Raw genomic sequence first — 174,079 nt, forward strand, 5'->3', positions numbered from 1 at the left:
TTTACTTGACCACTACAGATTCGTCAGAAACAGCTTACAACAACCGGGCAGTTACCTCCGGTGTTTCCAATCGTGCTTTACAATGGTGAGAAGCGTTGGAATGCGAATTTAAATATTCGGGATATGATTCAGGAGCTAGGGGGTGGTTTGAGTCGCTATATACCCAGTATGCAATACCTTGTGCTGGATGAAGGGCAGTGGGTTGCCGGATCACCGGGTACGCAAAGTCAGGCAAACCTTGTCAGTGCACTTTTTCATATGGAATATAGCCAGAGCCCGGCAGCACTTGCAGAGCTGGTGGGGTATCTGAATGATTGGTCAGCAGAGCATCCCAGGCTGAAAAAAGTGTTCCTGGGATGGTTGAAACGGGTGTTGTTGCCGAATCGATTTCCCGGTGTAAAATTAGATGAGATAAATGATCTGCATGAGGTAAAGGATATGCTGGCTGAGCGTGTTAAAAACTGGACTGAAGAGTGGAAAATGCAGGGGTTGCAGCAGGGTTTAGAGCAAGGCCTTGAGATTGGTCTTGAACAGGGTCTTGAACAGGGTCTTGAGCAAGGTCTTGAGCAAGGTCTTGAACAAGGCCGTGAACGTACTCGGACTCAAATTGCTCAAAAAATGCTGTCTCAAGGATTGAGTGATGAATTGATCCTTGAGCTGACGGAGATATCGGCAGAAGCGTTAGAAAATCTGAAGCAGCATCAATGATGCACTTGGTTCTTTTTTGACCTAAGTCAATTTTTGTTTTGATCCGGTTTGTTTTAGGAAAAACTCCTATATCGATAGCTACAAACCCTAGATATTCTTTACACCATCAGACAGGCCAAGGATTGGTCGAAGCTTCAGGGATGAAACAGTCTGATAACAAGTCCACTTGACGGGTCCTTGAGTGGCGGCTGGACACGGAATGTCCAGTGACGAGAGGGGATTATGCAGGGATGCAATATGAACCTCTCAATTCCTCTTCACTTGAATGTCACCGATAACCCACTTATTCTAGCGCTAAAATTTCCACTGCCTCAGCTTCAGAGAAACGAGAAATCCCTGTTGATGTTAAATCGTTGGCAAGCCCTGGATTCCTGGCTCAGTGATCACCAAGCGCTCTGGAAGCCTGTTCCTTTTTATACGCCTCACCCGGATTGGGCAAATGTTTACCCAGAGCTTTATCGTGCTTTAAGGGGATTGTCTGCCGAAGAGTGTGCTGCGTTACAGAAAAATGAGACTGTAACAACGGAGCTGTTGTCACGCTGGTTACCTGGTCTGAAACAGCGCTCCTGGTTGCTGGAAGGGTTTCTGGCAGATGAATGTGAGCTGCAGGCATTGGACTGTGTCCTCAGTGAAAACCAGGCACCACATATGCCCGAACGTAAACGGGTGCAGGCAGGCTTACTGGCAAGTCGTTTACAGCCCCTGTCGCAACCAATTACTGACTGGTGTTCAGGTATGGGACATCTGGCACGCACTTTGGCAGTAGCCAGTAGTCAGCAAGTGACTGGATTGGAGTGGAACCCGCAGTTGGTTGAACGAGGGCAGCAGTTGATTCATCAGACGCGCTGTCCGCATCAAACCCGAGTGACCCTTCAGCACCAGGACGTACTGCAGCTTCAGGCGAATACAGCTCAATGGCCTGACTCGACGCATCTGGTTGCCTTACATGCCTGCGGTGATCTGCATCGGCATTTATTCCATCAGGCAGTGAAAGCAGGTCAAAAGCGCATCAGTGTGGTTCCCTGCTGTTATCACTTGACGGCTGATGCACATTGGCATCCTCTTGCTGATGCAACGCAACGCTCGGCTTTGCAGGGGCTGAGTGCGAATGAAATGCGTCTGGCGGTACAGGAAACAGTGACGGCACCGCAGCGCGTCACTGAGCAACGAGAAGAGTTAAACAGATGGCGTTTGGGCTATGAAGCATTACGTCAGCATCTGTCTCGGGATACCCATTACCGTTTCTTGCCGTCCAGTTCTGTTAAACAACTGCAACAGGGGTTTCCAGAATTTTGTCATTGGGCTGCCAGTCAGCACGGAGGGTCTTTACCTGCACAGGTAGACTGGCCTTTCTGGCTGAATCAGGGAGCTCAGCGCTATGCACAGGTGCAGCGCGATGAACTCCTGAGACATCAATTTCGTCGGCCGCTGGAGGTCTGGCTGGTGCTCGACTATGTCCTGTTTTTACAGGAAGCCGGTTATCAGGTCAGCCTGCAGACCTTTTGTTCCCGAGAGATATCACCCCGAAATCTGCTGATTGAAGCACAGCGTTATGTGGAGTGAAAGCTGTATTCAGGCGTTATCCTCTGTGCTGGTCGCCTCGCGATAACGTCTTTCGACCTCGGACCAGTTGACCACATTAAAAAATGCAGCGATATATTCCGGTCGCTTGTTCTGATACTTCAGATAATAGGCATGCTCCCAGACATCCAGCCCCAGAATCGGGATCAGATGGTCCATCAGAGGGCTGTCCTGGTTGGCGGTACTGGTGACTTCCAGTCGCTTGGTGTCGGGGTTAACCACCAGCCAGGCCCAGCCGCTGCCAAAGCGTTTTAATGCGGCATCGATAAAACGCTGCTTGAACTGGTCATAACTGCCGAAGTTGGATTTGATCGCTGTCAGCAGTCCGTCAAGAGGTTCGCCGCCTCCATTGGGTGACATCACCGTCCAGAAAAGACTGTGATTGGCATGTCCGCCGCCATGATTTCGCACGGCATCCCTGATGTTAGCGGGCAGGGTATGGCATTCACGCAGCAAGGTTTCCAGTGCTATTTGAGCGTGGTCTGTTGATTCCAGTGCCGCATTCAAACCATTAATGTAGGTTTGATGATGGCGCGTGTGATGGATTTCCATCGTCATAGCATCAATATGTGGTTCAAGATCAGCATAGCCATAGGGAAGGGGTGGTAGTGTATAGATCATGGATCACTCCTTTGTTGTAATGCGAACTATTATTATTTGCATTCAATAAAAAAGCAACTATGATAGAGGCATTACAACAAAGTGCATAACAACCCCTGGAGGTTGAGAGATGGATACTATCGAACATTGGAAACACCTGACACGCCAAGCCAATGATGCCTTTGAGAAAGAGTGTAATGCTGTTGCGGAGTCTCTTTACAAGCGCTCATTATCACTTATGCAGCAGGCGCTCGAAAATCAGCCTGGCCTTGTGCAGGTCATTTGTCTGTCAGTCAGCGTGCAAAATTTAGCTGACCTTTATGCTAGGCAAGGACGTTGGCAGCGTTGTTTCACTATTCTGGAGACCTACCGGACGCGATTCGATCATGCGGCAGAAAGCCTGGATTGTCCGCCAAGTGTAGGGTTGTCCCTGATACAGGAAAGCTGCCGGTTACGACGCGAAATCCTGCGCCACCAGCACGAACAGTCTCATCCGCACACCTTGCCGGACCGTAGCTGGGTATCCAGCCTGCCGATGACTGAGCGGGTGCATTAGTGATATGTCATGCGACTTCTGTTACGTTTCTTTGACTGCTAAGCGATCCATATCATAGCTGATGTAAGCAATTTGCAGCTTTGGCTCGACTAAAATTCAAGGTATAGTATCCCTTGAATAAGTGCAGGATTGGAGAGACTGTTGTGGAAGGACGAGCCTGGTACCTGGTGCAGTGCAAGCCGGGAGAAACCCAGAGAGCATTGGAAAATCTCGAAAATCAGTGCTACGAGTGCTATTTACCCATGATCGGTGTTGAGCGTATTCGCAACCGCAAGCGGCGCGTGATAGCCGAACCTTTATTTCCGGGCTATCTGTTCATTCACCTGGATCAATGGGAAGACAATTGGCAGCCGATTCGCTCCACTCGGGGCGTCAGCCGCTTGGTGGCTTTCGGTGGTCTACCGATCTCGGTTGATCAGGAGCTGATTGATCTGCTTAAACAGCGCTGTATCCAGCAGGCAATAGTAGAAGCACTGAAACCAGGCGAGCGGGTGATGGTTACCGAAGGGCCTTTCAGTGGTTTGAACGCCGTGTTCGAAGCCTACGATGGCGAAGAACGGGTCATGATTCTGCTCAATATCCTGCATGCGCAACAGCGTTTGAGCATTCCCATCTCTAGCATCGCTAAAATCCACTAAGCTTTAAGCACATAAATTCCGGCTTCATTCCCTATCCTTCAGGGGGTACAATGAGGCCGTTTCAGTTGTTTCCGCAGGTAGTGCATGATGCACATGCCCTGCGGTAGCCTGCCTGTTTCTCAGATTTTTTATTACAATTGGAAGTAAGTTGTTCATGAGTCAAACTGACCCCTCTCGCCCGGATGCACAGTTTCCGCCACACTATTATCCTCCTTACCCCTATCGCCAGGATGATGAAATCAGCCTGCTGGATTTGGGAAAAGTGATCTACAAACGTAAACGGGTATTGCTGCTGATATGGCTGTTATGTGTGGGAGCGGCATTCATATATGTATTGTTTAAGCCCTCTCACTATGTTTTTCAGTCAGTGGTGGAAACGGGCAGCTACCCAAATGCAGAGGGCGACCGGCTAACGGTTGAACCGGAGAGTTCGTTACTGTCCCGTGTGCGCTCAGCCAGTATTCCGTCTGCCCTGCGAACACTGAGTCAGGAAACGGGTAAACCCATTGATCATTTTCCTGACGTAAAGGTCGATTTGGCAGAAAACTCCGGCATGCTGGTGCTGAGTAGTCAGGTGAAAGCAGATGCAGCTGCACAGCAGCTAGCGCACCAGCTGCATCAGCAAATCCTCGAAAATCTGCTGTCTGCGCATTCTCAACTGCTGCAGACACACCGTGACCAGCGTGAGCTGACATTGCGAAACCTGCAATCAGACCTGCAGGCCCTTGAATCACGCGCACAACTCGATACAAAGTTGGCACAATTGAATGTCGCCAAAAGTGGAGCACTTGCCCGTCTGGAGCAGCTGAACAACGACGAATTGCGTCAGATTGAAGTGCAACGATTACAACGCAGTCTGAGCAGTGCCCAGCGTGAATTACAGTCACTGCAGGAGCGTGAAGTCAATCTGCGTGAACAGATCGCACGTCAGCCCGACAAAGAGAGTCTTTTGCTTAAACAACTGGAACGTGCAGAAGCTGATTTGAGCGAGCTGCGTCAATCACGTCAGCGTGTTATTAACAGTGGAGCATCAGGTACAGCACAACTCTCCCAAAGTCTGCTGCTGATCGACAGTCAAATCAACAGTGCCTTGAACAGTGTGCGGGAACTGGAAAATAATCTTTACCTTAAATTGCCAGAAGAAAATGCCGAGTTGCGGCGCTACCATGTCGATCTGGTCAGTGATATCGGCATACAGGAAAGCCGTGTTGCCGAGGCGCGTCAAGCGTTGCGGGAATTTGAAATCTCCCGTGAATTGATGGTTCAGCAAGCTCAGGCAGACGTGGATCGTCTGGAAGCCGAGCTTAATCAACTGGTACGTGAGCATGAAACCAGTCTGCGCCAGCTACAGGCAGGGCTGGACTCAGTCACACATCAAATGGATCGGATTCAGAACAGTCGTATTGTTGTCGAGCCAGGCCTGGATAAAGCCGCACGTGGCTCCAGCTCTATTATGATTCTGGTACTTGCCACTCTTCTGGGTGGCATGTTGGGAGTGATGGCTGCGTTTATCGCCGAGTTCCTGGCACGCTTGAAATCCAGTATGACAGAAGAGATCCACAAAACATAACCCACACAAGCAGCCCCTTAACACTACAGACTACGAGACAGATCAAGGGAAGATAACCATGAAAATAGCGATTGCGGGTACCGGTTACGTCGGATTGTCCAATGCCATGCTGCTGGCACAGCATAATGAAGTGGTGGCGGTTGATATCATTGAAGAGAAAGTCAATCTGCTCAATAACCGTCAGTCACCCATCGTGGATGCCGAGATTGAAGATTTTCTGCAGCACAAAACGCTGAATTTCCGTGCTACGCTGGATGCCGAAGAAGCCTACCGCAATGCTGATTTTGTGATTATTGCCACTCCGACTGACTATGATCCCAAAACCAACTACTTCAACACCCGCAGCGTTGAAGCGGTGATTCAGAGTGTCATGACCATCAACCCCAAGGCGGTGATGGTAATCAAGTCCACTGTACCCGTAGGTTATACCGCTGAGGCGAGTCAGCGCTTTGGTACGACTAACCTGATATTCTCACCCGAGTTTCTCAGGGAAGGTCGTGCGTTATACGATAATCTCTATCCCTCCCGTATCATTGTGGGTGAACGTTCCGAGCGCGCCGAGACCTTTGCACAACTGCTCAGGCAGGGAGCCATCAAGCAGGACTCTCCGGTTCTGTTTACCGACTCAACCGAAGCAGAAGCCATCAAACTCTTTGCCAACACCTACCTGGCGATGCGCGTGGCCTACTTCAATGAGCTGGATACCTATGCTGAAACACATGGGCTGGATACCCGGCAGATTATTGAAGGGGTAGGCCTGGACCCCCGTATCGGCAATCACTACAACAACCCCAGTTTTGGTTATGGTGGCTACTGCCTGCCAAAGGACACCAAACAGTTGCTGGCGAACTATGATGAAGTACCGAGCAACCTGATTCGTGCCATCGTTGATGCCAATACAACCCGAAAAGACTTTATTGCCGACTCTATCCTGAAGCGCAACCCGAAAATCGTGGGTGTATACCGGCTGGTGATGAAGTCCGGTTCCGACAATTTCCGTGCCTCTGCCATTCAGGGCGTCATGAAGCGAATCAAAGCCAAGGGCATCGAAGTAGTCGTTTATGAGCCAGTGATTGAAGAAGATAATTTTTTCAACTCGCGCGTGATTCGTGACCTGGATAGCTTCAAACAAATGAGCGATGTGATTATTGCCAATCGCTTGTCTGAAGATCTGCAAGATGTCGCCGCTAAAATCTACACCAGAGACCTCTTCGGCAACGATTAATCCTTCAGGAAACCTTGTAGGCGCTCGGTCTTCGGGCGAACAAACCAGAAAAGGGTGTACGGCAATCAAAGTAGCCTTCCTGATTGAACAGCTTTTGCAGCAGGTGTAACAGCAACTCAAACCACAGGATTTTAAACTTAGCACACAGTGGTTGATACGCAGCAGCGTATAAAAACGCAAAGTAATCAATGATTCAAGTCTTTAGCATCGAGCGCTCCCGCGAACTTTTGTATGAATTGGGAGGGCGGATTCATGCATAAGGTGTCCTATGTAAAACCTATTATAAAGTATTGTTGATTCACCATTGACCGTACGCTTAAGACGATGTATATCGTTCCATTCAAGCCTTATTGGATTCGTGAAACAAAAACGCCCGAGTGTCATACATCACTTGCTGGACTTTGTTAACATATATTCGGTCGATACCCACGAGAAGCATGAAAACACAGTTTCGGACTTAGCCAAAAGCATAGGTCTCACCTAGTCATTGTCGCCAGTGGTATGTATACCGGTAATCGTATTGTCAATTACCCTAAGGTGATGTGGAAGATCCACATCATCAGGTGTTGGTTAGCTGGCCTTCTGAATACCAGGTCGTAGCATTTAGAAATATGTGCCGTAAAATTGATGGTAAACGCAACAACATCAATGCTAGTTTAGATACTAATAGCGGATGTTCCATCCATGTTTAGCTTAGTAAAAGCCATGAGGAACTGGCCAAGTGAAATAAGATTAGCGCATGGGTAGAAAAAGCTGCGAAGGGTGTTGAAGGGGAAATATTGAGGCGATGTATATCCAAAAAATAAAGTAAGTAAGGTTTTATTGCTGTGAAGATATTAAAAGCCATTATCTTTTTCAAATTAGCGTCTAAGACAGAAAATTCAAAATTTATAAACTGAAAGAGCAATACAGAAATAACACACTACGGATTCTATCAAGTGCTAACCACACTACACAGTAAACTGCTTTCTCTAAAAAACCATCCAGGCTTTCAGCGATATGCGAGCAATACATCATGGATGATGGCCGAGCAAATTCTGCGGATTATTGCAGGTTTATTCGTTGGTATATGGGTGGCTCGCTATCTGGGTCCTGAACAGTTTGGCCTGTTCAGTTATGTATTAGCATTTACTGCTATTTTTGGAGGTGTTGCTAAACTCGGATTGGATGGCATTATAGTGCGAGAGTTAGTCAATCAACCAGAGTTGAGTGATACCTATCTAGGCACTGCCTTTTGGTTGAAGGTTATTGGTGCCTTTATCGTAATGGCCTTAATGGCTCTGATTGTGCCATTTACTTCCAACGATGCCACCACTAACCTGTTCATATTCATCATTGCGGCTGGTTTGATTTTTCAAAGCTTCGAGGTAGTTGAGTTTTACTTTCAGTCACAAGTTCAAGCCAAGCTTGTTTCAATCTGTAAAGTTATACAATTAGTGTTTTCTTCTATAATTAAAGTGTACCTAGTGCTCACTCAAGCTGAGCTGATTTGGTTTGTGTTAGTTGCTACTTTTGATGCTTTTAGCTTAGCTGCAAGTTATTTAATTGCTTATAAATTAAAAAATAATAATTTGTATTTTAAATTCTTTGAAGTAAAAATTGCTAAGAGTCTAATAAAAGATTCATGGCCATTAGTATTTTCGTCACTTGTAGTAATGATCTATATGCGCATCGATCAAATTATGATTAAAGAAATGATGGGAGAGTATGAGGTAGGTATATATGCCGCAGCAGTAAAAATCAGTGAGGCTTTTTACTTTATCCCGGGAATTATTACGGTTTCTTTGTTTCCTGCAATTATTAATGCAAAGAATATAAGTGAAAAGATTTTAGAGGGGCGTATTCAGAAATTATACTCTCTTTTGATATGGATTGGTCTTTCTATCTCAATACCTGTAACTATTTTTAATAAAGAAATAATTAATACATTGTACGGGTTGGCTTATGCTGATTCAGCTGCAATTATGGCAATACATGTTTGGAGTAGCGTATTTGTTTTTTTGGGTGTGGCATTTGGTAGAATATTAATAGTGGAAAATAAAGCAATAATTACACTTAAAAGAACGGTTCTAGGCGTTATTTTAAATGTATCTTTAAATTTTATTCTTATTCCTTTGTATGGATTGATTGGTGCAGCCATTGCAACTTTAATTGCTCAGTTAGTGGCCAATTATATGTATGATTTACTAGATAAGCGTGTTAGAAAACACTGGAAGCTTAAGACGTTCGCCTTTTTTATACCCATTAAATTCATGTTAAGAGGGGTGCGGAGTTGATACGGTTTAGCATTATAATTCCTGCGTTTAATTCAGAGAAATATATTGGGAGGTGTTTAAATAGCATACTCAAGCAAAATTCTACTGAGTATGAAGTTATTGTGGTAAATGATGGTTCTGAAGATGATACGTTAAACGAAATAAAAAAATTTGAAGAAAGTTTAAATATAAAAATTATAAATAATAATAACCAAGGTGTCTCATGTGCAAGAAATATTGGTCTTGATAACTCTAAGGGACAGTATGTTATATTTATAGATTCTGATGATTATATTTTACCGGGTTATTTAGAATACTTAAATAAATTGGTTGCGAATAAAGAGTATGACTGTATTTTTTTGAATTATAACTTAGGTGTTCTGGGTAAGATTCATGAGCGAGAGTCTTGTGTATTTCAGATAAGTGGGGATGTTTCGAATGAAAAAACAATGGAAATGTTTTTAGAAGGAAAAATATCAAATTCACCATGGGATAAAGTGTTTAATAAAAGAACACTAAAAGAAATAAGATTTTGTCCAGGTATAACAGTAGGTGAAGATGCACTTTTTTGCTGTCAAGTATTAAGTGAGTCGAGTGAAAACTATATTGTAGATAAATCTTTTTATGTGTACATGCAAGATACCAGTGGGGTGACACAAAGAAAATTTACAGCTAAAAAACTTAATGATATCTCTGATGTAATGATAAAAATCGGAAAGATAATTGATTTAAGTGTGTATAAAAAAAAGTATCATCTAATGGTTTTTAATCAAATGGTTGGCTATATTTTTAATCGAAGATTTCTTAGTAATATACTGTCTAATGAATCACTTGTTTTTTTTGATAGCTTGAAGCATATTTCAATTAATGATATAGGCACTATTAAGAAAAAATACGCATATATTATGTCAAAAATGATTTTAATGATTAAGCCATGAAGCCTCTAGATTTAATTCTATTGCTGCCGGTTTTCTACTTATTCATTGTGTTGTATTCATTTTTTGGTGTTTATGTATTTGATTTTGGAAAAAATGTGCCTTTTCAATTGTATAGAGATACGTATAGTGAAGGTTTTTTCTTTGTTCTTTGGGGTTATGTTTTTGCTTCTTTGTCATTTATTGTTGGTGCTTTGTTGGTAAAATTTTTAGCTGTAAATAAAGAAAAAGTTATATTGTACAACTATTTTTCTAAGCCTCGGGTGCTGAATGTATACATCGTAATTTTATTTTTCATGATGTTTATAGTGGTGATGCATATGGGGATGGGCGTGTCTCATATTTATTATAGAGATGGTTATGTTATAGATAATGAATCTGGAAGTGCAGTTTTTAGATTGCTGCAGGTGGTTTTGCTTCCGGTAGTAGCCGTTACTCTTGCGTTAACTAAGAAAAAAAAATTAGGTTTCTTTCTTTTTTTAATACTATATATATATGTACTGGGCTTATCTAGTAGATATTCTATGGTGGTGCCTGTATTTTATTACTTCGGCCTAATTTATAGAAATAATAATTACTCTGTGTTGGGGCTTGTTGTAGTGGCTCTTGTCTCATTATTATCATTGTTGGCTTCAGTTTCATTTAGAGATAATATTCAACAAGGAGTTTTTCCTAATCTATATAGTCTGGTTATGCTGGATTTTAATTATGAATTATTCATGTATTCTTTAAATTATATTTTCAGTTATTCTGTCATAGCTGCGACATATGTTGTAGAAAATCATGTGGGAGATGGATTAAGTTTTATATATTCTATAACGCCTGTTCCCTCAATGTATATTGATGTGCAATATCTTACAAGTAGTCAAAAAATTAATGAGCATGCACCTTTTCCAGCAATATCTATTTTGTTGTTATCTGGCTATCATTATTTAATTTTATATTATATTTTTTCAGGAATGATATGGATGTTTGTTTTGAGATTCTTCCATAAGAAAAGTCTTGTTGGATATATGGTAGTGACATGTTTATTCATTTTGTTTGTTGTTTTGGCAACTCAGTATAACTTAAGGAGTGTTACTAGGCTTGTTTACTATTCGATTTTTTTATATTTAATTTTCATTATTGCTCTGCAGTTTAAGCTTAAAAGGGTTAGGTAATTTATATGAAAGTTGGGATAATAACCTATCACGCATCACATAATATTGGCTCAATGTTGCAATCATATGCGTTGCAAAATGTTTTCCGAGAAAATTATAAGTTTGATGTGGAGTTTGTGGATTATTCAAGTGAAGCGCAAAGAGATATGTACTCTATTTATCCTAAGGTAAGTAATTATAAAGGTGTAATAAAAAATATAATTTCATTTTTGTTTTATAAAAAATTCCAGCAAAGATTCGAGCAGTTTGAAAATTTTAAGTTAAAGTATTTGAAATTATCAAAAAAAAACATATCAAATTCAAAAGATTTTCATGATGTATATGATCTTATTGTTTGTGGTAGCGATCAGATTTGGAATGTGAATTGTTTTGATTACACTTATTTTTATATGGGTGATTTTAGTCACAAAGCTCCAGTGATATCTTATGCAGCTAGCTTAGGTGGGCAGAATCTACTTAATAGTAAAAATTGTTTTATTTATAAAGAGCTTCTAAATAAATTTGATGCAATTTCTGTTAGAGAAGAAAATGGTAGTTTATGGTTAAGAGATATTTGCGATACAGATATTGAAATAGTGCCTGATCCAACCATTTTAGCTGAATTTAATATATGGCATGATTTGTCTAATGAAGCTGATTATGAAAATAAATATGGGGATTATATATTTTTTTATGGGGTCCCTTTTTCAAAAAAAACCTATAGTATTATCCAGAAAATTTCAAAAAAACTAAATAAAAAAGTTGTAATGATTGATTATAAATCATATCTTTATAATTTTTGTAAGTTTCGCGGCTTTGTTGTGCATGGTGAGACTTCTCCGATTGATTTTATAAATCTTGTTAAGCATGCAAGCCTTGTGATAACTACTTCATATCACGGTACAATATTTTCTACTATATTTAAAAAGAATTTTTGGACGTTAACATATAAAGAAACGAATAAGGATGATGATAGAATTACCTATCTTTTAGAACAGCTTGATTTTAGAGATAGAATGATTTTCATGGAAGATTATGAGTCTTATGATTTAACTGCGGATGTGGACTACTCTAACTATAAAGAAACTATAAATGGACTTAAAAAAGTTGGTTTTAGCTACATTGATGAGACATTAAAAAAAATATGCGTCTGATATTTCTAATAGTATGTCATAAAAAGACTCCGGCATTGATTTATAATTTAGAAAAATTTTCTAAATTTGAAAATTGCCATGTAATAGTGCATATTGATAAGAAAAGTCATTTGCTTCCTTCGGATCTTGTGATATCTAAAAATATACACTACTATGAAAATCCGACTGTTGTTAAGTGGGGTGGTTTTTCTCAAATTCAGGTTACTTATAACTTGTTGAAATATATAGATCATATGGATTATGACTACGTTTCATTGATGTCTGGTGAAGATGTCTTTATACGTAGTCAGGAAGCTTTTAATTGTTTTCTAAAAAGTAATAATTTATTTGATTTTGTTGGGTTTTGTCGCAGTGATGGTGATCTATATAACCCAATAGACCGTGTTCAATATTGCTACCCTTTTTATTTCTTTAACAGAGATAAGTCAAAAATATATTCTTGCCTAAGGCGGATTACTTTTTTTATGTTTTCTTTAGGTTTATTTAAAAATAAAGCTACTCCTTATAAGAGGTTTTGTAAGGGATCTAATTGGTTTACTATCAGGAAATCCACATCCAGTCTGATAGTTGATGAAGTTGACAATAAAAAATTGCTGGATTTTTATAAAAATAGCTTTTGTGCTGATGAAGTATTTGTTCAAACAATAATTTATAATAATTGTATGCTTGATAGCGTATATGATTTTTTTAACTATGATGATAATAGAATGTCTTTGAGGTATGTTGATTGGAAGTCAGGACCTGATTTTCCAAAAGTTCTTACTATTTCTGACTTGGAATCTGAATTTCCGAAAGATGTGTTTTTTATTAGGAAGATTTGTTCTAGCGTTAAAGTTTCTGAGTTAAATAAGTTATTTGGTTTGTGATTTTTTCATCTTGGCTTTTATTTGAAAATTTTATTTGCTGTTTCGTTTAGTTGTTTTTGCTTGAAGGTTTTTAATGGTAAAGTGGTTCTGAGGTGTAAATAATTATCGTGAAAGTTGCGTTGATAAATACAGTTGTTGATCGTGGTGGTGCTGGTCGTGTAGTAACTGATCTTCATAAAACTATTAATGCTTCTGGTTATGATGCCTATATTTATTATGGGCGTGGAGCTCAGAATCAGGATAATTCAATTATAAAGTTTGCATCAAATTTTGAGTTTATATCTCATGTTGTCGCCACTAGATTTTTTGACGCTCATGGTCTTTTATCTATCTGTGCTACAAGGCGATTAATTGAATGGCTTGATGAATTGAATCCTGATGTGATTCACCTTCATAATGTTCACGGTTACTATCTTAATTATGAGATTTTTTTTGATTATTTGAAAAGTCGAAAAATACCATTGGTTTGGACTCTTCATGATTGTTGGTCTTTTACTGGCCACTGTGCGCATTTTGAATATTCAGCATGTTATAAATGGATGACTGAATGTTATAGGTGTCCCCAGTCTAGAGAGTACCCTAAGGCCTATCTTGATAGATCTCGCATTAATTTTAAAAAGAAAAAAAACAGCTTTACAGGTCTTTTTAGCTGTGAGGTGGTAGTGCCTTCTAAGTGGCTTAAAAAACATTTCGATAAATCATTCCTAAATATTTACAATTCTCATGTAATTAACAATGGAATTGATCTTGATATTTTTAAGAGAAAGGAAAGGGTCGATTATAGTAGTATTGGGCTAGATGGTGATAAAAGAATTATTTTAGGGGTTGCTAGTATCTGGAGTATAAAGAAGGGGGTCTCTATATTTTCCGAAATGTCTCATTTTTTATTTGACGATGAAGTTCTGGTTTTGGTTGGTAGAATGCCTAGTCACTACAAAAATAATTTTTCTGAAAATGTTATTTTTATTGATCAGACTAATAGTGTTGATGAACTTGTTAGTATTTATTCGTGTGCCGATGTGTTCGTTAACCCTACACTTGAGGATACTTTTCCTACGACTAATATTGAAGCTATCGCGTGCGGATTGCCGATTGTGACTTTTCCAACGGGCGGAAGCCCAGAGACAGTTGATTTTCGCTATGGTTTGGTTTGTAACCCTACAGCAAACGATGCAATTGATGCAGTTCGATCATTATATGATTTAGATGAAGAGTCTTTGATTAGCGAATCTAGAAAGCATGCAGTAAGTAATTTTAATAAGTGGGACCGCTTTCAAGAGTATATAAATTTATACGAAGTACTCGCTAATAATTAAAAATTTATTTTGAATAAAAAAGAGTTTTTTGATGATTAAAAAAGCATTAATCACTGGTGTGACGGGGCAGGATGGGTCTTATCTTGCAGAGTTTCTTCTTGAAAAAGGCTACCAAGTTCACGGTATTAAGCGTAGAGCTTCTTCTTTTAATACCCAGCGAGTGGATCATATATACCAAGATCCACATGTTGATAACCAGAATTTTATTTTGCACTACGGTGATTTGACGGATTCCTCTAACCTCACACGTATTCTCCAGGAAGTGCAGCCGGATGAAGTGTATAACTTGGGTGCTCAGTCTCATGTTGCCGTATCCTTTGAGTCACCGGAATATACCGCTGATGTTGATGCGATGGGCACATTGCGTCTTCTTGAAGCTATTCGTCTGCTAGGTTTAGAAAAGAAAACGAAGTTTTATCAGGCCTCCACGTCTGAGTTATATGGTCTGGTGCAAGAAATCCCGCAGAAAGAGACTACCCCCTTTTATCCGCGCTCACCCTATGCTGTAGCCAAGCTTTATGCATACTGGATCACGGTTAATTACCGTGAAGCCTATGGTATGTATGCTTGCAACGGTATTTTGTTTAACCACGAATCCCCGCGCCGTGGTGAAACGTTTGTGACTCGTAAAATTACCCGAGGTTTGGCCAACATTGCTCAAGGGTTGGAACAGTGCTTGTATATGGGCAATATGGATGCATTGCGTGATTGGGGGCATGCTAAAGATTATGTTCGCATGCAATGGATGATGCTGCAGCAGGAAGAGCCAGAGGATTTTGTTATCGCCACGGGCGTTCAGTATTCTGTGCGCCAGTTCATTGAATGGTCTGCCAAAGAGCTTGGTATCATCCTACGCTTTGAAGGTCAGGGAGTGAATGAGGTGGCTGTGATTGCAGCAATTGAAGGAAACAAGGCGCCTGCACTGAAGGTGGGAGATGTTGTCGTACGGGTCGATCCACGTTACTTCAGACCTGCAGAGGTAGAAACCTTGCTGGGTGACCCGTTAAAAGCTAAGGAAAAACTAGGTTGGGTGCCAGAAATCACCATTCAGGAAATGTGCAAAGAAATGGTTTCTGAAGATTTGAAAACGGCCCAGCGTCACGCACTACTCAAAACACATGGTTATGCAGTACCGGTCTCGGTGGAGAATTGATTGTTTATGAGTAAGTTGCGTATTTACATTGCAGGTCATAACGGCATGGTAGGTTCTGCACTTGTGCGCCAGCTACAGTCGAACCCTGACGTTACCCTGATTACGGCCGGCCGCTCCGAACTGGATTTGACTAACCAGGCAGCAGTCCAGAATTTTTTTCAAAAGCATCAGATTGATCAGGTGTATCTGGCTGCTGCCAAGGTGGGAGGAATTCACGCTAACAATGAATACCCGGCTGAGTTTATCTACGAAAATTTGATGATCGAAGCCAATATTATTCATTCAGCTCACCAAACGGATGTGCAGCAGTTGTTGTTTTTGGGATCCTCTTGTATTTATCCCAAGCTAGCCGAACAGCCAATGACAGAGAGTGCCCTTCTGACCGGTACGTTGGAATCCACTAATGAACCATACGCCATTGCCAAAATTGCCGGTATTAAACTATGCGAAAGCTATAACCGCCAGTACGGACGAGACTATCGCAGTGTAATGCCTACAAACCTGTATGGCCCAAATGACAACTTTCACCCACAGAACAGCCATGTGATACCCGCTATGATGTACCGGTTCCATGAAGCTAAGCAGGCTGGTGCCGATGAGGTGGTTATTTGGGGTAGCGGTACCCCGATGCGAGAGTTTTTACATGTGGATGATATGGCTGCTGCCAGCGTACATGTGATGAACCTAAGTACTGCTACTTATGAAGCTAATACTCAGCCGATGCTCTCTCATATCAACGTGGGTACAGGAGTGGATTGCACCATCCGTGAGTTGGCTGAAACTATGAAAAGAGTAGTAGGCTTTGATGGTAAATTAGTGTTTGACTCCAGTAAACCGGATGGTGCACCGCGTAAACTCATGGATGTATCCCGTCTAAGAGCACAGGGTTGGCAGGCGTGTATTAGCTTGGAAGCTGGGTTAATGCAGACCTATAAATGGTTTCTTAAGCACCAGAAGGAACTGCGCCACTGATGCTGGAGTTCACTTGTATCAAAAAATTATTCTGAAGGATTAAAATGCTTCTCCCCGTCATCATTGCTGGTGGTACAGGTTCGCGTCTCTGGCCACTATCCCGTCAGTTAAAACCCAAACAGTTTCTTAAACTTTGTGGTGATGCAACGTTATTACAACAAACTCTTCGTCGTCTTGATGGTTTAGAAGCGACTTCGCCAGCTATCATCTGCAACGAAGATCATCGCTTTATGGTAGCAGAACAGCTGCGGCAGCTGGAGGTTAAGGATGCTATTATTCTGCTGGAGCCTATGGGGCGTAATACTGCACCAGCTATTGCTCTGGCAGCATTAAACGCAATACAGACTAGCCGAGATCCTATTTTATTGGTTTTGGCAGCGGATCATTTCATTGCGGATCAGTGTGCATTTCAGAAAGTTGTGCTGGAGGCTAAAAAATTAGCTGAACAGGATAAGTTAGTTACTTTCGGCATAGTGCCAACTCAACCGGAAACAGGTTTTGGTTATATCCAGCGAGGTGATGATCTTCCTATTACTGGTTATAAAGTAGCTCGCTTTGTGGAAAAGCCAGATCTGATGCGCGCTCAGGAATATCTGGAATCGGGGGATTACTACTGGAACAGTGGTATGTTTATGTTCAAGGCCAGCGTATACCTGAAGGCTTTGGCTAAGTTTCGTCCTGATATTCTTAAAGCCTGCAAAAAATCCTTGCAGCAGGGGCAGCAGGGGCAGCAGAGTATGGATTTTGTGCGGGTCGACGCTGAAGCTTTTGCACAATGCCCTGAAGACTCAATTGATTACGCGGTGATGGAAAAAACCGACGATGCTGCAGTCATTCCACTGGATGCAGGTTGGAGCGATATAGGTTCTTGGTCGGCTCTGTGGGATATTGGTAAAAAAGATGCCCAGGGTAATGTTTGTGAAGGCGATGTTCTATTACTTAATAGTGAAAACAGTTTTGTTTATGCAGATAGTAGGCTAATCACCACTCTCGGTATTGATAACCTTATGGTGATTGAAACAAAGGATGCCGTGTTGGTAGCTCACAAAGACCAAGTGCAGGATGTTAAAAAAATTGTTGAAATGCTCAAACAGTCTGGCCGCAAAGAGTATATAAGCCATCGCCAAGTATACCGACCCTGGGGGGTATATGACTCTATTGAAAATGGAGAAAGATACCAGGTTAAACGCATTACTGTAAAACCTGGTGCCAAGCTCTCGGTGCAAATGCATCATCACCGTGCGGAGCATTGGATCGTAGTCAGTGGTACGGCTAAAGTGACCAAGGGTGGAAAAACTTTTTTGATGACGGAAAATGAATCCACCTACATATCTATCGGTGAGGTTCATGCATTGGAGAATCCGGGTACAATCCCATTGGAATTGATTGAGGTGCAGTCCGGTAGTTACTTGGGAGAGGATGATATTGTGCGATTTGAAGACCAATATGGTCGTGTTTGAGGGTACAGTTTGAAAATCTCACTTATTACTGTGTCTTTCAATAGCGGAGAGACTATTCGTTCCACGCTGGATTCCATAGCTGCGCAGAATTATCCAGAGTTAGAGTACATTCTAGTGGATGGAGGTTCTAAAGATGATACATTGGATATTGTGCGAGCATACTCTGATTTGGTAACTGAGTGTATATCAGAACCGGATAGCGGAATTTATGATGCTATGAACAAAGGGGTTCTGCATGCTACTGGAGAGATAGTCGGAATTCTTAATTCGGATGATTTTTATCTGCATGGAGAAGTTCTCCGTGAAGTGTCTGCCTTGTTTGCTTCTGATCCTCAGTTGGAGGTTGTATTAGGTGATGTGGACTTTGTACACGAAGATAACCTGAATCAGCCAGTGCGCAACTATCGCACAGGTAATTTCAAGCCTTGGATGTTTCGTTTTGGGTTAATGCCTCCACATCCTGCTGTGTTTGTACGAAAATCTGCTTATGAGCGAGTAGGGCTTTACAAACTGGGCTACAAAATAGCGGCTGACTTTGATTTTCTTGTTCGTCTGTTGCTTGTAGATGGTGCAAAGTACCAGATTGCTCATAAAACCTGGGTGAGGATGCGTACAGGCGGGGTGAGTACTTCTGGGTTGAAGAGTAACATACTTTCAACGCAGGAAATGAAACGTTCCTTAATAGAAAATGGCTTGTTTTCTAGTGGTATGTTACTAATGTTTAGACTGCCCTATAAAGTGATTACACAGATTATTGGCAAATAAATAGCCTTTTATGGTTTTTTATATTTAAATTTCGATTTTTTAATGTTTTTCTTAAGGTTAATTCTGTTGTGTAAAATAAAAAATTTTTATATGGGAGAGTATTTTTGATTTTAGTGACCGGTGGTGCTGGCTATATTGGTTCACATACCTGCTTGGAGCTGCTGGCTTCAGGATATGAGGTCGTGGTACTTGATAATCTCTCTAACTCCTGTGTTGAAAGCTTGCAGCGAGTGAAAAAAATTGTAAATGGTAAGGTCTCGTTTATTAAAGGTGATATTCGAGATAAAGTTAGTTTACGTCGTATTTTCTCCCAATACTCAATAACCGCTGTTATTCATTTTGCCGGATTTAAGGCTGTTGGTGAGTCAGTTGAACAACCCTTGCGTTATTATGATAATAATGTCGGTGGAACTCTTTGCTTGCTAGGTGTAATGGCAGAATATGGTTGTAAACAATTAGTTTTTAGTTCTTCCGCGACAGTCTATGGTGATCCTTCTAGCGTGCCGATCCGTGAAAATTTCCCAGTATCGGCAACTAACCCGTATGGTAGAACTAAATTGATGGTGGAAAATATTCTAAGAGACTTGGCTGCAAGTGATAGCCAATGGTCTATTGCGTTGCTACGCTACTTTAATCCTGTCGGGGCTCATGAGTCTGGTTTAATTGGTGAAGATCCCAATGGTATTCCAAACAATCTAATGCCTTATATTACCCAGGTGGCAGTGGGAAAACATGACTCTCTGTGTGTATTTGGGGGTGACTATCCCACGTTTGATGGTACTGGTGTACGTGACTATATCCATATAGTAGATCTTGCTAAAGGGCACCTCAAAGCTTTAGCCGCTCTTGAACTTGAAACAGGGGTGCTTACAATTAACTTGGGTACTGGACGCGGTTATTCGGTACTGGAGGTGATTGCAGCATTTGAAAAAGTTTCAGGGTGTAAAATACCTTATAGATTTGTTGAACGTAGGCAGGGTGATGTCGCGCAATGTTATGCTGATCCGAGCTACGCAAAGTTAGTTCTTGGTTGGCAAGCTGAATACGGAATTGAACGTATGTGTCAAGATGCCTGGCGTTGGCAGATATGTAACCCTGAGGGTTACAAGAGTGCATAATAATGGGTAAGAATATCCTTCTCACAGGCACCACTGGTTTTATTGGGCAGGCAGTATTTGATGATCTGAAGCAACAATCAAAATATAATGTATCGGTGTCTTTACGTAAAATTGATGATAAGTATAAGGAGAGTAATGTATTTGTTGTTGGAGACCTAGCAGCTGGAGTAGATTGGTCTGCTGCATTGTATGACCAACAGTTTGTAATTCACATCGCTGCCCGCGCCCACATTATAAGAAATGATGTTCCAGATCCTTTGTCTGAATATCGAAAGGTCAATGTAGATGGAAGTCTAAACTTGGCATGGCAGGCAGCTAAGTCAGGTGTGAAGCGCTTCATTTTTATCAGTTCCATTGGTGTAAATGGTAACATCAATACTCGGCCATTTACCGAAGAGGATGCACCAAATCCAGCTGAACTCTATGCTCAATCGAAATGGGAGGCAGAACAGGGGCTTTGGAATATTCAGCGTGCAACAGGTATGGAAATTGTAATTATTCGTCCTCCGCTTGTTTATGGCCCCAACGCTCCTGGTAACTTTGGCAGTTTGATGCGTTGGGTTGAAAAGGGGGTGCCCCTGCCCCTAGGTGCAATTCATAACCGGCGTTCACTGGTTGCACTGGATAATCTCGTAGATTTAATCATCACCTGTATTGATCATCCGGCAGCGGCCAATCAGGTTTTTCTGGCAGGGGATGGGCAGGATCTATCGACAACTCAGCTACTAAAAAGTGTTGCGACAGCCATGGGTAAACCCTCACGGTTGATACCTGTACCGGCCAGTTGGCTGATGCTCGCTGCTACACTGTTGGGTAAACAAGCGATGGCTCAGCGCTTGTTGGGTTCCTTACAGGTGGATATTTCCAAAGCACAAACGTTATTAGGATGGCACCCTCCCGTGTCAGTAGAAGAAGGTTTGCGTCGTTGTTTTATGGATTCTGAAAATACGAGGAATGGATGTTGATTCGGTTATGTGATGTGGTGTTTGCTGCACTGGGGTTGGTGTTTGGTGCACCAGTATTGTTATTGCTGACCTTGATTGGTTTTTTTGATACAGGCTCTCCTATTTTCAGACAGGAACGGGTCGGACGGAAGAAAAAGCCGTTTATACTGGTGAAGTTTCGCACCATGCGCAAGGACACAGCCTCTGTATCCAGCCATTTAGCCAGCGCTGATGCAATAACGCCTTTTGGCCGCTTTTTGCGCCGTACCAAACTGGATGAATTGCCACAGCTTTGGAACGTTCTGAAAGGCGAAATGAGTCTTGTAGGACCTCGCCCATGTCTATTCAATCAGGAAGAGCTGATTGCTGAGAGAGACGCGCGTGGTGTATTTAATGCCCGGCCTGGTATAACGGGTTTGGCTCAGGTTCAGGGAATTGATATGTCGACGCCGGTATTGCTGGCCGAAACGGATGCGCACATGATGAAATCATTAAACCTGACAGCCTATTTCCGATATATATTGCAGACTGTCACAGGCAAAGGGCAGGGAGATCGTGTGAGGTCATGAAACAGGTCATGAAACGAGCGCGTTTGCATGTCAAACTGATGACATTGCACCGATCTTATAAGCGACTCTTAATGGTGGCTGCAGACGCCGTCGCCTTGCCATTGGCACTTTGGTCTGCCTATACCTTGCGTTTTGCCGATCCCTGGCCGGAGTTCTATCTTTATCCGGCTGCCTGGCTGTTTGTCATCTTGCCTGTTGTCGGCATTCTGGTGTTCATTAAACTGGGATTATACCGTGCAGTCGTACGTTATATGGGGGCCCAAGCCATCTGGACGGTGGCATTTGGTGTATTAATACTGTCCCTGCTGCTCTGGGCTGCGGCATTTGTGCTGCAGATCAAACCCTTTCCACGCTCGATTCCAATCAACTTCGCATTGGTTGCGATGGTCTATGTCGGTGGTAGCCGACTGTTGATGCGAAGCTACTATCACTGGTTATTAAATCATTTCCTGAACAAGGACTCTGTGCTGATTTACGGTGCGGGCGGCAGTGGGGTGCAGTTAGCCAAGGCGTTGGATGGTAGTCAGGAACTAAGCTGTGTTGGCTTTCTGGATGATGATCCTTCACTGTGGCGCAGCTCGGTTGCAGGTTTTACGGTGTATGATCCTTCTCGCATCGCAGAACTGATTGAAGAGCAGCAGATTACCTCTGTGCTCTTGGCAATGCCATCTGCACCTCCAAGAGTACGTAAACGTATTCTGGACCGTCTGGCGGATTACCCTGTACATGTACGTACGATTCCAGCCATGCATGAGATCGTGTCGGGTGTATCTGTAGCCAGTTTGCGGGAAATCGAAATCGAAGACCTGTTAGGGCGTGATCCGGTTCCACCGATTCAGCCGCTGATTGATGCCAGTATTCGTGACAAGGTTGTGCTGGTGACCGGAGCTGGCGGCTCAATTGGCTCGGAGATTTGCAAGCAGGTACAGCAACACCAACCCCGGTTGTTGTTACTCTATGAACAAAGCGAGTTTGCGCTTTACTCAATTGAACAGACTTTATCTGCGTTTGGGGCGGAGTGTATTCCAATTCTGGGTTCTGTCTGCGACCGCCAACGTGTGGATGATGTACTGCAGCGTTTTGCGGTACAAACCATTTATCATGCCGCTGCCTACAAGCATGTACCGCTGGTGGAACACAATGTGTTGGAAGGGGTTCGCAACAATGCTCTGGGTACGCAAGTGATGGCGGAAGCGGCTTTACAACATGGTGTTGAACGTTTTGTACTCGTCTCGACTGACAAAGCGGTGCGTCCGACTAATGTCATGGGAGCGACCAAGCGTCTGGCTGAGTTGATACTGCAAAACCTGGCCAGCCAGTCGCCCAAGACGATCTTTTCCATGGTGCGCTTCGGTAATGTATTGGGGTCGTCTGGGTCTGTTGTTCCTTTGTTCCGCAAGCAGATCGAGTCCGGTGGTCCGGTGACCGTTACCCATCCAGATATCACGCGTTACTTTATGACCATTCCGGAAGCGGCATCTCTGGTGATTCAGGCTGGATCTATGGCAAAAGGCGGTGATGTCTTTGTACTGGATATGGGGGAGTCGGTACGTATTGTGGATCTGGCAAGACGAATGATTCGTCTGATGGGCTACGAGGTACTGGATGATAAGCATCCGGATGGTGACATAGAGATCACCTTTAGTGGTTTGAGACCGGGTGAAAAGCTCTATGAAGAGTTGCTTATTGGTGATGATGTTATTGGCACAGAGCATCCCAAAATCATGCGGGCATTGGAAGAAACACTACCGCCAGAGGTGCTGAGCCAGATTCTGGTTGGGCTCAACACAGCGTTGCAACAGCGTAACTGTGTCGATGCCCGACAGTTGTTGCAGCAGGCCGTGTCTGGCTTTAAACCCACGGCCAAAATCGTGGATTGGCTGGCGGTTGAGCAGGTTAAATAGCGGAATACACGACAGATAATCATGGTGCATTTTAACTGTACCAGCATCGTATACGGTCAAGTACTCTTTGAATTCACGTAGTACCATTAAATGTTTTTTGGGGGCTTGTATGTTTGCGGATAAGGTTGTTCTGGTTACTGGAGGGACAGGCTCTTTTGGCCATACTTTTGTACCGATGACTCTGGCCAGATACAATCCAAAAAAAATTATCATCTTCTCCCGAGATGAAATGAAACAATGGGAGATGGCCAAGAACTTTCAGAATGATCCCCGTGTGCGCTTTTTTATTGGTGATGTCCGTGATCGGGACCGCTTATATCGAGCATTGGATGGTGTGGACTATGTCGTCCATGCGGCTGCTACCAAAATTGTGCCCACAGCTGAATACAATCCTTTCGAATGTGTGAAAACCAATATTGATGGCGCTATGAACTTAATAGATGCATGTATCGATAAGAAGGTTAAAGGTGTTGTAGCCTTGTCTACCGATAAGGCAAGCAGCCCGATTAATTTGTATGGTGCAACAAAGTTGGCGTCCGATAAGCTGTTTGTTGCAGGTAATCACTATGCTGGCGGTAAAGGAACCCGATTTTCTGTTGTGCGTTATGGCAATGTAATGGGGTCACGTGGCTCAGTGATTCCTTTCTTTATGTCTATAAAAAACAAGGGTGTATTGCCGATTACTGATGAGCGTATGACCCGTTTTATGATTTCTCTGGAACAGGGGGTTGAGCTGGTTTGGCATGCTTTTGAAGACATGGTAGGTGGAGAGATTTATGTTAAAAAAATTCCATCTATGAAGGTGACTGATCTTGCACGTGTCATTGCTCCTGAAGCCAAGCAGGAAATTGTAGGTATCAGGCCAGGCGAAAAACTGCATGAGCAAATGATCAGTTCAGAGGATTCATATTTTACATATGAATATCCAGAGCACTTTAAAATCTTGCCTCAAATTAATAACTGGGATAAGGATGCTAATCGCATTAAGGATGGCAAAAAAGTCTCTGAGGGCTTTGTCTATGCAAGTGATAATAATATCGAATGGATGAGTGATAAGACGTTACAGGCGTGGATAGATGCTAACCGTGAGAAGATCGGGAGTATCTGATGATTCCATATGGACGGCAGGATATTATCCAGGCGGATATAGATGCTGTTGTTGAAGTACTGCAATCTGATTTTTTAACTCAGGGACCAATGGTTCCGCGTTTTGAAGAGGCTGTATCCGCTAAGGTTGGCGCTAAACATGCACTGGCTGTAAACAGTGCGACAAGTGCTCTGCATATCGCTTGTATGGCACTGGGCTTAGAGCAGGGTGATTGGCTGTGGACTACTCCAGTGACGTTCGTTGCCTCCGCCAACTGTGGGTTGTATTGTGGCGCCAGAATTGATTTTGTCGATATAGATCCTCGTACATATAACCTTTGTCCCCTGGCACTTGAAGAAAAATTAATTGCGGCTGAGCGGGCAGGCATTTTGCCAAAAGTGTTGGTTGCCGTTCACCTGAGTGGGCAGTCATGTGATATGCAGGCGATTTATGCTTTATCGCAGCGGTACGGGTTCAAAATCATTGAGGATGCCTCGCATGCCATCGGGGGTAAGTATCAGGGTGAATATATTGGTAATTGCCGCTTCAGCGATATCACAATATTCAGTTTTCATCCTGTGAAGATCATTACCACTGCTGAAGGCGGTATGGCGTTGACAAATAGTGATCAATTAGCCAAAAAAATGAATCTGCACCGTAGTCATGGCATCACGCGCGACCAGAGTCTGATGACTCACCCATCGGACGGGCCCTGGTATTACCAGCAGGTTGAGCTGGGATATAACTACCGTATGACTGAGCTTCAGGCGGCACTGGGTATGAGCCAGTTGACACGGCTGGACAGATTTGTTGCGCGTCGCCATGAACTCGCAAAACGCTATGATGAGTTACTAACGGACTTGCCCGTGACAACGCCCTGGCAACACCCGGACAGCTACTCAGGGCTACATCTGTATGTGATTCGCCTGCAGTTGGAGATGATCAATCAAACGCACCGCCAGGTATTTGAAGCGCTACATGCAGCTGGTTTGGGTGTCAATTTGCACTATATCCCCGTACATACTCAACCTTATTATCAACGCATGGGCTTTAATGCAGGAGATTTCCCTGAAGCTGAAAGGTACTACGCTGAAGCGATCAGTATTCCCTTGTTTCATAGCATGACGGATGTACAGCAAGAAGAGGTGATTCAAATTCTTGATAAGGTGTTGTCGTGAAGAGTGTTGCTGTAATTCAGGCTCGAACGAATTCATCACGTTTGCCGGGTAAGGTTTTACTTCCAGTTAAGGGTATGCCTCTGGTCGTTCTGGCAGCCAGGCGCGCTGCCAATACCGGTCGACAAGTCATTGTTGCCACATCACTAGAAACAACAGATGACTTTTTGGCTGAAACTCTCCAGATACATGGTATCTCTAGTTACAGAGGCAGTCTGGATAATACCCTTGAACGATTTGTAACAGCTCTCGAAGATTACAATGACGAGACTCCGGTTTTTCGTTTGACTGCAGATAATGTACTGCCTGATGGTGCATTGCTGGATGAGATTGAGCAGTATTTTATTGAGCATCATCTGGACTACCTTTGCTGCAATGGAGAAAAATCCGGGTTGCCATATGGAATGAGTGTTGAGTTGACGCGCCTGCGTCACCTGAGAGATGCTGCCGCATCAACCACTTGCAAATACGACCAGGAACATGTAACTCCCTATATACGTCGTAAGTTTGGTGAGTATTATTTTGAAAAGTACAGAGAGCTAAGCAAGGGACATTTTCGCTGCACAGTCGATTGTCTTGATGATTACCTGGCTATCCAGCAGTTATTTTCTGATATTGATGACCCAATTCAGGTATCGGCCTTTACGTTAGTTGAGCAACTTGGTTCGTGCTCATATCAACCTTGGCAACGGATACCTGCCAGAAAGCTGGTGTTAGGCACCGCACAACTTGGTATGCAATACGGCATTGCCAACCTATCTGGAAAGCCTGATCAAAGCATGGCAGAGCAATTGATTAAATCAGCTATTGCCAACGGGGCAGCCTTCATCGATACAGCCCGCGCTTACGGTAACAGTGAAGAGGTTATCGGTACCGCACTGCGCTCTGGTTGGGAGGGTAGGTCACGCGTAGTGACTAAGCTATCACCTCTTACTCACTGCCCGGTGGATGGGAACCAGGAGGTGATTGATGCCTTTGTTGATGCAAGTATATATGCGTCATGCTCATCTTTACGTATGCAAAGACTGGATGTGCTGATGCTACATCGTGCTTCGCATATGACAGATTGGAATGGCGCAGTTTGGAAGCGGCTTTTGCAGCACAAAGCAAAGGCGACTTTTAATGCACTAGGTGTCTCCGTTCAGAGTCCAGCAGAGCTGGAGTTGGCATTGGCTTCACCTGAGGTAGGCTTCATTCAGATGCCATTTAATGTGCTCGACTGGCGCTGGGATCAAATGATTCCCAAAATCATCGCACAAAAACAGCAACGAGATGTAGTGATCCATGTGCGTAGCGCACTTCTACAAGGACTGCTACCTAGCAAGTCTTGCGAATACTGGCAAAAAGCTAATGCCGCACAACCAGAAAACATCATGGAGTGGCTTGCTGAACAGACACAAAACAACGGTAAAACGAGTATTGCAGATTTTTGCTTAAGCTTCGTAAAGTCATTCAGTTGGGTGGATGGGCTCGTTATAGGTATGGAAACTCTGGATCAGCTTGCTGAAAATGTAAAAATACTATGTGGAGACGATTTTTCACAGCAGGAGATAGCTTCAATCCTGGCTACTCGCCCTAAACTTGAAGAAAACTCACTTAATCCCTCCTGCTGGAGATAGAAAACATGGAAAAAGGCGTAGAAATTTTCTCCCTAAAGGGGAAAACTGCCCTAGTCACAGGTGCGACTGGGTACCTGGGTACGGCAATGGCATTTATTCTTGCCGAGGCGGGAGCCACGGTTCTGATCAATTCACGTTCAAAGGAACGTAGCGATCAGCTGGTTGCCAGACTCCAGATTGCAGGACATCAAGCCGAGAATGCGGCCTTCGATATTACATCACAAAATGAAGTAGATCGGTTCGTTGCCAGTCTATCCGAGCGCTGCATACATATCCTCATCAATAATGCCTATGCCGGTGGTTCAGGCAGTATAGAACTCAATAGTACAGAGGCTTATTCGGCGAGTTACGATGTTGCGATGATATCGGCTCACAGACTTCTTAAAGCATTACTGCCGAATCTACGAAATGCTGTGCGGCAGTGTGGTGATGCCTCCGTGATCAATCTTGCTTCAATGTATGCCCTGGTAAGCCCTGATCAACGGATTTACGATACTAAAAGTGGTGTGAATCCTCCTTTTTATGGGGCCGCTAAGGCCGCCTTGTTGCATTGGACGCGCTACGCCAGTTGTGAGTTTGGCAGTGAAGGTATTCGGGTTAATGCTATCTCACCGGGCCCTTTTCCTTCGGAAGCAGTTCAACAAGCAAATCCTGCGTTTATTTCAAGACTCAGTCAAAAAGTTCCAATGGGTAGAATTGGAGTCGCTGATGAGATCAAGGGACCAACGCTGTTTTTGGCTTCCAGTGGATCGTCTTATGTTAATGGTGCCAACCTTGTCGTCGATGGTGGCTGGACTTGTTGGTGAGTAAGGTAATGAGTACAAGAGCCATCTTTAGAGTCGATGCTTCAGTCCAGATAGGCACAGGCCATGTGATGCGTTGCCTGACGCTGGCTAATGAATTGGCTGAGCAAGGTGTAGAATGTCATTTTATCTGTCGTGAGCACCCTGGACACCTGATCCCTTTAGTTGCAGAACACGGACATCAGCTGCATGTTCTACCCTGTGCTGCCACCACTGATGATCTGTCAAAAGGGCTGGGAGAAACTCAAGCTACTGATGCCTGCCAATCTATAGCCATTATTCAAAATTTGCTGCCTGAATGGTTGATAGTGGACCACTACGCATTGGATTATCATTGGCAAACACTACTACGTCCTTACTGTAAAAAAATTATGGTGATTGATGACCTGGCTGACAGACAGCATGAGTGTGACCTCCTGCTAGACCAGACCTATGGACGTGATCAACAAGATTATAAGCCGTTAGTACCTGCACAATGTGAATTACTTTGTGGGTCACAATATGCGTTACTCAGGCCGGAATTTTCTCAGTGGCGGCAATACAGCCTGGAGCGCCGTCAACAGGGTAAACTACAGCATCTGCTTATTAATCTGGGCGGTGTTGACAAAGACAATATCACCAGCCAGATTTTGAATGCATTACAAGGCTGCCCACTGCCTAATGACTGTAAAATTACCGTGGTAATGGGGTCTACTGCGCCTTGGGTTGATGTAGTCAAACAGCAAGCCAGACAATTACCTTGGATAACTGAGGTAAAAGTAGGTGTGGAAAATATGGCTGAGCTAATGGCGAATAGTGATCTTGCTATAGGGGCCGCAGGGGCTACTTCCTGGGAGCGTTGCTGTTTGGGATTGCCGACTATTATGGTCATATTGGCTGAAAACCAGCGTGTTATTGCAGAAAACCTAAACAGAGCAAAAGCTGGAAAGCGAGTTTATATTGAATCTATTAATGAAGATCTTTCAAAGGTTTTTATTAATTTATCAAATGATGCAATGAAACAAATTTCATATCATGCAACTCGTATCTGTGATGGCTTGGGCAGAGTTAAAATTGCAAGGTTGATTAGTGGACGCTAATAATAGAGTAACAATACTTGTAGATAATGACTCCTGGATTCTCCCTTATGCGCTGGAGCTTGAAAAAGCCTTGCGACAAGCCGGGATCGAAGCAGATCTGGTACGCTCTCCAGAAGGCATTCATGAAGGTTGGGTATGCTTTCTTATCGGGTGTGTACATATTGTCAAAGATCAATACTTAAGAAGAAATAAGCATAACCTGGTTGTTCATGAAAGTGATCTTCCAAAAGGTCGCGGTTTTGCACCTATGGCTTGGCAAATTCTTGAAGGGGCTAACACTATACCCGTTTGTTTACTTGAGGCGTCGCCAGGTGAGCCTGATGCTGGGAATATCTGGTTAAAAGACCATATCACACTGACTGGAGATGAAATGCTACCAGCCTGGCGTCAACTCCAGGGAGAAAAAACCTTAGAATTATGTTTACGCTTCATTGATGAGTACAGTAGTTTGAATCCATTACAGCAAGTCGGTGAACCGACTTGGTATAGACGGAGAACGCCTGCTGATAGCGAGCTTGATCCAGAGAAATCCTTAAGAGATCAGTTCAATCTTCTGCGTATAGTTGATAATGACCGATACCCTGCCTTTTTCAGGGTTGGGGAGAAAAAGATCATTGTTAAATTATCTGATAGTAGCAGTTGATTATTTATTAACATCATTATGCTGTGAAGATTAATTTGAGAAGTATGATTTTATGAAAATTAATAAACGATTATTGTTCACAGGTGGTGGTGGAGCTGGAAATGAAGCAATATGGAAGTTTTTAAAAAATAAATATGATATGTATTTTGCAGATTGTGATATTAGTAATATTGATCCGGATATACCGGAAGATAGAAAAATAGAAATACCTAAAGCTTGTGCTTCTGATTTCATAGATAGATTGATTGATATTTCTAATGCTTACGGTATTGATTTTGTTATACCAAGTGTTGATGAAGAGTTAATATTGTTTTCGAAAAACAGAAATTTGTTTGCTTGTGAAATATATGTTCCTGATGAGGCTTTTATTTCTCAAATGCTTAATAAGAGATTGTGTGCAGAGCTAATAAGGATTTCAGGCTTAAGTGCACCCAGAACAGAGCAAGTAGATGAATGGAAAAGCTTAAATTTTCCAATGATTATTAAGCCTAAAACCGGGAGAGGTTCCCGTGGTGTTATGACGATTTCATCAGAAGAAGAGTTAAATGCATATAGAGTATTTAATCCAGTGCCGGATGAGGATTTGATCGTGCAAGAGCTTATAATTGGTGAGGAATATACGGTTTTAATATCTGCTGACAAAGAAAAAAAATTGAACTGTATAATTCCGGTAAAAGTTGAGCGGAAAAGAGGTGTGACAGTATTGGCATCTATTGATATGAATGGTGCAGTAATTGATTATGCTAAAAAATTTCATGCAAAGTTTCCAACAAGTGGAATATACAACTTGCAATGCATTCTGACAGCTAAAGGTTATGTTTATCCTTTTGAAATAAATCCAAGAATTTCAACAACCTTTTGCATGAGTTTGGCTGCTGGCTTCGATCCTTTTGAAATTTTCACTGCTAGTGTTTCTAGTCTGTTTTTTCCGGAAAAAAAATTTAAGCTTTTTAGAACTTGGAAAAACAGTTTTTTACCAGTTGGATAATTATGGTTTGATATGAATTTTAAAATAAAAGATAAGCATGTAGGGCTAGGTTGTAAAAGCTTTATTATTGCTGAAATAGGCTCTAATCATAATCAGGATTTCGAGTTAGCGCTTAATCTTATTGATAAGGCTGCTGAAGCAGGCGTCGATGCCGTTAAATTTCAAACTTTTAGGGCAGATGCTCATGTGTCAAAATTTGCTGAAATGCCTTCGTACTTAAAAGGCTATGAAAATATTCATGAATTAATTAAAAGCTTAGAGTTAAATCGTGATTGGCAAAAGCCACTAAAAGAGTATGCTGAAGAAAAGGGTTTGATATTTTTTTCATCACCTTGTGACTATGAAGCTGTTGACCAACTAGAAAAAATAGGTGTACCAGCTCACAAAGTCGCATCGTTTGATTTACCAGATTTAGATTTGATACGGTATATTGCAAAGACGCAAAAACCAATATTGCTCTCTACAGGTTTAGCTGACTGGATGGAGATACAGCGAGCTGTAGATGTTTGCAGAGAGGAAGGAAACAATCAGATTTTACTGTTTCAATGTACTTCACTATATCCAGCACCAGCGAACCTATCTAATTTAAAAGCAATGCAGACTATGCGTGATAATTTTCAGGTTGTTGTTGGATATTCGGATCATACACTTGGAGATAATATCCCGGTAGCCGCTGTGGCTATGGGAGCATCAGCCATTGAAAAACATTTCACGCTTGATAGAAAGATGAGTGGACCTGATCATGCTTTTGCTATTGAGCCAGACGAATTAAGGATTATGGTGCGGAAAATCAGGGAAGTTGAGTCAGCTATTGGTGATGGCTCTAAATCCGGACCAAGAAATGAAGAAATGGACATGTTTCACAAAGTTCGTAGAAGTTTGCATGCTTCAAAAGATATAAAGAAAGGTACTGTGATTACTGAAGATATGCTTGTTTCTAAAAGGCCAGGGTTTGGTGTTCCAATATATTTAAAAGATATAGTGATTGGAAGAGTTGCAAGAGAGGATATAAATAAGGATAGCTGGATTAGCTGGGATTTAATATAGTGCCACGTGTATTGTTAACTGGGTCAAATGGATTTTTAGGATCTAGGCTCTCTGAGTTGATAGAGAGAGAAAAGAGTATTGATTTGATAAAATCCGTAAGAAAAACTGATTCAGAGGTGAGTTCATCCATAAAATGTGACTTGACAAATATTGTTGAGGTGAAAAATATGTTGGATGAAGTTAAGCCTGATATTATATTGAATGCAGCAGCCTTTGTCCCTAAAGCTCAATCTGATTATGAGAGTTCTCAGTCAGATGCTAATGTAGTAATGGTTGAGAATATTATAGAAAATAGTGACGCAATATTCATTAATATATCGTCTATGGCAGTCTATGGTGTTTCAGATAGAGTTTTGCATTCTGAGGATGAAGAAGCCAGGCCAGAAACAGCTTATGGGAAAAGTAAGAATAATATCGAAAATTTATTGAGATGCAACATATCTCCATCTCTATCAATTCGAATTCCTGGCTTGTTTGGTCCCGAAAGAAAATCAGGATTAGTATATAATACATTTAAGGCCTTACACTTTGAGAGACCCCCGGTTTTACCTGAGCAGCCTTTATTGTGGGCGGGGATGGATGTTAGAGATGCTGCTGATTTAATAGTTAAGGTTATGCTGACATGGGATTTTTCTATTATAGATAGAAAGTGTGTCAATATATCTTATCCAGGGCTTTTTTCAATTAATAGTTTTGTAGAAATAGCCGAAAAATTGTTTGATAAAAAAATATCATATAATATAGTCCATCCACTATTTGGTTTTGATTTGCATATGCTGAATGCAGTTGGATTTATGCCTGAAACTGATTTTAGTTCTGCATTGTTGAGGGTGAAATATGATTATGGATTTTGATGATATTAGTGAACTTGTTAACGGTGTGAAGGCTATTGGTGACGAGATTAATAGTTGGCGTTCTGATGCGTTTTTTTTGCAAATAAGAGAGCCTAAGGCATTCAAGACTGAAGCTGATTTAAGAGCAAGTGCGTTGTTGAATGAATTGATTAAGCGGTTTAAAAAAAATGCTGTTGTGATCTCTGAAGAAGACGCTGGTTTTAGCGATATTAGACCGGACTCTTATTGGCTTATTGATCCTATTGATGGTACTGCAAGTTGGTATGAGGGTTTTCCTGGGTTTGTGACTCAGATTTGCTATATTCAAAAAGGAATTCCTGAGATTGGTATTATATATGCTCCTGCTCTAGAGAAACTATGGTTAGGGATTGTTGGTAAAGGTGCTTTTTTAAATGGTACCCGTTTAGAAAAACGAGATGGTGAGTTGTTTGATTCTGGTTTTGTGCTTGTAGATAATTTTCCTGAACCCAAAAGGATTTCAAAAATAATATATGATAATTTTAATGTTATAAGATATATTGAGTCAGGTTCTTTAGGTTTGAAATCATTGCTTGTCGCAGATGGTACATCTGATTTGTTTGTTAAAGATGTAGTTATCCGCGATTGGGATGTTGCGGCAGCCAGTGTTATTTTAAATGAGTTGGGCTGCTATATTTCTGATTTAGAAGGTAACCCCATAAATTATTATGGGTCGCATGAAAAAAATAAAGGATTATTGGTGGCAGCTAATGCCAAATTGGCGAATACTATTATTCAATTTACTAGAGAGTTTAAATGTGTCTAGCGTTATATTAGTAGTTGCCGCTCATGCCGATGATGAAGCGCTTGGTTGTGGAGGTACCCTGGCTAAACATGCTGCTCAGGGGGATTCCGTTTATGTCGTATTTCTGGCGGATGGAGTGACCTCACGTTCAGAGGTGACTCCTGTGGAGCAGAAATTACGCAATGCTGCGGCTGTTCATGCACTTGATATTTTGGGTGTTAAACAAAGTTTCATGCTGGGCTTTCCTGACAACCGTATGGATAGCATCCCGTTACTTGAGATAGTGCAAAAGCTTGAGTCGGTGTTGGAACAGGTAAAGCCTCATGTTGTTTACACACATCATCATGGCGATCTGAATATTGATCATCGTATAGCCCATCAGGCGGTCATGACAGCATGCCGACCTGTACCGGGTACTTCTGTAAAAGAAATATATACGTTTGAAGTTCTGTCATCTACAGAATGGAACACACCGGGTTTAACCCCGTTTATACCGAATGTGTATGTTGATATATCTGAATATCTTGATATCAAGATTCAAGCAATTTCTGCATATGCGATGGAAATGCGTGATGCGCCTCATAGCAGATCTATGGTGAATATCCAGCAACAGGCAGGCTATCGAGGATATTCTATGGGATTATATTCCGCCGAAGCATTTAGTCTAATTAGAATGATTTTATAGGTCGAAGCATTTTTTTGATTTAGAGCCATCGGCAGTCTATACCGAAAATGCTCAGATCATCATCGGTAAATACACCACCAGCATCAGCACGCCGATCAGTACCAGCAAATAGGGAATAATGGCACGGGTGATCTGCTCCAGCGGTAGCTGTGTGACGGAAGAGGCCACATACAGATTGATCGCCACGGGCGGTGTGATCATACCGATGGCCAGGCCGACCACAATAATCAGACCAAAATGGATCGGGTCGATCCCGATCTGAGTGACCAGGGGAAGCAGTACCGGCGTCAGAATAATCAGTGCACTGGCGGTTTCGATAAAGATACCGGTGATCAGAATCACGGCGACTACCAGCAGCATAATCATGTAAGGGTTGCTAGAGTAGGACAATACGGTTGCTGCCAGCTGGCTGGGGACTTGCCAGCTCGACAAGGTCCAGCTCAATACGGCAGACATGGCAATCACCAGCATAATCACCGATGTGGTCATCGCCGAGCGCAGCAGAATTGTGTATATCTGTCGCAGGGTCAAGTCGCGGTAAATAAACAGTGACACGATCAATGCATAGTTTACGGCGACTACCGCGGCTTCGCTGGGTGTGAAAATACCTGAAAAAATCCCGCCTAAAATAATCACCGGCGTCATCAGTCCCCAACTTGCACTTCTCAGCGTTACCCAGATGGTTCTAAGCGACAGGGGCGTGCCTTTAGGATAGTTGCGGCGGTAGGCTTGTATGATAGCAATCATCATCAGGCCAATACCCATCGCCAGTCCTGGCAAAAAGCCACTGAGAAAGAGTTTCGCGACAGATTCCTGAGCGATGACCGCGTAGATAATCATCGGTACTGACGGCGGAATCACCACACCAATGGTGCCACTGGCAGCAATCAGGCTTGCGGAAGATGCCGGGTCATAGCCCTTGCGCTTCAGCTCGGGTACCAGTGTTGAACCCACAGCGGCAGTGGTGGCTGCGCCTGAACCGGAGATGGCGGCAAAGAACATGCCTGCCATAACCGAGACAATAGCCAGCCCGCCTTTCAAAAAGCCGAACAGCGCATCGGCAAAATTCACCAGCTTTTCACTGATCTTGCCCTGTGCCATCAGGTCGCCGGTCAGAATGAACATGGGTACAGCCACGAGTGCAAAGGAGTTTATACCCTGGAACATCTGCTGTGTGACCACCATCAGCGGCACACCCTGAGCATGCAGCGCAATCAGGGTGCTGGCACCTATGGCAAACGCGATAGGTAAACCCAGCAGCATAAAGAGCAGGAACAGCAGAAACAGTACACCAGTCATAGCGAGGACTCTTCAGGCTGACAGGGAGTGGACTTGAATATCAATTCCAGCAAATCCACCAGCGCGTAAAAGAAAATCAGTGCCGCACTGATGGGCATTACGGCATAGACATAGGACATTGACCAGCGTAAGGATGGTGAACGCTGAAAGCTCTGCACCTGCATGTATTCATAACCAATCATGGCCAACTTGGCCATAAATGCCAGCAGGATCAGGCAGGCCAGTCCTTTTGCCCAGTGACGCAGTGAGGCGGGCAGGGCATCTACCGCAAAATTCACAGCAATATGACGTCCTTGCTGAAATGCCAGCGCGCCGCCCAGAAATGTAATCCAGATCAGCAGAAAGCGCGCCACCTCCTCAGTCCAGGGGACGGCATTAAAAAAGACTCGGGACACTATCTGCAGTGTGATCACTGTAATCAGGGCAAGCATCCCCAACACAATGGTCGGCTTCAGAATTAAGCCGACCCCCTGCTCGATGCGGTGTAAAAGACGAATCACTTACTGCAAGGCCTGCTGGATACGTTCCAGGTATTCACCAAACTGGGCACCGTATTTCTCATAGACGGGTGCGATGGCAGCCTGGAAGGCCGCAATATCTGGCTGCTCGACAATGGTCATGCCTGCCGCTCTGAGTGCATCCAGCTGCTCTGCTTCCATATCCGCATTCACCTGACGCTCATGTGCAGCGGCTTCTCTGGCCGCTTGTACCAGAATCTCCTGTGCCTCTGCCGGCAGTTGATTCCAGCTACGCATTCCCATAACAAAAATCGCCGGTGCGTAGGTATGACGTGTCAGTGACATATGTGACTGGGTTTCATTCAGTTTGAAGGAATGAATCACGTTTACAGGGTTTTCCTGTCCATCAATCGTTCCTTGCTGCATGGCGGTCAGCGCTTCAGTCCAGGCCATGGGCACAGCATTCGCGCCCAGTTCACGGAAAGTATCAATATAGACCGGATTTTCCATCACGCGGATACGCAAGCCCTGCAGATCTGCTGGAGAGTTTACCGGACGGCTGCTGTTGGTCAGGTTTCTGAAACCTCGCTCGGCATAGGCCAGTCCTTTCAGATTCACACTGGACAGCGAATCCAGCAAGTCCTGACCGATTGGGCCATCCAGCACTTCATAGGCCTGTTCGGGGGATGCAAACAGGAAGGGCAGTTCAAATACCGCCATCGGCTCAACAAAGTTGGCGACCGGGCCATTGGTAATCACACCCATATCCACCGTGCCAATCTGCATGCCTTCGAGCAATGTGCGCTCATCACCAAGCGAGGCGTTCGGGAAAATTTGTACCGAAACCTTGCCATCAGTACGTTCAGCCACCAGCTCCTGAAACTTGACAGCGGCGATATGAAAGCCGTCCTGCTCGTTTACCACATGCGCCAAACGCAGGGAAACCGGTTTCATGGAGTCCAGCGAGGAAGCCACCGCCTGAGCAGCAGACAGGGTGAGTGCTACAGCACCACCAACAACGAGTTTGTGAATCGCGTTCATGATTATTTCCTTATTGTTAGCTTTTCTAACGCGGGATACCACAAAACGCGGTATCCGTAAAAATCATAGGGGCTTGATTTGTCTGGGCTATATAGCAATAGGCAACAGTATAGTGGCGTTACTGTAAATGCAATAACCTTGATTCTGGTCGCATAAACCCATTAGATGACGTGATAAGGTATTGGTGTACTTAAGACCAAACGCGTAAGCATGAAAAGGATTTCGTATGCATATACTTCACCACGGTGGTGCGACGGGTGTCACCGGTTCCTGCCATCAACTTGTCACTGATTCGGATGCCAGCCTGCTGATCGATTGTGGTCTGTTTCAGGGAGATGAGCAGACGCAGAATCTGTCTGTCGACTTTCCGATTGAGTCACTGAATGCCTTGATCTTGACCCATGTACATCTAGATCATGTGGGGCGTTTGCCCTGGTTGCTGGCGGCAGGCTATGACGGCCCGATCTATTGCAGCAAGCCGTCGGCAGCCTTATTGCCCCTGGTGCTTGAAGATGCCTTCCGACTGACCTTCAGCCGCGATGCAAAACGCCTGTCTGCCTATCTGGACCGGGTGTCCCGGCAACTCAGGCCGCTGGATTACAAGGTCTGGTATCCGTTATATCAGACCACCCAGCATCAGGTTCGGGTGAGGCTACAGCGGGCAGGGCATATTCTGGGGTCAGCCTATGTTGAAATCGATGTGTGTCATCAGCACACCCGAGCGTCCCGGCGCGTGGTGTTTTCCGGTGATCTCGGCGCGCGCTACACGCCACTGCTGCCTGCCCCCAAATCGCCTTATCGGGCCGACTGGCTGGTGCTGGAAAGCACCTATGGCGATCGACAGCATACTGGCCGGTCGCAACGCAAAGCGCGGTTACGTGAAGCTATTCAGCGTGCACTGCGTAATCAGGGAACCGTGTTGATACCCGCATTCAGTATGGGGCGTACTCAGGAACTGCTATATGAGCTGGAAGAGATTCTGCATACCTATGCAGACAAGCCTGTTCATGACGGGCTGGACTGGTCACAACTGCCGGTGATACTGGATTCGCCGCTGGCCAGTAAAATCACTGAATGCTACCGCACCCTGCAACCCTGGTGGAACGAAGAAGCGCATCAGCGTTTGCGTCAGGGACGACGTCCGCTGGCATTTGAACAATTACTGAAGGTAGAAAGTCATGATGCTCATCTGCGCATGCTGCATCATCTTGCCAGTTCGGCACGTCCTGCCGTGGTCATTGCAGGCAGTGGTATGTGTCAGTCAGGTCGAATCGTCAATTATCTTAAACGCATGTTACCAGACCCGCGCCATGCGGTGTTGTTTGTCGGATACCAGGCATCGGGTACACCGGGACGTCATATTCAGCAGTATGGTCCTCAGGGCGGTTATGTTGATCTGGATGATGCACGTGTGGATATACGTGCACAGATAGACACCCTGAGTGGTTACTCAGCTCATGCAGATCAACAGGGACTGGTGCAGTTTGTTAAAGGCATGCGGCATAAACCCCACACCCTGCATCTGGTGCATGGTGAGGTGTCGGCACGTCAGGCATTGGCAGGGGCGCTGCGAGACCAGATTCCGGCCTTGAATGTGACCAAAATTGTCACCTGAAGTGTCCGGTAGCGTCAGCTTTTAGCCTGGATGACAGAATTGGACATCTGGTCAATTAGTAAAACCCAATATAAATCAAGATCAATCAAGCGTTTGAAGGGTTTTTGACCTGCATCAGTACATTGGCACGTGGAATGCATATCATTGAGTAAAGCTACCTGACTCCACAAGGATCCGGAGCTTGAATACAACTGACTAACTCGCTGGAGTAAAGACTATGAAAAAGCAACAGGGTTTCACCCTTATTGAGTTGATGATCGTTGTCGCTATCATCGGTATCTTGGCTGCGATTGCGTTGCCGGCGTATCAGAACTATACGAACAGAGCTAAAATGTCAGAGGTCATTCTGGCAGCAAGTACGTGCCGAACCACTATTTCTGAGCATTATCAGACAGGTACTACTGCACCTACAGTTGGTGGTCAGTGGGGGTGTGAGTCAGCAAATCCTAGCACTCAGTATGTAGGCGCTGTCGCTACAACTCAAAATGGCGCTATTCGTGTAACGATTCAAAATATTGGTACTGGGATTGATGGTGGATTCGTTTATCTTGAGCCTATGGCTAATGATACCACTGCTTTGGCAGCGGCAAGCGTTGGCCAGACAGTTGTGAATCGGTGGCGTTGTGGTGGTTCCAACGCAGCAGTGCTTCAAGCTTTGCCTGGGTCTTGCAGTCATAACTATTCTACTGCACCATCCGGAACATTTGCATCTAACTAATCATGTTGCATAACGTCAAGGCCCTGATTGTTTCAGGGCCTTTTTGTATAGTAAGAGATAAATTTAAAAGCCACTTTTCTGTTGATGGCTTTGTTGCTGCTGTGTTTTTTGTTTGTCTTAATGTATCTTCATTTTTATTCTACGAGAATATAGGATATGTTGGGATTTACATCCCGTTTAATTCTTTGATTTTATTCTCTGTTTTTGTTTTTTTTGCTGTTTTTGTTTTTTTTAGGCGTGCTGAAAATTTCTATTTTCCTGCTTTTTTTTGGATTATTTTAGTATCTTTATTTTTATATGTTGCCCGTTTTTTTTTGGAAGATGGTGGTGGTTTATTAAGTTTTAATAGGTTTTGGTTTTTGCTTCTGGGCGTGTTTTTTTTTGTGGCGGTTTTTCAGCTTGATTTGAGTCTCCGTGGTAGATATTTTTTAGTTTTCTCATTGGTTTTTTTTATATTTTTGCACTCATGTGTTGCAATAGTTCAAGTGATTCCTGGTCAGTTTTTATATGGCTATGTGCCGCATTTGCAATTTCGTAACTCTCCTATAGGTATGTTTCAACAGGTAAATGTATTGGCTGTTTTGGTTGCCTGTGGTTGTGCTCTTGTTTTTTATTTGGCCGTAGATTCGATTTATATAAAATTGCCATTTTCCATAAGGTTTTTTTTGTGGCTTTGTGGTTTTGTTTTTGGCTTTGTTTTGCTTTTGTTGGGGTCAAGAATTGGATTTTTGGGATTCGCTTTAGTTGTTTTTTCTTCCTCTGTATATGCGTTTATATTTCCGGTTAGCCGTAAGATTGTTTTTTTTATGGCTGTGCTTATGTCGCTTGGTGGTGTATCTTCTTCATTGACTAGTGATGGTCTTTTTCGAGTTGTATCTAAAGTTGAAAATATAGCGACGGGAAATGATGTTAGAATCAACCTATATAAAACAAGCTTTGATTTAGTTGGTGATGGTGTAATTTTAGGGCATGGTATTGGTTCTTTTCAGAGTGTTTTTCATGAAAAGGCAGCATACTTAAATAAAGAGGCGGAGGGTCACTTTAGTATAGGGCCTTCTACATATACCCATCCGCATAATGAGCTTCTTTATTGGTGGATTGAGGGTGGTATTTTGTGGGGTTTTTCTTTTTTGTTGTTGATATTTTTTGTTTTGCTTGGTCTATTTCTTTCTGATTTTAAATCGTCTTTTTTTCTGTCTGTCTCCATTGTTTTGTTCTTGATTCATTTGATGGTTGAGCTTCCTTTTTATATTTCATATTATCATTATTTTTTGTTTTTATTTCTTGTTGCGCTTGTTTTTAAAAGTGGTGATTTTTTCGTGATTGACTTGGGTGATAAATTTCGGTTTTTTAATTCATTGTATTTTTTTAAGTTTATGTTTTTTTCTTTGTTTTTAATGTTTATGTTTTTTTCTTTGGTTTTGTTTTCTTATAGCAAGAATTTATATGATAGCTCTATTGGTGATGGAGAATTTTGTGATAGTGAATATTTTTTGTATAAGGCTTTTTACGAGTATCGTGATGTTTTTTGTATGGGGCGGAGGCTTAGCATCTCAATGGGGTCAGGTGATGTTTCTTTTGTTTTTGATTATATTGAGTGGGCTGAGAGTTATATTAAGGAAGTGCCGAGTATCGATGTTTATGCTTCATTAATTCGTGCTAATTACTATGTTGGCAATTTGGATGAGTCGGGGGATTATTTAAATCATTTGATTTATTTGTATCCTGATAACCAGTATGTTCGTGCTTTTTATAAAAAGCATTACAGTTTTTATGAGTAGTTTTTTGTTCTACGTAAGACATAGTCCAGCTATATACTGATATTTTAACCCCTCTACACCTATTGCCCATTTCTCGATAAGATAGTCAGAGCGCCCATCCCTCAACGGACTGTCATACACTATGAATCTGATCTTCCTCGGTATCGTTCTGATCGCTGTTATGGTCGCCGGTGTGCGTCAGTGGATGCATACGCCCCAGGAGGGTGTTGCCGCCCCGATGGAGGTGTTGTCTTCCGGTATGATCAGTTCTGCACAGGGAGCGGTAGAGCTGGCGCTGGGGTTGGTGGGTGTGATGACGCTGTTTCTGGGCTTGATGAAAGTGGCAGAAGCGGGTGGGTTACTGACAATTATTGCGCGTTTGATTCGTCCACTGATGGTGCGTTTGTTTCCTGATGTGCCGCCTGATCATCCGGCCATGGGTGCCATGATTTTGAATATGTCCGCGAATGCGCTGGGGCTGGGAAATGCGGCCACGCCTTTCGGTATCCGTGCCATGCAGGAGCTGGACAAGTTGAATCCTCAACCGGGTACCGCTACCAATTCCATGGCGTTGTTCCTGGCAATTAATACGTCCAGTATCACACTCCTGCCTACCGGCGTGATTGCTATTCGCGCAGCTGCTGGATCTGCAGACCCGGCGGGTATTTTGCCAACCACTCTGTTTGCCACCATTTGTGCCACAATTGCTGCGATCTGTGCGGCCACACTCTATCGGCGCTGGTTCCCGGTCCGTCCCGATCCTTCTGCGCTCAATATGGAGCGCCCCTGGGTGACAGACGCGGCGGATACCTCACCGGTACAGGACAGTGGTGCCTATCCATTTTGGGTATCGGTGACCGCTTTAGTACTGATCGTCTCCATGATTCCGTTAATGGTGCTCTATGGGCAATCGGTGTCTCCCTGGATTATGCCGATGCTGATGCTGGGCTTCCTGCTGTTTGGCGCACTGCGCGGGGTGCGGATTTATGAAGTGTTTGTCGAGGGTGCCAAAGAAGGCTTTCAGGTTGCGTTGCGGATCATTCCCTACTTGGTGGCGATCCTGGTAGCGGTGGGAATGTTCCGTGCCAGTGGCGCAATGGAAATGATGGTGTCGGCCATCGGTGGCTTTACCTCCCGTTTTGGCCTGCCACCCGAGGCGCTACCCATGGCGCTATTGCGTCCGCTATCCGGATCGGGGGCTTATGGTGTGATGGCGTCTGTCATCAATGATCCGGCGATTGGTCCTGACAGCTATATCGGTTATCTGGTGACGACCCTGCAGGGATCGACCGAAACCACCTTCTATGTACTGGCGGTGTATTTCGGTGCGATTCAGGTGCGCCGTTTGCGCCATACACTGGCCGCTGCGCTGACCGCCGATGTAGTGGCGGTAATTGCGGCGGTTGCGGTGTGCAGTTATCTGTTTTTGTAATCGTAATATGGTATTAATAGGGGCTAATACTTGTTAAAGCAGTTGTTATGTCCGAGATAAAAAGAAAAATTGATTCAGCACATGTTGCGATTCTGATGTGCACCTGCAATGGCGAACGTTTCCTGCAAAATCAGTTGGATTCGATTGCAGCACAAACGCATACCAATTGGTCTTTGTGGATCTCTGATGATGGTTCGCGTGATACCACCCTATCTATTGCATCCGGTTTTCAGCAGCAATGCGAACTAGGACAGGTGCATTTGCTGTCAGGTCCTGAGGCTGGATTTGCACTGAACTTTTTACATCTGGTTGCCAATGAAACGGTTGATGCAGTTTTTTATGCCTTTTCCGATCAGGATGATGTCTGGCATAAAGATAAACTGGCCCGCGCATTGAACAGGCTGGATTCTGTCCCTGAACATATTCCGGCACTTTACTGCGCACGTACCCGCTTGGTGAACGCCAAGGGGGAGTTTATCGGTTTGTCACCTTTGTTCAGTAAACCTCCTGGCTTTGCCAATGCACTGATGCAGAATATCGGAGGCGGTAATACTATGGTGTTCAATCGTGCTGCCCGAGACCTGTTGAAAGCGGTGGGTTTGCGAGCTGATGTTGTGACACATGACTGGTTAGCATACATTTTGGTGAGTGGAGCAGGTGGTCATGTTGTGTATGATGCTGAGCCCTGCCTTAATTATCGCCAGCATGATGGAAATCTGGTGGGAATGAATGCAACTTGGGCTGCCCGTATCAAGCGCATTCGTATGTTATGGCAGGGGCGCTTTCGGCAATGGAATGACGCCCATATGCGCGTGTTGTCTTTACATGCGCATCGACTGACCGATGAAAACCGTGCGTTACTTGAGGAGTTTGCCCGGGCTCGAAACCAGCAGTTGTTACCGCGCTTAATCCGGCTGAAGAAATCTGGCATTTATCGACAGACGTTGCTGGGTAATCTTGGGTTAATTGTCGCTGCGGTGTTTAAGCGCTTATGAGCTGCTAGCTATGGAGAGTCGCTGAGTGCAAATCTTTTCTGTTCATCCTCGTGCGATGCTGCTGAGCATCTGGCAGCATCGCGAGTTGATCAAGGTCTCAACACGACGTGAAGTGCTTGGCCGCTATCGCGGTTCTATGGCCGGGTTGTTGTGGTCATTTATTACACCTGTCTTTATGTTGTTAATCTTTACGTTCGTATTCAGTGTGGTATTCAGTGCTCGCTGGGGAAGTGGCGGTGAGTCAAAAACCCAGTTTGCGTTGTTATTATTCGTGGGCCTGATTCAGTTCAATCTTTTTGCCGAGTGTGTAAATCGTGCCCCAGGTATCATTTCTGCCAATGTGAACTATGTCAAAAAAGTGATTTTTCCACTGGAGATACTTCCGGTGGTAGCGCTGCTCTCGGCGTTGTTTCATGCATCGGTCAGTCTGCTGGTGTGGATATTGGCCTATCTGTTTTTTGAAGGCTTGCCGAGCATCACGCTCCTTTGGCTACCTTTGGTGATGTTTCCTTATGTACTGTTGTTGTTAGGTTTGCTATGGATGTTGTCCTCTTTAGGCGTTTACCTGCGTGATATCGTGCAACTGGTTGGCGTTATGACTACAGCTTTGATGTTCTTGAGTCCGGTGTTTTATCCAGTAACCGCATTGCCTGAGCAGTATCAATTCCTGTTTTACTTGAATCCACTGACCCCGGTGATTGAACAAAGCAGGCTGGTGCTGTTTTATGGCCAGTCGCCAGTGGTGTCCATTTTAATGCTCTACTGGGGTGTTGGGTTAGTTGTTGCCTGGCTTGGTTTTGCCTGGTTTCAGAAAACACGAAAGGGATTTGCAGATGTCCTCTGATGAAGTGATTCGGGTAGAGGGGCTATCCAAGTGTTATGCGTTGTATGAGCGGCCCTATCATCGATTGAAGCAGTTTGTGCTACCGCGTGTTCAGCGCATGGCAGGCAGAAAACCCGGTTGCTACTATCGGGAGTTCTGGGCACTCAGGGACGTCAGTTTTTCGATCAGAAAGGGGGAGGCGCTGGCCATTATTGGCCGTAACGGCAGTGGCAAGTCAACCTTGTTGCAGTTGATTTGCGGTACGCTCAATCCTTCGCTTGGGCTGTTGCATACTCAGGGGCGTATTGCAGCACTGTTAGAGCTGGGATCTGGCTTTAATCCCGAGTTTACTGGCCGTGAAAATGTCTACCTGAATGCCAGCATTCTGGGGCTTAGCAAAGCTCAGATTGATGAGCGGTTTGATAAAATTCGGTCTTTTGCTGACATCGGTGAGTTTATTGACCAGCCGGTAAAGTGCTATTCCAGTGGCATGATGTTGCGGCTTGCCTTTGCGGTGATAGCCCATGTAGATGCGGATATTCTGGTGATTGATGAGGCCCTGGCTGTAGGGGATGCTGTTTTTACTCAGAAGTGTATGCGATTTATCAGGCGCTTCAGGTCGACAGGTACATTGGTATTCGTTAGTCATGAGATGGGATCTGTTTTGAATCTGTGTGACAGGGCGTTGTGGTTGCATGAAGGTCGGTTGCAGCAGATAGGTGATGCCAAAACCATTGCAGAACAGTATCTGCACTTTACTCAGCAATTAATCTATAGCGATGAAGTTGAGTTGCAACAGACTTCTGTAAAGCCTGTCACTGAGATATCCCCTCAGCCTTCACAGCCGGTTGATTATGGCAGTGAGTTTTATGTAGACGATAATCTGAGCGATGCGAATGGCTGGAAAACCGGTGCCGGAGAAATTCTGTCAGTGGAGTTTGAAAATCTGTCAGCGCCTGGCGCTGTCCTGCAGGGTGGAGAAACCGTTCGTTTACGCATCCGTGCTGTGGCGCATCAGTCGATGGAGGCACCAATACTGGGATTTGTGGTACGCGATCGCTTGGGACAGGATTTGTTTGGAGAAAATACACTGATCCACTCTGCAGAGTCCCCCCTTTCTGTATCGGCCCATAGTCTGTTCGAGAGTGGTTTTGAGTTTGTTTTACCGATGTTGCCGAATGGCCAGTATTCGGTGATGGCCTCTCTGGCAGATGGGGATCTGTACCAGCATATTCAACATCATTTGTTACATGACGCACTGATTCTGACGGTATCATCCAGCAAGGTCCGTTGGGGGCTGGTAGGTGTTCGTTTTCATCGTGTTTTTTTAAGAGAGACTCAATGACTTCATTAGCTATGCTTTATGAGCAGCATCAGGGAAAGGTGTCTGATAAGTGGCACTGTTATCTGCCAGTCTATCAGCGTGTTTTTGAGCCTTATCAGACACAGTCGGTCAGTTTGCTGGAAATTGGTATTCAGAATGGTGGCTCGCTGGAGATCTGGAGTCAGTTTTTTCCATCAGGTAAGCACTTTGTTGGATGCGATATCAATTCACGCTGCAACGTGCTGACGTATGATGATCAGCGTATTTCATTTGTCGTTGGTGATGCCAACAGTGACATTACAGAACACCAGATTTGTCAGATTGTTCAAGGCTTTCATCTGATTATTGACGATGGTTCCCATCGTTCCAGTGATATCGTCAGATCCTTTTGTCGTTACTTTCCTTATTTGGAAGCTGGTGGTACCTATGTTATAGAGGATATTCATTGTAGCTATTGGCAGGGATTCGAAGGTGGCTTGTATTATCCTTTCTCATCAATTGCTTTCTTCAAACGCCTGGTTGATGTGGTTAATCATGAACACTGGGGGAATGGTAAAACACGTGCGTCTTTGCTGAAGGGGTTTGCACAGCAGTATGGGGTATGTTTTCCTGAAGATGTTCTGGCTCAGATACATTCAATTGAATTTGTGAACTCGATGTGCATTGTTCGCAAAGCATCGGTCCAGTCAAATCAGTTAGGACCGAGGGTGATTGCAGGACAGGATGAAGCGATTGTGGGGGGGCACTTGTCTCTGCAAGGGCAGTTTGCCGCCCCTGTACATGAGTATCACAATGAGTGGGCGCTACTGGAAAGTGCCCCCGACGAAGCCTATGAATCTCTTCGGACACAGTTGCAGGCACTGCACGTGAGTGTTGCGCAACACGAGGGGCAGGTTCAGGCACTGCAGGCTGAGGTGCTGGCTCTGCGTAGTTCGACCAGTTGGCGTGTGACGGCTCCTCTGAGAGCGTTGGGCACTGCCCGCTGGCGCCTAAAACACGCGTTGACAAATTTCTGCAGACTGGTGCGACAGTCTGGTGGATCCGTGCTGGCAATAAAGAAAATGGTGCGCCTTTATAAGCGTGAGCGCTGGGCCGGTATTCAGCGGGTATGCCGAAATGTTGGATCTTTTCATCAAGTTGATGCCAGCCTTCCGGATATAGATCGGAATGACTATATTGAGTGGGTCAAGCGTTATGACACCCTGGATGACTCTGCACGCGAGTCGATTCGCAGAGCGGCCGCCAACTTGACTTCTCAGCCCAGAATATCGGTGGTGATGCCGGTTTATAATCCACCGATCAAATACCTTAAACTGGCAATTGAATCAGTGCAGAAGCAGCTGTATGAACACTGGGAATTGTGTATTGCAGATGATGCATCTACTGATCCTGACGTTGCCTGTGTGTTACAGGACTATGCCCGTTCAGATCCACGTATAAAAATTGTATACCGGCCGGAAAACGGACATATTTCGGCAGCATCGAATTCAGCGTTAGCGATTGCTACCGGAGACTATATAGCGCTCCTGGATCAAGATGATTTGCTGTCTGAGCAGGCACTGTATTACGTGGCGTTGGAAATCAGCCGCTATCCGGATGCGGTGCTTATCTATTCTGATGAGGACAAGATAACCACACAAGGACTTCGTTATGGTCACTATTTTAAAAGCGACTTTAACTATGAGTTGTTTCTTTCGCAAAATATGATTTCTCATCTGGGAGTCTACCGACGTGACGTGGTGAATTCAGTCGGTGGTTTCAGAGAAGGGTTTGAAGGTTCTCAGGATTATGATCTTGCATTAAGAGTAATTGAAAAGGTCACCCTCCAACAAATACGTCATATCCCCCAAGTTCTATATCACTGGCGAGCAATTCCGGGTAGTACGGCTTTGTTTATTGATGAAAAAAACTATACATCGGAAGCCTCTATCAAAGCTGTTCAGGAGCATTTAGATCGAACAGGCAGGAAAGGCTCGGTAATGCCCGCATCAGGTATTCCAAATTTCAATCGGGTGCGTTACGCCCTGCCGGAAGAACTACCCTTGGTCTCTATTGTGATTCCGACACGTGATCAGCCAGGTCTGCTGAAAACATGTCTGGACTCTGTTTTTGAAAAGACAACCTATCCATATTATGAAGTGATTATTGTCGATAATGGCAGTGTTGAACCTGAAACACGGGAGCTGTTCAGTCGGCTGCCAACAGATAAGGTTCGTATTATTCGTGATGACTCTCCATTTAACTATTCCAGATTGAATAACCGGGCTGTAGAGCTGGCTCAGGGAGAGTTGGTATGCCTCATGAATAACGATATAGAGGTACTGACATCTGATTGGATAGAAGAGATGGCCGCCTATGCCTTACAGCAGGATATTGGTTGTGTCGGTGCCAGGCTCTGGTACCCGAATGGTACGTTACAACATGCCGGCGTTGTTCTGGGAATAGGTGGTGTGGCAGGGCATGTCCATAAAGAGCTACCGAAAAATCTTCATGGTTATGCAGGCAGAGCCATGCTGTCGCAGAGCTTCAGTGCCGTGACGGGGGCCTGCTTGATGGTCCGCAAAAGTGTCTGGCAGCAGGTGAGGGGGTTGGATGAAGACCTCGCAGTTGCTTTTAATGATATAGATTTCTGCTTGCGTGTTCAGCAGGCCGGCCTGCGAAATGTTTGGACAGCTTTTGCTGAAATGATTCACCACGAATCAGTGAGCCGTGGCGGAAATGACACGCCAGCAAAGCAGGCGCTGTTCGCAAAAGAAGTTGCTTTTATGCAGTCCCGATGGGGGGCTTCTTTATACAATGATCCTTTCTACAATAAGAACCTGACGCTGATATATGAAGATTTCTCACTGGCCTGGCCAGAGCAGCCTGAACCGGATGCTGGAGATTATTTGACTCATAATGACTCACTGCAACTGACCCGGGAAAACAAGATACTGTGGGGGCTGGATACTCAGGGTAAAGGTTTGGAAATAGGCCCTAGCCACAACCCGATAGCACCTAAAAAGAAAGGTTATGATGTTGAGATACTGGATCATTTAAGTGCTGCTGATTTGCGCAAGAAATACGCTGGAGCTGGCGTTAATATTGAAAATATAGAAGACGTTGATTATGTCTGGACCGGTGAGTCTTACTTAAAGTTGATTGGAAAACAGGAGGCCTATGACTGGATAATTGCCAGTCATGTGATTGAGCATGTACCTGATTTTATTAGCTTCCTACAGCAGTGTGAGCGGTTGTTGAAGGATAATGGACGTTTGGCACTGGCGGTACCTGACAAACGCTTTTGCTTTGATTTTTTTGGTTCATTAACGACATCAGGCAATATTATTGATGCACATCTGGCTCAACGCTCAAGGCCCAGTACCGGGCAAATTTTTGACTTTTATGCCAACTCGGCTTCCAGAAGAAGTGGTATTGCCTGGTCCCAGGATGGTCAGGGTGATGCTGATACCTTGACGTACCCCATACATGATGCACTTGCTCACTGGAAAAGAGCGATAGAAGCTGATGACTATACTGATGTGCATTGTTGGCGATTTACGCCTGCCTCTTTTCAGCTGATCATCCATGACTTGGCAGTGGCGGGCTATATAGATCTGGAAATCAAGCATGCTTTTGATACAGAGGGCTGTGAATTTTTTGTCACCCTGGGCAGGAAAGGTGCGCTTTTGAAAGCCAGTGACCGTTTGTCTGCATTGAAGTCAATTGTTGCAGAAAATACTTATACCAATACTTGATACTGTGTTACGCAGCGTTCATATATTCAGAAGGAATGCGGGACAGGCTTCTCTGAACTTGTTTTGCCGATACACTGGCCGCCGCACTGACCGCCGATGTGGTGGCAGTGATTGCGGCGGTTGCGGTGTGCAGTTACCTGTTTTTGTAGCAAATTGATGATTATCCGGCTTCGCTTTTGATTGCGTTTGTGTGTTTATGGGTAGATCGTTTTCGTGCATTTATACAGTAAGAGACAATTGCCCAACTAATGATCAGTGCAGCAACAGCCAGCAGGCTGGCGCTGATTGGCCGAGAAATGAATACGGTTATATCTCCTCGTGCCAGCAATAATGCTCGACGGAAGTGCTCTTCCATCATGGGCCCCAGAATAAAGCCCAATAGAAGTGGCGCTGCATCCCAACGCAATAGCGACATGAAATAGCCCATCACCCCAAAAATAAATACCATGATGATATCGAAGGTGTTGTTGTTCACGCTGTATACCCCGATGCTGATGAATACCAGAATGGCCGGGTAAAGTGCTGCATAGGGGATGCGGAGTAGTGATACCCAGATGCCAATCATCGGGATGTTGAGGATCACCAGCATGATGTTGCCGATAATAAAACTTACCATCAATCCCCAGAACAGGTCTGGCTGCTGGGTAATGAGTTGTGGGCCTGGAGTGATGCCGTGAATAATCAAGGCTCCCAGTATTAAAGCCATGACAACATCACCGGGAATGCCAAGTGAGAGCGTAGGTATAAAGGAAGTTTGCGCGCCTGCATTATTGGCGGATTCAGGCGCAGTGAGTCCTTCAATGGCACCCTTACCAAATCGTGACGGGTCTTTAGCGACTTTTTTCTCTACAGCATAGGACATGAATGAGCTTAGTGATGCGCCTGCACCTGGCAGTGATCCGAGAAAGGATCCTATGCCTGAGCCGCGTAGCATGGGGAATACTGAATCACGAAACTCCTGTTTTGTCGGAATCATGCTCTTCAGCGTGATTTTATCTTTAACCTTGGGAGCATCGTCATTATTGGCGCTTTGTACCACTTCACTGAGGCCAAACATGCCCATGGCGAGTGCGAGCAGGCTAATACCATCCCAGAGTTCTATATAGCCAAAGGTAAAACGATTGACGCCTGTATTGACATCTGTGCCAACAACGCCCATGAGTAGTCCTAATACCACCATACCAAATCCGCGCAGCGCATTGCCTGACGAGAGAATGGAAGCGGCAATCAGGCCCAATACCATGAGTGCGAAATACTCGGCGGGACCAAATTTCAGACCAATGGCCGCAATGCCTGGGCTGAACAGGATCAGTGCCAGCATGCCAACTGTCGCACCAATAAAAGACGCAATGGTGGTCATGAAGAGAGCCGCACCTGCGCGCCCCTGCTGTGCCATGGGATAGCCATCCAGGCAGGCGACGACACTGGCTGGATGACCAGGCAAGCGCAGTAATATGGCCGCAGTGGAGCCTCCATATTGTGCACCGTAGTATACGCCAGCCAGCATGACGATGGCGGCTGTTGCCGGAATATGAAAGGTGACTGGAAGGAGTATGGAAATTGCAGCTAGCGCACCAATGCCAGGGAGTACACCTATGAGCGTGCCAAGCGTCACGCCAAAAAAACAGAACATCAGGTTCTCAAGCGTGAAGGCGGTTTGTGCGCCGAGAGCCAGGTTGTTGATCATATCCATGGTTGATCTTCTCCTCTCAGGGTTTTACCACCCTAGACTGAAACGCATGTTCAGTAAGTAATAAAATATCACAACGGTAATTACGGTAACCGCGAAGGTAATTAAGGCTCGCTTGTAAAATGTGAGCTTTTGATCGGCCATTGTTGCGATAAAGGTACTGATACCGGTAGCCAGAATCAGTCCGGCAGGTCTAAGCAAGAGTGCGAATATCAGAATGCTGCCAAGGATTATGCTGGCTTTACGCCATTCAACTCTGATTGGCTCTTCATCCAGGGCTTCAAATAATGAGACAGCCGCTAACGCTATACCAATAAAACCCAGTAGCACACCCAGTACAACGGGGAAAAAGCCAGGCCCCATCCGGGCCAGGCTACCCATGTTATAGCGTTGTGCATACACTGCGGCAAAGATGCCAACGGCGGCAAGTAGTATACCGCTAATCAAATTTCTTCTTTTTAACAGGTTGAACTGCATATCAAGATTCTCTGTTGTTTTTATGAATCTTAACCCAGACGCTGTGTGACGATGTTGAGCATATGGCTCACAACGTGTTGCAGATGAGGACGCAGGGTAGCGTACCCATCGGTAAGTTCACGGGTTTGTTCATTCATGTAAAGTCGACGGTTGATTTCTACTTGAATCGAGTGTTTACCCTGCGCAGGATTTGAATAGGATTTAACCAGTTCAACACCCTTGTAGGGTTTGTTAATCCAGCAACTATACCCTAATTGCTCAAATTGTTCGGCCATGGCGTGTGTGAGCGCTGGATCTGCTGATTCACCGTCACGGTCTCCCAATACGATATCCGGATGCACCAGCCCGGGATGGTTTGTACTAAACGTATCTGAGACGCTGGGCATTGAATGACAGTTCAGGTGCAAGACAAAGCCAAAGTGCTGATGAACACGCTCAATGAGCGCTTCGAGTGCTTGATGGTAGGGGATCCAGTATTGCTGAATGCGTTGTTCAATTTCAGCAATACTCAGTTTGCGCGTGTAGATGGGTTGTCCGTTATCCAGCATGCGCCAGATAAGTCCTTTGCCGAGTTCGACCTTGTCAGTTTGTCGTCGTTCACCGGGCCAGGCTTGCTCCAGCAGCTCTTCATCGATCTCGTAGCGAGATCGGTTGAGGTCGATGTAGCTGCGTGGGAAATGTGCATCCAGACGAGGAATACCCATTTCCGTACTGAATCCGTAGAGCTTTTCAACATGAGTGTCTTCAGCTTGTCGCAGGTCCTGCAGCGTCACTGCATAGCCGAAATCAGTCGGATATTGGGTACCTGAATGGGGTGAATCCAGGACAAGGGGCACAGCCGGAGCCCCCTGAGGGGCTCCGTTAAGAATATAGTTATTCATAGTTTAGGGTCTTTTTTGCAACCGGATTAGTCGAAGGTGAGTTCTGCTGATTCAATGACAAAGCGTGTGTTGGCATTGGCAGACTCGATGGTGTTACGGAATTCTTCAGGTGTATTGCCAACGGGAGTGGCTGATACACTTTGAAGTCGCTCGCGCATGGCGTCGCTGTGAATGACTTTAACAGCGGCGTTATAAATCACTTCAACAACGTCATCAGGCAGGTTTGCTGGCCCTACCAGGCCAAACCAGGCTGGATCGTTGACCATGTCCAGTCCTACTTCAGCAAAGGTAGGAACATCGGGTAATTCTGCAACGCGCTCAGGGTTGGCAATCGCCAGAGGCAAGAGTTCTCCCGCCTGAATATTGGGTAATGATGATGGAAGGTTATCAAAAAACACCTCAACATCACCGGCCAAAACACCTGCCAGAGCAGGACCACCACCCTGATAAGGGATATGCATCATGTCGATTTCACCCTGATGCATGGTGGTTGCACCCATCATGTGGCCAAGGCTGCCGGGACCGGGGGTACCAAAGTTGAGTTTGCCGGGGTTGTTGCGTGCGTACTCCAGGAACTCTGCCATGTTAGAAACAGGTAGGTTAGGGTTGACGCTGACAACATTCGGAACTGCGGCTACGGAGGTGATATGGGTAAAATTCTCCAGTGGATCATAGCCTATTTCAGCGCCTCTGACCGACGGGTTGATGACCAGGGTGGAAACAGTTCCCATACCCAGGGTATAGCCATCAGGACGGGCATTTGCAATTGCATTGGCACCGATGGCACCACCTGCTCCGCCACGGTTATCAACAACAAAAGGCTGGCCCAGTTCGTTGGTGAGTGCTTCGGCCAGTACACGGGCTACGATATCGGTTGAGCCACCGGGTCCAAAAGGGACGATAATGGTGACGGTGTTACTGGGATAGTCTGCTGCATATAACTGCGTTGCCAACAGGCTGGTCGCTGTCAAAGTTGCGATGCGCTTTATTATTTTTACCATTGTGCTCTCCATTGATGGTTATTTCTCACCACTCGATTCTAATCAGAAATCTTGACTTGGATATCGAATAGTAATCATTATGTTATGAGTTTAAGTAATGACACATGGGGCTAATTCCTTGTGTTTTTTATGTTTATTCCAGGTTGCAAGGGACTGTCATGCAGCGTTTCTGTCCAACGATTAATCAGTTGTTATCCTTCGAGTCAGCAGCACGCCATTCGAGTGTGACTCAAGCGGCTAAAGAGCTTTGTGTAACCCAGGGAGCGGTCAGTCGTAATATTCTGAGCCTGGAAGAGTGGCTGGGAGTGGCGCTGTTCGAGCGTATTAATCATCGGCTGATACTGACAGATGCAGGGAAGTTGTATCTGACCAAGGTGCGTCCCAGTATTCATACATTGGAAGCAGCAACTGTCGATTTACGCTCTAATGCATTTAAGTTTGATACGTTAAACCTGGCCTGTGCTCCCACTTTTGCTTCGCATTGGTTAATACCGAAGTTAGCGAGTTTTCAGGCGTTATACCCGGATATTCAGGTTAACTTTATTCCTTATGCATTGGCTGAGTCGTTAATGTTCGAGAATGATTGTACGGCTGTCATACGCTACGGCGAGGGAGTTTGGTCTAATACTGAATCTTTGTATGTGTTGGGTAAGGAGCTGGTTGCTGTTGCATCGCCTCAGCTTGCCAGTTTGATACATGACCCCAATGATTTGGTTGGTAAGCCTTTACTGCACCATACCAGTGTATTACATGCCTGGGAAAGCTGGCGTCAGGTTAACCAGGTTGTAGGACTGGACAGTTACACGGGGATGCGGCTAGAGCAGTACAATATGATTATACAAGCGGCAAAGGCTGGCTTGGGTGTTGCTCTGGTACCTCAGTTTACAGTTGAAAGTCTGGTGCAGGAAGGCTCATTAATGCCGTTGTTTAATAGTGTGATTCAAGGCTGGAAGGGCTATTACCTCTGTTATCCGCAGAAAAACCAGCAACTACGATCGCTTGTGGCATTTCGTGAGTGGCTAGAAAGCCATAAAAAGCGACATAAGAATAGAGTCATCAGATAGAGTAACAGATTATGAGCCTGATCTTCCTCGGTGTCGTTCTGATCGCTGCTGCGTCCGTTATTCGGCTCAGGTGCTTAGGGTGCGATTCAGGTGCGCTGTTTGCGCCATACACTGGCCGCTGCGCTGACCGTCGATGTGGTGGCAGTGATTGCAGCGGTTGCGGTGTGTAGTTACCTGTTTTTGTAGTGGTCCCGCAGATGCCTCGATGAGCTTTGAAATGGCGTTTAACTAAATCCTGCCGTACACTTTGCTATATTTAGTTAAAATCTGGGTTGTATGCTTTAGGTGTAACTGAAGGGAATACTGATATGGGGTATAGGCGACTGGAGTCTGAGCAGGTTCGTGTGGCAGTTAATGCGCGTCAGCTGTTCGAGCAGTTGGAGCAGCACCGTTTGCAGGCAGATAGCGTTGCAGGTTCTATGCACTGGAAAACCATCCATGGCCGTGAGTACCTTTATCGAGCCTATTCCTATGGCAAGAACCGGTCATTGGGCGTGCGCTCTCCTGAGACTGAGCAGATTAAATATAAGTTTGAAAATCGACAGGCAGACTACAAAGCTCGGGAGATTGAATACCGGGATCAGTTCAAAAAATACGCGGCGTATATTAAAGCGAACTACCTTAATCGCTTCCCGCTGGCAGGCGCGCGCGTTCTCCGTTCATTGCATAAACAGAAGATACCTTATCGGCTGATCGGTACGAATGCGCTGTATGCATTTGAAGCTCGGGCCGGGGTGATGATCCAGCCGGAGCATCTTGCAACTGAAGATATGGATGTACTGATGGGTGCTCGCCAGGGAATGCGTATTGTCGCGAATCTGCAGGCGGGGTCGTTGCTGTCTCTTCTTCAAACCAGCGATAAGAGCTTTCGAAGGATTTCTGCTTCCCCGTATGAATTTGCTGCTGCCAATGATAAAGGCTTCCGGGTGGATTTTATTACCCAGGGGACCGGTTCGCCCATGCGACGAAGTGCATTTGATGAGTTGCTGGAAACAGATGATCTGCATCCTGTCGTTATCGATAGTTTGAAGTGGCATGTGTCAGCACCTCATTATGAGGCAATCGTATTTGATATGCAGGGAATGCCGCTGCGTGTTGCGACAGTTGATCCACGTGCTTTTGTACTGCATAAGTGGTTTGTGAGTCAGCAGCCTGATCGTGAGCCAATGAAGCGAACTCGTGATGAAAATCAGGCGCGGCTGGTTGCCACGATGATTCGTAATGAGCTGACAGATCTACCTGTGACCCGAGCCATCAGTCAGATGTTTCCGCATGTCCTTCAAGTCGAGGCTGAAGACGCACTGGATGAGTTTTCGCTATGACCCATCCCTCAGTTCCTCAAATGAAAATAGAGTTACCCGTTTTAGTCAGTGGAGCATCTGTTGCAACTGCATCATAATGATGGCAGAAGTGCATGGAAAAGAGTGCTGTATAATTTGTTTTATGATCTTAAAAGAGGGATGATTTACCCCCATAACCATTCAACGCTGGTTCAGTTTAGTCATGGCAGATAATTACCGTTTAACCACTGATGATGAAAAGTGTATTCGATCAGAGCTACTAGAAGCCGATCCTGAGGGCGATATTTTTTTGTTTGGCTCAAGATCAGATGTATCAAGACGTGGAGGAGATGTCGATATTTTTTTCGAAACCCGTAAAAAGCTGTCTTTAAAGCAAAAGTTGTTATTGGAGTATCGCATTAGATCGAAGTGTGACATGGCTGTTGATTTATTGGTTAAGCAGGTTGATGAGCCGGATGAGATCATTCATCAAATAGCACGTAAGGGCATTCAGTTATGACTAATCCTGCGTTGTCGATATTGAACTCCAACCTGTTGGCGTGTGAGCAGAGAGTGGACAAGTTGATCTATTCGTTGAATAAGATCAGGGGCTTATTTCCCTTGGATGGCCAAGCGCTGGCGCTTTTGTCAGAAGAGCAGGAAGAGTCTATAGATGCACTCATACTTCGCTATTCACAGTCCGTTGCGATGATACAAGATCAGCTTTTCAGAGGTATAGCCTATGTTGAGCAAGAAGATATTTCTGATAAATCCAATCGTGATAAAGCACTGCTGATGGAAAAGCTGGGTGCAATCCAATCGGCTGAAGCGTTTGGATCCGCTGCAATGTTAAGAAATAAATTTGCGCACCATTATCCTGAAGAAACAGCCGCACGGCTGGAAAGATTGAATTTGGTGATTGAAGAGTCTGAATACTTAATTGAAACCTTCCATCAGATCAAAGACTATCTTCACACAAAAAATATAGTGTGATCTTTGTGTAGTCAGGCTCCATATCCCGGCACCCTGAGCACATCTTTCATGCCACTGCCAAACCATCTCAAATCTAAAATCCGGAGGATATGTGAAAGGGCGTTTTCCTGAACACTTGTGTGGCGATGGGCCGGTGAATCCGTTTCCGGGGTTGAAGGCGCTGGAGCGGCGCATTGGGCACGACATTCCCCACCGGCTGGGTTCGAATGAAGGGCTGGATATGCCCCACTCGGTATTGCGTGCCGCGCTGGGAGAGGCCTTTGTGGAGCAGATTCGCAGTTACGGTGATGCGGAAGCCTATGCCTTGCGCCAACGTCTCAGTGAACAGTTGCAGTTACCCCTGGAGGCTCTGCTGGTGGATGCGGGAGCCGATAGTCTGATTGCGCTGGCATTTCGAGGCCTGGTGGCGGTGGGTGAAACGGTGGTGTGTGCAGCGGGGACTTACCCTACGTTTGCCTATTTTGCCCAGGGACACGGCTGTGTACTGGAAGAGGTGCCTTACCATCAGACACCGGAAGTGTTGGCCCCTGATCTGGATGCGCTGGCCGAGCGGGCGATTCAATGTCAGGCTCGTCTGGTGTACCTGGCCAATCCTGATAACCCCAGTGGCTACCTGCACAGCGATGCGGCGATTGCGGCCTTGCGTGACCGTTTGCCGGAGGACTGCTGGCTGTTGCTGGATGAGGCCTATCATGACTTTCGTGATGATGAAACCGACTCGGCTGTGTGGCCGGGTGTGTTGCGTTTGCGGACCTTTTCCAAGGCGCAGGGTCTGGCGGGGCTTCGAGTGGGTTATGCAATAGGTGACCCTGATATGCTGGCGGTGTTGCTGAAAGTGCGTATTCACTATGCGGTGTCGTCGATAGCTCAGCAAGCTGTGTGTCTGCTACTGGATCAGCCGGATGAAGTGGCGCTGCATATACAGCAGGTTAAGGCACGCCGGGCGCGTTTGCGACAGTTGTTGCTGGCGCGCGGTTATCGGGTGATGCCCAGTGATACCAATTTTGTGGCGGTGTGTCTGACGGATGCTGCGCAAGCGATGGCATTGCAGCAGTCTTTGCTGGCAGCGGGTATTCTGGTAGCGCGTCCGGCGCATCCGGCCTTGGCGCATCTGTTGCGTATCACCGCTGTTGAGGATGCATTGACCTGTCTGGCAGATCTGACTCCCTGGCAGGAGGGCTGAGTATGCCGCTGCAAGGGGTTGAGATTTACCGTGGTTATGATGCGCTGGGTGTGGTGCAGGTGATGGATGATGGCCATAAACGCTATTTGTCGTTTGGTGCCGAGGATGAGCAGAGCTGTGTTCTCAAAGATCAGCCCTGGATACCGCAGATGGATTATATCCGGGCGATGCTGCTGGTACTGCTGTTCGTCACACCGCGTCGTGTGCTGGTGCTGGGATTAGGGGGCGGTTCCCTGAATACCTGTCTGCACCATGGCTTTCCGGATATGCAGCAGGATATTGTCGAGTTGCGCAGTGAAGTGGTGACTATTGCCCAGCGGTTTTTTCAGCTGCCGCGCAGTAAACGCACTCAGGTGCATACCATGGAAGCGCAAACCTATCTGGATACGGAAGCGGGCCGACCTGCCGATATTATTTTCAGTGATATCTACGATGATCAGGGTGTCAGTGAGCAACAGCATCAGCCTGCCTATCTGCATGAATGTCATGCACGTTTGCGTCCCAACGGCTGGCTGGTGTTGAATTGCTGGAAAGAACATCGCGGAGAAGCTGTACTGGAGGTGCTGCGTGAACAGTTTGCCCAGGTGTACAGCTGCACCACGCAGGATGGCAACTGGGTGGTGTTTGCGGGTAAATCCGACAATTTTCCCAGTCAGTCTCAACTGAAACAGACGGCGAAACAGTTGAGTCAGTCATTGGGGTTTTCGTTAAGTGGTTATCTGAATCGTTTGGTCTGAGACGGTGCTGGTGATAAAGGAGAGTGATATGAAAAGGTTTGCCAAGCTGATGTTGATCGGTGCCATGACACTGCCCGCAATGGCTCAAGCACAGGAGTGGGGTCGTTTACTGGATCGTGGGCAGGAGGTGCTGGAGCAGCGGCGTGGATCGGCTGCAACAGAGGCGCCGGCAACAGCAGCCCCGCCACCTGCAGGCGTAAGTGATCGCCAGCTTTCTCTGGGGTTGAAAGAGGCGCTGGCCGTGGGTACTGAGCGTGCGGTCGCGACGCTGGCGCAGCCGAATGGTTTTCTGGGTGACAGTCGGGTGAAGATTGAACCACCGGGTATGCTGGGCAGTGCTGTTGGCACCCTGAGACGTGTTGGTTTTCAGTCTCAGGTGGATGCCTTTGAATTAAGCATGAACCGGGCGGCTGAGCAGGCTATCGGGCAGGCGACACCGGTGGTGTTGAATGCGATTGAGTCGATGACGCTGGAAGATGTTCAGCGCATCTATCAGGGCGGGGATACGGCTGCAACAGAGTATTTCAAAGGACAAACCTTTACTGAGCTACAGCAGTTGTTACGGCCACATATTGAACGCTCCATGCAGCAGACAGGAACGACAGCTGCCTGGCAGGCATTGACGGATGCAGCCACTGCATCACTGCCGATGCTGGCGGGTTATACGCCTGACCTGGCGGATCATGTGACTGAATCGGCACTGGATGGCCTGTTCCTGCTGTTGGCAGAGGAAGAACGCAAGATCCGCAGGGACCCGCTGGCACGCAGTACTGAACTGCTGCAGCAGGTGTTTGGTTTGTAAGTTCAGGGTGGGGGGATGCGGGCACCCGGAACCCCCCGGCGCGCCTTGATATTGATGCGTATCAGGTCGAGCAGGGCGCTGCCGCTGAGTGTCAGCAGTATCAAACCGCCACCGATAAAGGCCATGGTGGTGGGCAGCTCGCCAACCCACCACCAGACCAGCAGTGTGCCCAACAGGGTTTCCAGAATCAGCATCAGGCTGACTTCAGCACCGGTAATGTAACGCGGTCCGCTCTGGATCAAGTAGTAGGCGGCTGGCAAAAACACCAGTCCCAGTAACAGAATTCGCTTCATGTCCTCCCAGCCGGGGAGGGCAACACCACCCAGTAATATAGCGGGAATGATCATGGCGATGCCGGCAAACGGCAACAGTACCGTGGTATCTATGCCTTTTTGCGCGCTGGCCACGGTGGTGTTGATCGCCATGGAAAACGGCAGGATCGCTGCAATCAACAGTCCCATCGGGTTACCCGCCTGCATTTCGCCAGACAGCATCATCACGGCACCGGCAATACAGAGCAGGATGACGACCCAGGTTTGCAGGCGCAGCTTCTGCTGAAAGAACAGCAGCCCGATGATACCCGCAATCAATGGAGCCATGTTCTGAATTACCAGTACATTACCGGCAGCGGTGAGTCGGTTGGCTGCGACAAACACCCAGGAGCTGGTGGCGATGGCCAGCGGACAGATCCAGATGGCGCTGCCACAACGGCGAATGGCATCAGGCAGTTCGCGTTTATAGCGCCAGGATGCCAGCAGGGTCACTACCAGGCACATCAACAGTGCCCGCCAGAACACAAAGACCGGCACATCGACATCGGTATCCTTTACGATCAATGCATCCGGCGACAGCATGACAACACCTGCGCCGGTAATAAGATAGCCTTTCAGTCGGGTGGGTAAACGGTTCAGCATGTCAGCGCCTGAGTAATCCTAAAGAAACTGTCGGGATAACCGGGCTTCGAGTTCGATGTTGAAGGCTTCCGCTGCCTGCATGTGCTCCAGCATCAGCTGACGCACTTTCAGGCGGTCTCGGGCCCGAAACGCTTCCACCAGCTGCTGATGGTACTGCAGGTTGGATTTGGAAAATTCGATCTGCTCCGGTAGTTGTACTTTCTTGTATATCACAAGGTCTTTGAGCAGATCATTCAGAAAACGACCTATAAAGCCGAGAATGGGATTACCGCAACGTTCTGCCAGCAGAATATGAAAATCGAGTTCTGACATGCGATGATCCAGGCGCTGCTCAATGTCGGCGGGCGGGACAGCACAGCAGTCAGTCAGGCGTGCCAGCTCATCGATATCGGCTTCACTGAGGTGATCACAGGCCAGCAAGGCGATTTCCGGTTCGATCAGCTTGCGCAGGCCATAGATATCCGGGCCGCTGGTATGCTGAAAGTGCAGGTAATTTCGCAGCATTTGCGAGGCGTGACCGTAAGGGACTTCGGCCAGTATTGCACCGCCATTGGGGCCGGTTTTTACTGTGATCAGCCCCTGGACTTCCAGAGACTTGAGCGCTTCGCGTACGGTGCCCTTGGAGCATTCGAACAGCTCGGTCAGGGCTTTTTCATTGGGCAGGCGGTCTCCCGGCTGGATGTCCTGAACGACAATCCAGCGTTTGACCGCCTCGACGATCTGATCAGCGCGCTTCATGCGCTTGGGGATTTCAGCGGCTGTCAGTGCCTTGCTCATGCCATACTCATCTGTCAGTGATTGGATTACCCCGGCTGTGGTTGGCTTTGCGCAGTAGCTTTGCGTCCCTGGATGAAGTTGATCACCAGCAGCAGAATCGCAATGGCCGCACTGATTGCCTGTACCGTCGCACTCGGGAAGAACAGCGCAATGGTACAACTTAACAGGATCAGACGCATCCAGTGTTGCATCCAGGTAAACAGATACCCCTCAATGGCGGCCGCAAATGCCAGCAGTAACAGGATAATCATGGCACCTTTCCAGATCAGAATGGACCAGGGGCCACCGGTAATGATTTCCGGGTGGAATACCATATACAGCGGTATCAGGTAGAGCCCTTTGGCAAATTTCCAGGACTGTACACTGGTTTCCATGGTCTTGCTTCCGGCGATGGCGGCGGCGGCAAATGCCGCCAATGCCACCGGCGGTGTGACGTTGGAATCCTGTGAATACCAGAATACCAGCAGGTGTGCGACCAGCAGCGGAATGCCGAACTCGTTGGTCAGTGCCGGACCGACCAGTACGATCAGGACGATGTAGCTGGCGGTGACGGGCAAGCCCAGACCCAGAATCAGACTGGCGATGATGACCAGCAGCAGAGCCAGCAGGATGTTACCACCGGAGAAGGCGATCATCATGGAGGAGAATTTGAGTCCCAGACCGGTCAGACCGACCACCGCGACGACGATACCGGCTACCGCACAGGCAATACTCACGGCCACCGCATTGCGTGCACCCAGTTCCAGACCCAGCAGGGTTTTGTGGAAGCCGGATTTCACCGTCTGCACCATCTCCTGTTGCAGATTACGGTTGGCAGCGCCACGTTTATAGGCCTGATACAAGCCGTTGAGTGCCGCAATGATGATAATGCCCATGACTGCGTAGAAACCGACACGCATGGGTGACAGGCCTATGACCAGCAGGTAGACCAGCATGATCAGCGGAATCAGGAAGAACCAGCCGCGATTCATCACTTCTCGCATGACTGGCAACTCACTCTTGGCCATTCCGTGCATACCCTGTTTGATAGCAATGATGTGAACAAACAGATAGACGGTGGCGAAGTACAGCAGTGCCGGGAAGACACTGACTTTGATGATTTCGACATAGGGTACGCGGGTGTATTCGGCAATCAGGAAAGCACCGGCCCCCATCAGCGGTGGCATGATCTGCCCACCGGTACTGGCTGCCGCTTCAATACCACCGGCTTGTGCCGGTTTATAGCCGAGGCGTTTCATCAGGGGGATGGTGAAGGCACCTGTAGTCACCACGTTGGCAATCGAGCTGCCGGAAATCGATCCCATACTGGCGGACGCGATAACAGCGGCTTTCGCCGGGCCGCCACGCTGACGACCCGTTCCGGCAAATGCCAGATCAATAAAGAACTTACCGGCACCGGTGACTTCCAGAAAGGCACCAAACAGTACAAAGATAAACACGAAGGTAGCCGCTACGCCGAGCGGCATACCGTAGATCCCTTCCTGCCCGAGGTAGAGCTGTCCGGCAATACGTTCCAGGGTGTAACCACGGTGGTTCAGAATTCCTGGCAACCATTCACCGAGCCAGGGCAGTGCACCACGCGGGCCTGCCAGTGCGTAGAGAATGGCAACAATACCGATCAGTGTCAGGCCAAAACCGACGGCACGACGACTGGCTTCCAGCACGACGACAGTGGTCATGCAGGCGACGATAATATCCGTCTGAGACCAGAAGCCTGCACGGTTGATGATGTCATCCAGGTAAAACACCAGATAAAAACCGGAGTAAGCGGCGGCAGCAAAAAGCGCAACATCGATCAGCCAGGTGAGCGGGCCGCGACGATACTTGTTCATCGGTGGAAAGATGAGGAAGGCCAGCATCAGTACCAGCGCCAGGTGAATGCCGCGCTGGTAGAACAGGCCGAGAGGTTGGATGCCAGCGCTGTACATCTGGAATAGCGACAGGCCGATGGCAAGCAGGGTAATCAGCCAGAGGACCGGACGGGGTCCTGAATCGGTCGGAAAACTGATGGTGTCCGGTGAAGGTACCGGGCTTTTACTGTCCGTCATGTGTGCACTCCGGCTATGTCAGCCTGTTATTCTAGTGTTGTATGGGTGTCAATTGCAGCCGCAGGCGTTGGCCAGCAGCCAGTGTACTCAGATTCAGTTGTGTGTCGGCACTGACCAGGGTATGCGCCACTGATTCACTGCCAATACGAATCCACAGCTCATTGCCGGGAACCGGTTCATTGATGGATTCAATCAGGTAGCCTCCTTGTGGGTGGCTGACCAGTGTGCCTCGCCCTTCAAAATGCCCCAGACCGGCAGCAAAATCAGGCTGCCAGGAGTGGCTGAGTTGCATCTGACCGGCTTCGGTACGGTAGCAGTCTTCGACAGCAATGCCGGTAACCGAGTGCCGCCAGTGCAAACACCAGTGTCCGTGTTGTAAGGGAAAGTGCGTTATTAACTGGTTTGAAGCATCCCGGATTTCCAGTTGGTAGTCCGGGCCTGCTTCCACTGCTGCTGACCCGAAGATCAGCAGCAGTAGCGTCAGGGTTAGGTAGCTGCCCTGTCGCATGGGTTGTCATCACTCACGCAGGCGGTCAGGGATTTCTGCGTTGATCTCTTCAAAGTAACGCAGTGCACCCGGGTGCAGCGGGATAGGGGTTGAGGTCATGGTGAATTCAACCGTGGTGTCATTGGCCGCCGGATGAATCGCACGCAGTTCATCGATTTTCTCGAACAGTACTTTAGTAATCTGGTAAGCCAGCTCATCCGGCATGGCTGCATTTACGGTCAGTACGTTGGGGATTCCGATGGTGTGGGTCACTTCAGTCACGCCCTCATAGGTGTTTGCTGGCAGCGCGTAAGGCGCGAAGACCGGCTCGGCACCAATGGCATTTTCAACTTCTTCATCGGTGAAGGAGATCAGCTGAATGTCACGAGTGGTTGCCAGACTCAGGATTGAGCTGGTGGGTGGGCCAACACTCCAGAAGCCTGCATCGATATCGCCGTCACGCAGGGCATCGGCTGTTTCGTTGAAGTTCAGACGCTGAACAGTGAAGTCGCCATAACCAATACCGTTGGATTCCAGCAGCGCACGGGCATTCAGCTCGGTACCACTACCCGGAGCGCCGACAGAGACGCGCTTGCCTTTCAGGTCCTGCAATGAGGTGATTCCGGAACCCTGCAGGGCAACCAGCTGTACTGCATTCGGATAGACAGATGCGATGGCGCGCACATCACTGACCTGACGGCCTTCAAATGCGCCGGTGCCAGTGTAGGCCTGGTAGACAGTGTCTGCCAGTGCGATGGCCAGGTCGGAATCTTCGCGGTGGATCAAGCCCATGTTTTCGACAGAGGCACCGGTGACTTCGGCAACCGCTGAATAGCCATCAATGTGGCGACCGATCATTTCAGCCAGACCACCACCAATGGGGTAGTAAACGCCACCGGTACCACCGGTTGCGATTGAAAGGTTCTGTTGTGCCTGCACGGCGGGGACAGCCAGGGTTGCAGACAGGACAAGTGCAAGGCCAAAGCGGCGCATAGTGTTTCTCCTTGGTTATTTTTATAAAACACTACCCGGCAGCATCATCGGGGATGCGCTGAGCAGTCAGCTTGAGTGTAGAGTGTGTTACCTGATATTACCTAATCTTAATTATGCTTGTTTAGGTTGTACCCGTAGGGTTTAGCACAAAGCGTGCCAGAAAATAATTATTCAGCCAGCGGTGAGGTTTGACAGGGAAATGACAGGAAATTCATCGTTTTTTCCCGAGTGGTGAGCAATAAATGGCCGATACCCTGGTTATCATCGGCCATTTTTGGCTTATTCAGGCTGCTCCGCCTGTAACAAGGCTTCGCGTTGCAATCCCAGACGCAGCATTTTCTGGTTCAGGGTGCGCCTTGGCAGTTGCAGTTCATCCAGCACTTTCTGAATGTTGCCCTGATGACGCAGTAACGCCTCCCGTATCAGTTTGCGTTCATAGTCTTCCAGTTGTGCAGCCAGACTGCTGGGAGGTTCCCCCGATGTATGAGCACTGCTTTGCCCTTCTAGTCCCAGTGCAAAGCGCGTGGCCCGGTTGCGCAACTCACGTACGTTGCCCCGCCAGGGGTTTTGCAGCAGTGCCTGGGTATAGGCTGTATCTGCGGGCGCGACTTCAAGATCGTGTACGTCGGCGGCCTGTTGTACAAAGTGATTGAACAGCAGCAGGATATCCTCCTGACGTTCTCTCAGTGGCGGAATAGACAGCTCGGCAACCGCCAGGCGGTAATAAAGATCTTCACGGAACTGACCTTGTTCAGAGAGTTTCAGCAGATCGATTTTGGTGGCTGAGATAATGATCAGATCGAGGTTGATCAGCTGGTTGCTGCCAATTCGCTCAATCTGCTGCTCCTGAATTGCCCGCAGCAGTTTGATCTGTACCGGCAGCGGCATGGATTCGATCTCGTCCAGAAACAGTGTGCCGCCACTGGCCAGTTCCAGTTTGCCTTCACGGGATTCGAGTGCTCCGGTAAAGGCACCCTTGCGATGGCCAAACAGCTCGGATTCCACCAGCTCATGGGTCAGGGCACCACAGTTGATGGCAACAAAGGGCTTGTCTGCGCGGGGGCTGCATTCATGCAGTGAGCGCGCCACGGCTTCTTTGCCGGCACCGGTTTCACCGTGGATCAGGATATTGGCCTGGACTTTACTCAGGCGTTGTACCTGCTGGCGCAGCTGTGTGATGGCAGGGCTTTTGCCTAGCAGGCGGGTGTTGGCCGGGTCCTGCATGGCTGCACGCAAGCGGTGATTTTCCAGCTGCAATGAGCGGGTGATCAGGGCTTTGCGGATCACTTCTTCCAGACGTTCGGGATCAAACGGCTTTTCCAGAAAATCCCAGGCACCCTTGCGGATCGCTTCCACCGCCATGGGGATATCACCGTGGCCGGTAATCAGAATAATTGGCAGTTCCGGGACTTTTTGATGAATCTGTGCCATCAGCTCAGTGCCGCTCAGTTCCGGCATGCGTATGTCAGATACCAGTACACCCGGGAAGTCGGCTGTGATATGGGCTGCAACGCCCTGAGGGTTGTTGAGCGTAATCACTTCAATGTTGGACAATTCCAGCCATTGCCGGGTCGCCTCAAGGACGGCGGGATCATCATCGACCAGTAAAACCTGGTTACATTCTATCGGAGTCATGCTGCTGTTGCCTTTTCATCAGAACCGGGTAGCCAGACCACAAAGCGCGCGCCACCTTCATCCGGAATTTCGGCGCGAATGTTGCCGCCCAGATCCTGGACCAGTCCGTAACAGATAAACAGTCCGAGCCCCATGCCCTGGCCGACATTTTTGGTAGAGTAAAAAGGCTCAAACAGATGCTTGATCTGTTCTTTAGCAAAACCCGGGCCATTATCCTCCACCTGTAAGCACCAGCCATGATTCTGATCTGACAGGCGAATGGTAACCTGCGGCTCGGATTGCTGTGCCACGGCATCCAGTGCATTACCGATCAGGTTAACCAGTATCTGCTCAATACGGGCATCATCCCCGCGTATTAGTGCTTGAGCAGGAATTTTCGTATCAATCCGGACCTGCTGTTGAGTGATACGGTGCTCCAGCATGTCCAGCACAAAGTCGATACGTGCAGCCCAGTCAACCGGCTGTTTCTGAATCGGTGCCTGGCGTACGAAGACTTTCAGTTGCGAGGTGATGTCACTCATGCGACTGGTCAGGGTCATGATCTTGTCCAGCGCTGTATCCACCTGGTCAATCAAACCGCGTGCCAGCAGCTTGCGCCCGGAGGCTGCATAGGTGCGTACCGCGGTCAGTGGCTGGTTCAGCTCATGGGAGAGGCCAGCGGCCATAATGCCCAGTGCGGCGAGTTTTTCCGACTGTACCAGCTCACGTTGAATGCGTTGCAGTTCAGAGGTGCGTTTTTCCAGCTCGGCGGTACGCTCGATGACCTGATCTTCCAGGGTGTCATTCAGGTTGCGCAGGCGCTGTTCTGCCTGCAAGGCGGCATGAGCGCGGCGGCTGCGTTCGCGCATCCAGAGTACTGCGGTGAGACAGAGGATATAGAGTATCAGTACGACACCGGTTGTCAGTGCGGCAAAGCGGTAGAGCGGCTCCAGTGGTACCAGATAATGGATACGCCAGCCCGGGCGTGAGAGTTCCAGACTGCGGTTCAGAAAACGTTCTGATTCTGTATCCGACACAGGCATATGCAGCAGCGCGGCATCGTTATGGCTGCCCAGCGGGCTGAGTGTGATGCCATCAAACTGCCGGTTGCGCTCCAGGTCGTCCAGTTGCTGGTCGGTAAGTGGCTCGAGATAGCGATACTTCCATTCCGGATGGCTGGACAAGACGATGATGTGATTGGTATCCGATACAAACACTTTTTCAGCGGCGGACTGCCAGTCTGCCTGCAGTGGTTCCAGGTCGACCTTGACGACGGCGACACCGCGTTGCTGATCGTTCAGGCTGAACACTTCCTGCGATAAAAAGTAGCCTGGCAGCCCGGTGGTGGTACCGATGGCGAAAAATTCACCGCGTCCGGTACGGATGGCATCGGTGAAGTAGGGCCGAAAACGGTAGTTGTTGCCGACAAAGCTTTCTGCCGTGCGAAAGTTGCTGGAGACCAGTGTCAGGCCTTCAGCATCCATGAGATAGACCTCATCGGCCAGCGAGGTGTTGCGTGTTTCCAGCAGGAATTCATTGACGCGTTCAATCAGCTCAGGTGCTCGTTGGTCCAGTAAGCGCCGAACATCGGGCGTTTGGGCGATCAGCCAGGGCAGGTAGTCATAACGGTTGATGGCACCTTCAAAGCTGCTGGCATACAGGGTCAGTCGCTCATCCGCCTGTTGCAACGCCTGCTCGCGGGCATGGTTAAACCCCAGCCAGCCACCTGCCAGCAACAGGAAGGGCAGCAACAGAAACCCGACGAGCCAGATACGGCGCAGTTCCCAGACAGATCTGTCAGCTTTTTGCATGCAATAACCCCGGATGTGCAGATGCCTGCCATAATACAGTGCGATGATGGGTTGATAAATGAATCTGATCCAAACAGCGAATTTCCTTGATTTACCCTATTTATTATAATAAATATTACGAATGGCTTGGCCACACTTAAATTTTCGCGGAGGCGCAGACAATGATTACATTCCAGTGGGATGACCCGTTATTTTTCCAACAGCAACTGACCGATGATGAGCGACAGATTCAGGATGCCGCGCGTGCATACTGTCAGGAAAAGCTGCAGCCTCGTGTTCTGAGTGCCGCACGTGAAGAGCGTTTCGACCGGGAAATCATGAATGAAATGGGCGAGATGGGTCTGCTTGGCCCGACTGTTTCTGAAGTCTACGGCGGTGCCGGTGTTAACAACGTCTCCTATGGTCTGATTGCGCGTGAAGTTGAGCGTGTGGATTCAGGTTACCGTTCAGCCATGAGTGTGCAGTCGTCACTGGTGATGCATCCGATCGAAGCCTATGGCTCTGAAGAGCAGAAACAGAAATATCTGCCGAAACTGGCCAGCGCTGAAATCATCGGCTGTTTTGGTCTGACTGAACCGGACCATGGTTCTGATCCGGGTTCCATGATCACCCGTGCCCGTAAAGTGGATGGTGGTTATTTGCTGAGTGGTCAGAAAATGTGGATCACCAACAGCCCGATTGCGGATATTGCGGTGGTATGGGCCAAGTCCGATGCGCATGATGGCAAGATTAAAGGCTTTATCGTTGAGCGTGGTACCGAAGGTTTCAGTACGCCCAAAATCAGCGGCAAGCTGTCTCTGCGTGCATCCATTACCGGTGAGATCGTGCTGGATAACGCCTTTGTTCCGGAAGAAAACCTGCTGCCAGGTGCAACCGGTCTGTCTGGGCCGTTTGGCTGTCTGAACAAAGCCCGTTTCGGGATCGCCTGGGGTGTGCTGGGTGCTGCCGAATTCTGTTGGCATGCAGCGCGTCAATACACCCTGGATCGCAAACAGTTTGGTCGTCCTCTGGCTGCAACCCAGTTGATTCAGATGAAACTGACCAATATGCAAACCGACATTACCCTGGGATTGCAGGCGGTTCTGCAGGTCGGTCGCTTGATGGATTCTGGTAACTGGGCACCGGAAATGATTTCCATGGTGAAGCGTAACAACTGTGGCAAGGCGCTGGAAATTGCCCGTATCGCACGTGATATGCACGGCGGTAACGGTGTATCCGACGAATATGGTGTGATGCGTCACATGGTCAACCTGGAATCTGTGAACACCTATGAAGGTACACATGATGTCCATGGTTTGATTCTGGGTCGTGCACAGACCGGTATTCAGGCATTTTTCTGAGCATCAGCCAAGTGAGGTGAGTTATGCCAGCACAACCCCTTCAGGGTATTCGGGTTCTCGATCTGTCGCGCATTCTGGCGGGCCCCTGGTGCAGCCAGCAGTTGGCAGATCTGGGCGCCGAGGTGATCAAAATCGAACGACCTGGTGAAGGGGATGATACCCGTCGCTGGGGGCCGCCCTGGCTGGAAACGTCGCGTGAAGCGGCATACTACCTCGGTGCTAACCGGGGCAAGCAGTCAGTTACAGTGGACATGGCGAACCCGGAGGGTCAGGCATTGCTGCATCAGTTGGTGCAGTCCTGCGATGTGGTGCTGGAAAACTTTAAAGTCGGTGGCCTGAAAAAGTACCGATTGGATTATGACTCGCTCAAGACGCTGAAGCCGGATCTGATCTATTGCTCGATTACCGGCTTTGGACAGGATGGCCCTTATGCACAGCGAGCCGGTTATGACTTCATGATTCAGGGCATGGGTGGCCTGATGAGTCTGACGGGGCAGCCCGACAGTGAGCCGGGCGGTGGTCCGGTGAAAGTTGGAGTTGCCTTTGCTGATATCTTTACCGGTATGTATGCAGCCAATGCCATTATGGCGGCGTTACTGCAGCGTCAGCGTACCGGTGAAGGTACCTATATTGATCTGGCATTGCTGGATGTGCAGGTCGGCGTGCTGGCCAATCAGGCGCTGAACTATCTGACATCCGGTGATGTACCCCAACGCTTGGGCAATGCTCATCCCAATATTGTCCCTTATCAGGCTTTTGCAACACGTGATGGGCATCTGATCCTCGCCGTGGGGAATGATGGTCAGTTCCGGCGTTTCTGTGAAACTGCCGGGTGTGTTGAGCTGGCTGATGATCCACGCTTCCAGACCAACGCCCTGCGTGTGCAGCACCGTGCCGAGTTGATCCCGCTGTTGTTGGAACCTCTGCGCCAGAAAACCACCGATGAGTGGCTGTTGGCACTGGAGCAGGTGGGGGTGCCCTGTGGACCCATCAATACGCTGGATCGTGTGTTTGAAGACCCGCAGGTGAAGCACCGTGGCCTGAAAATCACACGACCTCATCCTCAGGATGGAGAAGTACAGCTGGTCAGCAATCCAATCCGCTTTAATGGTGAAGCGCTGAATGCGCCGACAGCCCCGCCTTTATTGGGCGAGCATACAGACGCGGTGCTGAGTCGCTGTTTGAATCTGACGCCAGAAGCTCTGGTCAGTCTGAAGGAGAAAGGGGTCATTTAAGACCCCTTGATCGTCAAAGCTCTTCAATTTGCCGGCGAATGTCGGCAATTTTCCGTTCCATAACCTTTTCCAGATGATCGATCTCTTCCAGCAGGATCTCTTTGCGTCCGGTAACGGAGTGCATTTTATCTGCCAGCTTTTCCAGCTCAGTCAATGCGCGCAGGAAGTAGGGTGAGGATTCAGAGGTTTCCCGATAGGACACTTTGCCTTCGTTGACACGAACCGTTTTCACCTGACGCTTGAACTTGAATTTTTTGCTTTTGGCAAACCATTCACCCGGGTCACGGTGAAAATAGATTTTGAGTATGTCCATATCGCCTTCCTGACGTGTCGAAAACTTCTCGATTTCGGAGACATCTTCGATACCCATTTCAGCCAGTGTCTTGTATTGATCGCTCATATGGTCCCTTCCTGTGAAAGTGCGGCAGTAGTATTAGCTTCGACGTTAGTATAGCGCAAGCCACTGAAAATAAAATCGCCCGCAGTGCGGGCGATGGTATTTTCCGGATCAGGCGAGTTCGTCAAAACACTCGCTGATGATATCCAGACCTTGCTGTAGCTGTGCATCCGGTACTGTCAGTGGAACCAGGATACGGACTACGTTGCCGTACAGGCCGCAAGAGATCAGGATCAGGCCTTTGTCGCGTGCCTTGGCGACCACTTTAGCGGTCAGTTCCGGCTGTGGCAGGCCGTTACTGTCAATCAGTTCCATGGCAATCATGGCGCCCAGTCCACGGACGTCGGCGATGACCTGGTGTTTTTCAGACAGCGCCTTGAGGTGTTGTGTCAGCTTGGCACCCACATCGTTGGCACGTTGCAGCAGGTTTTCCTGCTCAAACACCTGGAGAACACCCAGTGCAGCAGCACAGGCGATCGGGCTGCCACCATAGGTGCCTCCCAGTCCACCTGGAGCGATGCTGTCCATGATGTCGGCTTTGCCTACGATACCGGAGAGCGGGAAACCACCGGCAATGGATTTTGCAAAGGTGGTGATATCCGGTTCAACACCCGTCTGTTCCATGGCGAAGAAGGTGCCGGTACGGCCTGCACCCGTCTGTACTTCGTCGGCAATCAGCAGTATGCCGTGTTTGTCGCAAAGTGCGCGCAGTGCTTCCATGAAGTCTTTCGGTGCGACATAGAAGCCACCTTCACCCTGAACAGGCTCGAGAATGATTGCGGCGATGTTGCAGGCTTCAGCATCAAACTTGAAGATACGCTCGATAGAGGCCAGTGCATCGGCGGTGCTGATGCCGTGCAGTTCACAGGGATAGAGTGCACGGTAGACATCGCCTGGCATCAGGCCCATGCCGCTGGAGTAGGGTGCAATTTTGCCAGTCAGAGCCAGTGTTGCCATGGTACGGCCATGGTAACCTGCACCAAAGGCAATCACGCCGGTACGGCCCGTGTGTGCACGAGCGACTTTGATGGCGTTTTCAACCGCTTCTGCACCCGTGGTGAACAGTGCGCTTTTCTTCGCTGATGGACCAAAGGCCAACGCGTTGATTTTTTCACAGACTTCAACGTAAGGCTCGTAGCCCAGTACCATGAAGCAGGTGTGCGACAACTTTTCCAGCTGTTCAGCAACGGCCTGCTTCACAGTGGGGTGCAGGTGGCCTGTGTTGAGTACGGCGATACCGCCGGCAAAGTCGATAAATTCGCGACCCTCTACATCCGTCAGGGTGGCGTTGCGGGCAGAGTCGATAAAATGTGGGTGTGCCAGGCCGACACCGCGGGCGACAGCCTGCGTTTTCCGTTCGATCATGCCTGCATTGGTTTTGCTCATGAGTCTTATCTCCAGATGCTTAGATATTGATGCAGAGGTATTTCAGTTCCAGATAATCTTCAATGCCATGGCGTGAACCTTCACGACCCAGACCTGAAGACTTCACACCACCGAAGGGGGCGACTTCAGTGGAAATTACGCCGGTGTTGATGCCGACCATGCCGTATTCCAGCGCTTCTGCAACACGCCAGACCCGTCCCAGGTCACGTGCATAGAAGTAGGCCGCCAGGCCAAACTCGGTATCATTTGCCAGACGAATAACATCGTCTTCGTCCTCGAAGGCAAACAGCGGTGCCAGCGGGCCGAAGGTTTCTTCACGGGCGATCAGCATGTCAGCTGTTGCGCCGGTGACGATAGTGGGTTCAAAGAAGTTGCCACCCAGGCTGTGGGGTTTGCCACCGACTGTCAGCGTGGCGCCTTTGCTCAGGGCGTCTTCCAAGTGGGTTTTGACTTTTTTGACCGCATTGCTGTCGATCAGCGGGCCGGTGGTCACGCCGTCTTCCAGTCCGTTACCGACGTTCAGTTTCTTCACTGCGGCGGCAAATTTTTCAGCAAAGGCATCGTAGACGCCTTTTTGCACATAGATGCGGTTGGCGCAGACACAGGTCTGACCGGCATTGCGGTATTTGGAGATGATGGCACCTTCTACGGCGGCATCCAGGTCAGCATCGTCAAAAACGATGAAGGGGGCGTTACCACCCAGCTCCAGAGACAGTTTTTTCAGTGTGGGCGCGCACTGTTGCATCAGTTTGATGCCGACGGCAGTGGAGCCGGTGAATGACAGTTTGCGTACCACATCGCTGTCGCACAGGGTGTTGCCGACTGCGATGGAGTCTTCTGCTGTTGCTGTGACCACGCTGAGTACGCCCGGTGGAATACCGGCCTCTTCAGCCAGCTGTACCAGTGCCAGGGCCGAAAAAGGTGTCTGTGGCGCTGGTTTCAGTACCATGGTACAGCCAGCCGCCAGTGCCGGTGCAGCCTTGCGGGTGATCATCGCCGACGGGAAATTCCAGGGCGTAATTGCTGCTGTTACACCAATCGGCTGGCGCAGTACCAGAATGCGTTTGTCTGGCTGGTGGCCCGGGATGGTTTCGCCGTAAATACGCTTGCCTTCTTCAGCAAACCACTCGATAAACGAGGCGGCATAGGCGATTTCGCCCTTGGCTTCTGCCAGTGGCTTGCCCTGTTCCAGAGTCATCAGTCGTCCCAGGTCATCCTGGTGTTGCATCATCAGCTCAAACCAGCGGCGCAGAATAACGGCACGTTCCTTGGCTGTTTTGGCACGCCAGGCGGGCAGCGCAGCTTCTGCTGCATCAATTGCACGCTGGGTTTCTGCAGCACCCATGCTGGGTACTTCACCCAGTTTGTCACCGGTGGCAGGGTTGTGTATTGCATAGCATTTACCACTGTCTGCATCGACCCATTGGCCATTGATATAGGCCTGCTGCCGAAACAGTTGCGTTGCTTGTAACATGTGACTCTCCAATCAAATCCGCGAGGAGGGGCTCGCGTTTCTAAGTTCAGGAATGACTGCGCATTTTTTCACTGCGGCGTCGAAGCAGTTCCATCACTAACAGCAGTACGACGGACATTAAAATCAGTATTGTTGCCATGGCTGCGATTGCCGGGCTGATGTTTTCACGAATACCGGAGAACATCTGGATAGGCAGCGTGCGCTCTGTCGGACTGGCAATAAACAGTGCCACGACCACTTCATCGAATGAGGTGGCAAAGGCGAACAGGCCACCGGATGCAACACCCGGAATAATCTGTGGCAGCACGACTGTAAAGAACACCCGCAGCGGACTGGCTCCCAGACTGGCACCGGCACGCATTTGATTGTAGTCAAATCCCTGCAGGGTTGCGTTGACCGTGATGACCACAAACGGTACGCCGAGAACAGCATGTGCGATCACCAGGCCGGTATAGCTGTTCAGCAGGCCCAGGTTGGCAAAGAAGAAGTACATGCCGACCGCAACGATAACCAGTGGTACTACCATTGGTGAGATCAGCAGCGCCAGGATCAGTCCTTTACCCGGGAAGTCAGCCCGGTTCAGACCGACGGCTGCCAGCGTGCCGAAAATCATCGCCAGCAGTGTTGCCAGAGGGGCTACTATCAAGCTGTTTTTCAGTGAGTCCATCCAGGGACCTGCACTGAAGATTTGCTCATACCAGCGCAGAGAGAACCCTTGAATGGGGTAGGTCAGGAACGAGCTGTCGCTGAAGGACAAGGGAATGATCACCAGTACCGGAATCATCAGGAACACCAGGATCAAGCCACAGAAAACTCTGAATACCCAGAACCAGATGCGTTCAATGGGCGAGGCGTAAGGTTGTAGACTCATGCTATCAGCTCCGCACCAGTTGTTTTTGATTGACCAGCTTGTGATACACCATGTACAGCAACAGAGTCACAATCAGTAGCAGGGCACCCAGTGCCGCAGCCATGCCCCAGTTGTTGGTGGTATTGGTGTAGTAAGCCACGTAGTAACTGACCATCTGATCGGACGGTCCACCCACCAGTGCCGGGGTGATGTAGTAACCCAGTGCCATGATGAATACCAGAATGGTACCGGCAGCGATGCCTGACAGGGTTTGAGGTACATAGACCTGCCAGAAGGCGGCAAAGGGGTGTGCTCCAAGTGATACTGCCGCGCGCTGATAGGAGGGCGATACGCCTTTCATGACACTGTAGAGTGGCAGAATCATGAAGGGTAGCAGTACATGCACCATGGCAAAGAACACGCCAATACGGTTAAACACTAACTGTATCGGAGAATCGATGAGCCCTGTCCACATTAATCCGGCATTCACCAGGCCTCCTGATTGCAGCAAAACAATCCAGGCTGCGGTTCGTACCAGCAGCGAGGTCCAGAAAGGCAGCAGGACACAGATGAGTAGCAGGTTGCTGGTCGAGGTGGGCAGGGTTGCGAGCAGGTATGCCAGTGGAAAGCCCAAAAACAGACAGATCAAGGTTACACCCCCGGCAATAATCAGGGTGCGCTTGAATACCTGTATATAGAGTTGCTGGTTTTCAGCAACCTTGACAATCTGGCCTTCGGCATTGCGTTCCAGATCCAGCGATGCCAACAGGTAACGGTCGGTTGTCAGCGGCGCAGTACGCTGAATAGCCTGCCAGGTGGCAGTGTCATTCCAGCGAGGGTCAATGCTGATGAGTTCTTCTGTCCAGCTCAGCTCGGTGCTGGCGGGCAGGCCTCTCAGGGTACGGGTCAGCAGTGACCGGAAAGTTGGGTCTTCATAATTCAAACGTCGACCGATGCGTCCCAATCCACCGCCAGAGCGGGAATCGCGCAGTTCTGCGGCAAACGCAGCAAACACGGCTTCATCTGGTAGTCCACTGCCATCCCATTGCTGAATCAGGGTGGCGGTTTGTGGCATTACCTGGCTGACTTCGGTGTTGTCGATGCTGCGCCAGAGCATGCTGCTGATGGGTAGCACAAAGGCAATGATCAAAAACAGGGCCAAGGGTGCAACAAGCAACATGGCCTTTATTTTTTTCAAGCGTTCAGCACGGCGCAGTTGCGCCTTAAGGCCGGTAACCGGTTGGGTTCCGGCAGCCGTTTGAGTGGCCGCAATGCTGGTCATTATCTCCTCCGGTCTTTCACAGACCCGTTGATGGCATGAAAACACCGGTCATCCCTGACCGGTGAGCAGGTATTACTGAGACGCCCAGGCGTTGAAGCGCTGTTCCAGCTCTTCGCCATAGTCAACCCAGAAGTCGGTGTTGACGGCGATTGCACCTTCAAGGTTGGCATCAGCGGTCGGCATGCGAGCTGCCTGTTTTTCGCTCAGCTCAGCGATGGCTGCCGGGTTAACCGGACCGTAAGGAATACGGCTGGAGTACTGTGCCTGGGTATCAGGCTGGCTGGAGAAGCGAATAAAGTCATAGGCGGTTTCGACATGGCTGCTGCCCTGTACGATGGCCCAGTAATCCAGGTCATAGAGGCTGCCAGTCCAGTTGATTTCCAGGTTGCGACCTTCTTCCTGAGCGGCTGCGATACGGCCGTTATAGGCTGAAGACATGACAACATCACCAGCAACCAGCCACTGTGGCGGCTGAGCACCGGCTTCCCACCACTGAATGTGTGGTTGCAGTTCATCCAGCTTGGCGAATGCACGGTCAACCCCTTCAGCGGTTGCCAGTACATCGTAGACATCATCAGCAGCTACGCCATCAGCCATCAGGGCAAATTCCAGCGTGTATTTGGCACCACGACGCAGGCCGCGCTTGCCCGGGAATTCTTCAACATTCCAGAAATCAGCCCAGCTTTCAGGGGCGCGTGACAGACGATCAGCATCATAAGCCAGGACAGTTGACCATACGAATGTGCCGACACCACACTCATGAATTGCAGCAGGGATCAGATCGTCCTGAATGCCCAGCAGTTCCCAGTCAATCGGTTCAAACAGGCCTTCAAAGCAACCACGAGCCAGTTCCGGAGACTCAACTTCAACAACGTCCCAACTGACGTTACCGGTTTCGACCATGGCACGAATACGGGCGAATTCACCGTTGTAGTCACCGGGTGTCAGGGTAATACCGGCTTTCTGTGCAAAAGGTGTGTAGTAGGCTTCCTGCATGGCATCGCCCGAGGCGCCACCAAATGAAATGACAGTCAATGCCTGGGCATTACCAGCCAGCACGAGTCCAGCGGACAGCAGGCCACCAGTCAACAGATGTTTCGCAGTGTTATTTTTCAGTTTCATAGTCTTCTCCGATATTGACGGATAGGTTTTCAGGGAGTGTGTTGCAGCAAAATCAGGATGCGTCCAGCGCCCGCACATCCTCATCACGCCAGCCGATATCAATATGATCGCCAACGGAGAGAGATGGGCAGAGTTCACTGACCGGTACCTTGACATAGAACTGGTCGTTTCCAGCCAGTTCACAGCGCAAACGCAGGTGGTCACCCAGATAGATGAATTCGTGCAATTTGGCTTTAAAACGGTTTGGCAGGCCTTCACTGGAGCCGTTTAGCCGGATCCGTTCAGGACGAATAGACAAGCGGGTTGGTACTCCGGTCGTCAAAGCCTGGCTTCTGGAGGCACGCGTGCCCAGTCCATCACCAAAGCTGACGCGGCAGAAGTCGCCATCAATCGCGTTGACCTGTCCCATCAGGGTATTATTTTCACCGATAAACTGCGCCACAAAGGAGTTGGCCGGGTATTCGTACAGGGCCTGTGGTGAGTCGATCTGCTGGATGACACCGTCATTGAACACAGCTACACGATCAGACATCGTCAGTGCTTCGCTCTGATCATGGGTCACGAATACGACGGTCAGGCCGAGGTTTTCATGCAGGTGCTTGATTTCCAGCTGCATGTGCTCACGCAACTGCTTATCCAGCGCTCCCAGAGGTTCATCCATTAATACCAGTTGAGGCTCAAAAACCAGTGCGCGGGCCAGGGCAACACGTTGTTGCTGGCCTCCCGAGAGCTGGGTTGGACGACGTTTGGCGAAAGATTCCAGTTTGATGGTCTGGAGAATCTTGTCGACTTTGGCACGTGCTTCAGCTTTCGGAACTTTACGGGTCTTGAGGGGGTAGAACAGGTTTTCTTCCACCGTCATGTGCGGAAACAGGGCATAGTTCTGAAAAACCATACCAATGTTGCGCTTGTGAGGGGGGAGGGTATTGAGGCGTTGCTCGCCGAGGAAAATATCTCCGCTGGTCGGTGTTTCAAAGCCAGCCAGCATCATCAGGCAGGTGGTTTTCCCGGAGCCGGAAGGACCCAGCAATGTGACAAACTCACCTTTCTGGATATCGAGGTTCAGGTCTTTGACAACCAGGGTCTCACCATCATAGGTTTTTTGCACACCGGTAAAGCGCACCAGAGGCTCATTGGCCGTGCCTGTTTGCATATCTTTCTCCTCCTGCGTCAGTCAAGCTGACTCGTTAATAAAAATTGACAGCAAGGGCGAAAAATAACACTCCACTTTCAGTAGGTGGGTATTATAGTTATTATTCCCCAAGGGAAACGCCCTTTTCAGGATACTTGAGAAGGTATCTAGAACTATTGTCGGATAGTTCTGCACGAAATGTGCCAAAAAAGCGTTTACCTTGACGGACATCTGATAGCCCGTGTGTTAAGTTTAGTTATCGCATATTTGATCCATTTAACGCAAGTGTAATTTTGCGCTTTATTTTGGTGCATTATGCGGTATCAAGTGCATCATTGTGGTGCGTTATCGGGGTGGATGGCAATGAGTGAGCAACACACTACACAAGATAACTTTGAGCTGGGGGCTCGGCTCAGGTTTGTGCGCCAGAATGCGGGTTTATCCCAGCGTGAACTGGCCAAGCGTGCCGGAGTGACCAATGCGGCCATTTCGCTGATTGAAAACAACCAAAGCAGTCCTTCAGTGTCATCACTGAAAAAAATTCTGGAAGTGATACCCATGTCACTGACAGAGTTTTTTGCATTGGAGACACCGGAGGAAAGCCGTGTATTTTTTAAAGCCAATGAGCTGGTTCCCATCGCTTCCGGGCCTGTTGATTTTCGCCAGGTGGGGGATGTGCGCAAGCATCAGCTGCAGGTGTTGCATGAGCGTTATGCACCGGGTGCAGATACCGGGCGCAGTATGCTCCAGCATGATTCTGAAGAAGGTGGCGTAGTGATCTCCGGCAGTATTGAACTGACGGTCGGTGATCGCAAGCAGATTCTCAAGGCAGGTGATGCGTATCTGTTTGACAGTCGTCAGCCACACCGATTTCGTAATATCGGTGATGTTGAGTGTGTGATCATCAGCGCCTGTACGCCACCTTATCTATAATAGAGGGATGATTAAACAATACTTTCCCGGTTTGCGTGGCTGGCTGGCGCTGTTTTCAGGTTTAACAGGCCTGTGTCTGCTGGTGGTCTGGTTTAACTGGTTCAGTCCTTATGGGTATACACCGCCTGATGATCTGCCTGTCATTGAGGAACGCTCGCATCAGGTATTTGCTTTCGGTACGCTGAAAAGTCCCTGGGTACGCTGGCTGGTCATGGGGCGTGCAGGAACGGCTGAACAGGCGTCTCTGCCTGGTAAACGTCGGGAAGGGTTGAATATCGTGCCTGATCCCGAAGCGGTGACCGAAGGGTATGTGTTTGAAGTATCTGCCCGTGAGTTGGCACGTCTGGACCATTATGAACGTCTTGGTGTGCGTTATGAGCGTGTCAAAATGTCACTGGATGATGGTCGTGAGGTCTGGGTCTATCGCAGGCTCTGAGTTCTGCCACCACTGAAACCGAAACAGGAGGGAGTGCATGACAATCTCTGTACCTTTGCGATCAGTACCCTGGCAACTGAATGCAGAGGGCCAACCGCGGCGCTGTGGTGTTGAAATCGAAATGAATGGTCTGACGCTGGATCAGGCCAGTCAGCTGGTTGCTGATCAGTTGGGTTTGCAGCGGGTACGGGATGGTCGCTATGAACACCGGTTGACCGGAGATCCCGCCGGAGACTGGATCGTCGAGCTGGATTTTGATCTGCTGAAAAAAATGGGACGCCGGCAGTATGAAACCGATACGCTGTCTGGAGAGCTGGGTGAGTCGGCTGAAGAACTGCTGAAAACGCTGGCATTGCCACTGGTGCCCCTGGAGGTGGTGAGTCCACCTTTACCGCTCGATCGTCTGACGGAGGTTGAGCAGTTGATTGCCCGTTTACGGGAGGCGGGCGCACGGGGAACCTCGGATACCTTGACCAACGCGTTTGGCATGCAGCTCAACCCGGAAATCCCGTCCCGGGATCCCCATCAAATAACTGCGGTATTGAAAGCTTTTCTGTGTTTGTATGACTGGTTGTTCAAGCGTGCCCGGATCGATTTGATGCGTCGTGTCACGCTGTTTGCTGAACCCTTTCCCAAAGCCTATGTGTTAAAAGTCATCGATACCGATTATTGGCCCAGTCAGGAGCGTCTCATTGAGGATTATCTGAATGATAACCCGACACGTAACCGTGCACTGGATCTGCTGCCGCTCTTCAGGTTTCTGGATGAGGATCAGGTGCTGGCGGCGACAGATGATGTGTTGATCAAGGCGCGCCCAACCTGGCACTATCGCTTGCCCAATTGTGAAATTCATGTGCCGGACTGGGGGTTGTATCAGGCCTGGAATGACTGGGTAGAGGTTGAACGGCTGGCGGCAGATACAGAGCGTCTGGAAGCCTGTTGTCGTGCATTCCGGCAGTGTATGTCACACCCCCTGGATCACTGGTTTGGTGACTGGGTTGTTCAGGTTGAACGAAACTGGATTTCATCACAGGAGATTTGAGATGCTGCCAGAACATCAATTCATATGCTGCGATGGGCTGGAAGTACACCTGACTTGCTGGGGACACCCGCAGGCTCCGGCTTTGGTGTTGTGGCATGGCTTGACGCGTACCGGGCGTGATTTCGATGAACTGGCCCGCAATCTGTCTGATCGCTGGTATGTGATCTGCCCGGATACGCCCGGAAGAGGTTTGTCGCAATGGAGCCAGACCCCGGAACAGGATTATATACTGCCACGCTATGTCGACATTGCCCGACAGGTGTTGTCAGCACTGTCGATATCCGAGTGTGTCTGGATTGGCACCTCTATGGGCGGGCTGATCGGTATGCTGCTGGCAGCAGAGGAGGAAACTCCGGTTCGGGCATTGCTGGTCAATGATGTTGGTCCTGAGTTACCTGAAGATGCCCTGCAACGAATTCGGACCTATATTTCGGTGCAGCCGGTATTTCGTTGCCTGACCGCATTGGAAACCTGGTTGAAGCAGGTGTACGTCACCTTTGGTCCGAACAGTGATGCTTTTTGGCGGCGTCTGGCGATGACCTCCTCACGACGCCTGCCGGATGGGACGTTTACCCTGCATTATGATCCTGCACTGGTTGATGCTTTTCAGGTTCCATCTGCGGATCAACCAGCTCCCACCCTGTGGCCACAATGGCAGGCCATTCGCTGCCCATTGATGATCATTCGGGGTGCCGAGTCTGATTTGCTCTTGCCTGCAACCCTGCAGCGTATGCGTACACTTCAGCCTCAAGCTGAAGTGATGACACTGGATGGTATAGGACACGCACCGACGCTGGTGACTGACGACCAGCAGCGCCGGGTGGTGCAGTGGCTGGATCAGCTATCTGTGCGTTTTCCAGAAGACTGATTAAATGGGTGCAGGTGCTGAATCTCGGCGTAAACCGTGAAGCTGGGTTGCTGAAAGAGTTCGGACATACTTTCAACACGCATGACCAGGTTATGCTCATCACTGCACAGTCTCATGTACAGATGGCTTTCGGCGCCGGCGGGTTCAAACAATGTCATGCTGCATTCAAACTGTATATGAGGGGTTGTGGGTGGCTGTAGCAACAGTTTGTCCGGGCGCACTCCAAGGATATCAGTCTGTTGCGGCAGTGTTGCCAAAGCGGCTTGGTTTAGAGGGTGATTGATGGCCTGAACCGGTATCAGATTCATGTTTGGTGATCCGATAAAACTGGCAACAAACAAAGTCTCAGGTCGCTGATAGACCTCCAGTGGTGCGCCCACCTGTTCAATCTGACCCTGATTAAGAACCACCAGGCGGTCTCCCAACGTCATGGCTTCCAATTGATCATGTGTGACGTATAGGGAGGTAGTTTGAAGGCGCCGCTGTAGTTGCTTGATTTCAACACGCATTTGTACCCGCAGCTTGGCATCCAGGTTTGATAGAGGCTCGTCGAGTAAAAAGGCCGCAGGTTCTCTGACCAGCGCCCGTCCCATGGCAACACGTTGGCGCTGGCCGCCTGACAGGGCTTTAGGTTTTCGTGTCAGGTGGTGTTCAATTTCGAGCATCTGTGCTGTTTTACGGACGCGTTCCTCAATTGCACTTTTTTGCCAGCCCCGATTCTTCAGTCCATACGCCATGTTTTGATAGACTGTCATATGTGGATACAGCGCATAGTTCTGAAACACCATCGCGATATCCCGTTGAGCAGGTTCCAATTGGTTAACACGCTGCTCGCCAATATATAAGTCCCCTGTCGTGATGGTTTCCAAACCCGCAATCATACGTAATAGCGTTGATTTTCCACAGCCTGATGGGCCTACCAAGACGATAAACTCTCCATCTCTGATAGTGAGATCAATACCTTTTACGGCGTGGGTACCGTCAGCATACACTTTGCTGAGGTTGTGTATCCGGATGGATGACATGCCTTATTTCTCCGTTTCCGTCAGACCCTTGACGAACAGTCGTTGCATAAAAAGAATCACCAGAATAGGGGGGAGTGCTGCTATGACCACGGTCGCCATGACCAGGTGCCAAAGTGGTTCACTGTCACCTCCAGTGACCATGCGTTGAATGCCCATGACGATGGTGTAATAGCCCGGATCGGTGGTAATGAGCAGGGGCCAGAGGTACTGATTCCACCCGTAAATAAACATAATGACAAACAGAGCAGCAATATTGGTAATGGACAGCGGTAACAAAATGTCGCGGAAAAATTTAAGTGGTCCTGCGCCGTCCATACGTGCTGCTTCGAGCATTTCCTCAGGGATTGTCATAAAAAACTGCCGGAACAAAAACGTAGCTGTGGCTGAGGCAATCAGGGGAATTGAAAGCCCGGCAAAGCTGTTCAGCATTCCCAGGTCAGCAACGACCTGAAAGGTTGGAACGATACGAACTTCCACGGGCAGCATCAGTGTCATGAAAATAATCCAGAAGAAAAACATCCGGAATGGAAACCGAAAATAGACGATGGCAAAGGCCGAGAGTAATGAGATAGCGATTTTTCCCAATGCAATGGTCATCGCCATGATAAAGCTGTTCCAGAGCATTTGTGCGATGGGAGGTGTGCCTGCCCGAGAGCGCCCTTCAAAAATCACCGTGGTATAGTTTTGCCAGGCTTGGGTACCTGGTAGCAATGGCAATGTTCCACTCAGGAAAGTCTGTCCATCATGGGTCGATGCAATAATGGCAACATAGACAGGAAAGATGACTAATGCGACACCCAATATCAGGATTGCATGAGCCAGCATTCGGCTCCAACGGTCATTTTCTACCATAATGATGTCCTAGTAATTAACTTTGCGTTCGATGTATCGGAACTGAATGACAGTTAGCACGACTACGATGGCCATCAGAATCACAGACTGTGCTGCTGAAGAACCCAGATTCATACTGACAAAGCCATCTCGATAGACTTTGTAGACCAATATGTTGGTTGCCTGTGCCGGACCACCTTCAGTGGTGGCATGTATGACGCCAAAGGTATCGAACATGGCGTAAACAATATTCACTACTAATAGAAAGAAGGTAATCGGTGACAGTAACGGAAATACGATCGTCCAGAAGCGCTTAAGACGGCTTGCACCATCAATTGCAGCAGCCTCAATCAGGGACTGGGGTATCGACTGTAAGCCCGCCAGAAAAAACAGAAAATTATAGGAAATCTGTTTCCAGGCAGCAGCAATGATCACCAGAATCATTGCATGGTTTCCATTTGCACGGTGATTCCAGTTGATGCCAAGCATTTCCAGCAAATAAGGTAAAATGCCGATAGAAGGGTTAAAAATAAACCACCAGAGCACACCCGCAATTGCTGGCGCAATCGCATAAGGCCATACCAGAAAAGTGGTGTACAGATCGCGACTGCGCAGCATACGGTTGACCATTACAGCAAATAACAGGGCAATCGACATGGATAAGAGTGTTGTACCCAGTGAGAACACCAGGGTGACTTTTAAAGCGTTCAGATACAGGTCGTCAGCAAATAACGCTGTAAAGTTATCTAAGCCTACAAAGGTGGTTCTAAAGCCAAACGCATCCTGTCTCAGGAGTGATTGATACATGGCTTGAGCAGCAGGCCAAAGAAAAAATATGGCTGTAATGATGACCTGCGGAGCCAGCAGCAGGTAGGGCAACCAGCGATGATTAAAGGTAAGTTGTTTTGTTTGCATGGGTGTGCCTGGTTAAGCAAGCAGCCCTGAATTCAACCCAGGGCTGCTTGTCATCGGTGCAAATGATTAGCGGTTTGCTGCTTCAAACTCTCGCAGTAGTGCATTGCCACGTCGTACAGCACTATCAGCGGCTTGCTGTCCGGATTTTGCACCCGTCATGACCGCTTCCATCTCTTCAGAAATAACGTCACGGATTTGCACGAAATTGCCAAAACGCAAGCCTTTTGAGTTGGCTGTAGGTGTGTTGAGTGTCATTTGTTTGATAGAGGTGTCTGCCCCCGGGTTGGCTGTGTAATAGCCTTGAGATGCAGTCAGCTCGAAGGCAGCCTGGGTAATGGGCAGGTATCCGGTTTTTTGATGCCAGTCCGCCTGAACTTCAGGCTGGGAGAGGTATTCGAAAAATGCCGATACAGCTGCGTATTCTGCATCACTGTGACCACGCAGGACCCAGAGTGTTGCTCCACCAATGATGCTGTTTTGTGGAGCACCTTCGATGTCATCATAGTGGGGCTGAAAACCAAATCCGACATCAAAACTGGCATTACGCAATACACCTGCACGGCTGGCAGATGAACCGAAGAACATCGCGCACTCGCCGGAGTAGAACATCGGCGCTGCATCCGGTCCTGGCCCTGGGCCTCCCCACTTGAAAATACCACTGTCTTGCCACTGTTTCAGGTTATCCCAGTGACGTGCGACCCTGTCATTATTGAAGATCAGTTCAGTATCCATGCCGTTAAAGCCGTTGTCCTGGGTGCCCAGTGGCAAATTATGCCAGGCTGAAAAATTCTCAAGCATGACCCAGCTTGGCCAGGAAGTCGTAAATCCACATGTCGCTGCACCTGAGTCGATGATTTTGCGTGAGGCATCGACCATGTCATTCCAGGTGGCAGGTGGAGTTTCTGGGTCCAGACCTGCAGCACTGAACACGTCCCGGTTGTAGTACATGATTGGGGTTGATGAGTTGAACGGGAAAGAAAGCATGTTGCCATTCGGATCGGTGTAATAGCCAACTACGGCAGGCAGATAGGCTTCTTTGTCAAATGTACGTTGGTTATCTGCCATCAGCTGATAAATCGGATAGATGGCTCCTTCCGCGGCCATCATAGTACCTGTGCCTACCTCAAATACCTGTACTATGTGAGGTTGTTGTCTTGCCCGGAACGCAGCTATAGCACCCGTCATGGTTTCGGTATAGGTGCCGCGAAAACTTGGAATAACTTCATATTCATTCTGGCTGTCATTGAAGCTATGTGCCACTTCTTCGAGCATTTCGCCCAGTTCACCTCCCATTGCGTGCCACCAGTTGACAGTTGTTTTTGCCTGAAGGTTGGTACTGAACAGCATGACAGCAGCCAATGCACAGGCTGACAGTGTTTTTTCGTTCGACATGGGTTTATCTCCATTCCGCAGTCAATCAACGTGGCGAGGCAGAAAAAGCTGACTCGTTAGACAGGAAGACGAATTTATTTGTGCTGTGTTACCTGAGGGTGAAAAAAAAGTTTCAGTCTGATGAATTTTTTATAGCAGGCTTGTTTGTACGTAGGGATGACTTATAGATTTCACTGGCGCAAATGCATTCCACCTATCAGAATAAATACAACTCAATTCCGAATTCAGCGGCGCAGGAGACAGGCGTGATGGTGCGATTACATGGGAAAGTTGTTCGTGAGTTTGCATATGTTACGGGATTGATCGGTCTCCTGATTCTGGTTGGCTGTGATTCAGCACCGCCCCCGGTCGAGTCGCCAGTGGATACGCTGGTGCGTCCTGCCCGTATTGAAACGGTTCAGGCGGTTTCCGGTTCACAGCTGGAGTTTAATGGTACGGTGCGTTCTGCTCAGCGTGCTGAACTGGCATTTAAAGTGGCTGGGCGTGTCGAGCAGATTCTGGCTAATGAAGGAATGCAAGTGCGTGCTGGTGATGAACTGGCCCGTCTTGATGATCGTGAAATACGGGCAACATTGAACTCGGTACAGGCTGAATTCAATTCAGCCGATGCGGATTATCGGCGTGGACAGGCGATTTTTGAACGTACCCAGGCGATTTCCCGTCGTGATCTGGAGCGGCTGGAAACCCAGCGCAGTCTGGCTGCAAACCAGTTAAGCAATGCACGGCTGGCGTTAGAGGAAACTGTCCTACGCGCACCGTTTGATGGTGTTATTGGACGTAAGCTGGTCGAGGATTTTGCGCGTGTTTCAGCTAATCAGCCAGTCCTGGTGATTCAAAACCTGCAGGACCTGGAAGTGGTGATTCAGGTGCCGGATCAGGTTGTGCTGCAATCGGCTCGTCGCAGTGGAGCGGTAGCTGAAATTCCGGGGCTGGAGCAATCCTTTCCGCTGAGTCTGAAGTTTTTCTCTACGGAAGCAGACCCGGTGACGCAAACCTATCAGGTGATCCTCGGGCTAAATGACAAAGGTGATGCCAATATCCTGCCGGGTATGTCTGCCCGGGTTATGGCATCAGAGCAGGATGGTGATGTGCATATCAGTGTTCCGCTCAGTGCTGTGGTGCCGGATAACCAGGGTGGGCAGTTTGTCTGGCGTCTGGAAAGTGAAGGGCAGGCTCAACGTCAGCCAGTGACCGTCGGTGAACTGGTAGGGGATCGCGTCTTTATTCGCGCGGGCCTGAGTGCCGGAGATCAGATAGTGACTGCGGGTGTCAGCAGTATTCGTGAGGGGATGCGTTTGCGTCCGCTGGATGGCACGGGAGTCAGCAACTGATGGATATTGCAGCCTATTCGGTCGCAAAGCGGACCAGCCTGTGGGTCATTATTGTGCTGATACTCCTGGGTGGCTACCTTAGTTATACGGAACTGCCTCGCTTTGAAGACCCTGAATTCATTATTCGCAAAGCGGTGATTATTACAACCTATCCGGGTGCCAGTGCTCAGGAAGTGGCGCAGGAAGTGACTGATCGTATAGAGGCTGCGGTTCAAACCCTGCAGGAAGTAAAGCAGGTCAAGTCTGTTTCCAAACAGGGGTACTCAGAAGTCACTGTCGAGATTCAGATGGGGTTTGCCCGCACGCATGCCGAGTTACAGCAGGTCTGGGATCTGCTCAGGCGCAAGCTGGCGGATGCGCAGCGGGGTCTCCCGCCCGGAAGCGGGCCGATTCTGGTGAATGATGATTTTGCCGATGTCTATGCGCAGTTTTATGCCATTACGGCAGAGGGTTTCACTGATCGGGAGCTGTATCGCTATGCTGATCAGTTGTCCAGAGAGCTGGCGCTGGTGCCTGGCGTGGCCCGGACCGCACTCCTGGCAGCACCTCAGGAACAGATTTATATCGAACTCTCACGTGAGCGGCTGGCGCATTTTGGAGTCAGTGCGCAGCAGGTATACCAGGTATTACAGCAGCAGAACCTGATTACTGTTGCCGGCGATATTCGCGCAGACGGGCTGCGCGTGCCGGTGATCCCGCAGCGCAGTGTCAGCGATTTTACCGACCTGGTTCAGCTGCAGATAGGCCTGGGTGCGGATAATACCGTACTGCGTCTTGCAGATATTGCCCAGGTAAGCCGTGGATATCTCGAGCCGCCGGGTTTGCTGATGACCTTTAACGGTGAGCGGGCGATAGGTCTGGGTGTTTCCAACATCCAGGGCGGTAATGTGGTACGTATGGGGCAGGCTGTCCAGCAGCGCCTGAGTGAACTTGAACATTTGCGACCGGTCGGGATGGAACTGCATCCAATCTCTTTGCAGTCTGAATCAGTGGATGCGGCCGTATCTGCGTTTGCCGCCAATCTGCTGGCAGCAGTCGCCATAGTGTTTGCTGTGCTGTTGCTGTTCATGGGACTCAGAATAGGCCTGATTATCGGATTTGTCCTGTTGCTGACGGTCGCCGGTACGCTCATTATTATGCTCATCGACAATATCGCCATGCAGCGTATCTCGCTGGGGGCGTTGATTATTGCTCTGGGAATGCTGGTGGACAATGCCATCGTTGTCAGCGATGGCGTGCTGGTACGTTTGCAGCGTGGAGAGTCCCGTCAGGAAGCTGTCTCTGCTGTGGTACGCAGTACTATTTGGCCGCTGCTGGGGGGAACTCTGGTGGGTATTCTGGCATTTAGTGCGATTGGCTTGTCTCCGAGTGATATGGGCGAGTATGCCGGCTCCTTGTTCTGGGTGATTCTGTATTCCATGCTGTTGAGTTGGCTGTTTGCCATTACAGTGACGCCCTTGCTGTGTTATCAGTTTTTGAAAGTGTCGCCACAATCTGAGGCACCGCAACCTGGGTGGGTGGTACGTACCTATGCGCAATTATTGCATTGGGTCCTGCAGCATCGTGCTGTGTCACTGTTGCTATTGTTGGTGGCCTTGCTGGGAGCTGCCTGGGGTGCGCGGTTTGTTCCACCGGGGTTCATGCCGGATTCGGAGCGTCCACAGTTTGTGGTGGATCTTTATTTACCCCAGGGAACGGATATCCGGCGTACTGCCGAGGTGCTGGCTCTGGCCGAACAACATGTCGCAGAACAGTCCGGTATTCTGGATACGACCGGCTTTATTGGTGGCGGAGGTTTGCGCTTTATGCTCACCTATTCGCCTGAACCTCGTAATCCTGCATTTGCCCAGTTATTGATCAGTGTGGATGATCATGCCCGTATTGCCGGCCTGGTTGAATCACTGCAGACCGAGCTGTCGGAGCGCTTGCCGGATACCTCTGTAAAAGTGTGGAAGTTTATGTTGGGCCGGGGTGGCGGCAAAAAGATTGAGGCAGCCTTTACCGGTCCTGATCCGGTGGTTTTGCGTCAATTGGCAGAGCAGGCGAAAGCCTTAATGCACGCTGATCCGGCACTGATTGCCATTCAGGATGACTGGCGTCAGCAAGTGCCGGTGGCACAGCCACAATGGCGTCAGGAGCAATTGCAGCGCCTGGGGCTGACAGCTGCTGATGTGAATGCTGCACTGGCACAGACGCTGACCGGACGCCAGGTAGGTGTATATCGGGAAGGTGATGATTTGATACCACTGGTTGTTCGGGCGCCGGTGGCTGAGCGCGAGCAGCCCAGTGTGATTCAGCATACCGAAGTGTACAGTCCGGTGGCTGGACGCAGTGTGCCATTGAGCCAACTGATGCAGTCGGTTGATGTGGTCTGGCAAGATGCCATCATTCGACGAATTGACCGTGAACCCACGCTCATGGTGCAGGCCGATCCGGCTCCGGGGTTGCTGACCAGTGATGTGTTTGCACAGATACGGCCAGTGATTGAGTCGATCCCGCTGCCGCCTGGCTATTCACTCAAGTGGTATGGTGAGTATGATGCGTCGCGTGAGGCGAATGCCGGACTGATGGTTTCAGCACCTTTCGGGTTTGCTGCGATGATTCTGGCGGTGGTGTTCATGTTCAATGCCTTCAGAGAACCTTTGGTGATCTGGATGACAGCTCCACTGGCGATGATCGGTGTGGTGGTTGGATTGCTCTTGTTCCGTACTGCCTTTGAGTTTATGGCGATACTGGGGTTTTTGAGTCTGATCGGTATGATGGTGAAGAATGCCATTGTGCTGGTGGATGAAGCAGGGCAGCGTATTCGCGAGGGCCAGGAATCCTATACGGCGGTTGTAGAGGCCTGCTTGAGCCGTGCCCGCCCAGTAGTGCTGGGCGCCCTCACTACCATCTTGGGCGTTGCGCCGCTGTTGGTGGATCCTTTCTTCAAAAGTATGGCGGTGACGGTGATGTTCGGTTTGCTGTTTGCGACAGCGCTGACACTGGTTGTGCTGCCATTGTTTTATGTGATTGTATTCAGAATTCGTTCAGTATGAATGTGGCCTGACAGGATGCCTGTAGTATGAGTCTGAACTCTGAGCAGATGCTCGCGGTATTGAATGCATTACCTGATCCGGTGTTTGTGTTGACCGAGAGCGGGCGCTATGCCGGTGTTTACGGACATGCCGATCCGAATTACTACCATAGTGGACATGATTTGGTTGGCAGCTATTTGTCTGATGTCTTATCTGCCGACGTTGCTGATTGGGTGATGCAGCATATGCAGCAGGCCTGGGATCAGAAAGGGCTGGTGAAAGTAGAATATCCACTCTCTGCAGCACAGGTAAAAGGACTGGAAATGCAGGCCGGACCCGATGGCATGATCTGGTTTGAAGGCCATATTCAACCTTTTCCTCAAGCGGTTGAAGGTGAGCGTGCGGTTATCTGGGTGGCTCGAAACATCACCCGACGCAAGCAATTGGAACAAGAACTGCTGGAAGCCAGTCAGACAGATCCTTTAACCCGGGTTGCCAACCGCCGACCGTTATTTGAGCTGTTGCAAAGCCGTTTTAGCGACTTTAAGCGCTATCAGCACCCGACTGTGTTGATATTGTTTGATCTTGATCACTTCAAGCAGATTAATGATCGTTTTGGACACCTAATGGGCGATCAGGTGTTGGCAAGTCTGTGTGATATTTGCCACGCGACCTTGAGAGAGAATGACCTGCTTGCCCGCTTTGGCGGTGAAGAGTTTATTGTGGTGCTGCCCAATACTGCGATGGAACAGGGGCTGTCCCTCGCTGAACGTATGCGCGACCTGGTTTTTAGGGAGTTAGGGGCATGCTTTCCGCAATATGAGCGGGCAATTACGATCAGCCTGGGTGTGAGTGAGTTTATCGATTCGGATACCCGGTTTGAAAATCTGCTGCAGCGCGCGGATAGTGCGTTGTATCAGGCGAAACATGCAGGACGCAATCGCATTTGTGCTCACAGGTGAACCGTTAGTCAGATTCTGCGTAACAGTCTTTAAATGTTTTTAAGGAAGGGCGCTGACTCATGTTTGGTTTATTTGGCAATTCACATGCAAAGCGTAAGGCGAGATTACAAAAAGAGTATGAAAAAAAGCTTGCTGAAGCCATGCATGCTCAGCGTAATGGCGATATTAGAGCTTATTCAAATTTGTCGGAACAGGCTGATCAATTGCATCAGACTTTGCTGCAATTGAAGCCGTAGGTATTCAGGCTGATGAACAAAACCGCAACGCTGCTGGGCCTGGCTGGTTTGATCCCATTTGTCGGTTTGACAGCAATGATGTATCAGCCTTGGGCTATCGGTTTGTTTATGACTTACAGTGCTGTGATCCTGTCCTTTCTCGGAGGCATTCACTGGGGCGTTGCGCTTCGTGATACAGATTGGCGTAACAACTGGCGGTTGTGCCTGTGCATGCTGCCCAGTTTGCTGGCATGGCTGGCTTTGGCATTACCTGTAGAGGTTGCCCTGACGCTGTTATTACTGTCCTATGCGGCATGGTGGCTCTATGACTTTATGCAATTGGCCATAGCGGATTATCGGCGCTTGAGACGATGTCTGACTCTGGTGGTGCTGGCCTGTCATGGCAGCTGGCTGTATTTTTATGTCTGAGGTGAGTTATGTCCGGAAAGCGAACACCACGTCTGTTTTATGATGGCAGTTGTGCGTTATGCCGTCGGGAGATGGCTCATTTGCAAACACGCCTGTCACGTCACTTTCTGCTGGTCGATATCAGTGATCCCGGGTTTCAGGGTTGGCAGGGTGCTGATCGTCAAGCGATGATGCAGAAAATTCATGTCTGGACGGGAGCTGAGTTCCTGGTGGGTCTGGATGCCAGTCTGTATTACTGGGAAAAAGCTGGATGGAAGTGGCTGGCAAGGCTGCTGCGCTTGCCAGTGATTCATGCGGCTGCCACGATGGGATATAACCTTTGGGCGCAATGGCGTGTTCGTAAACAGCGCGCTTGTAAGGTGTGTACGGGTTAATCCAGCACAACGATTGGTTCCAGTCCGTGCTTGATTGCCAGCTGTTCGAGTGTACCGTCATCTTTAACCTGTTGAATAAACTGGTTCAGAACTTCCAGCCAGGCTTCTTCTCCTTTAGCGACAGCATACGCGTAGCTGGTTGGTGCGATTGGCTCAGGTGGCGCGATCAGTGTGGCCCATTGGGTCAGGGTTGCCATCCGCAGACCATAAGGGAAATCAGTCATGAAAACATCTGCTCTGCCTGCCATGACTTCCTGCTCACGCGCCATAAAATCATCGACAACCGAGAGCTCGGCATGCTGTAAATAGTGACGCATAACCGGTTCCATATAGGTGCCTTTTTGTACGGCAACGATGTTGTCGGGTTGATCAATATCCTGCCAGCTCTGTATATGTGTATTGTGGTGACGACCTACCGCATAGATGCCGCTGCGCAAATGAGGTTGGGTAAAATCCATCAGTCGCATTCTGTCTTCACGAATGCCCACCCCGTGCATGGCGACATCACAGCGATCCTGTGACAGGTTTTCGGCGAGCAGAGCGAAAGAACTGTCCACAAACTCTACGTCTGTTTGCAGAAACTCTGCCAGGGCATAGGCCATATCAATATCGATACCCTCAAGCGTTTGTGTTCTGGGGTTGCGGTAGCTGATTGAATAATAGTCAGGCCAGATACAGACTCGCAGGGATTCTTCAGAGATGCGTTTGAGGCGTTCAGATAACCCTGCAGACGAAGATTGAGCATGGCTGGTGGCCAGGGATACAGATAATCCCAGCATTAAACTGAAGGTTGCGATTTTCATCTACTGATTATCTCTGCACTGTGATAAAATTTGCACAGCTTAGCGGTTTCAGTGTTGTATGAGAAGTAAGCGTTTGAATGTATCGCGTCTAAAAAAGCCTGGCCGTCTTTTATCCTTTCTCAAGCCGATTGTGCTTTGCAAGCACCGGCGTCTGATTTTGTTATTTGTAACCTTGTTTTTTGCACTGCTGACAGCGGTGTCACTCAGTCTGTGGAATAGCTTCAAGCATGCAATGGAGCAGACTCAGCAGCGTATTCTGTTTCAAAGCCAGCTACTCGAGCGCAGCATTACCCGAACACTGGAATCAGTGGAGTCGGCTATGGTGTCATTGGATTTATTGCTATCACAGCAATCACTTGAAAGTGAAACTGCCGAGCGGTCACTGGCATCATTGCGTCAGCGCGTCGATGAGATGATTCACTTCTCGCCTCACATACGCCAGGTGATCGTGACACAGGGATCACAGGTGCTGGTTGACAGCGCAGCAAGGAGCGAGGGGTTGCATCTGGATTCAGATCGATTGGGTTTGAATCTCAGCTCATCTAATGGCGTTGTTGGTCAGGGTCTGCAGATTATCAGTCGTGTAGATCAACGTTTTTTGCCCCTGATTGACCGGGATGAAGGTTCTGCACGTCATTCGGTATTGGTGACAGGGCTGCGCTCAGGACACCGCTCGGAAACGGGCGATCCTTACTGGGTTCTGGTGGCGATGAATCCGGAATATTTTACCGGTTTTTTCAAGACGGAAGGCCCCGCTGCCGAACTGCAGCAGGCAATCAGCTTGCTGGGTTTTGATGGTGAAATTTTCGCATCCTTGCTCTCAGATGTGTCTGATTTGCCCCCGGTCTCGGTATTTCTTGAGTCGGGTCAGTTGATGCAGTTAGTTTCTGACAAAGAAGCTATACATGCCTGGAGCGCATCTACTCGTTATCCGTTGGTCGTTTCGATCACTCAGTCCCAGCGAGAGCTTGTCCGAGGCTGGTTGTTGAGTCATCAGTCGATGTTGGTAGTGCTTGCCGCCCTGATTGTCCTGATGCTTCTCAGTATGCTGGTGCTCTTGCGTGAGGTGATTCATCGCGTATCCATCCAGCAGGAGATGGCACTGCTATTCAAAGCGGTAGACCAGTCCAGTGCAGCGGTCATACTGACGGACAATGAACAGCAGGTAGTCTATGTTAACCCCGCTGTTGAACGTCTGTTTGGCTATCCAGCCAGCGACTTGATGGGGCGCAATCCCAAACTGTTAGGCAGTGGTCAGACAGATGCGGCTATCCTTCAGCAGTTGCGCCAAACTCTGACTCAGGGTGAAGACTGGGAAGGTGAGCTGGTCAACCGTACGGCTTCCGGAGAGCATATTACGGTAGCAACCCGTATCTCTGCTGTACTGGATGAAGATGCTGTTATCAGCCATTTTGTCGGAATCATGGAAGATGTGACTGAGCGTAAACAGCAGCAGGCGCTGTTGTATCAGCAAAATATCAAACTTGGTCAGCTGGCAACAGTTTTCACTCATGCCCATGAAGGGATCATGATCTGTTGTCCGAATGGTGAAATACTGGATGTTAATGAAGCTTTTTGCCAGATTACCGGCTATTCACGTGATGAGGTTATAGGCCAGAATCCGCGCCTGTTAAAATCGGGTCATCAGGATTCTGCTTTTTATGCATCCATGTGGCATTCTATTCAAACAGATGGTTGCTGGTGTGGTGAGGTGTGGAATCGACGCAAGGACGGAGAAGTGTATGTCGAGCATCTGACCATTACCGCCGTACAGGATGCCGACGGCTGTGTAATGCACTATGTGTCACTGTTCAGTGATATCAGCTTGCAGAAAAAGCAGGAGATTCGGCTACAGAAGCTGGCACACTTTGATCCGTTAACAGGCCTCCCGAATCGCTCACTATTGCATGATCGGCTGCAGCAGGCGATGTATAACACTCTGCGTCGTCAACGCCTGGTTGCTGTGGTGTTTATTGATCTGGACGGGTTCAAAGCGATCAATGATGCCTATGGGCATGATGCAGGGGACAGTCTGTTGTGTTTTCTTTCCGAGCAGATGCAATCAACCTTACGTGACGGTGATACTCTGGCGCGTCTGGGTGGTGATGAGTTTGTTGCGGTATTGACTGATCTGGCAGATGAGACAGCCTGTGAAGCCGCGCTCAAACGGCTGCTTCAGGCAGCCATACAAATGCATTGCTTCAAAGGTGAGTGCTTTCATGTATCTGCCAGTATCGGGGCAACCTTCTTCCCTCAACCGGAGACTGTCGGGCCAGAGCAGTTGCTCCGCCAGGCAGATCAGGTGATGTACGAAGCCAAAACCTCCGGTAAAAATCAGTATCGTGTATTTGATCCCCGCCGTAATGCTGTATTGCCAAGAGATGTGTGCGTAATCTGATGTGTTTGAAAAGTTTCTGGTCAGGTTAATAATTGGCCTTTTTTCGCCCATGCACTAAGGTATATCCAATGAGCAACAAGGATGCCGCTGGATATTATAATGAAACTTTCTCTATTAATGATGCCATGGTTGTTACTTGGCTTGCTATTGCTGCAGGGTTGCGGTGCACTCAAGGTTTCTTTGGCGGGTTATCATGAGCAAAAGGAGCTCAATCAAACTTTCAGGGATTGTCGGCAGCAAAATAGTCACAACTGTGATCAGGATTTGGTTATTCTTGTTCCTCCACCTGTCTTGTTAACTCGAGAAGGGCGGCAGGTATCACATCGTACTCCTTCAGTTCAGGCACTATATGACGCTAATGATGTTGATCAGTTAGCGCAGATCTTGACACTGCCCGCACTTTTATCCGATTGGATATATTCAGTTGATTCCATGCACTTGCATGGCTCGGAATCCTCTGTGTGCGAAGCGCTGGTTGCACGGTCTTCGGATCTTCCGGTCTTTTTTGGTTGGCGCTATCTGGCTAATCCCAAGGCTTGTGCATCCGATGGCAGTTTACTCTATACGACTTTTTTTCGGATAAATGAAAGTGAAGGGGTTTATCAGTATATGATCGTATTTAGAGGTACGACTAATACACGTTCTCATATCTTGAGCGACTGGAGCAACAATTTTTCTGCTGCACTGGGGATACCTCCGAAACAGTACCAGATTGCTATTGAAACACTGAAGGATACCTTGGCCGTGATCAGTGATCACAGTAAGGATGCTACTCGTGTAGAGATATACACAGCCGGGCATTCATTGGGAGGTGGCCAGGCACAGCAAGCGGCCTATCTGCATGATAACGTAGCTGCAGCATGGGTATTCAATACGTCTCCTGTGACTAACTGGAGTGAACTGAAATTGCATGATGTTCATAAAGACGTCGAAATAGATTCTCTGATTCAGCAAGCAGACCCACATATTATCCGGGTTGAAAATCAGGGTGAAGTACTTGATTATGTAAGATTTTTTAGTACAAGGGCAAATCTGAGACGCTTTAACCGAATGGATATCGAGCTATATTTTGAGATGCCGGGAGTGTTTAATGCGCATCGTATAGGGCTTTTGGCATGCCATTTAGCGGCACGAGTGGCTTATCCTGACCAAACCAGTAGTGTTCAACAAGATGCGCTATCCTCACTTATGGGTGTTAATCAAGAAGAAGCGCGTAAATTATTTATGAGGAATGGCTATTGCCGCCAGCCTGTGAAGAAATCATCATGTAAGACCCTTTATCATGAGGTTTGTCAGAGTTTATCACTCGGTGTTCATAATGATCGTTTCAATCAATTGTGCCTGGGTCATTGATTGCTGATTGACTCCTGATAAAGCGCAGCCGATAATCAGTGTTCTAGTCACAGGTATTATTCATGCCAAAGCCATCCACAGTGTCCGCGTCTGTTGCTATGCAATCCGGTGTTATCCGGATGTTGCTGTTGGCGTTGTTGTGGTTGGTTTTTACGGCGTTCCCGGTGTCTCCCGCTGCATATGGCGATTCCAATACCGGATTTACCGCTGAAGCCCAGTCCTGGGCAGTCGTATTGCAATCTCACTCAACCCGTTCGTCCAGCCTTGAGTCTTCTGATGATGACTCTGTTACGGGGGCTGCAGAACCGGGACAGGAGCTCGCGCTGCTGGCGGGACTGTTGCTGCTTTGGCTGGTTGCACAACGCAGCTGTCTGCCCCTGCCTGTTTCGCATCAGCGTGTTATCACACGTAATGATTATCTGCCGCCTCTGAGAGCACCTCCACAGCCTTAAGTGTTACCGCTATTGACGGCCTTGAACCGGCTGTCATCACTTAGGGTGTTTATTGTGGAGTCTTATATGAAATCTTTATACCAGCGTGCTGCTGCTTGCAGCCTGCTGATTCTGTGTATGCTGCTCAGTGCAGTACCAAATTTGTTGCCTTCATCCATGTCTGCCAAGTTGCCAGACTGGTATACCGAAAATACGCTGTCGTTGGGTCTGGATCTGCAGGGTGGTTCTCATCTGTTGTTGCAGGCTGATCAGCAGGCACTGCTGTTACAGGCACAACAAGGCGTTGCGGGTGAGGTGGGAGATGCGCTGCAGCTGGCGAATATTGCCTTTCGTTGGCAGGGGGCGGCGGACACGCTGTCGCTGATCTTTAATCAGGAGTCTGCACTGCAGCAGGCCAGACAGGCGTTGCAACCTTTATCCAGAGACGCGGCCAGCAGTGTACGTCGTTTTGACATGTCTCAGCAGGGGTTGCAACTCAATTTAAAGATCACCGAGGACTGGCAAAGTCATTTGCTGTCTGAAGCGGTGGAACGCAGCCTGGAAGTGGTTCGTCGGCGACTGGATGAAACAGGTCTGGTTGAACCCAGTATTACCCGTCAGGGACGTGACTATATTCTGGTACAGATGCCGGGCGTGGCAGATCCCTCTGAAATTCGCACGCTACTGGGTACGACGGCGAAGATGACCTTTCATTGGGTGGCTGAGGTGGCGAGCGAACCTACTCAGACACAGATCTATGCTGATGCAAGCGGTGAGCAGCGTTATCGAGTTGAGAGCGATATAGCACTGGAAGGTCAGCATATTCGTGATGCCCGTCTGGCGTTCCACCCTCAGACGGGTGCTGCGGTGGTGAATTTTTCCCTGGATACTGAAGGTGCACGTCGCTTTGCCGAGATGACACGCGAAAATATTGGGCGTGCTCTGGCCATCGTGCTGGATGGTCAGGTGATTACAGCACCAGTGATTCGAGGAGTGATCAGTGGTGGTTCGGGTGAAATCAGTGGCTCATTTACGCCACGCGAAGCGGGTGATTTGGCACTGTTGTTAAGGGCAGGGGCGTTACCCGTTCCATTACAGGTGATCGAAGAGCGGACCGTTGGGCCTGATCTGGGTAGTGATGCCATTGCGATGGGGGTGACAACCGGCGTGATTGGCGCGGTATTGGTGCTGGCGTTCATGCTGGCAATTTACGGCAGCTGGGGTGCCATTGCCTGCGTGGCACTGTTGGTAAATCTGGGGCTGATGCTTGGGGTGCTGAGTCTGTTGCGTGCGACACTGACGTTACCGGGAATTGCCGGGATTATTCTGACACTGGGCATGGCGGTGGATGCCAATATCCTCATCAATGAGCGGATTCGGGAAGAAGCACGTAAAGGCTATTCTGCGGCGATGGCGCTGAAAGAAGGTTTTTCACGCGCCTGGAGTACAATACTGGACTCTAACCTGACAACCTTGATTGCTGTCAGCTTGCTGTTCTTTTTTGGCAGCGGTCCGGTTAAAGGGTTTGCGGTGACCATCGGTATTGGACTGCTGACCTCGCTCTTTACCTCAATCACCCTGACACGTGTACTGATGGAGTGGCGCATTCGTCACAAGACCCGGCAGCCTCTGACGATTGCTGGGCTGCCCTGGCTGGATCGTCTCAGTCAACGCGTACCGAATCTGATGCGTGTTCGGCATTGGGGGCTGGCTTTGTCGCTGACACTCTCCTTGTTGTCGGTTGCCTTGTTCTTCCAGCCGGGCATGCATTACGGTGTAGACTTTACCGGAGGCACCCTGGTCGAAGTACATACCCATGATATGGCGCCTGATGCGTTGCGTGCGCAGTTGTCTGAGCAGGGACTCACACAGCTGAGCATTCAGTCGTCGGGTGATTCGGGGCAGTATTTAGTCCGTCTACCTCTGGAAGCACAGCAGCAAGCCGTCGCCAATGATCAGGTTGAGCAGTTAAAACAGGCCGTACTCAGTGTGCAGCCTGATGCCGAATTTCCCCGAACAGAGCTGGTGGGTCCAAGAGTCAGTGGGGATTTCAGTGATATGACGATTCTGGCAATACTGATTGCGGGGGGCGGTATGCTGGGATATCTCTGGTGGTGCTTTGAATCACACTTTGCGCTGGCGGCTACCTTAACCATTGCACTGGATCTGACGAAAACCCTGGGCTTTTTTGTACTCACCGGTATCGAGTTTAATTTGACGGCTGTCGCGGCCTTGCTGGCATTGATTGGTTACTCGATGAACGACAAGGTGGTGGTGTTTGACCGTATTCGTGAGAATTTACGTCTTACGCCACACAAGCCAATGCACCAGCTATTGAATGAGAGTATCGGTTCGACACTGACACGTACGGTATTTACTTCAGTGACAACACTGCTGGCGCTGTTGCCGATGGCCGTGTATGGCGGCAGTGCGGTTTCCAGTTTCGCCTTGCCGATGCTGTTTGGTGTTGTGGTGGGTACCGCTTCCTCCATTTTTATTGCATCTCCATTGCTGTATATGCTGTCGCAGCGACGCGAGCGCCAGGGTTTGGGGCAGTTGCGACCAACAGTTGAAGACCAGCGTCGTGAGCTGGAACTGATGCCCTAAGCGTTTATCGGATACCAGTCACTCGGTGACTGGTATCTGCAATATTTCTGTCACTCTTGTCTAGACGAGAGTCCTGTCTGACGGTTGTCAGAAATTCAAACACAGCTGATGGCCGGATCCAGGTCGTGAATACTGCCATGGCAGGGTTTAATGCTATGATCGGTGTTTTCCCGAAACTGGTTGTGGCGGTATGAAAATACTCATTCTGGAAGATAACGCGATTCTGGCTCAGGGATTGCGTAGCGTGATTGAAGAAGCGGGATACTCTGTTGATCTGTTAATGGACGGTAGCCAGGCAATCGCCTGGTTGCAGACAGGCCAGTATGACCTGTTGATGCTTGATCTGGGTTTGCCTGGCATGGATGGCATTGAAATTCTGCGCTATCTGCGTCGCCGCAACAATCCGATTCCGGTGATCATTATCACTGCACGTGACCGACTGGATCAGCGTATTAGTGGTCTGGAAGAGGGTGCAGATGACTACCTGTGCAAACCCTTCTCGCTGGAGGAGGTGGTAGCGCGGGTACGTGCCGTGATTCGGCGTAGTCGTTCCTTCTCCGATAACCGTCTGAAAAATGGTGATCTGGAGCTCTGTCTTGCTTCGCGAACCCTCACGCTGAAAGGTGAAGAGGTGGTGTTGCATCGTCGTGAGCTGGCGGTGCTGGAGTATTTTCTATTGAACCGGGGACGATTGTTGAGCAAGGATCAGGTGGCGGACAGTATTGCATCGTTTGAGCAGGATATCAGTGCTGGCGCGATTGAAACCTATGTTTCCCGGATACGTAAAAAACTGGGTAATGCTGCAGCCATTCGGACCGTTCGTGGGCTGGGCTATTTGATGGATAACCTGGATTAAGCTGATGATTCAATCTGTTCGGAGTCATTTGATTCTCTGGTTTATTATCCCGCTGACCTTAATGATTCCGCTGTCCTTGTATGTCAGTCAGTATGTTCTGACACAACGTATAGATGACAGTTTTGACAGCATGCTGCGCATGGGAGCAGAGCGTTTTGAAGAGCGGCTGTTTGTGGCAGAAGGTGAAGTGCGGATTAATATGCTCTATTTTTCGGTCAATTCGCTGGGAACGGGTGGGCAAGGCAAATTGTTTTATCGAGTGAGAGATGCCCAGGGGCGCTTGTTGACCGGTTTTGAAGGGCTGCAAGGGCCTGGTGATCTGCTCGAGGGTGAAGGTTTTTACAATACAGTGTTTGCGGGTACGGATTTACGTGCCCTGCGTTTATTCATTCCTGTGCGTGGCGCAACGGCACCTGTTGAAGTGATTGTGGCTGAGTCTCGCGAGGGGCGTGAACATTTGCTGCAGGAGTTTTTGTCCAATCTGCTAGTGATCAATGTTGGCCTTGGAATCAGTGCCTTGTTGATCGCGCTGTTTGCGATTCACCAGGGATTGTCTCCGCTAAAGCGTATAGAGTCGGCGTTGCGCAAGCGTTCGGCACATGACTTGTCTCCGGTTGAAGAAAAAGTCCCTGCTGAGGTCAGTGCGCTGGTGGACAGTATCAATCATCTGATGGTGAAAATACGCCAGAATATGCAACATATTCAACAATTTAATGCCGATGTTTCGCACCAGCTAAGGACCCCGATATCGGAAATCCGGGTGTTGGCTGAAATGTCGGAAAAGCAGTGTGATGATCCGCAGTTGAAACAGCAGTTACGTGCAATCCGAAAAACCACGGATTATGCCTCCCATACAACCCAGCAGTTACTGAAGTATGCCAAGACTAAAAGTGATCTGGTGGATCATGCCTCGCTGGCAGTACAGGATTTGCAACCGGTCTGTCATGAAGCCTGTGCCCGTTTGTTGAACCGGGTCTTGCAGCGTGGTCAGGAACTGGAATTGATTGCCGATGAACGTCCTTTCCCGGTACGTTGTGATCCGATTATGGTGCAGTGGCTGTTGACCAACTTGATTGATAACGCCAGTGTACACGCGGGTGGTGCAGATGCGGATTATCAGGGGCTTATTCGCGTGCGTTTGACAGAGCAGTCGGGATTGGCCTGCCTGAGTGTAGAAGATGCAGGCGTTGGCATACCGGATGAGGCGATGCAGCATGTGACTGAACGCTTCTATCGGGTAAACCGTGATGAAAAGGGCAGTGGCCTGGGGCTGGCGATTGTCAGTCAGGTAGCCCAGTCGCATGGGGCACAGCTGCAACTGCGACGGTCCTCAACGGGTGGACTGTTGGTCTCTGTCTTGTTTCCGCTGGTGACGGACCAGCAGTTGGCTCAATAGCGGTGCAGACATAATCAACACAAACAGGCGAATCAGGTGAATATAGGCGATGTAGAGCGGATCGATACCGGCGGCGGTGGCGATCAATGCCATTTCACCCACACCTCCCGGGACCAGCGATAGAAACGCATGGGAGAGAGGGATGCCTGTCAGTTTCCAGGTCAACGCAGCAAAGAGAGCAGCCATCAGCATACCCAGTGTCGTGGCCAGGACAGCATAACCGCTGACTTTCAACAAAGCTGACAGTGCAGTACCAAAAAAACGGCTGCCGATTGATGATCCCAGTACCACAAAGGTCACGATCATGACCCAGCCAGGCAACTCTATCTGTACCAGGGTGACGGACAGTAGCGCACTGACCAGAAGCGGACCGAGAAACTCAGCCATGGGCAGGCGCAGCTGTTTGGCTGTCCACCAGCCAACCGGCACCAGCAGTATCCAGAAGAGGTCAGTCCAGCCGCCTGTCTCAATGGTCGGACTTGCCAAGGCTTGCCCTGGCATGAAATAGAAAATCATCGAGGTACTGATAACGACCAGTGCGATGCGCAGCGTCTGCGCTATGGCAATCCAGCGCGCATCACCACCCAAACGGTCTCCCTGAATGACGACGGCATTCATGGTGCCTGGCAATGAAGAAAACACCGAGGTAACGGTATCCAGCCCCGCCAGACGTTTGAAGACCCAGGTGTTGAGCAGCAGGGTACAGAGCACTGAAAGCAGCATCAGCAGGACGCTGGGATACCAGGTCAGCAGTTCGCTCAATAAGCCAGCTTCAAAGCCTGTTCCTAACCAGAAGCCCAGTACGCCAAGAAAAAAGCGATTGGCCTGACGATTGACCTGCACCGGTATTCCTTTCAGAGCCAGACAGGTCACCAGCAACAGGGGGCCCAGCATCCAGGGCAAGGGCAAGCCCAGCCACCAGGCGGCCCAGCCGCCCAGTGTACCCAAGAGCAATGTGTAGAGTGTTTTCAACGCATTTTATCCATTTACGGTGGACTTTGCCGGACGCCGAATCAGCGACAGCAGTTTACTGCCAAACAGTGACAGCAGCAGAAGCGCCATAATAGCCAGCGTAACAGGGCGTTCCAGTACATAGCTGAGATCGCCGCCACTGATCTGGTAGCTGTGCAGCAGTGTTTTCTCAGCCATGGCACCCAGCAGTATGCCGATGACGGCAGCCGGTACCGAATAGCCGTAACGTCGCATCAGCCAGCCGATGATGGCAAAAGCCAGTACGGTGAAAGGCCCTACAAAATTTCCGGTCAGACCAAAAGAACCCATGACTGCCAGCACCAGTACGGTCGGAATCAGGTAACGCATGGGTACCTTGATGATATTGGCTAGCAGTGGGATAAACAACAGGCCGAGTATCATCAGGAAAAATACCTGAGCAAAGTTGGCAAAAATAATTGCGTAAACGATATCTGTTTGTTCACGGATAAACTGGGGGCCGCCGGTAATGTTGTGCATCGCAAAGGCTGCCAGCATGACAGCTGTCGCACCGCCACCGGGAATACCCAGTGCCAGCAGGGTTGCCATGGAGCCGGCTTCTGAGGTGCTGTTGGCTGATTCGGAGGCGACGATTCCCTTGGGGTTGCCTTTACCGTAGGAATCAGGGTCCGGATCGCGACGCTTGGTTTCGACATAGGATAACAGGTTGGAGACCGATGAGCCCACGCCGGGAACCGCGCCGACAAAGACACCCATCAGACAACCACGCAGCATCACCAGGGGAGACTGGAATGCCATTTTGAAGCCTGTGGCGATTTTGCGCAGATCTACTTTACGGGATGCCTTGCTGTCAACGATGTACTGCTTGTTTGCCAGACGGAAGAGTTCCGAGGCGGCAAACATGCCCATCATGGCCGGAATGACCGGGATACCATCAAACAGATAGAAGCTGCCCATCGTGCCGCGAGCCAGGCCGATTTCATTAAAACCGATGGTGCCGATCAGCAGGCCGACAAAACCGGCGATCAACCCCTTGAGTACATGGTCACCACGCAAGCTGGCGATCAGAGTCATGCCCCAAAGAATGACCATGAACATCTCGGATGGGCCCAGCTTCAGGACCATCAGACTGATGGGCTGAATCATCATGAACAGAATCAGATAGCCGACCAGCACCCCGAATACGGAAGAAGCCAGCGCAATCCCGAGCGCCTGGTTATGCTTGCCCTGCTTGGCCATGGGGTAACCATCAAAGGCGGTGGCTATCGCTGATGAGGTACCCGGGATGTTCATCAGGATGGCGGGGATACCGCTGCCGAAGGAGCCGCCGGTGAAGATGGCAGTGAGAAACAGCATCGCCTGCATGAAATCCATATACAGGGTCATAGGCAGGAAAATCGCCATGGCCATGGAAATTTGTAATCCGGGTGTGGCGCCAAAAACCAGGCCGATGATGATGCCGGGGACCACTATCATCCAGGGGGTAAGGCTGCTGAACAGCATGGAAAGTGCAGAAGCACTGGCTGCAAAATCGATCATGAGAACATTACCTTGTTGAAGTGTCAGTCGATGGGCAAGAAGGTCATCGGCATGGGATAAGGCAGCATCAACGCAAAGAACAACGCGATGGCAATGCCGAATCCGATGCTGTATCCCAGAACCCAGAACCAGTTACGTTCGTTTTTCATGCGCAGGAAAATCGCCACGAACAGAATGGTACCCAGATCAAACCCGAGCCAGGGCAGGGTGAGTACATAGACAGCAAACAGCAGGATAATGGGCAGGATATCCTTGACGGGTTCATCCTCAACCGCTTCAAACAATTTGCCCCGATAGGCACTGATGACCAGCTCTGCAATACACAGAAGCAGTACGGCCAGTGAGACAGGTAAAATCAGCAGCAGGTTCGGGGTAGTAAAGGCGACACGAATAGCATCATTCAGATACCAGATCGTAAAACCAGCCAATCCCAGCAGCATGCACAGGTGGCCGTAGTCTTTTTTGAGTTTGTTCATGAGTCAGATCCTGCTGCCCGATAATCGGGCAGCGTTGGTAAACGAACAGGGTGATCAGTTCAGCATGTGGGCGTAGCGGCGGAAGGTTTCAAAATTTTCCCGCATCAACTGATTGGCTTTTTCAGGGCCGATCCAGACACCACCAATTTCGTGACTGCGCAGCTCATCCTGAAGCTCTTTTTTGGCCAGTGCATTTTGCATTGCCTGGGCCAGTTTGTTGAAACGCTCTGGATGACGGCGCTCGAACTCGGCACTGACAGCAAAACCACGCATGGAGCCTTGCAGTACCGGTACTTCGATGTTCAAGGGTTGCAGTGCTTCATTGACAGTTGGCACATCCCACTGCTCAATCCGCTCATCACTGACAATGGCGAGTGGCGTCAGGAACTCCCGAATACTTTCGCTGCCCTGAGCACTGATCAGTACCAGGTCGACCTGGCCACCAGCGACAGCTGTGCGTGCCTCACCACCACTGTTATAGGTCACCAGATTCAGATGGTTCTGCGGAATGTCGTAAGCATCCAGCAGAATACGCGCCATCAGGTGGCCTGCAGAACCCTGTACGACAGATGCCCGTACTTTGCCGGGTTCGTTTTTGATGACCTCCAGTACTTCGGCCAGACTGCTGTAGCCGCTGTTTTTATTCACAGCAATCAGATCCTGATCAAACCACTGAAAGTTGATATAGGAAAAATCTTCCACACTGTAGGTGGCATTGCCTGCCAGAATGGTGTTGGTCAGATAGGGTGCAAAGGTGGATGAGAACAGGTGGTAACCTTCATCCGGTGCGTTCAGAATGTAGTTTGCCGCGATTTGTGTTCCGGCGCCGGGGCGGTTGGTGACGCGGACAGGAACCCCCAGTTCTTGCGACATGTGATTACTCATAATCCGGGTCATGCGGTCGGCGCTGCCTCCGGTACCAAAACCAACTACAGCTTCAATTGGCCGATTCGGATAGTTGCTTGCCGTGGCCGATGTGGCACTGATCAAGAGGGGAAGTGTCAGGGCGCAGGCGGCCAGTTTCAGAGTTTTGCGAAAGGATATTGCCATAGTATGAATACCTTTTAGTTATTGTTTGGGTGCTTGCCGACCACGACAGAGGGGTTACAGCAGCGATTTCACACTATAGGGAGCGAAGCTGTCATAAAGCTGGCACAAGTGAAATTAAATACTCGGTCTAGACCAAAGTATAAGTATGGCGCTTGCGCAGATAGTGCCTCGGTTGAAGTAATTTGTCATAATAAATAAATTCACTTCTAATAATATACTGTCGAGTTTCAAACTGTCTTCATTACCGGGTTTTATTCAGCAGATTTCATATCAGGTCAACTCGCTGGTCAGCGCAGCCCGTTATGGCCGCTTTTTTCTGTTGGCCGCTGTAGTCATGGCTTTGCTCTTTGTCGGTCTGGCAGGAGTTATTGAAAACCGTAGTCAGCAGCAACTGATGAAACAGCTGGCACTGGAGGCTGAGGGACTGCGTAATGGTTTTGAAATGTCACGCAAGGACCTGGAACTGCAAATGCTAACACTGGCATCCTTGTTGGCAGAGAATACCCGTATCCAGACACTTTTTTCTCAGGGTGTGAAGGTTCTCAGGCAGGAAGGCGGTGGCGCTGGACTGGATGAGACCGCCTTCTGGCGTCATGCCTTGCATCTTTATTTGGACTCACGCTGGCAGTTGATGCAGTCAGAATATGGCCTGCGCCAGTTGCAGTTTCATGTCAGCCCGGGTGTAACATCCTTTTTACGGGTCCATGATCCGGGTAGTTTTGGTGACCAGATGTCAGGCATCCGTCCCATCATCGAAGATGTGCTGAATGATCAGCAGTATCGAAGTGGCTTTGAAACCGGACGGATTTATTCCGGGATTCGAGGGGTGGTGCCTGTTTGGTTTAATCCACCTGGAAAACCCCGTGAATTTATCGGTGTACTGGAGGCAGGCACGTCGTTTGATCAGCAGTTACTGCGTCTGGATCAACAGTACGATGCCGGTTTTGCTGTGTTACTGCGACGTGATCATGTCGAACAGCAGGTTTGGCAGCAACATCAGCATCGCAATGGCCTTCAGTTACCTGATACATGCAGCTGTTATATTGAAGCCAGTTCGCGTCCTGAAATTGTTGAGTGGTTATCTCAAGAAATTTTTCCCGCTTACACGGATCAAACCCTTCAGTCAGCACTCGTGAAGTCGGCGACTCAGACGCTGCATGTGATGCGCTTTCCCTTATCCGACTACGCCGGATTACGGGAGCAGGGACAACCGGTTGGTTCGGTGTGGATTTGGCAGGACAAAAGTGCTCTGGTCGCAGGGATTCAGCTTGATCAGCTGCGTAACCGGGTATTGTTGCTACTGGTATACCTTGTGGCATTGGGATTGTTACTGAGACTGCTGCAGCTGACCCGGCGACGCCTGCAATGGCGTATCGACCAGGCCGTAGCGCAACAACTTGCCACGGCCCAGGCACTGGAGGCCAGTGAGCAGCGATATGAAAATGCGCTGGGGGCGATCAATGATGGTCTATGGGAAGCGGATTTACATACAGGGCAATTGCACTGGGATCAACGTTGCTTCTCCATGCTTGGCTACGCCGAGACCCGGGCACTGTGTGTCGATGACTGGTATGCACAGATACATCCGGATGATCTTCGCTATGTGCAGGAGGTTATTCAGGAGCATCTTCTGAATCATCAGCCTTACCGGATTGAGTATCGGTCTCGCTGTGCCGATGGCGGCTGGCTATGGCTAGAAGGGCGAGGCAAAGTGACACAGTGGCACAATGACGAACCCTGGATCATGACCGGTACAGTGACAGATATCTCGGCACGCAAGCATGCTGAAAATGAACTGCGTCGGTTATCGGTGACCGATAGCCTGACCGGGTTATATAATCGCCGCTATTTCTTCAAGCGCTTATCCGCTCTGCTATCGGCCTGTCAACGTAATCACCGACCTGTGGCCGTCGTGATGCTGGATATTGACCATTTCAAACAGGTGAATGATCAATATGGACATGCCTGCGGTGATCAGGTGTTGTGTGAGGTGTCTGTCCGGATTCAGTCTCTACTGCGCCAGGCGGATGTATTGGCCCGGCTGGGTGGCGAGGAGTTTGCCATTTTGTTAGCGGATACAGAGACAGATGGGGCGCTTGAGCTTGCTGAGCGTATTCGTGTAGCGGTATCGGCTCAATTGATCAGGATTGGCGAGCAAAAGCTGACTGTCACGCTCAGTATGGGTGTCAGTCAGGTGCAGAGATCGGATCAGAGTGCTGATGCAGTCATGCATCGAGCGGACAGTGCCTTGTACCGAGCCAAACATGCCGGACGTAATTGTGTCATGACGGATAGTATTCAATCGGAATCAGTTCAGTGATACCAGCGGTAGCTTGACCTTGAAGCAGGCACCACCTTCCTGACGGTTGCAGGCCTCTATCTTTCCTTCAGCCCGTTTGAGAATCTGATAGACCAGTGACAAACCCAGGCCAGTTCCTTTCCCGGGGGGCTTTGTCGTAAAGAAGGGATCAAAAATCCGCTGCAGATGCTTGTCGGGAATTCCCGGGCCATTATCCTGTATTTCAACGCAGCCGGTCTGGCCTTCACGGTAGGTGATAATATCCAGGTTTGCGCAAGGGCCCGCAGCATCCATGGCGTTGGCCAATAAGCTATGCAGGATTTGCAGTAAATCCGCTTTGTCTATATTCACCTCCAGTGCAGGGTTGCACAGGTGTGTCTGTATTGTTCCCTGAAACAGGGGCATATCATCAAACGGAGTCAGAACTTCCTGAATGACCTCTTCCAGCTGAGTGCTGTTTTTTGTGATGCTGTTTCCCGTATCAGACAGGTTGATCAAGCCACTGATGATAGTCTGGATTCTATCGATGCCTTCCTGAACGTCCTGAAGCAGTTCTGGACTATCCTGACGTATTTCTGCCCACTCCAGGGTCTGTTCCAGTTGCCTGGCCTGGTGTTGCAGTTGTTCCTGCCCAAGCAGTTCAGACATGCTGTGCTGTAAGGTGAACAGGTTATCGATATAGTATTTTAAAGTTTGCATATTGGCCTTAATACAGGACAGAGGGTTGTTGATCTCATGTGCGACTCCGGCAGCCAGCAGCCCGATTGATGCCAGCTTTTCGCTTTGCAATAGTTGCGCCTGTGCTTCACTGAGTTGTTCAATCAGGCGTCGCTGCTCTGCCTGGGATTGCAACAGGGCCTGTTCACGACAGGAATCCCTCAGTCCGTAGCGTACTCTTTGCAACAACAGCCTCAGATTAATCGGTTTGGTAATGAAGTCAGATGCGCCCAGTTCGAACGCCCGATTAATGGATTCATGATCATCACGACCCGTCAGCATAATGATCGGGATATGACGTCCTTTTTCGCTGTGTCTCAAGGCCTCACAGCATTCAAAGCCATCCATCACTGGCATATTGACATCCAGGAGCACCAGATCGACGGAGTGCTGCTGAAATGCCAGTATGGCCTGATAGCCGTTTTCTGTGGCAATGACCTGATAGCCTGCCTGAGTGAGGCCCTGGCGTAATATCAGGCGGGTGGTCGCAGTATCTTCAACGATCAGCACAGTAGTCGGTAACATCGAGGGCTTCATAAGCAGACTTCCTGATGAGATATTTTCTGGTGGACCCGCTGTAGCAGATAGGCCGGATGAAAGGTTTTCGTCTCTTGTGGGTCCTGGTACTGTCTCAGAATCGCCTCTGCAATCTCTTGATCCATATCCCACAGTAGCAGTAATCCTGCACCAAGATGAACATGTCGCTGGCTTAAAAACTCCGGGTTAAGTGGCGCGGTCTGATCGGTATGCAGGTATTCCAGCAAGCGGATCTGTTTACCCAGATTATGCAGTAAGGCAGCGATGATGACCTGATTCCGTTGTCTGGGTGACAGAGCCATTTCAGAGCACATTTGGCTCGAATGGTGAGCGAGAGCCTGTGCCTCCTCGATCAGCTGATTTGCGACGGGATGATTGTATGCCATGAGTTGTTGACGCACAGATAGCATCATGATCAAGTGATTCAGCGTATCCAGTCCCAGACGCATCAGGGCTGTTTTCAGATCTTCAGTGCTGGATTGAAAGCCGAATATGGGTGAATTGGCCCAGGTCAGAATACGTGTCAACAGTGCCGGGTCTTCCAGTATTTTATCCGCAATAGTTTGCAGATCAGGGGTTTCTTCGGCCAGCGCACGGGTGATTGAAAGCATGATTTCCGGTCGATTGGGCAATCCTGTCAGCTGTCCCAGCAATCTTCGCTCGCTATGCTCCAGCTGCAGTGATGACAGGTGTTGCAGGCAGTCATAAATGGACTCCAGATCAGACTGATTGAACGGTTTGATCAGTATGCGATGGCAATACTGCAGTGCGTCCAGTAACGGAGCCTGCTCTGAGATACCGGACATCAGAACACGTATCGAGTGAGGATGCAGGGTGGCCATCTGTTGTAATAACTCGCGGCCATCACCATCCTGCAGTTTCAGGTCAGCGATCAGTGCATCCGGTTGTAAATTCATCAGTTGATGCTGGAGTATTTCCGCCGATGTGAATCCGGAAATCCGGCACTCAGGGTACAAGCGGCGAAACTGCCGCTGCAATGAATGGACAATAGCTTCTTCATCATCGCAAATAACCAGGTGAAAAGGTAACATCTTGACGCTCCTGTCATACGCATACTGTGTGTTCTGTTCGCTTTGGTGTTACGGGCAACTTGATCAGAAATGAAGTGCCTTCACCGGGTGCACTGGTAACCTGTATGTTGCCTTGATGTGCCTGGATGATGCCGTAGGAAATCGACAGACCGAGTCCGGTGCCCTGACCGACGTCTTTGGTGGTGAAGAAAGGGTCGAATATTTTTGCCTGTATCTCGGCTGGAATACCCTTGCCATTATCGGTAATGCGGATGGTGATGCTTTCCGAGCCGGTTTCATGGCGTGTCTGGATAACAATCCTGCCATGCTTGTCGATAGCCTGGGAGGCGTTGACCAGCAGATTCAGAAATACCTGGTTGAGTTGAGCCGGAAGACAGAGCACGGAGGGCAGCTCGCCATAGTCCCGCACAATTTCATCGACACTGTATTTTAATTCGTGATTGACAATTTTCAGCGTGGACTCAAGCCCCTGATGAATGTCGGCTTGCTGCCATTCGGCACTGTCGAGTCGGGAAAAATCCCGCAATGAGGTGGTGATATCCTGAATACGCTGGGTGCCATCCAGCGTTTCAGCAAGTATCTCTGGCAGTTCATCCTGAATATAACCGATATCCAGAGAAGCTTTATATTGGTTGAATTGTGTTTTCAGTGCCTCGTCATCAATATGTTTTATCAGTCCTTCAACTGACTGGCTCAACTCGATCAGCTTGCGGGTGTAATCCTGCAAGCACTCCAGGTTTGATTTGATAAAGCAGACAGGGTTATTGATTTCGTGCGCAACCCCGGCTGCGAGCTGGCCCACTGCGGCCATTTTTTCAGACTGAACCAGTTGTGACTGCGCTTCTTCAAGTTGCTGATTCAGTTTTTGTAATTGTCGATGTTCTGCATTGAGTTTTTTCAGCGTGCTGGCCAGTTTCATTTGGGACAGTGCGGTTTGTGTCGTATCCTGTACAATCAGTCCGATCAGGTGGCGTTGATCGAAATGGCCCAGATAGGCAAGAGAACAACTCTGATACATCAGTTCGTGTGTGCCGGTGATTGGACGTGTTTCCATCAGATTTAACAGGTGTGGTCGATATTGCCAGCTGGTAAATGAGGTGTTGTGGAACATTACTACGGATTCGACCCGTTTTCTGAACCAGTCTTCAGGAATCTCCGGAAACTGGCTGAACAGAGAGACGCCAGTTCGTGGTTCATGTTTGTGGTTATCGCGGATGAAATTATTGGCATAAAGCAGAGTGCACTGTTCATCCAGTACTAAAATACCCACATTGAGTTGATTGAGTATCTGTTTGTAGACAGTGTTCATGGCATTACTCCAGCAACAGATCAATACAGCTAAATAACTTGTCGATGTAATGTTCCGGCATACAGATGAGAATATCGGATGTCATAGACATGGTCTGGACACTAAAGCCTATTTCCATCATTAAGGCCTTGACCCAGACAGATGAGGGGTTGAGCAGTATGGCTGTTACATCGTTATGTCGATCAATCAGGGCCGGTGCACCAAAATCGATACGAATGTTCAGCTGCTCAGCGACACCTCTGAGACAGGCACCACCCAGTATATTTGTGATTTCAAGCAGCAGTTCGTGTTGCCAGCGCTGGGTATCAACCCTGGAGTAGGCAAGGCTTTGTCCAATGACCTCGTACTGGGTGCCCTGCTCATAACACACCAGAATTTCACCCTTCAGATACCCAAAAAAAGGTTGGCAGATGATTGCTCCTTTTGGGACACGCTTCATCGCCGCCTTTAAATCCTGTACCCGGCTTTTTTCCACCCAGTGCATCTGTGGAACTGACAGATGAACGCGGTCATTCACCAGGCTGGCCAAAGAGTCTGCTGCCTGGCCCATGGAAATATTAAAAATTTCCTGTAGAGCATCCTGTCTGAGCTCATTCAACTCATTTGGCTCATTGGCTATTAATGAATTCTGCGTCATAGCAAGCCCACCTGTATTAGCGTGTCGGTCAATTTTTCCCGTGAGACAGGTTTGCTGATAAAGGCCAATGCGCCCAGACTCAGTGCCTTTGATTGAACTTCCGGCTGGAAGTCCGCACTGATGACGATGACGGCTGAGGTTAACTGCTCTTTTTGCAGCCGTTCAAGTACTTCAAGTCCATCCATGATTGGCATGGTCAAGTCCAGAAACAGCACATCGGCCAGGCCGGAGCGGCATGCTTCCATGGCTTCCAGACCATGCTTGCATTGTGTGACTTCATCAGACCAGTGTTCAGGTAGTGCACGTATGACACTTTTGCGTGACATCAGAGAATCATCACAAACCGTAATTTTCATCATAGGTCACTCCTCAGGAATGCTGGGTGGTAAGCGCATTTTTTATTTGCGTTCAGTTTTAGCATAGTCTACATTAAGAAAAAACAGAAATTAAAGAAATTACGGAAATTCATCGGAGGTGGTTATGCTATTAATGACAACCGAACCCGTCAGCGCCCTGAGCTGGAAGGTGCTGTGTGTTGATGATGAATCGAGTATTTTGCGTGCCCTCAAGCGTCTGCTGCCAAAAGCAACCTACGATGTCACGATTGCTACCAGTGGTCAGGAAGGTCTTGCTGTACTTGCACAGCAACCGATTGATTTGGTGATTTCTGATATGCGTATGCCCGGGATGAGCGGTGCTGAATTTCTGGAGCAGGTCGCCAGCCTGTATCCGGATACCGTGCGTATTTTGTTGACAGGCTATTCTGATATTGAGTCTACGATTGCTGCCGTCAACCGGGGGCGTATTCACCGTTATCTGCAAAAGCCCTGGGATAGCGATGCATTGCTGGAGTGCCTGGCCCAGGAAATGGAATCCAGACGCCTGAAACGTGAAAATGAACAGTTATACCACTTGGTAGAGGCTCAAAATCAGGAGCTCAAAGAGCTGAACTCAGTGCTGGAAAAGAAAGTTGAGCAACGAACATTGCAAATACGCAAGGCATTGTCGGATCTGCAAAGCAGCCATCAGCGGGTCAAGGAGCAGGTCAGGGCAATTATTCGGGTGTTTTATAATCTGCTTTCTCTCAAAGGAACGCCTGGCAGTGCGTACACCCAGGAAGTCAGTCAGTTGTGCTGGTTACTGGGTGGTAGTCTTGAGCAAACGGATTTTGAACGTATGAATACAAAGCTGGCCGGTTTGCTGGGAGAGGTTGGAGTCTTGTGTCTGGATGATTATCTGGTGCGTAAATCCTGGCATGAGATGAATACACTGGAACGTGATCAGTTCAGGACACATGCCATACTGGCGTATCGAGCCATGTCACCGGTTCAGCATCTGTCATCAATTGCCTTATCAGTCCTGCATCAGTTTGATCGTTATGATGGCAAGGGCAATCAGCAGGGCTTGCAGGGTGAAAACCTGCCACTGGGCTCCCGAATCCTGGCAGTGGCCCGTGATTATATCTATGCGGTAAGAGGTGTATCCGCCGATGTACGTTTGAGTCGTGCAGGTGCGCTGGCCAAGTTACGAGAACAGGCTGGACTGGTTTATGATCCGGTGTTAATTGAAAAATTGCCGGATGTATTACCAAGTCTGAATCTGGATCTGCTTGAGCAGGATGAGCGTGTTGTTTCGACCTATAATCTGGTGCCCGGTATGAAGCTATCCAGAGATGTGGTGACATCGGCCAATCTGCTGCTTTTGCCTGAAGGACACCAGGTCAGTGAACACACAATCAAGCGGCTGCAAAGTTACGCCGAATCTGCAGATGAAGTGCTGCGTATTCATATCTTTTCCAGTCGTGTACGTGCGGTTGGATAAACTGGCATTGTCACTATTTCCCTTGATGTCTTACTGAATTGGATTATAATCAAAAAAAATAGAAAATTCAGAAAAGAGGTGAGTGATGCATAAACCTATCTGTGGTGTCTTCAGCAGAAACTTGCTGCTCTTCGCTATCGTGTTGTTCTCGCTGCTGGGCGGAAAAGTTGTTGCACAGACACCCGAAGGCCCTGCAGTGCTGACAATCACGGGTAAAATCAGCCAACATAATGCCGAGCAGGCGTTTGTGTTTGATCGTGCCATGCTGGAAGCCTTGCCTCAGGCAACAATAAGCACGCAAACGCCCTGGTATGATGAAGTAAGTGAATTCGAAGGGCCCCTGGCGTCGGCTATACTGGAAGCTGTTGGTGCTGATTTGAATGCAAATATGCGTGTTATCGCACTGAATGATTACAGCGCTGTCGTACCTGCCTCCGATTTTAGTGACCTGGGCGTTATTCTGGCGATGAAACGCAATGGTGATGTGTTACGTATCCGGGATAAAGGGCCATTGTTTGTAATCTATCCCTTCGATGAAAACCCTGACCTCAATTCAGAGGTATACTACAATCGATCTGTATGGCAAATTAAAGCCATTGAGCTCTACTAGGCATTGAGCTCTTCTAGAGAGCCTGTCTGTATCGATTGTTTGGGAGAAACGGGGTGTGACGCTGGAAAAACCAATTTATTTTCGTCGCACCTTCTGGTTACTGCTAGTCTGTACTCTGCTGTTTCTCGTAGCGGCTTTTTTTATTCTGTATACTATGCATGACCGTCAGCAGCAGCTGACAGAGGCCGCCCGCGAAGATGCACTTTGGGCCAGTTATCAGCTGGACCGTGAAAACCTGAAACTCTCCGCATTACTGACGCAATACGCCGTCAACCCCAGTACTGCCAACTGGCAGCATCTCGAACTGCGATTTGAAATTCTTTATAGCCGCATACAACTCCTTCAGCGTGGTGAAATAGGCCGTTTATTCGGCTACGAAGCAGGTGACCTGGCACCATTTCATCGTGAAGCAATTGATATCATTTTGTCGATGGATGATTACTTTGAGCAAGGTGCCATGGTAGTCCAGGAAAATATTGATGAAATTGTGATGCTATCAGATCGACTGGCGCAGGTAAGTGAGCGTCTGGTTGTCGATATGAAAGGATTGAGTGCTCTGCGAATCAATGAAGAGCGGACCGAACAACGTCAGATGTATGGGTACGTGACGTTATTGATAGTATTGATTACCCTGACCATGGGTATTCTGATTCTGCTGTTATTACGCCATATGGCGTTCGCCTCACAGGCGCGTATTCAGGCCGAAAGTATGGCAGAAGAGTTGAGTGTTGCGGTGATTAAGGCCGAGCAGGCCAGCCAGGCCAAATCTGAATTCCTGGCCATGATGAGCCATGAAGTGCGTACTCCCATGAATGGTGTACTGGGAATGGCCCGTCTCCTGGTGGAGACAGATTTGAATACTGAGCAGCGGCAAATGGTGAATACCTTGTATGCCAGTGCGAACGCGTTGCTGTCCATTCTGGACGACATTCTGGATTTTTCCAAATTGGAAGCTGGGCGTGCAGAGCTGGATCAGTGTGTGTTTGATCTGCGAGCGTTGAGCCAGGAAGTGGTGGGCTTGTTTCAGGCAAGCGCACAAACCAAAGGCCTTCGACTGGAGCTGGAAATATCCAGTTCATTACCCGCAGAGCTTGAAGCCGATCCAGGACGATTGCGACAGGTGCTACTTAATTTGGTAGGTAATGCAGTCAAGTTTACCGACCAGGGATCTGTTCATGTCAGACTCTCTATGCCTGCTGACAATCGCTTGCAGTGTTGTGTTGAGGATACAGGTATTGGCATGGCGCCTGAGATACTGGACAAGCTGTTCATTCCCTTCTCCCAGGCAGATTTGTCAATAACACGTCGTTACGGTGGAACCGGTTTGGGGTTGGTTATCTGTAAACGTATTATTGAATTGATGCAGGGCGAAATCCGGGTGGAGAGTGAACCTGGGCAGGGGAGCCGGTTTTACTTTGAGGTTCCGGTCAGGGTTGCCGAGAAAACAGACACGGATGAGCCAGCTTCGGACCCAGTTGTAGACCTTGCTGTAGACAGAGTCACGCCGTCTGATGCGACCCCTGTAGCGGTGACGGCTTCGCCTGTTGTGTCATCTGGCATGCCTGCTTCCAGAATATTACTGGTTGAAGATAATAAAGTGAATCAAATGGTTGCCGTCGGTCTGTTGAAAAAACTGGGATACAGTTGTGTGATTGCCAATCATGGTGAGGAAGCGCTGGAACAGTTGCAACACAGCCATTTTGATTTGGTGTTGATGGATATGCAGATGCCGGTGATGGATGGTATCACTGCAGCACGCCGAATTCGCGCGCTGGATACTGCCATTTCGGAGGTACCTATTGTGGCCGTGACTGCGAATGTGATGCCTGAAGACCGGCAAAAGTGTTTTGATGCGGGAATGAATGATTTTTTGAGCAAACCCTTTAATAAAGAGGATCTTGCACAAAAGATTGAGCGATGGTTGGGTACTCCTCTGGCTGATTCTGATTCCGTCCACTAGCCTGTTGCTGTGGGCCAAAAAATACTGATCTGTAATATTGAGGAATTTCCGGGGACAGTTATATATCAGTTAGTTATTGTGCATAATTTTTTCCAGGGTGGTTAATAAGGTGTTCACCTTGAAGGGCTTGACAATATAACCATCAGCACCTGCGGCAATAGCGCCTTCAACATCTCCTTTGCCTTGGTGGCCGGTGATCATCACTATTTTGGTTTGCGGGTGTGACTGTTTAAGGCGTTTCAGGGTTTCCAGACCGGAAATTCCTGGCATGGTAATATCCAGACAAATAAGTTCCGGCTTTAATTGCTCAGCCATAAGCAGCGCTTTTTCACCACTGTTGGACTCACCGACGACGTTTAATCCGGATTTTGTCAGGAGGGCACGCAGCAGGTTTCGAATAATAATCTGATCATCTACGATGAGTGCTCTGACAGTGCGCCGGGACGGGCGTTGTAACATGAATGTCATTTATATTAGTTCTTTGAAAATAGATGGCTGGGATCGGATGCCCAGTTGATGCGGTTTTTTCCAGCAGCTTTGGCGGCGTACATGGCGTGGTCACCGGAAGTCATTAACTGATCAAGGGTCAAACCGTCCTGGGGAAAACACGCGATACCGATACTGATTCCCAGTTTGAACTGCTGCGATTCAAATTCAATCGGATCTGCGACACAGTTCAGGATTTTATCGGTGACACTGAGTACCGCATCAATGTTGGTTACATTTTCCAGCAGGATGATGAATTCATCGCCACCAATCCGAATCACACTGTCACTGCCTCGTACTACACGACGAAAACGTTGTGCCAACTCTGCCAGGGCAATATCTCCGGCTTGATGACCATGCAGATCATTGATGTATTTGAAACCATCCAGATCCATATAGAGCAGTACCAACGGGTCGTGATGGCGTTCAGCACGCGCTACTGCTTGTTCGAATCGGTCATATAACACGATGCGGTTGGGCAGGCCTGTTAACGTATCATGTTGAGCCAGTTGACGGTATTGAGCCTGGGATGCATGCAGTCTCTCGTTCATACGCATTAACTGCCAGATCATAAAGGTAGTCAGTAAGCCAAACATTCCACCTATGCCCCTGGCTGTCCAGACCAGTCCGTTACCCGATTGTGGTTGATGCCTGTCAGGCAAGGCCGCCATCTCCCATTTGCCATTCAGAACACTGATATAGCTGTTAAATACACCTGACATTTCGAAGAGCGCGGGATCACCATAAAATACAATACCTTCTGCTCCTGTACCCTCCCGACTACGCAAGGCGATCTCCAGACCCAGTGCGGGATTGAGAAGGCCAGAAAGCTCCAGGATACGGCTGAAGTCGATAGGTGTACTCATCATGCCCCAGTACACCGGATCGGCAGTATCACTATCCAGGTAAATGGGGACACGGTGGATGACGGCAACGCCTCCTTGAGCCAATTCATAGGGGCCAGCCAGAATGGGTTTGCCTGAGGTGAGCATCTGGCGTGTGGCTTCTCCCTGGGTAGGATGATTAAGCAGATCCAGCCCGAGTGCTGCTTCATTCCCTTCCAAAGGATAGACATAACGAATCACATTGCCTGGAGCCAGGGTGATATTGCGGATAAGACTATTTTGCTGAATTAACTCATGGCTGATCTGGGCGAAGAAATCCTGACTGATAACGCCGGTAGAGCTGACAAAAGCAATCAGTCCGGCGGTCAAATTGATTGCGCCGTTAAATGCCCCTTCGATGTTGGCTCGAATTTCTGCCAGACGTTCAATTTGAACGGCGCGTTGCTGTTCCTGCAGCGTTTGCTGGTACAGACTGGTCATGGTGAAAAAAACCAGTGTGACCATGAGCCCTATGACCGGCGCCAGAACATAACGAAGCAAACGCGGCATGGAAGCTGGCTTCATACAAGAATTCTCTGACAAAATGAAGCGCACATACTAAATTCCGATTTAAAACAAAAGTCCCGAACTTCAGTATAGTTTTTGCGCCGCAGCAGGACAACTCCGTATTCGGAGTGTCGTTTTATAAAGAGAAGCTATTGATACATAAAACCCCTGATGTATCAATTACCTCAGGGGTTTTTAGATGGATCTCTGAAAGTTTCAGGCGTACGAAAAGGTATTAACCTGGACGCTTAACCCAAGACTGACACCAGCCTTTTGCTTCAACAGAGAAGCCCTGGAACAAGGTACAGCCGTTGGTATTAGGCTGCCAGAACATGCAGTTGTCGCAGTAAGCATCTTCTTTGAAGGCTGGATGGTCAGCTGCATCTGCAGCCACTTTAACATAGTTCAATGCTTTGGCGTTTGGAGCATCTTCACTCAGTGGTGGCAGTGTTGCTGCAAAGGTTTTGGATGTCAGAACACCCATGCCCATTGGCAGGGCTGCCAAACCGAATAAACCTTTCTTCAAAAAACCACGACGGCTAGAATTTGCCATAGATATACCCTTTTCATTGACGGTTGAACCCGTGCCAATTCTAACGATCAGCTATCAGGCTTTAGGTTGATTCGCATATTAGAACTCTCTTTAGTGGGGAGTGCAATGATACAAATCAAGAATCAACTCTGTGACTACAAACATTTGCGTCAGTTCCCTGACGCCATGCCCGCTGTACAGATGTCACCCGATCAGATCTTACGTGTGATCGGGTGAACAGGATCTGAACCAGTCGTAATTATCCAGCTTTCCCCTGTGTTTGTTGCAGCAATTGTTGCAGTGAACCCACCGCGCCGAGGACGCTGGACGATTCAAATGGCAGGAATACACGATCACCTTCTTTGGCAATATTCGGCAGTGTATTCAGGTATTCGAGGCCCATCAGGTAACCAATGACCAGCTCCGGATCAATACGGCCATCTGCGGCAGCCATGATCTGGTTAATCGCCTCGCGTTCACCTTCAGCACGGAGAATTGAAGCGGTTTTGTCACCTTCAGCAACCAGAATCGCCGATTCTTTTTCACCTTGAGCACGTGCAATAGCCGCTTCACGCTCACCGCTGGCTTGCAATACCATTGCACGTCGCTCTCGTTCGGCAGTCATCTGTTTGCGCATGGCATCTTCAACATCACGGGGAATGTCGATATCCTGAATTTCTACACGGGTGACTTTGACTCCCCATTTGTTACCCGCATCATCCATGACGATCTGAAGTTTGTCGTTGATCTCCTGGCGCGATTCAAACAGCTTGTCCAGTTCCATTTTGCCCACTTCAGAACGTAGTGACGTTTTCGCCAGGATTTCAATGGCCTGTACCAGATTCTCGGCCTGATACACAGCACGTTCCGGATCGATGACCTGAAAATAAAGAGCTCCATTGACCATCACGCTGACGTTGTCGCCCGTAATCACAGCTTGTCCCGGAAAATCGAGTACTGTTTCACGGCGATCAATCCTCGTTTCTTCAACGACCACCGCGACTTGCTCATTGTTGATGACCTGATAGCGGCGCATTTTGATGGAGCGGGGCTGATCCACAAACGGGATGATCCAGTTAATACCCGGTTCAAGGGTTTTGTGATAGGAGCCAAGCCGTTCGATGACGACCGCTTCAGACTGTTGAACGATCATTAATCCCTTAATGACCAGGATGATAACCATAGCGGCTATCACCAGAGCAATCACTAACATCGCATCCATTGAGTTATTCCTTTTGGTTTGACGATAAATTAATCGACCAGAGCCGTGATGCCATCAAATCCGGTTACCGTGACACGGTTACCGGGTGTGAGTTCACGGCCACTGTTCGAGCGAACAAAATAGGTATCATTTTCGATTTTGACTTTGAGTTGGCCGTTTTGATCCAGTAGAAGTAACCCTTCAAGTTCACGGTTTTCACCAGCCAGTGCGCTGCGACGACGAGAGGGCGCCCAGTGACGCAGGGTTTTACGTAGCCAGGGAGCGAGAACCGCTGCGGCCAGGGCAAATACCAGCCACTGCACCGATGAAGGTACATTGAAAAGCGCTGCGAACATGCCAATCAGGGCAGCCAGCCCCAGAGCAAAGGCAAAAAAGCCGGTGCCCAGCAGTTCCAGGATCATTAAAAAGAGTGCTGCCAGTAGCCAGAAATGCCAGGGTTCCATCAAGTATCCTCAATCCTTAGGGTCTGCTTTATATCAGTCTAGCGTGTATCTGTGGTGGTTGCCTGATTGCGGTGCAACAGCGTGCGCAGCGTAATACCGACCAGCACCGAGCCTGTCATGACGGCGATCATCGGCAGAGGAGAGCCATCACCCAGTAACCCGATCAGCGCACCAGACAGGCCGCCCAGTGCAAAACCGGTCGCACCGACCATTGCTGTCGCCGTAGCGGCACTTTGCGGGAAAAACTCAATGGTACTGGCCATGCCGTTCGAGATGATAAAGCCCTGCAGGCCGATAAACAACATAATACCGGGAACCAGCTGCCAGAGCTGGATTTCACCCAGCCAGATAATGCTCAACAGGCTGCAGCCGATTAATCCCTGTGTCCATTGAGCGAGCATCAGCAGACGTTGCGGGGTAAAGCGATGCACGATGCGGATATTAATCTGGTTACAGATCAACAACACGACGACGTTGGCACCAAACAGTAGTGGAAAGGTGGCTGCACTGGCGCCGAAGTGTGCCATATAGACGCCGGAGGAACCGGTGATAAATGCAAACATGGCCGCGTGGCTGAATGCGACTGCGACCAGAAAGCCAAGTGCACGGCGATGTCGTATCACTTGCAGGTATCGGCGAAGTGGTGAGATAGCTGGCAGGTCCGGTACCTGTCGGGTTTCCGGCATTTTATACGCCAGCGTCAGCAGCAGCGTCAGGGTGTAGACCAGCAATACCAGAAAGATACTGCGCCAGCTACCCAGGTGCAGCATGACACTGCCGAGCACTGGAGCCAGCATCGGTGCAACCATCATGATCGCTGCAATACGGGACATGGCGCGGGCACTGTCCGCACCTCTGAACAGATCACGGACAATGGCAGCCGAGTTAACCACACTGACACCACCGCCAAAGGCCTGGATAAAGCGTGCAACCCAGACAGTTTCCACCTGCGGACTGAGCAAAATGCCCAGCGTGCCGATGCCGAACAACGTCAAGCCGGTAAAAATTGCGGCTCGACGGCCATAATGATCCGAAAAAGGGCCGCCTGCGAGCTGGCCAAGTGCGAAACCTGCCAGAAACAGACTGACGGTCAATTCAATGGATTGTACGGAAACGTTCAGATCCGCTGCCATGTCCGGGAACGCAGGCAAATAGGCATCTATGGCCAGTGGACCCAAAGCAGTCAACCCGGCAAGCATCCAGACAAGGCCGGGAATCGTTCGGTTTTGTGTGTGCATAATAAGAATTAAGACTGATCGGTTTAAAATTGTATCACTACTCTAACCGATTCCGGTCAGGATGTGCAGGAAAATCTATTCTGTGGAGTGTTTTCGCCTGTTTCAGTAGCCTGTCATTTCCAGATAGCCCACCCCCGAGTGACTGCCACTGAAGCGTATGGGCCCCTCCCAGTAAGCGATACCGGTTTGCATCCAGGCATCCGGGTTTAATGCCTGAGTCTGAATATGGATACCCCAGTCGGCCACGGAAAGCTGCCATTCGACCGGCAACTGACGACCCGCAACGCTATGTTGACCTGTGGGCTGCATGTGTATCTGTTGCGGTTGTAGCGGATGCGGATGTCCTTCAGCATCAATATAGGTGCCGGAATAATAGTCTTCACCACGGTCATGTCTGAGACGGAACAGCATCAGCTTGTCCCCTTGGTCCAGATGCAGTGAAAACCAGTCCCACCCCTGTTGATCCGGTGACAGGGGCTGACTACTCCATTCCCGGTCCAGCCAGGCCTGCCCCTGAACCTCAAGCTGTTTGTCACCGATACGTACCTCTCCAGATGCGTGCATAAAGGGCAGGCTGATGTAGTGAGATGCCTGTCCCTGTGCGGATTTGATACTGAATCCCTGGTCTCCCTGCAGCACAGCGGGGCCTGTCTTTTGCAGTTGTAACTGATAGCCGAACTCGGGTGTTTGCAGCTCAAGGATGAACTCGGTGGCATCCTCACGGGTGGCGTAGAGTCGCCAGTGATCGATCCAGGCCTCGAAAGGTTCTTGCGTGACGCCTGCCTGACCTACACCGCCTCTGGCGTAGGTTTCGGTTGACAGGTGCTGATGTTCACGCGTGATCGCTGCATGACCCAGCCATAACTGCTGGTTTGCCCAGCCATCACGCTGTGGACCTGGTGTCAGCGCCTGGCGGAACAACGTCCACTGAATACCGAGAGGTGTACCCTGAGGATCTTCCAGATTGGCGGTGATATACCACCATTCAATTCGATAATCCGGGTGTGCCCCCAGTGCATCCGGATAGTCGATCAGGGTTTCAGGGCTGACAGTTTGAAATCCTTCAGCGGCGCTTCCTAGTCCGGCAAATCCCTGCGGGGCAGGATCAGCTTCACAACCGCTGAGTAACAGGCTGATGGGGAGTATCAGGAGCCACTGATTCCGAATATGAGGATTAATGATCATCGCGAAATCCCTGTAGTAACCGTGTCGGGCTGTACCTCGCCAGTTGGATCAGTGGCAGGGCAGCTGCTGCCAGTGCACTTCCCAGAGCGGCCAGAATCATCAGTATCCAATGGAGCGGGAAGTACTGCCAGGGCAGTGCCCAGCCAAATGCCCGGACGTTGATCAGGGTGACCAGACAGTAACTGATCAGTAATCCCAGTGGAATCGCCAGCAGGGCGGTCAGTAACGCCAGTAACAGCAGTCGCAGCAATTCATAGCCGACCAGATGTCTGCGTGATACACCACAGGCCCAGACAGGCGCGACCTGAGTCAGTCGCATACTCGAGAGCGTCAGCAGACTGCTGAACAGCGCAACAGCGGCAACACTCAGTACCAACAGATTGAGTGCCTGTGTTGCGGCAAAGGTCCGCTCAAACAGCCTCAGGGAATAGTCTTTCACGGCTTGTTGATCAAGAAGCCGGGTACCACTGAGATTGAAACTGAGTCGCAGATCATGCAGCAGGGGGTCAACTGCTTTCGGTATGACTCGCAGTGCAAAACTGCCTCGCTGAGTGTCCGGCCAATTCTGCTCCAGCGTATCCAGTGACATCAGAATCTGTCCTTTGGGATTGCCATAATCGCTGTAGATGCCAGCGAGGTAGAAGGATGACTGCATGCTTCCCGGCAGGTGCAGCCAGTCTCCGATCTGCCAGCCCTGTTGTCGCGCCAGCTGCTCATTGATCAGTACCGCGGCCTGCTCATCCAGTTGTGCCCAGGTGTTAGGCGTTGCGGCTAACAAGGGCCAATGATCCGAGTAGGTTGCATGTGGCTGGATGCCTCTGAGTTCAATTGGTTGGTTGTTGAGCTGAATGTCGGTCCTTCCTGACGGCAGAATAGCAGTAACCTCCGGGCGCTGTGTCAGCCAGTGATGGATCTGTTCTGCCTGCTCGTCATCCTCTGCTCTCAGGTATACCTCCGCCGCCAGACGTTGCTCCAGCCAGCCGGTAAACGTCAGGCGGAACCCTTCAACCATTCCGCCTACACCGATGCTGGTTGACAGTGCAAACAGCAGGGCGACCAGTGCAACTGAAAGGGGGGCGATCTGTAAGCGTGCATCGGCCCAGAACCAGAGCTGGGTCACTGAACCTGAATAATGCTGACCCCATTGCAGCAGTCTGTTCAACAGACCCGGCAGCAACAGACCTGCGCTGATAAATATCAGAGCAAGCAGCATAAAGCCACTCAGCAGGCTGTCTCCCAAAAGTGCCAGGCAGATGGCTGCCAGTGCGCAGAGCATACCGGTGATATTGAGAATGACGGGTATGCCAGGATTGCTGTGTTGCACAGCAGGCTGTTGCTTGAGCAGTTTTATCAGCGGCACCAGCGCAGTGAACAGAGTTCCACCCACGGCCATCAGCAAGCCGCTATGCCACCAGCCTCCGGGAAGCTGCAATTGAGGAGGGATGTCTGCACCATAGAGCCCAGCCAGGCTGGCCGAGACATCGGGCAGCAACAACGCCGCAATCCAGTAGCCCGCTATCAGACCCGGGATGGCAATCAGACTGCTCAGCAACAGTAGTTCGGTCATGAGCCAGCCCAGTAACTGAACCTGGCTGACGCCGCAGGCATACAAAATACGCTTGAGTGCCAGGCGTTGAGTCAGCGCCAGATGGACTGCTGAATAGACCATCATTAAACCCACCAAAAATGCCAGCAGGCTGAGGGCGGACAGGTTGAGATGAAAGCTGTCGGTCAGGCGGGCAATATCCTGATCGCTCTCCGGGTCTATCCGACGTAGCTCTGCCTGCAGGCTTTCTGGCAAAGGGGTGTTGAAGTGGCTGTCCAGTAATAACAGATGTGATAGTTGTTCAGGCTGCTGTAGCCAGTGCTGTGCCAGAGACAGGTCGGTAATTAATTCGTTATCCGCCAGGGTATTATTGATTCGCAGTTGGGGTAGCTCGCCTTCAGGATTTCTGGGAAAACCCTGTATCGGTGGATTGTCCCAAAGAGGTTGCAGTTGTTCAGCACTGGCCGGTGATAGCCAGACCTCCCAGGGTGGCGACAGGAACTGGCTGAGGGAGAAAGTAGAGGTAAAGGTATTCTGCTGTTGTGTCGATTGTTGCAGGGTAACAGGATCAAGGCCGATCAGAGTGATGACTTGTCCTGCAGGCAGGGTGATCTGTTCCTGTAGCATGGGTGTGACTGGCCAGCCGGCACGACGCAACTCGATATACTGCACCTGAGGTATCCAGAACTGTTGCTGATGTACCAGATAGGGCTGATTCAGGCGTTCAAGCTGAGAGCTGGCCTGATCGTAGCTATGGCGTGCCTGCTGGTTGAGTGCCTGTACACCACTCCAGAGTGCGGTTGCCGACAGCAGACCCAGTACCAGTGTCATTAATTGCAACGGATGACGCCGCCAGTGACTGAGCAGTGCGTGCAGTACCCAAAGATTGGTGATCACGTCAGCTGGCCCTGATGTAGCGTCAAACAACGATCCATCCGTCGAGCCAGTCGCTGACTGTGGGTCACCATCAATAAGCTGGTACCGGTTTGCTGTACCAGTGTCAGTAACAGGTCCATGACCTGATCAGCATTCTGCTCATCCAGACTGCCGGTTGGCTCATCGGCCAGTAGCAGAGTGGGCCGCGCAGCCAGTGCCCGGCCAATTGCCACCCGCTGTTGCTGTCCACCGGAAAGCTGATGGGGGTAGCGTGGCAACAACTCAGTAAGACCCAGTGTCTCAATCAGTTGTGTCAGCCTGTCAGGTTGCAGACACTTGGCCAGCCGTGCCTGAAAGGCCAGGTTATCGTGCACTGTCAGACTCGGGATCAGATTCAGCTGCTGGAATATAATGCCCAGCGCATGACGCCGCAATCGGGCTCGCTGGCTGTCGTTCATTGCCGTGACATCCTGCCCCGACAGGAGAATCTGTCCGGCATCTGCGTCTTCAAGACCTGCAATCAGATGTAACAGGGTTGATTTGCCGCAGCCAGACTCGCCCATGAGTGCTACACTTTCTCCCGAATGCACACTGAACTGCAGCCCCCGGAAAAGTTCGAGAGTGCCTTGAGGGGTCGAGTGGGACTTTGCCAGATTAGTGACCTTCAGCATGCTAATTCCTGTTCTGTCGCGGTGGTCAGGTGCGTTTTCATTGGGAAAACTGTCTGGAAAGTATACAATTCTTTCTTTTATCGAGTTGAATCGCAAGAGGCATGAGATGTCTGACAATCATGGATTGAAATGGCTATTGGGAATCGCAGGTGTTGTCGTGATTCTGGCCGGACTGAAAGCGGCTGAAGCCATTGTGATCCCGATTATGCTGGCATTGTTTATTGCCATTATCAGCACACCGTTTTTGCGTGGCTTGACGCGTCGGGGTGTCCCGTCTTATCTGGCAGTACTGTTGGTGCTGTCCGTGTTGATCGTCTTTGGTGGCGCGCTGGTAATGATTGTCAGCCAGTCAATCGATGCTTTCCTGACGCGCCTGCCGTTATATCAGAGTCGGTTGCAGACATTGATTGTCGATTGGTTGCCTTACCTGGAACGTTGGGATATCCCGGTTAACCGGGATATGGTGATGACACACTTGAATCCGTCGCAGATGATGGGACTGGTTGGCAGCGCTCTTGCAGGCATAGGCTCACTGCTCACCAATCTGTTTCTGGTGATTTTTATCGTCATCTTTATTCTGTTGGAAGAAGCGGGTTTCAGTGACAAGGTGAAAGCCGCCTTGCCCAATGCTGATAAATCGATACGCGATGCCCAGGGGTTCATGAAACAGGTCAATCAGTATTTGATGATTAAAACCACCATCAGTTTTATTACCGGTGTCATGGTGACTCTGTGGCTTTGGTGGCTGGATGTTGACTTCCCGGTATTGTGGGGACTGATTGCGATGTTGATGAACTACATTCCTAATGTCGGTTCGTTGATCGCTGCTGTTCCGGCGGTGCTGCTGGCATTGGTGCAGCTTGGACTGGGTGATGCCATGCTGGTGGTGCTCGGTTATGTCATGATCAACGTATTGATGGGCAATCTGATCGAACCCCGCTTTATGGGACGAGGCCTGGGATTGTCTCCACTGGTGGTGTTTCTGTCGTTGATTTTATGGGGCTGGCTGTTTGGCCCTGTCGGCATGTTTCTGTCGATACCGCTGACCATGATTGTCAAAATTGCACTGGAGCAGCATCCGGGTACTCGCTGGATTGCGATTCTGCTTGGCAATGATGTTCCCAAAACCACCGAATAATTCTTTGAATACATAGGCATTTATGCTCAGTACCGCACGTACACTGTTATCTCTTTATGTCAGCTATGGGTTATTGGTTCTGTCCAATGGCCTGTTTACCACCCTGACCAGCCTTCGCGCCGATCTGGAGGGCTTTGCTGTACAGACAGTGGGTCTGATTATGGCAGGCTACTTTCTGGGGATGTTCCTCGGCGCACGTTATACCTCCAAAGTGATTCAGCGTGGTGGTCATATCCGTGCCTTTGCCGCCTTTGCGTCCTTTATGTCCTTGTCTCCCCTGATGCATGTGCTGTTTATCGATCCCTGGGTATGGGCGGTACTGCGACTGATTGATGGTTTCTGTCTGGCGGGTTTGTTTATCATCACGGAAAGCTGGCTGAATGCCCGCTCTGATAATAAAACCCGTGGCAGTATTCTGGCCATCTATATGGTGGTTAACTATCTGGCATCCGGGTTGGGGCAGTTGTTTCTGCTGTTTGCTTCGCCAGACACCTTTGAAGCCTTTGCGGTCGCATCGATCTGTTTTTCCTTGTCACTCATGCCATTGATGATGACCCGTACCGAGGCTCCAGTACCACATCCGGTGACGGGCTTCAGTATCAAGCCGCTGTTGAAAGTGGCACCAGCAGGATTCTTTGGTGCTGTCTGTGCCGGTTCTGTCGGAGCTGCGTTTTTCTCCATGGCACCCATTTACGCGCAGAATCTCAATTACAGTGTTCAGGAAATCTCGCTGTTTATGATGGCCGGGGTGTTTTCCGGGCTGGTGTTACAGGTGCCACTGGGCAAACTGTCGGACCGTATAGAGCGGCGTAAAGTGCTCGCAGGTGTCTGTTTCGGCGCCTTGCTGTTCAGTACGTTGATGGTAGTGCAGAGCTTCTTCAGCCTGCCTTTCTATTGGTTGCTCTTGAATGTGTTCTGCTATGGCTCTCTGGCATTTGTGATCTATCCACTGTCTGCTGCGCATGTGAATGACTGGAGTGAACCGGATCAGTTAATGCAGACCTCGTCCGGGTTGATTATCGGTTATGGTAGTGGTGCTATTTTTGGTCCGTTGCTGAGTTCATCACTGATGTCCTGGCTGGGACCGGCAGCGCTGTTTGGGTATATTGCAGTCAACCTGGCGGTGATGATGATGTATGCCCTGTACCAGTCCCGTGTGGCTGGCTTGCAGCGTGAGAAAATGGAATTTGTACCGCAGCCTGCGGTGCAGTTCCCAACGGACGAGCTCTATACTGCGGCTCAGGATGATCTGACCCCTGTTCCTGAGGAGCTGTATGTGAGTGAAGCTCTGGACAGTGGTCAGAACGAGCTGGATGGTAGTTCTGCTCTGGTACCGGATATCCCCAGCGAAGCGTCTCTGGAGGAAGATCTACCGCTGGCGTCAGCGCTGGTGACAGAAGAGGTCAGCGAATCTGAGCAGGAGGAGGCGGCTGTCACGACAGAATCTCTGATTGAAGCCTGGGAACAGGAAAAATTGGCGGACACTGATCAGGTGCCGCCACGTGAACAACCTTCTTCCACTTAGACTTTACAGCCGGATTCAGCGCTGAATCAGAGGCGGCAGTTGGCGTGCAATATCCACCAGTTGTTCTCGCACCCAGGCCATGCGTGGGTCATGGTGATGACGGCTGTGCCAGTAAAAGAAAAATCTGACCGGGGGTTGTTGCAATTCAACCGGCAAGGGTTGCAGCAGTAAAGCCCGCCCGGCGGCGATACGCTCAGCCAATCGTTGTGGCAGGGTGAACAACAGGTCGGTGTGTTCACAGTAATCTGCAACCGACATAAAGCTGCTGAGTCGCAGCATCACCTCACGCTTTAATCCCACATTTTCCAGGACCTGATCCATATACCCTGGACCACGACCGGTGATAGAGACCAGACCATGTGCTGCTGCGGCAAAGCTTTCAGGCGTCAGAGCCTGGTTGGCCAGTGGGTGATTCGCTGACATCAGACACACGGCTGGCATCTGATCCAACTGGATACGATGGAGTGAACCGACAGAAACTTTTGGTTCCAGACCGCTCAGGCTGAAGTGCACCTCGTTGCGGTCCAGCATGGCAAAACTGTCATCTTCCTGCCGCAGAATTTCCAGACGCATACCCGGTGCCTGGTGTCGCATGCGCTGCATCAGTTGCGGCAGATACAGGGTTAATTCAAGATCCAGCCCTGTGACTTTAATTACGCCTCTGTCTGCGCGAGGATCGAAGACCGGCTTTTGCACCAGAAACTCCAGTGAATTCAGAATTTCTGTCAGCTCTGGTTGTATCTGCATAGCCCGTGCGCTGAGGTCATATCCCTGAGCGGTGCGGACCAGCAGTGGATCATTGAAAACCTGGCGTAAACGGGCCAGCGCCCGACTCATGGCGGGCTGACTTAGCCCCAGACTTTGGGCTGCCCGGCTGACATGGCGTTCACTGAGTAGCCGGTCCAGTAACAGCAGAAGATTCAGATCGAGCTTATCTATATTCATTTCACGCATAGTCATTATCTATTTAATGCATTAGACGAATATAGGTGGGATGGTTAAGATTAGCAAGATTAACAGGAGGGAAGTCAATGCGCGTTATACGTCAATTCAGAAACAGCCGCTCAACCTATGGGTGGGGTAGCATTGTGTTGCACTGGCTGGTCGCATTGACGGTATTGGGCATGTACCCGCTGGGACTCTATATTGTATCGCTGGGCTATTATGATCCGGGTTACCGTATTTATCCTGATTGGCACCGGAGCATCGGTGTTCTGTTACTGATGTTGCTGTGTGTACGACTGATCTGGAAGGCGTTGAATCCACGCCCGGAGGCCGTGACCGGAACCCGGCCCTGGGAGCGCGTTGCCGCCCACCTGGGTCATTGGGGGCTGTATCTGCTGTTGCTGGTCGTGCTCGCGTCGGGGTATCTGTTTTCTACAGCCGATGGCCGCAGTATCCAAGTGTTCAGCCTGTTCAGTCTTCCCGCGATTCCCGGTTTGGCATTACGTCAGGAAGAGCTGGCGGCCGAAATTCATTTTTATTCAGCTACCTTACTGATGCTGCTAACCGCAGTGCATCTGCTGGCAGCCTTGAAACACCACTTTATCAACAAAGACGCAACGCTCACACGTATGTTGGGCCTAGACTCGGAGAAATTGAATGAGCATCACTAAACTGAAACCTCTGGCACTGGCAGGTGCCTTGTTCGCCAGCCCACTGTTTGCGGCTGATTACCTGATTGATACTCAGGGTGCACATGCATCGATTAACTTTAAAATTGACCACCTGGGTGTCAGCTATGTTGTGGGTCGTTTTAACGATTTCCAGGGTACCTTCAGCTATGATGCGGACAATCTGGAGGCGACTCAGGTTGAAGTGCAGGTCAATATGAGTTCGATTGACAGCAACCATGCTGAGCGTGATCGCCATGTGCGCAGCAGTGATTTCCTGAATGTCAGTCAGCATGCTCAGGCACATTTTGTCAGCACGGCGTATGAAGATCTGGGTGATGGAAAAGGCACTCTGATTGGTGATCTGACCTGGTTTGGACAAACTCAACCGATTGAAATTGCCGTTGAAAAAGTCGGTGAGGGTTCTGATCCCTGGGGTGGCTACCGTGCAGGTTTTACCGGTACAGCCGAGCTGAATCTGCCTGATTTTGGTGCCCAGTTCAATTTGGGACCTGCGGCTGAAACCGTTTACCTGGATCTGGTGATTGAGGGTATTCGTCAGTAATTCTGACCCTTGCCCGGCTGGATTCAGCCGGGCAAGCATCCATGTTTATCCCTTCCGTTTACGCCACACGGCTTTCTCTGCTTCTACCAGTAACAGTACCACGACACCATAACCCAACATCAGTAACCACTGGTTCAGGCTCAGGGGAGCACTGTGGAACAGGGTGTTCATGACGGGTGTGTAGATAAACAGCAGTTGAGCGATCAGCATGGCACTGACGCCTCCCCAGATCCAGGGATTGGAGTTAAACGGTGTACTGAAAATACTGCTGGTCAGTGAGCGGCAGTTGAACAGGAAGAAGCTCTGAACCACCACGAACAGGGTAACCGCCAGCGTTCTGGACTCCTCGATACTGGCACCCTGCAGCTGTGACCACTGGAACAGGCCAAAAGCACCGATCAGCAACAGTGTACTGACAGACAAAATCCGGCCAATCATTTCAGCGGACAGAATCGGTGAGTCAGGTTCACGCGGTGCACGGGACATGATACCCGCTTCACGTGGTTCAAAGGCCAGCATAAGCCCCAGAAAGACAGCTGTTGTCATGTTCAGCCAAAGTGCCTGGACAGGCAGTACCGGCAGGGTGATGCCGAACAGAATGGCGACCATGATCACCAGGCCCTGACCCATATTGGTCGGGAGTATCCAGGTGATAAACTTGATCAGATTGTCGAAAACATTTCGACCCTCTTCAACCGCAGCTTCAATGGACGAGAAGTTGTCGTCGGTGAGTACCATGTCGGCCGCTTCCTTGGACACCTCTGTGCCACTGATACCCATGGCAATACCGATATCGGCCTGTTTCAGGGCGGGTGCATCATTGACACCATCACCTGTCATGGCGACAACATGGCTGCGACTTTGCAGTGCCGTCACCAGCTTCAGCTTCTGCTCCGGTGCGACCCGGGCAAAGACCGATACCCTGTCTGCCACTTCCGTAAGAGCTGTGTCGCTCAGTTCACTGAGTTCACGACCTGTCAGGGCCTCAAGATCGTCTGTCTGCTGTCCCGGATTATTCTGCAAGCCGATCTGAGAGGCGATTGCCCGTGCTGTCAGTGCATGATCACCGGTGATCATTTTGACCCGTACCCCGGCTTTCTGGCAGGTTGCGACAGCTTTGATTGCTTCTGCCCTGGGAGGGTCAATCATCGCCTGGAGTCCGACAAAAATCATCGATTGTTCTGGCTCTCGGGCATTGAAGGGGGCCAGGGTGTTTTCTGTCTGCTCCACGGGCTGCATGGCAAAGGCCAGTACACGCATCCCCTGACCGGCAAACTCATGCACACGTGCTTCTATGGCATCCTGGGCCAGTGCTTCAGTGTCGCCATCAGCTGTCAACTGTGAGGTACAGCGTGCCAGTACCTGCTCGACTGAACCTTTCAGATAGATCAGGTTGTGTTGAGCATCCAGACGGTGCAAAGTTGCCATATACTGACGGTCTGATTCAAAGGCGATCGTATCGATACGCTTGAATTCGGCTTCACACTGTTTGAGTTCATAGCCTGCTTTCATTGCAGCGGCAATCAGTGCGCCTTCAGTGGGGTCGCCTTCAACGGTCCAGCGCCCATCCTGCTCTTTCAGGCGAGAGTCATTACTGATCAGGCCCGAAACCAACAAGTGATGCAGTGCTGCATTGTCTGACAGGCTGACAGAGTTGCCCTGCTGGCGAATATCCCCTTCCGGCTGATATCCACTGCCACTGACATCATAGCTGTGGGAACCTGCGAGCAGCTTTTGTACCGTCATCTGGTTTTCGGTCAGCGTACCGGTTTTATCCGAGCAGATCACGGTGGTGGAGCCGAGGGTTTCGACGGCTGACAGTTTGCGGATAATTGCATGACGTGACGCCATGCGTCGCACGCCGATGGCCAGGGTGATGGTGACGACTGCCGGCAGCCCTTCAGGAATCGCGGCAACCGCCAGGGCAACGGCGGCCATAAAGGTTTCACTGGCGGGCATGCCATACAGCAATCCGACACCGAAAGTGACCGCAGCCAGGGCCAGAATGACCCATAAAAGCAGCTTGCTGAAAGCATGAATCTTGCGAGTCAGTGGCGTTTCCAGTGCTTTGGCTTCGGAGATCATGTGGGCTATTTTGCCGGTTTCGGTCTGGTCACCAATACTGGTCACTATCCCTTTGCCAGCACCATAGGTGACCAATGTGCCTGCAAAGGCCATATTGTTACGGTCTGCCAGTACAGTATCAGCGGCCAGCAACTGCAGATGCTTTTCTGAGGATACCGACTCGCCAGTCAGTGCCGATTCATCGACCTGCATATCGCGGCATTCCAGCAGACGCATATCGGCAGGGACTTTATCGCCTGATGCGAGAAAGACGATATCACCGGGTACCAGTTCAGTGGCTGGTAGAGTCTTTTTCTCTCCATCACGTAGTACGGTGGCGCTGGATGACAGCATTTTCTTCAGCGAGTTGATCGCTTCTTCGGCTTTGGACTCCTGAATATAACCAATAATGGCATTGATCAGGACCACTGCGAGAATCACGCCGGCATCGACATATTCACGCAGGAAAAAGGTGACCAGGGTAGCGCAGAGCAGGATATAGATCAGTGGATTGTGAAATTGCAGTAACAGGCGCTTCCAGGCGGGAACCGGTTGCTGGCCTGTAATGCTGTTGGGGCCAAAATGGACCTGGCGTTGTTGAGCAGAGCTACTGGTGAGTCCCTCGGTTTGGTGGCTGTCGAGAGACCCGATAACATCCTGTGGTTCAAGATGGTGCCAGGCTTTATTTGTCTGCAACTGCATGCTAATCCCCTGATTCTGTTCGTCAGGGTATACCCTAGCACAAAAAAAAACGGAACGTCATATGGGCTCTTTGACCCGTATCAACATTCCGTTTTGAGCCCCACATGGAGGCAGGGGCACTGCTTACATAGCGAGATCCTGATCAAGCAACGCGTGTTTGTGCCTGACTTTGGCAGCAGTCTGGATGAGTGGCGACAAAATGGCACAGAGTCTTTGTTAATAAAGCCATTTTTTCAGAGTTACCCTGACGTCGCGCCATTTCGATGTCATCCAGAATATATTGTTTGATCTGATCGCTGGCGTTGTGTTCCACCATGTATTTACCCAGTGCCAGGGCAATCATGGGTTCCATGTGCTCATGTTCGGCAATGGCGTCAATTTCATCGTCGCTCAGATCACATAACGCCAGACATTCTTCATAGGTCAACATCAGCGCATCCTCATTTTATAATCAGTGGGTGTTGTGGTCGAAGACCACCCAGTAATCTGATTTAAGTCTAGTTCAGTCAGCCGAGAGTAACAGGGGTATAAATAGATAAAAATTCAAGTGTTTTTAAGTATTTAAACAATGGTTTCATGCTGCGAATGCACATTTGTGTCGATTGAAAAAGGTAATCTGCTTGTCATAAAAGGACTTAGGGTGTGTTGCTGTGCATCACTGGGTGATTTTGTGCAGGCCGCCACCAGGAAAAAAGTCGCATATAAGTATGTGTTGACGTTTTTAGAATTATTGCCGTCGTTTCCATAGGGTCAACTGAACAGGCTGAGCGCTATTCTGCTGAACAACAGCTAATACCAACAGATCCGTTAATTGGAGCACGTGTGATGACCCCAGCCGAAATCCATCAGGATGCCATTGTTATCGATGGTTTGATCATTGCCAAATGGAATCGTGAACTCTTCGAAGATATGCGTAAAGGCGGGCTGACTGCGGCCAGTTGTACGGTGTCAGTTTGGGAGGGTTTTCAGGCAACCGTCAACAATATTGCCGATACAGCCAAGCTGATGCGTGCAAATGCTGATCTGGTCAGGCCGGTGTATACCACTGCTGATATTCATGCCGCCAAGGCAGAACAGAAAACCGGCATTATTCTGAGTTTTCAGAATGCACATGCCTTTGAAGATCAGATCGGTTATGTCGAAGTCTTCAAAAAGCTCGGCGTTGGCATCGTTCAGATGTGCTACAACACCCAGAACCTGGTAGGTACTGGCTGCTATGAGCGTGATGGTGGCCTGTCTGGATTTGGTCGTGAAATCGTTGCTGAAATGAACCGTGTGGGCATTATGTGTGACTTGTCGCATGTGGGTTCAAAAACCTCTGAAGAAGTCATTCTTGAATCGAAAAAACCTGTCTGTTACTCCCACTGCCTGCCATCTGGTCTGAAAGAGCATCCACGTAACAAGTCGGATGAAGAGCTGAAATTTATTGCCGATCATGGCGGCTTTGTCGGCGTAACCATGTTTGCGCCTTTCCTCAAGAAAGGCATTGATTCCACCATCGATGATTATGCTGAAGCGATTGAGTATGTGATGAATATTGTTGGTGAAGATGCCATCGGTATCGGCACCGATTTTACCCAGGGGCATGATCAGCAGTTCTTTGAGTGGCTGACGCATGACAAGGGCTATGCCCGCCGTCTGACCCGTTTCGGCAAGATCGTTAATCCGCTCGGTATTCGTACCGTTGGCGAGTTCCCTAATCTGACAGAAACCCTGTTAAAGCGTGGCATGAGCGAACCCCAGGTGCGCAAAATCATGGGCGAGAACTGGGTACGCGTGCTGAAAGACGTTTGGGGCGCTTGATCGCCTCTGGTTTGATCTGTTGTTGATCTGTCAATGAATTCTGAAAAATAAGGTGATAATTGTGACAAAAATGGCTCCTGAACTGCCCATCGAAGTGGATAGCGAAACCGGCGTCTGGACAACTGATGCGTTGCCGATGCTCTATGTGCCAAGACACTTTTTCATTAATAACCATCAGGCGATTGAAGAAGAGCTGGGGCCAGAGCGATATGCCGAAATTCTGTATAAGGCGGGTTACAAGAGTGCGTGGCACTGGTGTGAAAAAGAGGCTGAGTTACATGGCCTGTCCGGTGTTGATGTGTTTGAGCACTATATGAAACGCCTGTCACAGAGAGGCTGGGGCAAGTTTATTACCGAAGAGATCGATTTGCAGGCTGGAGCCTGTAAGGTCCGGCTTGAGCATTCCGCTTTTGTATATCACTACGGAAAAGTGAATCGCAAGATTGAGTATATGTTCACTGGCTGGTTTGCCGGTGCCATGGATCAGATTCTGCAGGCACAGGGCAGCACACTGCGTACCCAGGCTGAACAGATCCAAAGTGCCGCCGAAGATGGGTGTGATGTCGGGTACTTCATCACGCGTCCGCTGGCTTGATTCATATTTCAGGAGTGTTCCATGTCTCAGTTTGATGCGCTGTTTCAGCCGATTCAGATCGGCAAGCTGACCATTCGTAACCGAGTGGTCAGTACTGCCCATGCAGAAGTCTATGCCACTGATGGCGGCATGACGACAGACCGCTATGTCAAATACTATGAAGAAAAAGCCAAGGGAGGGTGTGGTCTGTGCATCTGTGGTGGCTCATCGGTTGTATCAATCGATAGTCCTCAGGCCTGGTGGAGTTCGGTTAATCTGTCGACTGACCGCATTATTCCGCATTTTCAGAATCTGGCGGATGCTGTACACAAGCATGGCGGCAAGATCATGATCCAGATTACCCATATGGGACGGCGTTCGCGCTGGGATGGCTATCACTGGTCCACACTGATGTCGCCCTCTGGTATTCGTGAACCTGTGCATCGCTCTACCTGTAAAACCATTGAGCCTGAAGAGATTCAACGGATTATCGGTGATTATGCCAAAGCAGCACGACGTGCCAAAGACGGTGGTCTGGATGGTGTTGAGCTGTCTGCGGTTCACCAGCATCTGATCGATCAGTTCTGGAGCCCGCGTGTTAACAAGCGTACCGATGAGTGGGGTGGCAGCTTTGAAAATCGCATGCGTTTTGGCATGGAAGTGCTGAAAGCAGTCCGCGAAGAAGTGGGTCCTGATTTCGTTGTCGGTATGCGTATCTGTGGTGACGAGTTCCATCCGGACGGTCTGACCCATGAGGATATGAAGCAGATAGCCGCCTATTATGACGCAACGGGACTGGTGGACTTCTTCGGTGTTATCGGTTCAGGCTGTGACACGCATAACACGCTGGCGAACGTGATTCCGAACATGTCCTACCCTCCTGAACCCTTCCTGCACCTGGCATCAGGGATCAAGGAAGTGGTCAAAGTACCGGTGATTCATGCCCAGAACATTAAAGATCCGAATCAGGCGCAGCGTATCCTGGAAGGTGGTTATGTTGATCTGGTTGGCATGACCCGTGCGCATATTGCGGATCCACATATCATCGCCAAGATCAAAATGGGACAGATTGATCAGATCCGTCAGTGCGTCGGTGCCAACTACTGTATTGACCGTCAGTATCAGGGGCTGGACGTACTCTGTATCCAGAATGCGGCGACTTCCCGTGAGTATATGGGCTTGCCACATATTATCGAAAAAACTGAAGGGCCTGTACGCAAGGTTGTGGTAGTGGGTGGTGGCCCGGCGGGTATGGAAGCGGCCCGTGTCGCGGCAGAGCGTGGTCATCAGGTGGTGCTGTTTGAAGCTCAGCCGCAATTGGGTGGCCAGATTACCCTGGCAGCCAAAGCACCTCAGCGCGACCAGATGGCGGGCATTACCCGCTGGTATCAGCTGGAGCTGGCGCGCTTGCAGGTTGATGTGCGCCTGAATAGCTATGCAGATGAAGCGATGATTCGCGCTGAACAGGCGGATATTGTCATTCTGGCAGTGGGTGGTAAGCCCTTTGTTGAGCAGGTGCCGGAATGGGGTGCTGATGAAGGCTTGATTGTGAGTAGCTGGGATATTCTGGATGGCAAGGTTGCGCCCGGAAAAAATGTACTGGTGTATGACACTATCTGCGAATTTACCGGTATGTCGACGGCTGATTATCTGTCAGAAAAAGGCAGTCAGGTCGAGCTGGTGACAGATGATATCAAGCCTGGTGCTGCCGTGGGGGGGACGACTTTCCCGACTTACTATCGCAGCCTTTACCCCAAAGAGGTCATCATGACTCCGGATCTGGCGTTGCATAAGGTCTACCGTGAAGGCGAGCAGCTGGTTGCGGTGCTGGAGAACGAGTATACCGGTCAGCTTGAAGAACGTGTGGTCGATCAGGTGGTGGTTGAAAACGGCGTACGCCCGGATGAATCCCTCTATTATGCGCTGAAGCCCGATTCCCTGAATAAAGGGCAGATCGATGTTGAGGCTCTGTATGCGATTCAGCCGCAGCCCTGTTTGAGTGAGTCGACCGACGGTGATGCCTTCCTGCTGTTCCGTATAGGTGACTGTACGGCACCGCGTAACACCCATGCAGCCATCTACGATGCACTGCGTCTTTGCAAGGACTTCTGATTCGGAGAGAGGTTATGTTAAACCTTGTCTTGCCTCTGTTAATCGGGGTAGCCCTGCTGTTAGCCGTAATAGGGGCGGTACGACGGATTCGATTGTGGCGCAATGGACGGCCATCACCGGTAGCGCTGATGGCGGGCCTTGCGGCCATGCCACGGCGTTATCTGGTGGATCTGCACCATGTGGTGGGACGTGATAAGTATATTTCCAACACCCATGTGGCAACGGCTGGTGGCTTTGTACTGGCGGCTGTGCTGGCCATTCTGGTGCATGGCTTGCAGCTCGACAGCCGGATACTGGCGTGGGGCTTGCTGCTGGCGACAGCTGTGATGTTCTGTGGTGCCGTGTTTGTTGCACGGCGACGCATCGATCCACCGGCACGCTTGTCCAAAGGTCCCTGGATGCGTTTGCCGAAAAGTCTGCTGGCATTTGCGAGTGGTTTTTTTCTGCTCACGCTGCCCGTTGCGGGACTGGTGCCTGCCCAACTGGGCGGTATGCTGGTTGGCCTGCTACTGTTGGCGCTGGTGATCTGGGGCCTGGGTGAGCTATTTTTCGGTATGACCTGGGGTGGACCGATGAAGCATGCCTTTGCAGGAGCCTTGCATCTGGCCTTTCATCGTCGCCCCGAGCGCTTTGGTGGTGGACGTTCGACCGGATTAAAACCCTTGAATCTGGATGACTCGAACGCGCCTTTGGGTGTTGAAAAACCGGCTGATTTCACCTGGAATCAATTGCTGGGATTTGATGCCTGTGTGCAATGTGGCCGTTGTGAGGCCATGTGTCCGGCATTTGCAGCGGGACAGCCACTGAATCCAAAAAAACTGATTCAGGATATGGTGGTGGGCCTGGCAGGCGGTAATGATGCGGCCTATGCCGGTTCTCCCTACCCGGGCAAAGCGGTTGGCGAACATCAAGGCAATCCATTCAGCGCTATCATTGCGCGTGAAGGGCAGGGCCTGGTAGATGCTGAAACACTCTGGTCCTGTACCACCTGTCGTGCCTGTGTAGAAGAGTGCCCGATGATGATTGAGCATGTGGATGCCATTGTGGACATGCGTCGTCATTTGACACTTGAGCGTGGACAGACGCCGAACAAGGGTGCCGAGGTGATAGAGAATCTCATCGCAACGGATAACCCCAACGGTTTTGATCCCCAGTCACGTATGCACTGGGCTGCAGACCTGGCTCTGCCGGTTCTTGCCGAGGTCAAGCGAACGGATGTACTGCTGTGGCTGGGTGATGGCGCTTTTGATATGCGTAATCAACGCAGTCTGCGTGCATTGGTCAAGCTCTTGCGCGCTGCAAACGTTGACTTTGCCGTGCTGGGGAATGAAGAGCGTGATTCAGGTGATGTGGCACGTCGCCTGGGTGATGAAGCGACTTTTCAATCCCTGGCAAAACGTAATATCGCGACCCTGGATCAGTACAGTTTTCGCAGTATTGTGACCTGCGATCCGCACAGCTTCCATGTGTTGAAAAATGAGTATGGTGACCTGGGTGGCCAGTACGTGGTGTATCACCATACCACTTACCTCAACCAGTTACGTCAAGTGGGCAAGCTGCAGTTTTCCCAGTACAAGGGAGGGCGTGTTACCTATCATGACCCCTGCTATCTCGGGCGCTACAATGGCGAGTATCAGGCACCTCGTGATCTTCTGGCTGCTGCAGGCGTCACTGTTGTCGAGATGGAGCGTTCCGGATTTCGCTCCCGTTGCTGTGGTGGCGGTGGTGGCGCACCTATCACGGATATACCTGGCCAGCAGCGTATCCCAGATATGCGCATGGCGGATATCCGTGAAACAGGTGCTGATCTGGTGGCCGTTGGCTGTCCCCAGTGTACCGCGATGCTTGAAGGGGTGGTGGAACCACGTGCTGAAGTGCTCGATATTGCTGAAATTCTGGCGAATGCATTGCAGGAATCGGAGGTGCACTCATGAGTACTACGCGTCGTCGGGATCCGCGTGCAGAACGCATATTACGCAATCGCCTGCATCCGCTGCATTTGACGTTGCAGTTGCAGCATTCAGGTGTTGCCGAATGGCTGGGGCCCAATGGAGTCAAACGGCGTAATCCGCATCTGGTGGGCTTTATTGGACCCAATGGGGTACGCCGTATTGATCGCAGTGGTGCGCAAAGCGCGGCATCCCAGACTCAGGTGCATGTCACTGAGCAGGACACGCGTCGAACCGTACAGCTGGATCATCCTGATCACTACATTACCGTCATACCGGATATGACGGGTGGGCGTTTAAGCGCTGCCGACAAGGATCTGCTGGGGCTGGCACAGCGACTGGCTGCGGAAAAGCCCAATACAGCCGTTCTGGTTGTGGTCTTTGGGGAGTCCAAAGAGACGCAGCTGGGAGAGGCCGGTGCAGACCGCGTGCTGACGGTTGCCGACCCGCTGTTTCAGCAATATTCACCGGAACAGCGCCTGGCCTGGCTGCTGGCGCTGGAGCAGGCGCTGCAACCGGATTACTGGCTGCTTCCTGATTCAGGTCTGGGTGGTGGTGATCTCGGTCGCCGTTTGGCGGTGGCGTTGAATGTACGTGCAGCGACAGGACTCTGGCAGGTCAATCTGGATGGTGACATGCCAACCTGTGTCTGTCGTGCTGCTGCCGCGACACAGGATCTGTTACGCGATTTGCCAAGAGTACTGCTGGCGTTACCTGAATGTGCCGAACCTGTCAGTGAAACCCGCCATGAGGCCCTTGAACTGGATATTCCGGTTTCTCCGGCAGCGGTGAACCCCGCAATTGAAGATCTGGGCGCAGTGGCAGTGGATCCGGCGAGTGTCGCACTGGCAGAGGCTGAATTCATTTTGTCAGGTGGAAATGGTGTCAGAGACTGGCCCGGTTTTCATCAGGCAGCACGTGTACTGGGCGCTACGGAGGGAGCATCCCGTGTGGCTGTGGATGATGGTTTTATGCCGCGTGACCGGCAGGTGGGCGCAACCGGAACCTGGGTGACGGCCCGGGTGTATCTGGCAGTGGGAATTTCAGGTGCCATCCAGCACCTGCAGGGTATCCAGAGTTGTGAAAAGGTGATCAGTATCAATACAGATCCTGGATGTGACATGGTAAAACGGGCTGATCTTGCTGTGATTGGTGATGCAGCTGCAATTCTGCAGGCGTTAACAGAGAAAGTTGGCCAGCTGAAACAGGAGGTGCGTGATGTTGCCTGACAGCACAGCGCGAATTGCCGTATTGCTGTCAGTAGGACAGCACCCGTTGACCGCACGTCCCCGTCGCGCCGATCAGGATGCACGTGCTCTGGAACTGGCGTTGCAGCTTCCTGGCGTTGAGGTTCTGCCTGTGCATGCCGGAGAGCTGAATGATCAGAATGAAACGGCTTTGCGCAGCTATCTGGGGATGGGCGCTTCAGCGCTGAAGCTGCTGCCAGCTGCTGAAGGTGAAGATGTGCTGCCGTTGCTACAGCAAGGTTTGCGAGATCTGCAGCCCGATCTGGTGTTATGTGGCAAGCGTGCGGAGCACGGAGAGTCGTCTGGTCTGATGCCCTACCTGCTGGCACAGTCGCTGGGCTGGCCAGTGATCAGTGGTCTGGTTGAAATTGAGCGGCTGGAGGCAGGTCATGCCACTGTATTGCAGGCTCTGCCACGCGGGCAGCGTCGTCGGCTCAGAGTGACATTGCCTGCTGTACTGGCAATGGATGATGCTGCCCCGGCAGCGCGCCAGTCAGCCTTTGGTCCGGCTCGTCGCGGTGTGCTGGAGGTAGAACAGATGGTTGCAGTAGCTGAACAGGGGCTGGCCAATCTGAACAACCTGTCAGTGCTCAACTGGCAATTCCAGCCAGCGCGTAAACGACCCAAGCGTCTGAAAATTATCAAGGCCACGTCGGCACGAGACCGTTTCAAGGCAGCTGCTGCCAAGGCTGAGTCGAGTGGCGGCCAGGTTTTGCAGGGACTGACACCGGATGCAGCCGCAGAGACAATTCTGAAAATGCTGCGTGAAGAAGGTGTAATGAATTCAACTCATGGTGATTGAATCGGAGAATTTGTAAATAAATTCCGGAGTTTTTTGCAAGACCTGGCAAGCGTCGGTGTTCTAGAGTGCCAAAGGATGATTTTTAGAGTTGATGATAACTCAGGTTTCGCGTTAAATCCGGTCAAGGCCGGATCTGTAAACACGGGTGTGATGATTTGATACACTCTCTAACAACAATGACAAGGTGACACTTAAAATGAGCAAACCTAACCTGAACAGACGTAACATCCTTAAAGCCGCTGCGGCTGGTGCAGTCGCTGCGCCGTTGGCGATGACTTCTACCTCTGCTTTTGCAACCACCAACCTGCGTATGCAGACTTACTGGGGACGAGAAGCAGCTGATGTTTTCAGTGCGTTTGGCAGCGATATTCGTACCGCTTCAAATGGTTCTCTGCGTGTGCGTCACTTCACCGGCAGCTCTCTGGTGCCTGATGCGGAAATGTTCCAGGCTGTGAGCAGTGGTACGATCGATATGTGCCAGGGCTATGCGGGTTACTGGCCGGGTCAGCTGGATATCGCCGGGATTGAGTCCGGTCTGCCAGGTGCCTGGACCAACTACGATGAAGCACAGTATGTATTCCGTCACAAAGGTTTGCTCGAACTGGTACGTGAAGCCTATGCTGAGCACAATGTACACTACATGGGCCCGATTTTCGGCGGTCCATTCGACCTGTTGACCAAACAGCCGGTTAACAGCCTGGATGATCTGAAAAACATGCGCATCCGTGCAACACCTGCAGTGGCGCGTATTCTTCAGGCATTTGATATCCCGACTGTGTTCCTGCCTGGCTCTGAGCTTTATGTTGGTCTGAGCACTGGTACCATTGATGGTGTGATCTATGCTGGTACCAATGAGTATGTCGGCATGAAACTCTACGAAGTTGCCAAGCACTACACCTCTTTGGGAATGGTATACCCAGGCTACTGTGACCAGATTCTGGTCAATATGGATGTCTGGAACCGCATGTCTGAAGAAGAGCGTAAAGTGATGGAGCTGGCGTACGAGAAGCATGCTTCGCACATGAACACCTGGATGGTCAGCGGTTCTATTGATGCAGGCAGCACCGGCCTGTTCGAAATGAACAAGCTGCCAGCCGAAGACTCTCAGCGTCTGCGTGAAGCGGCTGAAGTCATCTGGGAAGATGAAGCGGTGAAATCTGATCGCAACCGTAAAGCGATTGAGATTCTGAAAGAAACAGCGAAAGCGACAGGACGTGCCTGATGCTTTCAGTCTGTCACTTGGTTAGCTGGGTTGATAGACTCTCTGAAATTGTTGGCAAGGCCGTCTCTTGGATGTGCCTTGCCATCATTGCAGTGATGCTCTACGAAATAGCGGCCCGCTATTTCTTCAACAGCCCGACCGCCTGGGCACACGAAGTGACCACCATGCTGTACGGAACCTTCTGTATTATTGCTGGCACTTATACACATCGTTATCAGGGGCATGTTCGCAGTGAAGCCCTGTACCACCTGTTTTCCCGTCGCGGAAAAGCGATTCTCGATACACTAACCGGTTCGCTGGTGTTGTTTGTCTTAATTGTGTTCTTTATGGCGTCAGTAGACTTTGCTGCCGATTCCTGGGCGCGGGGAGAGATGTCATCCAGAAGTACCTGGGCACCGCCACTCTATCCATTCAAGACAGTGTTACCGGTAGCCGTAGGCTTAATCACCTTGCAGAGCGCAGCGCACTTGATTCGGGATATCTGTGTGGCATTCAATCTGGGCTGTGATGCCTGTGAAACGCGTGGCTCTGAATAGAATTGTAATCCAGATTATTGTGCGGCTAAGGCCGGCCGCGTTATAAATCGATAACGATAAAAGGTACACAAGGTGTCAGATATTGATCCTTTATTGATCACCGTCGGCATGTTTGCCGCGATGTTTGTGATGTTGCTGCTGGGTACGCCCTTGTCATGGTCATTATTGACCGTCGGGTTGGGGTTCGCCTATTTTCTCTGGGGTACGGGTGCTCTTGAACTCTTGACCATCAGTGCATTTTCATCGATGGACAACTTTATCCTGGTTGCTCTGCCGATGTTCATCTTTATGGGCCTGATGCTGGAGCGGTCCGGGATTACCGACGATCTGTTCGATATGATGAACAAGTTGATGGGATCTCAGCCGGGTGGTTTGGGTGTCGGTACCATTGTGCTTTGTGCGCTGATTGCAGCGATGGCCGGTGTCTCCGGCGCGGCGACCGTCAGTCTTGGCGTTATAGCCCTGCCGGCGATGTTGAAGCGTGGTTACAGCAAAAAGCTGGCGACCGGTACGATTATGGCGGGTGGTGCACTGGGCTTCCTGATTCCACCCAGTGTACTGATGATCCTGTATGCATTTCTGGCGAAAGAATCCATCGGTAAGTTGTTTGCTGCCGGATTGGTACCGGGCCTGATGCTGGCAGGTATCTATATTGTCTATATTCTGGTGATCAGCCGCATAAAGCCGTCACTGGCGCCGCCTCTGGCTGAAGAAGAGCGGGTTGACTGGAAAGGTAAACTGATTTCGCTGAAAGCACTGATACTGCCAGGTACACTGATTGTGACGGTTTTGGCTTGTATCATCCTTGGAATTACCACACCTTCGGAAGCGTCTGCAATCGGTGCAGCGGGTGCCATTCTCTGTGCAGCCGTTTATCGTACGCTGACGTTCAAAATGCTGAAAGACGTACTGCTGGATACTACCAAAATCATGGGGATGCTGATCTGGATTACCCTGACAGCTATTTTCTTCAGCAAGGTGTATATCGGCCTTGGTGCCGGGTTCCTGCTGCAGGATCTGGTTGAAGACAGTAATCTGGCACCCATGGCAGTGATCGTAGCGATGCTGGCCTGTTATTACGTGCTGGGCATGTTCCTTGACGACTTCGCCATTGTTTTCATCACCGTGCCCCTGTTTGTACCGGTGGTTGAGCTCCTTGGCTTCGATCCGGTTTGGTTTGCCATTCTGTTTATCGTCAGCATGCAGTCAGCCTATCTGACGCCGCCTTTTGGCTATAATCTGTTCTACATGCGATCGGTGGCGCCACCTTCGGTCAGTATTTATGATTTGTATCTAGCTGCAGTACCCTTTATTCTGCTGCAGATACTGGGGCTGGCATTACTGGTCATGTTCCCGCAGATTGCCTTGTGGTTGCCGGGACTGATTTACGGTCCATGATCAACCTGCCAGGAAGCAGAGTTTTTTCTGCTTCCTGGTGATCTATCCCGATAGGCTGTTACGTATATTTATTTTATTATCCCCCTTGGCGTATCAACAGCATGGATGGGTTCTGGCTCTGTATTCACAGATCCATGGCGTTACATGGGTTTTTTAACTCTATCTGGTGCCTTTATCCATGTTATTCAGAAATAAAAACAGTTCAATCCTGCCTTCTCTGAAGCAGGCGCTAGTGCGTGCTGAAAGTGATTTGCACGCGCTAAAGTCTCATATGGCCTGTATTGAATTTGATCCGCAAGGCAATATCCTTGCTGCCAATAGCCCCTTTCTGCAAACAGTTGGCTATACCTGGCAGCAGCTTGAAGGTCAGCATCATCGCTTGTTCTGCCCCAAACATGTCAGTCAAAGTCCTGAGTATGCTGGCCTGTGGAAAAAACTGGCTGCAGGGCAGTCAGTTGCTGGTACTTTTGAGCGTATCAATGCGCAAGGCCAGGTTCTGTGGCTGGAAGCCACCTATTTTCCGGTCAAGGATGCTGAGGGGCGTGTCTGTAAGGTGATCAAGATTGCAGCAGATATCACCCAACGAAAATTGCATACAGATCAGCAAAACTCAGTGTTGCAAGCACTGGATCGCTCGATGGCGGTCATTCGCTTTACACCTGAGGGGACTATTCTGTCGGCCAATCAGAATTTTCTGAGAACCGTGGGTTATGCCTTGGAACAGATACGTGGCAAGCATCATCGACTTTTTTGCAAGGACAGTTTTTATCAGGAACAACCGCATTTCTGGACTGAGCTGGCCAGTGGCGAGTTCAAGTCAGGCCGCTTTGAACGGCTGGATGCACAGGGCCGGGTAGTCTGGATTGAAGCAACCTACAATCCGATTCTCGATGAACAGGGACGGGTGGTCGAAGTGGTCAAGTTTGCTACAGACATTACCGATAAAGTAGAACAGGATCTCGCTATTCGTGAAGCCGCTGCCTTGGCGAGCAGTACGTCGGAAGAAACGGCGCAGATTGCACAACAGGGTTTGTCATCCCTTCAGCTTGCGGTCAATACGTCGCAGCAGATCGCTACGAAAGTGGATGAAGTGAACAGGTTGATTGACCACCTGAATGGCCAGTTTTCGAGTATTGAATCGATTGTAGGGACCATTAAAGGGATTGCCGACCAGACCAATCTGCTGGCCTTGAATGCAGCCATTGAAGCGGCTCGTGCCGGTGAGCAGGGGCGAGGTTTTGCGGTGGTGGCCGATGAAGTACGACAGTTGGCTTTTCGTACCAGTGAGTCAACCAAGATGATTGCCCATGTGGTGCAGGAGAATCATCAGTTACTCAAGACCCTGACTGATAATACAGCAGGCGCACGTGAATCTGCTGTGACCGGGCAGGACAATATCAATCGTGTCAGCGAGATTATGACCGAGATTTATCAAGGGGCGGAGAATGTTTCTCGTGCTGCCTCACGTCTGGGAAATCTGGGATAGTGATCAGCTGTCTCTAAGCGACATCTCTTTGTTCAGCAGAGACATTCATCTCTGACGGCTTTCAGGATCAATTGCGATCCTGAAAGCTGAGTGCGATCATGTGGCGTATTCGACCTGATAGCATAACAAGAGACCTGCCATGAGCCATAATCCAGTGGAACTTAGCCCGCCTGCCGGCCAACGTCGTACCCGTCCAGGACAGCGTGGACGCATGACTCAAGCGGATGCCCTTGAACGGGTGAACAGGTTGCTGGGGGATGCTCCAAACCAGCGTGATTTGCTGCTGGAACATCTGCATTGTCTGCAGGATCATCTGGGTTATCTCTACCTTCCGGATCTGCGCGCACTGGCTGAGCGGATGAATCTGCCTATGGCTGAGGTTTATGAAACGGCCAGTTTTTATGCGCACTTTACCCTTGTGCGCGAAGATGAAACGCCGCCTCCGGCGATTACAATTCGGGTCTGTGATTCACTTTCCTGTCAGCTGGCAGGGGCTGAAGCATTGAGTCAGGCGCTGAAGCAACAACTTGATCCTGAAGCTGTGCGGGTTATTCATGCCCCCTGTATGGGACGTTGTGACCAGGCACCGGTGCTGGAGCTGGGACACTATCACCTGGAGCAGGCAACGCCGGAGAAAGCTTTGTCTGCACTGGCTGTACAGCAGTTTGATCCAGCTCCCATCGAGGCGCAATCCCTGCAGGATTACCAGGCAGAGGGTGGCTATGCCCTGTGGCAGGCCTGTCGTACTGGCCAGCACTCCGTAGATGAACTGATTGGGGTACTGGAGCAATCCGGTCTGCGAGGTCTTGGAGGCGCCGGTTTCCCAACCTTTAAAAAATGGCAGTTTGTACGTGCTGAGGCAGGGCCTCGCTACTGCGTGATCAATGCCGATGAAGGTGAGCCGGGTACATTCAAGGATCGCTACTATCTGGAACACCAGCCTCACCGCTTCCTTGAAGGCGCATTGGTCAGCAGTTGGGCGGTTGAAGCGGAAGCTCTGTATATCTATCTGCGTGATGAGTATCCGGGAATACACCGGCTGCTGACGTCGGTGATTGCCGAGCTGGAGGCAGCCGGGCTGGTTGCGCCAGGTTATATTCACTTGCGCCGGGGTGCCGGGGCCTATATCTGTGGTGAGGAGTCAGCCCTGATTGAGTCACTGGAAGGCAAGCCGGGCAAACCGCGTCATCGTCCTCCCTTTGTGGCCCAGAAAGGCTTGTTTGGCCGTCCTACGCTGGTGAATAACGTCGAAACCGTCTACTGGATACCATCCATCGTATCTCAGGGAGCTCAGAGTTTTGCAGCGCACGGGCGTCATGGACGCAGTGGACTGCGTTCATTTTCGGTCTCCGGGCGAGTCAATAAGCCTGGTGTGCATCTGGCACCTGCCGGGATTACCTTGCAGGAACTGATCGATGAGTATTGCGGCGGGTTGTTGCCTGGACATCGTTTATTGGCTTACCTGCCGGGCGGGGCGTCAGGTGGTATTTTGCCAGCCAGTAAAGCGCATCTTCCTCTCGATTTTGACACCTTGCAGGCGGAAGGCTGCTTTATCGGTTCGGCTGCCGTCATTGTGTTGTCAGATCAGGATGACCTGCAACAGGTGGCCCGTAATCTGATGACGTTTTTCCGCGATGAATCTTGCGGTCAGTGTACCCCCTGTCGTGTGGGAACAGACAAGATGTTGTCACTGATCAGCCGTCAGGAGTGGGATGTGAATCAATTGCAACGCCTGTCTCAAGTGATGATGGATGCGTCTATTTGTGGTCTTGGGCAAGCGGCGCCCAATCCGGTTCTGGGGCTGCTGCGTGATTTCCAGTCTGAGCTCAGTGCTGCCAATATCATTCTTCGGGGGTAACAGATGTCTGCATTTGAATTGATACTGGATGGGGTGACTGTAACTGCCTATGAAGGTGAAACCCTCTGGCAGGTTGCCAAACGAGCGGGAGAGACGATTCCGCATTTATGCTTTAAAGAGGCTGAAGGCTATCGTGCGGACGGTAACTGCCGTGCCTGTATGGTGGAGATTGAAGGTGAGCGCACTTTGGCTGCCAGCTGTATTCGTCCGGCAGTGCCGGGTATGGTGGTACGCAGTCAGCACTCTTCGCGGGCGGTGACAGCACGACAGGGAGTGCTGGAATTACTGCTGGCCGATCAGCCTGAACGTGAACAAAGCCCCGATCGTTCCAGTCATTTGTGGCAGATGGCTGATCTGCTGGCGATTGATGTGATGGCTGTGAAGCAGTCCTTGCCCGCTCAGAGTCAGCCTTCTCCGGCTCAGGATTGTTCACACAGTGCCATGGCGGTCAATCTGGCAGCCTGTATTGATTGTAATCTGTGTGTCAGGGCCTGTCGTGAAGTGCAGGTGAATGATGTCATCGGACAAGCCTATCGTGGTGTCGCTTCGAAAATTGTGTTCGATTTTGATGATCCGATGGGGCAGAGCAGCTGTATCGCCTGTGGCGAATGTGTTCAGGCCTGTCCAACCGGTGCGTTGATGCCCGCAACACTGGTGAATCAGCAGGGTGTGGGTGATTCGGCGGCGATTGATCGGGAAGTGGACTCGGTGTGTCCGTACTGTGGTGTCGGCTGTCAGCTGACCTATCAGATTCGTGATGAAAAAATTGTGGCGGTACAGGGGCGTGAAGGGCCTTCCAATCTGGGACGCCTGTGTGTCAAAGGGCGCTTTGGCTTCGATTATCCCAACCACCCCAGCCGTTTGACCCGTCCATTGATTCGCCGTGAAGGTGTGCCCAAAAGAATGGACCCGGATTTTGATCCAGCCAACCCGTTAACGCATTTTCGTGAGGCGGACTGGGATGAAGCACTGGATTTCGCGGCCAGAGGTTTGGCTCACCTGCGTGCCGGATATGGTGCTGAAGCACTGGCCGGTTTTGGCAGTGCCAAGTGCTCCAATGAAGAGGCCTGGCTGTTTCAGAAACTGATCCGTATCGGGTTTGGCACTAACAATGTGGACCATTGTACCCGGCTGTGTCATGCCAGTTCGGTGGCCGCCCTGATTGAGTGTATCGGTACCGGTGCTGTGACAGCATCCTTCATGCAGGCCACTCAGGCAGATGTCATCATCTTGACTGGCTGTAATCCGGCAGTCAATCACCCGGTTGCTGCAACGTTCTTTAAACAGGCGGCCAAGCGCGGGACCAAAATTCTGATTCTTGATCCGCGCGGGCAGGCACTCAATGCATATGCTCACAAGGTGCTGAGGTTTGAACCGGGTACCGACGTGGCGCTGTTCAATGCCATGTTGAATGTCATCGTTACAGAAGAGCTGTATAACCAGAGCTATATCCAGGAACATACTGAAGGGTTCGATGCGCTCAAGCAGCATGTTATGGAGATGACGCCTGAAGCCATGTCGCCCTTGTGCGGGATTGCGCCTGACGATATTCGTGAAGTGGCGCGGCTGTACGCCAGGGCAGACAAGGCGATGATTTTCTGGGGTATGGGGATTTCCCAGCATACCCATGGCACCGATAATGCCCGTTGCCTGATCTCTCTGGCATTGGCCTGTGGGCAGACCGGCAGACCGGGTACCGGATTGCATCCGCTCAGAGGCCAGAATAATGTTCAGGGCGCTTCGGATGCCGGCCTGATTCCAATGGTGATGCCGGATTATCAGCCAGTATCGGATGCCCAGGTAAAAGCCGCGTTTGAAGAACTCTGGTCAACGCCCTTGAGTGGCAAGCCGGGGCTGACGGTTGTGGAAATCATGCATGCCATTGAGGCGGGACAGATCAAGGGGATGTATATTCTGGGTGAAAATCCGGCGATGTCAGACCCTGATCTGGCACATGCCCGGGCGGCATTGGCGACTCTGGAGCATCTGGTGGTGCAGGATCTGTTTGTCACCGAAACGGCTCAGTTTGCCGATGTGATTCTGCCAGCCTCTGCCTGGGCAGAGAAAGATGGCACCGTCACCAATACCAATCGTCAGGTTCAGATGGGGCGTGCAGCAGTGCCACTGCCGGGTGAGGCCAAGCCGGACTGGTGGATTATTCAGGCACTGGCTAATCGCATGGGGCTGAACTGGCATTATCAGCATCCGAGTGATGTGTTTGCCGAGATGAAGCAGGGCATGGCGTCTCTGGATCACATTAGCTGGGAGCGTTTGCAGGCCGAGCAGTCGGTGACCTATCCCTGTCCGGCAGATGACCAGCCGGGGCTGGATGTGGTGTATTCAGATGCCTTTCCGACCGGCAATGGCAAGGCACGCTTTTCGCCTACGCGGCCTTTACCGCCAGATGAACCCGTGGATAGCGAGTATCCAGTTGTATTGACGACCGGGCGGCAACTGGAGCATTGGCACACCGGCTCGATGACGCGTCGTGCGCGGGTGCTGGATCAACTGGAGCCTGAAGCGGTTGCCAGCCTGGCTCCGGCAGAGCTGGCCAGATACGGTTTGCAGCCGGGTGATCCTGTGACGATTAAAACTCGTCGGGGCGAGATTACCCTGACAGCGCGTATCGATCCGCAGATGCCGGAAGGTATGGTATTTGTGCCTTTCTGTTATGTTGAAGCCGCCGCGAACATCTTGACTAACCCGGCACTGGACCCTTATGGCAAAATACCGGAGTTCAAGTATGCCGCTTGCCGTTTGAGTCCGGCGAGCGACGTGGTCCGTCAATAGCAATAAGGCAGGGTTGAAACCTATGATGTTTGCAGATCTGGTCGATGAAGTGGATTTTCGTGAACGCTTGCAGCAGTTGGGAGCTGATCTGCCAGCAGATGCTGATCCGGCAACCTGTATCCGTCTGGTTAAAGCTCAGGGCGTAGTGGGTGTTGAGGCGCTGGTGGATGTGCTTCTGTCCGAACCAGGGCTGTTGCAGCCAGAGGTCAAGCAGGCTCTGGAGGCCTTCTATACCTGATGCTGTACGTTGGGTCCGCTGACCAGTAAATGCAGCAGATCAGTGCGGCAAATGATACCGATCAGTTGCTGATCGGTGCGCGTAATGACGGGCATGGCGCTGACTTTTTGGGTCATGAAATAGCGTGCAATATCGCGTACCAGGGTGTCTTCCGTCACTGCACAGAGTTGCTCAGACAACAACGTCTGTAATGGCAGATCTTCACTCGGATCTGCCTGCATCAATTCGATCCGGGTGATCAGACTCACCGGCTGTTGATCCGCATCCAGGATAACCAGATGATCGATGTCGGCCTGTTCCATACGGGCCAGTGCCTCAATGGTCGATGTCATGGGTGTGGCACAGATAACCGGGCTGCTCATGATATGCAATGCCTGCAGTTTGCGGCGCTCCTGCAGCGAATCTGACCGACGCTCAGTATCCAGATAAATGCGCGAGCGTCCCAAGGGTTGTTGCTCGGCCGTGTTGTGTCTCGGCGCTTGCGTCAACACTCCCTGACGATCAGCTGTGGATGCCTGACTCTCTTCAACCGTTCGCTGTCCACCGTGTATACTGCTCGCCGGTGTCACGATGCCATTGGCATAAATCAGCAAGGCCATCATCTCTCCTTCTTTGATTCAGTCCTTGATGTGATATCGGCCGACAGACGTATTTATAAAGGAGTTATCCATTGAAGCGCTGGACACGTTGGGTCGTATGGGGGCTGACAGGCAGTGTTGTGCTGCTGTTGGTGTTGCTGGGATTGCGTCAGCCGAGTCATCAGGGCCCCTGGCTGGAGGCTCAGGCACGTCTGCCTGAGGTGACAACGGCAGATGGCCGTATCTATCAGGTGCAGCATCTTCGAGATTTCCGCTATGACGACAGTGGAGCAATTCGTGCAGCGCAATACCGCGAGGCAGATTATGACCTGTCGCTGTTGCAACAGGTCTGGTTGGGTGTTTCCCACTTTGCCGGTATGGGGTTGGCACATGCGTTTGTCAGTTTTGAGTTTAGCGATGGGCAGTATCTGGCGATCTCCTTTGAAGCTCGCTTGCGTCCGGGAGAAAGCTATAGTCCGGTCAGAGGGTTGCTGAATCAGTACCCGAAAATTCTGGTGCTGGGTACAGAAGAGGATATTATTGGCTTGCGCAGTCATGTGCGCGGTGAACGGGTGTTGCTGTACCCTCTGCAATTGGATGCAGAACAGCAGACCTATCTGTTTCGTGGTCTGATGGAGGATGTCAGCGATATTTTTGCCAAACCACGCTTTTACAATACCCTGCTGGATAACTGTGTGACCAGTTTGCTCCGCCATGACCCAGAGCACTCTGCCTGGAAAGGGTTGCTGGATTATAGGGTCCTGTTGCCCGGCTTTGGTGATGCCTTTGCGCAACAGAAAGGCTGGATCAGTGACGAGCTGCCTTTAGAGCAGTTACGTGAGCAGGTCAGGGTTGATGGCCGTATCGATCCGGATGTCCCAAACTATTCAGCTTTGATTCGTTGAAAGGTCGCGAAGCGGGGCTGACAGGCGGCAGAAACCACGCTGTCAGCCATCGCTGTATAAGGTCAAACCGCGTTATGCGGGTTTATGGCCGGTGTTCTCGATGATGCGATCACTGTACCAGTTGATAAAGTCAATCACGCCAAATTCAAAGGTTTCTGAATAAGGGCCTGGCTGGTAAGCGATCGAATTGATACCGCGCTGGTTTTCTTCTGCCAGCACCCGATCCTGATCGTTGGTCGCATCCCATACCTTACGCATGTTCTCCGGATCATAATCCACGCCTTCAACGGCATCCTTGTGTACCAGCCACTTGGTTGTCACCAGGGTTTTCTGTGGCCCCAGCGGCAATACCCGGAACACAATTGTGTGGTCTCCCTGCCAGTGATTCCAGGAGTTAGGCAGGTGCAGTATCCGCAATGAGCCCATATCCGGACTGGTAATCCGGCCCATCAGTTTTTGGCAGGCAGGTTTGCCATCCATGGTCATGGACACAACCCCTTCCAGCAGGGGAGTACGAGTCATGCGGTTGCGCTTGCCAAAATATTGCAATGCATAGGGCACGCGCATGTCATCCCAATCTTGTTGCTTGCGTGCCACCAGTGCCTTGTACTCGGGGGTTGCCAGTGGATCATCCGTGTCATCAAACTGCTGCAGGGAGTTCAGCAGCTCAGGGTGTGAGCCGTTACAGTGATAGCATTCACGGTTGTTCTCAATGACCAGCTTCCAGTTGGCATCTTCGACGATGTCGGACTGTACGGCAACTTTCAGATTCTCGGTATCATAGGGTTCCAGATAGTGTTTCAATGCCTCCGTGAAGGCTTCAAACTCAGGAGCCTGTTCAGCCAGGCAGATGAAGATATAACCTCCTGCCACTTTGACATTCACGGGCTTGAGGCTGTGTGCGTTCAGATCAAACTGCTCGCCCATATCCGAACCGGCAAAGATCAATCGGCCATCCAGCTCATAGGTCCACTTGTGATAGGGGCATACCAGTTTGGCGACCTTGCCTTTCTCTGTGACGCACAAACGTGAGCCGCGGTGACGACAGACGTTGAAAAACGCATGTACAACACCTTCGGCACCGCGGACGATTACGATCGGGTTATCGCCAATATTCAGGGTGATGAAATTGCCCTTGTTTGGAATTTCACAGGTCATCCCGGCAAAAATCCATTCTTTTTCAAAAATTTCCTGAATGTCGAGCTGATAGATGCGATCGTCATTATAGAAGGGCTGTTCCAGTGAATAGTTGGGTCGGCGATTCAGCAGCATGGCCGCCGCTGCTGAACGTACGTTGGCCAGCGGGTCTTCGAGCATCTGGGAAGTATTCAGGTTCATTGTACTTGTCCTGTTTTAAGGTCCGGGTTTACAGTGTGAGCAGGCGTTGTCTCCCTTGAGGGGTAAGGCCTTGACGCAAGTGTGGAATAGAGCGTCAGTCGGCAGTTATTCATGGACGACATCGACCGCTTGCAAAGCGACTTCAGGACTGAAAAAAATCTCGGCTGTTGGGGGTTTTATGCTGTCTGATGTCGCAAACAGAACAATGGTCGTTTCTAAGCAGGCGACAATGACGGCAGATAATATAAATACCAACTTTCATAGCTGATGGATACCGACCATGAACGATACTTTCATGAACCCAATCACGACGCAAACCTGGTCCAATGGTCGCCATCCGGTCCGTTGCGTCAAAGTGATTCAGGAAACCTGGGATGTCAGGACTTTCTGCTTTATGGCAGAGCAACCGGTGCTGTTTTTCTTCAAGCCGGGGCAGTTTGTGACGCTGGAACTGGAGATCGAAGGTCAGCAGGTGATGCGTTCCTACACCATTTCCAGCTCCCCCTCGGTGCCTTACAGTTTCTCCATTACGGTTAAACGTGTACCCGGCGGGGTGGTATCTAACTGGTTGCATGACCATCTGAAGCAGGGAGATGAGCTGGCTGTGCATGGCCCGGTCGGTAATTTCAACTGTATTGACTATCCCAGCGAGAAGGCATTGTTCCTTTCGGGCGGCGTTGGTATTACCCCGTTAATGTCGATGGTGCGTTGGTATTTTGATACCAATGCCGCCATTGATATCAGTTTTATCCACAGCGCACGCTCACCGAAGGATATTATCTACCATCGGGAGATGGAGCATATTTTTTCACGCATACCGGAGTTCAAGCTGCATATTGTGTGCGAACGCAGTGATGAACTGGGTGAGTCCTGGTATGGCTTGCGAGGTTATCTGGACCAGCGGATGCTGGAATTGATTGCACCGGATTATCTTGAGCGTGAAATTTTTTGCTGCGGTCCTACGCCTTATATGAAGGCCGTCAAACATATTCTGCAACAGAATGGTTTCGATATGAGTCGTTACCATGAGGAGTCGTTTGGTGCGACGCCGATTGAAGTGGAAGAAGAGGTTCTGGAGCTGGCAGAACAGGCTGAACAGGCGGCTGAAGAGGTGCAGTTGGAGGATCTGGTTCAGGTGGAATTCCTCAGCAGCGGTAAAAGCGTCCGTATTCTGCCATCAGAAACGGTACATGCTGCCGCCGCCAAACTGGGTCTTCATATTCCCAAAGCCTGCGGTATGGGTATCTGTGGTACCTGTCGGGTGGAGCTCAAGTCCGGTGAAGTGGAGATGGAGCACAATGGCGGGATTACGGATGAGGATGAAGCAGAAGGCTATATTCTGTCCTGTTGCAGCCGTCCCAAAGGAAATCTGGTGGTAGACTTTTGAGTATTTGTCGCAAATTGACAGCTATGTCGCAAATGGATCACCTGCTGACGGTGGCAAGCATCTGATCACAGGTGGCTAGGGCTAACATCTGCTGCAAATGGCCTCATGCCTTGCTTGGGCTGTTGCAGACCCGAGCATAATGAATGACAGGAGATTTACATGACTAACCGTGATGCGTATTCCCGGCTCAATAAACTGCACAACTACGATGTTGAACTGGCTACCATGCTTCAAGAGGAGCAGACCCGTCAGGAAGCTCATATCGAGTTGATTGCTTCAGAAAACTATACCAGTGTCCGAGTCATGGAAGCGCAAGGTGGTCAGTTGACCAACAAGTATGCCGAGGGCTATCCGGGCAAGCGCTATTACGGTGGTTGTGAAGCGGTAGACAAGGTTGAATCGCTGGCGATTCAGCGTGCCTGTGAGCTCTTTGGTGCCCGTTATGCCAACGTACAGCCTCACTCAGGTGCGCAGGCGAATGCAGCGGTATTTATGGCGATGGTCAACCCGGGCGACACGATCCTGGGGATGAGTCTGGCGCATGGCGGGCATCTGACACATGGAGCGGCGCCTAACTTCTCCGGTAAGTATTACAAGGCTGTACAGTATGGTCTGAATCCCGAAACCGGTGAGATTGACTATGAGCAGGTAGAGCAGCTGGCGCGTGAGCATCAGCCTAAAATGATAATTGCTGGCTTTTCCGCCTATTCACTGGTGATCGACTGGGCGCGCTTCAGACGGATTGCGGATGAGATCGGCGCAGTACTGTTTGTCGATATGGCGCATATTGCCGGACTGGTAGCCGCGGGTTTGTATCCAAGTCCTTTGCCCTATGCCGATGTTGTTACAACCACGACACACAAGACCCTGCGAGGCCCGCGTGGCGGCATGATTCTGTCTGCCTGTGATGATGAGGCACTGCATAAAAAACTGAACGGTGCGGTATTCCCGGGTCAGCAGGGTGGCCCGCTGATGCATGTGATCGCGGCCAAGGCGGTGGCTTTCAAGGAAGCGATGGAGCCTGAATTCGTTGCTTACCAAAAACAGGTGCTGGAGAACGCCCAGGCGATGGCATCCGTGTTTATTGAGCGTGGTTATGATGTGGTGTCTGGCGGCACTCAGGACCATCTATTTCTGGTGTCGTTGATTCGTCAGGGCTTGACCGGTAAGGATGCGGATGCTGCCTTGGGTCGTGCACATATCACGGTGAATAAAAACTCGGTGCCGAATGATCCACAGAGCCCGTTTGTGACCTCCGGCCTGCGTATCGGTACGCCCGCCGTGACATCCCGAGGCTTTGGCGTTAAAGAGTGCCGTGCACTGTCTGGCTGGATTTGCGACATCCTGGATGTCATGTCTGCTGGCCAGTCTACTGATGCCATCGAAGCCGGAGTGCGTACCAAGGTCGCCGAGCTTTGCTCCCGTTTCCCGGTTTATACCGAAACCCGCGCCTGAGTCAGGCACAGGAGAACTTATAATGCAGCGTTATTCTGGTTTTGGTCTGGCCAAACATGCCCTGTCCCATAATGAGAACTGGCAGCGCATGTGGCGCAATCCAACCCCCAAGAAAAAATATGATGTCATCATTGTGGGTGGCGGCGGACATGGTCTGGCAACGGCTTACTATCTTGCCAAAGAGCATGGTATCACCAATGTTGCCGTGATTGAGAAAGGCTGGTTGGGCGGCGGGAATACTGCTCGTAACACCACCATTGTACGGTCCAATTATCTCTGGGATGAAGCGGCTGAGTTGTATGAACACGCCATGAAGCTCTGGGAGGGCTTGTCACAGGATTTGAACTACAACGTGATGTTTTCCCAGCGTGGTGTGTTGAATCTGGGGCATACCCTGCAGGATATGCGCGATATTCAGCGTCGAGTCAATGCCAATCGGCTGAATGGTATCGATGGTGAAGTACTGGATACGCAACAGGTGAAAGAAATCTGCCCGGTACTGGATTGCTCGCCTAATACACGTTATCCGGTACTGGGTGCTTCCTGGCAGCCTCGTGGTGGCGTGGCGCGACATGATGCGGTGGCCTGGGGCTTTGCCCGTGGCGCAGATGCGCTGGGTGTTGACCTGATTCAGCAGACCGAAGTGATCGGTATGCGTATCGAAGATGGGCAGATCCTGGGCGTGGAGACAACCCGTGGCTTCATCGCGGCTGAAACCGTTGGCTGTGTCGCTGCCGGTAATTCCGGTGTGCTGGCGCGGATGGCCGGTATCAAGCTGCCGCTGGAGTCTCATCCTTTGCAGGCGCTGGTTTCCGAGCCGATCAAGCCGGTACTGGATACGGTGGTGATGTCTAACCATGTGCATGGTTACTGCAGCCAGTCGGATAAGGGCGATCTGGTCATAGGTGCGGGTATCGACGGCTATAACGGCTATGGTCAACGTGGCAGTTACCCCACGATCGAGCATACCTTGCAAGCCATTGTGGAAATGTTCCCGACCTTCTCCCGTGTGCGCATGAACCGCCAGTGGGGCGGTATTGTAGACACCTGTCCGGATGCCTGTCCGATTCTGTCGGCGACACCGGTGAAGGGACTGTTCTTCAACTGTGGCTGGGGTACGGGCGGTTTTAAAGCCACTCCCGGTTCGGGCAATGTATTTGCCTGGACGCTGGCAAAAGGCTATGCACACCCGATTGCAGCGCCTTTCAGTATTGATCGTTTTGTCAGCGGCAAACTTATTGATGAGCACGGCGCCGCTGGCGTTGCCCACTGATCCGAGGGAATCTACATGTTGCATATTTATTGCCCCTACTGTGGGGAGCATCGCGAAGAGAGTGAATTTCGTCCCAAGGGTCAGGCGCATATCCTGCGCCCCAAAGATCCGGATAACTGCTCGGATGAAGTCTGGGCTGACTATCTGTTTTTCCGGGATAATCCGCGTGGCCTGCATCACGAGATGTGGCTGCATGCCACCGGCTGTCGCAAATACTTTAACGTGACGCGTGATACTGTCAGTTACGAGATTCTGGAAACCTACAAAATGGGTGAGCAACCGAAGATTACCGCACAGAGTCGTGCAGCTGGAGGCGAAAAATGAGTCAACCCAATCGTCTCAATCAAGGTGGATCTATCGATCGCAGCAAGCCGCTGGACTTTACCTTTAATGGCTTGCGTTACAGTGGTTATGAAGGGGATACCCTGGCGTCCGCACTGCTGGCCAATGGTGTCGATATAGTCAATCGCAGTTTCAAGTACTCACGCCCACGTGGCATTGTCGCATCGGGTGCCGCTGAGCCTAATGCTATCGTTCAGCTTGGCAGTACAGAAGCAGCCCAGGTGCCGAATGTCCGTGCGACACAGCAGGCGCTGTATCAAGGCCTGTCTGCTCGCAGCACCAATGGCTGGCCTAACGTCAATCATGACGCCATGGGGCTGTTGGGCAAGCTCGGTGGTCCGATGATGGGCCCGGGATTTTATTACAAAACCTTCATGGCACCTGCCTCCATGTGGATGACTTATGAAAAGTTCATCCGCAAGGCCGCAGGTTTGGGACGTGCGCCCCAGGAAAAAGATCCTGATATTTATGATCACTACAACCATCACTGTGATCTGCTGATCATCGGTGCCGGTCCTGCCGGTCTGATGGCAGCCCTGACCGCTGCCCGCAGTGGTGCCCGGGTGATTATCTGTGATGAGCAGGAAACCTTTGGTGGCTCGCTACTGGAAACAGCTGATCTGCTGGATGGCAAACCGGCACAGCAGTGGCTGGCGAATGCGCTGGTGCAACTGTCCGACTGCGGCGACGTGCTGATGCTGCCGCGCACGACGGCGAATGGCTACCATGATCACAATTTTGTTACCTTGCATGAGCGTCGCACAGAGCATCTGGCAGACACGGCTCCTGAAGCACATCAGTCACGTAGCCGGATGCATCATGTGCGTGCCGGTCAGGTGATTTTGGCAACAGGTTCTCAAGAGCGTCCGGTGGTGTATGCCAACAATGATGTGCCCGGTAACCTGCTGTGTAGCGCAGTATCCTGCTATATCCGTCGTTATGCGGTTGTTCCGGGACAAAAGCTGGTCGTGACAACCGCGACAGATATCGGTTATCAAGCCGCACTTGACTGGCTGGATGCCGGACGCGAAGTGGTTGCTGTCGTCGATTGTCGTGCCAACCCGGATGGCGATCGTGTCAAACAGGCGCGTCAGAAAGGTATTCGGATCATTACCGGTAGTGCAGTATTTGAAGCGAAAGGCAGTAAGCGGGTGACCGCTGCCCGTATTGCGGCGGTGGATCTGGATGCCTTTACCCTGACAGGTCAGCTGGAAGAGCTGGCCTGTGACACCATCGCCAGTAGCGGTGGTTTCAGCCCGGTTGTGCATCTGTCTGCTCACACCGGAGCGCGCCCGGTGTGGAATGAAGAAGCGCTGGGCTTTGTACCCGGCCGTGTCAAAGGCATGATCCCGGCCGGTGGTGCAGATGCTATCTATTCGCTGCCAGCGGTATTGGAATCCGGTTTGCAGGCTGCACAGCAGGCCTTGCAAAGTTGTGGCTATGCGGCTGTCAGTGTTGACCTGCCTAAAGCCAGTCAGCGCATTGAGAGCAAGTCGGCAGCCTTGTTTCAGGTACCACATCTGAAACCGACCAGCCGTGCACCCAAGCAGTTTGTAGATTTACAGAATGATGTAACCGCTGCCGGTATCGAACTGGCTACCCGCGAAGGCTTTGAGTCGATCGAGCATGTTAAACGCTATACAGCGCTGGGCTTTGGTACCGATCAGGGCAAGCTGGGTAACATCAACGGTATGGCGATTGCAGCACGTATTTTGGGGCAAACCATCCCTGAAACCGGCACCACTGTATTCCGGCCGAACTATACCGGTATTACCTTTGGAGCGATTGCAGGGCGCCATTGTGGTGAACTGTTTGATCCCGAGCGCTACACCGCCTTGCATGCCTGGCATTTGAAGCGTGGCGCCAAATTTGAGGATGTCGGGCAATGGAAGCGTCCCTGGTATTTCCCGGTTGGCAATGAAACGATGCATGAGGCCGTGGCACGTGAGTGTCAGGCTGTGCGTGAAAAAGTCGGCATACTGGATGCCTCTACGCTGGGTAAAATTGATATTCAGGGTGCGGATGCGCGTGAGTTTCTGGGCCGGGTGTATACCAATAAGTGGGCTCAGTTAGGTCTCAACAAGTGCCGTTATGGTCTGATGTGTAAAGATGACGGCATGGTGATGGATGATGGTGTGACAACCTGTCTGGGGGATAATCATTTCCTCATGACTACCACCACGGGTGGTGCGGCAGCCATACTCGACTGGCTGGAGCTCTGGCATCAGACAGAGTGGCCGGAGCTTGAAGTCTACTTTAACAGTGTCACAGACCACTGGGCGACCATGACCATAACAGGTCCGCGTGCACGTGATCTGTTGTCGGAAGTGACCGATATTGATCTGAGTAAAGACAGCTTCAAGTTTATGGAGTGTCGTGAAGGTATGGTTGCCGGTGTTCCGGCACGGGTTTACCGTATTTCGTTTACCGGCGAATTGACCTATGAGATCAATGTGCAGGCCAACTATGCAATGCATGTCTGGAACGCGCTGTTTGAACATGAAAGCACCTATGGCCTGACACCCTATGGCACCGAAACCATGCACGTGTTGCGCGCCGAGAAGGGCTTCATCATTGTCGGTCAGGACACCGACGGTTCAGTGACGCCGGAAGACCTGGGGATGCAGTGGTGTGTCGGTTATGACAAACCCTTCTCCTGGATTGGCAAGCGTGCCCTGTCTCGTCCTGATACACGCCGCAAGGATCGTAAACAGTTGGTGGGCTTGTTGCCAACAGATCCGAGTGTGGTCCTGCAGGAGGGCGCTCAGATTGTTTTCGATCCGAAGCAGTCCATTCCTATGAAGATGAAAGGCCATGTGACGTCCAGCTATTACAGTCCGACACTGGGGCAGGGCTTTGCGCTGGCTCTGGTGATGGGTGGTGCCGAACGTATGGGCGAAAAAGTCTATATGCCGATGGCCGATGGTCGTGTGCATGAGGCCGAGATTGTCAGTCCGATCTTCCTGGACCCGAAAGGAGAGCGTCAGAATGTCTAATGTAGCTGTATTTGATCAGAATGCCGGTGCCGGTGTATTGGCTGAGTCTCCTTTAAGTCATGTGAGCGGACGCAAAGGTGGCAGCTCACCGGGTGTTATTCTGCGTGAAAAGGCGTTTATGGGTTATCTGACCCTGCGCGGAAATGCGGCTGATGCGGCGTTCTGTGAGGGTGTTGAGCAGGTGCTGGGGATGCCTTTGCCGACGGCACCGATGGCACTGCATCAGAATACCCAGAAGGGCAGCAGTATTCTGTGGATTTCACCGGATGAGTGGCTGATTCTGTTACCGGGTGGCACGGAATATGAAACTGAACTGGCTTTGCGTGCAGAGCTGAGTGGTCATTTTGCTGTTGTGAATGTCAGTGGTGGCTTGACACTGCTGACGGTGACAGGACCCGATGCACGCCACCTGCTGCACAAGTCGACGGGTTATGATGTACATCCGCGTAACTTCCCGGTTGGCAAGGGGGTGACAACTACCTTTGCCAAGGCCACTGCGATCATTCGTCGGCCATCGGAAACCACCTGGGAACTGGTGGTACGTCGCAGCTTTGCCGATTACTGCTATCGCTGGTTGGTCGATGCCAGCCGGGAGTTTGGTCTGGACGCTGAAATTTGATCTTTCACAGTCATCTCCATTAAAACAATAGCCGGGCAGCCCCTTGTTGGGCGAGCCTGGCCAGCGGAGTACCGCATGAGCAGAACACACAGTAGCTGGATTTTTACAGCCCAATGTCCCAGTCGTATTGGTACGGTCGATGTTGTTACACGTTTTCTGAGAGAAGAAAACTGCTACATTACCGAACTTAATTCGTTTGATGATCGTGACAGTCAGGGTTTTGTTATCCGGGTTGAGTTTCGTCCGGAAGCACCTGAATTCGACAGTAACGCGTTTCAGCAGCGTTTCTCGTCCCGTGCTGCTGAATTTGATATGCAATTTGAGTTGACCGCTCCGGGTACACGCATGCCGGTCGTGATTATGGTTTCCAAATCGGATCACTGTCTGAATGACTTGCTGTATCGCTATCGCACTGGACAGCTGTCAATCGATATTCGGGCAATTGTCTCCAATCATCCGGATCTGGAACCTCTGGCGGCCTGGCATAATCTGCCTTATCACCATTTTCCGATTACTGCCGAGACCAAGGCAGAACAGGAAGCTCAGGTATGGCAGGTGATTGAGGAAACTGGTGCCGAACTGGTGGTACTGGCGCGCTATATGCAGGTGCTGTCAACGGATATGTGCAGCAAACTGTCAGGTAAGGCAATCAATATTCATCACTCGCTGTTGCCGGGTTTCAAGGGCGCCAGACCCTATCATCAGGCTTATGATAAAGGGGTCAAGCTGGTCGGCGCGACGGCACACTATATCAATGATGATCTGGACGAAGGACCGATCATTGCCCAAGGAGTTGAGGCTGTGGATCATACCCATTATCCGGAAGATCTGATCGAGAAGGGCCGGGACATCGAATGTCTGACGCTGGCGCGAGCGGTCAGTTATCATATCGAACGTCGGGTATTCCTGTTACAAAAAGGCAAAACTGTTGTCTTTGCCAGCTGATTTTTAACGTTTTCTGTTTATCGAGAGTGATCATGTCCATCAGCGTGTTTGATCTGTTTAAAGTCGGGGTGGGGCCTTCCAGCTCACACACCGTGGGCCCCATGAGTGCTGCCTGTGATTTTGTTGAGGCACTGAGTGCTCAGTTGCCGCTGGCACAGGTGCAGCGTGTTGAAGTCCGTCTGTATGGTTCCTTATCTGCAACCGGTAAAGGCCATGCGACAGATCGTGCGGTGATTATGGGGTTGATGGGTGAACGTCCGGATCGAATTGATCCGGCGGTGATTTCACCTCGGATCGAGCAACTGCTGGAGACTCGGACGCTCCAGCTCAACCAGACACACGCACTGGAATTTGTCTGGGAACGTGACATGCTGTTTCTGGAAGAGGTGTTGCCACATCATCCCAATGCCATGTCGATTATTGCCTACGGTGATGCAGGTGTGCTGTATGAGAACACCTACTACTCTATTGGTGGCGGGTTTGTGGTCACTGAAGCGGAAGCTCAGCAGGACAAGCTGGTGCTGCATACTTCTTCACTGCCGTATGAGTTCAATTCAGCTGAAGAGCTGTTACGTCTGTGCAAGACCGAAGGCATGAGTATCAGTGAACTGATGCTGGAAAATGAAAAAGTCTGGCGTAGTGAAGCGGAGATTCGGTCAGGTCTTTGGAATATCTGGGAGGCGATGCATGCCTGTGTTGAAAACGGACTCAAGCATGATGGTATCCTGCCGGGTGGTCTGAATGTACGGCGGCGAGCACCGGCCTTTTTTGAACGGCTCAAAGCGGTAGAGCAAAACCCGAATGTGATTTCCAGTACTTTTTCGGTGATGGATTGGGTCAATGTCTATGCGCTGGCAGTGAATGAAGAGAATGCCGCGGGTGGGCGCATGGTGACTGCGCCGACCAATGGTGCGGCGGGTATTATCCCGGCCGTGCTCTGTTATTACATGAAGTTCGAGCCTACCGCCAGCGACAAACAAGTGGTCGATTTTCTCCTGGCTGCCGGTGCCGTGGGCATCCTGTGCAAGAAAAATGCATCCATTTCAGGTGCTGAAGTCGGGTGTCAGGGCGAAGTGGGTTCTGCCTGTGCGATGGCGGCTGCCGGTCTCTGTCAGGTGCTTGGCGGAACGCCATCACAAGTCGAAAATGCGGCTGAAATCGGTCTGGAACATAATCTGGGTTTGACCTGTGATCCGGTCGGGGGGCTGGTTCAGGTGCCCTGTATTGAGCGTAATGCGATTGCCTCAATCAAGGCCATTAATGCGGCACAGATGGCACTGCGGGGCGATGGTGAGCATTTTATCTCACTGGATAAAGTGATCCGTACCATGCGTGATACCGGTCGGGATATGCAGGACAAGTATAAGGAAACCTCGCGTGGAGGTTTGGCGGTTAACGCCATCGAGTGCTGATATGGCCGGATTTAGCGCCCGCCTGGCGGGCGCTTGTTGTCGGTGAGGCGCGTCAGTGCAGCATGATGCTGGCAAAGGTGGGCTCATCTCGTGCCTGTGCCAGCGCTTTCATTGCGGCAGACACGCGGGCTTCTGTTGTGACCGGTGGCTGCAGTGTTGAGCTGCTGTTCAGGCTGGCGGCCATGACAGGGGCAGCGGGGCGTTGTGACGAAATACCCAGTCGTTCTTCACGCGGCGGTAGCCCAAAATATTCCCGGTAGCATTTGGAGAAATGCGGGGTTGAAGCAAAACCGCAGGCAGAGGCGACTTCGATAATTGACAGACTGCTTTGCTTGAGCAGTTGACGTGCCCGCACCAGGCGCAGTTTCAGGTAATAACGTGAGGGTGAGCAGCTCAGGTATTTCTGAAACAGGCGTTCCAGCTGGCGTCGAGACAGGCTGGCATAACTGGCCAATTCATCCAGCGTCAGCAGCTCTTCCAGGTTAGACTCCATCAGCGCAACGATTTCCAGCAGTTTGGGTTGTGTTGAACCCAAAACATGTTTGAGTGGAACACGCTGCTGGTCCTGCTCATTACGCACCCGGTCATAAATAAACATGTCGGAAATACCGGCCGATAACTGCTTGCCATGTTCACGGGCTATGAGGTTTAGCATCATGTCCAGTGGTGCGGTACCACCGGATGAGGTCATGCGGTCACGATCAATGCTGAACAGGCGCGATGACAGCTCAATCTTGGGAAAGGCTTCTTTCAGGGAGGCGATACATTCCCAGTGAATGCTGGCTTCATAGTGGTCCAGCAGGCCTGCCTGGGCCAGCACCCAGCTGCCGGTACAGATAGCACCGAGCGTACGGTGTTGTCTCGCCTGCTGCTGTAGCCAGCTGAAGTGTTCCCGTGTGGCACTGTGCTGGGCTGAATAGCCGCCGCAGACAATGATGATGTCCAGTGCCAGTGATTCTTCCATTGCGGCATCTGGTGTGACATTGAGGCCGTCACTGGCTTGCACCTGAACACCGCCGGGTGTCAGGGTAAACCATTGGTAGAGTTCTGCTCCACTGAGCTGATTTGCCATACGCAAAGGTTCTATTGCCGAGGCGAGAGAAATCAGGGTGAAATTATTCATCAGCAAAAAACCGATGCTGACGGTTTTACGGTTTTTTTCAACAGATCCAGTCAGCGCAGCAGCGCCCTTGGGTATGGATGACATGACATAGCTCCAGGTTTAGGTGTCTACAGAGCCTGCTGGATACAGTATCCGCAGGCAGGACATGTTATTTTTATAATGACCGGCATACTGACGTATGCACTGAACCTCGATGTCGTTTTCGGGCACGTTCAAGTTCTCAATGTAATGCAAATGTCGCAAATAGGCATGTGTTATTTATTCTCTGCCTATAAAATCACTATTGCCATATAGCAATAATAATCCGGATTCAATCAGCACACATACCTGGATGGACAATGAATCACTGGGATCGCATAGAAGCCTTTACTGAAGTGGTCAGGCTGGGAACGTTTTCATCAGCCGCACGGCATCTGAATGTATCTGCATCACATATCAGCCGGTTGGTGGTGAAACTGGAGCAGCAGTTGGGGACGCAGCTACTCTATCGTACCACCCGTAAAATCCGTCTGACCGATGCCGGGCGGCTCTATTATGAGCACTGTCGGCACCTGTTTGAGGGCTTTCGTGAAGCGGAAGCAGCGATCAATGATCTGCAAAGCAGCCCTAGAGGGGTGTTGAAAATCACAGCCGGTTACACCTTTGGTGAGCGTTATATTGTCCCGTTACTGAATGATTTTATGCAGCAGCATCCACAGCTGGAAGTACGTCTGCATTTGACTAACCGTCGAGTTGACCTGATCGAGGAAGGTTACGATCTGGCGATACGGATTGGACCGATGGAAGACTCCTCGCTGATAGCGCGTCGCTTGTGGACACGGGAAGAGCTGGTGGTGGCCTCGCCAGCCTATCTGGCACAATATGGTGAGCCTGCCAATCTGCAGGATCTGGTCAGACATCAGTGCCTGATCGGTTCACGCGATCGCTGGCTGTTTTCCGATCAGGGAATGCGTCGTGAAGTTCGGGTGCAGGGGCGACTGCATGCCAACTCCGGCATGGCGCTGCTGGATGCCGCCCTGAAAGGGTTGGGGCTGGTGCAGCTGCCTGCCTATTATATCGGCGAATACCTGGAAACCGGTGCTCTTGTTCCAGTACTGGAACCCTATGCCTTTCGTGATTCAGCGATTTGGGTGGTCTATCCACAGCATCGCCATCTGTCGTCCAAAGTACGCATGTTTATTGATTTTTTGGTAGAGGAAATAGAACGCAACCATGGCTTATAAACTTCCCACTCATTTGATTACCGGCTTTCTGGGCAGCGGTAAAACGACAGCGATTCAGGCGCTGCTGGCACAGAAACCTGAGCATGAGCGCTGGGCGCTGATCGTGAATGAATTTGGTGAAGTGGGTGTGGACCCTATGGCCATCGAAACGCGGGATGATCTGCAGTTGACCCCTTTATCGGGTGGTTGTGTCTGTTGTCGTCTGGGACCGCAACTGCATACCAGCCTGAAGCAGTTGCTGGAAACCGAGTCGTTTGACCGTTTGCTGATCGAGCCTACAGGCATGGGACATCCCAGTGGCATGCTGGATACCCTGAGAAAGCCCTGGTTTCGGGATCGACTGGATCTGCGTGCAGTCATTTGTCTGCTGGACCCGCGTCAGTTGCGCCAGGAGGCATTGTTACAGAATGCCTCGTTTATCGACCAGATCCATATGGCCGATGTTGTGGTGGCCAATAAAGCGGATCTGGCCAGCGATGAAGATCTGCAGCATTTCTATCAGTCTCTGGGAGAGGTCTATCCACCCAAACAGCAACTGCTGGTGACCCAGCGCGGTCGTTTTGATATTAATCTGCTGGATGTGGTACGTGATGGACAGTTTCAGGCACTGCGTCCGCAAGCCCATCATCATGATCATGCCCCTCATCATGCTCATGATGAGGTTGCTGAACCCGTCCGGATGTTGCCTGAGCCCTGCCGCCCGGTACGTTATCAGAATGCCGGACAGGGGCTGGTGAGTTGTGGCTGGATTTTTCATCCTGAGGATATTTTCAGTTTTGATGACCTGGAGTCTTTGTTGCAGAGCTTGCAAGGTGTGGTGCGTCTCAAGGGTGTCTTTCGCCTTGGAGCGGCCTGGGTGTTTATCAATCGTGTCGGCACTGAGATGGATTACGATGCCATCAACTACCGACGTGATTCACGACTGGAGATTCTGGCGTCTGCAGCACTGGATTGGGATGAAATTGAAGCGGCACTGATTCGTTTGGTCGAAAAAGGCGTGGATTCTCCTTACCGTGATCTATAGTGAAAGGATTATTTCACAGCTGCAACAGTGAATTTCAACAGAGACGACAATCTGCTCGCCTGAAAAATTTATAATCGCGGCAGATTAACAACGATAGAACATCTGTGGAGGCAACATGGAAATGATCAAAACACGTGCAGCGGTCGCCTGGGGACCGGGGCAGCCCCTGAGTATCGAAGAAGTTGACCTGATGCCACCGCAAAAGGGTGAAGTGCTGGTTCGTATTGTTGCCACCGGCGTATGCCATACCGATGCATTTACCCTGTCGGGTGATGATCCAGAAGGTATTTTTCCGGCCATTCTCGGTCATGAAGGTGCCGGTATCGTTGAAGCTGTGGGTGAGGGGGTTACCAGTGTAGCTGTCGGGGATCATGTCATCCCTCTGTATACCGCCGAATGTGGAAAGTGCAAATTCTGTCTGTCAGGTAAAACCAATCTGTGTCAGGCGGTACGTGCTACTCAGGGCAAAGGTCTGATGCCGGATGGCACGACCCGTTTTTATAAAGACGGTAAGCCCATTTATCACTACATGGGTACCTCAACTTTTGCGGAGCATACGGTTGTGGCTGAGGTCTCGCTGGCCAAAATCGATAAAGCTGCGCCACTGGAAAAAGTGTGCTTGCTGGGGTGTGGTGTCACCACCGGCATGGGGGCTGTGAGTAATACCGCCAAGGTCAAAGAGGGCGATACTGTTGCCGTATTCGGACTGGGTGGCATCGGGCTGGCGGTCATCATCGGTGCCGTAATGGCAAAAGCGGGCCGTATCATTGCGATCGATCTGAATGAAGACAAGTTTGAAATTGCCAAAAAGCTGGGCGCTACCGATTTCGTCAATCCTGCCAACTATGACAAACCGATTCAGGACGTTATTGTAGAAATGACTGATGGCGGCGTGGATTTCTCTTTTGAGTGTATCGGTAATGTCAATGTGATGCGTGCCGCACTGGAGTGCTGTCATAAAGGTTGGGGTGAGTCGGTCATCATCGGTGTTGCCGGTGCCGGTCAGGAGATTTCAACCCGTCCCTTCCAGTTGGTGACCGGGCGTGTATGGCGCGGCAGTGCCTTCGGTGGTGTTAAGGGCCGATCTGAACTGCCTGGCTATGTAGAGCGCTTCATGCAGGGAGAATATGAACTGGATACCTTTATTACCCACACTATGCCGCTGGAACAGATCAACGAAGCCTTTGATCTGATGCATGCGGGTCAGTCGATTCGCAGTGTGATTCACTATTAATCACTGCAGCAGGTGGCAGCCCAGGCTGTCACCTCAGAATCAACATGGAGTCATCATGAGTAGACATTCCTTTTCTGATACGCCAGAGGCGCTGACGTTGCTCAGCCGTGTCCGCTGCTTCGGTGGTTGGCAGAATCAATATCAACATCAATCCACAGCGTTGAACTGCACCATGCAGTTCAGTGTGTATCTGCCTCCCCAGGCAGAGCATCATCCGGTACCGGCAGTCTATTGGCTGTCGGGCTTGACCTGTACAGATCAAAACTTTACCACTAAGGCCGGTGCACAACGTGTGGCGGCAGAGTTGGGGATCGCATTGATCATGCCGGATACCAGTCCCCGGGGCGAAAACGTCGCGGATGACCCGGAAGCCGCTTATGATTTTGGTCTGGGTGCCGGTTTTTATATCAATGCAACTGAAGCGCCCTGGCAGGCACACTATCAGATGTATGATTACATCCTCACGGAGCTGCCAGACCTGATTGAGGCAGAACTGCCGGTAGACAGTCAGCGTCGCGCGATCAGTGGTCATTCCATGGGCGGACATGGTGCACTGATGCTGTCATTACGGCATCCGCAGCGTTTCACCTCGGTCAGTGCCTTCTCACCGATCGTCAATCCCAGTGATTGCCCTTGGGGGCACAAGGCATTCAGTGGTTACCTCGGGCAGGATGTGGCTGTCTGGAAAAACTTCGACAGCGTCGAGTTGATTCGTTCAGGTGCAACCCCGCCGCCACTGTTGGTGGATCAGGGAACAGCAGACTCTTTCCTTGAGGAGCAGTTGAAAACGGATCGCCTGATAGAGGTCTGCCAGCAGCGCGATCTGCCTGTCGAGATACGTTATCAGGCAGGTTACGATCACAGCTATTATTTCATTGCCAGCTTTATTGAATCGCACCTGCGCTTTCACGCCCGGCATCTTGGATTACGCTGAGTCATCGTGACGACGAAATGGCAGGCTCTTGCGCAACTGCTGCTGAATTTGCTGCAGTTGCGCCGCCTCCTCGGTGACGAAATCCCTCACTGCGTGGCTGAATTCAGGATGCTCAATATGATGAACCGACCAGGTCGGCACGGGTTCGAACCCTCGGGCAATCTTGTGTTCGCCTTGTGCGCCCGGATCAAAACGTTCCAGTCCTGCCGCAATGGCATAGTCGATACCCTGGTAGTAACAGGTTTCAAAATGCAGGCTGTCAAACGCGTCCACAGATCCCCAATAGCGCCCGTACAGGGTTGTCTGATCCCGAAAAAACAATGCGCCGGCGAGTGTTTGACCGTCGCGCCGGGCAAAGCAAAACAGCATCTGCTCAGCCAGTGAGTGGCGTAACTGCTCAAAAAATGCGCGGGTCAGATACCCGCGACGACCGCGCTTCAAGTGTGTCATTTGATAAAAGCGCCAGAAATGTTCCATCTCCTTATCGCTGACTTCCAGACCGCTGATCCAGTGATGTGCTATGCCCTGATCCTGTATTTTTTGGCGCTCTTTACGCAGATTTTTGCGTTTGCGTGAGCTGAAATGGCCCAGGTAATCGTCAAAGCTGGTATAGCCCCGGTTGAACCAGTGGTACTGCAAACCCATTCGCGTGGCGCAGTGCTGCGCTGAGAAGTGCAAACGCAGCGACTCCGGGACAAACAAGCCGTGCCAGCTGCTGGCTTCCACTTGCTGGCTCAACTGCCGAATCCCTGCATAGAAGAACTGACAGGCCTGGTTGTCTGGCAGTCGACATCCAAAACGGGGGCCTTGAGCGGGTGTGTAGGGGATCGCCGTGACCAGTTTGGGATAGTAGTTCAAGCCATGGCGCTCCCAGGCATCAGCCCAGCTCCAGTCAAACACATATTCACCGTAAGAGTGATTCTTGAGATACAGCGGCATGACCCCGATCAGCTGCTGATCCTCATCCAGTAACTGCAGATGCATGGGTTGCCAGCCGGTCGCTGCACAGACTGAACCTGACTCTTCCAGTGCCAGCAGAAACGCATGCTGAATAAACGGATAATCCGTGTGACACAGCGAGTCCCAAATATTGGCCGGTATCTTGGCTATACTGTCGCAAAAGCGTATCTGATACATGATGTTCTGTCTGGTTTAGTGTAAAAGGACATACTAAGCACTTTATACGCTTTAATCCGGTATTTCATATCATAAGGCCGGTATTTCATATCATAAGGAGAGTCCAATGGACGAACTGGAACTTGAATTTGAACTCCATCCAAGATTACAGGCGGATACCTGGGAGCTGGGCGATTTTCCCCTGTGTCGTTTGCTGCTGATGAATGATGCCAACTATCCCTGGTTTATCCTGGTACCTCGTCGAGCAGGCGTGACAGAGATCTATCATTTGTCTGCCAGCGAGCGGACACAGCTGATGGAAGAGTCTGCTGCCTTGAGTGAAACCCTGGCCGATCTGTTTATGGCGCGCAAGATGAATGTCGCTGCGCTGGGGAATATGGTTTCACAGCTGCATCTGCATCATGTGGTGCGTTATGAAGATGATGTCGCCTGGCCTGGTCCTGTCTGGGGAGTGGCAGATGCACGTCCCTACACTCAGGAACAGGCCACGGAGATACGCCGAAAACTGGAGGTGTTGCTGGAGGGTGAGCTGGATTTCCGATTCGCACACTGATTACTTTAAACACTGTACACTCTGCGCCTGGCGTCCCATTCAGGCTCATGAGCAATCCTGTCGGTTAAATTGCTTCTGGCTGACCAGTGAGCATAGCGGGAGCGGATATCCTTTTCTAGCTCGGCGATTGTTTCACTATCTTCAGCGATGAGTGCTTCGAGGTAAGCTTGCAGCTCCTCACTCATCTCCTGCCCATTAATCGTATCGGGCAGCTCGTCCGGGAAAGGGAGATTCCTGGATTTGGCTTCAAAGTGCATCAGCCGCAAGGCTACAAACTGCAGCCCATGTTGTGCTTCTACACTCAAGGTGACTCTTTGTGGATTATGGTTTAGTGCTGCGTCAACCGCATTACGAATCGTTTCCTGAGAAATCTCATTACCATCCTGTCCGATATGCCAGTTATTTCTGAAATACTCAAGCAGCTGCCAGCCTTGTGATGCCATAAAGGTTAACTCGCCTCGCTCGACTCCCGGGTTGTAACCGCCACCAATATCAGAGTGTGCACCTGCGATTGCGATACGCTTGCCAGCAACTGTTTGGCTTAAAGGAAAATTTCGGCGTATCTCATCTTTGGCGGTAATATGTACGACTTGCTCGGCAACGTTGCCAGCAGTACGGATATCAATACTTTTATCCCGGTTAAATCCGCGTGTATCGCTAACACCGCGGGTGGAAACAACCGTGTCAAATACACCGAGAAACTTGGTGTTGGTTCTGGCACCGCTATAACTTATCTGTCCAGATTTGACCCGGTTGGCAAACGTACGTGCCGCAGCCGCACCACGCGAAAAGCCGAAAACATCAAACCAGAGGTCGCAAGGAACTGCATCTTGGTTTTGTTCGTGTATCATATGGGGTATATCCTCGGATGCCTTATTCACCCTGGCGACAACCCCTTCAGAGCCTCTACCTGTGGCGCCACCCAGATTGGTGTAGGTTCGGCCATTTTCGGTAATTCCAGGACCGCGGTAGTACTCTTTCATATAGCGGACCTGGCGTGGCTGACCGTTGATGGTTTCAGTGATGGGGTCTACAGGTGTATCGTAGAACGCTTCCAGTAGTTCTACATTTGTATGCCAGCTATATCCCGGTTGAGCCGAAAAATCCCGCGAGTTCCAGGTACCGTCGAAAAACACGCCGAAACGTACCATATCGCAGCCAGCAATAATGGTATCGGTTGCACCGGTGCCTGCTTCAGCGGCGGCGGCATTCGCCGCGGCAAGGGCTTGGGCTTCTCTTGAGGTCATAGTGATGCTCCTTGTAATAATGAACAACGAGGGGTAGGAATACCTTCGCGCTCAGTAAATATACGTCTATCATCATGTGCGTTTATAAGATGGTGCTGTTGTTCGGTCTCAGCCCGATGAATCATAAACTGCACCTCTGGGTCATCAACGGGAACCGGTTGGGCGCAGATTTTATACAGGATGGGATCTGTACTAGCGTGATACTGGGGTAAAAAACGATTATGCTC

The 174,079-nt window shown here is 50.0% G+C and carries 153 protein-coding genes and 1 pseudogene; 100 read left to right on the forward strand and 54 right to left on the reverse strand.

What is annotated here, in order from left to right:
- The first annotated feature begins 18 nt into the window (after positions 1–18).
- On the forward strand, positions 19–708 hold the full coding sequence (locus tag ADINL_RS00995; RefSeq protein ID WP_084154329.1) for an Rpn family recombination-promoting nuclease/putative transposase: 690 nt from the start codon (positions 19–21) through the stop codon (positions 706–708).
- A 342-nt stretch (positions 709–1,050) separates the two neighbouring features.
- Positions 1,051–2,271: a methyltransferase gene (locus tag ADINL_RS01000; RefSeq protein ID WP_036543150.1), complete on the forward strand. Its 1,221-nt coding sequence runs from the start codon at positions 1,051–1,053 to the stop codon at positions 2,269–2,271.
- A gap of 9 nt (positions 2,272–2,280) precedes the next feature.
- Here the strand turns inward: ADINL_RS01000 and ADINL_RS01005 are convergent, their stop codons facing one another.
- Positions 2,281–2,910, reverse strand: a complete 630-nt coding sequence (locus tag ADINL_RS01005; protein WP_036542794.1) for a superoxide dismutase — start codon at positions 2,908–2,910, stop codon at positions 2,281–2,283.
- 109 nt (positions 2,911–3,019) lie between these two features.
- Here ADINL_RS01005 and ADINL_RS01010 point away from each other — a divergent pair, with 109 nt between their 5' ends.
- The 29 genes from ADINL_RS01010 to ADINL_RS01150 all read left to right on the forward strand — a co-directional run bounded on the left by ADINL_RS01010 (position 3,020) and on the right by ADINL_RS01150 (position 34,171).
- A complete protein-coding gene (locus ADINL_RS01010) occupies positions 3,020–3,445 on the forward strand; it encodes a hypothetical protein (protein ID WP_036542797.1) in 426 nt (141 codons plus the stop codon).
- Positions 3,446–3,588: 143 nt separating this feature from the next.
- Entirely contained in the window at positions 3,589–4,083 is a 495-nt protein-coding gene (gene rfaH, locus ADINL_RS01015) for a transcription/translation regulatory transformer protein RfaH (protein ID WP_051632446.1), read from the forward strand.
- Between the two features lie 154 nt (positions 4,084–4,237).
- Positions 4,238–5,653: a GumC domain-containing protein gene (locus tag ADINL_RS01020; RefSeq protein WP_036542800.1), complete on the forward strand. Its 1,416-nt coding sequence runs from the start codon at positions 4,238–4,240 to the stop codon at positions 5,651–5,653.
- Between the two features lie 58 nt (positions 5,654–5,711).
- Entirely contained in the window at positions 5,712–6,878 is a 1,167-nt protein-coding gene (locus ADINL_RS01025) for a nucleotide sugar dehydrogenase (RefSeq protein ID WP_036542803.1), read from the forward strand.
- Between the two features lie 938 nt (positions 6,879–7,816).
- Positions 7,817–9,154 (forward strand): flippase, encoded by a 1,338-nt coding sequence (locus tag ADINL_RS01030; protein ID WP_051632447.1) that lies wholly within the window; start codon positions 7,817–7,819, stop codon positions 9,152–9,154.
- The gene (locus ADINL_RS15785) at positions 9,151–10,071 is read left to right on the forward strand and encodes a glycosyltransferase family 2 protein (RefSeq protein WP_051632448.1); all 921 of its coding nucleotides are present in this window, start codon (positions 9,151–9,153) and stop codon (positions 10,069–10,071) included. Before ADINL_RS01030 ends, ADINL_RS15785 begins: the two co-directional genes overlap by 4 nt.
- On the forward strand, positions 10,068–11,228 hold the full coding sequence (locus tag ADINL_RS01040; RefSeq protein WP_036542806.1) for a hypothetical protein: 1,161 nt from the start codon (positions 10,068–10,070) through the stop codon (positions 11,226–11,228). The genes ADINL_RS15785 and ADINL_RS01040 overlap by 4 nt, the downstream gene beginning before the upstream one ends.
- Positions 11,229–11,233: 5 nt before the next feature.
- Positions 11,234–12,361 carry a polysaccharide pyruvyl transferase family protein gene (locus ADINL_RS01045; RefSeq protein WP_036542809.1) on the forward strand — a complete coding sequence of 376 codons (1,128 nt, stop codon included), beginning with the start codon at positions 11,234–11,236 and terminating at the stop codon, positions 12,359–12,361.
- Complete coding sequence (locus ADINL_RS01050; protein ID WP_036542812.1) at positions 12,352–13,227, forward strand: beta-1,6-N-acetylglucosaminyltransferase; 876 nt, start codon at positions 12,352–12,354, stop codon at positions 13,225–13,227. Before ADINL_RS01045 ends, ADINL_RS01050 begins: the two co-directional genes overlap by 10 nt.
- Before the next feature lie 107 nt (positions 13,228–13,334).
- Complete coding sequence (locus ADINL_RS16150) at positions 13,335–14,543, forward strand: glycosyltransferase (protein WP_036542815.1); 1,209 nt, start codon at positions 13,335–13,337, stop codon at positions 14,541–14,543.
- Positions 14,544–14,574: 31 nt separating this feature from the next.
- On the forward strand, positions 14,575–15,696 hold the full coding sequence (gmd, locus tag ADINL_RS01060; RefSeq protein WP_193364954.1) for a GDP-mannose 4,6-dehydratase: 1,122 nt from the start codon (positions 14,575–14,577) through the stop codon (positions 15,694–15,696).
- A gap of 6 nt (positions 15,697–15,702) precedes the next feature.
- A complete protein-coding gene (gene fcl / locus ADINL_RS01065) occupies positions 15,703–16,668 on the forward strand; it encodes a GDP-L-fucose synthase (RefSeq protein ID WP_036543167.1) in 966 nt (321 codons plus the stop codon).
- Positions 16,669–16,712: 44 nt separating this feature from the next.
- Positions 16,713–18,128 (forward strand): mannose-1-phosphate guanylyltransferase/mannose-6-phosphate isomerase, encoded by a 1,416-nt coding sequence (locus ADINL_RS01070; protein WP_036542817.1) that lies wholly within the window; start codon positions 16,713–16,715, stop codon positions 18,126–18,128.
- Between the two features lie 9 nt (positions 18,129–18,137).
- Entirely contained in the window at positions 18,138–18,893 is a 756-nt protein-coding gene (locus ADINL_RS01075) for a glycosyltransferase family 2 protein (protein ID WP_036542820.1), read from the forward strand.
- Positions 18,894–18,997: 104 nt separating this feature from the next.
- The gene (gene galE / locus ADINL_RS01080) at positions 18,998–20,011 is read left to right on the forward strand and encodes a UDP-glucose 4-epimerase GalE (RefSeq protein WP_036542822.1); all 1,014 of its coding nucleotides are present in this window, start codon (positions 18,998–19,000) and stop codon (positions 20,009–20,011) included.
- A gap of 2 nt (positions 20,012–20,013) precedes the next feature.
- Positions 20,014–20,976: a UDP-glucose 4-epimerase family protein gene (locus tag ADINL_RS01085; RefSeq protein WP_036542824.1), complete on the forward strand. Its 963-nt coding sequence runs from the start codon at positions 20,014–20,016 to the stop codon at positions 20,974–20,976.
- A complete protein-coding gene (locus ADINL_RS01090; RefSeq protein ID WP_204368177.1) occupies positions 20,973–21,524 on the forward strand; it encodes a sugar transferase in 552 nt (183 codons plus the stop codon). The genes ADINL_RS01085 and ADINL_RS01090 overlap by 4 nt, the downstream gene beginning before the upstream one ends.
- Before the next feature lie 8 nt (positions 21,525–21,532).
- Positions 21,533–23,428, forward strand: coding sequence for a polysaccharide biosynthesis protein (locus ADINL_RS01095; RefSeq protein WP_036543170.1), 1,896 nt, complete (start codon positions 21,533–21,535; stop codon positions 23,426–23,428).
- 109 nt (positions 23,429–23,537) lie between these two features.
- Positions 23,538–24,536, forward strand: coding sequence for a UDP-N-acetylglucosamine 4,6-dehydratase (inverting) (gene pseB / locus ADINL_RS01100; RefSeq protein ID WP_036542829.1), 999 nt, complete (start codon positions 23,538–23,540; stop codon positions 24,534–24,536).
- The gene (gene pseC, locus ADINL_RS01105; RefSeq protein ID WP_036542832.1) at positions 24,536–25,693 is read left to right on the forward strand and encodes a UDP-4-amino-4,6-dideoxy-N-acetyl-beta-L-altrosamine transaminase; all 1,158 of its coding nucleotides are present in this window, start codon (positions 24,536–24,538) and stop codon (positions 25,691–25,693) included. The genes pseB and pseC overlap by 1 nt, the downstream gene beginning before the upstream one ends.
- Entirely contained in the window at positions 25,690–27,309 is a 1,620-nt protein-coding gene (locus tag ADINL_RS01110; protein WP_036542835.1) for an aldo/keto reductase, read from the forward strand. Before pseC ends, ADINL_RS01110 begins: the two co-directional genes overlap by 4 nt.
- Before the next feature lie 5 nt (positions 27,310–27,314).
- Positions 27,315–28,115, forward strand: coding sequence for an SDR family NAD(P)-dependent oxidoreductase (locus ADINL_RS01115; protein WP_036542838.1), 801 nt, complete (start codon positions 27,315–27,317; stop codon positions 28,113–28,115).
- Positions 28,116–28,123: 8 nt separating this feature from the next.
- Positions 28,124–29,191: a UDP-2,4-diacetamido-2,4,6-trideoxy-beta-L-altropyranose hydrolase gene (gene pseG, locus ADINL_RS01120; RefSeq protein ID WP_036542843.1), complete on the forward strand. Its 1,068-nt coding sequence runs from the start codon at positions 28,124–28,126 to the stop codon at positions 29,189–29,191.
- Positions 29,181–29,834: a formyl transferase gene (locus ADINL_RS01125; protein WP_036542846.1), complete on the forward strand. Its 654-nt coding sequence runs from the start codon at positions 29,181–29,183 to the stop codon at positions 29,832–29,834. The genes pseG and ADINL_RS01125 overlap by 11 nt, the downstream gene beginning before the upstream one ends.
- Positions 29,835–29,886: 52 nt before the next feature.
- The gene (locus tag ADINL_RS01130; protein ID WP_084154333.1) at positions 29,887–30,822 is read left to right on the forward strand and encodes an ATP-grasp domain-containing protein; all 936 of its coding nucleotides are present in this window, start codon (positions 29,887–29,889) and stop codon (positions 30,820–30,822) included.
- 12 nt (positions 30,823–30,834) lie between these two features.
- Positions 30,835–31,869, forward strand: coding sequence for an N-acetylneuraminate synthase family protein (locus tag ADINL_RS01135; RefSeq protein WP_036542848.1), 1,035 nt, complete (start codon positions 30,835–30,837; stop codon positions 31,867–31,869).
- Positions 31,869–32,723 (forward strand): NAD-dependent epimerase/dehydratase family protein, encoded by an 855-nt coding sequence (locus tag ADINL_RS01140; RefSeq protein ID WP_161667718.1) that lies wholly within the window; start codon positions 31,869–31,871, stop codon positions 32,721–32,723. The genes ADINL_RS01135 and ADINL_RS01140 overlap by 1 nt, the downstream gene beginning before the upstream one ends.
- Complete coding sequence (locus ADINL_RS01145) at positions 32,707–33,507, forward strand: inositol monophosphatase family protein (protein WP_051632450.1); 801 nt, start codon at positions 32,707–32,709, stop codon at positions 33,505–33,507. Before ADINL_RS01140 ends, ADINL_RS01145 begins: the two co-directional genes overlap by 17 nt.
- Positions 33,500–34,171 carry a PIG-L deacetylase family protein gene (locus ADINL_RS01150; RefSeq protein ID WP_036542854.1) on the forward strand — a complete coding sequence of 224 codons (672 nt, stop codon included), beginning with the start codon at positions 33,500–33,502 and terminating at the stop codon, positions 34,169–34,171. Before ADINL_RS01145 ends, ADINL_RS01150 begins: the two co-directional genes overlap by 8 nt.
- 51 nt (positions 34,172–34,222) lie before the next feature.
- On the opposite strand, the gene ADINL_RS01155 is transcribed toward ADINL_RS01150, so the two are convergent.
- From ADINL_RS01155 to ADINL_RS01165, 3 genes are read right to left on the reverse strand one after another with little or no spacing between them, the layout of a single operon-like run.
- Positions 34,223–35,470: a TRAP transporter large permease gene (locus ADINL_RS01155; protein ID WP_036542857.1), complete on the reverse strand. Its 1,248-nt coding sequence runs from the start codon at positions 35,468–35,470 to the stop codon at positions 34,223–34,225.
- The gene (locus ADINL_RS01160; RefSeq protein WP_036542860.1) at positions 35,467–35,970 is read right to left on the reverse strand and encodes a TRAP transporter small permease; all 504 of its coding nucleotides are present in this window, start codon (positions 35,968–35,970) and stop codon (positions 35,467–35,469) included. The genes ADINL_RS01155 and ADINL_RS01160 overlap by 4 nt, the downstream gene beginning before the upstream one ends.
- Positions 35,971–36,969 (reverse strand): TRAP transporter substrate-binding protein, encoded by a 999-nt coding sequence (locus ADINL_RS01165; protein WP_036542864.1) that lies wholly within the window; start codon positions 36,967–36,969, stop codon positions 35,971–35,973. It abuts the gene before it with no gap.
- 226 nt (positions 36,970–37,195) lie between these two features.
- On the opposite strand from ADINL_RS01165, the gene ADINL_RS01170 reads away from it, so the two are divergent.
- The 8 genes from ADINL_RS01170 (at position 37,196) to ADINL_RS15795 (ending at position 49,373) form a co-directional block, all read left to right on the forward strand.
- The gene (locus ADINL_RS01170) at positions 37,196–38,584 is read left to right on the forward strand and encodes an MBL fold metallo-hydrolase RNA specificity domain-containing protein (RefSeq protein WP_036542867.1); all 1,389 of its coding nucleotides are present in this window, start codon (positions 37,196–37,198) and stop codon (positions 38,582–38,584) included.
- A 217-nt stretch (positions 38,585–38,801) separates the two neighbouring features.
- A complete protein-coding gene (locus ADINL_RS01175) occupies positions 38,802–39,302 on the forward strand; it encodes a pilin (RefSeq protein ID WP_036542869.1) in 501 nt (166 codons plus the stop codon).
- Positions 39,303–39,304: 2 nt separating this feature from the next.
- A complete protein-coding gene (locus ADINL_RS01180) occupies positions 39,305–41,083 on the forward strand; it encodes an O-antigen ligase family protein (protein WP_036542872.1) in 1,779 nt (592 codons plus the stop codon).
- 121 nt (positions 41,084–41,204) lie between these two features.
- Complete coding sequence (locus ADINL_RS01185) at positions 41,205–42,494, forward strand: nucleoside recognition domain-containing protein (protein WP_036542875.1); 1,290 nt, start codon at positions 41,205–41,207, stop codon at positions 42,492–42,494.
- 47 nt (positions 42,495–42,541) lie between these two features.
- Complete coding sequence (locus ADINL_RS01190) at positions 42,542–43,489, forward strand: glycosyltransferase family 2 protein (RefSeq protein WP_036542878.1); 948 nt, start codon at positions 42,542–42,544, stop codon at positions 43,487–43,489.
- Between the two features lie 25 nt (positions 43,490–43,514).
- The gene (locus ADINL_RS01195; RefSeq protein WP_036542879.1) at positions 43,515–44,333 is read left to right on the forward strand and encodes an ABC transporter permease; all 819 of its coding nucleotides are present in this window, start codon (positions 43,515–43,517) and stop codon (positions 44,331–44,333) included.
- Complete coding sequence (locus ADINL_RS01200) at positions 44,323–45,657, forward strand: ABC transporter ATP-binding protein (RefSeq protein ID WP_036542882.1); 1,335 nt, start codon at positions 44,323–44,325, stop codon at positions 45,655–45,657. Before ADINL_RS01195 ends, ADINL_RS01200 begins: the two co-directional genes overlap by 11 nt.
- The gene (locus tag ADINL_RS15795; protein WP_051632452.1) at positions 45,654–49,373 is read left to right on the forward strand and encodes a glycosyltransferase; all 3,720 of its coding nucleotides are present in this window, start codon (positions 45,654–45,656) and stop codon (positions 49,371–49,373) included. The genes ADINL_RS01200 and ADINL_RS15795 overlap by 4 nt, the downstream gene beginning before the upstream one ends.
- Positions 49,374–49,533: 160 nt before the next feature.
- On the opposite strand, the gene ADINL_RS01210 is transcribed toward ADINL_RS15795, so the two are convergent.
- The 4 genes from ADINL_RS01210 to ADINL_RS01225 are packed head-to-tail and all read right to left on the reverse strand — an operon-like array spanning position 49,534 to position 53,422.
- Complete coding sequence (locus ADINL_RS01210) at positions 49,534–51,066, reverse strand: tripartite tricarboxylate transporter permease (protein WP_051632453.1); 1,533 nt, start codon at positions 51,064–51,066, stop codon at positions 49,534–49,536.
- Between the two features lie 24 nt (positions 51,067–51,090).
- Positions 51,091–51,540, reverse strand: a complete 450-nt coding sequence (locus tag ADINL_RS01215; RefSeq protein ID WP_036542886.1) for a tripartite tricarboxylate transporter TctB family protein — start codon at positions 51,538–51,540, stop codon at positions 51,091–51,093.
- 29 nt (positions 51,541–51,569) lie between these two features.
- Complete coding sequence (locus tag ADINL_RS01220; protein WP_036542889.1) at positions 51,570–52,421, reverse strand: N-formylglutamate amidohydrolase; 852 nt, start codon at positions 52,419–52,421, stop codon at positions 51,570–51,572.
- Between the two features lie 26 nt (positions 52,422–52,447).
- Positions 52,448–53,422: a Bug family tripartite tricarboxylate transporter substrate binding protein gene (locus ADINL_RS01225; RefSeq protein WP_051632454.1), complete on the reverse strand. Its 975-nt coding sequence runs from the start codon at positions 53,420–53,422 to the stop codon at positions 52,448–52,450.
- 158 nt (positions 53,423–53,580) lie between these two features.
- On the opposite strand from ADINL_RS01225, the gene ADINL_RS01230 reads away from it, so the two are divergent.
- The 7 genes from ADINL_RS01230 to ADINL_RS01260 all read left to right on the forward strand — a co-directional run bounded on the left by ADINL_RS01230 (position 53,581) and on the right by ADINL_RS01260 (position 59,481).
- Positions 53,581–54,486 carry a LysR substrate-binding domain-containing protein gene (locus ADINL_RS01230; protein ID WP_051632455.1) on the forward strand — a complete coding sequence of 302 codons (906 nt, stop codon included), beginning with the start codon at positions 53,581–53,583 and terminating at the stop codon, positions 54,484–54,486.
- Between the two features lie 308 nt (positions 54,487–54,794).
- Complete coding sequence (locus tag ADINL_RS01235) at positions 54,795–55,808, forward strand: GSU2403 family nucleotidyltransferase fold protein (RefSeq protein ID WP_036542893.1); 1,014 nt, start codon at positions 54,795–54,797, stop codon at positions 55,806–55,808.
- A gap of 181 nt (positions 55,809–55,989) precedes the next feature.
- Positions 55,990–56,286, forward strand: a complete 297-nt coding sequence (locus tag ADINL_RS01240; protein ID WP_036542895.1) for a hypothetical protein — start codon at positions 55,990–55,992, stop codon at positions 56,284–56,286.
- 53 nt (positions 56,287–56,339) lie between these two features.
- The gene (locus tag ADINL_RS01245) at positions 56,340–56,759 is read left to right on the forward strand and encodes a hypothetical protein (protein ID WP_152547588.1); all 420 of its coding nucleotides are present in this window, start codon (positions 56,340–56,342) and stop codon (positions 56,757–56,759) included.
- Between the two features lie 91 nt (positions 56,760–56,850).
- Positions 56,851–57,942, forward strand: coding sequence for a pyridoxal phosphate-dependent aminotransferase (locus tag ADINL_RS01250; protein WP_036542901.1), 1,092 nt, complete (start codon positions 56,851–56,853; stop codon positions 57,940–57,942).
- A 2-nt stretch (positions 57,943–57,944) separates the two neighbouring features.
- Complete coding sequence (locus ADINL_RS01255; protein ID WP_036542904.1) at positions 57,945–58,679, forward strand: spermidine synthase; 735 nt, start codon at positions 57,945–57,947, stop codon at positions 58,677–58,679.
- Positions 58,680–58,707: 28 nt separating this feature from the next.
- A complete protein-coding gene (locus tag ADINL_RS01260) occupies positions 58,708–59,481 on the forward strand; it encodes a DUF4197 domain-containing protein (protein ID WP_036542907.1) in 774 nt (257 codons plus the stop codon).
- A 2-nt stretch (positions 59,482–59,483) separates the two neighbouring features.
- On the opposite strand, the gene ADINL_RS01265 is transcribed toward ADINL_RS01260, so the two are convergent.
- The 7 genes from ADINL_RS01265 to ADINL_RS01295 form a co-directional block, all read right to left on the reverse strand.
- Positions 59,484–60,395 (reverse strand): DMT family transporter, encoded by a 912-nt coding sequence (locus ADINL_RS01265; RefSeq protein WP_036542910.1) that lies wholly within the window; start codon positions 60,393–60,395, stop codon positions 59,484–59,486.
- A gap of 18 nt (positions 60,396–60,413) precedes the next feature.
- Complete coding sequence (locus ADINL_RS01270; protein ID WP_036542914.1) at positions 60,414–61,172, reverse strand: FadR/GntR family transcriptional regulator; 759 nt, start codon at positions 61,170–61,172, stop codon at positions 60,414–60,416.
- A 26-nt stretch (positions 61,173–61,198) separates the two neighbouring features.
- On the reverse strand, positions 61,199–63,220 hold the full coding sequence (locus ADINL_RS01275; RefSeq protein ID WP_036542917.1) for a TRAP transporter permease: 2,022 nt from the start codon (positions 63,218–63,220) through the stop codon (positions 61,199–61,201).
- A 31-nt stretch (positions 63,221–63,251) separates the two neighbouring features.
- Entirely contained in the window at positions 63,252–63,728 is a 477-nt protein-coding gene (locus tag ADINL_RS01280; RefSeq protein WP_051632456.1) for a DUF1850 domain-containing protein, read from the reverse strand.
- Between the two features lie 9 nt (positions 63,729–63,737).
- Positions 63,738–64,700 (reverse strand): TAXI family TRAP transporter solute-binding subunit, encoded by a 963-nt coding sequence (locus ADINL_RS01285; RefSeq protein WP_036542919.1) that lies wholly within the window; start codon positions 64,698–64,700, stop codon positions 63,738–63,740.
- Between the two features lie 279 nt (positions 64,701–64,979).
- Positions 64,980–66,335, reverse strand: a complete 1,356-nt coding sequence (locus ADINL_RS01290; RefSeq protein WP_036542922.1) for a sigma-54-dependent transcriptional regulator — start codon at positions 66,333–66,335, stop codon at positions 64,980–64,982.
- On the reverse strand, positions 66,332–68,125 hold the full coding sequence (locus ADINL_RS01295) for a sensor histidine kinase (RefSeq protein WP_051632457.1): 1,794 nt from the start codon (positions 68,123–68,125) through the stop codon (positions 66,332–66,334). Before ADINL_RS01295 ends, ADINL_RS01290 begins: the two co-directional genes overlap by 4 nt.
- Before the next feature lie 161 nt (positions 68,126–68,286).
- Between ADINL_RS01295 and ADINL_RS01300 the strand changes: the two genes are divergently transcribed.
- Positions 68,287–69,465: an acyl-CoA dehydrogenase gene (locus ADINL_RS01300; RefSeq protein ID WP_036542925.1), complete on the forward strand. Its 1,179-nt coding sequence runs from the start codon at positions 68,287–68,289 to the stop codon at positions 69,463–69,465.
- Between the two features lie 23 nt (positions 69,466–69,488).
- Positions 69,489–70,700 (forward strand): CaiB/BaiF CoA transferase family protein, encoded by a 1,212-nt coding sequence (locus tag ADINL_RS01305; RefSeq protein WP_036542928.1) that lies wholly within the window; start codon positions 69,489–69,491, stop codon positions 70,698–70,700.
- A gap of 13 nt (positions 70,701–70,713) precedes the next feature.
- On the opposite strand, the gene ADINL_RS01310 is transcribed toward ADINL_RS01305, so the two are convergent.
- From ADINL_RS01310 to ADINL_RS01340, 7 genes are all read right to left on the reverse strand, one after another.
- On the reverse strand, positions 70,714–71,100 hold the full coding sequence (locus ADINL_RS01310; protein ID WP_036542931.1) for a DUF3461 family protein: 387 nt from the start codon (positions 71,098–71,100) through the stop codon (positions 70,714–70,716).
- Positions 71,101–71,208: 108 nt separating this feature from the next.
- A complete protein-coding gene (gabT, locus tag ADINL_RS01315; RefSeq protein WP_036542934.1) occupies positions 71,209–72,483 on the reverse strand; it encodes a 4-aminobutyrate--2-oxoglutarate transaminase in 1,275 nt (424 codons plus the stop codon).
- 19 nt (positions 72,484–72,502) lie between these two features.
- The gene (gene gabD, locus ADINL_RS01320; RefSeq protein WP_036542938.1) at positions 72,503–73,957 is read right to left on the reverse strand and encodes an NADP-dependent succinate-semialdehyde dehydrogenase; all 1,455 of its coding nucleotides are present in this window, start codon (positions 73,955–73,957) and stop codon (positions 72,503–72,505) included.
- 46 nt (positions 73,958–74,003) lie between these two features.
- Positions 74,004–74,828, reverse strand: coding sequence for an ABC transporter permease (locus ADINL_RS01325; protein ID WP_036542940.1), 825 nt, complete (start codon positions 74,826–74,828; stop codon positions 74,004–74,006).
- Positions 74,829–74,832: 4 nt separating this feature from the next.
- The gene (locus ADINL_RS01330; RefSeq protein ID WP_036542943.1) at positions 74,833–76,089 is read right to left on the reverse strand and encodes an ABC transporter permease; all 1,257 of its coding nucleotides are present in this window, start codon (positions 76,087–76,089) and stop codon (positions 74,833–74,835) included.
- Between the two features lie 72 nt (positions 76,090–76,161).
- Entirely contained in the window at positions 76,162–77,211 is a 1,050-nt protein-coding gene (locus tag ADINL_RS01335) for an ABC transporter substrate-binding protein (RefSeq protein WP_051632458.1), read from the reverse strand.
- A gap of 52 nt (positions 77,212–77,263) precedes the next feature.
- On the reverse strand, positions 77,264–78,364 hold the full coding sequence (locus tag ADINL_RS01340) for an ABC transporter ATP-binding protein (protein WP_036542947.1): 1,101 nt from the start codon (positions 78,362–78,364) through the stop codon (positions 77,264–77,266).
- A gap of 342 nt (positions 78,365–78,706) precedes the next feature.
- Here ADINL_RS01340 and ADINL_RS01345 point away from each other — a divergent pair, with 342 nt between their 5' ends.
- Genes ADINL_RS01345 through ADINL_RS01360 form a run of 4 tightly spaced genes read left to right on the forward strand, consistent with a single transcriptional unit; the run spans position 78,707 to position 81,622 of the window.
- Positions 78,707–79,276, forward strand: a complete 570-nt coding sequence (locus ADINL_RS01345) for a cupin domain-containing protein (protein WP_036542950.1) — start codon at positions 78,707–78,709, stop codon at positions 79,274–79,276.
- A 7-nt stretch (positions 79,277–79,283) separates the two neighbouring features.
- Positions 79,284–79,712 (forward strand): gamma-glutamylcyclotransferase family protein, encoded by a 429-nt coding sequence (locus ADINL_RS01350; RefSeq protein ID WP_051632459.1) that lies wholly within the window; start codon positions 79,284–79,286, stop codon positions 79,710–79,712.
- Between the two features lie 37 nt (positions 79,713–79,749).
- The gene (locus tag ADINL_RS01355; RefSeq protein ID WP_036542952.1) at positions 79,750–80,754 is read left to right on the forward strand and encodes an amidoligase family protein; all 1,005 of its coding nucleotides are present in this window, start codon (positions 79,750–79,752) and stop codon (positions 80,752–80,754) included.
- A gap of 1 nt (position 80,755) precedes the next feature.
- Positions 80,756–81,622 carry an alpha/beta fold hydrolase gene (locus ADINL_RS01360; protein ID WP_036542955.1) on the forward strand — a complete coding sequence of 289 codons (867 nt, stop codon included), beginning with the start codon at positions 80,756–80,758 and terminating at the stop codon, positions 81,620–81,622.
- On the opposite strand, the gene ugpC is transcribed toward ADINL_RS01360, so the two are convergent.
- The 4 genes from ugpC to ugpB all read right to left on the reverse strand — a co-directional run bounded on the left by ugpC (position 81,592) and on the right by ugpB (position 85,785).
- Positions 81,592–82,647, reverse strand: coding sequence for a sn-glycerol-3-phosphate ABC transporter ATP-binding protein UgpC (gene ugpC / locus ADINL_RS01365; protein ID WP_036542958.1), 1,056 nt, complete (start codon positions 82,645–82,647; stop codon positions 81,592–81,594). The two genes, ADINL_RS01360 and ugpC, sit on opposite strands and share 31 nt — an antisense overlap.
- Before the next feature lie 3 nt (positions 82,648–82,650).
- Entirely contained in the window at positions 82,651–83,499 is an 849-nt protein-coding gene (gene ugpE, locus ADINL_RS01370) for a sn-glycerol-3-phosphate ABC transporter permease UgpE (RefSeq protein WP_036542963.1), read from the reverse strand.
- Positions 83,500–83,508: 9 nt separating this feature from the next.
- A complete protein-coding gene (gene ugpA, locus ADINL_RS01375) occupies positions 83,509–84,393 on the reverse strand; it encodes a sn-glycerol-3-phosphate ABC transporter permease UgpA (RefSeq protein WP_036542966.1) in 885 nt (294 codons plus the stop codon).
- 66 nt (positions 84,394–84,459) lie between these two features.
- The gene (gene ugpB, locus ADINL_RS01380) at positions 84,460–85,785 is read right to left on the reverse strand and encodes a sn-glycerol-3-phosphate ABC transporter substrate-binding protein UgpB (protein ID WP_036542969.1); all 1,326 of its coding nucleotides are present in this window, start codon (positions 85,783–85,785) and stop codon (positions 84,460–84,462) included.
- 248 nt (positions 85,786–86,033) lie between these two features.
- Between ugpB and ADINL_RS01385 the strand changes: the two genes are divergently transcribed.
- From ADINL_RS01385 to ADINL_RS01405, 6 genes are read left to right on the forward strand one after another with little or no spacing between them, the layout of a single operon-like run.
- Entirely contained in the window at positions 86,034–87,116 is a 1,083-nt protein-coding gene (locus tag ADINL_RS01385) for an efflux RND transporter periplasmic adaptor subunit (protein WP_036542972.1), read from the forward strand.
- On the forward strand, positions 87,116–90,154 hold the full coding sequence (locus tag ADINL_RS01390; protein WP_036542975.1) for an efflux RND transporter permease subunit: 3,039 nt from the start codon (positions 87,116–87,118) through the stop codon (positions 90,152–90,154). Before ADINL_RS01385 ends, ADINL_RS01390 begins: the two co-directional genes overlap by 1 nt.
- Before the next feature lie 26 nt (positions 90,155–90,180).
- A complete protein-coding gene (locus ADINL_RS01395; protein ID WP_036542978.1) occupies positions 90,181–91,095 on the forward strand; it encodes a sensor domain-containing diguanylate cyclase in 915 nt (304 codons plus the stop codon).
- 59 nt (positions 91,096–91,154) lie between these two features.
- Positions 91,155–91,331, forward strand: a complete 177-nt coding sequence (locus tag ADINL_RS16315; protein ID WP_152547589.1) for a DUF6435 family protein — start codon at positions 91,155–91,157, stop codon at positions 91,329–91,331.
- 12 nt (positions 91,332–91,343) lie between these two features.
- Complete coding sequence (locus tag ADINL_RS01400) at positions 91,344–91,739, forward strand: DUF3429 domain-containing protein (RefSeq protein ID WP_036542981.1); 396 nt, start codon at positions 91,344–91,346, stop codon at positions 91,737–91,739.
- A gap of 8 nt (positions 91,740–91,747) precedes the next feature.
- Positions 91,748–92,113 carry a thiol-disulfide oxidoreductase DCC family protein gene (locus tag ADINL_RS01405; protein ID WP_036542983.1) on the forward strand — a complete coding sequence of 122 codons (366 nt, stop codon included), beginning with the start codon at positions 91,748–91,750 and terminating at the stop codon, positions 92,111–92,113.
- Here ADINL_RS01405 and ADINL_RS01410 read toward each other — a convergent pair.
- Positions 92,110–92,916 carry a substrate-binding periplasmic protein gene (locus ADINL_RS01410; protein ID WP_036542986.1) on the reverse strand — a complete coding sequence of 269 codons (807 nt, stop codon included), beginning with the start codon at positions 92,914–92,916 and terminating at the stop codon, positions 92,110–92,112. The genes ADINL_RS01405 and ADINL_RS01410 overlap by 4 nt on opposite strands.
- A 58-nt stretch (positions 92,917–92,974) precedes the next feature.
- Here ADINL_RS01410 and ADINL_RS15800 point away from each other — a divergent pair, with 58 nt between their 5' ends.
- From ADINL_RS15800 to ADINL_RS01440, 6 genes are all read left to right on the forward strand, one after another.
- Entirely contained in the window at positions 92,975–95,314 is a 2,340-nt protein-coding gene (locus ADINL_RS15800; protein WP_084154338.1) for a diguanylate cyclase domain-containing protein, read from the forward strand.
- Positions 95,315–95,413: 99 nt separating this feature from the next.
- Positions 95,414–96,667, forward strand: a complete 1,254-nt coding sequence (locus ADINL_RS01420; protein WP_161667719.1) for a Tle-like phospholipase domain-containing protein — start codon at positions 95,414–95,416, stop codon at positions 96,665–96,667.
- A 62-nt stretch (positions 96,668–96,729) separates the two neighbouring features.
- Entirely contained in the window at positions 96,730–97,119 is a 390-nt protein-coding gene (locus ADINL_RS01425; RefSeq protein ID WP_152547591.1) for a hypothetical protein, read from the forward strand.
- A gap of 66 nt (positions 97,120–97,185) precedes the next feature.
- Positions 97,186–99,705 (forward strand): protein translocase subunit SecD, encoded by a 2,520-nt coding sequence (gene secD, locus ADINL_RS01430; RefSeq protein ID WP_036542997.1) that lies wholly within the window; start codon positions 97,186–97,188, stop codon positions 99,703–99,705.
- Between the two features lie 190 nt (positions 99,706–99,895).
- On the forward strand, positions 99,896–100,561 hold the full coding sequence (locus ADINL_RS01435) for a response regulator (RefSeq protein ID WP_036543000.1): 666 nt from the start codon (positions 99,896–99,898) through the stop codon (positions 100,559–100,561).
- A gap of 4 nt (positions 100,562–100,565) precedes the next feature.
- Positions 100,566–101,957: a sensor histidine kinase gene (locus ADINL_RS01440; RefSeq protein ID WP_036543002.1), complete on the forward strand. Its 1,392-nt coding sequence runs from the start codon at positions 100,566–100,568 to the stop codon at positions 101,955–101,957.
- Here the strand turns inward: ADINL_RS01440 and ADINL_RS01445 are convergent.
- Genes ADINL_RS01445 through ADINL_RS01460 form a run of 4 tightly spaced genes read right to left on the reverse strand, consistent with a single transcriptional unit; the run spans position 101,892 to position 105,973 of the window.
- Entirely contained in the window at positions 101,892–102,929 is a 1,038-nt protein-coding gene (locus tag ADINL_RS01445) for an AbrB family transcriptional regulator (RefSeq protein ID WP_051632461.1), read from the reverse strand. The two genes, ADINL_RS01440 and ADINL_RS01445, sit on opposite strands and share 66 nt — an antisense overlap.
- Before the next feature lie 6 nt (positions 102,930–102,935).
- Positions 102,936–104,447, reverse strand: coding sequence for a tripartite tricarboxylate transporter permease (locus ADINL_RS01450; RefSeq protein WP_036543004.1), 1,512 nt, complete (start codon positions 104,445–104,447; stop codon positions 102,936–102,938).
- 23 nt (positions 104,448–104,470) lie between these two features.
- Positions 104,471–104,923 carry a tripartite tricarboxylate transporter TctB family protein gene (locus ADINL_RS01455; RefSeq protein ID WP_036543006.1) on the reverse strand — a complete coding sequence of 151 codons (453 nt, stop codon included), beginning with the start codon at positions 104,921–104,923 and terminating at the stop codon, positions 104,471–104,473.
- A gap of 54 nt (positions 104,924–104,977) precedes the next feature.
- The gene (locus tag ADINL_RS01460) at positions 104,978–105,973 is read right to left on the reverse strand and encodes a Bug family tripartite tricarboxylate transporter substrate binding protein (protein WP_036543009.1); all 996 of its coding nucleotides are present in this window, start codon (positions 105,971–105,973) and stop codon (positions 104,978–104,980) included.
- Between the two features lie 334 nt (positions 105,974–106,307).
- Here ADINL_RS01460 and ADINL_RS15805 point away from each other — a divergent pair, with 334 nt between their 5' ends.
- Positions 106,308–108,293, forward strand: a complete 1,986-nt coding sequence (locus tag ADINL_RS15805; RefSeq protein ID WP_051632462.1) for a diguanylate cyclase — start codon at positions 106,308–106,310, stop codon at positions 108,291–108,293.
- Here ADINL_RS15805 and ADINL_RS01470 read toward each other — a convergent pair.
- From ADINL_RS01470 to ADINL_RS01490, 5 genes are read right to left on the reverse strand one after another with little or no spacing between them, the layout of a single operon-like run.
- The gene (locus ADINL_RS01470) at positions 108,282–109,526 is read right to left on the reverse strand and encodes a sensor histidine kinase (protein WP_036543012.1); all 1,245 of its coding nucleotides are present in this window, start codon (positions 109,524–109,526) and stop codon (positions 108,282–108,284) included. The genes ADINL_RS15805 and ADINL_RS01470 overlap by 12 nt on opposite strands.
- On the reverse strand, positions 109,523–110,578 hold the full coding sequence (locus ADINL_RS01475; RefSeq protein ID WP_036543015.1) for an HDOD domain-containing protein: 1,056 nt from the start codon (positions 110,576–110,578) through the stop codon (positions 109,523–109,525). The genes ADINL_RS01470 and ADINL_RS01475 overlap by 4 nt, the downstream gene beginning before the upstream one ends.
- 13 nt (positions 110,579–110,591) lie before the next feature.
- Positions 110,592–111,887: a sensor histidine kinase gene (locus ADINL_RS01480; protein ID WP_036543018.1), complete on the reverse strand. Its 1,296-nt coding sequence runs from the start codon at positions 111,885–111,887 to the stop codon at positions 110,592–110,594.
- Positions 111,888–111,891: 4 nt separating this feature from the next.
- Positions 111,892–112,524 (reverse strand): chemotaxis protein CheC, encoded by a 633-nt coding sequence (locus ADINL_RS01485; RefSeq protein WP_036543021.1) that lies wholly within the window; start codon positions 112,522–112,524, stop codon positions 111,892–111,894.
- Positions 112,521–112,883 (reverse strand): response regulator, encoded by a 363-nt coding sequence (locus ADINL_RS01490; protein WP_036543024.1) that lies wholly within the window; start codon positions 112,881–112,883, stop codon positions 112,521–112,523. Before ADINL_RS01490 ends, ADINL_RS01485 begins: the two co-directional genes overlap by 4 nt.
- A 121-nt stretch (positions 112,884–113,004) precedes the next feature.
- Here ADINL_RS01490 and nosR point away from each other — a divergent pair, with 121 nt between their 5' ends.
- The 3 genes from nosR to ADINL_RS01505 all read left to right on the forward strand — a co-directional run bounded on the left by nosR (position 113,005) and on the right by ADINL_RS01505 (position 116,915).
- On the forward strand, positions 113,005–114,345 hold the full coding sequence (gene nosR, locus ADINL_RS01495; RefSeq protein WP_084154339.1) for a response regulator c-di-GMP phosphodiesterase, NosR family: 1,341 nt from the start codon (positions 113,005–113,007) through the stop codon (positions 114,343–114,345).
- 85 nt (positions 114,346–114,430) lie between these two features.
- On the forward strand, positions 114,431–114,955 hold the full coding sequence (locus tag ADINL_RS01500; RefSeq protein WP_036543030.1) for a putative pterin-binding protein: 525 nt from the start codon (positions 114,431–114,433) through the stop codon (positions 114,953–114,955).
- 55 nt (positions 114,956–115,010) lie between these two features.
- A complete protein-coding gene (locus tag ADINL_RS01505; protein WP_051632463.1) occupies positions 115,011–116,915 on the forward strand; it encodes an ATP-binding protein in 1,905 nt (634 codons plus the stop codon).
- 69 nt (positions 116,916–116,984) lie between these two features.
- On the opposite strand, the gene ADINL_RS01510 is transcribed toward ADINL_RS01505, so the two are convergent.
- The 9 genes from ADINL_RS01510 to ADINL_RS01550 form a co-directional block, all read right to left on the reverse strand.
- Positions 116,985–117,383: a response regulator gene (locus ADINL_RS01510; protein ID WP_051632464.1), complete on the reverse strand. Its 399-nt coding sequence runs from the start codon at positions 117,381–117,383 to the stop codon at positions 116,985–116,987.
- A gap of 5 nt (positions 117,384–117,388) precedes the next feature.
- The gene (locus ADINL_RS15810) at positions 117,389–118,810 is read right to left on the reverse strand and encodes a diguanylate cyclase domain-containing protein (RefSeq protein ID WP_084154340.1); all 1,422 of its coding nucleotides are present in this window, start codon (positions 118,808–118,810) and stop codon (positions 117,389–117,391) included.
- 217 nt (positions 118,811–119,027) lie between these two features.
- Positions 119,028–119,345: a high-potential iron-sulfur protein gene (locus ADINL_RS01520; protein ID WP_036543033.1), complete on the reverse strand. Its 318-nt coding sequence runs from the start codon at positions 119,343–119,345 to the stop codon at positions 119,028–119,030.
- Between the two features lie 238 nt (positions 119,346–119,583).
- Positions 119,584–120,546: an SPFH domain-containing protein gene (locus ADINL_RS01525; RefSeq protein ID WP_036543036.1), complete on the reverse strand. Its 963-nt coding sequence runs from the start codon at positions 120,544–120,546 to the stop codon at positions 119,584–119,586.
- A 29-nt stretch (positions 120,547–120,575) separates the two neighbouring features.
- Positions 120,576–120,989, reverse strand: coding sequence for an NfeD family protein (locus ADINL_RS01530; protein ID WP_036543039.1), 414 nt, complete (start codon positions 120,987–120,989; stop codon positions 120,576–120,578).
- Positions 120,990–121,027: 38 nt separating this feature from the next.
- A complete protein-coding gene (locus ADINL_RS01535; protein ID WP_036543041.1) occupies positions 121,028–122,227 on the reverse strand; it encodes a multidrug effflux MFS transporter in 1,200 nt (399 codons plus the stop codon).
- A gap of 102 nt (positions 122,228–122,329) precedes the next feature.
- Positions 122,330–123,412 carry a lipocalin-like domain-containing protein gene (locus tag ADINL_RS01540; protein WP_051632466.1) on the reverse strand — a complete coding sequence of 361 codons (1,083 nt, stop codon included), beginning with the start codon at positions 123,410–123,412 and terminating at the stop codon, positions 122,330–122,332.
- Complete coding sequence (locus ADINL_RS01545) at positions 123,402–125,885, reverse strand: ABC transporter permease (RefSeq protein WP_161667720.1); 2,484 nt, start codon at positions 125,883–125,885, stop codon at positions 123,402–123,404. Before ADINL_RS01545 ends, ADINL_RS01540 begins: the two co-directional genes overlap by 11 nt.
- Positions 125,852–126,505 (reverse strand): ABC transporter ATP-binding protein, encoded by a 654-nt coding sequence (locus tag ADINL_RS01550; RefSeq protein WP_036543044.1) that lies wholly within the window; start codon positions 126,503–126,505, stop codon positions 125,852–125,854. Before ADINL_RS01550 ends, ADINL_RS01545 begins: the two co-directional genes overlap by 34 nt.
- Positions 126,506–126,611: 106 nt before the next feature.
- Between ADINL_RS01550 and ADINL_RS01555 the strand changes: the two genes are divergently transcribed.
- Both ADINL_RS01555 and ADINL_RS01560 read left to right on the forward strand, forming a co-directional pair.
- Positions 126,612–127,643 (forward strand): AI-2E family transporter, encoded by a 1,032-nt coding sequence (locus ADINL_RS01555; RefSeq protein WP_036543047.1) that lies wholly within the window; start codon positions 126,612–126,614, stop codon positions 127,641–127,643.
- Positions 127,644–127,665: 22 nt separating this feature from the next.
- Positions 127,666–129,168 carry an MFS transporter gene (locus ADINL_RS01560; RefSeq protein WP_051632468.1) on the forward strand — a complete coding sequence of 501 codons (1,503 nt, stop codon included), beginning with the start codon at positions 127,666–127,668 and terminating at the stop codon, positions 129,166–129,168.
- A gap of 15 nt (positions 129,169–129,183) precedes the next feature.
- On the opposite strand, the gene ADINL_RS01565 is transcribed toward ADINL_RS01560, so the two are convergent.
- Positions 129,184–130,122: a LysR family transcriptional regulator gene (locus ADINL_RS01565; RefSeq protein WP_036543052.1), complete on the reverse strand. Its 939-nt coding sequence runs from the start codon at positions 130,120–130,122 to the stop codon at positions 129,184–129,186.
- A 77-nt stretch (positions 130,123–130,199) separates the two neighbouring features.
- Between ADINL_RS01565 and ADINL_RS01570 the strand changes: the two genes are divergently transcribed.
- On the forward strand, positions 130,200–130,784 hold the full coding sequence (locus ADINL_RS01570; RefSeq protein ID WP_036543056.1) for a cytochrome b: 585 nt from the start codon (positions 130,200–130,202) through the stop codon (positions 130,782–130,784).
- Positions 130,771–131,346: a YceI family protein gene (locus tag ADINL_RS01575; RefSeq protein ID WP_036543058.1), complete on the forward strand. Its 576-nt coding sequence runs from the start codon at positions 130,771–130,773 to the stop codon at positions 131,344–131,346. Before ADINL_RS01570 ends, ADINL_RS01575 begins: the two co-directional genes overlap by 14 nt.
- Before the next feature lie 45 nt (positions 131,347–131,391).
- On the opposite strand, the gene ADINL_RS01580 is transcribed toward ADINL_RS01575, so the two are convergent.
- Together ADINL_RS01580 and ADINL_RS01585 are read right to left on the reverse strand one after the other, a co-directional pair.
- Positions 131,392–134,112 (reverse strand): cation-transporting P-type ATPase, encoded by a 2,721-nt coding sequence (locus ADINL_RS01580; RefSeq protein WP_036543061.1) that lies wholly within the window; start codon positions 134,110–134,112, stop codon positions 131,392–131,394.
- Positions 134,113–134,254: 142 nt separating this feature from the next.
- Positions 134,255–134,542 carry a hypothetical protein gene (locus ADINL_RS01585; RefSeq protein ID WP_036543064.1) on the reverse strand — a complete coding sequence of 96 codons (288 nt, stop codon included), beginning with the start codon at positions 134,540–134,542 and terminating at the stop codon, positions 134,255–134,257.
- 395 nt (positions 134,543–134,937) lie between these two features.
- Between ADINL_RS01585 and ADINL_RS01590 the strand changes: the two genes are divergently transcribed.
- The 14 genes and pseudogenes from ADINL_RS01590 to ADINL_RS01650 all read left to right on the forward strand — a co-directional run bounded on the left by ADINL_RS01590 (position 134,938) and on the right by ADINL_RS01650 (position 152,127).
- Positions 134,938–135,915: a dipeptidase gene (locus ADINL_RS01590; RefSeq protein WP_036543067.1), complete on the forward strand. Its 978-nt coding sequence runs from the start codon at positions 134,938–134,940 to the stop codon at positions 135,913–135,915.
- A gap of 61 nt (positions 135,916–135,976) precedes the next feature.
- Complete coding sequence (locus ADINL_RS01595; RefSeq protein ID WP_036543070.1) at positions 135,977–136,510, forward strand: 4-vinyl reductase; 534 nt, start codon at positions 135,977–135,979, stop codon at positions 136,508–136,510.
- 21 nt (positions 136,511–136,531) lie between these two features.
- Positions 136,532–138,601, forward strand: coding sequence for a dimethylglycine demethylation protein DgcA (gene dgcA, locus ADINL_RS01600; RefSeq protein ID WP_036543073.1), 2,070 nt, complete (start codon positions 136,532–136,534; stop codon positions 138,599–138,601).
- Positions 138,602–138,615: 14 nt separating this feature from the next.
- Positions 138,616–140,535, forward strand: a complete 1,920-nt coding sequence (locus ADINL_RS01605; RefSeq protein WP_036543076.1) for a (Fe-S)-binding protein — start codon at positions 138,616–138,618, stop codon at positions 140,533–140,535.
- Positions 140,532–141,779, forward strand: coding sequence for an electron transfer flavoprotein subunit alpha (etfA, locus tag ADINL_RS01610; protein ID WP_036543079.1), 1,248 nt, complete (start codon positions 140,532–140,534; stop codon positions 141,777–141,779). The genes ADINL_RS01605 and etfA overlap by 4 nt, the downstream gene beginning before the upstream one ends.
- Positions 141,769–142,599 carry an adenine nucleotide alpha hydrolase family protein gene (locus tag ADINL_RS01615; RefSeq protein WP_036543082.1) on the forward strand — a complete coding sequence of 277 codons (831 nt, stop codon included), beginning with the start codon at positions 141,769–141,771 and terminating at the stop codon, positions 142,597–142,599. The genes etfA and ADINL_RS01615 overlap by 11 nt, the downstream gene beginning before the upstream one ends.
- A 196-nt stretch (positions 142,600–142,795) precedes the next feature.
- A complete protein-coding gene (gene dctP, locus ADINL_RS01620) occupies positions 142,796–143,821 on the forward strand; it encodes a TRAP transporter substrate-binding protein DctP (protein WP_239644308.1) in 1,026 nt (341 codons plus the stop codon).
- On the forward strand, positions 143,821–144,357 hold the full coding sequence (locus tag ADINL_RS01625; RefSeq protein ID WP_051632469.1) for a TRAP transporter small permease subunit: 537 nt from the start codon (positions 143,821–143,823) through the stop codon (positions 144,355–144,357). The genes dctP and ADINL_RS01625 overlap by 1 nt, the downstream gene beginning before the upstream one ends.
- Before the next feature lie 72 nt (positions 144,358–144,429).
- On the forward strand, positions 144,430–145,755 hold the full coding sequence (locus ADINL_RS01630; protein WP_036543085.1) for a TRAP transporter large permease: 1,326 nt from the start codon (positions 144,430–144,432) through the stop codon (positions 145,753–145,755).
- 271 nt (positions 145,756–146,026) lie between these two features.
- Positions 146,027–146,698 (forward strand): annotated as a pseudogene (locus ADINL_RS16835) (PAS domain-containing protein); the annotation flags it as partial.
- 147 nt (positions 146,699–146,845) lie between these two features.
- Entirely contained in the window at positions 146,846–147,241 is a 396-nt protein-coding gene (locus tag ADINL_RS16840; protein ID WP_420835585.1) for a methyl-accepting chemotaxis protein, read from the forward strand.
- A gap of 139 nt (positions 147,242–147,380) precedes the next feature.
- Positions 147,381–149,099 carry an NAD(P)H-dependent oxidoreductase subunit E gene (locus ADINL_RS01640; RefSeq protein WP_084154341.1) on the forward strand — a complete coding sequence of 573 codons (1,719 nt, stop codon included), beginning with the start codon at positions 147,381–147,383 and terminating at the stop codon, positions 149,097–149,099.
- Between the two features lie 3 nt (positions 149,100–149,102).
- Positions 149,103–151,889 (forward strand): formate dehydrogenase subunit alpha, encoded by a 2,787-nt coding sequence (gene fdhF / locus ADINL_RS01645; protein WP_036543091.1) that lies wholly within the window; start codon positions 149,103–149,105, stop codon positions 151,887–151,889.
- A 22-nt stretch (positions 151,890–151,911) separates the two neighbouring features.
- The gene (locus ADINL_RS01650; protein WP_036543094.1) at positions 151,912–152,127 is read left to right on the forward strand and encodes a hypothetical protein; all 216 of its coding nucleotides are present in this window, start codon (positions 151,912–151,914) and stop codon (positions 152,125–152,127) included.
- Here the strand turns inward: ADINL_RS01650 and ADINL_RS01655 are convergent.
- Positions 152,118–152,726, reverse strand: a complete 609-nt coding sequence (locus tag ADINL_RS01655; RefSeq protein ID WP_036543097.1) for a CBS domain-containing protein — start codon at positions 152,724–152,726, stop codon at positions 152,118–152,120. The two genes, ADINL_RS01650 and ADINL_RS01655, sit on opposite strands and share 10 nt — an antisense overlap.
- Positions 152,727–152,797: 71 nt before the next feature.
- Here ADINL_RS01655 and ADINL_RS01660 point away from each other — a divergent pair, with 71 nt between their 5' ends.
- Positions 152,798–153,610 carry a lipoprotein N-acyltransferase Lnb domain-containing protein gene (locus ADINL_RS01660; RefSeq protein ID WP_051632470.1) on the forward strand — a complete coding sequence of 271 codons (813 nt, stop codon included), beginning with the start codon at positions 152,798–152,800 and terminating at the stop codon, positions 153,608–153,610.
- A gap of 72 nt (positions 153,611–153,682) precedes the next feature.
- Here the strand turns inward: ADINL_RS01660 and ADINL_RS01665 are convergent, their stop codons facing one another.
- On the reverse strand, positions 153,683–154,948 hold the full coding sequence (locus ADINL_RS01665; RefSeq protein ID WP_036543100.1) for an aromatic ring-hydroxylating oxygenase subunit alpha: 1,266 nt from the start codon (positions 154,946–154,948) through the stop codon (positions 153,683–153,685).
- Positions 154,949–155,228: 280 nt separating this feature from the next.
- Here ADINL_RS01665 and ADINL_RS01670 point away from each other — a divergent pair, with 280 nt between their 5' ends.
- From ADINL_RS01670 to ADINL_RS01705, 8 genes are all read left to right on the forward strand, one after another.
- The gene (locus ADINL_RS01670) at positions 155,229–156,335 is read left to right on the forward strand and encodes an FAD-binding oxidoreductase (RefSeq protein ID WP_036543103.1); all 1,107 of its coding nucleotides are present in this window, start codon (positions 155,229–155,231) and stop codon (positions 156,333–156,335) included.
- Between the two features lie 159 nt (positions 156,336–156,494).
- A complete protein-coding gene (gene glyA / locus ADINL_RS01675) occupies positions 156,495–157,790 on the forward strand; it encodes a serine hydroxymethyltransferase (protein ID WP_036543106.1) in 1,296 nt (431 codons plus the stop codon).
- A gap of 22 nt (positions 157,791–157,812) precedes the next feature.
- Complete coding sequence (locus ADINL_RS01680) at positions 157,813–159,063, forward strand: sarcosine oxidase subunit beta family protein (RefSeq protein ID WP_036543109.1); 1,251 nt, start codon at positions 157,813–157,815, stop codon at positions 159,061–159,063.
- Positions 159,064–159,078: 15 nt separating this feature from the next.
- Positions 159,079–159,387, forward strand: a complete 309-nt coding sequence (locus tag ADINL_RS01685) for a sarcosine oxidase subunit delta (protein ID WP_036543112.1) — start codon at positions 159,079–159,081, stop codon at positions 159,385–159,387.
- Entirely contained in the window at positions 159,384–162,401 is a 3,018-nt protein-coding gene (locus ADINL_RS01690) for a sarcosine oxidase subunit alpha family protein (RefSeq protein ID WP_036543115.1), read from the forward strand. Before ADINL_RS01685 ends, ADINL_RS01690 begins: the two co-directional genes overlap by 4 nt.
- The gene (locus ADINL_RS01695) at positions 162,394–163,020 is read left to right on the forward strand and encodes a sarcosine oxidase subunit gamma (RefSeq protein ID WP_036543118.1); all 627 of its coding nucleotides are present in this window, start codon (positions 162,394–162,396) and stop codon (positions 163,018–163,020) included. Before ADINL_RS01690 ends, ADINL_RS01695 begins: the two co-directional genes overlap by 8 nt.
- Before the next feature lie 75 nt (positions 163,021–163,095).
- Positions 163,096–163,965, forward strand: coding sequence for a formyltetrahydrofolate deformylase (gene purU, locus ADINL_RS01700; RefSeq protein ID WP_036543121.1), 870 nt, complete (start codon positions 163,096–163,098; stop codon positions 163,963–163,965).
- Between the two features lie 32 nt (positions 163,966–163,997).
- Complete coding sequence (locus ADINL_RS01705; protein ID WP_036543123.1) at positions 163,998–165,377, forward strand: L-serine ammonia-lyase; 1,380 nt, start codon at positions 163,998–164,000, stop codon at positions 165,375–165,377.
- A gap of 52 nt (positions 165,378–165,429) precedes the next feature.
- Here ADINL_RS01705 and gbdR read toward each other — a convergent pair whose 3' ends face one another.
- Positions 165,430–166,500 (reverse strand): choline metabolism transcriptional regulator GbdR, encoded by a 1,071-nt coding sequence (gene gbdR / locus ADINL_RS01710; protein ID WP_239644312.1) that lies wholly within the window; start codon positions 166,498–166,500, stop codon positions 165,430–165,432.
- 338 nt (positions 166,501–166,838) lie between these two features.
- On the opposite strand from gbdR, the gene ADINL_RS01715 reads away from it, so the two are divergent.
- From ADINL_RS01715 to fghA, 4 genes are all read left to right on the forward strand, one after another.
- Positions 166,839–167,723 (forward strand): LysR family transcriptional regulator, encoded by an 885-nt coding sequence (locus ADINL_RS01715; RefSeq protein ID WP_036543129.1) that lies wholly within the window; start codon positions 166,839–166,841, stop codon positions 167,721–167,723.
- Entirely contained in the window at positions 167,713–168,747 is a 1,035-nt protein-coding gene (locus ADINL_RS01720) for a CobW family GTP-binding protein (RefSeq protein WP_036543132.1), read from the forward strand. Before ADINL_RS01715 ends, ADINL_RS01720 begins: the two co-directional genes overlap by 11 nt.
- A gap of 124 nt (positions 168,748–168,871) precedes the next feature.
- Positions 168,872–169,981: an S-(hydroxymethyl)glutathione dehydrogenase/class III alcohol dehydrogenase gene (locus ADINL_RS01725; protein ID WP_204368181.1), complete on the forward strand. Its 1,110-nt coding sequence runs from the start codon at positions 168,872–168,874 to the stop codon at positions 169,979–169,981.
- 55 nt (positions 169,982–170,036) lie between these two features.
- Entirely contained in the window at positions 170,037–170,915 is an 879-nt protein-coding gene (gene fghA / locus ADINL_RS01730) for an S-formylglutathione hydrolase (protein WP_051632471.1), read from the forward strand.
- On the opposite strand, the gene ADINL_RS01735 is transcribed toward fghA, so the two are convergent.
- Positions 170,907–172,052, reverse strand: a complete 1,146-nt coding sequence (locus ADINL_RS01735) for a GNAT family N-acetyltransferase (RefSeq protein WP_036543137.1) — start codon at positions 172,050–172,052, stop codon at positions 170,907–170,909. The genes fghA and ADINL_RS01735 overlap by 9 nt on opposite strands.
- A gap of 106 nt (positions 172,053–172,158) precedes the next feature.
- Here ADINL_RS01735 and ADINL_RS01740 point away from each other — a divergent pair, with 106 nt between their 5' ends.
- The gene (locus ADINL_RS01740; protein ID WP_036543141.1) at positions 172,159–172,605 is read left to right on the forward strand and encodes an HIT domain-containing protein; all 447 of its coding nucleotides are present in this window, start codon (positions 172,159–172,161) and stop codon (positions 172,603–172,605) included.
- A 5-nt stretch (positions 172,606–172,610) separates the two neighbouring features.
- Here the strand turns inward: ADINL_RS01740 and ADINL_RS01745 are convergent, their stop codons facing one another.
- Positions 172,611–173,852, reverse strand: a complete 1,242-nt coding sequence (locus ADINL_RS01745; protein WP_036543144.1) for a phospholipase effector Tle1 domain-containing protein — start codon at positions 173,850–173,852, stop codon at positions 172,611–172,613.
- Positions 173,849–174,079 (reverse strand): hypothetical protein (locus tag ADINL_RS16525; RefSeq protein WP_204368176.1); only part of this gene is annotated, 231 nt, incomplete at its 5' end. The genes ADINL_RS16525 and ADINL_RS01745, both read right to left, overlap by 4 nt.

The sequence above is a fragment of the Nitrincola lacisaponensis genome, from assembly GCF_000691225.1.
GTDB classification, from domain to species: domain Bacteria; phylum Pseudomonadota; class Gammaproteobacteria; order Pseudomonadales; family Balneatricaceae; genus Nitrincola; species Nitrincola lacisaponensis.

Bases quoted from the DNA above. Each gene is read 5' to 3' on its own strand.
- ADINL_RS01360 (WP_036542955.1), top strand. From the start codon at position 80,756: ATGCTGCCAGAACATCAATTCATATGCTGCGATGGGCTGGAAGTACAC.
- ADINL_RS01185 (WP_036542875.1), top strand. From the start codon at position 41,205: ATGAATCTGATCTTCCTCGGTATCGTTCTGATCGCTGTTATGGTCGCC.
- ADINL_RS01390 (WP_036542975.1), top strand. From the start codon at position 87,116: ATGGATATTGCAGCCTATTCGGTCGCAAAGCGGACCAGCCTGTGGGTC.
- etfA (WP_036543079.1), top strand. From the start codon at position 140,532: ATGAGTACTACGCGTCGTCGGGATCCGCGTGCAGAACGCATATTACGC.
- ADINL_RS01550 (WP_036543044.1), bottom strand. From the start codon at position 126,505: ATGCTGAAGGTCACTAATCTGGCAAAGTCCCACTCGACCCCTCAAGGC.
- ADINL_RS01735 (WP_036543137.1), bottom strand. From the start codon at position 172,052: ATGTATCAGATACGCTTTTGCGACAGTATAGCCAAGATACCGGCCAAT.
- ADINL_RS01235 (WP_036542893.1), top strand. From the start codon at position 54,795: ATGGGGTATAGGCGACTGGAGTCTGAGCAGGTTCGTGTGGCAGTTAAT.
- ADINL_RS15810 (WP_084154340.1), bottom strand. From the start codon at position 118,810: ATGAAGCCAGCTTCCATGCCGCGTTTGCTTCGTTATGTTCTGGCGCCG.
- ADINL_RS01490 (WP_036543024.1), bottom strand. From the start codon at position 112,883: ATGATGAAAATTACGGTTTGTGATGATTCTCTGATGTCACGCAAAAGT.
- dctP (WP_239644308.1), top strand. From the start codon at position 142,796: ATGAGCAAACCTAACCTGAACAGACGTAACATCCTTAAAGCCGCTGCG.
- ADINL_RS01440 (WP_036543002.1), top strand. From the start codon at position 100,566: ATGATTCAATCTGTTCGGAGTCATTTGATTCTCTGGTTTATTATCCCG.
- gabD (WP_036542938.1), bottom strand. From the start codon at position 73,957: ATGTTACAAGCAACGCAACTGTTTCGGCAGCAGGCCTATATCAATGGC.
- ADINL_RS01705 (WP_036543123.1), top strand. From the start codon at position 163,998: ATGTCCATCAGCGTGTTTGATCTGTTTAAAGTCGGGGTGGGGCCTTCC.
- ADINL_RS01510 (WP_051632464.1), bottom strand. From the start codon at position 117,383: ATGACATTCATGTTACAACGCCCGTCCCGGCGCACTGTCAGAGCACTC.
- ugpA (WP_036542966.1), bottom strand. From the start codon at position 84,393: ATGCAAACAAAACAACTTACCTTTAATCATCGCTGGTTGCCCTACCTG.
- ADINL_RS01290 (WP_036542922.1), bottom strand. From the start codon at position 66,335: ATGACTCCGATAGAATGTAACCAGGTTTTACTGGTCGATGATGATCCC.
- pseG (WP_036542843.1), top strand. From the start codon at position 28,124: ATGAGTACAAGAGCCATCTTTAGAGTCGATGCTTCAGTCCAGATAGGC.
- ADINL_RS01345 (WP_036542950.1), top strand. From the start codon at position 78,707: ATGAGTGAGCAACACACTACACAAGATAACTTTGAGCTGGGGGCTCGG.
- ADINL_RS01325 (WP_036542940.1), bottom strand. From the start codon at position 74,828: ATGAGTCTACAACCTTACGCCTCGCCCATTGAACGCATCTGGTTCTGG.
- gabT (WP_036542934.1), bottom strand. From the start codon at position 72,483: ATGAGCAAAACCAATGCAGGCATGATCGAACGGAAAACGCAGGCTGTC.
- ADINL_RS01300 (WP_036542925.1), top strand. From the start codon at position 68,287: ATGATTACATTCCAGTGGGATGACCCGTTATTTTTCCAACAGCAACTG.
- ADINL_RS01520 (WP_036543033.1), bottom strand. From the start codon at position 119,345: ATGGCAAATTCTAGCCGTCGTGGTTTTTTGAAGAAAGGTTTATTCGGT.
- ADINL_RS15795 (WP_051632452.1), top strand. From the start codon at position 45,654: ATGACTTCATTAGCTATGCTTTATGAGCAGCATCAGGGAAAGGTGTCT.
- ADINL_RS01400 (WP_036542981.1), top strand. From the start codon at position 91,344: ATGAACAAAACCGCAACGCTGCTGGGCCTGGCTGGTTTGATCCCATTT.
- ADINL_RS01605 (WP_036543076.1), top strand. From the start codon at position 138,616: ATGTTAAACCTTGTCTTGCCTCTGTTAATCGGGGTAGCCCTGCTGTTA.
- ugpB (WP_036542969.1), bottom strand. From the start codon at position 85,785: ATGTCGAACGAAAAAACACTGTCAGCCTGTGCATTGGCTGCTGTCATG.
- ADINL_RS01335 (WP_051632458.1), bottom strand. From the start codon at position 77,211: ATGAAACTGAAAAATAACACTGCGAAACATCTGTTGACTGGTGGCCTG.
- ADINL_RS01330 (WP_036542943.1), bottom strand. From the start codon at position 76,089: ATGACCAGCATTGCGGCCACTCAAACGGCTGCCGGAACCCAACCGGTT.
- gbdR (WP_239644312.1), bottom strand. From the start codon at position 166,500: ATGAATAATTTCACCCTGATTTCTCTCGCCTCGGCAATAGAACCTTTG.
- ADINL_RS01145 (WP_051632450.1), top strand. From the start codon at position 32,707: ATGATTATGGATTTTGATGATATTAGTGAACTTGTTAACGGTGTGAAG.
- ADINL_RS01050 (WP_036542812.1), top strand. From the start codon at position 12,352: ATGCGTCTGATATTTCTAATAGTATGTCATAAAAAGACTCCGGCATTG.
- ADINL_RS01170 (WP_036542867.1), top strand. From the start codon at position 37,196: ATGCATATACTTCACCACGGTGGTGCGACGGGTGTCACCGGTTCCTGC.
- ADINL_RS01285 (WP_036542919.1), bottom strand. From the start codon at position 64,700: ATGCGCCGCTTTGGCCTTGCACTTGTCCTGTCTGCAACCCTGGCTGTC.
- ADINL_RS01720 (WP_036543132.1), top strand. From the start codon at position 167,713: ATGGCTTATAAACTTCCCACTCATTTGATTACCGGCTTTCTGGGCAGC.
- ADINL_RS01200 (WP_036542882.1), top strand. From the start codon at position 44,323: ATGTCCTCTGATGAAGTGATTCGGGTAGAGGGGCTATCCAAGTGTTAT.
- ADINL_RS01665 (WP_036543100.1), bottom strand. From the start codon at position 154,948: ATGAACCTGAATACTTCCCAGATGCTCGAAGACCCGCTGGCCAACGTA.
- ADINL_RS01745 (WP_036543144.1), bottom strand. From the start codon at position 173,852: ATGACCTCAAGAGAAGCCCAAGCCCTTGCCGCGGCGAATGCCGCCGCC.
- ADINL_RS01435 (WP_036543000.1), top strand. From the start codon at position 99,896: ATGAAAATACTCATTCTGGAAGATAACGCGATTCTGGCTCAGGGATTG.
- ADINL_RS01500 (WP_036543030.1), top strand. From the start codon at position 114,431: ATGCATAAACCTATCTGTGGTGTCTTCAGCAGAAACTTGCTGCTCTTC.
- ADINL_RS01095 (WP_036543170.1), top strand. From the start codon at position 21,533: ATGAAACGAGCGCGTTTGCATGTCAAACTGATGACATTGCACCGATCT.
- ADINL_RS01535 (WP_036543041.1), bottom strand. From the start codon at position 122,227: ATGCACACACAAAACCGAACGATTCCCGGCCTTGTCTGGATGCTTGCC.
- ADINL_RS01115 (WP_036542838.1), top strand. From the start codon at position 27,315: ATGGAAAAAGGCGTAGAAATTTTCTCCCTAAAGGGGAAAACTGCCCTA.
- ADINL_RS01230 (WP_051632455.1), top strand. From the start codon at position 53,581: ATGCAGCGTTTCTGTCCAACGATTAATCAGTTGTTATCCTTCGAGTCA.
- ADINL_RS16315 (WP_152547589.1), top strand. From the start codon at position 91,155: ATGTTTGGTTTATTTGGCAATTCACATGCAAAGCGTAAGGCGAGATTA.
- gmd (WP_193364954.1), top strand. From the start codon at position 14,575: ATGATTAAAAAAGCATTAATCACTGGTGTGACGGGGCAGGATGGGTCT.
- ADINL_RS01260 (WP_036542907.1), top strand. From the start codon at position 58,708: ATGAAAAGGTTTGCCAAGCTGATGTTGATCGGTGCCATGACACTGCCC.
- ADINL_RS01575 (WP_036543058.1), top strand. From the start codon at position 130,771: ATGAGCATCACTAAACTGAAACCTCTGGCACTGGCAGGTGCCTTGTTC.
- ADINL_RS01540 (WP_051632466.1), bottom strand. From the start codon at position 123,412: ATGATCATTAATCCTCATATTCGGAATCAGTGGCTCCTGATACTCCCC.
- ADINL_RS01695 (WP_036543118.1), top strand. From the start codon at position 162,394: ATGTCTAATGTAGCTGTATTTGATCAGAATGCCGGTGCCGGTGTATTG.
- ADINL_RS01560 (WP_051632468.1), top strand. From the start codon at position 127,666: ATGCTCAGTACCGCACGTACACTGTTATCTCTTTATGTCAGCTATGGG.
- ugpE (WP_036542963.1), bottom strand. From the start codon at position 83,499: ATGGTAGAAAATGACCGTTGGAGCCGAATGCTGGCTCATGCAATCCTG.
- ADINL_RS01565 (WP_036543052.1), bottom strand. From the start codon at position 130,122: ATGCGTGAAATGAATATAGATAAGCTCGATCTGAATCTTCTGCTGTTA.
- ADINL_RS01420 (WP_161667719.1), top strand. From the start codon at position 95,414: ATGAAACTTTCTCTATTAATGATGCCATGGTTGTTACTTGGCTTGCTA.
- ADINL_RS01685 (WP_036543112.1), top strand. From the start codon at position 159,079: ATGTTGCATATTTATTGCCCCTACTGTGGGGAGCATCGCGAAGAGAGT.
- ADINL_RS01010 (WP_036542797.1), top strand. From the start codon at position 3,020: ATGGATACTATCGAACATTGGAAACACCTGACACGCCAAGCCAATGAT.
- ADINL_RS01530 (WP_036543039.1), bottom strand. From the start codon at position 120,989: ATGGAACCCTGGCATTTCTGGCTACTGGCAGCACTCTTTTTAATGATC.
- ADINL_RS01220 (WP_036542889.1), bottom strand. From the start codon at position 52,421: ATGAATAACTATATTCTTAACGGAGCCCCTCAGGGGGCTCCGGCTGTG.
- ADINL_RS01650 (WP_036543094.1), top strand. From the start codon at position 151,912: ATGATGTTTGCAGATCTGGTCGATGAAGTGGATTTTCGTGAACGCTTG.
- ADINL_RS01085 (WP_036542824.1), top strand. From the start codon at position 20,014: ATGGGTAAGAATATCCTTCTCACAGGCACCACTGGTTTTATTGGGCAG.
- ADINL_RS01690 (WP_036543115.1), top strand. From the start codon at position 159,384: ATGAGTCAACCCAATCGTCTCAATCAAGGTGGATCTATCGATCGCAGC.
- ADINL_RS01740 (WP_036543141.1), top strand. From the start codon at position 172,159: ATGGACGAACTGGAACTTGAATTTGAACTCCATCCAAGATTACAGGCG.
- glyA (WP_036543106.1), top strand. From the start codon at position 156,495: ATGACTAACCGTGATGCGTATTCCCGGCTCAATAAACTGCACAACTAC.
- ADINL_RS01210 (WP_051632453.1), bottom strand. From the start codon at position 51,066: ATGGATATGATCAACAACCTGGCTCTCGGCGCACAAACCGCCTTCACG.
- ADINL_RS01580 (WP_036543061.1), bottom strand. From the start codon at position 134,112: ATGCAGTTGCAGACAAATAAAGCCTGGCACCATCTTGAACCACAGGAT.
- ADINL_RS01025 (WP_036542803.1), top strand. From the start codon at position 5,712: ATGAAAATAGCGATTGCGGGTACCGGTTACGTCGGATTGTCCAATGCC.
- ADINL_RS01655 (WP_036543097.1), bottom strand. From the start codon at position 152,726: ATGGCCTTGCTGATTTATGCCAATGGCATCGTGACACCGGCGAGCAGT.
- nosR (WP_084154339.1), top strand. From the start codon at position 113,005: ATGCTATTAATGACAACCGAACCCGTCAGCGCCCTGAGCTGGAAGGTG.
- ADINL_RS01270 (WP_036542914.1), bottom strand. From the start codon at position 61,172: ATGAGCAAGGCACTGACAGCCGCTGAAATCCCCAAGCGCATGAAGCGC.
- dgcA (WP_036543073.1), top strand. From the start codon at position 136,532: ATGTCTCAGTTTGATGCGCTGTTTCAGCCGATTCAGATCGGCAAGCTG.
- ADINL_RS01240 (WP_036542895.1), top strand. From the start codon at position 55,990: ATGGCAGATAATTACCGTTTAACCACTGATGATGAAAAGTGTATTCGA.
- ADINL_RS01155 (WP_036542857.1), bottom strand. From the start codon at position 35,470: ATGACTGGTGTACTGTTTCTGCTGTTCCTGCTCTTTATGCTGCTGGGT.
- ADINL_RS01585 (WP_036543064.1), bottom strand. From the start codon at position 134,542: ATGTTGACCTATGAAGAATGTCTGGCGTTATGTGATCTGAGCGACGAT.
- ADINL_RS01215 (WP_036542886.1), bottom strand. From the start codon at position 51,540: ATGCAGTTCAACCTGTTAAAAAGAAGAAATTTGATTAGCGGTATACTA.
- ugpC (WP_036542958.1), bottom strand. From the start codon at position 82,647: ATGTCATCCATCCGGATACACAACCTCAGCAAAGTGTATGCTGACGGT.
- ADINL_RS01165 (WP_036542864.1), bottom strand. From the start codon at position 36,969: ATGAACGCGATTCACAAACTCGTTGTTGGTGGTGCTGTAGCACTCACC.
- ADINL_RS01175 (WP_036542869.1), top strand. From the start codon at position 38,802: ATGAAAAAGCAACAGGGTTTCACCCTTATTGAGTTGATGATCGTTGTC.
- pseC (WP_036542832.1), top strand. From the start codon at position 24,536: ATGATTCCATATGGACGGCAGGATATTATCCAGGCGGATATAGATGCT.
- ADINL_RS01590 (WP_036543067.1), top strand. From the start codon at position 134,938: ATGACCCCAGCCGAAATCCATCAGGATGCCATTGTTATCGATGGTTTG.
- ADINL_RS01680 (WP_036543109.1), top strand. From the start codon at position 157,813: ATGCAGCGTTATTCTGGTTTTGGTCTGGCCAAACATGCCCTGTCCCAT.
- ADINL_RS01135 (WP_036542848.1), top strand. From the start codon at position 30,835: ATGAATTTTAAAATAAAAGATAAGCATGTAGGGCTAGGTTGTAAAAGC.
- ADINL_RS01180 (WP_036542872.1), top strand. From the start codon at position 39,305: ATGTTGCATAACGTCAAGGCCCTGATTGTTTCAGGGCCTTTTTGTATA.
- fcl (WP_036543167.1), top strand. From the start codon at position 15,703: ATGAGTAAGTTGCGTATTTACATTGCAGGTCATAACGGCATGGTAGGT.
- fghA (WP_051632471.1), top strand. From the start codon at position 170,037: ATGAGTAGACATTCCTTTTCTGATACGCCAGAGGCGCTGACGTTGCTC.
- ADINL_RS01450 (WP_036543004.1), bottom strand. From the start codon at position 104,447: ATGATCGATTTTGCAGCCAGTGCTTCTGCACTTTCCATGCTGTTCAGC.
- ADINL_RS01640 (WP_084154341.1), top strand. From the start codon at position 147,381: ATGAGCCATAATCCAGTGGAACTTAGCCCGCCTGCCGGCCAACGTCGT.
- ADINL_RS01570 (WP_036543056.1), top strand. From the start codon at position 130,200: ATGCGCGTTATACGTCAATTCAGAAACAGCCGCTCAACCTATGGGTGG.
- ADINL_RS01410 (WP_036542986.1), bottom strand. From the start codon at position 92,916: ATGAAAATCGCAACCTTCAGTTTAATGCTGGGATTATCTGTATCCCTG.
- ADINL_RS15805 (WP_051632462.1), top strand. From the start codon at position 106,308: ATGGCTTTGCTCTTTGTCGGTCTGGCAGGAGTTATTGAAAACCGTAGT.
- ADINL_RS01555 (WP_036543047.1), top strand. From the start codon at position 126,612: ATGTCTGACAATCATGGATTGAAATGGCTATTGGGAATCGCAGGTGTT.
- ADINL_RS01355 (WP_036542952.1), top strand. From the start codon at position 79,750: ATGACAATCTCTGTACCTTTGCGATCAGTACCCTGGCAACTGAATGCA.
- ADINL_RS01070 (WP_036542817.1), top strand. From the start codon at position 16,713: ATGCTTCTCCCCGTCATCATTGCTGGTGGTACAGGTTCGCGTCTCTGG.
- ADINL_RS01395 (WP_036542978.1), top strand. From the start codon at position 90,181: ATGAGTCTGAACTCTGAGCAGATGCTCGCGGTATTGAATGCATTACCT.
- ADINL_RS01005 (WP_036542794.1), bottom strand. From the start codon at position 2,910: ATGATCTATACACTACCACCCCTTCCCTATGGCTATGCTGATCTTGAA.
- ADINL_RS01280 (WP_051632456.1), bottom strand. From the start codon at position 63,728: ATGCGACAGGGCAGCTACCTAACCCTGACGCTACTGCTGCTGATCTTC.
- ADINL_RS01255 (WP_036542904.1), top strand. From the start codon at position 57,945: ATGCCGCTGCAAGGGGTTGAGATTTACCGTGGTTATGATGCGCTGGGT.
- ADINL_RS01305 (WP_036542928.1), top strand. From the start codon at position 69,489: ATGCCAGCACAACCCCTTCAGGGTATTCGGGTTCTCGATCTGTCGCGC.
- ADINL_RS01020 (WP_036542800.1), top strand. From the start codon at position 4,238: ATGAGTCAAACTGACCCCTCTCGCCCGGATGCACAGTTTCCGCCACAC.
- secD (WP_036542997.1), top strand. From the start codon at position 97,186: ATGAAATCTTTATACCAGCGTGCTGCTGCTTGCAGCCTGCTGATTCTG.
- pseB (WP_036542829.1), top strand. From the start codon at position 23,538: ATGTTTGCGGATAAGGTTGTTCTGGTTACTGGAGGGACAGGCTCTTTT.
- ADINL_RS01040 (WP_036542806.1), top strand. From the start codon at position 10,068: ATGAAGCCTCTAGATTTAATTCTATTGCTGCCGGTTTTCTACTTATTC.
- ADINL_RS01000 (WP_036543150.1), top strand. From the start codon at position 1,051: ATGTTAAATCGTTGGCAAGCCCTGGATTCCTGGCTCAGTGATCACCAA.
- ADINL_RS01310 (WP_036542931.1), bottom strand. From the start codon at position 71,100: ATGAGCGATCAATACAAGACACTGGCTGAAATGGGTATCGAAGATGTC.
- ADINL_RS01405 (WP_036542983.1), top strand. From the start codon at position 91,748: ATGTCCGGAAAGCGAACACCACGTCTGTTTTATGATGGCAGTTGTGCG.
- ADINL_RS01045 (WP_036542809.1), top strand. From the start codon at position 11,234: ATGAAAGTTGGGATAATAACCTATCACGCATCACATAATATTGGCTCA.
- ADINL_RS01475 (WP_036543015.1), bottom strand. From the start codon at position 110,578: ATGTTACCTTTTCACCTGGTTATTTGCGATGATGAAGAAGCTATTGTC.
- ADINL_RS01455 (WP_036543006.1), bottom strand. From the start codon at position 104,923: ATGAACAAACTCAAAAAAGACTACGGCCACCTGTGCATGCTGCTGGGA.
- ADINL_RS01340 (WP_036542947.1), bottom strand. From the start codon at position 78,364: ATGCAAACAGGCACGGCCAATGAGCCTCTGGTGCGCTTTACCGGTGTG.
- ADINL_RS01525 (WP_036543036.1), bottom strand. From the start codon at position 120,546: ATGGATGCGATGTTAGTGATTGCTCTGGTGATAGCCGCTATGGTTATC.
- ADINL_RS01350 (WP_051632459.1), top strand. From the start codon at position 79,284: ATGATTAAACAATACTTTCCCGGTTTGCGTGGCTGGCTGGCGCTGTTT.
- ADINL_RS01265 (WP_036542910.1), bottom strand. From the start codon at position 60,395: ATGCTGAACCGTTTACCCACCCGACTGAAAGGCTATCTTATTACCGGC.
- ADINL_RS01275 (WP_036542917.1), bottom strand. From the start codon at position 63,220: ATGACGGACAGTAAAAGCCCGGTACCTTCACCGGACACCATCAGTTTT.
- ADINL_RS01190 (WP_036542878.1), top strand. From the start codon at position 42,542: ATGTCCGAGATAAAAAGAAAAATTGATTCAGCACATGTTGCGATTCTG.
- purU (WP_036543121.1), top strand. From the start codon at position 163,096: ATGAGCAGAACACACAGTAGCTGGATTTTTACAGCCCAATGTCCCAGT.
- ADINL_RS01615 (WP_036543082.1), top strand. From the start codon at position 141,769: ATGTTGCCTGACAGCACAGCGCGAATTGCCGTATTGCTGTCAGTAGGA.
- ADINL_RS01295 (WP_051632457.1), bottom strand. From the start codon at position 68,125: ATGCAAAAAGCTGACAGATCTGTCTGGGAACTGCGCCGTATCTGGCTC.
- ADINL_RS01460 (WP_036543009.1), bottom strand. From the start codon at position 105,973: ATGGCAATATCCTTTCGCAAAACTCTGAAACTGGCCGCCTGCGCCCTG.
- ADINL_RS01130 (WP_084154333.1), top strand. From the start codon at position 29,887: ATGAAAATTAATAAACGATTATTGTTCACAGGTGGTGGTGGAGCTGGA.
- ADINL_RS15800 (WP_084154338.1), top strand. From the start codon at position 92,975: ATGAGAAGTAAGCGTTTGAATGTATCGCGTCTAAAAAAGCCTGGCCGT.
- ADINL_RS01470 (WP_036543012.1), bottom strand. From the start codon at position 109,526: ATGAAGCCCTCGATGTTACCGACTACTGTGCTGATCGTTGAAGATACT.
- ADINL_RS01225 (WP_051632454.1), bottom strand. From the start codon at position 53,422: ATGGTAAAAATAATAAAGCGCATCGCAACTTTGACAGCGACCAGCCTG.
- ADINL_RS01670 (WP_036543103.1), top strand. From the start codon at position 155,229: ATGAACGATACTTTCATGAACCCAATCACGACGCAAACCTGGTCCAAT.
- ADINL_RS01715 (WP_036543129.1), top strand. From the start codon at position 166,839: ATGAATCACTGGGATCGCATAGAAGCCTTTACTGAAGTGGTCAGGCTG.
- ADINL_RS01625 (WP_051632469.1), top strand. From the start codon at position 143,821: ATGCTTTCAGTCTGTCACTTGGTTAGCTGGGTTGATAGACTCTCTGAA.
- ADINL_RS01425 (WP_152547591.1), top strand. From the start codon at position 96,730: ATGCCAAAGCCATCCACAGTGTCCGCGTCTGTTGCTATGCAATCCGGT.
- ADINL_RS01485 (WP_036543021.1), bottom strand. From the start codon at position 112,524: ATGACGCAGAATTCATTAATAGCCAATGAGCCAAATGAGTTGAATGAG.
- ADINL_RS01480 (WP_036543018.1), bottom strand. From the start codon at position 111,887: ATGAACACTGTCTACAAACAGATACTCAATCAACTCAATGTGGGTATT.
- ADINL_RS01385 (WP_036542972.1), top strand. From the start codon at position 86,034: ATGGTGCGATTACATGGGAAAGTTGTTCGTGAGTTTGCATATGTTACG.
- fdhF (WP_036543091.1), top strand. From the start codon at position 149,103: ATGTCTGCATTTGAATTGATACTGGATGGGGTGACTGTAACTGCCTAT.